Source organism: Ramlibacter sp. JJN2-2R, assembly GCF_057747835.1.
The window spans coordinates 3,321,022-3,544,832 of record NZ_CM173226.1; the positions used below are offsets into that span (position 1 = coordinate 3,321,022).

Annotated in this window: 208 protein-coding genes, 1 other RNA gene and 1 pseudogene (2 of these 210 only partly in view); 52 read left to right on the forward strand and 158 right to left on the reverse strand. The window is 71.1% G+C overall.

Features of this window, described 5'->3' with window-relative positions; translation table 11 throughout:
• The 8 genes in view from hisH to AC3ANR_RS16130 are tightly spaced (at most 50 nt apart) and all read right to left on the reverse strand, a layout consistent with a single transcriptional unit that may run on beyond the window.
• Window positions 1-526: the 5' portion of an imidazole glycerol phosphate synthase subunit HisH gene (hisH, locus tag AC3ANR_RS16095; RefSeq protein ID WP_488289117.1), read on the reverse strand. 116 nt of this gene lie to the left of the window's left edge; the window shows 526 of its 642 coding nt (coding positions 1-526); the start codon lies at window positions 524-526; the stop codon falls past the left edge of the window.
• Window positions 523-1,290 carry an imidazole glycerol phosphate synthase subunit HisF gene (hisF, locus tag AC3ANR_RS16100; RefSeq protein ID WP_488289118.1) on the reverse strand — a complete coding sequence of 256 codons (768 nt, stop codon included), beginning with the start codon at window positions 1,288-1,290 and terminating at the stop codon, window positions 523-525. Before hisF ends, hisH begins: the two co-directional genes overlap by 4 nt.
• Before the next feature lie 5 nt (window positions 1,291-1,295).
• Complete coding sequence (locus AC3ANR_RS16105; RefSeq protein WP_488289119.1) at window positions 1,296-2,612, reverse strand: N-acetyl sugar amidotransferase; 1,317 nt, start codon at window positions 2,610-2,612, stop codon at window positions 1,296-1,298.
• Between the two features lie 50 nt (window positions 2,613-2,662).
• Window positions 2,663-3,862: a capsular polysaccharide export protein, LipB/KpsS family gene (locus AC3ANR_RS16110; protein WP_488289120.1), complete on the reverse strand. Its 1,200-nt coding sequence runs from the start codon at window positions 3,860-3,862 to the stop codon at window positions 2,663-2,665.
• Window positions 3,859-5,652: an asparagine synthase (glutamine-hydrolyzing) gene (asnB, locus tag AC3ANR_RS16115; protein ID WP_488289121.1), complete on the reverse strand. Its 1,794-nt coding sequence runs from the start codon at window positions 5,650-5,652 to the stop codon at window positions 3,859-3,861. The genes AC3ANR_RS16110 and asnB overlap by 4 nt, the downstream gene beginning before the upstream one ends.
• Before the next feature lie 2 nt (window positions 5,653-5,654).
• Window positions 5,655-6,209, reverse strand: coding sequence for a sugar transferase (locus AC3ANR_RS16120; protein WP_488289122.1), 555 nt, complete (start codon window positions 6,207-6,209; stop codon window positions 5,655-5,657).
• Window positions 6,206-7,006, reverse strand: a complete 801-nt coding sequence (locus AC3ANR_RS16125; protein ID WP_488289123.1) for an aldolase/citrate lyase family protein — start codon at window positions 7,004-7,006, stop codon at window positions 6,206-6,208. The genes AC3ANR_RS16120 and AC3ANR_RS16125 overlap by 4 nt, the downstream gene beginning before the upstream one ends.
• A gap of 11 nt (window positions 7,007-7,017) precedes the next feature.
• Window positions 7,018-8,475, reverse strand: a complete 1,458-nt coding sequence (locus AC3ANR_RS16130; RefSeq protein ID WP_488289124.1) for a lipid II flippase MurJ — start codon at window positions 8,473-8,475, stop codon at window positions 7,018-7,020.
• Between the two features lie 95 nt (window positions 8,476-8,570).
• Here AC3ANR_RS16130 and lysS point away from each other — a divergent pair, with 95 nt between their 5' ends.
• Both lysS and AC3ANR_RS16140 read left to right on the forward strand, forming a co-directional pair.
• Window positions 8,571-10,103: a lysine--tRNA ligase gene (lysS, locus tag AC3ANR_RS16135; protein ID WP_488289125.1), complete on the forward strand. Its 1,533-nt coding sequence runs from the start codon at window positions 8,571-8,573 to the stop codon at window positions 10,101-10,103.
• 2 nt (window positions 10,104-10,105) lie between these two features.
• Window positions 10,106-11,356 carry an Hsp70 family protein gene (locus tag AC3ANR_RS16140; RefSeq protein WP_488289126.1) on the forward strand — a complete coding sequence of 417 codons (1,251 nt, stop codon included), beginning with the start codon at window positions 10,106-10,108 and terminating at the stop codon, window positions 11,354-11,356.
• A 16-nt stretch (window positions 11,357-11,372) separates the two neighbouring features.
• On the opposite strand, the gene nagZ is transcribed toward AC3ANR_RS16140, so the two are convergent.
• The 22 genes from nagZ to AC3ANR_RS16250 form a co-directional block, all read right to left on the reverse strand.
• Window positions 11,373-12,431 (reverse strand): beta-N-acetylhexosaminidase, encoded by a 1,059-nt coding sequence (nagZ, locus tag AC3ANR_RS16145; RefSeq protein ID WP_488289127.1) that lies wholly within the window; start codon window positions 12,429-12,431, stop codon window positions 11,373-11,375.
• Entirely contained in the window at window positions 12,428-12,832 is a 405-nt protein-coding gene (gene acpS / locus AC3ANR_RS16150; protein ID WP_488289128.1) for a holo-ACP synthase, read from the reverse strand. Before acpS ends, nagZ begins: the two co-directional genes overlap by 4 nt.
• A gap of 16 nt (window positions 12,833-12,848) precedes the next feature.
• The gene (locus tag AC3ANR_RS16155) at window positions 12,849-13,601 is read right to left on the reverse strand and encodes a pyridoxine 5'-phosphate synthase (protein ID WP_488289129.1); all 753 of its coding nucleotides are present in this window, start codon (window positions 13,599-13,601) and stop codon (window positions 12,849-12,851) included.
• Window positions 13,598-14,350 carry a DNA repair protein RecO gene (recO, locus tag AC3ANR_RS16160; protein ID WP_488291830.1) on the reverse strand — a complete coding sequence of 251 codons (753 nt, stop codon included), beginning with the start codon at window positions 14,348-14,350 and terminating at the stop codon, window positions 13,598-13,600. Before recO ends, AC3ANR_RS16155 begins: the two co-directional genes overlap by 4 nt.
• An 84-nt stretch (window positions 14,351-14,434) precedes the next feature.
• The gene (era, locus tag AC3ANR_RS16165; protein WP_488289130.1) at window positions 14,435-15,382 is read right to left on the reverse strand and encodes a GTPase Era; all 948 of its coding nucleotides are present in this window, start codon (window positions 15,380-15,382) and stop codon (window positions 14,435-14,437) included.
• Window positions 15,379-16,071, reverse strand: a complete 693-nt coding sequence (rnc, locus tag AC3ANR_RS16170) for a ribonuclease III (RefSeq protein ID WP_488289131.1) — start codon at window positions 16,069-16,071, stop codon at window positions 15,379-15,381. The genes era and rnc overlap by 4 nt, the downstream gene beginning before the upstream one ends.
• 13 nt (window positions 16,072-16,084) lie before the next feature.
• Window positions 16,085-16,438, reverse strand: a complete 354-nt coding sequence (locus AC3ANR_RS16175; RefSeq protein ID WP_488289132.1) for a DUF4845 domain-containing protein — start codon at window positions 16,436-16,438, stop codon at window positions 16,085-16,087.
• 35 nt (window positions 16,439-16,473) lie between these two features.
• Window positions 16,474-17,439 carry a signal peptidase I gene (gene lepB / locus AC3ANR_RS16180; protein WP_488289133.1) on the reverse strand — a complete coding sequence of 322 codons (966 nt, stop codon included), beginning with the start codon at window positions 17,437-17,439 and terminating at the stop codon, window positions 16,474-16,476.
• A 4-nt stretch (window positions 17,440-17,443) separates the two neighbouring features.
• Entirely contained in the window at window positions 17,444-19,252 is a 1,809-nt protein-coding gene (lepA, locus tag AC3ANR_RS16185) for a translation elongation factor 4 (RefSeq protein ID WP_488289134.1), read from the reverse strand.
• A gap of 511 nt (window positions 19,253-19,763) precedes the next feature.
• Entirely contained in the window at window positions 19,764-21,257 is a 1,494-nt protein-coding gene (locus AC3ANR_RS16190) for a DegQ family serine endoprotease (protein WP_488289135.1), read from the reverse strand.
• 97 nt (window positions 21,258-21,354) lie between these two features.
• Window positions 21,355-22,233: a MucB/RseB C-terminal domain-containing protein gene (locus AC3ANR_RS16195; RefSeq protein WP_488289136.1), complete on the reverse strand. Its 879-nt coding sequence runs from the start codon at window positions 22,231-22,233 to the stop codon at window positions 21,355-21,357.
• 146 nt (window positions 22,234-22,379) lie between these two features.
• A complete protein-coding gene (locus AC3ANR_RS16200; RefSeq protein WP_488289137.1) occupies window positions 22,380-22,985 on the reverse strand; it encodes a sigma-E factor negative regulatory protein in 606 nt (201 codons plus the stop codon).
• Between the two features lie 20 nt (window positions 22,986-23,005).
• The gene (gene rpoE / locus AC3ANR_RS16205; protein WP_488289138.1) at window positions 23,006-23,644 is read right to left on the reverse strand and encodes an RNA polymerase sigma factor RpoE; all 639 of its coding nucleotides are present in this window, start codon (window positions 23,642-23,644) and stop codon (window positions 23,006-23,008) included.
• The gene (locus AC3ANR_RS16210) at window positions 23,641-24,087 is read right to left on the reverse strand and encodes a hypothetical protein (protein ID WP_488289139.1); all 447 of its coding nucleotides are present in this window, start codon (window positions 24,085-24,087) and stop codon (window positions 23,641-23,643) included. The genes rpoE and AC3ANR_RS16210 overlap by 4 nt, the downstream gene beginning before the upstream one ends.
• Before the next feature lie 47 nt (window positions 24,088-24,134).
• Entirely contained in the window at window positions 24,135-25,382 is a 1,248-nt protein-coding gene (gene fabF / locus AC3ANR_RS16215) for a beta-ketoacyl-ACP synthase II (RefSeq protein ID WP_488289140.1), read from the reverse strand.
• Between the two features lie 7 nt (window positions 25,383-25,389).
• On the reverse strand, window positions 25,390-25,629 hold the full coding sequence (acpP, locus tag AC3ANR_RS16220; RefSeq protein ID WP_458540819.1) for an acyl carrier protein: 240 nt from the start codon (window positions 25,627-25,629) through the stop codon (window positions 25,390-25,392).
• A gap of 103 nt (window positions 25,630-25,732) precedes the next feature.
• On the reverse strand, window positions 25,733-26,476 hold the full coding sequence (gene fabG / locus AC3ANR_RS16225; RefSeq protein ID WP_488289141.1) for a 3-oxoacyl-ACP reductase FabG: 744 nt from the start codon (window positions 26,474-26,476) through the stop codon (window positions 25,733-25,735).
• Window positions 26,473-27,423 (reverse strand): ACP S-malonyltransferase, encoded by a 951-nt coding sequence (gene fabD / locus AC3ANR_RS16230; RefSeq protein WP_488289142.1) that lies wholly within the window; start codon window positions 27,421-27,423, stop codon window positions 26,473-26,475. The genes fabG and fabD overlap by 4 nt, the downstream gene beginning before the upstream one ends.
• A 46-nt stretch (window positions 27,424-27,469) precedes the next feature.
• A complete protein-coding gene (locus AC3ANR_RS16235; RefSeq protein ID WP_488289143.1) occupies window positions 27,470-28,447 on the reverse strand; it encodes a beta-ketoacyl-ACP synthase III in 978 nt (325 codons plus the stop codon).
• Window positions 28,444-29,496 carry a phosphate acyltransferase PlsX gene (plsX, locus tag AC3ANR_RS16240; RefSeq protein ID WP_488289144.1) on the reverse strand — a complete coding sequence of 351 codons (1,053 nt, stop codon included), beginning with the start codon at window positions 29,494-29,496 and terminating at the stop codon, window positions 28,444-28,446. The genes AC3ANR_RS16235 and plsX overlap by 4 nt, the downstream gene beginning before the upstream one ends.
• A gap of 113 nt (window positions 29,497-29,609) precedes the next feature.
• The gene (gene rpmF / locus AC3ANR_RS16245) at window positions 29,610-29,792 is read right to left on the reverse strand and encodes a 50S ribosomal protein L32 (RefSeq protein WP_135249669.1); all 183 of its coding nucleotides are present in this window, start codon (window positions 29,790-29,792) and stop codon (window positions 29,610-29,612) included.
• A gap of 145 nt (window positions 29,793-29,937) precedes the next feature.
• Window positions 29,938-30,480, reverse strand: coding sequence for a YceD family protein (locus AC3ANR_RS16250; protein ID WP_488289145.1), 543 nt, complete (start codon window positions 30,478-30,480; stop codon window positions 29,938-29,940).
• A gap of 26 nt (window positions 30,481-30,506) precedes the next feature.
• Between AC3ANR_RS16250 and AC3ANR_RS16255 the strand changes: the two genes are divergently transcribed.
• Entirely contained in the window at window positions 30,507-31,088 is a 582-nt protein-coding gene (locus tag AC3ANR_RS16255; RefSeq protein WP_488289146.1) for a Maf family nucleotide pyrophosphatase, read from the forward strand.
• Window positions 31,088-31,849 (forward strand): SAM-dependent methyltransferase, encoded by a 762-nt coding sequence (locus AC3ANR_RS16260; RefSeq protein WP_488289147.1) that lies wholly within the window; start codon window positions 31,088-31,090, stop codon window positions 31,847-31,849. The genes AC3ANR_RS16255 and AC3ANR_RS16260 overlap by 1 nt, the downstream gene beginning before the upstream one ends.
• On the opposite strand, the gene AC3ANR_RS16265 is transcribed toward AC3ANR_RS16260, so the two are convergent.
• From AC3ANR_RS16265 to AC3ANR_RS16280, 4 genes are read right to left on the reverse strand one after another with little or no spacing between them, the layout of a single operon-like run.
• Window positions 31,846-32,844, reverse strand: coding sequence for a S49 family peptidase (locus tag AC3ANR_RS16265; protein WP_488289148.1), 999 nt, complete (start codon window positions 32,842-32,844; stop codon window positions 31,846-31,848). The two genes, AC3ANR_RS16260 and AC3ANR_RS16265, sit on opposite strands and share 4 nt — an antisense overlap.
• Before the next feature lies 1 nt (window position 32,845).
• Window positions 32,846-33,208 carry a Rieske (2Fe-2S) protein gene (locus tag AC3ANR_RS16270; RefSeq protein ID WP_488289149.1) on the reverse strand — a complete coding sequence of 121 codons (363 nt, stop codon included), beginning with the start codon at window positions 33,206-33,208 and terminating at the stop codon, window positions 32,846-32,848.
• 8 nt (window positions 33,209-33,216) lie between these two features.
• The gene (locus tag AC3ANR_RS16275) at window positions 33,217-33,885 is read right to left on the reverse strand and encodes an HAD family hydrolase (protein WP_488289150.1); all 669 of its coding nucleotides are present in this window, start codon (window positions 33,883-33,885) and stop codon (window positions 33,217-33,219) included.
• A complete protein-coding gene (locus AC3ANR_RS16280; RefSeq protein ID WP_488289151.1) occupies window positions 33,857-34,864 on the reverse strand; it encodes an RluA family pseudouridine synthase in 1,008 nt (335 codons plus the stop codon). The genes AC3ANR_RS16275 and AC3ANR_RS16280 overlap by 29 nt, the downstream gene beginning before the upstream one ends.
• A 512-nt stretch (window positions 34,865-35,376) precedes the next feature.
• Between AC3ANR_RS16280 and AC3ANR_RS16285 the strand changes: the two genes are divergently transcribed.
• Window positions 35,377-38,364 carry an Rne/Rng family ribonuclease gene (locus tag AC3ANR_RS16285; protein ID WP_488289152.1) on the forward strand — a complete coding sequence of 996 codons (2,988 nt, stop codon included), beginning with the start codon at window positions 35,377-35,379 and terminating at the stop codon, window positions 38,362-38,364.
• Between the two features lie 123 nt (window positions 38,365-38,487).
• Here the strand turns inward: AC3ANR_RS16285 and AC3ANR_RS16290 are convergent, their stop codons facing one another.
• The 4 genes from AC3ANR_RS16290 to hemC are packed head-to-tail and all read right to left on the reverse strand — an operon-like array spanning window position 38,488 to window position 42,549.
• Window positions 38,488-39,741, reverse strand: a complete 1,254-nt coding sequence (locus tag AC3ANR_RS16290; RefSeq protein WP_488289153.1) for a heme biosynthesis HemY N-terminal domain-containing protein — start codon at window positions 39,739-39,741, stop codon at window positions 38,488-38,490.
• 11 nt (window positions 39,742-39,752) lie between these two features.
• Entirely contained in the window at window positions 39,753-40,838 is a 1,086-nt protein-coding gene (locus AC3ANR_RS16295) for a uroporphyrinogen-III C-methyltransferase (RefSeq protein ID WP_488289154.1), read from the reverse strand.
• Complete coding sequence (locus tag AC3ANR_RS16300; RefSeq protein ID WP_488289155.1) at window positions 40,835-41,599, reverse strand: uroporphyrinogen-III synthase; 765 nt, start codon at window positions 41,597-41,599, stop codon at window positions 40,835-40,837. Before AC3ANR_RS16300 ends, AC3ANR_RS16295 begins: the two co-directional genes overlap by 4 nt.
• Before the next feature lie 8 nt (window positions 41,600-41,607).
• A complete protein-coding gene (gene hemC / locus AC3ANR_RS16305) occupies window positions 41,608-42,549 on the reverse strand; it encodes a hydroxymethylbilane synthase (RefSeq protein ID WP_488289156.1) in 942 nt (313 codons plus the stop codon).
• A 34-nt stretch (window positions 42,550-42,583) separates the two neighbouring features.
• Here hemC and ppc point away from each other — a divergent pair.
• Window positions 42,584-45,410 (forward strand): annotated as a pseudogene (gene ppc, locus AC3ANR_RS16310) (phosphoenolpyruvate carboxylase).
• Between the two features lie 16 nt (window positions 45,411-45,426).
• Here the strand turns inward: ppc and AC3ANR_RS16315 are convergent.
• From AC3ANR_RS16315 to AC3ANR_RS16325, 3 genes are read right to left on the reverse strand one after another with little or no spacing between them, the layout of a single operon-like run.
• Window positions 45,427-46,605 (reverse strand): AI-2E family transporter, encoded by a 1,179-nt coding sequence (locus AC3ANR_RS16315; RefSeq protein WP_488289157.1) that lies wholly within the window; start codon window positions 46,603-46,605, stop codon window positions 45,427-45,429.
• A gap of 52 nt (window positions 46,606-46,657) precedes the next feature.
• Entirely contained in the window at window positions 46,658-47,398 is a 741-nt protein-coding gene (locus AC3ANR_RS16320; protein WP_488289158.1) for a LytR/AlgR family response regulator transcription factor, read from the reverse strand.
• Between the two features lie 58 nt (window positions 47,399-47,456).
• On the reverse strand, window positions 47,457-48,509 hold the full coding sequence (locus tag AC3ANR_RS16325; protein WP_488289159.1) for a sensor histidine kinase: 1,053 nt from the start codon (window positions 48,507-48,509) through the stop codon (window positions 47,457-47,459).
• Window positions 48,510-48,596: 87 nt separating this feature from the next.
• Here AC3ANR_RS16325 and argH point away from each other — a divergent pair, with 87 nt between their 5' ends.
• The 4 genes from argH (at window position 48,597) to ruvC (ending at window position 53,129) form a co-directional block, all read left to right on the forward strand.
• A complete protein-coding gene (gene argH, locus AC3ANR_RS16330; RefSeq protein ID WP_488289160.1) occupies window positions 48,597-49,997 on the forward strand; it encodes an argininosuccinate lyase in 1,401 nt (466 codons plus the stop codon).
• A 235-nt stretch (window positions 49,998-50,232) separates the two neighbouring features.
• Complete coding sequence (locus AC3ANR_RS16335; protein WP_488289161.1) at window positions 50,233-50,499, forward strand: hypothetical protein; 267 nt, start codon at window positions 50,233-50,235, stop codon at window positions 50,497-50,499.
• Between the two features lie 64 nt (window positions 50,500-50,563).
• Window positions 50,564-52,432, forward strand: coding sequence for a PAS domain-containing sensor histidine kinase (locus tag AC3ANR_RS16340; protein ID WP_488289162.1), 1,869 nt, complete (start codon window positions 50,564-50,566; stop codon window positions 52,430-52,432).
• A 148-nt stretch (window positions 52,433-52,580) separates the two neighbouring features.
• On the forward strand, window positions 52,581-53,129 hold the full coding sequence (ruvC, locus tag AC3ANR_RS16345) for a crossover junction endodeoxyribonuclease RuvC (protein ID WP_488289163.1): 549 nt from the start codon (window positions 52,581-52,583) through the stop codon (window positions 53,127-53,129).
• Here the strand turns inward: ruvC and AC3ANR_RS16350 are convergent.
• From AC3ANR_RS16350 to AC3ANR_RS16465, 24 genes are all read right to left on the reverse strand, one after another.
• Window positions 53,126-53,299 carry a hypothetical protein gene (locus AC3ANR_RS16350; protein WP_488289164.1) on the reverse strand — a complete coding sequence of 58 codons (174 nt, stop codon included), beginning with the start codon at window positions 53,297-53,299 and terminating at the stop codon, window positions 53,126-53,128. The genes ruvC and AC3ANR_RS16350 overlap by 4 nt on opposite strands.
• A gap of 5 nt (window positions 53,300-53,304) precedes the next feature.
• Window positions 53,305-54,228 (reverse strand): UDP-3-O-acyl-N-acetylglucosamine deacetylase, encoded by a 924-nt coding sequence (gene lpxC / locus AC3ANR_RS16355; RefSeq protein ID WP_488289165.1) that lies wholly within the window; start codon window positions 54,226-54,228, stop codon window positions 53,305-53,307.
• Between the two features lie 67 nt (window positions 54,229-54,295).
• A complete protein-coding gene (locus AC3ANR_RS16360) occupies window positions 54,296-54,916 on the reverse strand; it encodes an FHA domain-containing protein (protein ID WP_488289166.1) in 621 nt (206 codons plus the stop codon).
• Between the two features lie 357 nt (window positions 54,917-55,273).
• A complete protein-coding gene (gene ftsZ / locus AC3ANR_RS16365) occupies window positions 55,274-56,512 on the reverse strand; it encodes a cell division protein FtsZ (protein WP_488289167.1) in 1,239 nt (412 codons plus the stop codon).
• A gap of 150 nt (window positions 56,513-56,662) precedes the next feature.
• Window positions 56,663-57,892 (reverse strand): cell division protein FtsA, encoded by a 1,230-nt coding sequence (gene ftsA / locus AC3ANR_RS16370; protein WP_488289168.1) that lies wholly within the window; start codon window positions 57,890-57,892, stop codon window positions 56,663-56,665.
• 8 nt (window positions 57,893-57,900) lie between these two features.
• Complete coding sequence (locus AC3ANR_RS16375) at window positions 57,901-58,686, reverse strand: cell division protein FtsQ/DivIB (protein WP_488289169.1); 786 nt, start codon at window positions 58,684-58,686, stop codon at window positions 57,901-57,903.
• On the reverse strand, window positions 58,683-59,705 hold the full coding sequence (locus tag AC3ANR_RS16380; RefSeq protein WP_488289170.1) for a D-alanine--D-alanine ligase: 1,023 nt from the start codon (window positions 59,703-59,705) through the stop codon (window positions 58,683-58,685). The genes AC3ANR_RS16375 and AC3ANR_RS16380 overlap by 4 nt, the downstream gene beginning before the upstream one ends.
• The gene (murC, locus tag AC3ANR_RS16385) at window positions 59,702-61,114 is read right to left on the reverse strand and encodes a UDP-N-acetylmuramate--L-alanine ligase (protein ID WP_488289171.1); all 1,413 of its coding nucleotides are present in this window, start codon (window positions 61,112-61,114) and stop codon (window positions 59,702-59,704) included. The genes AC3ANR_RS16380 and murC overlap by 4 nt, the downstream gene beginning before the upstream one ends.
• Complete coding sequence (murG, locus tag AC3ANR_RS16390) at window positions 61,111-62,175, reverse strand: undecaprenyldiphospho-muramoylpentapeptide beta-N-acetylglucosaminyltransferase (RefSeq protein WP_488289172.1); 1,065 nt, start codon at window positions 62,173-62,175, stop codon at window positions 61,111-61,113. The genes murC and murG overlap by 4 nt, the downstream gene beginning before the upstream one ends.
• The gene (gene ftsW / locus AC3ANR_RS16395) at window positions 62,172-63,410 is read right to left on the reverse strand and encodes a putative lipid II flippase FtsW (protein WP_488289173.1); all 1,239 of its coding nucleotides are present in this window, start codon (window positions 63,408-63,410) and stop codon (window positions 62,172-62,174) included. The genes murG and ftsW overlap by 4 nt, the downstream gene beginning before the upstream one ends.
• Window positions 63,407-64,858: a UDP-N-acetylmuramoyl-L-alanine--D-glutamate ligase gene (murD, locus tag AC3ANR_RS16400; protein ID WP_488291831.1), complete on the reverse strand. Its 1,452-nt coding sequence runs from the start codon at window positions 64,856-64,858 to the stop codon at window positions 63,407-63,409. Before murD ends, ftsW begins: the two co-directional genes overlap by 4 nt.
• A 407-nt stretch (window positions 64,859-65,265) precedes the next feature.
• Window positions 65,266-66,444 carry a phospho-N-acetylmuramoyl-pentapeptide-transferase gene (gene mraY, locus AC3ANR_RS16405; protein ID WP_488289174.1) on the reverse strand — a complete coding sequence of 393 codons (1,179 nt, stop codon included), beginning with the start codon at window positions 66,442-66,444 and terminating at the stop codon, window positions 65,266-65,268.
• Entirely contained in the window at window positions 66,434-67,804 is a 1,371-nt protein-coding gene (locus AC3ANR_RS16410; protein WP_488291832.1) for a UDP-N-acetylmuramoyl-tripeptide--D-alanyl-D-alanine ligase, read from the reverse strand. The genes mraY and AC3ANR_RS16410 overlap by 11 nt, the downstream gene beginning before the upstream one ends.
• Window positions 67,805-67,809: 5 nt before the next feature.
• Window positions 67,810-69,285, reverse strand: coding sequence for a UDP-N-acetylmuramoyl-L-alanyl-D-glutamate--2,6-diaminopimelate ligase (locus AC3ANR_RS16415; protein ID WP_488289175.1), 1,476 nt, complete (start codon window positions 69,283-69,285; stop codon window positions 67,810-67,812).
• Window positions 69,285-71,018, reverse strand: a complete 1,734-nt coding sequence (locus AC3ANR_RS16420; protein ID WP_488289176.1) for a peptidoglycan D,D-transpeptidase FtsI family protein — start codon at window positions 71,016-71,018, stop codon at window positions 69,285-69,287. Before AC3ANR_RS16420 ends, AC3ANR_RS16415 begins: the two co-directional genes overlap by 1 nt.
• Before the next feature lie 55 nt (window positions 71,019-71,073).
• Window positions 71,074-71,349 carry a cell division protein FtsL gene (ftsL, locus tag AC3ANR_RS16425; RefSeq protein ID WP_488289177.1) on the reverse strand — a complete coding sequence of 92 codons (276 nt, stop codon included), beginning with the start codon at window positions 71,347-71,349 and terminating at the stop codon, window positions 71,074-71,076.
• Entirely contained in the window at window positions 71,346-72,260 is a 915-nt protein-coding gene (gene rsmH, locus AC3ANR_RS16430) for a 16S rRNA (cytosine(1402)-N(4))-methyltransferase RsmH (RefSeq protein ID WP_488289178.1), read from the reverse strand. Before rsmH ends, ftsL begins: the two co-directional genes overlap by 4 nt.
• A 9-nt stretch (window positions 72,261-72,269) precedes the next feature.
• Entirely contained in the window at window positions 72,270-72,698 is a 429-nt protein-coding gene (mraZ, locus tag AC3ANR_RS16435) for a division/cell wall cluster transcriptional repressor MraZ (protein ID WP_488289179.1), read from the reverse strand.
• A 231-nt stretch (window positions 72,699-72,929) separates the two neighbouring features.
• Window positions 72,930-74,231 (reverse strand): ATP-dependent protease ATPase subunit HslU, encoded by a 1,302-nt coding sequence (gene hslU, locus AC3ANR_RS16440; RefSeq protein WP_488289180.1) that lies wholly within the window; start codon window positions 74,229-74,231, stop codon window positions 72,930-72,932.
• Complete coding sequence (gene hslV, locus AC3ANR_RS16445) at window positions 74,228-74,779, reverse strand: ATP-dependent protease subunit HslV (RefSeq protein WP_488289181.1); 552 nt, start codon at window positions 74,777-74,779, stop codon at window positions 74,228-74,230. The genes hslU and hslV overlap by 4 nt, the downstream gene beginning before the upstream one ends.
• 84 nt (window positions 74,780-74,863) lie before the next feature.
• Complete coding sequence (locus AC3ANR_RS16450) at window positions 74,864-76,723, reverse strand: STAS domain-containing protein (protein ID WP_488289182.1); 1,860 nt, start codon at window positions 76,721-76,723, stop codon at window positions 74,864-74,866.
• Between the two features lie 40 nt (window positions 76,724-76,763).
• Window positions 76,764-77,558 (reverse strand): RNA polymerase-binding protein DksA, encoded by a 795-nt coding sequence (dksA, locus tag AC3ANR_RS16455; protein WP_488291833.1) that lies wholly within the window; start codon window positions 77,556-77,558, stop codon window positions 76,764-76,766.
• A gap of 524 nt (window positions 77,559-78,082) precedes the next feature.
• Entirely contained in the window at window positions 78,083-79,141 is a 1,059-nt protein-coding gene (locus tag AC3ANR_RS16460; protein WP_488289183.1) for a CobW family GTP-binding protein, read from the reverse strand.
• A 68-nt stretch (window positions 79,142-79,209) separates the two neighbouring features.
• Window positions 79,210-80,391, reverse strand: coding sequence for a class I SAM-dependent rRNA methyltransferase (locus AC3ANR_RS16465; RefSeq protein ID WP_488289184.1), 1,182 nt, complete (start codon window positions 80,389-80,391; stop codon window positions 79,210-79,212).
• Window positions 80,392-80,444: 53 nt separating this feature from the next.
• On the opposite strand from AC3ANR_RS16465, the gene AC3ANR_RS16470 reads away from it, so the two are divergent.
• Window positions 80,445-82,169, forward strand: a complete 1,725-nt coding sequence (locus AC3ANR_RS16470) for a sensor domain-containing diguanylate cyclase (RefSeq protein ID WP_488289185.1) — start codon at window positions 80,445-80,447, stop codon at window positions 82,167-82,169.
• 9 nt (window positions 82,170-82,178) lie between these two features.
• Here AC3ANR_RS16470 and AC3ANR_RS16475 read toward each other — a convergent pair whose 3' ends face one another.
• From AC3ANR_RS16475 to dapF, 3 genes are read right to left on the reverse strand one after another with little or no spacing between them, the layout of a single operon-like run.
• Window positions 82,179-83,105 (reverse strand): tyrosine recombinase XerC, encoded by a 927-nt coding sequence (locus AC3ANR_RS16475; protein WP_488289186.1) that lies wholly within the window; start codon window positions 83,103-83,105, stop codon window positions 82,179-82,181.
• Window positions 83,106-83,107: 2 nt separating this feature from the next.
• Entirely contained in the window at window positions 83,108-83,785 is a 678-nt protein-coding gene (locus AC3ANR_RS16480; protein WP_488289187.1) for a DUF484 family protein, read from the reverse strand.
• An 11-nt stretch (window positions 83,786-83,796) separates the two neighbouring features.
• The gene (gene dapF, locus AC3ANR_RS16485; RefSeq protein ID WP_488289188.1) at window positions 83,797-84,666 is read right to left on the reverse strand and encodes a diaminopimelate epimerase; all 870 of its coding nucleotides are present in this window, start codon (window positions 84,664-84,666) and stop codon (window positions 83,797-83,799) included.
• A gap of 93 nt (window positions 84,667-84,759) precedes the next feature.
• Here dapF and AC3ANR_RS16490 point away from each other — a divergent pair, with 93 nt between their 5' ends.
• Entirely contained in the window at window positions 84,760-85,296 is a 537-nt protein-coding gene (locus AC3ANR_RS16490; RefSeq protein WP_488289189.1) for a carboxymuconolactone decarboxylase family protein, read from the forward strand.
• Between the two features lie 138 nt (window positions 85,297-85,434).
• Here AC3ANR_RS16490 and AC3ANR_RS16495 read toward each other — a convergent pair whose 3' ends face one another.
• Window positions 85,435-86,427 carry a tripartite tricarboxylate transporter substrate binding protein gene (locus AC3ANR_RS16495; RefSeq protein WP_488289190.1) on the reverse strand — a complete coding sequence of 331 codons (993 nt, stop codon included), beginning with the start codon at window positions 86,425-86,427 and terminating at the stop codon, window positions 85,435-85,437.
• Window positions 86,428-86,455: 28 nt separating this feature from the next.
• Between AC3ANR_RS16495 and AC3ANR_RS16500 the strand changes: the two genes are divergently transcribed.
• The gene (locus AC3ANR_RS16500; protein WP_488289191.1) at window positions 86,456-88,090 is read left to right on the forward strand and encodes an MBL fold metallo-hydrolase; all 1,635 of its coding nucleotides are present in this window, start codon (window positions 86,456-86,458) and stop codon (window positions 88,088-88,090) included.
• A gap of 69 nt (window positions 88,091-88,159) precedes the next feature.
• Here the strand turns inward: AC3ANR_RS16500 and rnpB are convergent.
• An RNA gene (gene rnpB / locus AC3ANR_RS16505) (RNase P RNA component class A) lies at window positions 88,160-88,530 on the reverse strand.
• Between the two features lie 70 nt (window positions 88,531-88,600).
• Here rnpB and AC3ANR_RS16510 point away from each other — a divergent pair.
• Window positions 88,601-90,259 (forward strand): NAD(P)/FAD-dependent oxidoreductase, encoded by a 1,659-nt coding sequence (locus AC3ANR_RS16510; RefSeq protein ID WP_488289192.1) that lies wholly within the window; start codon window positions 88,601-88,603, stop codon window positions 90,257-90,259.
• Window positions 90,256-90,903, forward strand: a complete 648-nt coding sequence (locus tag AC3ANR_RS16515) for a ProQ/FinO family protein (RefSeq protein ID WP_488289193.1) — start codon at window positions 90,256-90,258, stop codon at window positions 90,901-90,903. Before AC3ANR_RS16510 ends, AC3ANR_RS16515 begins: the two co-directional genes overlap by 4 nt.
• 63 nt (window positions 90,904-90,966) lie before the next feature.
• Here the strand turns inward: AC3ANR_RS16515 and htpX are convergent, their stop codons facing one another.
• The 17 genes from htpX to nadC form a co-directional block, all read right to left on the reverse strand.
• A complete protein-coding gene (gene htpX, locus AC3ANR_RS16520; RefSeq protein WP_488289194.1) occupies window positions 90,967-91,839 on the reverse strand; it encodes a protease HtpX in 873 nt (290 codons plus the stop codon).
• Window positions 91,840-91,941: 102 nt separating this feature from the next.
• Window positions 91,942-92,670, reverse strand: coding sequence for a DUF3025 domain-containing protein (locus tag AC3ANR_RS16525; protein ID WP_488289195.1), 729 nt, complete (start codon window positions 92,668-92,670; stop codon window positions 91,942-91,944).
• Window positions 92,667-93,455, reverse strand: coding sequence for an NYN domain-containing protein (locus AC3ANR_RS16530; protein ID WP_488289196.1), 789 nt, complete (start codon window positions 93,453-93,455; stop codon window positions 92,667-92,669). The genes AC3ANR_RS16525 and AC3ANR_RS16530 overlap by 4 nt, the downstream gene beginning before the upstream one ends.
• A complete protein-coding gene (gene pyrC / locus AC3ANR_RS16535; RefSeq protein WP_488289197.1) occupies window positions 93,452-94,483 on the reverse strand; it encodes a dihydroorotase in 1,032 nt (343 codons plus the stop codon). The genes AC3ANR_RS16530 and pyrC overlap by 4 nt, the downstream gene beginning before the upstream one ends.
• A 1,264-nt stretch (window positions 94,484-95,747) precedes the next feature.
• Window positions 95,748-96,485 (reverse strand): amino acid ABC transporter ATP-binding protein, encoded by a 738-nt coding sequence (locus AC3ANR_RS16540; RefSeq protein WP_488289198.1) that lies wholly within the window; start codon window positions 96,483-96,485, stop codon window positions 95,748-95,750.
• 151 nt (window positions 96,486-96,636) lie between these two features.
• A complete protein-coding gene (locus tag AC3ANR_RS16545; protein ID WP_488289199.1) occupies window positions 96,637-97,296 on the reverse strand; it encodes an amino acid ABC transporter permease in 660 nt (219 codons plus the stop codon).
• A gap of 1 nt (window position 97,297) precedes the next feature.
• Window positions 97,298-98,056, reverse strand: coding sequence for an amino acid ABC transporter permease (locus AC3ANR_RS16550; protein WP_488289200.1), 759 nt, complete (start codon window positions 98,054-98,056; stop codon window positions 97,298-97,300).
• A gap of 153 nt (window positions 98,057-98,209) precedes the next feature.
• Complete coding sequence (locus tag AC3ANR_RS16555; RefSeq protein ID WP_488289201.1) at window positions 98,210-99,109, reverse strand: amino acid ABC transporter substrate-binding protein; 900 nt, start codon at window positions 99,107-99,109, stop codon at window positions 98,210-98,212.
• 119 nt (window positions 99,110-99,228) lie between these two features.
• Window positions 99,229-100,656, reverse strand: coding sequence for an aspartate ammonia-lyase (locus AC3ANR_RS16560; protein WP_488289202.1), 1,428 nt, complete (start codon window positions 100,654-100,656; stop codon window positions 99,229-99,231).
• 124 nt (window positions 100,657-100,780) lie between these two features.
• A complete protein-coding gene (locus AC3ANR_RS16565) occupies window positions 100,781-101,710 on the reverse strand; it encodes a LysR substrate-binding domain-containing protein (RefSeq protein ID WP_488289203.1) in 930 nt (309 codons plus the stop codon).
• A 32-nt stretch (window positions 101,711-101,742) separates the two neighbouring features.
• The gene (locus AC3ANR_RS16570; RefSeq protein WP_488289204.1) at window positions 101,743-102,273 is read right to left on the reverse strand and encodes a GNAT family N-acetyltransferase; all 531 of its coding nucleotides are present in this window, start codon (window positions 102,271-102,273) and stop codon (window positions 101,743-101,745) included.
• The gene (locus tag AC3ANR_RS16575; RefSeq protein ID WP_488289205.1) at window positions 102,270-102,722 is read right to left on the reverse strand and encodes a YybH family protein; all 453 of its coding nucleotides are present in this window, start codon (window positions 102,720-102,722) and stop codon (window positions 102,270-102,272) included. Before AC3ANR_RS16575 ends, AC3ANR_RS16570 begins: the two co-directional genes overlap by 4 nt.
• A 39-nt stretch (window positions 102,723-102,761) precedes the next feature.
• Window positions 102,762-103,082, reverse strand: coding sequence for a YciI family protein (locus AC3ANR_RS16580; protein ID WP_488289206.1), 321 nt, complete (start codon window positions 103,080-103,082; stop codon window positions 102,762-102,764).
• Window positions 103,083-103,167: 85 nt separating this feature from the next.
• The gene (locus tag AC3ANR_RS16585; protein ID WP_488289207.1) at window positions 103,168-103,638 is read right to left on the reverse strand and encodes a hypothetical protein; all 471 of its coding nucleotides are present in this window, start codon (window positions 103,636-103,638) and stop codon (window positions 103,168-103,170) included.
• A gap of 45 nt (window positions 103,639-103,683) precedes the next feature.
• Window positions 103,684-104,142: a metallophosphoesterase family protein gene (locus AC3ANR_RS16590; RefSeq protein WP_488289208.1), complete on the reverse strand. Its 459-nt coding sequence runs from the start codon at window positions 104,140-104,142 to the stop codon at window positions 103,684-103,686.
• 20 nt (window positions 104,143-104,162) lie between these two features.
• Entirely contained in the window at window positions 104,163-105,278 is a 1,116-nt protein-coding gene (nadA, locus tag AC3ANR_RS16595) for a quinolinate synthase NadA (protein WP_488289209.1), read from the reverse strand.
• A gap of 2 nt (window positions 105,279-105,280) precedes the next feature.
• Window positions 105,281-106,144: a carboxylating nicotinate-nucleotide diphosphorylase gene (gene nadC / locus AC3ANR_RS16600; RefSeq protein WP_488289210.1), complete on the reverse strand. Its 864-nt coding sequence runs from the start codon at window positions 106,142-106,144 to the stop codon at window positions 105,281-105,283.
• An 82-nt stretch (window positions 106,145-106,226) separates the two neighbouring features.
• Between nadC and AC3ANR_RS16605 the strand changes: the two genes are divergently transcribed.
• Window positions 106,227-106,553, forward strand: coding sequence for a thioredoxin family protein (locus tag AC3ANR_RS16605; RefSeq protein WP_488289211.1), 327 nt, complete (start codon window positions 106,227-106,229; stop codon window positions 106,551-106,553).
• Between the two features lie 85 nt (window positions 106,554-106,638).
• On the opposite strand, the gene AC3ANR_RS16610 is transcribed toward AC3ANR_RS16605, so the two are convergent.
• The 4 genes from AC3ANR_RS16610 to AC3ANR_RS16625 all read right to left on the reverse strand — a co-directional run bounded on the left by AC3ANR_RS16610 (window position 106,639) and on the right by AC3ANR_RS16625 (window position 108,895).
• On the reverse strand, window positions 106,639-107,637 hold the full coding sequence (locus tag AC3ANR_RS16610; RefSeq protein WP_488289212.1) for an NAD(P)H-dependent glycerol-3-phosphate dehydrogenase: 999 nt from the start codon (window positions 107,635-107,637) through the stop codon (window positions 106,639-106,641).
• Window positions 107,638-107,653: 16 nt separating this feature from the next.
• On the reverse strand, window positions 107,654-108,124 hold the full coding sequence (gene secB / locus AC3ANR_RS16615) for a protein-export chaperone SecB (RefSeq protein WP_488289213.1): 471 nt from the start codon (window positions 108,122-108,124) through the stop codon (window positions 107,654-107,656).
• A gap of 89 nt (window positions 108,125-108,213) precedes the next feature.
• Window positions 108,214-108,474 carry a glutaredoxin 3 gene (grxC, locus tag AC3ANR_RS16620; protein WP_488289214.1) on the reverse strand — a complete coding sequence of 87 codons (261 nt, stop codon included), beginning with the start codon at window positions 108,472-108,474 and terminating at the stop codon, window positions 108,214-108,216.
• A 13-nt stretch (window positions 108,475-108,487) separates the two neighbouring features.
• Window positions 108,488-108,895, reverse strand: a complete 408-nt coding sequence (locus AC3ANR_RS16625; RefSeq protein WP_488289215.1) for a rhodanese-like domain-containing protein — start codon at window positions 108,893-108,895, stop codon at window positions 108,488-108,490.
• 75 nt (window positions 108,896-108,970) lie between these two features.
• Here AC3ANR_RS16625 and gpmA point away from each other — a divergent pair, with 75 nt between their 5' ends.
• The 3 genes from gpmA to AC3ANR_RS16640 all read left to right on the forward strand — a co-directional run bounded on the left by gpmA (window position 108,971) and on the right by AC3ANR_RS16640 (window position 112,170).
• Window positions 108,971-109,711 (forward strand): 2,3-diphosphoglycerate-dependent phosphoglycerate mutase, encoded by a 741-nt coding sequence (gene gpmA, locus AC3ANR_RS16630; RefSeq protein ID WP_488289216.1) that lies wholly within the window; start codon window positions 108,971-108,973, stop codon window positions 109,709-109,711.
• A gap of 157 nt (window positions 109,712-109,868) precedes the next feature.
• A complete protein-coding gene (locus AC3ANR_RS16635) occupies window positions 109,869-111,308 on the forward strand; it encodes a S41 family peptidase (RefSeq protein WP_488289217.1) in 1,440 nt (479 codons plus the stop codon).
• 103 nt (window positions 111,309-111,411) lie between these two features.
• Window positions 111,412-112,170, forward strand: coding sequence for a HesA/MoeB/ThiF family protein (locus tag AC3ANR_RS16640; RefSeq protein WP_488289218.1), 759 nt, complete (start codon window positions 111,412-111,414; stop codon window positions 112,168-112,170).
• Here the strand turns inward: AC3ANR_RS16640 and AC3ANR_RS16645 are convergent, their stop codons facing one another.
• The 3 genes from AC3ANR_RS16645 to AC3ANR_RS16655 all read right to left on the reverse strand — a co-directional run bounded on the left by AC3ANR_RS16645 (window position 112,171) and on the right by AC3ANR_RS16655 (window position 115,243).
• Window positions 112,171-114,276 carry an AsmA family protein gene (locus AC3ANR_RS16645; protein ID WP_488289219.1) on the reverse strand — a complete coding sequence of 702 codons (2,106 nt, stop codon included), beginning with the start codon at window positions 114,274-114,276 and terminating at the stop codon, window positions 112,171-112,173.
• A 13-nt stretch (window positions 114,277-114,289) separates the two neighbouring features.
• Window positions 114,290-114,421, reverse strand: a complete 132-nt coding sequence (locus AC3ANR_RS16650; RefSeq protein WP_488289220.1) for a hypothetical protein — start codon at window positions 114,419-114,421, stop codon at window positions 114,290-114,292.
• Window positions 114,422-114,610: 189 nt separating this feature from the next.
• Window positions 114,611-115,243: a response regulator gene (locus tag AC3ANR_RS16655; protein ID WP_013902425.1), complete on the reverse strand. Its 633-nt coding sequence runs from the start codon at window positions 115,241-115,243 to the stop codon at window positions 114,611-114,613.
• 140 nt (window positions 115,244-115,383) lie between these two features.
• Here AC3ANR_RS16655 and AC3ANR_RS16660 point away from each other — a divergent pair, with 140 nt between their 5' ends.
• From AC3ANR_RS16660 to AC3ANR_RS16685, 6 genes are all read left to right on the forward strand, one after another.
• Window positions 115,384-116,718: a CHASE3 domain-containing protein gene (locus AC3ANR_RS16660; RefSeq protein WP_488289221.1), complete on the forward strand. Its 1,335-nt coding sequence runs from the start codon at window positions 115,384-115,386 to the stop codon at window positions 116,716-116,718.
• Between the two features lie 250 nt (window positions 116,719-116,968).
• A complete protein-coding gene (locus tag AC3ANR_RS16665; RefSeq protein ID WP_488289222.1) occupies window positions 116,969-117,205 on the forward strand; it encodes a hypothetical protein in 237 nt (78 codons plus the stop codon).
• A gap of 18 nt (window positions 117,206-117,223) precedes the next feature.
• Window positions 117,224-117,604, forward strand: a complete 381-nt coding sequence (locus AC3ANR_RS16670) for a phage holin family protein (RefSeq protein WP_488289223.1) — start codon at window positions 117,224-117,226, stop codon at window positions 117,602-117,604.
• The gene (locus tag AC3ANR_RS16675; RefSeq protein WP_488289224.1) at window positions 117,601-118,053 is read left to right on the forward strand and encodes a hypothetical protein; all 453 of its coding nucleotides are present in this window, start codon (window positions 117,601-117,603) and stop codon (window positions 118,051-118,053) included. The genes AC3ANR_RS16670 and AC3ANR_RS16675 overlap by 4 nt, the downstream gene beginning before the upstream one ends.
• Window positions 118,054-118,138: 85 nt before the next feature.
• Entirely contained in the window at window positions 118,139-118,456 is a 318-nt protein-coding gene (locus tag AC3ANR_RS16680) for a BON domain-containing protein (RefSeq protein WP_488289225.1), read from the forward strand.
• A 67-nt stretch (window positions 118,457-118,523) separates the two neighbouring features.
• A complete protein-coding gene (locus AC3ANR_RS16685; RefSeq protein ID WP_488289226.1) occupies window positions 118,524-119,672 on the forward strand; it encodes a zinc-binding metallopeptidase family protein in 1,149 nt (382 codons plus the stop codon).
• 3 nt (window positions 119,673-119,675) lie between these two features.
• Here the strand turns inward: AC3ANR_RS16685 and AC3ANR_RS16690 are convergent, their stop codons facing one another.
• The 3 genes from AC3ANR_RS16690 to AC3ANR_RS16700 form a co-directional block, all read right to left on the reverse strand.
• Window positions 119,676-120,185 carry a BON domain-containing protein gene (locus tag AC3ANR_RS16690; protein WP_488289227.1) on the reverse strand — a complete coding sequence of 170 codons (510 nt, stop codon included), beginning with the start codon at window positions 120,183-120,185 and terminating at the stop codon, window positions 119,676-119,678.
• Window positions 120,186-120,309: 124 nt separating this feature from the next.
• On the reverse strand, window positions 120,310-122,745 hold the full coding sequence (locus tag AC3ANR_RS16695) for a ligase-associated DNA damage response DEXH box helicase (protein WP_488289228.1): 2,436 nt from the start codon (window positions 122,743-122,745) through the stop codon (window positions 120,310-120,312).
• A complete protein-coding gene (locus AC3ANR_RS16700; protein ID WP_488289229.1) occupies window positions 122,742-123,296 on the reverse strand; it encodes a MarR family winged helix-turn-helix transcriptional regulator in 555 nt (184 codons plus the stop codon). The genes AC3ANR_RS16695 and AC3ANR_RS16700 overlap by 4 nt, the downstream gene beginning before the upstream one ends.
• A gap of 55 nt (window positions 123,297-123,351) precedes the next feature.
• Between AC3ANR_RS16700 and AC3ANR_RS16705 the strand changes: the two genes are divergently transcribed.
• From AC3ANR_RS16705 to AC3ANR_RS16715, 3 genes are read left to right on the forward strand one after another with little or no spacing between them, the layout of a single operon-like run.
• Window positions 123,352-124,308, forward strand: a complete 957-nt coding sequence (locus AC3ANR_RS16705; RefSeq protein WP_488289230.1) for a tripartite tricarboxylate transporter substrate-binding protein — start codon at window positions 123,352-123,354, stop codon at window positions 124,306-124,308.
• A 17-nt stretch (window positions 124,309-124,325) separates the two neighbouring features.
• Entirely contained in the window at window positions 124,326-125,645 is a 1,320-nt protein-coding gene (locus tag AC3ANR_RS16710) for a sulfatase family protein (RefSeq protein WP_488289231.1), read from the forward strand.
• Between the two features lie 41 nt (window positions 125,646-125,686).
• Window positions 125,687-127,345 carry a SulP family inorganic anion transporter gene (locus AC3ANR_RS16715; protein ID WP_488289232.1) on the forward strand — a complete coding sequence of 553 codons (1,659 nt, stop codon included), beginning with the start codon at window positions 125,687-125,689 and terminating at the stop codon, window positions 127,343-127,345.
• Here AC3ANR_RS16715 and AC3ANR_RS16720 read toward each other — a convergent pair.
• From AC3ANR_RS16720 to AC3ANR_RS16840, 25 genes are all read right to left on the reverse strand, one after another.
• Entirely contained in the window at window positions 127,329-127,745 is a 417-nt protein-coding gene (locus AC3ANR_RS16720; RefSeq protein WP_488289233.1) for a GtrA family protein, read from the reverse strand. The genes AC3ANR_RS16715 and AC3ANR_RS16720 overlap by 17 nt on opposite strands.
• A complete protein-coding gene (locus tag AC3ANR_RS16725; RefSeq protein WP_488289234.1) occupies window positions 127,742-129,211 on the reverse strand; it encodes a hypothetical protein in 1,470 nt (489 codons plus the stop codon). Before AC3ANR_RS16725 ends, AC3ANR_RS16720 begins: the two co-directional genes overlap by 4 nt.
• Before the next feature lie 13 nt (window positions 129,212-129,224).
• Window positions 129,225-130,286: a glycosyltransferase family 2 protein gene (locus tag AC3ANR_RS16730; RefSeq protein ID WP_488289235.1), complete on the reverse strand. Its 1,062-nt coding sequence runs from the start codon at window positions 130,284-130,286 to the stop codon at window positions 129,225-129,227.
• Between the two features lie 131 nt (window positions 130,287-130,417).
• Window positions 130,418-131,239: a DUF429 domain-containing protein gene (locus AC3ANR_RS16735; RefSeq protein ID WP_488289236.1), complete on the reverse strand. Its 822-nt coding sequence runs from the start codon at window positions 131,237-131,239 to the stop codon at window positions 130,418-130,420.
• On the reverse strand, window positions 131,236-131,664 hold the full coding sequence (locus AC3ANR_RS16740) for an acyl-CoA thioesterase (RefSeq protein WP_488289237.1): 429 nt from the start codon (window positions 131,662-131,664) through the stop codon (window positions 131,236-131,238). Before AC3ANR_RS16740 ends, AC3ANR_RS16735 begins: the two co-directional genes overlap by 4 nt.
• A gap of 22 nt (window positions 131,665-131,686) precedes the next feature.
• Window positions 131,687-132,109 (reverse strand): BLUF domain-containing protein, encoded by a 423-nt coding sequence (locus tag AC3ANR_RS16745; RefSeq protein ID WP_488289238.1) that lies wholly within the window; start codon window positions 132,107-132,109, stop codon window positions 131,687-131,689.
• A 1-nt stretch (window position 132,110) separates the two neighbouring features.
• Window positions 132,111-132,845: a GTP cyclohydrolase I gene (folE, locus tag AC3ANR_RS16750; RefSeq protein WP_488289239.1), complete on the reverse strand. Its 735-nt coding sequence runs from the start codon at window positions 132,843-132,845 to the stop codon at window positions 132,111-132,113.
• 80 nt (window positions 132,846-132,925) lie between these two features.
• Window positions 132,926-134,671 (reverse strand): ATP-dependent DNA ligase, encoded by a 1,746-nt coding sequence (locus AC3ANR_RS16755; RefSeq protein WP_488289240.1) that lies wholly within the window; start codon window positions 134,669-134,671, stop codon window positions 132,926-132,928.
• A 1-nt stretch (window position 134,672) separates the two neighbouring features.
• The gene (locus tag AC3ANR_RS16760; protein ID WP_488291834.1) at window positions 134,673-135,716 is read right to left on the reverse strand and encodes a ligase-associated DNA damage response exonuclease; all 1,044 of its coding nucleotides are present in this window, start codon (window positions 135,714-135,716) and stop codon (window positions 134,673-134,675) included.
• A complete protein-coding gene (clsB, locus tag AC3ANR_RS16765; RefSeq protein WP_488289241.1) occupies window positions 135,710-136,942 on the reverse strand; it encodes a cardiolipin synthase ClsB in 1,233 nt (410 codons plus the stop codon). The genes AC3ANR_RS16760 and clsB overlap by 7 nt, the downstream gene beginning before the upstream one ends.
• A gap of 5 nt (window positions 136,943-136,947) precedes the next feature.
• Window positions 136,948-137,676 (reverse strand): endonuclease/exonuclease/phosphatase family protein, encoded by a 729-nt coding sequence (locus AC3ANR_RS16770; RefSeq protein ID WP_488289242.1) that lies wholly within the window; start codon window positions 137,674-137,676, stop codon window positions 136,948-136,950.
• The gene (nudB, locus tag AC3ANR_RS16775; protein ID WP_488289243.1) at window positions 137,673-138,131 is read right to left on the reverse strand and encodes a dihydroneopterin triphosphate diphosphatase; all 459 of its coding nucleotides are present in this window, start codon (window positions 138,129-138,131) and stop codon (window positions 137,673-137,675) included. Before nudB ends, AC3ANR_RS16770 begins: the two co-directional genes overlap by 4 nt.
• Window positions 138,132-138,264: 133 nt before the next feature.
• Window positions 138,265-140,067 carry an aspartate--tRNA ligase gene (aspS, locus tag AC3ANR_RS16780; RefSeq protein WP_488289244.1) on the reverse strand — a complete coding sequence of 601 codons (1,803 nt, stop codon included), beginning with the start codon at window positions 140,065-140,067 and terminating at the stop codon, window positions 138,265-138,267.
• Between the two features lie 43 nt (window positions 140,068-140,110).
• Window positions 140,111-140,728, reverse strand: a complete 618-nt coding sequence (locus AC3ANR_RS16785) for a DUF502 domain-containing protein (RefSeq protein WP_488289245.1) — start codon at window positions 140,726-140,728, stop codon at window positions 140,111-140,113.
• A gap of 16 nt (window positions 140,729-140,744) precedes the next feature.
• Window positions 140,745-141,107: an FmdB family zinc ribbon protein gene (locus AC3ANR_RS16790; RefSeq protein WP_488289246.1), complete on the reverse strand. Its 363-nt coding sequence runs from the start codon at window positions 141,105-141,107 to the stop codon at window positions 140,745-140,747.
• 87 nt (window positions 141,108-141,194) lie between these two features.
• Complete coding sequence (locus tag AC3ANR_RS16795; protein ID WP_488289247.1) at window positions 141,195-142,655, reverse strand: high affinity choline transporter 1; 1,461 nt, start codon at window positions 142,653-142,655, stop codon at window positions 141,195-141,197.
• A gap of 50 nt (window positions 142,656-142,705) precedes the next feature.
• A complete protein-coding gene (gene ubiB, locus AC3ANR_RS16800; protein ID WP_488289248.1) occupies window positions 142,706-144,274 on the reverse strand; it encodes a ubiquinone biosynthesis regulatory protein kinase UbiB in 1,569 nt (522 codons plus the stop codon).
• Window positions 144,271-144,846 carry a hypothetical protein gene (locus tag AC3ANR_RS16805; RefSeq protein WP_488289249.1) on the reverse strand — a complete coding sequence of 192 codons (576 nt, stop codon included), beginning with the start codon at window positions 144,844-144,846 and terminating at the stop codon, window positions 144,271-144,273. The genes ubiB and AC3ANR_RS16805 overlap by 4 nt, the downstream gene beginning before the upstream one ends.
• Before the next feature lie 48 nt (window positions 144,847-144,894).
• Window positions 144,895-145,884 (reverse strand): Tim44 domain-containing protein, encoded by a 990-nt coding sequence (locus AC3ANR_RS16810; protein WP_488289250.1) that lies wholly within the window; start codon window positions 145,882-145,884, stop codon window positions 144,895-144,897.
• A 34-nt stretch (window positions 145,885-145,918) separates the two neighbouring features.
• Window positions 145,919-146,650, reverse strand: coding sequence for a bifunctional demethylmenaquinone methyltransferase/2-methoxy-6-polyprenyl-1,4-benzoquinol methylase UbiE (gene ubiE / locus AC3ANR_RS16815; RefSeq protein WP_488289251.1), 732 nt, complete (start codon window positions 146,648-146,650; stop codon window positions 145,919-145,921).
• 73 nt (window positions 146,651-146,723) lie between these two features.
• The gene (locus AC3ANR_RS16820; RefSeq protein WP_488289252.1) at window positions 146,724-147,134 is read right to left on the reverse strand and encodes a gamma-butyrobetaine hydroxylase family protein; all 411 of its coding nucleotides are present in this window, start codon (window positions 147,132-147,134) and stop codon (window positions 146,724-146,726) included.
• A gap of 17 nt (window positions 147,135-147,151) precedes the next feature.
• Window positions 147,152-148,804 (reverse strand): ShlB/FhaC/HecB family hemolysin secretion/activation protein, encoded by a 1,653-nt coding sequence (locus AC3ANR_RS16825; protein WP_488289253.1) that lies wholly within the window; start codon window positions 148,802-148,804, stop codon window positions 147,152-147,154.
• A 79-nt stretch (window positions 148,805-148,883) separates the two neighbouring features.
• The gene (locus AC3ANR_RS16830) at window positions 148,884-150,233 is read right to left on the reverse strand and encodes a FecR family protein (protein ID WP_488289254.1); all 1,350 of its coding nucleotides are present in this window, start codon (window positions 150,231-150,233) and stop codon (window positions 148,884-148,886) included.
• A 109-nt stretch (window positions 150,234-150,342) separates the two neighbouring features.
• Window positions 150,343-150,801: an HIT family protein gene (locus AC3ANR_RS16835; RefSeq protein ID WP_488289255.1), complete on the reverse strand. Its 459-nt coding sequence runs from the start codon at window positions 150,799-150,801 to the stop codon at window positions 150,343-150,345.
• 4 nt (window positions 150,802-150,805) lie between these two features.
• Window positions 150,806-154,681, reverse strand: a complete 3,876-nt coding sequence (locus tag AC3ANR_RS16840; RefSeq protein WP_488289256.1) for a DUF3683 domain-containing protein — start codon at window positions 154,679-154,681, stop codon at window positions 150,806-150,808.
• A 238-nt stretch (window positions 154,682-154,919) separates the two neighbouring features.
• On the opposite strand from AC3ANR_RS16840, the gene ugpB reads away from it, so the two are divergent.
• From ugpB to ugpQ, 5 genes are all read left to right on the forward strand, one after another.
• Window positions 154,920-156,230, forward strand: a complete 1,311-nt coding sequence (gene ugpB, locus AC3ANR_RS16845; protein ID WP_488289257.1) for a sn-glycerol-3-phosphate ABC transporter substrate-binding protein UgpB — start codon at window positions 154,920-154,922, stop codon at window positions 156,228-156,230.
• Window positions 156,231-156,335: 105 nt separating this feature from the next.
• Window positions 156,336-157,217, forward strand: coding sequence for a sn-glycerol-3-phosphate ABC transporter permease UgpA (gene ugpA, locus AC3ANR_RS16850; protein ID WP_488289258.1), 882 nt, complete (start codon window positions 156,336-156,338; stop codon window positions 157,215-157,217).
• A gap of 1 nt (window position 157,218) precedes the next feature.
• Window positions 157,219-158,073, forward strand: a complete 855-nt coding sequence (ugpE, locus tag AC3ANR_RS16855) for a sn-glycerol-3-phosphate ABC transporter permease UgpE (protein ID WP_488289259.1) — start codon at window positions 157,219-157,221, stop codon at window positions 158,071-158,073.
• 75 nt (window positions 158,074-158,148) lie between these two features.
• Window positions 158,149-159,159 carry a sn-glycerol-3-phosphate import ATP-binding protein UgpC gene (locus AC3ANR_RS16860; RefSeq protein WP_488289260.1) on the forward strand — a complete coding sequence of 337 codons (1,011 nt, stop codon included), beginning with the start codon at window positions 158,149-158,151 and terminating at the stop codon, window positions 159,157-159,159.
• A gap of 11 nt (window positions 159,160-159,170) precedes the next feature.
• Window positions 159,171-159,947 (forward strand): glycerophosphodiester phosphodiesterase, encoded by a 777-nt coding sequence (ugpQ, locus tag AC3ANR_RS16865; RefSeq protein WP_488289261.1) that lies wholly within the window; start codon window positions 159,171-159,173, stop codon window positions 159,945-159,947.
• On the opposite strand, the gene AC3ANR_RS16870 is transcribed toward ugpQ, so the two are convergent.
• From AC3ANR_RS16870 to AC3ANR_RS16880, 3 genes are all read right to left on the reverse strand, one after another.
• Complete coding sequence (locus tag AC3ANR_RS16870) at window positions 159,934-160,530, reverse strand: DUF3501 family protein (RefSeq protein ID WP_488289262.1); 597 nt, start codon at window positions 160,528-160,530, stop codon at window positions 159,934-159,936. The genes ugpQ and AC3ANR_RS16870 overlap by 14 nt on opposite strands.
• Before the next feature lie 5 nt (window positions 160,531-160,535).
• Complete coding sequence (locus AC3ANR_RS16875) at window positions 160,536-161,885, reverse strand: (Fe-S)-binding protein (RefSeq protein WP_488289263.1); 1,350 nt, start codon at window positions 161,883-161,885, stop codon at window positions 160,536-160,538.
• Window positions 161,886-161,961: 76 nt separating this feature from the next.
• Window positions 161,962-162,384, reverse strand: a complete 423-nt coding sequence (locus tag AC3ANR_RS16880) for a rubrerythrin family protein (RefSeq protein WP_488289264.1) — start codon at window positions 162,382-162,384, stop codon at window positions 161,962-161,964.
• 151 nt (window positions 162,385-162,535) lie between these two features.
• On the opposite strand from AC3ANR_RS16880, the gene AC3ANR_RS16885 reads away from it, so the two are divergent.
• From AC3ANR_RS16885 to AC3ANR_RS16910, 6 genes are all read left to right on the forward strand, one after another.
• Window positions 162,536-163,153: a VOC family protein gene (locus AC3ANR_RS16885; RefSeq protein WP_488289265.1), complete on the forward strand. Its 618-nt coding sequence runs from the start codon at window positions 162,536-162,538 to the stop codon at window positions 163,151-163,153.
• Window positions 163,154-163,204: 51 nt separating this feature from the next.
• The gene (locus AC3ANR_RS16890) at window positions 163,205-164,929 is read left to right on the forward strand and encodes an FAD-dependent monooxygenase (protein ID WP_488289266.1); all 1,725 of its coding nucleotides are present in this window, start codon (window positions 163,205-163,207) and stop codon (window positions 164,927-164,929) included.
• Window positions 164,926-165,141: a DUF2783 domain-containing protein gene (locus AC3ANR_RS16895; RefSeq protein ID WP_488289267.1), complete on the forward strand. Its 216-nt coding sequence runs from the start codon at window positions 164,926-164,928 to the stop codon at window positions 165,139-165,141. The genes AC3ANR_RS16890 and AC3ANR_RS16895 overlap by 4 nt, the downstream gene beginning before the upstream one ends.
• Window positions 165,142-165,202: 61 nt before the next feature.
• Window positions 165,203-168,070: a valine--tRNA ligase gene (locus tag AC3ANR_RS16900; RefSeq protein WP_488289268.1), complete on the forward strand. Its 2,868-nt coding sequence runs from the start codon at window positions 165,203-165,205 to the stop codon at window positions 168,068-168,070.
• A 128-nt stretch (window positions 168,071-168,198) separates the two neighbouring features.
• The gene (locus AC3ANR_RS16905) at window positions 168,199-169,158 is read left to right on the forward strand and encodes a Bug family tripartite tricarboxylate transporter substrate binding protein (RefSeq protein WP_488289269.1); all 960 of its coding nucleotides are present in this window, start codon (window positions 168,199-168,201) and stop codon (window positions 169,156-169,158) included.
• Between the two features lie 145 nt (window positions 169,159-169,303).
• Window positions 169,304-169,891: a hypothetical protein gene (locus AC3ANR_RS16910; RefSeq protein ID WP_488289270.1), complete on the forward strand. Its 588-nt coding sequence runs from the start codon at window positions 169,304-169,306 to the stop codon at window positions 169,889-169,891.
• Between the two features lie 19 nt (window positions 169,892-169,910).
• On the opposite strand, the gene AC3ANR_RS16915 is transcribed toward AC3ANR_RS16910, so the two are convergent.
• The 8 genes from AC3ANR_RS16915 to AC3ANR_RS16950 form a co-directional block, all read right to left on the reverse strand.
• Entirely contained in the window at window positions 169,911-170,627 is a 717-nt protein-coding gene (locus tag AC3ANR_RS16915) for an ABC transporter ATP-binding protein (protein WP_488289271.1), read from the reverse strand.
• A 2-nt stretch (window positions 170,628-170,629) separates the two neighbouring features.
• Window positions 170,630-171,400 carry an ABC transporter ATP-binding protein gene (locus AC3ANR_RS16920; RefSeq protein ID WP_488289272.1) on the reverse strand — a complete coding sequence of 257 codons (771 nt, stop codon included), beginning with the start codon at window positions 171,398-171,400 and terminating at the stop codon, window positions 170,630-170,632.
• 10 nt (window positions 171,401-171,410) lie between these two features.
• Window positions 171,411-172,538, reverse strand: a complete 1,128-nt coding sequence (locus AC3ANR_RS16925) for a branched-chain amino acid ABC transporter permease (protein ID WP_488289273.1) — start codon at window positions 172,536-172,538, stop codon at window positions 171,411-171,413.
• A gap of 12 nt (window positions 172,539-172,550) precedes the next feature.
• Window positions 172,551-173,480 (reverse strand): branched-chain amino acid ABC transporter permease, encoded by a 930-nt coding sequence (locus tag AC3ANR_RS16930; RefSeq protein ID WP_488289274.1) that lies wholly within the window; start codon window positions 173,478-173,480, stop codon window positions 172,551-172,553.
• 158 nt (window positions 173,481-173,638) lie between these two features.
• Window positions 173,639-174,937 carry a replication-associated recombination protein A gene (locus AC3ANR_RS16935; protein ID WP_488289275.1) on the reverse strand — a complete coding sequence of 433 codons (1,299 nt, stop codon included), beginning with the start codon at window positions 174,935-174,937 and terminating at the stop codon, window positions 173,639-173,641.
• A 31-nt stretch (window positions 174,938-174,968) separates the two neighbouring features.
• Complete coding sequence (lolA, locus tag AC3ANR_RS16940) at window positions 174,969-175,598, reverse strand: outer membrane lipoprotein periplasmic chaperone LolA (RefSeq protein WP_488289276.1); 630 nt, start codon at window positions 175,596-175,598, stop codon at window positions 174,969-174,971.
• Window positions 175,599-175,642: 44 nt separating this feature from the next.
• Window positions 175,643-177,967, reverse strand: a complete 2,325-nt coding sequence (locus tag AC3ANR_RS16945; RefSeq protein ID WP_488289277.1) for a DNA translocase FtsK — start codon at window positions 177,965-177,967, stop codon at window positions 175,643-175,645.
• Window positions 177,968-178,058: 91 nt separating this feature from the next.
• Window positions 178,059-178,733: a Crp/Fnr family transcriptional regulator gene (locus AC3ANR_RS16950; protein WP_488289278.1), complete on the reverse strand. Its 675-nt coding sequence runs from the start codon at window positions 178,731-178,733 to the stop codon at window positions 178,059-178,061.
• A 155-nt stretch (window positions 178,734-178,888) separates the two neighbouring features.
• Between AC3ANR_RS16950 and trxB the strand changes: the two genes are divergently transcribed.
• Window positions 178,889-179,842 carry a thioredoxin-disulfide reductase gene (gene trxB, locus AC3ANR_RS16955; RefSeq protein ID WP_488289279.1) on the forward strand — a complete coding sequence of 318 codons (954 nt, stop codon included), beginning with the start codon at window positions 178,889-178,891 and terminating at the stop codon, window positions 179,840-179,842.
• 3 nt (window positions 179,843-179,845) lie between these two features.
• Here trxB and AC3ANR_RS16960 read toward each other — a convergent pair whose 3' ends face one another.
• The 3 genes from AC3ANR_RS16960 to AC3ANR_RS16970 are packed head-to-tail and all read right to left on the reverse strand — an operon-like array spanning window position 179,846 to window position 182,186.
• Window positions 179,846-180,784: a threonine/serine dehydratase gene (locus AC3ANR_RS16960; protein WP_488289280.1), complete on the reverse strand. Its 939-nt coding sequence runs from the start codon at window positions 180,782-180,784 to the stop codon at window positions 179,846-179,848.
• Complete coding sequence (gene ispH, locus AC3ANR_RS16965) at window positions 180,781-181,719, reverse strand: 4-hydroxy-3-methylbut-2-enyl diphosphate reductase (protein WP_488289281.1); 939 nt, start codon at window positions 181,717-181,719, stop codon at window positions 180,781-180,783. Before ispH ends, AC3ANR_RS16960 begins: the two co-directional genes overlap by 4 nt.
• Window positions 181,719-182,186, reverse strand: a complete 468-nt coding sequence (locus AC3ANR_RS16970) for an FKBP-type peptidyl-prolyl cis-trans isomerase (protein ID WP_488289282.1) — start codon at window positions 182,184-182,186, stop codon at window positions 181,719-181,721. The genes ispH and AC3ANR_RS16970 overlap by 1 nt, the downstream gene beginning before the upstream one ends.
• Before the next feature lie 83 nt (window positions 182,187-182,269).
• On the opposite strand from AC3ANR_RS16970, the gene radC reads away from it, so the two are divergent.
• Both radC and AC3ANR_RS16980 read left to right on the forward strand, forming a co-directional pair.
• Window positions 182,270-182,947 carry a RadC family protein gene (gene radC / locus AC3ANR_RS16975; RefSeq protein ID WP_488289283.1) on the forward strand — a complete coding sequence of 226 codons (678 nt, stop codon included), beginning with the start codon at window positions 182,270-182,272 and terminating at the stop codon, window positions 182,945-182,947.
• Window positions 182,948-183,032: 85 nt separating this feature from the next.
• Window positions 183,033-183,680 carry a Smr/MutS family protein gene (locus AC3ANR_RS16980; RefSeq protein ID WP_488289284.1) on the forward strand — a complete coding sequence of 216 codons (648 nt, stop codon included), beginning with the start codon at window positions 183,033-183,035 and terminating at the stop codon, window positions 183,678-183,680.
• Here the strand turns inward: AC3ANR_RS16980 and AC3ANR_RS16985 are convergent.
• A complete protein-coding gene (locus tag AC3ANR_RS16985) occupies window positions 183,677-184,075 on the reverse strand; it encodes a group II truncated hemoglobin (RefSeq protein ID WP_488289285.1) in 399 nt (132 codons plus the stop codon). The genes AC3ANR_RS16980 and AC3ANR_RS16985 overlap by 4 nt on opposite strands.
• Window positions 184,076-184,135: 60 nt before the next feature.
• Here AC3ANR_RS16985 and AC3ANR_RS16990 point away from each other — a divergent pair, with 60 nt between their 5' ends.
• Window positions 184,136-184,468 carry a hypothetical protein gene (locus tag AC3ANR_RS16990; RefSeq protein WP_488289286.1) on the forward strand — a complete coding sequence of 111 codons (333 nt, stop codon included), beginning with the start codon at window positions 184,136-184,138 and terminating at the stop codon, window positions 184,466-184,468.
• A 672-nt stretch (window positions 184,469-185,140) separates the two neighbouring features.
• Here the strand turns inward: AC3ANR_RS16990 and AC3ANR_RS16995 are convergent.
• The 4 genes from AC3ANR_RS16995 to AC3ANR_RS17010 form a co-directional block, all read right to left on the reverse strand.
• Complete coding sequence (locus tag AC3ANR_RS16995) at window positions 185,141-187,660, reverse strand: ABC transporter permease (RefSeq protein ID WP_488289287.1); 2,520 nt, start codon at window positions 187,658-187,660, stop codon at window positions 185,141-185,143.
• A 46-nt stretch (window positions 187,661-187,706) separates the two neighbouring features.
• The gene (locus AC3ANR_RS17000; RefSeq protein ID WP_488289288.1) at window positions 187,707-194,006 is read right to left on the reverse strand and encodes a type I polyketide synthase; all 6,300 of its coding nucleotides are present in this window, start codon (window positions 194,004-194,006) and stop codon (window positions 187,707-187,709) included.
• Window positions 194,007-194,019: 13 nt separating this feature from the next.
• Entirely contained in the window at window positions 194,020-198,528 is a 4,509-nt protein-coding gene (locus tag AC3ANR_RS17005) for a MupA/Atu3671 family FMN-dependent luciferase-like monooxygenase (RefSeq protein ID WP_488291835.1), read from the reverse strand.
• Between the two features lie 62 nt (window positions 198,529-198,590).
• Window positions 198,591-199,388, reverse strand: coding sequence for a 4'-phosphopantetheinyl transferase family protein (locus AC3ANR_RS17010; RefSeq protein ID WP_488289289.1), 798 nt, complete (start codon window positions 199,386-199,388; stop codon window positions 198,591-198,593).
• A gap of 147 nt (window positions 199,389-199,535) precedes the next feature.
• Between AC3ANR_RS17010 and AC3ANR_RS17015 the strand changes: the two genes are divergently transcribed.
• Window positions 199,536-200,384 (forward strand): polysaccharide deacetylase family protein, encoded by an 849-nt coding sequence (locus AC3ANR_RS17015; protein WP_488289290.1) that lies wholly within the window; start codon window positions 199,536-199,538, stop codon window positions 200,382-200,384.
• Between the two features lie 16 nt (window positions 200,385-200,400).
• On the opposite strand, the gene AC3ANR_RS17020 is transcribed toward AC3ANR_RS17015, so the two are convergent.
• The 12 genes from AC3ANR_RS17020 to apbC form a co-directional block, all read right to left on the reverse strand.
• The gene (locus AC3ANR_RS17020) at window positions 200,401-201,246 is read right to left on the reverse strand and encodes a formate dehydrogenase accessory sulfurtransferase FdhD (protein ID WP_488289291.1); all 846 of its coding nucleotides are present in this window, start codon (window positions 201,244-201,246) and stop codon (window positions 200,401-200,403) included.
• Between the two features lie 44 nt (window positions 201,247-201,290).
• The gene (locus AC3ANR_RS17025) at window positions 201,291-201,779 is read right to left on the reverse strand and encodes a hypothetical protein (protein ID WP_488289292.1); all 489 of its coding nucleotides are present in this window, start codon (window positions 201,777-201,779) and stop codon (window positions 201,291-201,293) included.
• A 10-nt stretch (window positions 201,780-201,789) separates the two neighbouring features.
• Window positions 201,790-203,022, reverse strand: coding sequence for a formate dehydrogenase subunit gamma (locus AC3ANR_RS17030; protein ID WP_488289293.1), 1,233 nt, complete (start codon window positions 203,020-203,022; stop codon window positions 201,790-201,792).
• Window positions 203,006-203,227, reverse strand: a complete 222-nt coding sequence (locus AC3ANR_RS17035) for a hypothetical protein (RefSeq protein WP_488289294.1) — start codon at window positions 203,225-203,227, stop codon at window positions 203,006-203,008. The genes AC3ANR_RS17030 and AC3ANR_RS17035 overlap by 17 nt, the downstream gene beginning before the upstream one ends.
• A complete protein-coding gene (fdh3B, locus tag AC3ANR_RS17040; protein ID WP_488289295.1) occupies window positions 203,224-203,841 on the reverse strand; it encodes a formate dehydrogenase FDH3 subunit beta in 618 nt (205 codons plus the stop codon). The genes AC3ANR_RS17035 and fdh3B overlap by 4 nt, the downstream gene beginning before the upstream one ends.
• Before the next feature lie 17 nt (window positions 203,842-203,858).
• Window positions 203,859-206,828 carry a formate dehydrogenase subunit alpha gene (locus tag AC3ANR_RS17045; RefSeq protein ID WP_488289296.1) on the reverse strand — a complete coding sequence of 990 codons (2,970 nt, stop codon included), beginning with the start codon at window positions 206,826-206,828 and terminating at the stop codon, window positions 203,859-203,861.
• A gap of 23 nt (window positions 206,829-206,851) precedes the next feature.
• A complete protein-coding gene (locus AC3ANR_RS17050; RefSeq protein ID WP_488289297.1) occupies window positions 206,852-207,058 on the reverse strand; it encodes a formate dehydrogenase in 207 nt (68 codons plus the stop codon).
• 137 nt (window positions 207,059-207,195) lie between these two features.
• The gene (locus AC3ANR_RS17055; protein ID WP_488289298.1) at window positions 207,196-207,813 is read right to left on the reverse strand and encodes a TorD/DmsD family molecular chaperone; all 618 of its coding nucleotides are present in this window, start codon (window positions 207,811-207,813) and stop codon (window positions 207,196-207,198) included.
• On the reverse strand, window positions 207,806-209,890 hold the full coding sequence (locus AC3ANR_RS17060; RefSeq protein ID WP_488289299.1) for a 4Fe-4S binding protein: 2,085 nt from the start codon (window positions 209,888-209,890) through the stop codon (window positions 207,806-207,808). Before AC3ANR_RS17060 ends, AC3ANR_RS17055 begins: the two co-directional genes overlap by 8 nt.
• Entirely contained in the window at window positions 209,817-210,449 is a 633-nt protein-coding gene (locus tag AC3ANR_RS17065) for a DUF3306 domain-containing protein (protein WP_488289300.1), read from the reverse strand. The genes AC3ANR_RS17060 and AC3ANR_RS17065 overlap by 74 nt, the downstream gene beginning before the upstream one ends.
• Window positions 210,442-210,987 (reverse strand): DUF3305 domain-containing protein, encoded by a 546-nt coding sequence (locus AC3ANR_RS17070; RefSeq protein WP_488289301.1) that lies wholly within the window; start codon window positions 210,985-210,987, stop codon window positions 210,442-210,444. The genes AC3ANR_RS17065 and AC3ANR_RS17070 overlap by 8 nt, the downstream gene beginning before the upstream one ends.
• 8 nt (window positions 210,988-210,995) lie before the next feature.
• Window positions 210,996-212,084 carry an iron-sulfur cluster carrier protein ApbC gene (gene apbC, locus AC3ANR_RS17075; protein WP_488289302.1) on the reverse strand — a complete coding sequence of 363 codons (1,089 nt, stop codon included), beginning with the start codon at window positions 212,082-212,084 and terminating at the stop codon, window positions 210,996-210,998.
• Between the two features lie 78 nt (window positions 212,085-212,162).
• Here apbC and metG point away from each other — a divergent pair, with 78 nt between their 5' ends.
• Window positions 212,163-214,220 carry a methionine--tRNA ligase gene (metG, locus tag AC3ANR_RS17080; protein WP_488289303.1) on the forward strand — a complete coding sequence of 686 codons (2,058 nt, stop codon included), beginning with the start codon at window positions 212,163-212,165 and terminating at the stop codon, window positions 214,218-214,220.
• 26 nt (window positions 214,221-214,246) lie between these two features.
• Here metG and AC3ANR_RS17085 read toward each other — a convergent pair whose 3' ends face one another.
• Window positions 214,247-215,182 carry a LysR substrate-binding domain-containing protein gene (locus AC3ANR_RS17085; RefSeq protein WP_488289304.1) on the reverse strand — a complete coding sequence of 312 codons (936 nt, stop codon included), beginning with the start codon at window positions 215,180-215,182 and terminating at the stop codon, window positions 214,247-214,249.
• Window positions 215,183-215,286: 104 nt separating this feature from the next.
• Here AC3ANR_RS17085 and AC3ANR_RS17090 point away from each other — a divergent pair, with 104 nt between their 5' ends.
• From AC3ANR_RS17090 to AC3ANR_RS17105, 4 genes are all read left to right on the forward strand, one after another.
• Window positions 215,287-216,267, forward strand: coding sequence for a tripartite tricarboxylate transporter substrate binding protein BugE (locus tag AC3ANR_RS17090; protein ID WP_488289305.1), 981 nt, complete (start codon window positions 215,287-215,289; stop codon window positions 216,265-216,267).
• Between the two features lie 7 nt (window positions 216,268-216,274).
• Window positions 216,275-217,123 carry an N-formylglutamate amidohydrolase gene (locus tag AC3ANR_RS17095; RefSeq protein WP_488289306.1) on the forward strand — a complete coding sequence of 283 codons (849 nt, stop codon included), beginning with the start codon at window positions 216,275-216,277 and terminating at the stop codon, window positions 217,121-217,123.
• Window positions 217,124-217,220: 97 nt separating this feature from the next.
• Entirely contained in the window at window positions 217,221-217,451 is a 231-nt protein-coding gene (locus tag AC3ANR_RS17100; protein WP_488289307.1) for a hypothetical protein, read from the forward strand.
• Between the two features lie 193 nt (window positions 217,452-217,644).
• Complete coding sequence (locus AC3ANR_RS17105; RefSeq protein ID WP_488289308.1) at window positions 217,645-219,303, forward strand: SulP family inorganic anion transporter; 1,659 nt, start codon at window positions 217,645-217,647, stop codon at window positions 219,301-219,303.
• Here the strand turns inward: AC3ANR_RS17105 and bamE are convergent.
• Window positions 219,300-219,794 carry an outer membrane protein assembly factor BamE domain-containing protein gene (gene bamE / locus AC3ANR_RS17110; RefSeq protein ID WP_488291836.1) on the reverse strand — a complete coding sequence of 165 codons (495 nt, stop codon included), beginning with the start codon at window positions 219,792-219,794 and terminating at the stop codon, window positions 219,300-219,302. The genes AC3ANR_RS17105 and bamE overlap by 4 nt on opposite strands.
• Window positions 219,795-219,835: 41 nt before the next feature.
• On the opposite strand from bamE, the gene AC3ANR_RS17115 reads away from it, so the two are divergent.
• From AC3ANR_RS17115 to nadB, 3 genes are all read left to right on the forward strand, one after another.
• Window positions 219,836-220,066 carry a DUF3460 family protein gene (locus AC3ANR_RS17115; protein ID WP_488289309.1) on the forward strand — a complete coding sequence of 77 codons (231 nt, stop codon included), beginning with the start codon at window positions 219,836-219,838 and terminating at the stop codon, window positions 220,064-220,066.
• Entirely contained in the window at window positions 220,066-220,920 is an 855-nt protein-coding gene (locus AC3ANR_RS17120) for a segregation and condensation protein A (RefSeq protein WP_488289310.1), read from the forward strand. Before AC3ANR_RS17115 ends, AC3ANR_RS17120 begins: the two co-directional genes overlap by 1 nt.
• Window positions 220,921-221,026: 106 nt before the next feature.
• Window positions 221,027-222,607: an L-aspartate oxidase gene (gene nadB / locus AC3ANR_RS17125; RefSeq protein WP_488289311.1), complete on the forward strand. Its 1,581-nt coding sequence runs from the start codon at window positions 221,027-221,029 to the stop codon at window positions 222,605-222,607.
• Window positions 222,608-222,679: 72 nt separating this feature from the next.
• Here the strand turns inward: nadB and AC3ANR_RS17130 are convergent, their stop codons facing one another.
• The 3 genes in view from AC3ANR_RS17130 to AC3ANR_RS17140 are tightly spaced (at most 37 nt apart) and all read right to left on the reverse strand, a layout consistent with a single transcriptional unit that may run on beyond the window.
• The gene (locus tag AC3ANR_RS17130; RefSeq protein WP_488289312.1) at window positions 222,680-223,138 is read right to left on the reverse strand and encodes a GNAT family N-acetyltransferase; all 459 of its coding nucleotides are present in this window, start codon (window positions 223,136-223,138) and stop codon (window positions 222,680-222,682) included.
• 18 nt (window positions 223,139-223,156) lie between these two features.
• Window positions 223,157-223,579: a PaaI family thioesterase gene (locus AC3ANR_RS17135; protein ID WP_488289313.1), complete on the reverse strand. Its 423-nt coding sequence runs from the start codon at window positions 223,577-223,579 to the stop codon at window positions 223,157-223,159.
• Between the two features lie 37 nt (window positions 223,580-223,616).
• A protein-coding gene (locus tag AC3ANR_RS17140) for a GFA family protein (RefSeq protein ID WP_488289314.1) crosses the window boundary here: on the reverse strand, window positions 223,617-223,811 show its 3' portion. Its footprint extends 330 nt past the window's final position; only the last 195 of its 525 coding nucleotides appear in the window; the start codon falls outside the window, past its right edge; its stop codon occupies window positions 223,617-223,619.

Sequence of the window (223,811 nt, forward strand, 5' to 3'; positions counted from 1 at the left end):
CGTAGTCCACATCGGCCAGCCGCACCGACGGATCGTCGGGCACGGCGGCGAACGAGTGCACGAAGTAGGCCCTCTCGCCCGGCGTGACGCCTTCCAGGATCGTGCCCTCCCAGGGCGCCGCCGGCTGCAGCGGACGCCAGCCGATGTGCGGGATGCGCTGCGGCTGCCCGGCGGTGTCGGTCGCCGGCACCGGCTTGACCCGGCCGGCCAGCAGGCCCAGCCCCTGGTGCTCGCCCATCTCCTCGCCCGCGTCGAACATCATCTGCAGGCCGACACAGATGCCCAGGAACGGGCGGCCGGTGCCGGCGAAGCGGCGCACCAGGTCGTCGAAGCCACGCGCGCGCAGCTCCGCCATGCCGTCGCCGAACGCGCCGACGCCGGGCAGCACCAGGCGGTCGGCCGCGAGCACCTCCGCCGACGCCCGCTGCACCACGCGCACCGAGGCGCCGCAGTGCTCCAGCGCCCGAAGCACGTTCAGCAGGTTGCCGATGCCGTAGTCCAGGACGGTGACGGAGGGGCCGTTCATTGCGGCTGCTCCATCCGCACGTCCAGCCCGGCGGCGCGCGCGTGCTGCTTGATCTCGGCCAGCGACATCCGCTTCCAGTGCAGCGCGTCGGCGATGGCCAGCGCGCTCACGCCGGTGGGCGCGACGGCCGCGATGTCCGCCGGCTGGCCGAAGCCGCCGCTGGCCGTGACCGGCACGCGCACCGCGTCGCACACCTGCTGCACCAGCGGGACGTCGAAGCCCTTGCGCGTGCCTTCCTGGTCCACCGACGTGAGCAGCACCTCGCCGGCGCCGCGATCCACGGCTTCGCGCACCCACGCGACCACGTCGCGCCCGGTGCGCTCGCGGCCGTTGTCGGTGTACGCCTCCCACTTGCCGGGCGCGACGCGCTTGGCCTCCACGCCGAGCACCATGCACTGCGAGCCGTAGCGGCGCGCCACCTCGGTGACCAGTTCGGGCCGGGCGATCGCGGCCGTGTTGATCGCCACCTTGTCGGCGCCCGAATGCATCATGGTGGAGACGTCGTCGAGCGAGCGGATGCCGCCGCCGACCGTGATCGGCACGTACACGCGGTCGGCCGCGCGCTTGATGATGTCCGACAGGTTGTTGCGCTGGTAGAGGCTGGCGACGATGTCGATGAACAGCAGTTCGTCGGCGCCCTCGCGGTAGTAGCGCAGCGCATGCTCGTGGGGGTCGCCCACCACGCGCAGGCCCTCCAGATGCACGCCCTTGATCAGGTTGGGGCCCTTGATGTCGAGCCGGGCGATGATCCGGAGATGGCGCATGGCGGTCAGGAGGGCTGCCACACGGTGTGGCGCAGCTTCCACTGGTCGCCCTCGCGCTTCCACAGGTGCGGCGAGCGGAAGCTGTCGGCCAGCTTCATGAAGTGCGCGCGGTCCATCTGCGGCACCTCGAACATCTTCGAGGCCTGCGGGAAGTCCTTCGGCGTGATGCTCAGGTAGCGGAAGATCTCGTCGGCGAAGCGCTCCGGGAACTCGCCGTCGTAGCGACGCACCAGCGCCACGCCCTCGTCGCGCGTGATGTCGCCCGAGCGGATCTCCTGCGCGGCATCGTAGGTGGCGCGGCCGATGCCGAACTTCACGTACGTCGTGTAGTAGTGGAAGTCGTCGATGCGGTCGTCGATGCTGTTGTACTTGCTGTAGGTTCCGGGCGTGCGCTCGGGCGAGGCCTCGAAGCCGCCGTGCTCCACCGCGTAGTAGTAGCAGCTCTGGGGATGCCACTTCAGGTAGTAGCCCAGGTAGTGCACCTCGACCTGCTTCTTCTCGATCTGCGCCGGGTCGGCCGGCAGGTACGGCAGCAGGTCCTGCTCCTCCAGGCCGTAGTCGTCGTACAGGCTCTGGATCGAGGTGCCGCCCAGGTAGATCTGCGACTTGTCCGACGCGGTGAAGTACGACCAGTCGCGCCGCGCGCTGCTGGTGTCGCCGATCGGGTTGCCGTACTCGGCCTCGTTCTCGCCGTAGATGACGAACGGGATGTCGTGCAGCACGGCCATCTTCGGCGCCAGCGACTTCTGGCCGAAGATGAACGGCTGGAACGGGTGGAACAGGTTCTCCACCGCCAGCCGCGTGAGCAGCCGGTGCACCCGCCCGTTGGGCGTGGTGAGTTCGTTGTCGAAGCCCGCGTGCAGCCACGACTGGAAGTTGCGCCAGCCCCACTCGGTGTAGATGTGCGGCGCCCAGGTCACCGTCAGCGGATGCATGCCGAAGCGCGTCTTGAGCACGTGCGAGGCATAGAAGCTGTCCTTGCCGCCCGAGCCGGGCACCAGGCAGTCGTAGCCGGACTTGCTGCGGAACTTGTCGCACAGCGCGGCGAGCTGGTCCTCGCGCGCCTTCCAGTCGATCGTGGCCTGCTTCTGCTCGGCGAAGCGGCAGGCATCGCAGATGCCCTCGTCGTCGAACGCGATCGTCGCCTTCTTGCTGTCGCGGGTGTGCTGGTACTCCACCGCCGAATTGGGTCGCTGGTTGGAGATCACGCAGCGCTTGCAGAAGTGCACGTAGCGCGGCAGCCCGTAGCGGACGCCGGCCTGCTCCTGGGGGGCTGCGAAGGCGGACAGGTCGGCCGGCCGCGGGGCGGGAATGAGGGGCATGGAGTGGGAGGAGACGAAGGCCGGCGGGAAGGCTGCCAGCGGTGGGCCGATTATAAAAATCCGAGCAGTTGGGCCAGCACGCGCGGCGTGGCGGGCGTGGCGGCTTCGACGGCGGGACGCCTTCCCGTGGCCGCGACCCTGGCGAGCGCGTCCGGCAGGCCGGCCAGGGGCACGGCGGCGTCGGCCAGGCCGAAGCGCGCCAGCGGCATGGCATCGTCGAAGACCGATCCCAGCACCTGCACCAGCCGGGCGCCGGCAAGCCGCCCTTCGAGGCCGACCGTGGAGGTGAGCGTCACCACCGTGTCCACCGCGTGCAGCAGCGCCGGCAGCGGCCAGTCCTGACCGGTCAGCACCACCTGCGGCGTCGACGGCAGCGCCGGTGCGGGCTGGCCGGCGCGGGGGCGCACGCACAGCACGGCGTCCGGCTGCGTGCGCACCCAGTCCAGCAGGGCCTGCAGCACCCGCCCCGGCAGGCCGGGGTCACCCGGGCGGCCATCGAAAGGATGGCGCGCGGGCTCCTCCTGCGCCGGCCACAGCAGCACGCGCCGGCCGTCCCAGCCTTGCCTGGCGCGCAGCCGCGCACCGGCTTGCGCGATCGCCGGGTCGAGCAGCGGATCGAACGCCGGGTTGCCGGTGACCACCACCTCGTCCTCGCGGCGGCCCGCCTGCAGCAGGAAGCGGCGCACGTGGTCGTTCAGCACACAGATGCGGTCGGCGTAACCCGGCTGGCCGATCCAGCGTACCTCGTCGACCGCGAACAGGTCGACCATGCACACCGCGGGGATGCCCAGGTCGCGTGCGGCGAGCACCGCGGCCCGCTCGGCCCGGGGGGAATTGGTGGCCACCAGCAGGTCGGGCCGCACGCGGCCGAGGATGCGGGCGAGCAGCCGTCGCGGCAGGAAGGACTGGCGGCCGTCCCGGGCGTAACGGCGCGCGGCCTCGTCCGGGCCGACCTCGGCCTCGAGCTCGGCGTAGCTCAGGCCCAGGTAGGCATGCGTCTCCTGCGCATCGACCACATGGCCCATCGCGGCGGCAAGCCGCTCGCCGTGGGCCAGCGCGGCTTCGTCGCCGGGCAGGACGAAGTTCTTGACCTGCAGCAGCGGCAGGCCCGCGTCGCGCACGGCCTGCGCGGCCGTCGTCAGGCCGAGGATGCGCACCTGGGCGCGGCCGCTGTCCTGCAGCGCGCGCGCCACGGGCAGCACCATCCGCACGTGCCCGCTGCCGTAGCAGACGAAGAGCGCCTGCTTCATGCGCCGGCCTGCCCGGCCCACAGGGCGAGCGCGGCCAGCGCCCGCAGCTCACGGGTGTGGTTGGCCGCGCCGCTGCGGTGCGCCTCGAGCAGCGCCTCGACGCGGTCGGCGCGGAACAGCCGCTGCAGCAGCGCGCTGCCGCGCAGCAGCCCGGCGAGCCAGGGATAGCTCTCGCGCCGGAACCACTCGCCCACGGGAACGGTGAACATCTGCTTCCTGCGGTAGGCCAGGTCGTCGCCGATCAGCGGCGCCACCGCGCGCTTGTACCAGTGCTTCTTGTCGCCGTCGGGCGCGAGCTTGGTCGCGCCGCGCGAGCGGAACGCCAGTTCCATCATCCGCCAGTCGAGGAACGGCGTGCGCGCCTCGATCGACACCGCCATGCCCATGCGGTCGGGCTTGACCAGGTTGTTGCCCGACAGCAGCAGTTGCATGTCGAGGTAGAGCGCCTGGTTGACGCGGTCGAAATGCGCCGCTTCCTCGAACCACGGCGCCGCGGCGGCGGCGAAGCTGTCGAGCGGCGCCAGCTGCGCCGCGATCTCCGGCCGGTACAGCGCCATCTTCTGCTCGGGCGCGAAGAGCGAGATTGAGTCGAAATAGGCGCGCCGGAAGGCGGTGTCATCCAGCTCCGCGGCCCCCGGGCGGGCGAAGAATTCGGCGTACTTCTCGTACCCGGCGAAGAGCTCGTCGCCGCCGTCGCCGGTGAGCACGACCTTCACGTGCTTCGCGGCCAGCTCGCTCACGCGCAATGTGGGCATGAACGAGGCGTCGCCGTGCGGCTGGTCCAGGTGGTGCAGCACCAGCGGCCACCGGTCGAGCATGTTCAGCTCCGCCACCTCGCTCGTGTGCTCGCAGCCGAAGCGGCGCGCGGCCAGCGCGGCGGGCCCCGATTCGTCGAAGCGCGGGTCGGCAAAGCCGATGCAGAAGGTCTTGACCGGCCGGTCCACGTGGCGCGCCATCAGGGCGACGATGGTGCTGGAGTCGACCCCGCCCGAGAGGAACGCGCCCCACGGCACGTCGGCGCGCAGCCGGATGCGGGTGGCGTCGTCGAGGATGGCCAGGAATTCTTCGGCCCAGGCATCGAAGGCGTGGTCCTGCTCGCGCTGGCGCGACAGGTCCCACCAGCGCTGCACCTGCGCGCCCTGGCGCGTCAGGCGCAGCCAGGTGCCCGGCATCACGTGCCGGATGCCCTGCCACACGGTCCAGGGCGCCGGGATGTAGTTGAACGTCAGGTAGTGGTGGATCGCCTCGAGGTCGATGGCGGGCTGCACGCCCTGCGCCTGCAGCACCGGCAGCAGCGCCTTGATCTCGGAGCCGAACAGGACCTGGCGCCCGTCGTCGCGCACGTACAGCGGCTTGACGCCGATGCGGTCGCGCACGAGGTACACCGCGTCCTCGCGCGCGTCGTCGATCGCGATGGCGAACATGCCGTTCAAGCGGTGCACGAAGCCGATGCCCTCGCGCTCGTACAGGCGCAGCAGCACCTCGGTGTCCGACTGGGTGCGCAGCACCACGCCCTGCGCGCGCAGTTCCTGCGCCAGCTCGACGAAGTTGAAGATCTCGCCGTTCTGCACCACGGCCACCTGGCCGTCGTCCGAGACGAAGGGCTGGTGGCCGCCGCCGATGTCGATGATCGACAGGCGCCGGTTGCCCAGGGCCACGCCGCGGCCCGCGGGCTGCCAGATGCCTTCGTCGTCGGGACCGCGGTGCCGCAGCGACTGCGCCATCGCCTGCACCGCGCCGGCGGGCAGCTCACCGCGGTCGCGGCGCCAGAAGCCGAAGATGCCGCACATGGCTAGTTGCTGCCGCGGCCGCCGAGGCGCCCGAGCGTGAGCCACAGGATGCGCAGGTCGCGCAGCACGCCATGGCGGCGCGCGTAATCGAGGTCGGCGGCCAGGCGCTGCTCGGGCGTCGCCGCCGAGCGCATCGTGGCCTGCGCCAGCCCCGTGATGCCCGGCCGCACGCTGCAGCGCAGGGCCCAGTCCTCGGGACGGTACAGCGCCTGCTGCGCCGGCGTGTCGGGACGCGGGCCCACCAGGCTCATGTCGCCGCGCAGCACGTTGAACAACTGCGGCAGCTCGTCGATGCTGGTGCGGCGAAGCACCCGCCCCACGCGCGTGATGCGCGGGTCGTGGTCGCTGGTGAAGTAGGGGCCGATGCTGGCCGCGTCGCGCACCATGCTGCGGAACTTGTACATCGGGAACAGCCGGCCGCCGAGTCCCGCCCGCTGCTGGCGGAACAGCACGGGCAGGCCGCTCTCCAGGGCGACGGCCGCCGCCGCGGCGAGCAGCACGGGCCAGAGCAGCAGCAGGGCCAGCGACGCGACCACGATGTCCAGCAGCCGCTTCATGCCGCCAGGCGGGCGGCGATGCCATCGATGCTCGCCGCGATGCGCCGCCGGTCGGCCTCGACCTGGTCGGCCGAGCGGCGCGCCAGCCGTTCCTCGGCCTCGCGCAGCGCGGCCACCTGCTGCTCGAACGCCACCTCGCCGTCCTCGCGGTGGAAGGTGCGCGACAGGATCACCGCCTGCGACCCCAGCCGCAGGTGTTCGGCCAGCACGTCGCGGCCCGGCAGCAGGCCCTCGTCGAGACGGGCGATGCCGCCGAAGCCGAACCGCAATCCGTGGTCGCGGGCCGCCGCCGCCACGCGATCGAGCATGCCGGCCGCGAGCGGCTGGAACATGAAGGGCAGCCGCAGCGACAGGTGCAGGTCGTTGAGGCCCACGTAGGCCTCCGCCAGGCCCGGGGTGCCGATCCAGCCTTGCAGCGTGTCCAGCGCGCCGGCGGTCTCCAGCAGCGTCGTCACCGACGCCCGGCCGCGCACGAGATCCGTGAACGCCGCCACCTCCCGCGGCTGGCTGAACATGGGCAGCATGACGACGTCGGGGCCGTGGGCCAGCACGGCGTCGAGTTCCGCGGCCGTGCCCTCGTGGAGCGGATTCACGCGCACCATGAAGCGGCTGCGGCGGGCCACGTCGCGGATGCGGCCGACGTCGTCCAGGCCGTGCCGGCTGATGAAGGTGTCGCGGCCGGCCTGGCGCTCGGCCTTGCCCAGCCGCTCCAGATCGACCCACAGCCGCATGCCCGGCAGGGCGTCGCAGCGGCGCGCGAACGGCACGTCGTTCGTGATCTGGATCAGTTCGAGCATGGGGCCGCGAATTATCGCCGCAGGGCCTGGCGCAACTCGGTGCTGCGCCACAGCGGCAGGCCCACCACCAAGAGCGCGGCGACGGCCCCGGCGACCAGCCCCGCCAGCAGCGTGGACGCGGCCGCGTCGCGCCACGCCAGCGAGGCGCCGACCACCAGGCCCAGCGCCAGCGAAGCCCAGCCGATCGTGGGCCAGGGCAGCCAGTCCATCCGGCGCGGCCCGAGCGCGATCACGCAGCAGGCCGCCACGAGCAGGTAGCCGGCGTTGAGCAGGTGCATGAGGACCAGGCCGTCATGGATGCCGGAGGCGGCGGCCCCGAGCAGGCCGACCAGGGCGACCGCGTAGCCGGCGACCGCCGGCGCCATGCGGCGCTGCGTCGCGAGCACCGTCAGGGCCACCGCGGCGATGGCCTGCGGCAGCAGGCCCCAGCTGCCCGCCAGTCCCCACGCCGCCACCTGCTGCAGCGCGTCGGCCGGCATCCGCCCCCAGCCGAACAGCAGGCGGGCCAGCGCCGGGGCGCCGAGCGCCAGGCCGGCCACCGCGGCGCAGGCCAGCGTCCAGGCGAGCGCGAACGCATGCCGGATCGCGGCGGTGGCAGCCGGCGAGTCACGGTGCTGGGCGAGCGCGCGCGCGATGGCCGGAAAGGCGAGCGAGGCGACCAGCTGGATGGCCAGCACCAGCGGCAGTTCGACCAGCTTCCATGCGTAGTTGAAGACGGCGAGCGCCCCCTCCCCGCCCTGCGAAGCGGCCGAGCGGGCGGCGAACGGCAGGGCCAGCGGCAGCCCGGCGCCCAGCACGGCCCACAGCCAGGCCGGTGCGGGCGGCAGGGCGATCGTCGCGCCAGGCGTGGCGTCCGTGGTTCGCGGCAGCCGCCCGCGCAGCCAGGCCAGCCGCGCGCCCATCGCGGCGAGCAGGCCGATGCCCAGCACGGTTACCGGCGCGCCCAAGGACAGGCCGGCGAGCGCGATCGCGGCGACCAGCACCCCATTGACCACGAGGTTGGCACCGTACATGCCGACGAAATCGCGTTCGTGCTGCAGCCGGGTGGCCCAGAGTGCGGCCAGCAAGGCGGCCGGAATGGCGAGGGCGCTCCAGACGAGGCCCTGCGCGGCGGCCGGCCGCAAGGCCGGCGGCAGGCCCGCCGCCAGCAGGTCCAGCGCCGGCTGGCGGAACAGGGCCAGGGCGGCCGCGGCCGCGACCGCGCCGGCGCAGGCCCACCAGGCCACCCGCCGCTGCAGGCCCGCCACCGCCGGTGCGGGCTGGCCGGCCCAGGCCGGCAGCAGCACGTAGGCCAGCGCGCCGCTCGCCACGACGGAGACGATGAAATCCGGCAGCGCCAGCAGCAGCACGGCCAGGTCCGCCATCCCGCTGCGGCCGAAGGCGGCCGCCTGCGCCGACTCGCGCGCCACCCCGAGCAGCCGGCTGGCCAGCAGCAGGGCCAGGGACAAGGCGCCGGCGCGAAGGAACATGGGCGACCATGATACGCAGCGCGGCGGTGCCGCCCGCGCCGGAAAACTAGAATGCGGGGTTTGGTCCCGCGAGCCCCGCAGCCCCCTTTCCCCCCATGTCCCAGAACCAACTGCCCGCCCCGGCCGCACCGGCCGACGACAACCAGCTGATCGCCGAACGCCGCGAGAAACTCAAGGCCCTGCGCGAAGCCCAGAAGCAGGGCAAGGGCGTTGCATTCCCGAACGATTTCAAGCCCACCGACCAGGCCGGCGCGCTGCACGCGGCGCACGACGCCAAGAGCGCGGAGCAGCTGCTGGAGGAAGGCACGGTGGCGCGGGTGGCCGGCCGCATGATGCTCAAGCGCGTGATGGGCAAGGCCAGCTTCGCGACGCTGCAGGACCAGGGCGGCCGCATCCAGATCTATGTCACCCGCGACGACGTGGGCGAGGAGACCTACGCGGCCTTCAAGCACTGGGACCTGGGCGACATCGTCGGCGCCGAGGGCAAGGTGTTCAAGACCAAGACCGGCGAGCTGTCGCTGCACGCCAGCTCGATCCGCCTGCTGACCAAGAGCCTGCGGCCGATGCCCGACAAGTTCCACGGCGTGGCCGACCAGGAGGTGAAGTACCGCCAGCGCTACGTCGACCTGATGACCGACGAGCAGGCCCGCCAGCGGTTCATCGCGCGCAGCCGCGCCGTCTCGGGCATCCGCGAATTCATGGTGCAGCACGGCTTCCTGGAGGTGGAGACGCCGATGCTCCACCCGATCCCGGGCGGCGCGAACGCGCGGCCCTTCACCACGCACCACAACGCGCTGGACCAGGAGATGTTCCTGCGCATCGCGCCGGAGCTGTACCTCAAGCGCCTGGTCGTCGGCGGCTTCGAGCGGGTGTTCGAGATCAACCGGAACTTCCGCAACGAAGGCATCTCGGTGCGCCACAACCCCGAGTTCACGATGATGGAGTTCTATGCGGCGTACTGGAACTACCGCGACCTGATGGACTTCACCGAGGCGCTGGTGCGCGACGCGGCGCACAAGGCCGTCGGCACGCTGCAGCTGACCTACGGCGGCCGCCCGGTGGACCTGGCCGCGCCCTTCCAGCGGCTGACCATCCGCGAGGCGATCGACCGCCACACCGACGCGGGCGCCGGCGCGGACGACCGCGAGTGGCTCATCGCCGCGCTGAAGAAGCTGGGCCTGAGCGAGGAGAAGGCCCGCCTTTCCGGCCGCTCGCTCGCGAGCCTGCAGGTGCTGTACTTCGAGGAGACGGTGGAGGAAAAGCTCTGGGAGCCGACCTTCATCATGGAGCACCCGACCGAAATCTCGCCGCTGGCGCGCGCCAACGACGAGCGCCCGGAGGTCACCGAGCGCTTCGAGCTGTACATCACCGGCCGCGAGTTCGGCAACGGCTTCTCCGAGCTGAACGACGCCGAGGACCAGGCCGCGCGCTTTGCCGCGCAGGTCGACGCCAAGGACGCCGGCGACGACGAGGCGATGTTCTTCGACCACGACTTCGTGCGCGCGCTGGAATACGGCATGCCGCCCACCGGCGGCTGCGGCGTGGGCATCGACCGCCTGATGATGCTGCTGACCGACAGCCCCAGCATCCGCGACGTGATCCTGTTCCCGGCCCTGCGCCGCGAATGACGATGGGGGTGGCACACACCCTCGGCATCGACTTCGGCACCTCCAACTCCGCCGTCGCCGTCCTGGGCGCCGGCGGCGCGGCGCATGCGGTGCCGCTGGAGGGCGAGGCGACCACGCTGCCGACGGCCGTCTTCTTCAACGCCGAGGACCGCACGGTGCACTTCGGCCGCGAGGCCGTGGGCCTGTACCTGCAGGGCGTGGACGGCCGGCTGATGCGCTCGCTCAAGAGCCTGCTGGGGAGCGCGCTGATGCAGGAGCACACCGCCGTCGGCTGGGGCGAGGTGAGCTTCCAGGACATCATCACCCGCTTCCTCGGCGAGCTGGCCCGGCGCGCCCGCGACCACGTCGGCGAACTGGCGCCGCGCGTGCTGCTGGGCCGGCCGGTGCATTTCGTCGACGACTCGCCCGAGCGCGACCGGCAGGCGCAGGACGCCCTGCAGCGCGCCGCGCTGGCGGCCGGCTTCGCCGAGGTCGGCTTCGAGCTGGAGCCGATCGCCGCGGCCTTCGACTACGAGCGGCGGCTGCAGCGCGAATCGCTGGTGCTGATCGTCGACGTGGGCGGGGGCACCTCCGACTTCACCGTGGTGCGCCTGGGACCGCAGCGGGCCGGCCAGGCCGACCGGACGGCCGACATCCTGGCGACCACCGGCGTGCACGTGGCCGGCACCGACTTCGACCGCCGGCTGAACCTCTCGCAGGTGATGCCGCTGCTGGGGCTGGGCCACACCGGGCCGCAGGGACGGCCGGTGCCCAGCCCGGTGTTCATGGAGCTGGCCACCTGGCACCTGATCAACTTCCTGTACACGCCCAAGGTGATGGCGCAGGTGCGGGCGCTGCGCGTGAACTTCAGCGATGCGCGGCTGCACGAGCGGCTGCTGGCGGTGCTGGAGCAGCGGCTGGGGCACCGGCTGGCCAACGAGGTCGAACTGGCCAAGATCGCCTGCTCGCGCACCGGCGCGCCGGCGCGGATCGACCTGGGCGAGGTCGAACGCGGGCTGGAGGCCACGCTCGATGCGCCGGCGCTGGCGGCCGAACTGGCGCACCTGCTCGAGCGGGTGGTGGACTGCGCGCGCGAGTGCGTGCGGACCGCCTCGGTGGCGGCGCCCGATGCGATCTACCTGACCGGCGGGTCGTCGGCGCTGCGGCCGCTGCAGGACAGCCTGCGCGCGGGCTTTCCGGGCGTGCCGCTGGTCGAGGGCGACCTGTTCGGCGGGGTGGCCGCCGGGCTGGCCTACGCGGCCCAGCGGCGGTAGCCGCCGGCCGGAGCGATCAGGGCAGCGTGCGCAGCGCCTGCATGTAGCGCGGCTGCACCATCAGCTCGTCCCACTCGGGCGCCGGCCCGACCGGCAGCAAGGCCAGCCGGCGCTGCTCGCTGGCCGGCTCGGGCGTCCAGCGGCCCTTGAGCTGCGCTTCGGCCAGGCCGTCCAGCAGCTCGTCGACCGCCCTGCCCTCGCCCTCCGACTGGTTGCACAGCAGCACCATGTCGCAGCCGGCGTGCAGCGCCGCCAGCGCGGCGTCGGTGTAGCTGACCTCGCGGCCCTGGATGCGGCGGGCGCCTTCCATGCTCAGGTCGTCGCTGAAGATGGCGCCGGCGAAGCCGAGCCGGTCGCGCAGCACGGCCTGCAGCCAGCGCGGCGAGAAGCCGGCCGGCAGGCTGTCGACCTTGGAATAGACCACGTGCGCCGGCATGACGCTGGTGAGCGTGGTGTTGAGCCAGCCGTACGGGGCGGCGTCGTCGGCCAGGATGGCCTTCAGGCTGCGCCCGTCGACCGGGATCTCGGTGTGCGAATCGGCCTTGACGAAGCCGTGGCCGGGGAAGTGCTTGCCGCAATTGGCGACGCCCGCCTGCAGCAGGCCGTGCATCAGGCTCTTGGCCAGCAGCGCGGCGACGCGGGCATCGCTGTGGAAGGCGCGGTCGCCGATGACGCCGCTGCCGCCCCAGTCGAGGTCGAGCACGGGGGTGAAGCTGAAGTCCACGCCGCACGCGCGCAGCTCGGCGCCGAGCACGTAGCCGACGGCGGTGGCCGCGTTGGTGGCCGCCAGCGCATCGCGCATCCACAGCTCGCCCAGCGTGCGCATCGGCGGCAGGTGGGTGAAGCCGTCGGTGCGGAAACGCTGCACGCGGCCGCCCTCGTGGTCGACACAGATCAGCAGGTCGGGGCGGACCGACTTGATGTCGGCGCACAGGGCCGCCAGCTGCGCCCGGTCGCGCCAGTTGCGCGCGAACAGGATCATGCCGCCGGTGAGCGGGTGCGCCAGGCGGCGGCGATCGGTGCCGGTCAGCTCGGTGCCGGCGATGTCGAGGATGAGGGGGGCGTGTTCCGTCATGGGGTGGGGGACAGTCGTTCGACCACGACGAAGCTCGCCGCGTAGTCGGTTTCGTCGGTGACGCTCACGTGCGCCGTGAGCCCGCGGGCCGCGAACCAGTCCTTCAGCGCGCCGTGCAGCACGATCACGGGCTGGCCGCTGGGCAGCTTGTCGATCTCGCAGTGGCGCCAGGTCATGGGCATGCGCATGCCCAGGCCGATCGCCTTGCTGAAGGCCTCCTTGGCCGAAAAGCGGGTCGCCAGGTAGCGGATGCCGCGCTCAGGCCAGCGCGCCGCCCGCGCGCGCCAGACGGCCAGTTCGCCGTCGGCGAGGATGCGGTGGGCGAAGCGCTCGCCGTGGCGGTCCAGCGACTCGCGGATGCGCCGCACGTCGCAGATGTCGGTGCCGATGCCGTAGATCATCCGCCGCGTCCGTGGCTCAGGCGAAGGCGGCGTCGATGGCCGCCAGGTACGCCTTGACCGTCGCGTGGTAGCCGAGCTCCAGCGCGTCGGCGATGAAGGCATGGCCGATCGAGACCTCCTGCACGCCGGGCACCCGGCGCAGGAACTCGGTCAGGTTCTCGCGATTGAGGTCGTGGCCGGCATTCACGCCCAGGCCGGCGTCCAGCGCCGCCTGCGCGGCCCGCGCGAATTGCCCGAGCACCTCCTCCTGGCGCGGCGTGCCGAAGGCGCGGGCATAGCTTTCCGTGTACAGCTCCACGCGGTCGGCGCCGGCCTCGCGCGCGCCGGCCATCAGCTCGGGGCGCGGATCCATGAACAGGCTGGCGCGCACGCCCAGCGACTTCAGTTCGGCGATCACGGGCCGCAGCCGCTCGGTGTCGGCCGGGAAGTCCCAGCCGTGGTCGCTGGTGAACTGGCCTTCGGCGTCGGGCACCAGCGTGCACTGCTGCGGCCGCAGCCGGCGAACGTAGTCCATCAGGTTGTGGAACGGGTTGCCCTCGATGTTGAACTCGGTGCCCGCGTGGTGCTGCACGATCTCGTGCAGCACCATCACGTCCTCGGTGCGGATGTGGCGGCCGTCCGGGCGCGGGTGGACCGTCAGGCCGTGGGCGCCCGCCTGCAGGCAGATCGAGCCGGCCCGGGCGACACTGGGGATGCCGAGGTGGCGCGTGTTGCGCACCAGGGCGACCTTGTTCAGGTTGACCGACAGCGCGGTAGGGCGGGATGTCATAGCAGTTGGAGGTCGATCAGCAACTGGCGCGTGCGCAGCGTGGCGACGCCGCAATGGTAGTGCAGCAGGTGGCGCAGCTGCGGCTTGAGTTCCGGCATGTCCGCCGCGGCGCGCAGGACCGACGTGAACGGGGCGGCATCGTCCAGCGCCCGCTGCAGCGCCAGCCACTGCTCGCCGGCCAGGCTGGCCCGTTCCTGCGGCGCGTCCGCCTGCACGAGGCCACCCTCGGGGGCGAGCGTGTAGCGCGTGTCCGCGGCCAGCGGCCCGAGGGTCGTCGTCTGCGCGTCCAGCGAAGGCAACAGGCCCACCTCGCGCAGCAGCAGCAGTTCGAAGGCGCGCAGGGCCGGCTGCAGCGCCTCGCCGTGCTCGGACGCCAGCACCCGCACCGCCGCGGCATAGGCGTCGAACAGCCGCGGATGCGGATCGTCGCGCGCGAGCAGGCGCAGCAGCAGCTCGTTGAGGTAGTAGCCCGAGAGCAGCGCGTCGCCCGTGGGCATCACCTGCCCGCCCACCCATTCGGCCCCCTTGAGCGTGCGGATCTCGGCGTCGCCGCCGAACGCCACGCGCAGCGGCTGCAGCGGCAGCAGCACGGGACGGAAGTTGGAGCTGGGGCGCTTGGCGCCCTTGGCCACCAGTGCGATGCGCCCGTGGTGGCGCGAGAACACCTCCAGGATGAGGCTGGACTCGCTCCAGTCGTAGCGGTGCAGGACGAACGCCGGTTCGTCGCTGGTCCTACGGGCCATCGTCAGGCCTCCGCCGGGCCGCGCCAGGGAGGCCCGGCCCCCTCGGCGTGCAGCGACCCGCACGCAGCGGGGCAGCGTGCGGGCCCGGCTTCACTCGTAGCCAAAGCTGCGCACCCGGGCCTCGTCGTCGGCCCAGCCCGTGCGCACCTTGACCCACAGTTCCAGGAACACCTTGGCGCCCATCAGCTTCTCGAGCTCCTGGCGCGCCTCGGTGCCGATGCGCTTGAGCCGCTCGCCCTTCTCGCCGATCACCATCGCCTTGTGGCTGTCGCGCTCGACGACGATGGTGGCGGCGATGCGCACGAAGCGCCCGTGCTGGGGGCTGGGCTCCTCGTCGAACTTCTCGATCACCACCGTGGAGGTGTACGGCAGTTCCTCGCCCGTGAGGCGGAACAGCTTCTCGCGCACCGTCTCGCTGGCGAGGAACTTCTCGCTGCGGTCGGTGAGCTCGTCCTCGGCGTACCACCAGGGCTGCTGCGGCAGGTACTTGCCGACGATGCCGAACAGGCGGTCGATGTCCTTGGCGTTCTTGGCCGACATCGGCACGAACTCCGCGAACGCGTGGCGCTGCTGCATGTCGCGCAGCCAGGGCGCGATCTCGGCGCGGCGGTTCACCTGGTCCAGCTTGTTGGCGACCAGCACCGCCGGCACCCCCGGCTTGAGCAGCGACAGCACCTTGGCGTCGCCCAGGGTGAACCGGCCCGCCTCGACCACGAACAGGACCAGGTCGACGTCGCCCACGGCGCCCATCACGGTCTTGTTCAGCGAGCGGTTGAGCGCCGTCGCATGGCGGGTCTGGAACCCGGGCGTGTCCACGAAGATGAACTGGGTGTCGCCCATCGTGCGCACGCCGGTGATGCGGTGGCGCGTGGTCTGGGCCTTGCGCGAGGTGATGCTGATCTTCTGCCCCACCAGCGCGTTGAGCAGCGTCGACTTGCCCACGTTGGGCTTGCCGACGATGGCGATGACGCCGCAGCGCTGCGGCCCGGCGTCGCCGGCTTCGGTGGAGAGTTGGGGGTCCTGCGGAATGTCGGTCACTTGGCGCGCGCCTTGAGGGTGAGCAATGCGGCGGCCGCGGCCGCCTGTTCGCCGGCGCGCCGGGAGGCGCCGATGCCGCGCTCGACCACGCCGAAATCCGGAATCTCGCACTCGACGTCGAACGTCTGCTTGTGCGCGGCGCCCAGGGTCCCGGCGACGCGGTAGACCGGCAGCTTCATGCGGCGCCCCTGCAGCCACTCCTGCAGTTCGGTCTTCGGGTCCTTGGCGGCGGCCTGCATGCTGGGGGTGATCTGCACGTCCTGGTACAGGCGGCGCACCAGAGCTTCCGCCGCGGCATAGCCGGCGTCAAGGTGAACCGCGCCGATGATGGCCTCGAGCGCATCGGCCAGGATGGAGGGCCGCTTGCTGCCGCCCGAGCGCGCCTCGCCCTCGCCCAGCCGCAGCAGCGGCGACAGGCCGAGGCCGACGGCCAGCTGGTGCAGGGTGTCCTGCTTGACCAGGTTGGCCCGCACGCGGGACAGGTCGCCCTCGGGCAGCTCGCTGAGCTGCTCGTAGAGCATGGAGGAGACCGCGAGGTTGAGCACCGAGTCGCCCAGGAACTCCAGGCGCTCGTTGTGCTCGGCCGAGAAGCTGCGGTGCGTCAGGGCCTGCTGCAGCAGGCCGGCACGGGCGAAGCGATGCTGCAGGCGGGCCTGCAGTTGCACCAGGACGGGGGAGTCGCCATTCACGCAGCCTCGCGGGTCATCGCGCCTCGTGGGCGTACTTCAGGAGCAGGTAGGCCGGACCGAACATGTGGATCTCCTTGTTGTAGGCGAACTTGATGATGTTCTTGTCGCCTTCGCGGGTGATCTCGAGGTCCTTGCCGCGGATCGACTTGATGTCGTCGATGTCCGCGCCCCTGTCGAACGCATTGCGGATCTCGGCCGGGCTGGTGCCGCCCTTGGCGCGCTGCACGTTCTTCACGATCGCCTGGTATTCGATCGCCGTGGGCACGGCCTGCGCGACGAGCACGCCGAGGCCGGCCAGCACCGCGATCACGAACACCAGCCCGAAGAACGAGATGCCGGACTGCCGGGCCCTGGAACTGCGCTTCATTGTCTTCCCCTCGCTCCGTGTTGCCAAACCTGTTGTCATTCGAACGGGCCGATCCGCCTCAGGTTGCCGAAGTTCATCCAGATGAGGAACGCCTTGCCGACGATGTTGCGGTCAGGGACGAACCCCCAGTACCGCGAGTCGAGCGAGTTGTCCCGGTTGTCCCCCATCATGAAGTAGTGCCCTGCCGGCACCTTGCAGACGACGCCCTCGACACTGTAGCGGCAATTGTCCTTGGCCGGAAAGTCCTCCACGCCGGGGATGAACGCGGGCCGGTCGTCGTCATTGAGCAGCCGGTGCGGCTTGCCGCCCAGGATCTCGCGGAACTGGCGCGAGTAGCGCATGCCGTCCTCATCGAAGAAGTCCGGCAGCGGCTCCTTCGTCAGCAGCTGTCCGTTGATGGTCAGGCGCTTGTTCAAGTAGGCGACCTCGTCGCCGGGCACGCCCACGACGCGCTTGATGTAGTCCAGGCTCGGCTTGGGCGGGTAGCGGAACACCATCACGTCGCCGCGCTTGGGCGGCGTGCCCTCGGTGAGCTTGGTGTTGATCACCGGCAGGCGGATGCCGTAGGTGAACTTGTTCACCAGGATCAGGTCGCCCACCAGCAGCGTGGGGATCATGGAGCCCGAAGGGATCTTGAACGGCTCGAACAGGAACGATCGCAGCACGAAGACCACCAGGATCACCGGGAACAGGCCGGCGGTCCAGTCCAGCCACCAGGGCTGCATCAGCAGCCTGTTGCGCGCCTGGGAGACGTCGCCGTCGACCTGGGTGATGCCCTGGGCGGCCAGTTGCGCGCGGCGCTGGCCGTCCTGCGCGGCCAGCGCGTCGGCGGCGCGTCGGCGCCGGGGCAGGAAGACCAGCCGCTCGGCCACCCAGTACAGGCCCGTGACGACGGTGGCGAGGAACAGCAGGAGGGCGAAATTGCCTTCGACGATGCCCAGGTACCAGGCCAGGGCGTAGCCGCCGAAGGCCGCGAGGATCGCGGCGGTCAGGATCGGCATGGGCTTAATCCTCGACCTGCAGGATGGCCAGGAACGCCTCCTGGGGCACTTCGACCGAGCCGATCTGCTTCATTCGTTTCTTGCCTGCCTTTTGTTTTTCGAGGAGCTTGCGCTTGCGGGTGATGTCGCCGCCGTAGCATTTTGCCAGCACGTTCTTGCGCAGCGCCTTGATGGTCTCGCGGGCGATGATGTTGGCGCCGATGGCCGCCTGGATCGCCACGTCGAACATCTGGCGGCTGATGATCTCGCGCATCTTGGCCGCCACCGCCCGCCCGCGGTACTGCGCCTGGGTGCGGTGCACGATGATCGACAGGGCGTCGACCTTCTCGCCGTTGAGCAGGATGTCGACCTTCACCACGTCCGAGGCCCGGTACTCCTTGAACTCGTAGTCCATCGAGGCATAGCCGCGGCTCACGGACTTGAGCTTGTCGAAGAAGTCCAGCACGATCTCGCCCAGCGGCAGCTCGTAGGTGAGCATCACCTGCCGGCCGTGGTAGGCCATGTTCAGCTGCACGCCGCGCTTCTGGTTGGCCAGCGTCATCACGGCGCCCACGTACTCCTGCGGCATGTACAGGTGCACCGTCACGATCGGCTCGCGGATCTCCTGGATGCGTCCCTGATCGGGCATCTTGGACGGGTTCTCGACCATCATGACCTCGCCGTCGCCCTTGACCACCTGGTAGACGACGCTGGGCGCGGTGGTGATCAGGTCCTGGTCGAACTCGCGCTCGAGCCGCTCCTGCACGATCTCCATGTGCAGCAGGCCGAGGAAGCCGCAGCGAAAGCCGAAGCCCAGCGCCTGGCTCACCTCCGGCTCGTAGTGCAGCGAGGCGTCGTTGAGCTTGAGCTTGTCGAGCGCGTCGCGCAGGCTGTCGTACTGGTTCGCCTCGGTGGGGTACAGCCCGGCGAAGACCTGCGGCTGGATCTCCTTGAAGCCGGGCAGCGGCTCGGTCGCGCTGCCCGCGTTGTTCGGCAGCTTCTTCTCGAGCGTGACGGTGTCACCGACCTTGGCCGCCTGCAGTTCCTTGATGCCGGCGATGATGTAGCCGACCTCGCCGGCATTCAGCGAATCGCGCGGCTGGTTGGCGGGCGTGAAGACGCCCAGGCTGCCCGCCTCGTAGGCGGCGCCGGTCGCCATCAGCTTGATGCGCTCGCCTTTCTTCAGGCTGCCGTCCACCACGCGCACCAGCATCACGACGCCGACGTAGCTGTCGAACCAGCTGTCGATGATCATCGCCCGCAGCGGGCCGTCGGCCACGCCGCGCGGCGCCGGCACCTTGGCGACGATGGCCTCCAGGATCTCGTCGATGCCCAGGCCCGTCTTCGCCGAGCATGGGATCGCCCCGGACGCGTCGATGCCGATCACATCCTCGATCTCCGACTTCGCGTTCTCGGGATCGGCCTGCGGCAGGTCCATCTTGTTCAGCACCGGCACGACCTCGACGCCGAGGTCGAGCGCGGTGTAGCAGTTGGCCACCGTCTGCGCTTCGACGCCCTGGCTCGCATCGACCACCAGCAGCGCGCCCTCGCAGGCGGACAGCGAGCGGCTCACTTCGTACGAGAAGTCGACGTGGCCGGGCGTGTCGATCAGATTGAGGTTGTAGACCTGTCCGTCGCGCGCCGTGTAGCGCAGTGCGGCGGTCTGCGCCTTGATGGTTATCCCACGCTCCTTTTCGAGATCCATCGAGTCGAGCACTTGCTCTTCCATCTCCCGATCCGACAGTCCGCCGCAACGCTGGATCAGGCGGTCGGCCAGCGTCGATTTGCCGTGATCGATGTGGGCGATGATCGAGAAGTTTCTGATGTGATTCATCAAGGGGAGCGCTTAAGTGATTGATTCAGCAGGCGTGCGGCCAAGAAAAAAGGGCGCGTCAAATGGCGACGCGCCCTGAACCAACAATCTATGGCAACTGCGATAGTTGGAGCTTCATTGTAGGCAAAAAGCCCCGGGCGTCCACCCGCGCCACCGCCCCCAAACCCTCGTTGCAGGTCAGCAACAGGGATTTCGTCCACAGGTTATCAACATGTTGCGCCGGCATGGTGAAGGACAAGTTGTGGGCGATCTGTGGATCAGCAGCCGGGGCGCGACGCGCATCCCGCATCGTGGATTGAAGGTCGTCCGGGTGCAGGAAAAAGTGCTCGGACGGGTTGGATTCTAGCTGCCGGCAAGGGGAAACCCGAAACGGAGGTGAGCACGCGCCAACCCACAAGTTGACTCATCCGTGACCAAAAAATATTTTTGTCGTCCGCGCAACAGGGGATCCCAAGCTCTGGAAAGGCCCCAAACCTGAGTCCGGGGCCGGGGCTTCGGGAGCCGCCGCCGGTCAGCGCGCCGGCCGGATCAGCAGGTAGGTGGCCAGCTCGCCGCGCCGCAGCAGGACCGGGATCGGCTTGCTGCGATCGAGCTTGGCGACGGCCGCCTCGAACTCCCGCAGGCTCCCGATCTCGGTGTTGCCGATGGCCACGATGACGTCCCCTTCCCGGATGCCGGCGCGCGCCGCGGCTTCCGCGGCGGCCTCCACGCGGACACCGCCCTTGATCTTCAGTTCCTTCTTCTGCGCGTCGGTCAGCTCCGCGACCGACAGCCCGAGCGCCTGGGTGGCGGCGCTGCCCTTGGGCCTGGCCTCGCCGCCGGCGCGGGCCACGGGCTTTTGCTCCTCGAACTCGGCGATCTGCACGTTCAGGTCGCGCGAGCCGCCGCGGCGGAAGACCGTGACGGTCGCCCGCGTGCCCGGCTTGGTGTTGCCCACCAGGCGAGGCAGGTCGGTGGCGCGATCGATCGTCTGGCCGTTGAACCTGGTGATGATGTCGCCGGCCTCGACCCCGGCCTTGTCGGCGGGCGAGCCGGACTCGACGCTGCGCACGAGCGCGCCCTGCGGCTTGCCCAGGCCGATGGACTCGGCCACGTCCTTGGTCACCGAGTCGATCTGCACGCCGATGCGCCCGCGCGAGACGCGGCCGGTGCTGCGCAGCTGGTCGGCCACGCGGATCGCCTCGTCCATCGGGATGGCGAACGAGATGCCCATGAAGCCGCCCGAGCGCGAGTAGATCTGGCTGTTGATGCCGACCACCTCGCCGCGCATGTTGATCAGCGGCCCGCCGGAATTGCCCGGGTTGATGGCCACGTCGGTCTGGATGAAGGGCAGGTAGTCGCCGGTGTCGCGCGCCTTGGCGCTCACGATGCCGGCGGTGACGGTGTTCTCCAGGCCGAACGGCGACCCGATGGCCATCACCCACTCGCCCACCTTGAGCTTGCTGACGTCGCCGATCTTCACGAACGGCAGGCCGCTGGCCTCGATCTTCACGACGGCGACGTCGGTGCGCTTGTCGGCGCCGATGATCTTGGCCTTGAACTCCCGCTTGTCGGTCAGGGTGACCATCACCTCGTCGGCGCCGTCGACCACGTGCGCATTGGTCATGACGAAGCCCTCGGGGCTCAGGATGAAGCCCGAGCCGACGCCGCGCGGCTGCTCCTGGTCGGGCGGCATGGGGCGGTTCGGGTTGGGCGTCGGGCCGGGCCGGCGCGGAACGTTGGGCACCGGGGCGGGCACGCCGAAGAAGCGGCGGAAGAACTCCTGCATGTCCTCGTCGATCTGCCCGGCATCCTGCGGCGAGCTGCGCACGCGCTCGAGGGTGCGGATGTTGACGACGGCCGGGCCGACCTGCTCCACCAGGTCGGTGAAGTCGGGCAGCGAACGGGGCTGCGGCGCCGACTGCGCCAGGGCGGGCAGCGGCTGCACGAGCGCCGCCATGCCGCAGGAAGCGAGCGCGGCGGCGACGGCGAGCGAACGCAGGGAAGAGCGGTCGATGAGGGACATGCGGGCCTCTTGGATCAGGGAGTGGAAATGGCTGAACCTCAGAGCGCCGCGCGCGGCCGAGGTTCCACGCGCGGCGGCCGGCCGCCCGGGCGGGGGATCACTTGCGCCGCTCAAGGCTCTGCGCGAAGGCCTTGAGCGTCTGCGGCGGAACCTCGCCCACCGCGGTGAGCCACCAGTCGTCCATGCGGCGCGTGAGTGTCTGGGTCGCCCCGGCCGCGAACAGGCCCTCCTGGGCGTGGCGCTGGCGGTCGTAGGGCTCGACGAACAGCGACACCGAGGCAAGCCCGTCCGAGAAGATCCACTGGATGCCGCTGGCCGCGGCCCCGGCGGGAAGCGGGCGCTTGTAGCAGTTGAGCGGCTTGAACCCCGCGACCGGCGCGCGCAGCGCCCAGCCTTCGGCCGCCGCGGTCGTCTTGACCGCCTCGGCCCGCTCGATGCGCCAGCCGGCGGGCGGCTGCATCATCTGCGCGAGCTTGTCGGCCCGCACCGGCGAGTCGAGCTGCAGTTCGGAGAAGGCGGCCTGCTCGAGCACGTTGCCGTCGGCGTCCAGCGTCTGCAGCTTGATGACCAGCCCCGAGCGCCGCTCGCTCCAGACCCGGTAGCCGAAACGCAGGGCGTCCCTGGGCGCCAGCTGGACCACGTCGGCGTCGAAGCCGGCGACCCGCTCCATGCCGAGCCGGCGCGCGGTGTAGAAGTCCGGCAGCGCGCTATCCGTGGACTTGAGCAGGTTGGGGAACAGCCCGAGCGAATCGCGCCGCTCGGCGCGCACCACGCGGTGCTCGGGCAGGAAGGTGAGGACCTCGTCGTTGCGCCGGAAGGTCGAACGCGGCGCGCCGGTCAGGACCTCGACCCGCTCGACCTGCTGGGCGGCGTCGCCCGCATGCCAGATCCGGGCGCTGGACATCGAGCCGGTGCTGGACGAGACGACGAAGGTGCCGACATAGCTGCGGATGCGCGAGGCTTCCTGCATGCGCATGAGCCACTCGTTGACCCCGCGGTCGGAGCCGGCCCGGGAGGCCGAGGCCGGTTGCGCACCCGCGAAGGCGGCGGCCCCGGCGGCGATCACCGCGCAAAGCCAACGGCCCGCGGAGGAACGGAACGGCACCGGGAGCGCTGTCATGCCTAGCGGGCGGGGCCCTCGAAGGTGGCGTTGCGCAGGAAGCCGGCGGGCATCTGCAGGGCGGAGGCGCCGCCGAGCTGGCGGTGCGCCGCCAGCAGCTCATCGAGCCGGGCGTCGCGGATCATCACGCCCGCTTCGCCGCGGGCGAACACCGGTGCCGGCGCGCTGGCCGGGGCCGGCGTGGCCAGGGCCAGGGCGGGCTGCCCGGCCGGAGCGATCGCCGAGGTGCCGAGCACCGACCAGCCGACGGCGGCAACGGCGGCAACCGACGCCACCCCGGCCACCATCTTCCAGCGCAGCGAGCCGTCATTGGCGGCCGAACCCGTCGCCCACTCTGCCCGCACCACCTCGGCCTCGACGGCGGCCGGGCGCGGGCACTGCTCCTGCGCCAGCCGGACGCTCAGGCGGTCGAGGAAGGCGGCCCCGGGCACCGCCTGCGCGGCCTCGCCCGAGCGCAGCACGTCGCCGATCACGTGGTAGGCGTGCCAGGTGGCCAGCGCCTCGCGGCGCGCGCACACGGCCTGCACGGTGCGCGCGAACGCCTCGCCCTGCAGCTGCCCGTCCGCCAGCGCGGAGATCATCTCGTTGTCTTGCATCCTGTCGTCCATCGCATCACCTCGCGGGCTGTTCACCAGCGCTTGCCCGACTGGTTCTCCAGCAGGGGCTTGACCTTCGCCGAAATGGCTTCGCGGGCGCGGAAGATCCGCGACCGCACCGTGCCGATGGGGCAATTCATCACTTCCGCGATCTCTTCGTAGCTCAACCCTTCGATCTCGCGCAGCGTGACCGCCTGCCGCAATTCCTCGGGCAGGGCTTCCATGGCCGAGTTCACGGTGGCGGCGATCTCCTTGGCGGCGAGCACCGTTTCCGGCGTTTCGGCGCTGGTTAGTTCGTTCTCCACGGAGGAAGTTTCATCCTCGTCGTCGCCCCCCCGCAGGGCCGATTCCGAGACCAGCGGGTCGCGCTTGAGGTCGCCCAGGGCCTTCTTGGCGGTGTTGACGGCGATCCGGTACAGCCATGTGTAGAACTGCGCTTCGCCCCGGAACTGCCCCAGGGCGCGGTACGCGCGGATGAAGGTCTCCTGCGCGATGTCCTCCACCAGGTCCACGTCCCGCACCATCCGGCCGATCAGGCGCTCGATGCGCCGCTGGTACTTCAGCACCAGCAGCTCGTAGGCCCGCTGGTCGCCTGCCACCGTCCGCGCGACCAGCATCTGGTCGGAGTCCTGGGCGGACGGCGCGGGAGCGGGGGGCGGGGTCTTGGTCATGGTGTGGCCGATGGCGGCGGCTCGGCCCCGGACGGCGCGTCGGCATCGGGCCGGGAATATACCGCACGGCGCAGTGCATCCCAGCGGGCGGGGAAGCGGCGTTCCTCGATCCACAGCCAGCGCACCGCGCCTTCGCCGCACCAGCGCGCCAGCAGGACCCGCTGCAGGTCGAGCACCGCGGCCACGCGGCCATCCTGCGCCGGGGGCTGCCCCTGCCCCGGCCCTTGCTGCACCAGCGACCAGCGCGCGCCGTCCCAGTCGAGCCGGCCGGCGGGGTGGCGCCACCAGCCGAGTGCGGCGGCCAGGCCGGCACCGAGCACGGCCGCGACGGCCAGCGCCGCGCGCCAACCGCTGGCGCCCGAGGCGAGCCAGGCGAGGCACGCGACCGCTCCGGCCGCCCAGAGCGAGGCGAGGATGGCGGCGCCCCAGAAAGAACGCCCCACCGGGTAACTCACCGATGGGGCGCCATGCATGGTCGCGGGAACGGAGCTCAGATCCGCTTGAACACCAGCGTGCCGTTGGTGCCGCCGAAGCCGAAGTTGTTCTTCACCGCGACGTCGATCTTCATGTCACGCGCCGTGTTGGCGCAGTAGTCCAGGTCGCACTCGGGATCCTGGTTGAAGATGTTGATGGTCGGCGGGCTCTTCTGCTCGTGGATGGCCTTGACCGTGAACACCGACTCGATGCCGCCGGCGCCGCCCAAAAGGTGGCCGGTCATCGACTTGGTGGAGTTGACGACGATCTTCCTGGCGTGCTCGCCCAGGGCCGCCTTGACGGCATTCGTCTCGTTCAGGTCGCCCAGCGGCGTCGACGTGCCGTGCGCGTTGAGGTAGTCGACCTGGTCGGCGTTGATGCCGGCGTTGCGCAGCGCGCCGACCATGGCCCGGCGCGGACCGTCGATGTCCGGCGCGGTCATGTGGAAGGCGTCGCCGCTCATGGCGAAGCCCGCCAGCTCGGCATAGATCTTCGCCCCGCGCGCCTTGGCATGCTCGTACTCCTCGAGCACCAGCACGCCGCCGCCCTCGCCCAGCACGAAGCCGTCGCGGTCCTTGTCCCAGGGGCGCGAGGCCGTCCTGGGATCGTCGTTGCGGGTGGACAGCGCCCGGGCCGCGGCGAAACCGCCCACGCCCAGGGGCGACACGGTGGCCTCGGCGCCGCCCGCGACCATGACGTCGGCGTCGCCGCCCTCGATCAGGCGGGCCGACAGGCCGATGGCATGCAGGCCGGTGGTGCACGCGGTCACCACCGCGATGTTGGGGCCCTTGAAGCGGTACTTGATCGACACGTGGCCCGAGATCATGTTGATGATCGAGGCCGGCACGAAGAACGGCGAGATGCGGCGCGGGCCGCGCGTGGTGAGCTCGGTGTGCGTCTGCTCGATCATCGGCAGCCCGCCGATGCCGGAGCCGATGTTCACCCCGATGCGGGTGGCCAGCTCGTCGCCCAGCGCATCGCCCGTGGGCAGGCCGCTGTCGGCGATCGCCTGCGCGGCCGCGGCCATCCCGAGGTGGATGAACCGGTCCATGTGCCGGGCTTCCTTCTCGGGGATGTAGTCGGCGATGTTGAAGCCCTTGACCTCACCCGCGAACCTGCAGGCCAGGTTGGTCGCGTCGAAGTGCGTGATCTGGTCGATGCCGCTGCGGCCGGCGAGCAGGTTGGACCACGACTCGGCGACGGTGTTGCCGACCGGGCTGACACAGCCCAGGCCGGTGACGACGACTCGGCGGCGCGACGACATGGGGAATTCAGGCCTTCTGGTTCGCGTTGGCGTAGTCGATGGCGTTCTGCACCGTCGTGATCTTCTCCGCGTCCTCGTCGGGGATCTCGATGCCGAACTCGTCTTCCAGCGCCATCACCAGCTCCACCGTGTCGAGCGAGTCCGCGCCCAGGTCGGCAACGAACGCCTTGTCGTTGGTGACCTGCGACTCTTCCACGCCGAGTTGCTCGGCGATGATCTTCTTGACACGTGCTTCGATATCGCTCATGGGTTCCCTCAGAGGGTTTGTGAATGAATCCGCGATTTTAGCGTCCGGGGGCCCTCCCGCCCCGGGGGGCGGCGCCGCGGCGCAGCAGGGGCGTTCCGGCGCCTCACGCCATGTACATGCCGCCGTTGACGTGCAGTTCCTGGCCGGTGACGTAGCCGGCCTCGGGCGAGGCCAGGTACGCGACGGCATGGGCCACGTCCGACGGGCGGCCCAACTGGCCCAGCGGGATCTGCGCCAGCAGCGCCTTCTGCTGCTCTTCGGGCAGCGCGGCGGTCATGTCGGTCTCGATGAAGCCCGGGGCCACGCAGTTGACGGTGATGCCGCGGCTGCCCAGCTCGCGCGCCAGCGCGCGCGACATGCCGGCGACGCCGGCCTTGGCGGCCGCGTAGTTGGCCTGGCCCGGGTTGCCGGAGGCGCCCACCACCGAGGTGATGTTGACGATGCGGCCATAGCGCTGCTTCATCATGGTGCGCATCACGGCCCGGCTGAGCCGGAAGACCGCCTTCAGGTTGGTGTCCAGCACCGCGTCCCAGTCCTCGTCCTTGAGCCGCATGGCGAGCATGTCGCGCGTGATGCCGGCGTTGTTGACGAGGATCTGCAGGCCGCCGTGCTGCTTGACGATGCCGTCGATGGTGGCGTCCACGGCCGCGGCGTCGTTGACGTCCAGGCAGACGCCCCGGCCGCCGTGCGCGGCGAGCGCCTCGCCCACCTTGGCGGCGCCGGACTCGGTGGTGGCCGTGCCGACCACGACCACGCCGCGCTGCGCCAGTTCCTGCGCGATGGCGGCACCGATGCCGCGCGAGGCGCCGGTCACCAGCGCGACCTGGCCCTTCAGTTGTCCGCTCATGCCAGCATCTCCTTGGTCTCGGCCAGCGTCGCCGGGTCGTACACGGCCGACGCCTGCAGCGCGGGGTCGATGCGCTTGCAAAGCCCCTGCAGCACCTTGCCGGGGCCGCACTCGACCACGGCCGCGACGCCGCGCGCCTGGATGGCGCGCACGCAGTCGACCCAGCGCACCGGCCCGAAGGCTTGCTCGTACAGGGCCGCGCGGATGCGGTCCGGGTCGGTCTCGGCCTTGGCCTCGATGTTGTTGACCACGGCAATGCGCGGGGCCGCGACCGCGGTGGCCGCCAGGCGCTCGCGCAGGCGGTCGGCCGCCGGCTTCATCAGGCTCGAGTGGAACGGCGCCGACACGGGCAGCAGCAGCGCGCGCTTGGCGCCGCTGGCCTTGAGCACCTCGCAGGCCTTGTCGACCGCGGCCTTGCTGCCCGCGATCACGGTCTGGGCCGGATCGTTGAAGTTCACGGCCTCCACCACCTCGTCGGTGTTGGCGCCGAAGCTGCGCTGCGCCTCGGCGCAGCCCTCGATCACTTTCTGCGCGTCCATGCCGAGCACGGCCGCCATGGCGCCCGCGCCGACGGGAACGGCGTCCTGCATCGCCTGCGCGCGAAAGCGCACCAGCGGCGCGGCGTCCTTCAGCGCCAGGGCACCGGCGGCGACGAGCGCGGTGTACTCGCCCAGCGAATGGCCGGCGACGACCGCGGGCGCATCGCCGCCTTCGGCCAGCCAGGCGCGATAGGCGGCGACGCCTGCGACCAGCATCACCGGCTGCGTGTTGGTGGTCAGGGCCAGGGCCTCCTTGGGCCCCTCGTGGATCAGGCGGCCGATGTCCTCGCCGAGCGCCTCGGAGGCTTCGGCCAGCGTGGAAGTCACGGCAGGATGGTCGCCCCAGGCGTCGAGCATGCCGACGGCCTGCGAGCCCTGCCCCGGAAAGACGAAGGCAAACGGTTTCATCGTGGGTCTGGTGTGATCGGGTGGAGGGCGCGCGAGCGCCGGGGTGCTAGAAGTCCAGCAGCACCGCGCCCCAGGTGAAGCCGCCGCCGACGCCCTCGAGCATCAGCGTGTCGCCCTTCTTGACCTGGCCGCCGCGCACGGCGGCGTCGAGCGCGAGCGGGATCGATGCGGCCGACGTGTTGCCGTGCTGGTCCACCGTGACGACGAGCTTGTCCAGCGGCAGCTTCAGCTTCTTGGCCGTGCCCTGCATGATGCGGATGTTGGCCTGGTGCGGGATGAGCCAGTCGATGTCGGCCTCGGTGCGGCCGGCCTTCTCCAGCGTCTTGCGCGCCGCGCTCTCGAGCACGCCGATGGCGAGCTTGAAGACGGCCTGGCCATCCATCTTGAGCAGCGGGTCGCCCAGGACCTTGCCGCCGGCGACGGTGCCGGGCACGCACAGGATGCCCACGTGCTTGCCGTCCGCGTGCAGGTCGCTGGCCAGGATGCCCGGGGTGTCCGAGGCCTCCAGCACCACGGCGCCGGCGCCGTCGCCGAACAGCACGCAGGTCGTGCGGTCGTTGAAGTCCAGGATGCGCGAGAACACCTCGGCGCCGACGACCAGCGCCTTGCTGGCCGAGCCGGTGCGGATCATCGCGTCGGCGACGGTCAGCGCGTAGACGAAGCCGCTGCACACCGCCTGCACGTCGAACGCCGCGCAGCCCGCGATGCCGAGCTTGTTCTGCAGGATGCAGGCACTGGACGGGAACACCATGTCGGGGGTCGACGTGGCGACCACGATCAGGTCGATCTCGGACGCGTCGCGGCCGGCCGCCTCGAGCGCGTGGCGCGAGGCGTGCAGGGCGAGGTCGCTGGTGGTGACGTCCGGCGCGGCGAAGTGGCGCGCGCGGATGCCCGTGCGTTCCACGATCCACTCGTCGGAGGTCTCGACGCCGCGCTGCGCCAGTTCGGCCGCGAGGTCGTCGTTGGTCACACGGCGCGGCGGCAGGAAGCTGCCCGTGCCGGTGATGCGCGAATATCGGGTCATTCGGAAGCGATCGCCTCCAGCGGCTGGGAGTCGCCGGCGGCGCCGACCAGCAGGGGCCTGGCGTGGGCGATGCGGGCCTGGACGCGATCGAGCAAGTTGTTCCGGGCCGCATCATACGCGCGCACCAGCGCCTGGCTGAACGCGAAGTCGTCCGCCGAGCCATGGCTCTTGAACACGAGTCCCCGCAAGCCGAGCAGCGCGGCGCCGTTGTAGCGGCGGTAGTCGACGCGGTCCTTGAAGGCCTTGAGCACCGGCGCGGCCAGCAGCGCCGCGAGCTTGGTGAACACGCTGCGCGAGAACTCCTCGCGCAGGAAGCCGCCGATCATGCTGGCCAGGCCTTCGCTGGTCTTGAGCGCCACGTTGCCCACGAAGCCGTCGCACACCACGATGTCCGTGGTGCCCTTGAAGATGTCGTTGCCCTCGACATTGCCGTGGAAGTTCAGGTCGCCGGCGGCGGCGGCCGAGCGCAGCAGCTCGCCCGCGCGCTTGATCACCTCGTTGCCCTTAATGATCTCCTCGCCGATGTTCAGCAGGCCGACCGTGGGCTGGTCCTGGTTCTTGAGCGCCGACACCAGCGCCGAGCCCATCACGGCGAACTGCAGCAGGTGGTGCTCGGTGCAGTCGACGTTGGCGCCCAGGTCGAGCACGGTCGTGGCGCCGCCCTTCGCGTTGGGCATCGGGTAGGCGATGGCCGGGCGGTCGATGCCGTCCACCGTCTTGAGCAGGTAGCGGGCCAGCGCCATCAGCGCCCCGGTGTTGCCCGCCGACACGGCCGCCTGCGCGTGGCCGTCCTTGACCTGCCGGATCGCCACCCGCATGGAGGAATCCTTCTTGCGCCGCAGGGCCGTCTCCACCGAGTCGTCCATCGCCACCACCTCGGTGGCGGCCACGATGCTGGCGCGCGGGTGCTGGAAGCCCTGGAGCGCCTCGGGCGCCCCCACGAGCAGCAGCCGCGCGTCCGGATGCGCGTCGAGAAACCGGCGGCAGGCCGGCAGCGTCACCCGGGGGCCGTGGTCGCCCCCCATGCAATCCACCGCGAGAGTCGTCATGCCGTCACTGTAGAGCGTTTCCCATCAGCCCCAGCCGCGGGAAGCACGCGGCCAGAAAAAAAGCCCGAGCTGCGGACGGCAGCGCCGGGCCTCTTGCCGATGCGATCGGAATCTCAGGCGTCGTTCTTGGTCTTGAGCACCTTGCGGCCACGGTAGAACCCGTTCGGGCTGATGTGGTGGCGCAGGTGGGTTTCGCCGGTGGTCGGTTCCACGGCGATGCCGGGCACCGTCAGGGCGTTGTGCGAACGGTGCATGCCCCGCTTGGAGGGGGACTTCTTGTTTTGCTGAACGGCCATGTCGGGCTCCTGGACGGATCTTGCGCTGCGCGAGATCGGCGCAGGGCGGTGTTGACGATGTTGGTGGGAAACCGCGCGCCCGGCACGGGTCCGGCGGCGCGAAGCCCTCCATTATAGGGCATCCGCGAAGGCCGCTCCAGCCGGCTCAGCCGGACCGGGTCTTGATCGCCTTCAGGGCCGCGAACGGGTTCTCCGGCTCGGCGGCTTCCTCGAAGTCCGGGTCGGCCGCCGACAGCTGGACGGCCGTGGGACACACGGCGTGGCGCGGCACGACCGGCACTTCCATCAGCAGCTCGTCCTCGATGAGCCCCGGCAGGTCGAACGCCCGGCTCATGGCCAGCAGGTCTTCCTCGGCCTCGTCGTCCTCGGCCGCGGCCGTCGCCTCGTCGGCCACGAAGCGGAACGAGCGGTCGACGTCCAGCAGCACGTCCACCGGCTCGAGGCAACGCTGGCACGTCATGGGCAGGGTCGCCTGGGCCTGCAGGTGCAGCCAGACTTGCGGCCGCACATGGGCCGCATTGAGCACCTCGCCGTGCGCGGACCAGGTGACCTCGCGGCCTTCGACGGATCCCTTGGCCTCGGCCGCGAGCCGCGGGAACTGGCCCACCGGCGCCTGCCCGGCCAGCTCGGCCGCATCCTCGGCGAACGCCCGGACGTCGAGCCGCTGCGCGCTGAACTGCCTCTTCATGCGAGGCAGTGTAAGAGAATCGCCCGATGCCGCGCACGCTCATCCTGGGCTCCACCTCCCCGTACCGACGCGAACTGCTGGGCCGCCTGCGGCTGGATTTCCGCGTCGAATCCCCGCATGTCGACGAGACGCCCCTGCCAGGCGAGGCGCCGGCCGCGCTGGCGGCGCGCCTGGCGCTCGCCAAGGCCCGTGCCGTGGCCGAACGGCACCCGGACTGCATCGTGATCGGCTCCGACCAAGTCGCCGACCTCGGCGGCGAACCACTGGGCAAGCCGGGCGACCATGCGCGCGCCACGGACCAGCTGCGACGCATGCGCGGGCGCACCGTGGTGTTCCAGACCGCCGTGGCCGTCGTGTGCCGGGACAGCGGCTTCGAGCAGCAGGACCTCGCGCCCGTGCGCGTGGACTTTCGGGAGCTCACCGACGCCGAGATCGAGTCCTACCTGCGCGCCGAGCAGCCGTACGACTGCGCGGGCAGCGCCCGCAGCGAAGGGCTGGGCATCGCCCTGCTGGAAGCGATCCACAGCGACGACCCCACCGCGCTGGTGGGCCTGCCCCTGATCCGGACCTGCCGCCTGCTACGCGCGGCCGGGCTGCGGATGCCCTGATGGCCGGCACGCTGTACCTGGTGCCGGCACCGCTGGACTTCGGCTGCGCCGAACAGGCACCGCTGTCGCAGGTGATGCCCGAGGCCACGCTGCAGGTCGCCGCCCGGCTGGGGCACTGGATCGCGGAAAACGCCAAGTCGACGCGGGCCTATCTCAAGCGGGTGCACGAGAGCCACCCGCTGGCGCAGCCGCTGCAGGCCCTCTCGATCACGGAACTGCCGCGCGAGGTGCACAAGAAGGGCGACCACGCCGGCGGGTTCGATGCGCGCCCGCTGCTGGCCGCCGCGCGCGACGGCCACGACATCGGACTGGTCAGCGAGGCTGGCATGCCGGCGATCGCGGACCCCGGTTCGTCGGTGGTGCGCGCGGCGCACGACCTGGGCCTGGCCGTCGTCCCGCTCGTCGGGCCTGTGTCGCTGGTGCTGGCGCTGGCGGCGAGCGGGCTGAACGGGCAGAACTTCGCCTTCGTCGGCTACCTGCCGCAGCAGCCCGGCCCGCGCCTGCAGCGGGTGCGCGAGCTGGAGGCGCTGGCGGTGCGCACGGGCCAGACGCAGATGTTCATCGAGACGCCCTACCGCAACCCGGCCCTCTGGCAGGCCCTGCTGGAGGCCCTGCGGCCGGACACGCGGGTCGCCGTGGCGAGCGCGATGACGCTGCCGCAGGCGCGCGTCGACAGCCGCAAGGTGGCCGACTGGAAGAAGACGGCCGCGCCGGTGACGGCCGACGTGCCGGCCGTGTTCCTGCTCGGCGCCGGCCTCTAGCGGATCGCCGGCAGCACGCGGAAGGCGCGCACGGCGCCCTCGCCCATCGCGGCGCCGAACTTCTTGGCCAGCCGCTCGGCGACGTTCTCGCGCCGCGTGTAGTCGACCAGTTCCTCGGCCTTGACCACTTCGCGCGCCACGAAGTCGAGGTTGGCGAGCTGGTCCGCCAGGCCCATGTCGACCGCCTGCTGGCCGGTCCAGAACAGGCCGGTGAACAGCTCGGGCGTGTCCTTGAGCCGCTTGCCGCGGCCGGCCTTGACCGCATCGATGAACTGCCGGTGGATCTGGTCCAGCATGGCCTGCGCATGCACGCGCTGCCGGTCGGTCTGCGGGCTGAACGGATCGAGGAAGCCCTTGTTCTCGCCGGCGGTCATGAGCCGGCGCTCGACGCCCAGCTTCTCCATCAGCCCGACGAAGCCGAAGCCGTCCATCAGCACGCCGATGCTGCCGACGATGCTGGCCTTGTCGACGAAGATGCGATCGGAGGCCGCGGCGATGTAGTACGCGGCGGATGCGCACGACTCCTCGACAACCGTGTAGACGGGCTTGTTGTACTTGGCGCGCAGGCGCCGGATCTCGTCGTTGATGATGCCGGCCTGCACCGGGCTGCCGCCCGGCGAGTTGATCAGCAGCACGATGCCCTTGGCGCCGTCGTCCTCGAAGGCCGCGCGCATGGCCGCGACCACGAATTCGGCGCTGGCGTCGGCGCCGTCGGCGATCTCGCCCTTGATCTCGATGACGGCCGTGTGCGGCAGCGACTTGTCGGTCTTGGCCGAAGGCCCGCCGCGGTACAGCGCGGCCCACGCGAGGAAGACGAAGAAGGCGAGCCAGGCCAGGCTCTTGAAGGTCTTCCAGCGCCGCGCGGCCCTCTGCTCGGCGAGCGTGGCGAACACCAGGCGCTCCATCGTGTCGCGCTCCCAGCCCGCGCGGTGTTCGGCGGCAGGTGGGGTGTCGCGGGGGGCCGGCGCGGAGCCGGGAAGAAGCGGGTCGCTCATGTCAGAAGGCCACGGGTTGCAAGTTCCAGTCAGTATGCCAGTGCACCACTCCGTCGCGCTCGGACAGGGCGATCTTCACCAGCCCGCCGCGGCACGGTCCGCCCGCGCACGCGCCGGTGTCGGGCCGGTAGACGGCCCCGTGCGTGGCGCACAGCAACCAGCGGCCGGTGTCGTCGAAGAACCGGTTGGGTTGCCAGTCCATCTCCATCGCCACGTGCGCGCACCGGTTGAGGTAGGCATGCGGCCGCCCTTCCCAGCGGACCGCGAACGCGCGGCAGGTCGCCCCGCCATAGACCACGTCGAACGGGACGGCGATGCCGCCCTCCTCGAGGTCCTTGCTGTGGCACAGGGCGATCGCTTCCATCGCGCGGCTCACGCGTGCGCCAGCAGCCAGTCGTGCAGCTCGCGCACGGAGTGCACGACCTGCAGCGGGCCGTGCTCGTGGAAGGCATGCGGCTCGTGCGCGCCATAGCTCACGCCGATGCTCGGGCAGCCGGCGTTGCGCGCCATCTCCAGGTCGTGCGTGGTGTCGCCGATCATCAGCGTGCGCTGCGGCTCGGTGCCGAACTCGCGCATCAGCTCGTGCAGCATGCGCGGGTGCGGCTTGCCGGCCGTCTCGTCGGCGGTGCGCGAGCCGTCGAACACGCCGTGCAGTTCCTCGGTGCGCAGCACTTCGTCCAGGCCGCGGCGCGACTTGCCCGTCGCCACCGCGAGCCAGTGGTGCCGCGCCTTCAGGTCGTGCAGCAGCGCCAGCACGCCGTCGAACAGGCTCAGGTCGTCCTGGTGCTGCAGGTAATGGAACCGGTAGCGCGCGCCCAGCTCCTGGTATTTCTCCGGCGGGACGTCCGGCGCGGCGCGCGCGAGCGCCTGGCCCAGGCTCATGCCGATCACGTACGCGGCGGCCTGCTCGGTCGGCATCCGGCCGCCCACGTCCACCACCGCGCTCTGGATGCAGCGCACGATCACCTTGGTGGAGTCGTACAGCGTGCCGTCCCAGTCGAAGGCGATCAGGTCAAACTGGCGCGGACGGGGGCTGGGCATGGCGATCGGCGAACTGCTGGAGGTCGGTGGGGAGCGGGGCCTGCAGCGTCACGGTCTCGCCGGACGCGGGGTGCAGGAACTGTAAACGCCACGCATGCAGGAACATGCGCTTGAGGCCCTCCCGCTGCAGGGACTTGTTCAGCTCGAAGTCGCCGTACTTGTCGTCGCCGGCGATGGGGTGGCCCTGCGACGCCAGGTGCACGCGGATCTGGTGCGTGCGCCCGGTCTTGATCGTGACTTCGAGCAGCGTGTAATCGCCCAGCCGGCGCGCGACCTTCACCAGGGTGATGGAGCGCATGCCGTCCGGGTCGTCCTTGGCGACGACCTTCACGCGCCGCTCGCCGGCCGCCTCGTCGGCGCCGCCGACCAGGTACTTGTGCAGCGGCAGGTCGATCACCTTCTTGTTGGCGGGCCAGGCGCCCACCACCAGGGCCAGGTAGGTCTTGCCGGTCTCGCGCTCGCGGAACTGGTCCTGCAGCCGGGTCAGCGCCGAGCGGCGCTTGGCCACCAGCAGCACGCCCGAGGTCTCGCGGTCGAGCCGGTGCACCAGTTCCAGGAAGCGGGCGTCGGGCCGGGCCTGCCGCAGCTGCTCGATCACGCCGAAGCTCACGCCGCTGCCGCCGTGCACGGCCACGCCGGCGGGCTTGTCGATCGCGAGCAGGTGGTCGTCCTCCAGCAGGACGGGAAACTCGCGCGCCGGGGCGGGCCGCGCGCTGGGGTCGGTCACCCGCTCGGGCAGCCGCACCGGCGGCACCCGCACCAGGTCGCCCGCGCCCAGCCGCGTGTCGGCCGCCGCGCGGCCCTTGTTCACGCGCACCTCGCCGCTGCGGATGATGCGGTAGACGTGCGTCTTCGGCACGCCCTTGAGCTCGCGCAGCAGGAAGTTGTCCAGGCGCTGGCCGGCGAATTCCTCTGCGACCTCGACGGTCTTGACCGCCCCCTGGGTGCCGGCGGCCGCGGCCCCTATAATGCGTTTCACTGGCGTGAGGCCGTAAGTGTTTGATTTGGCAGGATTTTAGGCCCGCCGCTCGAACAGGCCACGCCGGCAGGTCGATGCCGACGGCGTCCCAGCCCGTCCGCGAGCCCGAAGGAGGCCGCGATGGCGGGTCCGGACGCCCAAGCCGACGCTTGTCGAAACCCGAACGGAATACAAGGCCGCCAGCTCGGCGCTGGCGGCGGATCAAAGCGAGACTCTCCCGTGCTGATGGCGCTTCTCCTGGCCTGCTGGCGGTGGCTGATGCCCACCGCCATCGGCTTCGGGCCGCCCCGGCATTCCGCGCGTGCCCCGCAGGATGCAGTTCCCCCTGCGGCCTGGCGCCCCGGCCCCCGCCTCGCCCTCATCCACGCGCCACCCCACCGCCTGCTGACATAGCCCGCCCGGGCTGCAGCGGCGTCCCTGCGCGCCTTCCGTTCTTCGTTTCCGCCAGCGTCCGCACGGCATCGTGGACCCGTCCGCGGGTCGTATGAACGTGAGAACAAGAAGGTGACGCAATGAAGCGGATGCTGATCAATGCCACGCAGGCCGAAGAGCGCCGGCTGGCCATCGTCGACGGGCAGAAGCTCCTCGACTACGAAATCGAGATCGAAGGGCGCGAGCAGCGCAAGGGCAACATCTACAAGGCCGTCGTCACGCGCGTCGAGCCCAGCCTGGAGGCCTGCTTCGTCGACTACGGCGAGGACCGCCACGGCTTCCTGCCGTTCAAGGAGATCTCCAAGCAGTACTTCGCCCCGGGCGTGTCGGCCTCCCAGGCCCGCATCAACGAGGCCATCCGCGAAGGCCAGGAGCTCCTGGTCCAGGTGGAGAAGGAAGAGCGCGGCAACAAGGGCGCGGCGCTGACCACGTTCATCTCGCTGGCCGGCCGCTACGTCGTGCTGATGCCCAACAACCCGCGCGGCGGCGGCGTCAGCCGGCGCATCGAGGGCGACGACCGCGCCGAGCTCAAGGAGGCGATGGACCAGCTGGAGTACCCCAACGGCATGTCCATCATCGCGCGCACGGCCGGCATCGGCCGCTCCGCGCCCGAGCTGCAGTGGGACCTGAACTACCTGCTGAAGCTGTGGAACGCGATCGACGGCGCCGCCAAGGGCGGCAAGGGCGCGTTCCTGATCTACCAGGAGTCGTCGCTGGTCATCCGCTGCATCCGCGACTACTTCAACCAGGACATCGGCGACATCCTGATCGACACGGACGAGATCTACGATCAGGCCCAGCAGTTCATGTCGCACGTCATGCCCGAGCATGCGGCGCGCGTGAAGCGCTACCGCGACGACGCGCCGCTGTTCTCGCGCTTCCAGATCGAGCACCAGATCGAGTCGGCCTATGCCCGCGAGGTGAAGCTGCCCTCGGGCGGCGTGATCGTGATCGACCACACCGAGGCGCTGGTGTCCATCGACGTCAACTCGGCGCGCGCCATCAAGGGCGGCGACATCGAGGAGACCGCCACCCGCACCAACCTGGAAGCCGCCGACGAGGTGGCGCGCCAGATGCGCCTGCGCGACCTGGGCGGCCTGATCGTCATCGACTTCATCGACATGGAGGAGTCGAAGAACCGCCGCGAGGTCGAGAACCGCCTGCGCGACGCGCTGCGCCAGGACCGCGCCCGCGTGCAGTTCGGCACGATCAGCAAGTTCGGCCTGATGGAGATGAGCCGCCAGCGCCTGCGCCCGGCCCTGTCCGAAGGCGCGTCGATCCCCTGCCCGCGTTGCGGCGGCCACGGCCACATCCGCGACACCGAGAGCTCGGCGCTGCAGATCCTGCGGATCATCCAGGAAGAGTCGATGAAGGACAGCACGGCCGCGGTGCACGTGCAGGTCCCGGTGGAAGTCGCTTCGTTCCTGCTGAACGAGAAGCGCACCGAGATCACCAAGATCGAGCTGAAGCAGCGCATCAACGTGATCCTGGTCCCCAACAAGGGCCTGGACACGCCGCACTACAAGCTCGAGCGCCTGAAGCACGACGATCCGCGCCTGGACAACCTCAAGGCCAGCTACCACATGGCCGAGGAAGTCGAGGAGCAGACCGAGGTCACCCGCCGTTCGCAGGAACGCGCCAACCGCCAGGAGCCGGTGATCAAGGGCGTGCTGCCCGACATGCCGGCGCCGGTGGCCCCGCCCAAGCCCGAGAAGGTGGCCGAGCCCGCGCCGCGCGCCGCGGCACCTGCGCCGACGCCCGCCCCGGCGCCCGCGCCCGCGCCCGAGCCGTCGTTCGTCGCCTGGTTCAAGAACCTGTTCGGCCTCGCACCGACCGCCGCGCCGGCACCCGCCGCCGCTGCGGCCACCGCGGCCACGCCGGCCAAGGCGGAGGAGCGGCGCGAAGGCCGTGGCGAGCGCGGCGAAGGCCGCCGTGGCGGCCGGGGTCGCGACCGCAATCGCGGCGAAGGCCGTGGCCGCGACGACAACCGCGGGCGTGACGGCGAACAGCGGCGCGATCGCGCCGCCGCCGGCGAGGCCGCGGACACGCAGCGAGAGGAAGGCCGGCGCGAGCGGCCCCAGCAGCGCGGCGACAACCGCGAGCCGCGTGAACAGCGCGAGGGCCGTGGCGAGCGCCAGGGCCAGGGCCAACGCGAGCGCAGGGACGAGCGCCGTGGCGAAGAGCCGCAGCGCGTCGAAGGCGTGCAGGCCGGTGCCGAGGCGGGTCAGCCGCGCGGCGAGCGCCCGCCGCGCGGTGAGCGCGCAGAACGCGCAGAACGCGGTGAGCGCGGTGAGCGCGGTGAACGTGCCGAGCGTGGCGATCGCGCCGACCGGGGCGAAGGCCGCGGTGAACAGGGCGAAGGCCGCCGCGAGCGCGGCGAGCGTCGCCCGCGCGAGCAGGCCCCGCAGGGCGTGAGCGAAGCCGCCGTGGTCGAGGGCCAGGCCGAGCCGCAACTCGCGGCCGGCGCCGGTGCCCTGGACGTGGCGCCGCCGGAGTCGGGCGAAGGCGCACCGGCCGGCGAAGGCCGCCGGGAAGGCCGCCGCTCGCGTGACCGCTACGGCCGCGATCGCCGCGACCGTTCCGGCCGCGACGAAGCCGCCGCCGGTGCCGAAGGCGCGCCGGTCGAGGCTGCGGCCGAAGCCGCCGCGGAGCCGGCCGAGCGCCGTCCGCGCTACGCCACGGGCTTCGTGAGCGACGACACCGTGACCGCGAGCAACGAGGGCGCGCCCGCGCCCGTGCCGGCTCCCGCGCCGGTGGTCGCGCCGATCGCCGTGCAGGCGCCCGCGGCCAAGGGCCTGCCCAAGGTGCAGGCGTACGAACTGCCGGTCGACAGCCTGGCGCAGATCGCCAACGGCTCGGGCCTGCAGTGGGTCAACTCGGATGCCGGCAAGATCGCGGCCGTGCAGGCGGCCATCGCGGCCGAGCCCAAGCCGGTGCGCGTGCCGCGCGAGCGTCCGCCGCTGGTGGTGCCCGACGAGGGCCCGCTGGTGCTGGTCGAAACGCGCCGCGACCTGCGCGACCTGAAGCTGCCGTTCGAGCAGGGCGCGACCGGCGCACCGCTGCAGTGACGTGAGACGGCGCGGGAGCCCTGCTCCCGCGATTCAGGCAAGAAAAAGGGGAGCCAGCGCTCCCCTTTTTCTTTGGCCGACGGCCTGTGTGCGGCGCCGCCCTCTTCCGATCCGCCCGCCGCTTCAGTCCTGCGCCGCCTGGCGCCAGGCCGCCGCGGCGGCTTCCTGGTCGCCGCGCTGCTCGGCCAGCTGGGCCAGCGCCCGGCAGGCGTCGCGGTGCAGCCGCGCATCCTGCAGCCCCTGCGCCGCCTGCCGCAAGAGCTGCTGCGCCTTGCCCCACAGCTGGCGCTTCATGCACGCCATGCCGGCCAGGTACTGCAGCGTCATGTCGCGCGGATTGGCCCGCTGCGCCGCCTCGATGCGCGCCAGCCAGGCAGCGTCGATCGAATCCAGGCCCTGCTCGAACGCGTGCACCAGCTTGATCTTGAGGCTGTCGGACAGCTGCGGCTGGCGCTCCCATGCCGGCAGCAGCCAGTCGCGCGCGAGCTGCGCGTCGCCGCCCAGGGCGACGAGCCGCTGCGCGGCGTGGATGGCCAGCTCCGGCATCGCGCGTTCGGCGGGCTCGAGCGTGGACCAGGCCTTCTGCAGCTGCGCGGGATCGTGCGCCCCGTTGAGCAGGTCGATCGCCAGCCCGCGCACCAGGCTCTGCGCCGCCTCGGACGAGAAGGCGCGGTGCTTGGCCAGCAGCCGCGCCGTCTCGAGCGCCTCGGCGGTGTGCCGCGCCAGGCGTGCCGCCCGCAGCTTCATGCGCAGGGCCAGCGTGCGCCGGCCCGCGCCCGTCGGCAGGTCCTGCAGCCAGCCGATGGCGGCCTGCGGCTCGCGGTCCTCGAGCGACCAGCGGGCGGCGCGCATCAGCGCGCCTTCATGCGTTTCCTGGCCCTCGCGCGCCCCGGCCTGCTCGAGGGCGAGCTTCAGGTGGTCCTCGCGGGCCGGGCGGTCCTGCAATGCCTGGGCGCTCTCGGCGGCCAGCAGGTGGGCCAGCATGCGCAGCTGCGTGCCGTTGGCGGGGCCGGCGCCGCTGGCGGCCAGCGACGCCTCCTGCACGAGCGCCGCCTCGGCCGACTTGCGGGCCCGGATGTAGCGGCCGGCCAGCAGGTGCGACAGCGCGTCCAGCAGCAGCGCGTGCATGCCGCGCTCCTTCTGCTGGTTGCGCCAGCGCAGCGCCTGCCGCGGCAGGTCGAACAGCGCCGACAGCGCCCGCAACGCGCTGTGCAGCAGCAGGAAGGCCGCCACCAGCAGCAGCAGCACGAGGTTGAGCGACAGGTCGACGCGGTACGGCGGCCAGAACACCGTCACCGTCCCCTGGTTGTTGCCGGCGAACAGGGCGACGGCGACGGCGATCCCGAACAGGGCCAGCAGCCAGAGGGCGGCACGCATTCCGGCGGTCCTCAGCGTCCCGCGGCCGCGGTGGCGAGCGCGGCCAGGGTCTCGTCGATGCGCGGCAGCTCCACCACGCGCAACTGCGCCTGCATCTGCTGCAGCGCGCCGGCCACGGCCTGCGTGCGCCGCGAGCCGGTGTCGAAGTACTTGCCCAGCGCCGCGGCCGCCGTGGCCAGGTCGGCGCGGGCCGACTCCGGCTGGCGGGCGAGCAGCGCCAGCCGCGCGTTCATCAGGCGCAGCTTCAGGTTCTCGCGCAGGAAGAAAGCCTGCTCGGGGGCCACCAGCACCGCCTCGGGCTGGTCGATGCGGCTCACGCGCAGCAGCGAGCGCGCCTCGTCCTGCACGGCCAGCAGCCATTGCCGCCACCACGGCAGCGGCTTGCCGCCCGCGGCCTCGGCGCGCGGCGCGGAACGCAGCGCCTGCGGTCCGACGGCGTTGGCCAGCGGCAGCTCGTCCACCTGGCGCGCGACCTCGTCCAGCCGCAGCAGCACGCCGGGCACGTCCGCCACCGCGGCCGACTTGATGCGGTCGCTGTCGCGGCCGATGGCGGTGCGGATGCGCGCCATGCGCGGCTCGCCCGAGCGGGCCAGGCGCTGGTCGGCTGTGCGCAGGGCGGCCAGCAGCGGCTCGGCGCTGAGCGTCAGCTGGGCCTGCTGCTGGGCGAGGCGCAGGCCCGACTCGATGTCCACCACCATGTTCTCGTCGCGCGAGCGCGACAGGCTCTGCATCAGCTCCTCGAGCTGGGCGCGCTGCAGCGCGACCTCGCTCACGCGCGTGTCGGTGACGGCCTGGCGCGCGGCCAGGTCGCGGGCGAGCTCCTGCGCCTGGCGCGCCATGGCGCGCGCCTCGACGGCGTTGCTGCCGGCATCGGCGCTCTGCCGCGCCAGCTGCTCCTGGATGGTCGTGAGCTTCTGCCACAGCAGCACGCTCGAGCCCAGGGCCAGCAGGGCCACGAGGACGAGGAGCCGGAAGGCCATGGGGCCGGACAGGCCGCGCCGCGCAGCGGCCGGGGCCGCCTCGGCGGCAAGGGGGGCGGCCTCGAGTGCGGGGACGGGCGGCGCGGGATCCGGATCGCGGGCGGGCTCTGCACTCATCCGAACGATTCTAGGGCGCGCACCACCGCGTCCATGTCCGGTCGTGACAGGCAAACAACAGGGAATCCGGCCTCGCGCGCGGCGTACGCGATCCGCTCGTGGGTCGCCACCGCGCGGGCGCCGGACCAGTCGGCGCCGGGCACCAGCTGCCGCAGGTTGGCGATGGCTTCCGAGCTGCTGAACAGCCAGGCCGCGCCCTCGCCGACGGCGGCCCGGGCGAGCGCGAGTTCCTCCTGCGTCCATGCGGGCGGGCGGCGCACGTAGGCAACGACCGTGTCGACGCGGGCGCCGGCCTGCGCCAGCTCGCGCGCGAGCCAGTCGCGGCCCGCCGGCTGCCCATCCGCGCCGGCGCCACGCACCAGCAGCACACGCCAGCCGCGCCGCACCGCGGGGCCGACGACGGACCACAGCGCCTCGGAATCGAACTGCGCCGCGTCCGCGGCCGGTGCGGCGATCTGCGCCGGCGGCACGCCGGCGGCGCGCAGGGCCTGCACGGTCCCGGGGCCGGTCGCCCAGGCCTGCGTGCCCGGCGGCCAGGAGTCGGACGGCGCCGCGGCGCGAAAGCCTTGCACGGCGTTCGCGCTCACGAACATCACCGCCTGGTAGCCCGCCAGGTCGCGCCAGGCGGCAGCCAACGGTGGCGTGAGCGGTGCGGGGGCAATGTCGATCAGCGGCAGCACGATGGGGTCGTGTCCACGCGCACGCAGCGTTTCGGCCCAGCGGGCCGCCTCCTGCGCCGGGCGGGTCAGCACCACCCGCATCCGCGCCTTCAGTGCGCGCCGCCGGCGCGCAGGCGCGCCGCGACCTCGTTGCCCAGCGCCGCCGCGTCGTCCAGGCTCGCCACGGTGCCGCTCGCCTGGGCGCGCACGAGCGGGGCGGCCCCGTCCGGGTCGCCCCATGCGCCGTGCAGCCGCAGCACTTCGCCGTCCAGCGTGGCGTGCGCGGCCAGCGGCATCGAGCAGCTGCCCCCCAGGGCGCGGCTGACGGCGCGCTCGGCCGCGACGGCGAGCCAGGTGGTCTGGTGGGCCATCGGCGCCAGCGCCTGCGCCAGGTCGTCGCGGCTGGTGCGGATCTCGATGCCCAGGGCGCCCTGCCCCGCGGCGGGCAGCATGCGGTCGGCGTCGAACACCTCGCGGATGCGATCGGCCAGGCCCAGCCGCTTGAGCCCCGCCGCGGCGAGCACGATCGCGTCGTACTGGCCCTCGTCGAGCTTGCGCAGCCGCGTGTCCAGGTTGCCGCGCAGCGGCTCGATGCGCAGGTCGGGCCGCAGGGCGCGCAGCAGGACCACGCGGCGCAGGCTGGAGGTGCCCACCACCGCGCCTTGCGGCAGCGCGTCCAGCGAGGCGTGGCGGGGCGACACGAGCGCGTCGCGCGGATCCTCGCGTTCCATGACGCAGGCGAGCCGGAAGCCCTCCGGCAGGTCCATCGGCACGTCCTTGAGCGAATGCACGGCCAGGTCGGCGCGCCCTTCCTCCAGCGCGACCTCGAGTTCCTTGACGAACAGGCCCTTGCCGCCGACCTTGCTGAGGCTGCGGTCGAGGATCTGGTCGCCGCGCGTGGTCATGCCCAGCAGCGAGACCTCGTGCCCGCGCTCGGCGAGCAGGGCCTGGACATGTTCGGCCTGCCAGAGTGCGAGGCGGCTTTCCCGGGTGGCGATGACGATCTTGCTCAAGCTTTGGACCTGCGTGGTTGCGAGGGTCGATGCTAGCATCCGCCCTGCCGAAAAATTGAGCAGCGAGACCTCCATGACCCCACCACCGCCGGCCACGCCGGCCCGGCGAGCGCGAGACAACGAGCGACCCCTGGTGGAGGACATCCGGATGCTGGGCCGCATCCTGGGCGACGTGATCCGCGAGCAGGAAGGCGTGGCGGCCTTCGAGCTGGTCGAGCGCGTGCGCAAGCTCTCGGTCGCCTTCCGGCGCGACGCCGACCAGGAGGCCGACCGCGCGCTCAAGACCCTGCTCAAGGCGCTGAGCGCCGACCAGGCGGTGAGCGTGATCCGCGCGTTCACCTACTTCAGCCACCTGGCCAACCTGGCCGAGGACCGCCACCACATCCGCCGCCGCCTCGTGCACGAACGCGCGGGGGACACCCAGGAAGGCAGCATCGAGGTGGCGCTCGCCCGCCTGCGGTGGGCGGGCATCAGCCCGCGCACCGTGGCGCAGACGCTGGCGCAAAGCTATGTCTCGCCGGTGCTGACGGCGCACCCGACCGAGGTGCAGCGCAAGTCCATCCTCGACGCCGAACGCGAGATCGCGGAGCTGCTGGCGCAGCGCGACGAGATCCGCGCCCGCGCCCTGCCCAAGGACGCCCTGGCCCCGCGCGAGCTGGCCGCCAACGAGGCGCAGATCCGTGCCCGCGTGATGCAGCTGTGGCAGACCCGCCTGCTGCGCTTTTCCAAGCTCACGGTGGAGGACGAGATCGAGAACGCGCTGTCGTACTACGAGGCGACGTTCCTGCGCGAGATCCCGAAGCTGTACGCCGGCCTGGAGCGCGAACTGGGCCAGCACGCCGTGGCCAGCTTCCTGCGCATGGGCATGTGGATCGGCGGCGACCGCGACGGCAACCCGAACGTGGATGCCCGCACGCTGGAGCAGGCGCTGCGCCGCCAGTGCGAGGTCGCCCTGCGCCACTACCTCACCGAGGTGCACCACCTCGGGCGCGAGCTGTCCGTCTCCACGCTGCTGGTGGCCGTCACGCCGGAGATGCAGGCGCTGGCCGACCGCTCGCCCGACCACGACGAGCACCGGCAGGACGAGCCGTACCGGCGGGCGCTGGCGGCCATGTACGCGCGGCTGGCCGCCACGCTGAAGGACGCCACGGGCGGCGACGCCGCGCGGCACCTGCTGCCGCCGCAGAACCCGTACCGCGCCGCGGCCGAATTCCACGCCGACCTGTGCACCATCCGCGCGTCGCTGCTCGCGTGCCATTCGGTGGCGCTCGCGGCCAACCGGCTGCAGCCGCTGATCCGCGCGGTGGAGGTGTTCGGCTTCCACCTGGCCAGCATGGACCTGCGCCAGAGTTCCGACCAGCACGAGGCCGTCGTCGCCGAACTGCTGGCGGTGGCGCGGATCGAGGACGGCTACGCCGCGTTGCCCGAGCAGGCGCGGCGCGCCCTGCTGCTGCGGCTGCTGGCGGACGCCCGGCCGCTGCGCGTGGTGGGCCACGCCTATTCGGCGCTCGCCACGCGCGAGCTGGGCGTGTTCGAGGCCGCGCTGCGCATGCGCGCGCCTCGGCGCCGAGGCCGTGCGGCACTACATCATCAGCCACACCGAGACGGTGAGCGACCTGCTGGAGGTCCTGCTGCTGCAGAAGGAGGTGGGCCTGCTGCGGGGCACGCTGGACCAGGACGGCGTGGCCGACCTGATCGTGGTGCCCCTGTTCGAGACCATCGAGGACCTGCGCAACGCCGCGCCGATCATGCGCGAGTTCTATGCCCTGCCCGGCATCGCGGCCCTGGTGGAGCGCTCCGGCGGCGAGCAGGACGTGATGCTCGGCTACAGCGACAGCAACAAGGACGGCGGCATCTTCACCAGCAACTGGGAGCTGTACCGCGCGGGCATCGCGCTGGTGGAACTGTTCGACCAGCTGGCCGCGGGCGCCGCCGGGACCCTGAGGCCGCATCGCATCCGCCTGCGCATGTTCCACGGCCGCGGCGGCACGGTCGGCCGCGGCGGCGGACCCAGCTACCAGGCGATCCTGGCGCAGCCGCCCGGCACCGTGCGCGGCCAGATCCGCCTCACCGAACAGGGCGAGGTGATCGGCTCCAAGTACGCCAACCCGGAGATCGGGCGCCGCAACCTCGAGACCCTGGTGGCCGCGACGCTGGAGGCGACGCTGCTGCAGCCCACCAAGCCGGCGCCGCGCGAGTTCCTGGCCGCCGCCGAGGCGCTGTCGCAGGCCAGCATGGCCGCCTACCGCGCGCTGGTGTACGAGACGCCCGGCTTCGCCGACTTCTTCTTCGGCGCCACGCCGATCCGCGAGATCGCCGAGCTGAACATCGGCTCGCGGCCGGCGTCGCGCAAGGCCGGCCAGCGCATCGAGGACCTGCGGGCCATCCCCTGGAGCTTCAGCTGGGGCCAGAGCCGTGCCACGCTCAACGGCTGGTACGGGTTCGGCTCCGCGGTGCAGGCGTTCCTGGACGACCCGTCGCGGCCGAGGAAGGACAGCCTGGCGCTGCTGCAGAAGATGCACCGCCAGTGGCCGTTCCTGCGCGCGCTGCTGTCCAACATGGACATGGTGCTGGCCAAGAGCGACCTGGCGCTGGCGTCCCGCTATGCTGGCCTGGTGGCCGACGCCCGCCTGCGCAAGCGGATCTTCGCGGCCATCGACGCCGAGTGGCACCGCACGACCGACGCGCTGCAGCAGATCACCGGCGAGCGCACGCGGCTGGCGGGCAACCCGGCGCTGCAGCGCTCGATTCGCTACCGCTTCCCGTACATCGACCCGCTGCACCACCTGCAGGTGGAGCTGGTGCGGCGCCACCGCGCGGGCCAGGATGACGAACGCGTGCAGCGCGGCATCCACATGGCGATCAACGGCATCGCGGCGGGGCTGCGCAACACCGGGTAGGCGCCTTGCGCGGGCGCTACGTGCCCAGCAGCTCGCCCACCGGCTTGAGCTGGTCGACGCGGTCGCACACGGCCTTGATCACCATCATGATCGGGATGCCCAGCAGCAGGCCCCACACGCCCCACAGCCAGCCCCAGAACAGCACGCCGATGAACACCGACACGGCGTTCATGCGGCTGGCCTTGCTGGTCAGCCAGGGCAGCAGCAGGTTGCCCTTGATGGTGTTGATGACGATGGTCAGGCCCGCGATCATGAGCGCCTTTTCCATCTCGCCCGTCTGCACGAACGCCGCCAGCGTGGCGGCGACGATGAACAGCGCCGAGCCGACATAGGGCACCAGGTTCAGGATGCCCGCCAGCACGCCCCACACCACCGCGTGCTTGATGCCCATCCAGGCGAAGACCAGCGTGATGAGGATGCCTTCGGCCACGCTGACCAGCAGGTTGACCAGCAGGTAGCGCTGGATCTGCACGTTGATCTCGTCCAGCGCCTGCACGGTGAGCTTCTTCTCCGACAGGGTCTGCCCCGTGACCTTCACCAGCTTGCGCCGGAAGGTGTCGCCCGACAGCAGCAGGAAGTAGGTCAGGAACGTCACCACCGTGATCTGCCCGATCAGGCTCGCCAGGCCCACGGTGCCCGACCACAGGTGGTCGCGCAGGTCGAACGCCGGCTTCTCGACCACCACCCGCTGCACGCCGCTGGGCGTGGACGGCTGCTTGACCGCCTGGGTGGTCTTCTCCAGTTCGGCGGCCGCCTTCTGCACCGTGTCCAGCGGCGTCGCCTTGCGGCCCATGCTCTGTTGCACCGCGGCGCGCAGGCGCTGGGCGGCGTTGGGCAGCGAATTGATGAGTTCGTTGGCATCGTCGGCCATCGAGTACAGCGTGGCGCCGCTGCCGGCCAGGATGCCCAGGATCAGCACGGCGGCGCCGAGCGCGCGCGGTACGCGCAAGCGCGCCATGCCCTCCACGATCGGCGCCAGCGCGTAGTAGAAGACGAAGCCGAGCATGAGCGGGATGAAGAAGGCGCTGGCCCACTTCAGGATGGCCAGGATGGCCAGCGTGGACAGCACGATCAGCCCCATGCTGCGGGGATCGGCCGTGGTGTGCACCACGGCTTGCGGCGGCGCCTGGGGATCGACGTCCCCGGGCGGGGGCACCGCCTCGAGAACCTGCTGGACCTGCTGCTCTTCATTCATGGGGATGTTCTCTCGCACACGCACACTTGCCCGAGTCCCCCATGAACCTCCCTCACCGCGTCAGCGCCTCCCGCACCGCGGTGAGCTGCCGCCTCGAAACCGCCAGCAGCTCATCGATGCCGGTGAGCCGCACCGCCCATCCTTCGCCCTCTTCGGGGTCGTCGTGCTTCTCGAGGGCGCGCACCGCGCGCCGGGCCACCAGCGCATTGCGGTGGATCCGCAGGAACTGCGCGGCGTGGCGCTCCTCGAGATCGCTGAGCGATGCGTCAAGGATATAGCTTCTGGCCGAGGTGCGGACGGTGATGTACTTCAATTCGGCCTTGAAATAGAGAACCTCCGACAGCGGCACGCGCTCTGTTCTGCCACGGTCCTGGATCACCAGCGTCTCGGGCGGGTCCTCGGCGGCGCCGCGGCGCGCCGCGAGCACCCGCTCGACCTTCTGCAGGGCGACCTGCAGGCGCTCCAGGCGCACCGGCTTGGTCAGGTAGTCCACGGCCTCCAGCTCGAACGCGGCGACCGCATGCTCCGCGTGCGCGGTGACGAACACGACGGCGGGCTCGCGCGGCATGCCGCGCAAGGCCTGCGCGAGCGCGAGCCCATCGGCGCCGGGCATGTGCACGTCCAGCAGCACCGCATCGAAGCTGCCGCGCCGCAGCGCCTCCATCGCCTCGATGGCATTGCCGGCCTCGGCGCCCACGGCCACCGCCGGGGACTGGCAATCCGCCAGCAGCGTGCGCATGCGCGCCCGCGCGAGCGGTTCGTCGTCGACCACCAGAACATGCAGGCTGTCCATCACAGGCAGACCTCCTCCGCTTGCGCGGCTCTCCTCTCGACCGTCGTCCACCGGCGCGTCACGCCGGCACCTCCATCCTGACCTGGTACACCCCGTCCTTCAGCGCCGTGCGGAACTGCGCCTGCACGTCGTGCAACAGCCGCAGGCGCTCGCGCACGTTGTCCTGCGCGATCCCGTGCCCCGGCCTGCCCTGGCCGGCCGGCACGGTGTTGGTCACCTTGATGACGACCACGCCGCCGCGCCGCTGGGTGCTCACCTTCACCTGCGCCCCGGTGGCGCTCGGCTCCACCCCGTGCTTGACCGCATTCTCCACCAGCGGCTGCAGCAGCAGCGGGGGCACCCTGGCGGCGCCCGCGGCCGGGTCGATCGCCCATTCCACCTGCAGGCGGTCGCCGAAGCGCACCTGCTCGATCTCGAGGTAGCTGCGGGCCAGCGCCACCTCCTGCTCCAGCGTGGCGGCCTCGCCCTGGTCGGCCAGCGCGTGCCGGAACAGGTCGCTCAGGTCCTCCAGCACCAGTTCGGCGCGGGCGGGGTCCTCGCGCACCAGCGCGATCGCCGTGTTCAGGGTGTTGAAGAGGAAATGCGGCCGGATGCGGGCCTGCAGCTCCGACAGGCGGGCGGCGGTCTCGGCCGGCATGCGCCCCTTGGCCCGCAGCACCAGCGCCGCCACCAGCGCCGCGGCGACCAGGGCGCCCGCCAGGGCGGACGCCACCCAGGGCAGCGCGTCGGCCACCGGCCGCAAGAGCGCCAGCAACGCGCAGCCGCCCAGCCCGGCCACCGCGCCCATGGCGATGCCGAAGGCCTGCTGCGCCGGCCCGGGCAGCCGCGCCAGCGGCCGCTTGCAGGCGCACGCCACCAGCAGCCAGGCCAGCGTGGCCGGCAGCGCGGCGGCGCTGAGCAGGGCCGACTGCAGCAGCCAGTCGCGCCAGCCGGCGGCGACGAACAGGCCGCCCACGGCCACCAGCGCCTCGACGCACAGCACCGCCCGCAGCACGACGCCCACGTGGCAGGCGTCGAACAGGGGCGGCGGGGGGCGGCGGCGCAAGGCGGCCGCCGCCCGGGACTCGGGCGACAGCTCGGTGAAGGCCGATAAAATTTGGGAGTCGTCCATCGGTTCGGTCGCGCTCGCCCGATTATTGGTGAACTCTTCCACCCCGCCACCCCCGGGGCAACCAGACCGGGCCCGTCCCGGCTCCCTATGTCGCAACTCGAACACAAGTCCCAGGCCTGGTCGGCGCTCTTTTCCGAGCCCATGAGCGACCTGGTCAAGCGCTACACCGCCAGCGTCGGCTTCGACCAGCGCCTGTGGCGCGCCGACATCCAGGGCTCGCTCGCCCACGCCGCCATGCTGGCCCGCCAGGGGATCGTCTCGGCCCAGGACCTGGCCGACATCCAGCGCGGCATGGCCCAGATCACGCAGGAGATCGAGTCCGGCCGCTTCGAGTGGAAGCTGGACCTGGAGGACGTGCACCTGAACATCGAGGCGCGCCTCACGCAGCTGGTGGGCGATGCCGGCAAGCGCCTGCACACCGGCCGCAGCCGCAACGACCAGGTCGCCACCGACGTGCGGCTGTGGCTGCGCGACGAGATCGACGCGATCTCCGGCCTGCTGGTGCAGCTGCAGCACGCGCTGCTGGAGCTGGCCGAGAAGAACGTGGACGTCATCCTGCCCGGCTTCACCCACCTGCAGGTGGCGCAGCCCGTGAGCTTCGGCCACCACATGCTGGCCTACGTGGAGATGTTCGGCCGCGACGCGGAGCGGCTGGCCGACGCGCGCCGGCGCGTCAACCGGCTGCCGCTGGGCGCGGCCGCGCTCGCCGGCACCAGCTACCCGCTGGACCGGCAGGCGGTGGCCGACGCGCTGGGCATGGAGGGCCTGTGCCACAACTCGCTGGACGCGGTGAGCGACCGCGACTTCGCCATCGAGTTCAGCGCCGCGGCCACGCTGGCCATGGTGCACATCAGCCGGCTGTCGGAGGAACTGGTGATCTGGATGAGCCAGAACTTCGGCTTCATCCGCATCGCCGACCGGTTCACCACCGGCTCGTCGATCATGCCGCAGAAGAAGAACCCCGACGTGCCGGAACTGGCGCGCGGCAAGACCGGCCGCGTGGTGGGCCACCTCATGGGCCTGGTCACGCTGATGAAGGGCCAGCCGCTGGCCTACAACAAGGACAACCAGGAAGACAAGGAGCCGCTGTTCGACACGGTCGACACGCTCAAGGACACGCTGCGCATCTTCGCGGAAATGATGCCCGGCATCACGGTCAACCGCGAGGCGATGGAAGCGGCCGCGCGCCGCGGCTTCGCCACGGCCACCGACCTGGCCGACTACCTGGTCAAGAAGGGCCTGCCCTTCCGCGACGCGCACGAGATCGTCGCCCATGCGGTGAAAGCGGCGCAGCAGCAGGGCTGCGACCTGTCCGAGCTGCCGCTCGAGACGCTGCGCGGCTTCCATGCCTCGATCGACGCCGACGTCTATGACGTGCTGTCGCTGCATGGCTCGCTGCACGCCCGCAAGGTGGCGGGCGGCACGGCGCCCGAGCGCGTGCGGGCCGAGATCGCGCGCCACCGCGCCGCGCTGCCGGCCCGGCGCTGAAGCGCCCCCCCCCCGCGCGGCACCCGACGGCACCCGCACGGCCGCGCACCGGCCTGCCCGGCCGCGCGTGACATCGCAGCCGGCCAGCGGCCGGACGGAATAGACCGGGCCCCCCGGTCGTTCATCCCCGTACGCAGGCGAGCACGCGAGCAGCGCGCCGCCCGGCGCGCGTGCCGCTCCGGCGGGTGGCGCGCCGCCGCCTGGTCGTGCGCGGATTCCGCCGGTGGAGACGACGATGGATGCTTCGAACGTGCGCCTGGACGCGCGCATTCCCGTGCTGCTGGCGGCCATGTGGCTCAGCGCCTGCGGCGGCGGCGGAGGCGACATGGCGGCGACCGCGCCGGCGGCGGCCGCCCCGGCACCCGTGGCGGCCGGGCCCGCGCCCGCCCCGGCCCCAACCTCCGATCCGGCCTCGGGCCAGACGGCCAGCGCCCCCGCGCCGGCGCCGGCCATGGCGTCCACCGATGGCGTGGGGGTCGGTGCCGGCGCCTTCGGCTACTGAGGCTGCCGCGCCGCAATGCGCGGCTGAGCTCGCCGCGCCGCGAGGGGGCGCGAAAATGCGGGCCATGGATGCCCGAAGTTCCTCGCGCCTGTTCGAGCAGCCCGGCCTGCTGGCCACCGCCATCGCGCAAGCCACGGACGACGCGATCTTCGCCAAGGACCTGGAGGGCCGGTACCAGTTCGCGAACCCGGCGACCCTGGCGGCCGTCGGATGCACGGCGGAGCAGGTGCTGGGCCACACCGACGCCGACTTCCTGGCCGACAAGCCCGCCGCGCGCCTGCTGATGGAGAACGACCGCGCGGTGCTCGCCTCGGGCGAGGCGCACGAGCAGGAGGAGCCGGTCCCGCTTCGCGACGGCAGCGTGCGCTACTGGCTGACCCGCAAGATGCCGCTGCGCGACGCCCAGGGCCGCCTGGTCGGCCTGCTGGGGATCGCCCGCGACGTCACCGCGCGCCGGATGGAGGAGGCGCGCCGCGACGCGAGCCGGCTGCAGCTGGAGATGGGCATCCAGGCCGCCGGGCTGGTGATGGCCGAGATCGACTACGACACCAACCTCAACCACATCTCGGCCGAGCTCGCGCGCCTGCTGGAACTCGGCGACGGGCCGATGACGGTGCCGCGCCAGGCCATCTTCGACCGCATCCACCCCGACGACCGCGACCGCTACCTGCAGGCGATCGCCCGCACCATGGACCCGGCGGGCAACGGGCACCTCGCGATCGACGTGCGCGCCCTGCTGCCGGACGGCGCCGTGCGCTGGCTGCACATCCGCCTGCAGATCACCTTCCGCGAGCGCGATGGCGAGCTGCGGCCGCACCGCGGGTTCTGCGCGGCCCGCGACGTGACCGTCGAACGCATCGCCGAACGCAAGCTGCGCGCCGCGCAGCGGCTGACCGAGTCGGTGATCGAGGGCGCGGGCGCGCTGGTCTATGCCAAGGACCTGCAGGGGCGCTACATGCTGTCCAACCAGGCGTGGCGCGCGCAGCTCGGCTTCAGCGCGGCCGAATCCCTGGGCGTCACCGATGACGAGCTGTTCGGCCCCGAGACGGCCGCCGTGCTGCGCGCCAACGACCGCATCGTCCTGGACAGCGGGGAGCCGGTCGTGGTGCAGGAGCGCATCACCCACAACGGGCAGACGATCGTCTACCGCTCGAGCAAGTTTCCGCTGTACGACGAGGCCGGGCAGGTCTATGCGGTCTGCGGCGTGTCCACCGACATCACCGACGTGGTCGAGGCCGACCGCCGCAAGGACGAATTCATCGCCACCCTCGCGCACGAGCTGCGCAATCCGCTCGCGCCGATCCGCAACGGGCTGGAGATCCTGCGCCGCACGCCCGAGCTGCCGTCCGGCGTCGCCCGCACCCGCGACATGATGGAGCGCCAGCTGCGCCACATGGTGCGCCTGGTGGACGACCTGCTGGACGTCTCGCGCGTCAGCCGCGGCAAGCTGGAACTGCGGCGCGAGCCGCTGCCGCTGCAGCGCGCGATCGACGAGGCGCTGGAGACCAGCCGGCCCATGCTCGACGCCGCCGGGCACGCGGTCACGCTCGACCTGCCGGACACGCCGGTCATGGTGTTCGGCGACATCACGCGCCTCGGGCAGGTGTTCAGCAACCTGGTGAACAACGCGGCCAAGTACACCGCCCCGCCCGGCAACATCCGCATCCGCGCGCGCCGGGACGGCGCGCAGGCCGTGGTCGACGTGGTGGACGACGGCATGGGGATCCAGCCGTCCCTGCTGCCGCACGTGTTCGACCTGTTCGCCCAGAGCAAGGACCCTTCGCCGCGCGGCGGCCAGGACGGCCTGGGCATCGGCCTGTGGCTGGTGAAGAAGCTGGTGGAGCTGCACGGCGGCGGCATCGAGGCCCACAGCGCGGGCGCCGGCCGGGGCAGCCGGTTCACCGTGCGCCTGCCCATTCACGCGGCGCGCTGAGGCCGCGCCGCCCCGCGCGCAGCCTGCGGGCCCCGGCCCGCTCCGCACCGGGGCCGCCCGTTCCTGCATCGGCGGCCGGGACCGGTCGCATGTCGATCGCCCATGTCAGCAGGCCGGCGCTCCTGCACGGGTAGACTCCCGCCCAGCCATGCGCATCCTCGGCATCGACCCCGGCCTGCAGACCACCGGATTCGGCGTGGTCGACGTGCAGGGCCATGCGCTCGCCTACGTCGCCAGCGGCACCATCACCACCGGCCATGTCCCGCGCGGCGACCTGCCCGCGCGGCTGAAGGTGCTGTTCGAGGGCATCGCCGAAGTGCGCGGGCGCTACCGGCCCGACGCCGCGGCGGTCGAGATCGTGTTCGTCAACACCAATCCGCAGTCCACCCTGCTGCTCGGGCAGGCCCGCGGCGCCTGCGTCACGGCGCTGGTCGCGTGCGAGCTGTCGGTGGCGGAGTACACGGCCGTGCAGATGAAGCGGGCGATCGCGGGGCACGGCAAGGCGGGCAAGGGCGAAGTGCAGGCCATGGTGCAGCGGCTGCTGAAGCTGCCGGGGCTGCCAGGGCCGGATGCGGCGGACGCGCTGGGCCTGGCCATCACCCATGCGCACGCGGGGCAGTCCATGGCGCGCATTGCGCAGGCCACCACCACGTCGCGCCGCACGAGCGCCATGTACGGCGGCGGGCGGACCTACTAGATCCGCTCGAGGATCAGGACCAGGAAGAACCCGCCCGCGGCGAGCAGGGTCCACTTCAGGATGGTCCAGCCCCAGCGCAGGTAGCGGCGGTCGCGGGTGCCGACGTAGAAGGCGAAGCAGACGCCGGCGCCCAGCAGCAGCAGGAGGATGGCCCAGCGAAACAGCAGCATGCGCGCTACCAGGCGCGCACGGGCTGCACGAAACCGGCGGGCGCCTGCCGCTCGTCCTGGAAGGTGACGACCTCCCAGGCGTCGCGCTCGGCCAGCAGCGCGCGCAGCAACGCGTTGTTCATGGCATGGCCGGAGCGGAACGCCTCGTAGGCGGCCAGCAGCGGCTTGCCCAGCAGGTACAGGTCGCCCATGGCGTCGAGGATCTTGTGCTTGACCAGTTCGTCGTCGTAGCGCAGGCCGTCGGCATTGAGCACGCGGTAGTCGTCCATCACCACGGCGTTGTCCAGGCCGCCGCCCAGCCCCAGGCCGTTGGCGCGCATCATCTCCAGGTCCTTGGTGAACCCGAAGGTGCGGGCGCGCGCGATGTCGCGCACGTAGTTGCCGGCGCCCAGGTCGAACTCGTAGCGCTGGCCGGTGGAGTCGACCACGCGGTGCGCGAAGTCGATCTCGAAGCTGGCCTTGAAGCCGTTGTAGGGCACGAGACGCGCCCACTTCAGGCTGTCGCCGGCGCCGTCGCGCACTTCCACCGGCCGCAGCACGCGGATGAAGCGGCGCGGCGCGTTCTGCAGCTCGATGCCCGCGCTTTGCAGCAGGAACACGAACGAGGATGAGGAGCCGTCGAGGATCGGGACTTCCTCGGCGGTGATGTCGACGTAGAGGTTGTCGATGCCCAGCCCCGCGCAGGCGGACAGCAGGTGTTCGACGGTGCGCACCTTGGCGCCGCCGCTGGAGATGGTCGAGGCCAGGCGCAGGTCGGACGCCGCCTCGGCCGACACGGCGATGTCCACCGGCTCGGGCAGGTCGACCCGGCGGAACACGATGCCCGTGTCCGGCTGCGCGGGCCGCAGCGTCATCTCCACGCGCTGGCCGCTGTGCAGCCCGACGCCGACGGCGCGCGTGAGCGACTTCAGGGTGCGTTGCTGCAGCATGCCGCGATTTTAGGGCGCGCGGCCTTGTCCACGCCTGACCTGCGGCCTATGGCCGCGATAGCGGCGCTCAGCCCTTGACCGCGAACTGCATCTGCGTGCCGGCCAGCTCCAGCACGTCCAGGTCGGCCAGCAGCACCGGGTCCGGGCCGAGCGGCCTGCCATTGAGGCTCGGCACCTGGGCGCCGTCCAGGTGCGCCGCGTAGTAGCCCGTGCGCCGGTGGGAGACGGCGATGACCGCCACGCCGGGCTTGCCGAAGGTCGACACCGCCTTGACGACCGGCACCTCCAGGCCCGCCGAGCTGCCCGTGAGCACGCGGAAGCTGGCGTGCACGGGCGGCGGCAGGTGGGAGGCGGCGCCCAGGGACATCGCGGCGGTGGCGCCGAAGCCCGAATCGCCCGTGGACTGCAGGTAGCGGATGCGAAACCCCGCGATGGCGATGACGTCCTCGTCCTGCAGCTGGTGCCGCCGGATGCGCTTGTTGTTCACGAAGGTGCCGTTGGTGCTGCCCGCGTCCTCGACGAACACGTCCGCCAGGCCCTTGAGCTCGAACACGCAATGCCGCCCGCTGACGGCGGGGTTGTCCAGCACGATGTCGTTGTCGGCCCTGCGCCCCAGCGTCGTGCGGTCCTTGGCGAGGTACACGTGCTTGACCTCGACCCCTTCGACGGTGGCAATCAGCTGCGGCATGGCGGAACCCTCCTGCGGGCCATGCTAGCCCGACCGCGGCGCACAAAGCAATGCGGTGATCCTGCAGCGGGCGTTTTGAACCAGAGGCCGGTCTTTGCTCCCGGGCGTCCAGGGCGGGCTGCAGGGGGCTGGCGCCGGCGCCCCATGCTCCGCCTCTCCGTGCTCCGGGCTGAAGCCCTTTCGGTGTTGCGCCCGCGGTCCGCCGAAGGACGGACCGCCCACGACCGCAGGTCGAGCCGTTTGCGCGCAATCACATGCAGCGCAAACACACTTTGGGCCCGGATCCGGCTTCGCCGGGCCGGGCCCAACTGATCAGAAAACCACGAAGGAAACGCGCAGCGTTTTCTTCGTGATCGATCAATCCGCCTGCTTGCGCAGGAACGCCGGGATCTCGAAGTCGTCCATGCCGCCCGAGGACAGCGCGTCGACCTTGGCGGCCGCCTGGGTGCGGTTGGTGCGCCACACGCTGGGCACCGTCATGCCGCCGTAGTCCGGCTGCTGGGGCGGCAGCATCTCGCGCGTGACGATCGCGCCCGGGCCGGCGACGGCGTTGTTCACCGTCGGCACGTGGAACGGCACGTTGTCGGTGCCGGTGCGCAGCACCTGCAGCGGCGGCGCGGTGCGGCGCTGCTGGCCCTGGCGCGACAGGCCGGTGGCCACCACGGTGACGCGCACCTGGTCGCCCAGGTTGTCGTCGTAGGCGGTGCCGTAGATCACGTGCGCGTCGGGCGAGGCGTAGGCGCGGATGGTGTTCATCGCGAGCTTGGACTCCGACAGCTTCAGGCTGCCCTTGGCCGCGGTGATCAGCACCAGCACGCCCTTGGCGCCGGACAGGTCGATGCCCTCCAGCAGCGGGCAGGCGACGGCCTGCTCCGCGGCGATGCGGGCGCGGTCCGGGCCGGACGCCGCCGCCGTGCCCATCATGGCCTTGCCGGGCTCGCCCATCACGGTGCGCACGTCCTCGAAGTCCACGTTCACGTGGCCGGGCACGTTGATGATCTCCGCGATGCCGCCGACGGCGTTCTTCAGCACGTCGTTGGCGTGCGCGAAGGCCTCGTCCTGCGTGACGTCGTCGCCCAGCACCTCGAGCAGCTTCTCGTTCAGCACCACGATCAGCGAGTCGACGTTGGCTTCCAGTTCGGCCAGGCCCTGGTCGGCGTTGGTCATGCGGCGGCCGCCTTCCCAGTCGAACGGCTTGGTCACCACGCCCACGGTGAGGATGCCCATCTCCTTGGCGATGCGCGCGATCACTGGCGCGGCGCCGGTGCCGGTGCCGCCGCCCATGCCGGCGGTGATGAACAGCATGTGCGCGCCGTCGATGGCCTCGCGGATGCTGTTCTCGGCCGCCTCGGCCGCCTCGCGGCCCTTCTCCGGCTTGCTGCCGGCGCCCAGGCCGCTGTTGCCCAGCTGAATCACCTTGTGAGCCGCGCTGCGCGAAAGCGCCTGCGCATCGGTATTGGCGCAGACGAACTCCACCCCCTGCACCTCGCGCCCGATCATGTGCTCGACCGCGTTGCCGCCGCCGCCGCCCACGCCGATCACCTTGATCTGGGTGCCCTGGTGGAATTCTTCGACTTCGATCATTTCGATGCTCATTGCTGACTCCTAGATTCGGTTGCAGTTGCCACTTGCGTTTGTTGTTGGATCCGGTGATGAACGTTCAGGAGGGCGGATCGGTGCACCGCCATCGCTCCCGTCGTCGCAAAGGGGGGCTGCCGCGCGCCAGCCAGCGCTTGTGCGAATGCATCAGAAGTTCCCCACGATGAAGTCCCGGAAGCGCGAGAACGCGGTCTTCATCGAGCCGTTCTTCTGCGCGACCTTCAGGCCGCGCACGCGGGCCAGGCGAGCTTCCTCGAGCAGGCCCATGACGGTCGCCGCGCGCGGCTGCGCGACCATGTCGCCCAGCGCGCCGAAGTACTGCGGCACGCCGCGGCGCACCGGCTTGAGGAAGATGTCCTCGCCCAGCTCCACCATGCCCGGCATCACGGAGCTGCCGCCGGTGATCACGATGCCCGAGGACAGCACCTCCTCGTAGCCCGACTCGCGGATCACCTGCTGCACGAGCGAGAAGATCTCCTCCACGCGCGGCTCGATCACGCCGGCCAGCGCCTGCTTGGACAGCATGCGGGGGCCGCGGTCGCCCAGGCCCGGCACCTCGACCTGCTGCTCGGGGTCGGCCAGCAGCTGCTTGGCGAAACCGCTCTCGACCTTGATGTCCTCGGCGTCCTTGGTCGGCGTGCGCAGCGCCATGGCGATGTCGCTGGTGATCAGGTCGCCGGCGATCGGGATCACCGAGGTGTGGCGGATGGCCCCGCCGGTGAAGATGGCCACGTCGGTGGTGCCCGCGCCGATGTCGACCACCGCCACCCCCAGGTCCTTCTCGTCGTCGGTGAGCACGGACAGGCTGGAGGCGAGCGGGTTGAGCATCAGCTGCTCGACCTCCAGCCCGCAGCGGCGCACGCACTTGACGATGTTCTCGGCCGCGCTCTGGGCGCCGGTGACGATGTGCACCTTGGCTTCCAGCCGGATGCCGCTCATGCCGATCGGCTCGCGCACGTCCTGGCCGTCGATCACGAATTCCTGCGGCTCGACCAGCAGCAGGCGCTGGTCGGTCGAGATGTTGATGGCGCGCGCGGTCTCGACGACGCGGGCCACGTCGGCCGGCGTCACTTCCTTGTCCTTGACGGCGACCATGCCGCTGGAGTTGATGCCGCGGATGTGGCTGCCGGTGATGCCGGTGTAGACGCGCGTGATCTTGCAGTCGGCCATCAGCTCGGCTTCCTTGAGCGCCTGCTGGATGCTCTGCACGGTGGCGTCGATGTTGACCACCACGCCGCGCTTGAGGCCATTGGACGGCGCCACGCCCAGGCCGGCCAGCTTGAGCTCGCCCCCGGGCAGCACCTCGCCCACCACCGCCATCACCTTGGCGGTGCCGATGTCCAGCCCCACCACGAGATCCTTGTATTCCTTGGCCATGTGTCCCTCTATCTCTTCTGCGTGGCGGCCTCGACCGTGCCCACGCCCCTCAACCGCAATGCGTATCCGTCCCCGTAGCGCAGGTCCGCCGACACCAGCGCGTCCGGCCGGCGCCCGAAGCGCGAGCCCACCTGGGTCAGCGTCTCGACGAACCGGCGCACGCGCGGCACCACCTCGTCCTGCTCGCCGCGACCCAGCTCCACCACCGCGTCGGTGTCCAGCGTCACCTGCCAGCTGCCGCGGCCCGACAGCGACAGCTGCTCGACGCCCAGGTCCAGCGGCTCGAACAGCGGCGCCACGGCGCGGAACATCGCCAGCACCTGGGGCGCCTGGCCGTCCGGCCCCGACAGGCGCGGCAGGCCTTCCTGCTCGACGTCGCCGGGATTGGCCTCGAACACCTCGCCGAAGCTGTTGACCATGCGCGAGCCGCCCTCCTCGCCCCAGAACGCCGCGGCGTGGTGCTCCTGCAGCGCGACGCGCAGCCGGTTCGGGAACTCGCGGCGCACCACCGCCTGCCGCACCCACGGCACGGCTTCGAACGCGCGGCGCGTGGCGCCCAGGTCCACGGTGAAGAAGTTGCCCGCCAGCTGCGGCGCGACGTTGGCGCGCAGGGTCGCGGCGCTGTTGTGCGTCACTTCGCCCTGCACGGTGATGCCGCCGAGGGCGAACAGCGGATGGCGCAGCGCCCACCAGCACAGCGCGGCCAGCAGCAGCGCGACGAAGCCCATCACCAGCGCCGCGGCGGTGGCGTTCATCAGGCGCACGTCGAAGGGCTGCTGCACGGCGGGGCTCATGCGGCCTGGCCCTCCCCGTCGGCGGCGGGCTGCGCCGGGCGGCGGCGCTCGATGCGCTCGTGGTCGAGCGCGGCCGAAGCCAGCAGCTGCAGGCACAGGTCCTCGTAGCTGATGCCGGCGGCGCGTGCCGACATCGGCACCAGCGAATGCCCGGTCATGCCCGGCGAGGTGTTGATCTCCAGCAGGTAGGGCTTGCGGGTGGCGGCGTCGATCATCACGTCGACGCGGCCCCAGCCGCGGCAGCCCAGCACGCGGTAGGCCTTGACCACGATCTCCTGGATCGCCGCTTCCTCGCCCTCGGGCAGGCCGCACGGCACCAGGTACTGGGTGTCGTCGGTGAAGTACTTGTTCTGGTAGTCGTAGTTGCCGCCGGGCGCCACGATGCGGATCACCGGCAGCGCGCGGGCGCCGTCGCCCGTGCCCAGCACCGGGCAGGTGACCTCGTCGCCGGCGATGAACTGCTCGCACAGGATGTCGCTGTCCAGCGCCGCGGCCGCGTCGACGGCGTCCTGCATCTGCGAGTAGCCCTCGACCTTGGCCAGGCCGATGGACGAGCCTTCGCGCGCCGGCTTGACGATCAGCGGCAGGCCCAGGTCGTCGGGGATGGTGCGCACCTGCTCGCGGGCATAGGCGCCGCGGCGCAGCAGCTGGTACTTCGGCGTGGGCAGGCCCTCGGCGATCCAGATGCGCTTGGTCATCACCTTGTCGATCGCGACGCTCGAGGCCATCACGCCCGAGCCGGTGTACGGGATGCCCAGCAGCTCCAGCGCGCCCTGCACCGTGCCGTCCTCGCCGTAGCGGCCGTGCAGCGCGATGAAGCAGCGCCTGAACCCCTTGCGCTTGAGCTCGGAGAGGTCGCGCTGCGCCGGGTCGAACGCGTGCGCGTTCACGCCCTTGCTCTGCAGCGCCTTGAGCACGCCGGCGCCGGACATCAGCGAGACCTCGCGCTCGGCCGACTTGCCGCCCATCAGGACGGCGACCTTGCCCAGCGCCTTGACGTCGATCGGTGCCGCGCTCATGCCGCGCCTCCCGTTTCCACCAGCTTCGCCGGCACGCCGCCGATCGAGCCGGCGCCCATGCACATCACGACGTCGCCGTCGCGGGCGACGTCCAGGATGGCCCCGGGCATGTCGGCGATGTCGTCGACGAACACCGGTTCCACCTTGCCCGCCACGCGCATCGCCCGCGCGAGCGAGCGGCCGTCCGCGGCCACGATCGGCGCCTCGCCGGCCGCATACACCTCGGACAGCAGCACCACGTCGGCCTGGCCCAGCACCTTCACGAAGTCCTCGAAGCAGTCGCGCGTGCGGCTGTAGCGGTGCGGCTGGAACGCGACCAGCAGGCGGCGGCCCGGGAACGCGCCGCGCGCGGCGGCCACGGTCGCTGCGATCTCGACCGGGTGGTGGCCGTAGTCCTCGATGACGGCGAACCGGCCGCCGCCGTTGGCCTCGCGCACGCGCACGTCGCCATAGCGCTGGAACCGGCGTCCGACGCCGCGGAATTCCGACAGCGCCTTCTGCACCGCCGCGTCGGGGATGTTCAGTTCGACGGCGACGGCGATCGCCGACAGCGCGTTCAGCACGTTGTGGTGACCGGCCAGGTTCAGGCGCACCGGCAGGTCGGGCAGCACGACGCCGTTGCGGCGCTGGGCGACGAAGTGCATCTGCGCGCCGACGGCGCGGATGTCGACCGCCCGCACCTGGGCGTCCTCGCTCACGCCGTAGCTGGTGACCGGGCACTGCACGTCGACCACGATGGAGCGCACGGCCGGATCGTCGACGCACAGGATCGCCGTGCCGTAGAACGGCATGCGGTGCAGGAAGTCCAGGAACGCGCCCTTGAGCCGGCCGAAGTCATGGCCGTAGGTCTCCATGTGGTCGGCGTCGATGTTGGTGACGACGGCCATCACGGGCATCAGGTTCAGGAACGACGCGTCGGACTCGTCGGCCTCGACCACGATGTAGTCACCGGCGCCCAGCTTGGCGTTGGCGCCCGCGCTGTTCAGGCGGCCACCGATCACGAAGGTGGGGTCGAGCCCGCCCTCGGCCAGCACGCTGGCCACCAGGCTGGTGGTGGTCGTCTTGCCGTGCGTGCCCGCGATCGCGATGCCCTGCTTCAGGCGCATCAGCTCGGCGAGCATCATCGCGCGCGGCACCACCGGGATCTTGCGCTGGCGCGCGGCGACGACCTCGGGGTTGTCGGCCTGCACGGCGGTGGACGTCACCACCGCGTCGGCGCCGGCGATGTTGGCGGCGGCGTGGCCCACGCAGGTCTGGATGCCCAGCCCCTTGAGCCGCCGCAGCGTGGCGCTGTCGGCCAGGTCGGAGCCCGAGATGGTGTAGCCCAGGTTGCGCAGGACCTCGGCGATGCCGGACATGCCGGCGCCGCCCACGCCGACAAAATGGATGTGCTTGATCGCGTGTTTCATGCCCTTGCGAGCTCCTCGCAGGCCTGGACCATGTCCGCCGTCGCGCTGGTGCGGGCCACGGCACGGGCGGCCTGTGCCTTTCGCAGCAGCTCGGCGCGGTCCACGCCCTGCATCAGTTGGGCCAGTCCCTCGGGCGTGAGGTCGCGCTGCTGGACCAGCCAGCCGCCCCCCGCGTCCACGATGAACCTGGCATTGGTCGTCTGGTGGTCGTCCACCGCGTGCGGGAACGGCACGTACACCGCGGCCGCGCCGATGGCGGCCAGCTCGGTGACGGTGCTCGCGCCGGCGCGGCAGACCACCAGGTCGGCATCGGCGAACGCCTGCGCGGTGTCGTCGATGAAGGGAGTCAGTTCGGCCTCGACGCCGGCGGCCGCGTAGTTGGCGCGCAGCTCCTCGATCTGCCGGGCGCCGCTCTGGTGGCGCACCAGCGGCCGCTGGGCGGCGGGGATCAGCGCCAGCGCCTTCGGCACGATGTCGTTCAGCGCCTTGGCGCCCAGGCTGCCGCCCACCACCAGCACCTTGAGCGGGCCGGTGCGGCCGGCGAAGCGCTCGGCCGGGGCGGGCTGCTGCAGGAAGCCGGCGCGCAGCGGGTTGCCGATCCAGCGGGCCTTCTTCAGCACCTCGGGAAAGGCCGTGAAGGTGCGGTCGGCGACGCCGGCGAGGACCTTGTTGGCCATGCCGGCCACCGAATTCTGCTCGTGCAGCACCAGCGGCTTGCCCAGCAGCACGCTCATCATGCCGGCCGGGAAGGTGATGTAGCCGCCCAGGCCGACGACCACGTCGGGGCGCACGCGCCGCACCACCTGCACGCTCTGCCAGAAGGCCTTGAGCAGGCGCAGCGGCAGCAGCACGAGCGTCTTGAGGCCCTTGCCGCGCACGCCGCCGAAGTCGATGGCCTCGAACGCGAACCCGCGCGGCGGCACCAGGCGGCTTTCCATGCTGTCGGGGCCGCCCAGCCAGTGCACGCGCCACGACTGCTCGCGCAGCGCCTCGGCGATCGCCAGCCCCGGGAAGATGTGGCCGCCCGTGCCGCCGGCCATGACCAGTGCGCACTTGGTCATGGGCGGCCTCCGCGCATCAGCATCCGGTTCTCGTAGTCGATGCGCAGCACCACCGCGATCGCCACCAGGTTGAGCAGGATGGCCGAGCCCCCGTAGCTCATGAGCGGCAGGGTCAGGCCCTTGGTCGGCAGCGCGCCCAGGTTCACGCCCATGTTGATGAAGGCCTGGAATCCCATCCACAGGCCGACGCCCTGCGCCACCAGGCCGGCGAACACCCGGTCGAGCGCCACGGCCTGGCGGCCGATGTGCATGATCCGGCGCGTCATCCACAGGAACAGGCCGATGACGGTGAGCACGCCCACCAGGCCGAACTCCTCGCCGATCACGGCCAGCAGGAAGTCGGTGTGGGCCTCGGGCAGCCAGTGCAGCTTCTCGACGCTGCCGCCCAGGCCGACGCCGAAGATCTCGCCGCGGCCGATCGCGATCAGCGAATGCGACAGCTGGTAGCCCTTGCCCAGCGTGTACTTCTCGTTCCACGGATCGAGGTAGGCGAAGATGCGCTCGCGCCGCCAGTCCGAGAACGCGATCATCAGCATGAAGGCCACGACCATCACCGCGGCGATCAGGAAGAACATGCGCGCGTTGACGCCGCCCAGGAACAGGATGCCCATGGCGATGACGGCGATCACCATGAAGGCGCCCATGTCGGGCTCGGCCAGCAGCAGCACGCCCACCACCGCCACGGCCGCCGCCATCGGCAGCACGGCGCGGAAGAACCGTTCCTTGACCTCCATCTTGCGCACCATGTAGTCGGCCGCGTACAGCAGCACGGCGAACTTGGCCAGCTCCGACGGCTGGAAGCTCATGAAGCCCAGGCCGATCCAGCGCCGGGCGCCGTTCACGCCCTTGCCCACGTGGGGCACCAGCACCAGCATCAGCAGCAGCAGCGAGGCGATGAAGAGCCAGGGCGCGGCCTTCTCCCAGGTCGACAAGGGCACCTGAAACGCGAGCAGCCCGACGACGAAGGCCAGGCCCAGCGAGAGCAGGTGGCGCACCAGGAAGTGCGTGTGGGCGTAATTGGCGAAGCGCGGGTTGTCCGGCATCGCGATCGAGGCCGAATAGACCATCACCAGGCCGAAGGCCAGCAGCGCGACGGTGACCCACAGCAGCGGCTGGTCGAACCCCTGGACGCCGGCCGGCGACACGCTGGCGGTGTAGCGCGTGCCGCGCACGGGCACGTCGGGCCGCTTGCCGCGCGAGAACCAGCCGCCGACGCGGGCGAGGACGGCGTTCATGCGGCGCCCTCCAGCTCGGTGCCGGCTTCGTCGGCCAGCGCCTGCACGGCCGCGCGGAAGACGTCGGCGCGGTGCTCGTAGTTGCGGAACATGTCGAAGCTGGCGCAGGCCGGCGACATCAGCACCGCCTCGCCGGCATGCGCGCGCTGCGCGCCGGCGCGCACGGCCTCCTCCATCGACGCGGCCTCCACGAGCGGCACGCCGGCCTGCTCGAGCGCGGCGCGGATCGCCGGCGCGTCGCGCCCGATCAGCACGGCCGCGCGCGCGTGGCGCGCCACCGGCGCGGCCAGCGGCGTGAAGTCCTGCCCCTTGCCGTCGCCGCCCAGGATCACGACCACCTTGCGGTCGGCGCCCAGGCCCGCCAGCGCGGCCACGGTGGCGCCGACGTTGGTGCCCTTGCTGTCGTCGAAGAACTCGACGTCGCCCACGATGCCCACCGATTCGACCCGGTGCGGCTCGCCGCGGTACTCGCGCAGGCCGTACAGCATGGGCCCGAGCGGCGCACCGGTCGCCGTGGCCAGCGCCAGCGCGGCCAGCGCGTTGACGGCGTTGTGGCGGCCGCGGATGCGCAGGGCGTCGGCCGGCATCAGGCGCTGGATGTGCAGCTCGTGCTCCGCATCCTTGCGCCGCTTCTGCGTCTCGTCCGCTTCCAGGGCGCGCACCAGCCACGCCATGCCGTTCACGACCTCGATGCCGAAGTCGCCGGGACGTTGCGGCATGTCGCCCCCGAAGGTGACGAACGCGCGCTGCTCGAACTTGCCGCCCTTCAGGCGCACGGGCGCCGGCAGCATGCGCATCACCAGCGGATCGTCGCGGTTGAGCACCATCAGCGCGGTGGCGCCGAAGATGCGCGCCTTGGCCGCGGCGTACGCGTCCATGCTGCCGTGCCAGTCCAGGTGGTCCTGGCTCAGGTTCAGGACCGTGGCGGCGGTGGGCTCGAAGCCGTCCAGGCCCTCGAGCTGGAACGACGACAGCTCCAGCACCCAGGCCTGCGGCAGCGACTGCGCCTCGATCCGGGCGGCCAGCGTGTCCAGCAGCGTCGGGCCGATGTTGCCGGCCACGGCCACGGTGCGGCCCGTGCGCTCGACCAGCTGCCCGGTCAGCGACGTGACGGTCGTCTTGCCGTTGGTGCCGGTGACGGCGAGCACGGCCGGGGCATAGCCCTGGTCCGCGCGCAGTCGCGCGAGCCCGTGGGTGAACAGCGCGAGTTCGCCGCCGATCGGCAGGCCGCGCTCGGCCGCCGGCCGCAGCACGGGCTCCGCCTGCGCGGGCGACAGGCCGGGGCTGCGGTAGACGGCTTCGATGCCTTCGACCAGGTGCTCGCCCAGCGGCCCGCCGACGAAGCGCACCTGCGGCAGTTCGTCGCGCAGCGCCTGCAGGCGCGGGGGCGCCTCGCGCGTGTCGGCCACGGTCACCTGCGAGCCGGCGCGGGCGCACCAGCGCGCCATCGCCAGGCCCGACTCGCCCAGGCCCAGCACGAGGACGGCAGCCGGCAGGGGGTCGACGGCCGGTGCGGGCACGGGCGCCGGTTGCTCCTCCGCCGGCGCGACGGGAGCCGCGGGTGCCGGGGCGGGCTCGCCATCGTCCATGCCCAGGGCGAGCGAATCGCGCCAGGCCCGCGCTTCGGCGGCGGCCGTCAGGGCCGGCATCACCGGTGCAGCGGGTGCAGCGGGTACAGCGGGTACAGCGGTCGCGGCGGTCTCGGCGGGTGCTGCAGGCGCGATCGGCTCGGCCGGCGAAGCCGGTGCGGCCTGGACCGGCAGTCCCGCGTCCGGGGCCGGCGCGGGCGCGTCTGCTGCCGCCGGTGCTTGCACCTGCGGCATGGACGGGTCGTGCTGCTCGTCGTGCGTCACGCCTACCTCAGCTTCAGGGTGGACAGGCCCACCAGGCACAGGAGCATCGTCACGATCCAGAAGCGGACCACGACCTGGGTCTCCTTCCAGCCGCTCTTCTCGAAATGGTGGTGCAGCGGCGCCATCTTCAGGATCCGCCGTCCCTCGCCGTAGCGCTTGCGCGTGTACTTGAACCAGGTCACCTGCGCCATCACCGACAGCGCCTCGGCCACGAACACGCCGCCCATGATCGCCAGCACGATTTCCTGCCGCACGATGACGGCGATGGTGCCCAGCGCGCCGCCGAGCGCCAGCGCGCCGACGTCGCCCATGAACACCTGCGCCGGGTGCGTGTTGAACCACAGGAAGGCCAGGCCCGCGCCGGCCATCGCGGCGCAGAAGATCAGCAGTTCCCCGGAGCCGGGGATGTGCGGGAAGAACAGGTACTTGGAATAGACCGAGCTGCCGGTCACGTAGGCGAACACGCCCAGCGCCGAGCCGACCATCACCACCGGCATGATCGCCAGGCCGTCCAGGCCGTCGGTCAGGTTCACGGCGTTGCTCGCGCCCACGATCACCACGTAGGTGAGGAACACGAAGCCGAACACGCCCAGCGGGTAGCTCACTTCCTTGAAGAAGGGCACCAGCAGGCCGGCCTTGGGCGGCAGGTTGACGTCGAAGCCCGAGCGCACCCATTCGAAGAACAGCTCCACCACGCGGATGTTGTTGCTCTCCGAGATGCTGAACACCAGGTACAGCGCGGCGATGAGTCCGATCACGGACTGCCAGAAGTACTTCTCGCGCGAGGGCATGCCCTCGGGGTCCTTGTTCACGACCTTGCGCCAGTCGTCGGCCCAGCCGATCATGCCGAAGCCGATCGTGACCACCAGCACGATCCAGACGAAGCGGTTCGACAGGTCGAACCACATCAGCGTCGCGATCGCGATCGACAGCAGCACCAGCACGCCGCCCATCGTCGGCGTGCCGCTCTTGGACAGGTGGGTCTGCATGCCGTAGCCGCGCACCGGCTGGCCGATCTTCAGCTCCGCCAGCCGGTGGATGACCCAGGGGCCGGCCACCAGGCCGATCAGCAGCGACGTCATGGCGGCCATCACGGCGCGGAAGGTGATGTACTGGAACACGCGCAGGAAACCGAACTCCGGCCCCAGCGACTGCAGCCACACGGCCAGGCTAAGCAGCATGGGCGCCCTCCTTGGGTTGTTGTTGTTGGATCGCCTCCACCACCCGCTCCATGCGCATGAAGCGTGATCCCTTGACCAGCACGCTGGCGCACTGCGCGAGGTCGGCGAGCACGGCGGCGTTGAGCGCCTGCACGTCCTCGAAGTGCCGCCCGCCCATGGCACGCGCCTGCTCGCCCAGGGTGTAGAGCCGCTCGATGCCGCGCTCGCGGGCGTAGTCGCCCACTTCGGCGTGGAACTGCGGGCCCTGGTCGCCCACCTCACCCATGTCGCCGAGCACCAGCAGGCGCGGGCCGGGCAGCTCGGCGAGCACGTCGATGGCGGCGCGCGCCGAGTCGGGGTTGGCGTTGTAGCTGTCGTCCACCAGCGTGAGCACGCGGGCGCCGAGGTCGATGGCGAAGGCGCGCGAGCGGCCCTTGACCGGCTCGAACGCCTCCAGGCCCTGCGCGATCGCGGCGAGCGGCACGCCCGCGGCCAGTGCGCAGGCCGCGGCAGCCAGCGCGTTGCGCACGTTGTGGCGGCCGGCGATATGGAGTCGGGCTTGCAGCGGACCGGCGGGCGTGTCGGCCCGGAACGTCCACTGACCCTGGTGCCATTCAGACCCGGCCAGAAGGATGTCGGCGCCGCTGCCCGCGTCGCCGAACGTGAGGGTGGCGCGCCCGTCCGCCAGTTGCGTCCAGAGCGCCGAATAGTCGTCGCCGGCGGGGAACACGGCCACGCCGTTGCGCGGCAGGCCGCCGAACACGCTGCCGTTCTCCCGCGCCACCGCCTCGACGGTGGCCATGAATTCCTGGTGCTCGCGCTGCGCGTTGTTGACCAGCGCCACCGTCGGCCGCGCGATGTCGGCCAGGTAGGCGATCTCGCCGGGATGGTTCATCCCCAGCTCGAGCACGGCGACGCGGTGCTCCGCGCGCAGGCGCAGCAGCGTGAGCGGCAGGCCGATGTCGTTGTTGAAGTTGCCCTGCGTCGCCAGGTGGTTCTGTGGGCGCCAGGCGCGCAGGATCGAGGCGACCATCTGCGTCACGGTGGTCTTGCCGTTGCTGCCCGTGACGGCCACCAGCGGCAGCTGGAACTGCTGGCGCCACGCGGCGGCCAGGCGCCCCAGCGCGGCCTTGCTGTCGTCCACTTCGACGCCGGGCAGCCCCTGCGGCAGCCGGCCGGGCTGGGCGATGGCCGCGGCGGCGCCCTTGGCCTGGGCATCGGCCAGGAAGTCGTTGGCGTCGAACCGGTCGCCGCGGATGGCGACGAACAGGTCGCCGGCCTGCAGCGTGCGCGTGTCGGTGTGCACGCGCCCGATGGCCACCGAGCCCTCGCCCACCAGGCGGCCGCCGACCCAGCCGGCGACCTGCTGCAGGGTGCACATCGCGGTCATGCGCGGGCCTCCAGCGCGCGCAGCGCGTGCACGCGGTCGTCGAACGGCTGCTTCACGCCGGCGATGTCCTGGTAATCCTCGTGGCCCTTGCCGGCCAGCAGCACGACGTCGCCGGGCGCGGCCGCCGCGATGGTTTCGGCGATCGCGCGCGCGCGGTCGGCCTGGACCTCGACGCACTCGCGGTGCGACAGGCCGAGCAGGATCTGGCTGATGATGTTCTCCGGCTTCTCGTTGCGCGGGTTGTCGCTGGTGACGACCACGCGGTCGGCGTTCTTCTCGGCCACCGCGGCCATCAGCGGGCGCTTGGTCGCGTCGCGGTCGCCGCCGCAGCCGAACACGCACCACAGGCGGCCGCCGCGCTGCTGCGCGAGCGGGCGCAGGGCCAGCAGCGCCTTGTCGAGCGCGTCGGGCGTGTGCGCGTAGTCGACGGCCACCAGCGGCTGGCCGGCCAGCTGCAGGCATTCCATCCGGCCGGGCACCGGCAGCAGCGACGCGCAGGCGGACACCGCCTGCCCGAGCGGGACGCCGAGCGCGCGCATGGCGCCGATCACACCCAGCAGGTTGGAGACGTTGTAGTGGCCGATAAGCGAAGTGGCGAGCTCGAAGCGCTGCGCGCCTTCGGCGACGGTGAACCGCAGGCCCTGGGTGCCGTAGCCGATGTCGAGGGCCTGCAGGCGCGCTTCGCGCGCGGCGGACACGGTCCACAGGTCGAGGCCGCTGCCCCGCAGGCCGGCGGCGAGCTCCGCGCCCTTGCTGTCGTCCACGTTCACCACCGCCGCGCGCAGCCCGTCCCAGCGGAAAAGCTCGGCCTTGGCGTCCCAGTACGCCTCCATCGTGCCGTGGTAGTCGAGGTGGTCGCGCGTGAAGTTCGTGAAGACGCCCACGGCGATGCGCGTGCCGTCCAGGCGCCGCTCGGCCAGGCCGATCGAGGAGGCCTCGATCGCGCAGGCCTTCAGGCCCTCGTCGGCGAACTTGCGGAACCGGGCCTGCAGGAGCACCGGGTCGGGCGTGGTCAGGCCGGTGGCCTCGACGCGCGGCGGCCGGCCGGTGCCCAGCGTGCCGATCACGGCGCACGGCCAGGTGCCGTCCTGCAACGCGGACAGGGCCTGGGCGAGCCACCAGGCGGTGGACGTCTTGCCGTTGGTGCCGGTGACGGCCACGACCTGCAGCTGGCGCGTCGGGTGGCCGTAGTACTCGGCGGCGATCGGGCCGGTGGCGGCCTTCAGCCGGGGATAGGCGGCGACGGCGTCGTGGGTGAAGCCGAAAGCCTCCACGCCCTCCTGCTCGACGAGGCAGGCGGCCGCGCCCTGCGCGAGCGCCGAGGGCACGTGCTGGCGCCCGTCGGTGGCCGCGCCCGGCCAGGCGATGAAGCCGTCGCCGCTGCGCACGCGGCGGCTGTCGCAATGCAGCGCGCCGGTCACGCGGCCGTGCAGCCAGCGGGCGGCGTCCTGGGGGGTGCGCAGCTGCTGCATCAGAACGACTCCTCCACGGCGTCCACCACGACCTGCGGCTTGACGCTCATGTCGGGCTGCACGCCCATCTGGCGCAGCGTCTGCTGCACCACCGTGCTGAACACCGGCGCGGCGACGTCGCCGCCGAAGTACTTGCCGGCCGACGGCTCGTCCACCATCACGCCGACGATGATGCGGGGCTTGTCGATCGGCGCCATGCCCACGAACCACGAGCGGTACTTGTTGCTCGCATACGCCTTGCCGACCTGCTTGTGCGCGGTGCCGGACTTGCCGCCCACCGAATAGCCGAGCGTCTGCGCCTTGGGGCCGGTGCCGCCGGGGCCGGCCGCCATCTGCAGCATGGTGCGGATCTCGGCCGCCGTCTTGGCCGAGAACACCTGCGCGCCCGCCGCCGGCTGAGACGTCTTGAGCAGCGTCGCCGGGATGATCTGGCCGTCGTGCGCGAACACGGTGTACGACCGCGTCATCTGGAACAGCGAGGCCGACAGGCCGTAGCCGTAGGACATGGTGGCCTGCTCCACCGGCCGCCAGCTCTTGTAGGGCCGCAGGCGCCCGCTGACCGCGCCGGGGAAGGTGATCTGCGGCTTCTGGCCGAACCCGGCCGCGGTGAACAGCTCCCACATCTCGCGCGGCTGCATCTGCAGCGCGATCTTCAGAGTGCCGATGTTGCTGGACTTCTGGATGATCTGCTGCACCGTCAGCACGCCGTGGGCATGCGAATCGGAGATGCGCGCGCCGCCGATGACGACGTAGCCGGGGGCGGTCTGCACGGTGCTCTGCGGCGTGACCAGGCCGCTCTCCAGCGCCAGGCCGATCGTGAACGGCTTCATCGTCGAGCCCGGCTCGAACACGTCGGTGAGCGCGCGGTTGCGCAGCTGCTCGCCGGTGAGGTTGTGCCGCTGGCCGGGCGCGTAGCTGGGGTAGTTGGCCAGCGCCAGCACCTCGCCCGTCTGCGCGTCGATGACGACGACGCTGCCGGCGCGGGCGCGGTTCTCGAGCACCGCATCGCGCAGCTTCTGGTAGGCGAAGAACTGCACCTTGCTGTCCACCGACAGCTGCAGGTCGCGGCCGTCGACGGGCGGCACCTGCTCGCCCAGTTCCTCGACGACGCGGCCCAGGCGGTCCTTGATGACGCGGCGCGAGCCGGGGCGGCCGGCCAGTTCCTTGTCGAAGGCCAGCTCCATGCCCTCCTGGCCTTTGTCTTCCACGTTGGTGAAGCCCACCACGTGCGCGGCGGACTCCCCCTCGGGGTACTGGCGGCGGTATTCCTTGCGCTGGTAGATGCCCTTGATGCCCAGCGTGGCGACTTGGCGCGCCACCGACTCGTCGACCTGGCGCTTGAGCCAGACGAAGGTCTTGTCTTCGTCGGCCAGGCGCTTGTCCAGCTCCGCGGCGCTCATCCCCAGCAGCTTGGCCAGCTGGCGCAGCTTGACCGGATCGCGCTCGACGTCCTCGGGGATGGCCCAGATGCTCGGCGAGGGGACGCTGGTGGCCAGCAGCAGGCCGTTGCGGTCGAGGATGCGGCCGCGGTTGGCCGGCAGCTCGAGCGAGCGCACGAAGCGCACCTCGCCCTGGCGCAGGAAGAAGTCGTTGCCCACCACCTGCACCCATGCGGCGCGGCCGGCCAGGCCGGCGAAGCCGAGCGCGAGGGCGGCGACGATGAACTTGCTGCGCCAGACCGGCGTCTTGCTCGCCAGCAGCGGGCTCGACGCGTAGAGCACGCTCTTGGTCATGCGCGAGCCTCCGCGCCGCGCGCCGCGGCGTTCGCCTTCGAAGCGGCCGTGCGGCTCATGGCTGCCCCTTGGCCTGGCTCACGTACTGCGTGATCGCCGGCGACGCGGTGCGCATCTGCAGCTGGTCCTTGGCCAGGCGCTCGACGCGCAGCGGCGTGGCCTGGGCGCGCTTTTCGACCTGCAGGCGCTCGTGCTCGACCTCGAGCCGGCGCGCCTCGCCCTGCGACTTCTCGATCTCGGCGACCAAGCGGCGCGACTCGTACTGCACCTGCACGGTGAGCATGGCGCTGAGCACCAGCGCGAGCAGCAGGACGAGGTTCAGGCGCGTCATTGCACGTCCGTCCTCTCTGCCACCCGCATGATCGCGCTGCGCGAACGCGGGTTGGCCGCCACTTCCGCGGCCGAGGGCTTGATGCGGCCCAGCGCGCGCAGCTTCATCGGCTTGGGCGCGGCGAACGGCGCGCGGCGGTCCACCACCTCGCGCGACTGTGAGGCGATGAACTGCTTGGCGATGCGGTCCTCCAGCGAATGGAAGCTGATGACCACGAGGCGTCCGCCGGGCTGCAGGATGTCCAAGGCCGCCCCTAGCGCTTCCTGCAGCTCTTCAAGCTCGGCGTTGATGAAAATCCGAAGAGCCTGAAATGTGCGCGTTGCAGGGTCCTGGCCCGGCTCGCGGGTTTTGACCGCGCCAGCCACGAGCTGGGCCAGCTCGGCGGTGGTTGCAAGAGGGCCCCGTTCCTGTCGGCGAGAAACAATCGCCTTTGCAATCTGAACAGCAAACCGTTCTTCGCCGTAGTCACGAATCACCTCCGCGATCTGGCCTGCTTCGGCCGTTGCAAGCCAGTCGGCCACGCTCTCCCCGCGCGTGGTGTCCATGCGCATGTCCAGCGGGCCGTCGCCGCGGAACGAGAAGCCCCGCGCCGGGTTGTCGATCTGGGGCGAGCTCACGCCCAGGTCCATCAGCACGCCCGCGCAACTCGCCCGACCCAGCTCGCCCAGCGAGCGGAAGCCCTGGTGCCGGATGGAAAAGCGCGGATCCGTGATCCGCGCCGCTTCCTCGATCGCCTCGGGGTCCTTGTCGAAGGCCACCAGGCGCCCCTGGGGGCCGAGGCGCGACAGGATCAGGCGCGAGTGCCCGCCGCGCCCGAAGGTGGCGTCGACGTAGGTTGCATCCGGCTTGGTGAGAAGAGCTTCGACTGCTTCGCTCAACAAGACGGTGGTGTGTTGCCATTGGTTGTCCACCGTCCGCGCTCAGAAAGAGAAGTCCTTGAAGACGTCGGGCATCTCGCCGCGCATGGCCTCGGCCTCCTTGGCCTCGTAAGTGGCGCGGTCCCAGAGTTCGAAGTGGTTGCCCATGCCAAGCAGCATGGTCTCGCGGTCGATGCCGGCGGCGGCGCGCAGTTCAGGGGAGACGAGCACGCGTCCCGTGCCGTCGAGCTCCACGTCCATCGCGTTGCCCATGAAGATTCTCTTCCACCACTGGGCGGACATCGGTAACGCGGCGATACGCTCGCGAAATTTTTCCCACTCGGGTCGCGGAAAGATCATCAGGCAGCCGTGCGGGTGCTTGGTGATCGTCAGCTGGTTGTTCGCGGTCGCCGCCAGGACGTCGCGATGCCGGGTCGGCACGGAAAGCCGACCCTTGGCATCGAGACTCACGGACGAGGCGCCTTGGAACACCGCTGCTGGCCTGCTGTGCGAAGTGGAGTGCGAGGGCACTTTTCACCACTTAATTGCACTTTTTTGCACTGTAGCAGGAAAACTCAGCCGCGCAAGCAAGCGCTTGCGTGAAATTTGCAATGAAATCAAGGACTTAGAGCGGATTATGGCAGCTCTACAGCTGTCAAATCCGTTCTAAATGAACCACTTAGCGGGGCCTCTGAATGTTGAACTTGAAGCCCGTCGGGCGTGTTAAAGAATGTAGCGGGACAGGTCCTCGTCGCGGCTGAGCTCACCCAGCCGCGCATCGACGTAACCGGCGTCGATCGTCACCGTCTGCCCGCCCAGCCGGGTGGCGTCGAAGCTGACCTCGTCGAGCAGCCGCTCCATCACGGTGGACAGGCGCCGGGCACCGATGTTCTCGGTACGCTCGTTCACGTCCCAGGCGATGTGCGCCAGCCGCGTGATGCCTTCGGCGGTGAACTCCAGCTTCACGCCCTCGGTGCCGAGCAGCGCCTGGTACTGCTTGACCAGCGACGCATGCGTGCTGGTGAGGATGGCCTCGAAGTCCTGCACCGAGAGCGACTGCAGCTCGACGCGGATCGGCAGCCGCCCCTGCAGCTCGGGAATCAGGTCGCTCGGCTTGGACAGGTGGAAGGCGCCGCTCGCGATGAACAGGATGTGGTCGGTGCGGATGGGTCCGTACTTGGTGGACACCGTCGTGCCTTCCACCAGCGGCAGCAGGTCGCGCTGCACCCCCTGGCGCGACACGTCCGCGCCCGAGGTGTCGCTGCGCGAGGACACCTTGTCGATCTCGTCGATGAACACGATGCCGTTCTGCTCGGCGCTGTGGATCGCCTGCGTGCGGATCTCGTCCTCGTTGACCAGCTTGCCCGCCTCCTCCTCGACCAGCAGCTTCATCGCCTCGCCGATGCGCAGCTTGCGGGTCTTGCGCCGCTGGCCGCCGAACTGGCTGAACATGCCGCGCAGCTGCTCGGTCATCTCCTCCATGCCGGCCGGCCCCATGATCTCCAGCTGCTGGCGCTGCTCGGCCAGGTCGATGTCGATCTCCTTGTCGTCGAGCACGCCCTCGCGCAGCTTCTTGCGGAACGACTGCCGCGCCGTGCTGTCGCCGGCCACGCCGGGCATCAGCACGTCGAGCACGCGCTCTTCCGCCGCGTCCTCGGCGCGCGTGCGCACCTTGCGCATCTCGGCGACGCGGGTCTGCTTGACCGCGATCTCGGCCAGGTCGCGCACGATCGAGTCGACGTCCTTGCCCACGTAGCCGACCTCGGTGAACTTGGTCGCCTCGACCTTGATGAACGGTGCGTCCGCCAGCCTGGCCAGCCGCCGCGCGATCTCGGTCTTGCCCACGCCCGTCGGCCCGATCATCAGGATGTTCTTGGGCGTGATCTCCGGGCGCAGCTTCTCGTCCACCTGCTGGCGCCGCCAGCGGTTGCGCAGCGCGATGGCCACCGCGCGCTTGGCCTGGGCCTGGCCCACGATGTGGCGGTCGAGCTCGGAGACGATCTCCTGGGGCGTCATGGCGCTCATTCCAGCACCTCGATCGTGTGGTTCATGTTGGTGTAGATGCAGAGTTCGCCGGCGATCTCGAGCGACTTCTTGACGATGTCGCGCGCGCCGAGTTCGGTGCTGTCCAGCAGCGCGCGCGCCGCGGCCTGCGCGTACGCGCCGCCGGAGCCGATCGCCACGATGCCGTGCTCGGGCTCGAGCACGTCGCCGTTGCCGGTGATGATGAGCGAGGCGTCGCGGTCGGCCACGGCCAGCATGGCCTCCAGCCGCCGCAGCACGCGGTCGGTGCGCCAGTCCTTGGTGAGCTCGATGGCCGAGCGGATGAGGTGGCCCTGGTGCTTCTCCAGCTTGGCCTCGAACCGCTCGAAGAGCGTGAAGGCGTCGGCCGTGGCGCCGGCGAAGCCGGCGAGCACCTTGTCGTGGTAGAGCCTGCGCACCTTGCGGGCCGAGCCCTTGATCACGACGTTGCCCAGGGTCACCTGGCCGTCGCCCCCGATCGCCACCTGCCAGCGGCCGTCGGGCGCCTTGCGCCGCACGCTGACGATGGTCGTTCCGTGAAATTGGTCCATCGGCGGTACATGGGGCCGCCGGGGACGAATGCAAGCGCCGGATCCGGTGCGCGGCGCGCGCGCCGCCTCAGACGCTTGAGCGCGTCAGTCGCGCCGGGCGATCACCCGCGCGTGCTCGCTGATGCCGATGACGTTGAAGAACGCGGCCACGAGCCGGTTGACCTCGACGAACTGCACCTGGCGGCCCTCGCCCTGCCGGGCGCTCGCCCAGTTGAGCAGCGAGCCGGCGGCCGTGAAGTCGATGCGGATCAGGCGGGCGCAGGAGATCACCATCACGTCGGCGCCGGCCAGCTTGCCGTCGAGCAGGTCGATGCTCTCGTTCGCGTCGCCCAGGATCTGCCCGGCCAGCTCGACCGACGCGACCTGCGCCACCTGCTGCGAGTTCATGCCCGCCGTCTGCGTGTCGCCGTAGCCGGGCGCCGTCAGGTTGGACATCAGCGAGTCGCGGAACGCCTCGCCCACGATGGTGTGCCCCGCCACGTAGCTGCCGTCGGCCTGCAGCGGCTTGAACTCGCAGCGGGCGCTCTCCCAGGACGGCGGCGAGACCTCGTAGGTGACGCAGTAGTCCAGCGCGACCAGCTCGAACTCGTCGGGCCGGTGCATGACGCGCAGCACCTCCATGCGCAGCCGCCACCAGGCCGGGTTGACCGACTTGTCGCCCGACGGCGTGGCGCCGCGCAGCACGCGCTCGAGGTTCTCGGCGCCGATGAAGCGCAGCTGCACCGGCTGCCCGGCCCATTGCGTGAACAGCCGCGCCAGGCCGTCCAGCGCGGGCTCCTCGATGGCGGCGAGCCTGGCCCACGACAGCCGCCAGGGCGGCTGCGCCTTGCCCAGCGAGGCATTGAGCGTGGCCAGCGTCTGGGTGCCGAACGTGGCCGGGGACGTCCAGTCGGCGAGCTGGCCATTGCCCGCCGGCGCGGCGACCTGCGCGGCGCCCATGCGCCCCACGGCCTCGGGCAGCGAGATCCATTGCGGCGCCGAGCGGCCGAAGCGGCCGGCGAACTCGATCGCCGCGGTCTCGAACCGGTCCTGCTGGCCGGTGGCGCGATACAGGTCGAACAGCGTGAGCCAGGTCTCGTCGTGGTCGATGCGCGGGCCGCCGGGGGCCAGCACTTCCATCAGCCCGGATTCGGCGCCGGCGTCGTCGCCATTGGCGAAGCGGATCGCGGCTTCCTCAAGCTCGGGGTCGTGGGCGAATTCGTCGACCTCGAGCGCGAACACCTTGGACGGCGAGAAGCCGCTGGGCGTGCCCGAATCGCTGGGAGGGGCCGCGAACAGGCCCATGGCCGGCCGCAGCGGCGCCGGCGCCGTGGACGGGGCCGGTGCGGGCGCGGCGGGCACCGGCGGCGCCGGGATGGCCTGCGCGCCGGTGAAATCGAGCATCGGCTCGTCGTCCCGCTGCGCCGGCACGGGCGCCACGAGCGGCGTCGCCTCGGTGCGCGCATAGCTGCTCGCCGACGCCCCCGCCCCCGCCCCCGCCGCGCCGGGCAGGCCGGGCTCGGGCGTGCGCGGCAGCGACTCCGGCGGGATGTGGGAGGACATCGGGAAGTTGGTGCTGCTGCCATTGCTGGCGCGGCCGTCCCCGTGCTTGTTCTTCCACCACTGCATCGACATCTGCGCCTCGATCTCGTCGATCTTCTTCAGCGTGGTCGCGCGGTCGTCCGGCTTGGACGGCAGCGAGCTCTGGAAGAACGACGGCCGGGCGGCGGGATCCTGGCCCGCCATCACCTCGCTGCGGCGCATCTTGCGCAGCATGTCGAACTCGCGCTTGCGCACGAAGTCGTTGCGCCGCTTGCGCTCGATCATCTCCTTGAGCATCTGCTTGGAGTACGAGCTCTCGCGGTCGCTGTCCTGCTCCGCGTCCGACCAGCCCGAGCCGGGGCTGCGGACGAACTTCACCACCTTGGAGAAGAGTCCGCCTGCGCCGGTTTCTTCCTTGGGCATGTCGGTCGGTCGATCCTGCGGGGGAGGTGGGGCGGCGACGTCAGTCGCCGAACATCTTCTGCTTCAACTCGCGGCGCTGCTGCGCCTCGAGCGACAGCGTGGCGGTCGGGCGCGCGAGCAGCCGGCCGACGCCGATCGGCTCGCCCGTCTCGTCGCAGTAACCGTAGTCGCCCGCGTCGATGCGCGCGATCGACTGCTCGATCTTCTTGAGCAGCTTGCGCTCGCGGTCACGCGTGCGCAGCTCGAGCGCATGCTCCTCCTCGATCGTGGCGCGGTCGGCCGGATCGGGGACGATGACCGTGTCCTCGCGCAGGTGCTCGGTGGTCTCGCCGGCGTTGTTCAGGATGTCCTGCTTCAGCTGCACGAGCTTGCGGCGGAAGAAGGCCATCTGCTTGTCGTTCATGTACTCCGAATCGGGCATCGCGAGGACTTCCTCGTCGGACAGTTCGTCCGCCGACTTGGACTTCCAGTTGTTCGCGAGCTTCGGGTCTTTCTTGACGTTGACGAGGGGAGGAGGAGTGAGCACGGATGGAGTCGGGGTCTGGGTGTAGCTGGCCTTGGCGGCGGTGGACGCGACCGACTGGGCCATCGAAGGCACGGTGATCTGCGCCAGCCGCGCCGACGGCTTGGTCGCGCGGGCGGGGGTGCCCGGCGCCGCGGGAGCCGCCGGGACGGGCGCCACGCGCGCCGGCACGGGGGCCGGGGCTGCAGCTACGGGGGTGGGCTTGGCACTCGCCTTGGCAGGGGCCGCACGGCTGGGTGCGGCCGGCGCCTTCGCGGCGGTGGACGGGGGGGCTTTCCTGGCGGGCGCCGGCGCCGCGGCCTTGGTGGCCACGGGCTTGGCGGGAACCGCCTTCTTGACGGGCGCCTTGGCGGTTGCCTTGGTGCTCGTCCTGGTCGTCTTGACCGATGGAGTCTTGCTCACGGCCGGCTTCTTCGCCGCCGGCTTCTTGGCCGAGGCTGGCGCCACGGCGGATTTCCTGGCCGCCGGCTTGGCGGCCGGCTTCACCGTCTTGGACGCGGGCCTGGCCGCCGTGCGGGCCTTGGCTTTGGGGGCTGCCTTCGCTGCTTTCGCCGGGGCCTTGGGTTGGGGCTTCACGTCCTGTCTCCTCGCAGCGCCCACTCGGGGCTGCAAGCTCCCGGCAGGCGTCGTTTCTGTGGGGTGGCCTTCATCGGAGCGAGTTATACCCTGATTGTCGGGCAGCACAGCGGCAAAGCCGGCGTTTCGCATCGCGGGCGTGGTTGCGGCGCGGCGCGCCCCCCGGGACGGCCCGGGTGGAAACCCCATCATTTGCAAAAGCGCGACAGTCGCAGCCCGGCGGGCACGGCCCTGGCCGGCGCCGCCGGCGGCGCTCGGGTTCAGGCCAGGCACTGCTCCAGGCCCTGCAGGAAGATGTCGCGCGGCAGGTCGATGCCGATGAACACCATCTTGCTGGTGCGCTGCTCGCCCTCGCCCCAGGCCGGGCCGAGGTCGCTGCCCATGAGCTGGTGCACGCCCTGGAAGATGACCTTGCGCTCGGTGCCCTTCATGTTCAGCACGCCCTTGTAGCGCAGCATCCGCGGGCCATAGATGTTCACCACGGCGCCCAGGAAGTCCTCCAGCTTGGCGGGGTCGAACGGCCGGTCGGCCTTGAAGACGAAGCTCTTGACGTCGTCGTCCACATGGTGGTGGTGGCCGTGGCCCTCATGCGCGTGCGAGGGATGGTCGCAGTGCTCGCCGTGCTCGTGGTCGTGATCGTGGTGGGCGTGGTCGTGGCCGTCTTCCTTCAGGAAGTCGGGGTCGATGTCGAGCTTGGCGTTGAGGTTGAAGCCGCGCAGGTCGAACACCTCGTCCAGCGCCACCTCGCCGAAATGCACGGCCTTGTGCGGCGCGCGCGGATTCATGTGCTTGAGCCGGTGGACCAGCGCGTCGGCTTCCTCCTTGGCCACCAGGTCGGTCTTGCTGATGAAGATCTGGTCGGCAAAGCCCACCTGGCGGCGCGCCTCCTGCCGGTCGTTGAGCTGCTGGGCCGCATGCTTGGCGTCCACCAGCGTGAGGATCGAGTCGAGCAGGTAGGTCTCGGCGATCTCGTCGTCCATGAAGAAGGTCTGGGCCACCGGGCCGGGGTCGGCCAGGCCGGTGGTCTCGATCACCACGCGGTCGAAGTCGAGCAGGCCCTTGCGCTTCTTGGCCGCCAGCAGCTGCAGCGTCTCGCGCAGGTCCTCGCGGATCGTGCAGCAGATGCAGCCGTTGCTCATCTGCACGATCTGCTCCTTGGTCTCGGTGACCAGGATGTCGCCGTCGATGTTCTCCTCGCCGAATTCGTTCTCGATCACGGCGATCTTCTGGCCGTGCGCCTCGCTCAGGACGCGCTTGAGCAGGGTCGTCTTCCCGGAGCCGAGGAAGCCGGTCAGGATGGTGGCGGGGATCAGGCTCATGGCGGTGGGGGAGTCCGGAAAGGGACGCGAGTCTAGCGGAAGCCGGCCAACGACGCCGGGCCGCCTGCTCATCGGCGGACGATGGCCAGCCCCTTCAGGTACTCGCCCTCGGGAAAGACCAGCGTCATGGGATGGTCGGGCGCCCCCGCCAGCCGCGCGGTCACGTAGCCGTCCACCTCGGCATCGATGGCGGCCGAAGCCACGATCTTGTGGAACAGGTCGGCGCTGATCCCGCCCGAGCAGGAGTAGGTGAACAGCACCCCGCCCGGCACCAGCAGCTTGAAGGCCAGCCGGTTGATGTCCTTGTAGGCCCGTGCGGCGCGCTCGGCATGGGCGGCCGTGGGCGCCAGCTTGGGCGGGTCCAGCACGATGGCGTCGAAGGTGCGCCCCTCGTCGATGAAGCGGCGCAGGCTCGCATTGACGTCCGCGTCCAGGAACTCGGCGCGGGCCGGCTCGAAGCCGTTCAGGGCCACGTGCGCGCGGGCACGCTCCAGCGCCGGGCCGGACGAATCGATCGAGGTCACGTGCGCCGCCCCGCCGGCCAGGGCCGCCACCGTGAAGCCGCCGGTGTAGCAGTAGCAGTTCAGCACCCGCTGGAACGAGAGCCGGCGGGCGTGCTCGGCGAAGAGCGCGCGGCTGTCACGCTGGTCCAGGTAGAAGCCGGTCTTGTGCCCGGTGGCGATGTCCAGCGTCAGGCGCCAGCCGTGCTCGCGGATCTCCAGCTCGGTGGGCCCGTCGCCGCGCAGCCAGCCGCGCTCCTCGGGCAGGCCCTCGAGCGAGCGCGAGCTGGTGTCCGAGCGCTCGTACAGGCGCGACAGGCCGGTGGCCTGCAGCAGGGTGTCGGCCAGCACGGCCTTCCAGCGCTGCGCGCCGGCGGACAGGAACTGCGCCACCAGCGTGTCGGCGTAGCGGTCCACGATCAGGCCCGGGAGCCCGTCGGATTCGCCGTGCACCAGGCGCCGGCTGTCGCTGTCGATCGCGAAGCGCTGGCGCGCCTGCACCGCGCGGGTGACGGCCTGCAGGAAGAAGGCCGGGTCGATGCGCTGCCCTTCGTCGAAGCTCCAGCAACGCGCCCGGATGCGCGAGGCGGGGCTGAACGCGGCCCAGGCGAGGAACTGGCCATCGTGGGCCTCGACCCGCACCGTCTCCCCCGGATCGCCGCCGCCCTTGCCGACGGCGGAATCGAAGATCCAGGGATGGCGGCGCAGCAACGATCGTTCCTTGCCGGGCTTGAGGCGGACGGTTTTCATCCGCCGATTGTCCCAACCCGGGCGACAATGCGCCAAAACAAGCGAGGGGTCTGGTGACGAGGAGTCGAACCACGAGGTGGGCGGCGGCCGGCCGCGCCGCGTTGCTGGCCGTCCTGGCAGCCCTGTTCACGGCCGCCGCCGCGGCGGCGGACCGCGTCGTGACGCTGGAGGCCGAGGCCGGACAGGCGACGCTCAACGGCGAAGGGGAAGCCTGGCTGGACCGCACGGGCCAGGCCCGGATCGACGACGTCGCCGCCAACCAGGCGGGCGGCTGGTCCCCCACCGCGGCCGGCACGGTGTATCCGCTGCGCACCGGCGCGGTGCTCTGGGTGCGCTTCACCGTCGACGTGCACGACGACAGCCAGCGCTGGTACCTGCAGGTCCCCTACCCCGCCGTCGACCGGCTCACGCTCTACACCCCCGATGCGCAGGGGCGCTGGACCGACCGCACGGCGGGCGACTCCCTCCCCGTCTCCACCTGGCCGGTCCCGCACCGCCATCCGCTGCTGCCGATGATGCTCACGCCCGGCAAGCCGCAGCAGTTCTACCTGCGCATCGAGAACCCCTTCAGCTTCAGCGCGCCGGTGATCTTCACCAGCGAGCGCGAACTGCTGCGCCAGGAGCAGCGCGCGGCCCTGATCCTGGGGATCTACTTCGGCCTGGTCGGCCTGTCGATCGTGCTGGCCCTGTTCGGCCTGGCCTCCGTGCGCGACCCGGCTTTCGGCTGGTACGCGCTGGCGGTGACCCTGATGGGGCTGGCGCAGGCGGCCATGACCGGAATCGGCGGCCTGCACCTCTGGCCGGGGTGGGCATGGTGGAACAACCTGTCGGTGTTCGTGCTGCCGGTCACGGCGGTCGCGGTGCTCCTGTGGTTCCTCGCGTCGATGGTGTCGTTGCCCCAGCGCTCGGCGCGCCTGGCCCGCCTGCAATCCGGGCTGTCGATCGCCTGCCTGGCGGCGGCGGCGACGGTCGTGGCCGTCGAGCCGTCCTGGCGCCTCTGGCTCGTGATTCCGGCCATCGCGGTCGGGGTCGGCACCGGCGTGCTGATCGTCGCCTGGGCTGCCCGGCGCGGCGACCGCCACGCCGGCTGGCTTCTGGTCGGCATGCTGCCCGTGGCGGCAGCTGCCGCCCTGCCGCTCGCGCGGGCGGCGGGCGCGATTCCCGCGAGTTTCTGGACCGCCAACGGCATGCTGGTGGGCATCGCGCTGGAGCTGCCGATCCTGCTGGCCGTCCTGGCCGCCCGCGTGCAGGACCGGCGCGAGAACACGCGCCGCATCTCGGGGCTGGAGCGCATCGACCCGGCCACGGGCCTGGTCAACGCGCACGTCTTCCGCGAGCGGCTCGGGGCCCTGATCGCGCGCAGCGAGCGGCTGCGGCACCAGAGCGTGGTGCTGATGATCGACCTGGTGAACGTGGATCAGATCCGCCGCGACTTCGACCGCCGCTCGGCCGAGGAGATGCCGCTGCGCGTCGCCTCGCGCCTGCTGTCCTCGGCGCGCGAGATCGACAGCGTCGCGCGCCTGTCGGACCACCGCTTCGGCCTGTTGATCGAGGGGCCCGTCTCGGCCGAGGAGGCCTCGGCGTCCGGCGCCAAGGTCGTGGCGCGGTGCCTGATGCCGTTCGACGGCAAGCCCGTGGCGTGGGTGCCGCAGGTGCGCATCGCGCAGACCGTCGTGCCCGGCGGCGGCGACGCGCAGCTGGTCATGGACAAGCTCGAGTCGGCGCTCGCGGCCGCGCCGCCGGAGAGCAAGCGCGCGGTGTTCAGCGTCGGGATGTGAGGCGCCGGCTCACTTGCGCCGGTGCGCGCGCGGGTGGGCGGCGTCGTACGCCTTGGCCAGGTGCTGGAAGTCCAGCCGCGTGTACACCTGCGTGGTGCCGATGTTGGCATGCCCCAGCAGCTCCTGCACCGCGCGCAGGTCGCCGCTGGACTGCAGCACGTGGCTGGCGAAGGAGTGGCGCAGCATGTGCGGGTGCACCGGCGTGGCCAGGCCCGCCCGCAGGCTGCGGCGCCGCAGGCGCAGCCAGATCGATTGCGGCGTCAGCCGCTTGCCGCCCCGGCCGATGAAGAGCGCGGGGTCCGCCCCGGCCAGTTGCCCGCGCAGCGCGAGCCAGGCGCGCAGCGCCTCGGCGGCCTGCCGCCCGACCGGCACGGCGCGGCGCTTGCTGCCCTTGCCCAGCACGTGCGCCTCGCCGGCGTCCAGGTCGATCCAGCCGCGCGCCTGCCCGCTCGCCTGCACGTCCAGGCCCACCAGCTCGCCCACGCGCAGGCCGCAGCCGTACAGCAGTTCAACCATGGCGACATCACGGGCCTCGAGCACGGGGTCGGCGTCCGCGTCGTCGTGGTCGGCCAGCTGCATCGCGTCGTCGACGCCCAGGGCCTTGGGCAGCGGACGCGGCGACCTGGGGGCGCGCACGTCCTGCACCGGATTGCTCGGCACCATGTCGCGCAGGCCCAGCCAGGTGTAGAAGCCGCGCCAGCCCGACAGGATCAGCGCGATGCCGCGGCCGCTGCGGCCGGCGCCGTGCATCTGTGCCACCCAGCGCCGGATGTGCGCGGTCTGCACCCGCACGAGCGGCACCCCGGCGGCGCGGGCGTTGTCGAGGAGGCGCCGCAGGTCGAGCGCATAGAGCTCGACCGTGCGCTGCGCCAGGCGCTTGCCGACGCGCACGTGCTCGAGGTACTGCTCGACCAGCGCGGCGTCGGCGTCGTCCATCGCTATTCGTCGCGCAGGCGGGACAGCGCCGCGGAGGCGAGCTCGGCGATGCGCTCGAGGAAGTCGGTGCCCATGCCGGCGGCGAAGCGCTGCGGGTCCGGCGAGGCCAGCACCAGCATGCCGAACGCCCGGGAGGTGTTCTGGATCGCGCCGACGCGCAGCGGGATCAGCGCGACCGACATGGCCAGGTCCTTGTCCTCGAGCCAGTTCACGGCCTCGAAGCCGGAGTTCACGCCGCAGTAAGGCTGCGTAAGCGAGGAGGCGAACGACCTGGCGTCGTCGCTCACGCCGGTGGCGAAGTCCTCGCCGGCATAGTGCGAGGCGACGCCCCACACCTTGATCGCCGCCTGCGGCACCATGAACTGTGTCATCAGCTCGGACACCACGGTCGCGGGCAGCGCGTGGGTGTTGCGCACCAGCATGAGGTTGCGCGCCCAGCGGTGCAGCCGGTCGGCGATGACCACGTTCTCGCTGCCGTGGCGCACCATCTCCATGATGCGCTGCTCCAGCGCCTTGATCTTGTCGCGCAGCATCTCGGCCTGGCGCTCCTGCAGGCTGACGGCGCGGTTGCCGTGCGGGCTGGTCAGCTGCACGCTGGCCAGCAGCTGCGCGTGGCGCTCGAAGAAGTCGGGCGTGTTCGCCAGGTAGTTGGCGATGTCGTCCTCGGTGATGGGATTCATGCTTGCAGGAGTCATTCGGGCACCTCGATCTCGCCTTCGAACACGGTGACCGCGGGGCCGGTCATGAACACGGGCGCGGCGCCGCCGGCCCATTCGATCGTGAGCAGCCCGCCGCGGGTCTGCACGTCCACGCGCGGGTCGAACCGGCCCAGCCGGATGCCCGCCACGACCGCCGCGCACGCGCCGGTGCCGCAGGCCAGGGTCTCGCCGGCGCCGCGCTCCCAGACGCGCAGCCGCGCATGGCCGCGGTCGACCACCTGCAGGAAGCCGGCGTTCACGCGGCGCGGAAAGCGCGAGTGGTGTTCGATCAGCGGGCCCTGCGTGGCCACCGGCGCCGTGTCGACGTCGTCGACCTCCTGCACCGCGTGGGGGTTGCCCATGGACAGCACGGCCAGGGCGACGATGGGCGCCTCGGCCCGCGTGCCCAGCGCCAGCTTCCACTTCTCCCAGCCGCCGTCCGGGTGCGGGTCGAGCCCGGCCGGATCGAAGGGGATGGCCGCGGGCTCGAACACGGGCGCGCCCATGTCGACCGTCACGCGGCCGTCCGGATTCAGCCTCGGCTCGATCACGCCCGACAGGGTGCGCACGCGCACGGTGTCGCGGTCGGTCAGGCCCTTGTCGCGCACGTAGCGGGCGAAGCAGCGCGCGCCGTTGCCGCACTGCTCCACTTCGCCGCCGTCGGCGTTGTGGATGACGTATTCGAAATCGATGCCCGCATCGGGCGAGGGCCGCACCGACAGCACCTGGTCGGCGCCGATGCCGAAATGCCGGTCCGCGAGCCACTGGTACTGCCGCGGCGTCAGGCCGAGGCGGCCACGGGTCTCGTCGATCACGACGAAGTCGTTGCCCGCGCCCTGCATCTTGGTGAAGCGGATCCGCATGGGCGGCATTATCGGCGCTGGCGGCGCGCCGTCCGGCCGGGCCGGGGCGGCGCGCTTATGCTGTGACGCTTCGCCACCACGCCTGCCATCGCCATGCGCATTCCCGACTGGACCCCCGACGCCAAGCCCCAGCCCCAGGACCTCGTCGACGCCATCCTCGAGCGTCGCGGCGGCGAGCTGCTCAACCTCGATCGCGCGCTGCTCTGGAGCGAGCCGCTCGCCCGCGGCTGGAACGTGTACCTGAAGGCCGTGCGCACCGGCCTGCCCACCAGCCGCAAGCTGCGCGAGCTGGGCATCTGTACGGTCGCCCTGCTGACCGGCGCGCACTACGAGTACCACCACCACGCGCCCGACTTCCTGGCCGCCGGCGGCACGCAGGCGGAACTCGACGCGCTGCAGGCGTTCTGCCGCTCGCCTGCGGCCGAGCCCGCCGGGCTCGCGCCCGACGAGGCGCTGGTGGCGCGCTATGCCGCGCAGATGACGCAGCAGGTGAAGGTCGACGATGCGCTGTTCGCCCGGATGCAGCAGCGCTTCGACACCACCGAGCTGGTGGAGCTGACCGCGGCGATCGCCACCTACAACATGGTCGCGCGGTTCCTGCTGGCGCTGGGGGTGACTCCGGAGGCGTGAGGGGATCGCGCTCGCGCTGCGCGCGGGACCCTGACCCCCCTCTGTGCGCGAAAGTCCCTGAATCCCTCGCGCTGCGCGCGGGACCCTGGGTCCCCGCTTTCGCGGGGACGGATTGACGCGGCGGCACGGCCGCCGTGGTCAATCCGCCTTGATGTTGTTGTCCTTGACGACCTTGGACCAGGTGTCGACCTGCTTGTCGATCCAGGTCCGCGCCGTCTCCACCGAGCCGCCGCTGATCTCGATGCCCTGCGCCTGCAGCTTCCTGGCGACGTCCGGGTTCTTCAGCGCCTTGTTCAGCTCCTCGTTCCAGCGGCGCACGATCTCCGGCGGCGTCTTCGCCGGGGCCAGCACCGCCCACCAGGCGGGCGCGTCGAAGCCGGCGAATCCGCTCTCGGCCACGGTGGGCACGTCGGGCAGCTCCGCGCTGCGCTTGGAGCTGGTCACCGCCAGCGGGCGCAGGCGCTTGCTGTCGATGTGCGGCTTGGTCACGAACACCGAACCGATGGACAGCGGCACGTGGCCCGCCACGGCGTCCTGCATCAGCGGACCGCCGCCCTTGTAGGGCACGTGTGTCCACTCCAGGTTGGCGTTCTTGGCCAGCAGGGCCATGGCCAGGTGGCCCAGGCTGCCGGAGCCGATGGAGCCGTAGCTCACGGGCTTGCGCGCCTTGGCGGCGGCGACGACGTCGGCGAAGGTCTTGAACTCGCTGTTGGCGTTGGTCGCCAGCACCATCGCCGAGGTGCCCACCAGCACCAGCGGCACCAAATCCTTGCGGGTGTCGTACGGCAGGTTGGGGATCAGGCTCGGATTGACGCCATGCGTGTCGAACACCACGGCCAGCGTATACAGCGTATACCCGTCGGCGGGCGCTGCTGCCACGGCGGCGGTGCCGATCGAACCGGACGCGCCGCCCTTGTTCTCGACGATGACGTTCTGGCCGAGCTGCTGCTGCAGCACCGGCGCCAGGATGCGGGCCACCTGGTCGACCGAGCCGCCGGGCGGAAAGACGGCGACCAGCTTGATCGGCTGGCGCTTGGGCCAGTCGCCCGCGCCCTGCGCGTGCGCCAGGGGAGCCAGCAGTCCGAGCGCCAGCGCGGCGAAGGCGAAACGGCGGGAGAGGCGGATCTTCATCGTCGAGGCTCCATGCTGTAATCGACCGATGGTAAGAGCCGCGCAACTGCTGCACACCCAGCGTGAACCCGTAGCCACCCGCCCCGCCGCCACCGTCCTGCTCATGCGCGACACGGCGCACGGCCCCGAAGTGCTGATGACCCGCCGCTCGCCGACCGCGAGCTTCGCGCCCGGCGCCTACGTCTTTCCCGGCGGCGGCATCGATGCCGCCGACGCGCAGGCGCACGCCATCGCCGCGCGCCGGCCCACGCAGGACGACCTGCGGCTCACCCAGGCCATCGCCGCCATCCGCGAGAGCTTCGAGGAGCTCGGCGTGCTGCTCGCCCGCCATGCCGACGGCCGCTTCGCGGACCACCGCGACATCGCCGCGCTGCAGCGGCACGAGCCCTTCGCCGCCCAGTGCGCCGCGCGCGGCCTGACCCTGGCGGCCGACCAGGTGCACGTGCTGGCCCACTGGATCACCGACCGCGACCTGCCCCGGCGCTTCGACGTGCCCTTCCTCGTGGCCCGCATGCCCGGGGGCCAGGAGCCGGTGGCCGACGAGGCCGAGCAGTTCGAGCCGCTCTGGATCCGCCCGGCGCAGGCGCTGGAGCGCCATCGCGCCCGGGACTTCTTCATGATCTTTCCGACCATCCGCACGCTGGAGCGCCTGCAGGCTTTCGGCACGGTGGACGAGGTCCTGCAGGCCTGCGCCGGCGAGCAGCCGCTGTGGACCAGCTGCCCGCGCGCCGGCCTGCTCGGCGGCAAGGAAGCGCGCTACATGGAAGGCGACTCGCCGTTCGGCGAGCTGGCGCTGGTGTGCCCCGACGGCCAGATCGTGCATGCGCTGGACTGGCAGCATGAGCGCCCGGTGCCGCTGCTGCGCCACGTGGCGCGGCTGACGGCATCGAACCCGTCGGTCATGACCGGGCCCGGCACCAACAGCTACGTGGTCGGCGACAGCGCCACCGGCTACCTCGTCATCGATCCGGGCCCGAACGACGCCACGCACCTGCGGCGCCTGCACGACGCGGCCGGCGGCGACATCCGCCTGATCGTCTGCACGCACTCGCATCCCGACCATTCGCCGGGAGCGCGGCCGCTGCAAGCGATGTGCGCGGCCCGCCCGCCGATCCTGGGCCTGTCGTCGCGCCCGACCTCGCGTCCGGACAGCCGTTTCGAACCCGATCGCGAGCTGGGCGACGGCGAGGTGCTGCGGCTCGAGGGCGGCGGTGCGACGCACAGTCTGCTCGTGCTGCACACGCCTGGCCACGCATCGAACCACGCCTGCCTGGTGCTGCTGGAGGACGGCCTGCTGTTCTCCGGCGACCACGTCCTGAACGGCAGCACGACGATCGTCAGTCCGCCCGACGGCGACATGACGGCCTACCTGGCCTCGCTGGACCGGCTGGACGCGGCCTGCGGCGAACACGGCATCGAGTTCATCCTGCCCGCGCACGGCCACGTGCTGGGCTTCGCCAGGCAGGCGATCGCGCGCCTGAAGGTGCACCGGCTGCAGCGCGAAGCGAAGGTGCTCGCCGCGATGCGCATGCGGCCGGATGGCGACCTCGACACCTGGGTGCCGCTGGCCTACGACGACGTGCCTGCCGCGATCTGGCCGATCGCCAAGCGGTCCCTGCTGGCCCACGTCGAGCGCATCCGCGCGCAGGACCTGCTCGCCTGAGAGCCCTGGAACACGCGGGATCCAGAAAAAAGCCCGGAAACGCACGACGTTTTCGGGCTCGAAGAAAAAGTGTGAAGCGCGCCGTAGGCCGGATTCTGTGCGGCGCGGTTGCCCGCTCCGTGACCGCCATTCCTCTGGGCCGGGGGTCGCCCCACCGGCTCGGTGCTACCTACCCGCCAACTCCCCGGGACACAGGTCGACGTTGGCCTACTTGGTATTGCTGCGCGTAGAGATTGCCCGTTTCACCCTCGCGCCCTGGGATGCTCGCCTTCGGCTTTCGCCTGCGGCGCGGTCCCACGGCGGGCGCGAGACTCGTCTCTGTTGCTCTGATCCTCACCTCGCGGTGGACAGGTGTTGCCTGCTACGCTGCCCTGTGCAGTCCGGACCTTCCTCCAGTGCGGCCTTTCGGCACTTGCACCAGCGGCGGTCTGGCGTGCTTCACCCCGGTATGATCGCACGCCTTCCGGCGCGTTCCCGCCCGCCGGGCCAACTGCTTGATCGACACAAGCCGTGATCCGCATCTCCGAACTCAAGCTCTCCCTCGCGCAGGCGGAGCAGCCGGAAGCGCCGCTGCGTGAAGCCGCGGCCCGGCTGCTCGCCATCGCGCCATCCGACATCGCCTCGCTGGCGGTGTTCAAGCGCAGCTTCGACGCCCGCAAGGCCGAGCTGCTGGCCGTCTACATCGTGGACCTCGCCCTGGTCGATCCGGCGCGCGAAGCCGCGTTGCTCGCGCAGTTCGAGCGCCACCCGCACGTGGACGCGACGCCCGACATGGAATGGCGCCCGCCCGTCACCGCCACCACGGCGCCCTCGCCGCGGCCGGTGGTGATCGGCTTCGGCCCCTGCGGCATCTTTGCCGCCCTGGTGCTGGCGCAGATGGGGCTGCGGCCCATCGTCCTCGAGCGCGGCAAGACCGTGCGCCAGCGCACCAAGGACACCTGGGGCCTGTGGCGCCAGCGCGTGCTGCAGCCCGAGAGCAACGTGCAGTTCGGCGAAGGCGGCGCGGGCACGTTCTCGGACGGCAAGCTGTACAGCCAGATCAAGGATCCGCGCCACCTCGGCCGCAAGGTGATGGGCGAATTCGTCAAGGCCGGCGCGCCGGCGGAGATCCTGTACGTCGCGCATCCGCACATCGGCACCTTCAAGCTGGTCAAGGTGGTCGAGTCCATGCGCGAGCAGATCGTGGCGCTGGGCGGCGAGATCCGCTTCCAGCAGCGCGTGACCGACTTCCTCGTCGAGGACGGCCCCGGCGGCAGGCACCTGCGGGGCCTGCGCATCCTGCACCAGGACACCGGCGCCACCTCCGAGCTGCGGGCCGACCACGTCGTGCTGGCGCTGGGCCACAGCTCGCGCGACACCTTCGAGGCCCTGCATGCGCGCGGCGTGTTCATGGAGGCCAAGCCGTTCTCGATCGGCTTTCGCATCGAGCACCCGCAGGGCATGATCGACCGCGCGCGCTGGGGCCGGCACGCCGGCCACCCGCTGCTGGGCGCCGCCGACTACAAGCTGGTGCACCACGCGAGCAACGGCCGCGCCGTCTACAGCTTCTGCATGTGCCCGGGCGGCACCGTCGTCGCGGCCACGTCGGAGGCGAACCGGGTCGTCACCAACGGCATGAGCCAGTACTCGCGCAACGAGCGCAACGCCAACGCCGGCATGGTGGTGTCGATCGACCCGCGCGACTACCCGGGCGGTCCGCTCGCCGGCATCGCGCTGCAGCGCGAGCTCGAGTCGCGCGCCTTCGTGCTGGGCGGCGGCACCTACGAGGCGCCCGGCCAGCTGGTGGGCGACTTCGTCGCCGGCCGGCCCTCGACGTCGCTGGGCGAAGTGCTGCCCTCGTACAAGCCGGGCGTGAAGCTGGACGACCTGCACCCTGCCCTGCCCCCGTACGCCATCGAGGCGCTGCGCGAGGCGCTGCCGGCCTTCGGCCGCAAGATCCCCGGCTTCGACCGGCACGACGCGGTGCTGACCGGCGTCGAGACCCGCACCTCGTCGCCCCTGCGCATCACGCGCGGCGAGGACTTCCAGAGCCTGAACGTCCGCGGCCTCTATCCCGCGGGCGAAGGCGCCGGGTACGCCGGCGGCATCCTGTCCGCCGGCGTCGATGGCATCAAGGTCGGTGAGGCGGTCGCGCGCAGCATCGCCCCCACCCTTGCAAATGAACCATGAGTGATCCCGTGACCGACAGCTCCCCCGCCCAGCCCGCCGCCCCGGCGGCGAAGAAGCGCCGCAAGCCCGCCGGGCGATCCGTGCACCCGCTGCTGCACACGCTCTACGAGCTGCACCCGCTCCTGTTCGGCGCGCGCTTCCTGCCCCTGAAGCTCGGCGTCTTCGAGGACCTGCGCAGCGCGCATCCGGACCGCCTGCCGGCCGAGGAGCTCAAGGTCGCCCTGGGCTTGCACACCCGCTCGACCCGCTACCTGGAAGCCGTCGCGGGCGGCCTGCCGCGCCACGACCTGGCCGGCCAGCCGGTGGAGCCGGTCGCCCCCGAACACGTGCACCACGCGATCCTGGAGCTGTACCGGCGCAAGAGCGGCACGCCGCAGGAGCCGGCGGCGCGCAGCCGGGCCGTCGAACAGCTGGCCGGCGCCATCGAGCGCTCGGGCCTGGGCCGCGACGCCTACCGCGAGCGCTTCGGCCAGCACGAGGCGAGCCGCCCGCTGCTGGACGACGCCCTCGCGGCCGTGGGCCAGAAGGCCGCGCGCCAGGAAGCCTTGCTGCGCGCGTTCCGCGCCAGCGGCAAGTCGGTCGAGGAGTTCGCCGAGATGTACGGCATGGACCCCGCCGACGTTGCCGCGCTGGTGAAGGACTGAGGACGCCCCGCCCCATGAAGGAAGGCCGCCCGAGGGCGGCCTTCCTGCTGGCACCGGCCGGGCTCAGGCCTGCGCGTTCTGCAGCGCGGCGATGCGCTCCTCGATCGGCGGGTGGGTCGAGAACAGCTTGCCCACGCCCGAGGTGATGCCCATGGCCTGCAGGCTCCTGGGCAGCTCGCCGGGCACCATGCCGCCCAGGCGCGCCAGGGCGTTGATCATGGGCTGCCGGCGGCCCATCAGGTCGCTGGAGCCGCGGTCGGCGCGGAACTCGCGCTGGCGCGAGAACCAGGCCACGATGATCGCGGCCAGGAACCCGAACACGATGTCGAGCACCACGGTGGTGATCATGTAGCCGATGCCCGGGCCGCTGCGCTGCTCGCCGCGGTTGAGCCAGCCGTCCACCAGGTAGCCGATGGCGCGCGACAGGAACACGACGAACGTGTTCATCACGCCCTGGATCAGCGTCATGGTGACCATGTCGCCGTTGGCGATGTGCGCCACCTCGTGACCGATGACGGCCTCGACCTCCTCGCGCGTCATGCCCTGCAGCAGGCCGGTGGACACGGCCACCAGCGCATCGTTCTTGAAGGCGCCGGTGGCGAACGCGTTGGGCTCGCCCTGGAAGATGCCGACCTCGGGCATGCCGATGCCGGCCTTGTTGGCGAAGCCGCGCACCGTCTCCACGATCCAGCGCTCGTCGGGCGAGCCGCTGCCGTCGATGACCTGGACGCCGGAGCTCCACTTGGCGATCGGCTTGGACAGCAGCAGCGAGATGATGGCGCCGCCGAAGCCCATCACGAACGCGAAGCCCAGCAGCATGCCCAGGTTCAGCCCGTTGGCCGTGAGGTAGCGGTTGACGCCCAGCAGGCTGGCGACGATGCCCAGCACCACCACGACCGCGAGGTTGGTGGCGAGGAACAGGAAGATTCTTTTCATTGGACTGGCTCCATGTGAGTCAACGGGCTCGCGCGAAAGATGGGGCCTCCCCGGCCGAACTCAAGCGCGCTGGCTTGGCCGCATGCGCCCCGTGCTGCCTTCTCATGGCTTGCGCGGCCTGAACACCACTGAGTCAGCATAAAAAGAAAAGTTCTCGTTGTCAGGCCACCAGCCTGGAATTCCCAGTACCGGCAGCGGGGTCAACGGCTTGGCGGCCAGCCGCTGCGGGGTGCACTGGCCGGCCAGCCAGGCGTCGGCCGCGGCCGGATCGTGCAATGGGGCCGGAGCCGCCCAAACGTGCGCCGTCATGTCCTTGCGCGGCGCCGCCAGCTTCTCCAGCAGCGCATGGCCGACGATCACGACGCGCGCCTGCGCCCACAAGGGCCGCAGACCGACGAACAGCCGCTGCCAGTCGCGCTCGAGCAGCGCCGCCCACAACGGAGCCGGCGCGTCCAGCAGCAGCCCGTTCTCGTCGAACACGGTGATCGCATCGCGCACCGGTCCGCGCCGGCCGCCGATGCCGCCGCGTGCGATCTCCTGCGCCTGCAGCTCGTTGAGCCGCTTCTTGGTGCGCGGCCAGCCGATCCAGCACAGGCCGTTGAAGAAGTCGTGCAGGTTCTCGCGCGTCGGGCACTGCCCGGTGGCGTGGATGAAGCGCTCGTAGGGCTCGCCCTCGGGCAACGCGGACTGCGGCGCGAACCGGACCGGCGCGCCGGGCTCGGCGTTCAGCGCCTGCGGCAGCGCCGTGCCGGCCTGCCAGCGGCCGTGCACCCGCTCGCCCGGGCCACGCCACGGGGCGTACCAGGGCGCTGTCCAGTCGGGCGCGGTCAATCGTCCTCGCGCAGCAGCCGGATCTGGTTGGGCTGCCGGGCCGGCATCAGCTGGACCGGCAGCGCGAACTTCTTGAAGAAGCTCGACGCCCCGGCGCTCTTGCCCATCAGCCCGGCGTCGCGCAGCTTCTTGACCACCTCGTTCAGCGCCACGTCCTCGCCGCGGCGCAGCGCGGGAATCGACTCCAGCACGTCCAGCACCGCATCGGCGCCGTCGTCCGCGCTCTTGCGCGGCGCGGGAGCGGCGTGACGGGGCGCGGGGGCGGCGGGCGCCTTGGCGGCCCGGGGCGCCGGCGCCTTCGCCGCCGTCTTGCGCGCGCCGGCGGCGGCCTTCTTGGCCGCGGTCCGGGCGGCCGGCGCCTCGTCGACCAGCACAACGTCCGCATAGACGCGCTGCAGGTCGGCGACGGCGGCCTTGTGGCCTTGGGCGAAGCACAGCACCTGGCGCCCGGCCTCGCGCAGCCGCACGGCCAGGGGGGCGAAGTCACCGTCGCCCGAGCCGATCGCCACCGTGGCCGGCAGCTGCCCGGCATGCAGCAGGTCCATGGCATCGACGACCAGGGCGGCGTCGGTGGTGCCGACGCCGTGGTTCACGACCGCCTTGCCGCCGTGGCGCTGCAGGAAGGCCTTGGCCGCCGTCAGCGTCTCGAGGCTGCCGTACGCGCGCAGCACCGACAGGGCCAGCCCCCGCTCGCGCAGCGTGGCCAGGGCCTGCTCCATGCCGGCGGCCGACAGGTTGTCGGCATCGATCAGCAGCGCCGCTGGCTCGCCCGCCATCGCGTTCATGCCGCCCTCCATGCCAGCGCCTCGCCGCCGCGCAGCGGCTTGAGCTGCGCCTCGCCGAACGGCACCGTGTCCGGCACGGTCCAGGACTCGCGCCTGAGGGTGAGCGTGCCGGTGTTGCGCGGCAGGCCGTAGAAGTCCGCGCCGTGGAAGCTGGCGAAGCCCTCCAGCCGGTCGAGCGCGCCGGCGGCATCGAACGCCTCGGCGTACAGCTCCATGGCCCCGAGGGCGGTGTAGCAGCCGGCGCAGCCGACGGCGTGCTCCTTCAGGTGCGCCGCATGCGGGGCGCTGTCGGTGCCGAGGAAGAACCTGGGATGGCCGGACGTCGCGGCCTCCACCAGCGCCAGCCGGTGTGTCTCGCGCTTGAGGACCGGCAGGCAGTAGTAGTGCGGCCGCACGCCGCCCAGGAAGATGGCGTTGCGGTTGTAGAGCAGGTGGTGCGCGGTGATCGTCGCCGCCGTGTTGGCGCCTTCGTCGCGCACGTAGTGGGCGGCTTCCTTGGTGGTGATGTGTTCCATCACGATCTTCAGGCCGGGGAAGTCCTTGCGCAGCGGGATCAGCTGGCGGTCGATGAATTCGGCCTCGCGGTCGAACAGGTCGATGTCCGGCGAGGTGACTTCGCCGTGCACGAGCAGCAGCAGGCCCTCGCGCTGCATCGCCTCGAGCGTGCGGTACGTCTTGCGGATGTCGGTGACGCCCGCATCGCTGTTGGTGGTGGCGCCAGCCGGGTACAGCTTGACCGCGACCACGCCGGCTTCCTTGGCGCGCCGGATCTCCTCGGGCGGCAGGTTGTCGGTGAGGTACAGCGTCATCAGCGGCTCGAAGCGCATGCCCTGGGGCACGGCCGCGAGGATCCGGTCGCGGTAAGCCACCGCCTGCGCCGCGGTGGTCACCGGCGGCTTGAGGTTGGGCATGATGATCGCGCGCGCGAATTGCGCGGCGGTGTGCGGCACCACCGCCGCCATGGCCGCGCCGTCCCGCACGTGCAGGTGCCAGTCGTCGGGGCGGGTGATGGTCAGTTCGTTCAGCATGGGACGAATTGTCCCAGAGTGGATCGCGCGAATCGGCGGTCGTCCTTGTTGGGGAAGCAGCTCTGCGTTGAGTGCAAAGGTCTAGAGGGCTTCTCTACGGGCACGGGCACGGCACGGCACGGGCACGGGCACGGGCTGGGTGCGGGTGCGGGTGCGGGTGCGGGTGCGGGTGCGGGCAGGGCACAGGTGCGTTGGGTGGGCACCTGGGGCGGGCGGCAGGGCGATGCCCGCCAGGGGCTCATGCTGGCCTCTCCGTGCTTCGCCTGCGGCTCACGCACAGTCGCGCGCCGCCTTCCGGGGCGCGGGCCCACGCGGCACAACTCGCTGCGCCTACGGCTCCGCTCAGACACGTGCCGCGAGTCAGACGTTCATGTCGAGCTGCGCTCCCTGCGGGAGCTCGCCAGGGCCCGCGCCCCTGCGGCAACGCTCAGGCCAGAAATCGCCCCCGACGTGCATCGCCCTGCCGCCTGGCAGCAGCGGTGGGAGCCCCCACCGGGCCGAGCCGCCCGCGGAAGCCTTGGCCATGCCTCTCTTGGCCGCGTGCCCGGCCACCCATGCCCCGCCGCCCATGCCCCGCCACCCATGCCCCGCCACCCATGCCCCGCCACCCATGCCCCGCCGCCCATGCCTGGCACACATGCCTGTCCGCACATGCCTGTCCGCACATGCCTGTCCGCACATGCCTGGGCGCACATGCCTGGGCGCACATGCCTGGGCGCACATGGGCGCGCGCGCCGGACGCCCATGCGTGGCCGGCCACGCCCATGCACCCTCCCCTGTCATTCCCGCGAAAGCGGGAATCCACGCGTTCGCACGAGCGCTGGTCCTGGGCTGCGGCGGAGAACAGATGCGGCTTGACCGAGGCCCCTGCCCGATCGCGCACAAGGTGCCCAGCGCGGCAGGCGGTGTCTGGCGGGGGCGATTTCCGGGGCGGCACGCCGCAGTGGCCGGCCCGCTGCGAGCGACGCAGGAGCGAAGCTCGTCGATGAACCACTGGCTTGCGGCCGCTTGTCTGAGTGGCGCGCGCAGCGCGCAACGAGTTCGGCCGCTGCGGGCCGGCCACGCAAGGCGCGCGATGTTCCTGTGCGAGCGCAGCGCAGCACGGAACCGCCACGGCATGAGCCCCCGACGGACGCCGCCTGCCGCGCCGCCCCCGCGGCTTCATCTGACCAGACAGTCGCGACCCGAGCTTCGAGGCGTCCGCAGCGCACGGAGCGCTTCCGTGCGACACGCCTCCGCGCGACACGCTTCAGTGCGAAGCGCTTCAGTGCGACAGGATCTTGTTCAGGAAGTCCTTGGTCCGCGGCTGGCGCGCGTCAGGGTTGCCGAAGAACTCCTCCTTCGAGCAGTCCTCCAGGATGCGGCCGCCGACGTCGATGAAGATCACGCGATTGGCCACCTTGCGGGCGAAGCCCATCTCGTGCGTGACCACCATCATGGTCATGCCTTCCTTGGCCAGGCCCACCATCACGTCCAGCACCTCGCCCACCATCTCGGGGTCGAGCGCCGAGGTGGGCTCGTCGAACAGCATCACGATCGGGTCCATCGACAGCGCGCGGGCGATGGCCACGCGCTGCTGCTGGCCGCCCGAGAGCTGGCCGGGAAACTTGTCCTTGTGCGCCATCAGGCCCACGCGGTCGAGCATCTTCAGCCCGCGCGCCTTGGCCTCGTCGGTGCTGCGGCCCAGCACCTTCATCTGCGCGATGGTCAGGTTCTCGGTGACCGACAGGTGCGGGAACAGCTCGAAGTGCTGGAACACCATGCCCACGCGGCTGCGCAGCTTGGGCAGGTCGGTCTTGGGATCGTTGACGGCGATGCCGTCGACGCTGATTGTGCCCTTCTGGATCGGCTCCAGGCCGTTGACGGTCTTGATCAGCGTGGACTTGCCCGAGCCGGACGGGCCGCAGACGACGACCACGTCGCCCTTGTTGATGGTGACGGAGCAATCGGTCAGCACCTGCACCGGGCCGTACCACTTGGAAACGTTCTTGATCTCGATCATCAGTTGCTCCGATCAGGGGCGAGGTTGGTCGGGCGCGCGCGGCACGCAAGCGCGAGGCGGAATACGGGGGCCACCACGGAACCGGCTTTGCCGGGCCGCTGGTGGCGCCCCCTTGAGGGGGAGGCGCCGAAGGCGCTTCGGAGGGGAACCATTACCGGATGATGGCGATGCGGGCCTGCAGGCGCTTGACCAGGAACGACAGGCCGACGCAGATGATGAAGTAGACGATCGCGGCGAGCAGGTAGGCCTCTTCCGGCCGGCCATAGATCTTGCCCGCGGTGACGAAGCCCTTGAGCAGGTCGTAGGCGCCGATGGCATAGACCAGCGACGTGTCCTGGAACAGGATGATGGTCTGCGTCAGCAGCACCGGCAGCATGTTGCGGAACGCCTGCGGCAGCACGACCAGGCGCATGTTCTGGCCGTACGTCATGCCCAGCGCCTGGCCCGCGAACACCTGCCCGCGCGGGATCGACTGGATGCCCGCGCGCATGATCTCGCTGAAGTACGCGGCCTCGAAGGCGATGAAGGTGATGATGGCCGAGTATTCCGCGCCCACCGGCCGGCCGATGATGATCGGCACCAGCAGGAAGAACCACAGGATCACCATCACCAGCGGGATCGACCGCATGCCGTTGACGTAGATGGCGGCCGGCAGCGCCAGCACCGGCTTGCCCGACAGGCGCAGCAGCGCCAGGATCGTGCCGAACACGATGCCGCCGAGCGTGGAGATGAGGGTGAGCTGGACGCTGAACCAGAAGCCGTTGATGACGTACTTGCTGATCAGGTCCCAGCTGAAGAACGAGAGGTCCATGTCAGTGGCCCCCGCCGGTGCCGCCGGCCACGATGAAGCCGGGGATCTGCACCTTCTTCTCGATGAACGCGAACACCCGGTTCACCGCGAACGCCGACAGCGCATAGAGCCCCGTGACGGCCAGGTAGATCTCGATGCCGCGCGAGGTCTCTTCCTGCGCCTGCATGGCGAACATGGTCAGCTCGGCGATCGAGACCGCAAAGGCCACCGACGAGTTCTTCAGCAGGTTCATCGATTCGCTGGTGAGCGGCGGCAGGATGATGCGGAAGGCCATCGGCAGGATCACGTAGCGGTAGGTCTGGGCGGTCGTGAAGCCCATGGCCATGCCGGCGTAGCGCTGGCCGCGCGGCAGCGCCTGGACGCCGGCGCGCACCTGCTCGGCGATGCGCGCCGAGGTGAAGAAGCCCAGCGCCAGCACCACGAGCAGGAAGCCGGGCACCTCGCGGAAGGCGGGGAAGATCTTCGGCACCACGAAGTACCAGATGAAGATCTGCACCAGGATCGGGATGTTGCGGAACAGCTCGACCCAGGCATTGCCCAGGCGCACCAGCCACGGGCTGTTGGGCAGGGTGCGCGCCGTGCCGACCAGGGCGCCGACCACGATGGCCACCACCCAGGCGCAGGCGGCCACCGAGAGCGTCCAGCCCCACGCCTGCATCATCCACTGCAGGTACGTGACGTCGCCGCCCCGGGCCCAGCACCCCGCCTCGAGCGTGCCCTCCGTCGTGTTCTTGCAGAAAACCTGCCAGTCCCAAGCCATGGATCGTTCTCCCCCTCCGGGGCCCCTCGTCAGTTGATCGTTGCGCGGTGTGCCGCCGCGGGCGACGCCGGCGCGCTCCGGCAGACCATAAGCACAAACCCCGCCTGCGGCAAGGCGCAGGGCGGGGTCTGTTGCTGCGGCACGGCGGGCCGCTTACTTCTTGGCGTACTCTTCGACCGGCTTGTCGTTCGGGTTGGCCCAGGCGGCCTTGGTCGCGTCGCTGGCGGGCAGGCCCACCTTGGTGTTCTTCGGCGGGATCGGCTGGACGAACCACTTGTCGTAGATCTTGGCGATCTCGCCCGACTTCATCAGGTCCTTGAGCGTGTCGTCGGCCAGCTTCTTGAAGGCGGGGTCGTCCTTGCGCAGCATGATCGCGATCGGCTCGACGCTGATCGGCTCGCCGACGATCTTGAAGTCGGCCGGGTTCTTGCTGGTGGCGATGTTGCCGGCCAGGATCTGGCCGTCCATCACGAAGGCGTCGGCGCGGCCCGATTCGAGCATCAGGAAGCTGTCGGCGTGGTCCTTGCCGAACACTTCCTTGAAGTCGATGCCGGCGGCGCGCTCGTGCTTGCGCAGCAGCTGCACCGAGGTGGTGCCGGTGGTGGTGGCCACGGTCTTGCCCTTGAGCTGCGCCAGCGAGGTGATGCCGGAGTTGGCCTTCACCGCGATGCGCACTTCCTCGACGTAGGTGGTGACGGCGAACGCCACGTCCTTCTGGCGGGCCAGGTTGTTGGTGGTGGAGCCGCACTCGATGTCGACGGTGCCGTTGGACACCAGCGGGATGCGGTTTTGCGAGGTCACCGGCAGGTACTTGACCTCCAGCTTCTTGCCGACCTGCTTCTCGAGGTTGGCGATGATGCGCTGGCACAGCTCGTAGTGGAAGCCGGCGTACTTGCCGTCGCCCAGCGTGTACGACAGCGCGCCCGACGAATCGCGCACGCCCATGGTGACGACGCCCGAGTTCTTCACCTTGGCGATCGTGTCGCTCGCCTGGGCGAACGCCGTGCCGGCGGTGGCGGCGGCGATCGCGGCAGCCAACAGAACCTTCTTCATGTCTATCTCCTGGGAAAATTGGGGGGTGTGCCTGAGAACGAAATTCTAGGGTGTCGGCCTTCGGGGATTACCCTGAATGGCTGACAACCGGATCCCGGGGCGGTCCCCTCAAGCACGCTTCATGCCGCCGCCTTGCCCTGCGCCTCCAGGCGCAGCGGCTGGGTCAGCTTCTCGGGCACGAGCAGCGCCTCGATCTCGGCGCGGGTCAGGATGCCCAGCGATTCCGCCACTTCGTCCAGCGGCGCGCCGGTGGCGATGGCCGTCTTGGCCATGAGGGCCGCCTTCTCGTAGCCGATGACCGGGTTGAGCGCCGTCACCAGGGTCACCGACTCGCGCACGCGGCGCGCCAGCAGGGCATGGTTGGCCTCGATGCCGGACACGCAGTGGGCCTGCAGCGTGATGCAGGCGTTGGACAGGTGCTGGATGCTCTTGTACAGGCTCCAGCCCATGATCGGCTCGAACGCATTGAGCTGCAGCTGGCCGCCCTCGGAGGCCAGGGTCACGGTCACGTCGTTGCCGATCACCTCGAAGGCCACCTGGTTCATCACCTCCGGGATCACCGGGTTGACCTTGCCGGGCATGATCGACGAGCCGGCCTGGCGCGCGGGCAGCTTGATGTCGCCGAAGCCCGCCTGCGGTCCGCTGGAGAGCAGGCGCAGGTCGTTGCAGGTCTTGGACAGCTTGGTGGCCACCCGCTTGAGCACGCCCGACAGCTGCACGAAGGCTCCCGTGTCCTGCGTCGCCTCGACCAGGTTCTTGGCCTTGACCACCGGCACGCCGCTGATGTCGGCCAGCAGCCGGCAGGCCAGCTCCGCGTAGCCGTGCGGCGCGTTGATGCCGGTGCCGATGGCGGTGGCGCCCAGGTTGATTTCCTGGATCAGGGCCCGGGCCTCGCGCAGGCGCGCCTCGTCCTCCTCCAGCATCACGGCATAGGTGGAGAACTCCTGGCCCAGGGTCATCGGCACCGCGTCCTGCAGCTGCGTGCGCCCGATCTTCAGGACCGACTTGAATTCCTCGGCCTTGGCCTCGAAGCCGGCGCGCAGGAAGGCCATCGAGTTCAGCAGCGTGTCGATGCCGAACCACAGCGCCAGGCGCACCGCGGTGGGATAGACGTCGTTGGTGCTCTGCGAGGCGTTGACGTGGTCGTTGGGGTGCAGCACGTCGTAGCGGCCCTTCTCGAACCCCAGCCGCTCCAGCGCCAGGTTGGCGATCACCTCGTTGGCGTTCATGTTGGTCGAGGTGCCGGCGCCGCCCTGGATCACGTCGACGACGAACTGGTCGTGGTGCTCGCCCGCGATGAGCTTCTCGCAGCCGGCCATGATGGCGTAGGCCCGGCTGTCGTCCAGCACGCGCAGCTCGAGGTTGGCCCGGGCCGTCGCCTTCTTCACGTAGCCGAAGGCCTTCACCAGCTCCGGCATCGCCGACACCGGCGTGCCCGAGATCGGGAAGTTCTCCACCGCCCGGGCGGTGTGCACCCCCCAGTACGCATGCGCGGGGATCTGTTTCTCGCCGAGGAAATCACGTTCGGTGCGGTGGGCGTTGGCCATGGACTTCAGGGGTTGCGAAAGTGGCGCGAACTGTAGTCGGGCCCTGTCGCGCCAGCCAATGCCGTTTGGGCGAAGCCCCATGCAAGGAATGCATGATGCAGGCGCCACGCGGCCTGCGAACTCGTCAGCGGGGCGTTGCCTGGCCCAGGAGATAGCTCCAGAGAGCCTGCGTGGTGCCCTTGGGCGGCTCGCGGCCGGAGGGCTTCTCGCGGTAGGCGCGCACGTCCATGGCCATCTCCAGCGGCAGCCCCGGCGGCGCCGCCGGCACCAGCTTGCGGGCGCGCAGTTCCTTCTTCACCGCGCTGTGCGGCAGGAACGCGACGCCGTGGCCTTCCAGCGCCATCACCTTCAGGCCCTCGGCCATGTCGGTCTCGTACACGCGGTCGAGGTGGATGGCGGTGCCCGACTGCTTGAGGATGAGGTCGGTCACCCGGCCGAGGTAGGCGCCGGGCGCATAGCCCAGGTACGGCAGCGGATTCGCCGCGCGGCCGGGCAGGCGGTACATCGGCTCGCCGGACGCGTCGGGCTTGCAGTACGGCGCCAGCACCTCCTCGCCCAGCGTGACCATCTCGTAGCGGTCGGCATCCAGTTGGAACGGCTGCGAGGCGTGGTGGTACGCGATCAGCACGTCGCAGCCGCCCTCGACCAGGCGCATCACGGCGTCGTGCACGTTCAGCGCGATCAGGCGGCTCTTGATCGGTCCGAACTTCTCGCGCAGGCTGGACACCCACGCGGGGAAGAAGGTGAAGGCCAGCGTGTGCGGCACCGCGAACTCGATGACGTCCTGCGCCGCGGACGAATGCCCGCGCAGCATCGCGCGGGCCGTCTGCAGCGCCTGCAGCACCTCGATCGACTGCGTGTACAGCGTCTCACCCGCCGGCGTCAGCCGCGTCGGGTACGAGCTGCGGTCCACCAGGTCGGTGCCGGCCCAGGCCTCCAGCGCCTGGATGCGGCGCGAGAAGGCCGGCTGCGTGACGTGCCGCAGCTGCGCCGAGCGGCTGAAACTGCGCGTTTCGGCCAGGCTCACGAAGTCCTCGAGCCACTTGGTCTCCATGCGCGATTATTCACCCAAGCGCGACCGCGCCTTCAGTCGGCCAGGATCGCCCAGCGCTCGTGGTCGCGCCAGCGGCCGCCGATCTTCAGGTAGCGCGGCGAGTAGCCCTCCAGCCGGAAGCCGCACGCACGCACGAGCGCGATCGAGGGCGCGTTGGCCGGCTGGATGTTGGCTTCCAGGCGGTGCAGCTTCAGCGCGCCGAAGGCCTGGCGCACCACCGCCGCGAGCCCCTCGCGCATCAGCCCCTGCCCCTGCTGCCCGGCAAACGCGTAGTAGCCCAGGTAGCCGCTGCGGAAGCTGCCCAGGATCACGTTGGTGAGGTTGATGACGCCGACCATTTCGCCGCCGTCGCGGCGGCACACGAGGAACGGATGCTGGCCGGGCGCGGCCATGCGCTCGAGGTACTGCAGGAAGTCGGCGCGGGTCTGCGGCGGGCGCACCCACGGGTGGTGCAGGCGACGGCTGGCGCGGACGGCGGCGACGAACTCCGCCTCGTCGCCGGGCTGCGGCGGGCGCAGCACCACCCGCGGCGCCGTCCGCCGGCCCGCGCCTGCCTGCGTCACTTCGCGCAGTCGCACACGGGGTTGCCCTTGTCGAAGACGACGCGCCACTGGCCGTCGGCCTCGAGCCGCCACACGGAGGTGAAGCGCGCCACGAGCTTGCCCTGCGGATCGCGCACGGGGCCGCTGCTGATCGCCAGGTTGCCGCTGGGCAGCACCTCGACTTCCTGCGGCTCCCACGAGAACGGCGCCTGCGCGCCCGTGTACCAGCGCGACCAGTGCTGCACCACGGCGGCGCGGCCGCGCAGGGGCTCGGGCGTGCCGAAGAACACGGCCTCCTCGGACACGTGGCGGCCGAAGGCCTGCAGGTCGCGCTCGGCCATCGACCTGGCGAAGGCCCGCTCGGCGGCGATCACCGCGTCGCGCGCGGCGCTGCCGCCCGCCGGGGCCGGCGCCACGGCGCAGGCGCCCAGGCTGCCGCACAGCGCCACCATTCCAATCCATTCCCGCATTCGCATCTCCTCGTGCCGTTCCTTGCCTTGCGCGCGCCTTCAGCCTTCGGCCGGCCCGCGCGGCGACCACAGCGCCACGCGGTACGGAAACAGCTGCGCGCGCATGACGCCCTCGCGCACGGCGGGATCGCCCTCCATGAGCGCGCGGGCCTGCGCCTCGTCGGCGGCCTCGAACACCGCGATGCCGAAGGTGCTCTCGTCGGCGTTCAGCGTGCGGCCCGCCATCAGCAGCGTGCCGCGCGCCACCAGGGCCTGCAGGTACGCGAAGTGCTCGCCCACGATGCGCGCCTCGCGCTCGGTCGGGCCTTCGGTCAGCATGCCGATCCGGGTCGGCTCGATGCGGTAGAGGAACTGGGGCACGGGTGGGGGTCGGTCGTCGCGCCGCGCGCGGGCAGCGGACTATAGACGCGCGCCGTGGCGCGGTCCAGCCAGCGGGAGGTGGGCGTCAGGGGGCCGGCACCAGCCGGAAGGTGCGCTCCACGATGCGGCGGTCCTCCTCGTCGGCGACCGCGGCCAGCGCCGCCACGGCGAGCGCGTGGGACCGCACGTGCTCGTCGCGCCGGCCGGCCGCGTGGGCGGCATGGGCGTGGATCGCGTGCGCGAAAGCCAGCTCCCAGTCGGGGGTCTCGGGACGGGCGACGAAGTAGTCACGCACCCGCGTCGCATGGGCATGCGCGCTGTCGGCCAGGCCCGCGAGCGCATGGGCCTGGGCGAGCAGCATGGCGGCGCGCATGCGATGCAGCTCGGTGCCCACCGCGTTCCAGTGCCAGGCCGCTGCGTGCGCGGCGTCCAGCAGCGGTGCGGGGTCGGCGCCGGCCGTCCACGCTTCGGCCAGCGCCCAGGCGCCGTTGTTGGCTTCCATCGCGAAATGGCGGTGCCAGCTCGCCGGCTGGACGTCCTCGGGGATCTTGGGCATGGGGCGCTCTCCGTCCTTGGGAGCGCAGTCTAGCGGGCGGCCGCCTCAGGGATCGAGGTGGACGATGCGCGCCTCGGCCTTCCCGCCTTGCACCAGCAGTTCGCCCACGGCGATCGGCAGCTTGAACCGGCGCGGTCCCGCGCTGCCCGGATTGACGTGGAGCACGCCGTCCTCCTCGCGGACCGAGGGCCGGTGCGAATGGCCCGAGACGACCACGCGCGCACCCGGCGGCCGCGCCTGCCGGCGCAGCTGCGCCAGGTCGTGGATCACGAACAGCAGGACGCCACCGAGCTCCAGCTGCTCGGTTTCGTTCAGCGCGGCGGCCCAGGGGCCGGTGTCGTTGTTGCCGCGCACGGCCGTCAACGGCGCGATGCGCGCCAGCTCGTGCAGCACCGACGCGTCGCAGACGTCGCCGGCATGCACGATGTGGTCGCTGCCGCGCAGGAACGCCAGCGCCTGCGGGCGCAGCAGGCCGTGGGTGTCCGAGATGAGGCCGATGCGCATCGGCGGCCCGCCGCCGGGCCTCAGGCCGCGCCGATGTCCGGCACCAGCGCGCCGGGCGGCATCCCGTTCTTCAGTGCCGCCGTGAAGGTCAGCATGCGATCGATCGGCAGCCGGGCGCGCTCACCCACGGCCGCGTCGACCAGGATCTCGTTGGCGCCGGTCTCCAGCACCTGCGCCAGCCCGGCCAGGCCGTTCATCGCCATCCACGGGCAATGCGCGCAGCTCTTGCACGTGGCGCTGTTGCCCGCCGTCGGCGCCTCGTAGAACACCTTGCCGGGGTTGAGCGTGCGCAGCTTGTGCATCATCCCGTTGTCGGTGGCGACGATGAACTCCGTGGCATCCAGCTCTCGCGCGGCTTTCAGGATCGCGGACGTGGAGCCCACCGCGTCGGCCAGGGCCACCACGTCGGCGGGCGACTCGGGATGCACCAGCACCTTGGCGTGCGGATGCTCCTTCTTCAGCGCCTCCAGCTCGAACGCCTTGAACTCGTCGTGCACGATGCACGAGCCGCTCCAGAACACCATGTCGGCGCCGGTCTCGCGCTGGATATAGCCGCCCAGGTGCCGGTCGGGCGCCCACAGGATCTTGTGGCCCTTGTCCTTGAGCGCACGCACGATGTCAAGCGCGCAGCTGGACGTCACCAGCCAGTCCGCGCGGGCCTTCACCGCGGCGCTGGTGTTGGCGTAGACCACCACCGTGCGGTCCGGGTGCGCGTCGCAGAACGCGCTGAACTCCTCGATGGGACAGCCCAGGTCGAGCGAGCAGGTGGCGTCCAGGTCGGGCATCAGCACGCGCTTTTCGGGCGACAGGATCTTGGCCGTCTCGCCCATGAAGCGCACGCCGGCGACGACCAGGGTCTGGGCCGGGTGGTCGCGGCCGAAGCGCGCCATCTCGAGCGAATCGCTCACGATGCCGCCGGTCTCCTCGGCCAGGTCCTGCAGGTCGGGATGCACGTAGTAGTGCGACACCAGCACCGCGTTTCTCTCGCGCAGCAGGCGCTTGATCCGCGCCTTGAGCTCGGCGCGTTCGGCGGCCGACGGTTCGGCCGGCACGCGCGCCCACGCATGCCTGGTGCTGCAGGCGTCGCCGACGGGCTGCTCGTACTCGACGTCCTTGATGGGAATGACGGCCGACATGGTCAGAGGTCCTGGAAGCGCATGGAATAGTCCGTCGCCTTGACGTCCTTGGTGAGTGCACCGATGGAGATGCGGTCCACGCCGGTTTCCGCAAGGGCCCGCAGGCCCTCCAGCGTGACGCCGCCCGAGATCTCCAGGATGGCGCGGCCGGCGTTGAGGCGGACCGCCTCGCGCAGCGTCGGCAGGTCCATGTTGTCGAGCAGCACCATCTTCGCGCCGGCGGCCAGCGCCTCCTCGAGCTGCGCGAGCGTCTCGACCTCGATCTCGACGAAGGCGGCGCGCGGCGCGACCTGGGTGGCAGCGGCCAGCACGGCGCCCACGCCGCCGGCGGCGGCGATGTGGTTTTCCTTGATGAGCACGGCGTCGTAGAGGCCGATGCGGTGATTGGTGCCGCCGCCGGTTCGCACGGCGTACTTCTGCGCCAGCCGCAGGCCCGGCAGCGTCTTGCGCGTGTCGACGATGTGGGCGCGCGTGCCGCGCACGGCCTGCACGTAGGTGGCGGTCTTGGTCGCCACGCCGCTGAGCAGCTGCAGGAAGTTGAGCGCGGTGCGCTCGGCCGTCAGCAACGACCGGGCGGCGCCGCGGAGCTCCACCACCGGCTGGCCCACGCTGGTGCGGCCGCCCTCGGGCACGGCCCAGGTGATCGTGGCCTGCGGGTCCATCTGCCGCACGGCGGCGACGAACCAGGGACCGCCGCACAGGACGGCCGCCTCGCGGGCGATGACGACCGCGCGGGCGCGCCGGCCGGGGTCCACCAGGCCCGCGGTCAGGTCGCCGGCGCCCACGTCTTCCTCCAGGGCGCGCGCGGCGTCGCGGCGCGCGAGCTCGGCCACGGCCGCCGCGCTGAAATCGAATGCTTCGGGCATGCGGCGAGCATAGCCGCATCGGATTCGCACCGGAGCGGGCCGGGTCGCCCACGGCGGCGCGCGGCCGGTCGACAATGACGCGATGGAAACGACCTATCTCGACAAGGAGCCGGCGCGCGACGAGGTCGATGCGTGGACCGGCCCGGCCCTGATCGAATTCGGCACCGCCTGGTGCGGCTGGTGCCGCGGCGCCCAGCCCAAGATTGCGCAGGCGCTGGCGGCCCATCCCGGCGTGCGGCACGTGAAGATCGAGGACGGCAGCGGCCGCCGCCTCGGCCGCTCGTTCGGCGTCAAGCTCTGGCCGACCCTGGTGTTCATGCGCGACGGCCAGGAGGTGGCCAAGCTGGTGCGCCCGCAGGACGCGCAACCCATCGCCGACGCGCTGGCGCAGATCGATCCGCGGACCTGAGCGCGGGCCGGGGACCGGCGCTCTTCCCGCTGCTGGTGGAGAAAGCATCCAGCGGGGCGGTGCCCGCCGGGCCAGCGGTCGGACGCTAGCGGCCTTCGGCGGCCGGATCGCGTCCCATCAGCCCGGCCACGGCCTGCGCCGGCTGGACGGTGCCATCGAGCACCGCCACCACGGCGCGGGCGATCGGCATCTCCAGGCCCAGGCGCTGCGCGCGCGCCACGACCGTGCGGGCGCAATACACGCCCTCGGCCACGTGGCCCAGGGACGCCACGGCTTCGGCCAGGCTGCGGCCTTGCGCCAGCAGCAGGCCCACCTGCCGGTTGCGGCTCAGGTCGCCGGTGGCCGTGAGGACCAGGTCGCCCAGGCCGGACAGCCCCATGAAGGTGTCGGCGCGGCCGCCCAGGGCCACGCCCAGGCGCGTCATCTCGGCCAGCCCGCGCGTGATCAGCGCCGCGCGGGCATTGAGCCCCAGCGCGAGACCGTCGCACAGGCCACAGGCGATGGCCAGCACGTTCTTCACCGCGCCGCCCACCTCGGCGCCGACCAGGTCGTCGTTGGCATAGACGCGGACGCTGGCGCTGTGGAAAGCCGCCACCAGCGCCTCGCGCACGACGGCGTGGGGGCTGGCCGCGACGAGCGCGGTGGGCTGCCGGCGCGCGACCTCCTGCGCGAAGCTCGGGCCGGTGAGCGCGCCACCCTGCAATGCCGGGGCGACCTCGGCCTGGATCTCGTGGCCAAGCAGGCCGTGCGGCTGGAGGACGGGTGCCTCGAAGCCCTTGCACAGCCAGGCCACCGGCGCGCTGCAGCCGGCCAGGGCCTGCAGCATGGCGCGCAGGCCGGCCACGGGCGTGCCGATGACGACCAGGTCCTGCGCGGCGGCCAGTGCTGCCGGTGCGTCGCCGGCGGCGATGCGCAGCGACGGCGGCAGTTCGATGCCCGGAAGGTAACGGCGGTTCTCGCGCTGCTCGCGCAGCGCCTGCGCCTGGGCGGCGTCGCGCGCCCAGAGCGTCACGTCGTGCCGCGGTGCCGCGCTCGCGGCCAACGCCGTGCCCCAGGCACCGGCGCCGAGCACGAGCAGCTTCATCGCGGCGCGCCGGCCGTCAGGCCGAGGTGATGATCTGCGAGGACGCGCCCACCTGCTGGGCCATCTGCGCCTGCTGCTGCTCGTACATGGCCTGGAAGTTGATCTCGGCCAGGTGCACGGTCGGGAAGCCGGCGCGGGTGATGATGTCCGACACGTTGCCGCGCAGGTACGGGTAGACGATCTGCGGGCAGGCGATGCCCATCACCGGGCCCATCTGGTCCTCGGGCAGGTTGCGGATCTCGAAGATGCCGGCCTGCTTGGCCTCGACCAGGAACACCGTCTTGTCCTTGATCTTGGTCGTGACGGTGGCGGTGACGCACACCTCGTACATGCCCTCGGCCACCTGGCCCGCCTCGACGCCCAGCTGGATGTCGACGGAGGGCTGCTCCTGCTCGAGCAGGATGGCGGGCGAATTGGGCTGCTCCAGCGAGGCCTCCTTGAGGTAGACGCGCTGGATCTGGAAGACGGGGTCCTGTTGGTCGGCCATGGTGTGCTCTCGTGAAATGGAAAGGCCCGCCGGGTCGATGCCCGCGGGCCGGGGGTTCGGTTCAGCGCGGGATTATCTCAGGCCCGCGTTCAAGCCCCGTTGAGCAGCGGCATCAGGCCGCCGCGGCCGTCCAGGGCCATCAGGTCGTCGCAGCCGCCTACGTGGGTGTCGCCGATGAAGATCTGCGGCACGGTGCGCCGGCCGGTGATCTCCATCATCTTCATGCGCTCCTGCGGCTGGGCATCGACCCGGATTTCATGGATGTGCTCCACCCCGCGCGCCTGGAGGATCTGCTTGGCCCGGATGCAATACGGGCAGACGGCGGTGGTGTACATCGTGACGGGTTGCATGGTGCTCCTGACTTCAAGCCTTCTCGACCGGCAGGTTAGCGTCTTTCCAGGCCTTGAGCCCGCCGGCCAGCACTTGGGCCTTGTCGTAGCCCAGTTTCTTGGCGGTGGCGAGCGCCCGGTTGGCGCGGGCGCCGCTGGCGCACACCAGGATCACCGGCAGGGCCTTGTTCTTGACCACCTCGGGCAGGCGCTGCTCCAGCTGGCCCAGCGGCACGTTGCGCGCGCCGGTCACGTGGCCGGCGGCGAACTCGTCGGGCTCGCACACGTCCACGACGATCCCCTTCTCGCGGTTGATCAGCTGCACGGCGCCCGAAGCGGTCAGTCCGCCGGCGGCCGCGCCGCGCATCGCGGGCCACAGCAGCATGCCGCCGGAGGCCAGCGCCACGGCAATGAGCATCCAGTTCTTGATGATGAAATCCATCTTTGTCCAGTCGCGCGCCTCACGGCGCAAACCCGCGATTCTAGAATCCATGGTTTTGCCCGGCCCCGACTGCCCATGTACAAGCTCGTTCTGGTTCGCCACGGCGAATCGACCTGGAACCTCGACAACCGCTTCACCGGCTGGACCGACGTGGACCTCACCGCCGCCGGCGTGGAGCAGGCCAAGGCGGCCGGCCGCCTGCTCAGGGCGGAGGGGTACGAATTCGACGTCTGCCACACCAGCGTTCTCAAGCGCGCCATCCACACCCTGTGGCACTGCCTGGACGAGATGGACCGCGCGTGGCTGCCGACCGTCAAGTCGTGGCGGCTCAACGAGCGCCACTACGGCGCGTTGCAGGGCCTGAACAAGGCCGAGACGGCCAAGAAGTTCGGCGACGACCAGGTGCTGGTCTGGCGCCGCAGCTACGACGTGCCCCCGCCCGCGCTGGAGCCGGCCGACCCGCGCTCCGAGCGCGGCGACCCGCGCTACGCCGGCATGGACGGCCAGGTGCCGCTGACCGAGTGCCTCAAGGACACGGTGGCGCGCGTGCTGCCCTACTGGAACGAATCGATGGCCCCGGCCATCCGCTCCGGCCGCCGGCTGCTGGTGTCGGCCCACGGCAATTCGATCCGCGCCCTGGTCAAGTACCTCGACGGCATCTCGGACGACGAGATCGTCGGGCTGAACATCCCCAACGGCATCCCGCTGGTCTACGAGCTGGACGGCGACCTGCGCCCCATCCGCCACTACTACCTGGGCGATGCCGAGGCGGCGGCCCGGGCCGCGGCGGCGGTCGCCAACCAGGGCAAGGCCTGACCGCCATGGCCCCCGATCGCCAGGCGCACCGACGGCGTGCCCGGCGCGGTCTTTTTGCACGTGAGTACGCGCTCTTCCGGAACCCCGGCGGAATGCTGGGGTCTGAACGTGTTCTCAGGTGTATAAATTGCCTTCGCGAGAGGACCTTGACTTTCCCATGAGCCAGAAACTGAAGATTGCCGGCTGGATTTCGGTGGGCGCGCTCGCCGGCGCACTGACCACGGTTTCCCTGCAGACCGTCGCCCGCGGCTCCCTCGCCCCGCTGCCGCTGGAGGAGCTTCAGCAACTGGCAGCCGTGTTCGGCATGGTCAAGACCGACTATGTCGAGCCGGTCGACGAGAAGAAGCTGATCAGCGATGCCATCTCCGGCATGGTGGCCAGCCTGGACCCGCATTCGCAGTATTTCGACAAGAAGTCCTTCAAGGAATTCCGCGAGGGCACGTCCGGCCGCTTCGTCGGCGTGGGCATCGAGATCTCGCAGGAGGACGGCCTGGTCAAGGTGGTCTCGCCGATCGAGGGCTCGCCCGCCTACCGCGCCGGCCTCAAGCCCAACGACCTGATCACCAAGATCGACGACACCGTGGTCAAGGGCCTGTCGCTGTCGGACGCCGTCAAGAAGATGCGCGGCGAGCCGAACACCAAGGTCACCCTGACCATCTTCCGCAAGGACGAGAGCCGCACCTTCCCGGTCACGGTCACCCGCGAGGAGATCAAGACCCAGTCGGTCAAGGGCAAGGTGGTCGAGCCCGGCTATGCCTGGATCCGCCTGTCCCAGTTCCAGGAGCGCACCGTCGACGACTTCGTGCGCAAGGTCGACGAGATCTACAAGGCCGAGCCCAACCTCAAGGGCATGGTGCTGGACCTGCGCAACGACCCGGGCGGCCTGCTCGATGCGGCCGTGGCCATCTCCGCGGCGTTCCTGCCCGAGAACGTCACGGTGGTGTCCACCAACGGCCAGCTGCCGGAGAGCAAGTTCGTCTACAAGGCCGCGCCCGAGTTCTACCAGCGCCGCTCCGGCGCCGACCCGCTGCGCCGCCTGCCGGCCGCGCTCAAGTCCGTGCCGCTGGTCGTGCTGGTCAACGAAGGCTCCGCCTCCGCCAGCGAGATCGTGGCCGGTGCGCTGCAGGACCACAAGCGCGCCGCCATCCTGGGCAGCCAGACCTTCGGCAAGGGCTCGGTGCAGACCGTGCGGCCGCTCGGCCCCGACACGGGCCTGAAGCTCACGACGGCCCGCTACTTCACGCCCAGCGGCAAGTCCATCCAGGCGCGCGGCATCGTTCCCGACGTGCTGGTCGACGAGAGCGCCGAAGGCAACCTGCTGTCGCTGCTGCGCGTGCGCGAGGCCGACCTCGAGAAGCACCTGTCCAGCGGCCAGGGCGCCGAGGCGCGCGACCCCGCGCTCGAGAAGCTGCGCGAGGAGGCCCGCAAGAAGGCCGAGGAGGAAGCCCGCAAGCCGCTGGCCGAGCGCAAGATCCCCGAACTGGGCTCCGACAAGGACTTCCAGCTCGCGCAGGCGCTCAACCAGCTCAAGGGCCGCCCCGTCCTCGTGAGCAAGACGCAGATCATCGAGAACAAGAACGAGAAGAAGGAACAGTGACCTGCCGCGGGCGCCAAGCCCGCAGGCAGGTCGGCCCCGGCCCGCGCCGGGGAACGAGAAAGCCGGCGCGAGCCGGCTTTCTGCTTTTCGCCACAATCGACCCATGACCGACGACGATCTCCTGCGCTACTCACGCCACATCCTGCTGGAGGAGATCGGCGTGGAAGGCCAGGAGCGGCTCGCCCGCAGCCACGTGCTGGTGATCGGCGCCGGCGGCCTGGGTTCGCCGGTGGCGCTGTACCTGGGCACGGCCGGCGTGGGCCGCATCACGCTGGTCGACCCGGACGAGGTCGACCTCACCAACCTGCAGCGCCAGATCGCGCATGCCATGCAGCGCCTCGGCCAGCCCAAGGCGGAATCGGCGCGCACCGCCATCGCGCAGCTCAATCCCAACGTGCGGGTGGAAGCGGTCGTGGGCCGCGCCGACGACGCGTCGCTCGACCGCCTGGTCGCGCAGGCCGACATCGTGGTGGACTGCTGCGACAACTTCGCCACCCGCCAGGCGATCAACGCCGCCTGCGTGCGCCACGCGCGGCCGCTGGTGTCGGGGGCGGCGATCCGGTTCGACGGCCAGCTGGCCGTGTTCGACACCCGCGATGCGCAGGCGCCCTGCTACGCCTGCGTGTTCCCGCCCGACACCCCGCCGGAGGAGACCCGCTGCGCCACGATGGGCGTCTTCGCGCCGCTGGTGGGCATCGTCGGGTCCATGCAGGCGGCCGAGGCGCTCAAGCTCGCCAGCGGCGCCGGAACGCCCCTCACGGGGCAGCTCCTGATGCTGGATGCGCGGACGATGGAATGGACCCGGCTGCGCACCCCGCGCCGCGCCGGCTGTCCCGTGTGCGGCAGCCGCACGGCGCTCTGATCAGCGCGCGGCCTTGCCGGCGCCCATGCGCTTGGCCGGGTCGTCGACCGACTTGCCGCCCGAGCCCGCCACGGGCGGCGCCGTCTGCTCCACCCGCGCCTCGGCGCGCGGCGCCGCGGACCGCTTGAGCGTGCCCACGCAGTCCGCATCGTGGCCCGGCCCGGTCTCGATGGTGGCGAACAGCGCCAGCAGCGGGTTGACGGCGCCCAGGCCCACCGCGGCGAGGGCGCGCTTGGCGATCGCCGCCTTGTCCAGGCCGGCCTGGGGCGCGCCGAACGTGCCGCCGACCTTGAGCGGCGAGCGCAGGCTGAGGATGCTCTGGTCCTTGGGCTGGGGCTTGATGTAGACGTCCATCGCCTCGGTGGCGAGGTTGATCTTCGCCGCGCCGTTGAACACGGTGTCGTTGGTGTCGAACAGCAGCGCGCGCGAGGTCATGAGGCCGTTCTCGACGTCGAAGGCGGCGACCCCGCAGCGCACCTGCACGCGCTGGTCGCCCTCCATGAAGAACTTGAGGATCTCCCCGCCGTCCAGGCCGGCGATCTCCAGCGCGAGGTTGCTGATCTCGCCCTGCCCCATGAGCAGCGCCAGGCGCCCGTTGGACGAAGCCAGCATCTGCCGCACCGACGCGCCGCGCGCCGTCAGGTCGACCTGCGCCTGCAGCTTGCCGATGCTGTTGCGCAGGGACTTGGAGACCGGGACCAGCTTGTTCAATTCGAGCGCGCGGCCGTCCAGGCGCGCCTGCGCCTGCACGGGCCTGGCGTTCGCGTCGATGCGCATGGTGCCCGCCACGTGCCCGCCGGCCACGCCCAGGTCCAGCGGATCGAGCACCAACACCCCGCCGCGCAGCAGGACGTGCGTGGCCATGCGGTCCAGCGGCAGCCCCTTGGCATTGACGATCCGGGCCGCGTCGACCCGCACGTCCGCATCCATGGTCCGGAGCCGGCTCACGTCCAGCGGCGCGTCGGGCAGGACCTTGCGGTTCGGGTCCTTGGGACGCTTGTCCTTCTTGCCGGCAGCGCCCTCGCCGGCGCGGGCCACCTGCTGCGACGCGCGCTGCGCCTTCGGGGTGTCCTTCATCCCGATCAGGGGCGCCAGGTCCTCGAAGTCCAGCATGCGCGATCGCACCTGGCCGGTGAGCACGGGCCGGTCCTTGGCCAGGTCGAATGCCAGGTCGCCCGCGATGTCCGAGCGCCCGAGCCGGCCGTCGATCTGTCGCACGCTCCAGGTCTGGCCCTGCTTGGACAGGTGCCCGGCCATCGCATAGCGCGGCGTGTCCGGCAGCACCACGCCGACCAGCTTGTACAGGTGGGCGAGGTTCTCGCCCTGCAGGCGGAAGTCCACGTTGGCGCCGTCCAGGCTGGCCAGGCTCGCCACCGAGCCGCGCGCGCGCACGCTGGTGGCGCCCGCGACCGCCTGCACCTCCGCCGGAAACGGCTTCTGCAGCGGGCCGCTGAGCGCCAGCACGTCCCCGGTGCGGCCCTCGGCCGTGAAGGCCTGGTCCCGCCACTTGCCGGTGGCCTTGAACCGCAGCGGCAGGTCGGCGCCGGTCCCGGCGGGCTGGGCCTCGCGCTGCATCGCGAATTCGGCCCGCACGTCCGCGCCCTGCTCGCGCGCGACGTAGTGCGCGGTGCCCTGGTCCACCACCAGGGCGCCGATCTCGGGGACGTTGCGACGGTCCTGGGTGTCGCCGCCCAGCGCCCAGGTGCGGCGGCCATCGGGCTCGGCCTGCAGCCCGAGTTGCGGCCGCGTGAGCTTGATCAGGGGCAGTTCGATGCGCCGGTGCAGCAGCAGCGGCAGCAGGTGCACGTCGACCTCGGCCGCGTCGGCCTTCACCAGGTGGCGGTCCTGCGCCCAGTCCGGATTGGCGAATTCGATGCCGTCCATCCGCACCCGCGTGGTCCGGCCCAGCTTCACGTCCAGGTGGCGCGTGATCTCGAAGTGGCGTCCGGTCTTCTGGCTGACGTAGCGGCTCACCGGCCCGCGCAGCGTGTCCCAGGGAAAGAATGCGAGCAGCAACACGAGGGCGAGCAGCAGCACGCCCAGCGCCAGCAGCGCCTTCGCCCACCAGGGAGATCGGCGCACCCGGGCGAGGACGGCACTGCTCATGGACGTGTTCCGCCTAGCGTGCCGGTGCGTCGGGAAGGATGAAGAACGGCAGGCTGCCCGTGTCCATCGGCTCGCCCAGCGCGACCAGGGCCGCCACGGCCAGCGTGGCGAAGAAGATGATCAGCGTGTGGAGGACGAACTTCATGCACTGGCCGCCAAGATGCGTGTGTCAGGCCAGTGTGGGGGGTGAGAAAGTGTTGCCCGGTCAGTGCCGCGCGTGAGCTCCTGTCGGCACGTGCCTACACCCGGGGGAGCCCCCAATGCGCGCGCGCCGCTGCATCTCTGCAGCGGCGCGGGACTCGGAGCGCGTGCCGCGCGGAGCGCGGCGGGCCGATCAGTCGATCAGCTTGTTCTTCAGCGCGTAGTAGGTGAGGTCGCTGTTGGACGCGAGGCTCATCTTCTCCATCAGGCGCGTGCGGTACGTGCTGACGGTCTTCACGGACAGCGACAGCGCCTTGGCGATGTCACCGGCCGTCTCGCCCTTGGCGAGCTTGAGGAACACCTGGAACTCGCGCTCGGACAGCTGCTCGTGGGGAGCGCCGCCCTCCTTGCGATTGAGTTGCTGCGCGAGCAGTTCCGCCACCGCGGGCGAGATGTAGCGGCGCCCGAGCGCGATGGTGCGGATCGCGTTGACGATCTCCATCGGCTCGCATTCCTTGTTCAGGTAGCCGCTGGCGCCCTGGCGGATCAGGTTCATCGCGTAGTGTTCCTCCGGGTAGCCCGAGAGGATCAGGATGCCGACGTCGGGCGCCTTGGCCCGGATCATGCCCAGGGCATCGATGCCGCTTTGCCCCGGCATGGACAGGTCCATCACCAGCACGTCGAGCTCGGTCGTGCGGACCAGGTCGATCGCCTCGCGTCCGCTGGCGGCTTCGCCCACGACGCGCAAATCCACCTGTTCGGAGAAGAACTGCTTCAGTCCCGACCGGACGATGGCGTGGTCATCCACAATGCCGACTTTGATCATGTCTGTTCTCTTTCCAGCGCTGTGCGCCGAGCCATTGTGGCCCAAAGCAACGCGCAAATGGCCTACCCTTCAGCCATGATTATTTCGGATTTTGCGCTCGCCGGGGGCGAACACCGTTGAACTTCCTGCGAGCCTCATCCTTGCCCAAGACGGCGATCAGCCTGGCGCTGGCCGTTCTGGCCGCCCTGGTGCTGATCGGCATCAACGAAGCGGGGCACGCCCGCTCCACGGCCGCGCTGGGCACGATGGAGCGCGAATTCGAGACCCGCTCGTCCCTCAACCGCCTGCTGCAGCACGTGCTGGACGCCGAGACCGGCTCGCGCGGCTTCCTGCTCACGGGCGACCCGCGCTACCTCGAGCCGTACAACGCGGCCGTGGCGAGCATCGGGCAGAACCTGGAGGCGTTGCGGCGCAACTATGCCGGCTCGCCCGGCGAGGTCGCCGTCCTGGATGAGCTGGGCCGCAACGTGCAGCGCAAGCTGGCCGAGATGGACCTGTCGGTGCGCATGCGCCGCCAGGGCAACGAGGACGCCTGGAAGTTCGTGCTGCTCTCCGACGTGGGCAAGGAGCACATGGACGCGATCCGCGAGCAGGCGGCGCGGCTGATCTCCGGCGCCGCCGCGCGCATCGCGCAGAGCGAGGACGAGGTGCGCCAGACGCTGATGCTCTCGCGCCTGGGGATCGCGCTCGCCACGGTGGTGGCGCTGCTGGCGTTCTGGCTGTACCTGCGCCAGACCACCGAACTGGAGCAGGCCGGCGACCGGCAGCAGCGCGCGCTGCAGCAGGAGCGCGACCTGCTGGAGCGCCAGGTCCGCGACCGCACCGCCACGCTGGCGGAACTGGCGACCCACCTGCAGCAGGTGCGGGAAGAGGAGCGCGGGCACCTGGCGCGCGAACTGCACGACGAACTGGGCGCGCTGCTCACGGCCGCCAAGCTGGATGTGGCCCGCCTGAAATCGCGCCTGGGCGCGCAGGCCCCCGAGGTCGGGCAGCGGCTGCAGCACCTGACCGAGACGCTGAACAGCGGCATCGCGCTGAAGCGCCGCATCATCGAGGACCTGCGCCCCTCGTCGCTGTCCAACCTGGGCCTGACCGCCTCGCTGGAGATCCTCGCGCGCGAGTTCTCCGAGCGCTCGGGCATCGAGGTCGCCACCAGCCTGGAGCCGGCGGAGCTGGACGAGGCCCACCAGCTGACCGTCTACCGCATCGTGCAGGAGTCGCTCACCAACGTGGCCAAGTACGCCGAGGCGCACCACGCCGAGGTGGCGGTGCACGGCCACGGCAACCACGTGGAAGTGATCGTGCGCGACGACGGCAAGGGTTTCGATCCGGCGCGCGCGCGCCCGTCCACCCATGGCCTGGCCGGCATGCGCCATCGCGTCGAGGCGGCCGGCGGCCGCCTCACGGTCGACTCGGCACCCGGCAAGGGCACGCGCATCCGCGCCATCCTGCCTGCCCGCGCGGCGAAGGCCTGAGGGCCACGCGGCTGTCGGCCGCCTCCTACGCGGCCCCGCCTCGCGCACCGACAGCCGTTCACGCCTGCCGCTGATCAGCCAGGGGTCGGGCCGCCACTTACGCTTGCCCGCGTAGCGCATGTGACACCGCGCCGCCACCGGTGCCGCGCTCGCACCGAGGCGCAAACAACGAGGAAGGACCGACATCATGGCCATCACCAGCAGGACATCCCGCGCGCAAGCCGCCACCCAGTCGCTCGCCGAAGACGCAATGGACAAGGTCCGCGACCTGCGTTACGGCGTGCAGGACCTCGCCAACCGCGGCGCCAGCGTCGTCGGCGAGACCGCCAGCGCCGCCCAGGAACGCCTGGGCCGCTACGCGGGCGTGACCACCCGCTATGTCTCCGAGCAGCCCGTCAAGTCGGCGCTGATCGCCGCCGCCATCGGCGCCGCCGTGGCCGCCATCGTCATGGTGGCGCGCAGCCGCCGCGACCGCTACTACTACTAAGACCGGGGACGTCGCGCCATGAGCATCGTGCACCCGATCTTTTCGGTGCTGGTCAGCCGGCCCGAACTGGTCATGGACCATGTGGCCGGCTACGCCGCCCTCGTGCAGGAGGAAGCGACCTCCATCGGCACGGAGGTGACCAAGCGGGCGATCGCATGGGTGGTGTGCGGTGTCGGCGCGCTGCTGTTCCTCATCCTGGCCGGCGTCGCCGTGATGATGGGCGCCGTGCAGGACGAATTCCACTGGGCCTTCGTGCTGGTGCCGGCGGTGCCGCTCGTGGTGGCCGCCGTCGCCTTCACGATCGCCCGCAAGCGCCTGCCCGCGCGGGCCTTCGCCGAACTGCGCGCGCAGCTCGACGCCGACGCGCAGACGCTGCGCACGCTGGGAGGGCGCCCGTGAGCGCCGGCAGCGACCGCCTGGAGCGCTCCCGCCTCGCGATCCTCGAGCACGTCCAGCACAAGGAGCAGCGCCGCGAGACCTCCCGCGCGCAGGTCTCGGCCGCCATGCACGGCGAAGGCCCGCGCGCGCGGGTGAGCGGCGAAGGCGGCAGCTGGTTCGACAAGGCCCACGACGCCATCGACGCGTGGTGGCGCTACCACCCGGCGCACGTCGCCGTCGACATCGCGCGGCCGGCCATGGCCGCGTATGCACGGCGCAAGCCCGTGCAGTACCTCGGGCTGTCCGCGCTGGCGGGCGGGGTGCTGTTCATGCTGCGTCCGTGGAAGCTGATCTCGGTGACCGGCGTGCTGGTCGCCCTGGTGAAGTCGCCGCAGGTGGCAGGGCTGGTCATGTCGGCCCTGTCGTCGTCGCAGAACCCGGCGGACGATCCGCCGGTGCCCGGCGAATGAGGGACGCAAGCTGGCGGGTATGGTGCGGCCGGCCGGCGAGCGAAAGGGAATCCGCACTGTCACACATGGATCGAAGGAGAAGATGATGAACAAATACGCACGCGCCCTGGCCATCGCGGCCCTGGCCGGCGCCACGCTGGCCGGCACCGGCTGCGCCGTCGTTCGCGGCCAGGAGACCGCCGGCGCCTACGTCGACGACGCGGCGATCACCACCGCGGTGAAGGCCAAGTTCGTGGAAGACAAGACCGTGGACGCCGCCGCCATCAAGGTCGAGACCCTGAACGGCACGGTGCAGCTCTCGGGCTTCGCCAAGTCCAACGCCGAGAAGGCCCAGGCCGAGTACCTGGCTCGCAACACGAAGGGCGTCCGCGGCGTCAAGAACGACCTCACCGTCCGTCCCTGAACGTCACAACCGCCTAACCTTCCCTCGCCCGGCGTTGCGCTTGCGTGCCGCCGGGCGCGGCATTTTCATGAGAACCTTCCGCTGCGACCATTGCGGCCATCCGCTGTTCTTCGAGAACGTCCAGTGCCTGCAGTGCGGCAGCGACCTGGCATTCCTGCCCGACCGGCTGGCGCTGTGCGCCATCGAAGCCGTCCCTTCCGAGCCGGGGCTGTGGCAGCGCAAGACCCCGCGCGGCCGGGGCGCGGGTTCCCCGCACTACCGCCTGTGCCGTAACCACACCGAGCACCAGGCCTGCAACTTCGCCGTGGCCGCCGCCGACCCGAACGGCTACTGCGTCTCGTGCCGACTCACGCGCGTGCTGCCGGACCTGTCGGTGCCGGACAACGTCGAGCGCTGGTACCGCATCGAGATGGCCAAGCGGCGCCTGTTCTACACCCTGGCCCGGCTGGGGCTGGTGTCGGTGAACCCGCCCGACGGCCAGCGCGACGGCCCGGTCTTCGAGTTCCTGGCCGACACGCCCGGCAACATGGTGCTGACCGGCCATGCCCAGGGCGTGATCACGCTCAACGTGGCCGAGGCCGACGACGCCGAGCGCGTGCGGCGCCGGCTGGAGATGCACGAGCCGTACCGCACGCTGCTCGGCCACCTGCGCCATGAATCCGGCCACTACTACTGGGACCGGCTGATCGACGAGGAAGGCCGCATCGACGCATTCCGCGCGGTGTTCGGCGACGAGTCGATCGACTACGCCGAGGCCCTGCAGCGCCACTACGCCTCGGGCGGCCAGCCGGCCGGCTGGCAGGACCGGTTCGTCAGCGCCTATGCCACGTCCCACCCCTGGGAGGACTGGGCCGAGACCTGGGCGCACTACCTGCACATGGTGGACCTGCTGGAGACGGCGGCCTCGTACAACACCCGCGTCGAGGTGCCGGGCACCGGCGGCGACGAGGTCGACGACCCGTTCGGCGCCGGCGAGCCCGACTTCGACCGCCTCGTCGAGCACTGGGTGCCGGTGACGCTGCTGGTCAACAGCATGAACCGCAGCCTGGGCCAAGACGACGCCTATCCGTTCGCGCTGACCACGGGCTCGCTGGCGAAGCTGCGCTTCGTGCACGAGGTGATCCACAGTACGCGCCGCAACACCGCCGGCGGGGACGGCCAGGCGCGGCCGGGCGCCGCGATGGCGGCACCGTCGCCGGCGCCGCAGGCGGGTTGACGCTCAGCTGGCGCTGAGCGTCAGCTGGTCGTTGACCGACTTCACGTCCTTCACGTTCTTGGCGATCTCGCTGGCGCGGGCCTTGGCCGACGCGCTGGGCACCGAGCCGCTGAGCGTCACCACCCCGCCCTGCGAATCGACGTCGATGCGCAGCGGGTTGAGTTCCTTGTCGGCCTTCAGGCCCGTGATGACCATCGAGGTGATCTTCCGGTCGTCCACCCTGTCGCCGGCCGCCGCCGGCTTCTCCGGCGTCGCGGTCGCGGGCGCGGCCCCCATCGCGGCGGTGCTGCCGCCGGCCGCGTCGGCCGTGGGGATCTGCTTGTCCGCCGTCGCTGCGGTCGTGGGACGGCTGTCCTCGCGTGGGGCGCGCTCGGCCTTCACCGTGCGGTTGGCTGGCGCGTCCGTGCGGCCGGCGGTGGCGTCGTCGCCGCGCTCGCCACAGCCCGCCAGGCCGCCGGCGAGCGCCGTGGCTGCGAGCGCCGCGAGCAGGCGGGATGCGATGCCGTGCTTCATCGTGCTTCCTTTCAGCTGGACGCGGGGCGCTCGGCCCCGCACAGCCACACTGTAGGAACCGGCACGGTCGCGCCACGGCGGCACGGGCCGCGACTGCCTGTAGGAAGCGTCGCGCGCCCGCGGCTCAGGCGTCGCGCTCCATGTCACGCAGGATGCGGTCCAGCCGCACCGAGAGCTGCTCGGTCGTGAGCTGCTCGCGGAAGCGCTCGACCATGAGCGGCAGGCTCATCGGGCTGGGATGGCGCAGGTGCACTAGGTCGAGCGTCCGGGCGGCGATGCGCTCGAGCGTCGCGCGCAGGCGCGAGAGTTCCAGCTCCTGGCTCAGCACCTCCTGCTCGGCCTGGGACAGCAGCAGGTTGCCGCGGTCGTACTTGCGGAACACCTCGTAGAACAGGCCGCTGGACGCTTGCAGCTGTCGCATGCTCTTGGGCTGGCCGGGGTAGCCGGTGAACACCAGGCCCGCCACCCGCGCGATCTCGCGGAACCGGCGCTGCGCGAGCTCGGACGAATTGAGCGACGCCAGCACGTCGTGCAGCAGCTCGTCGGTGGAGAACACGCTGCGGTCCTCCACCGGCCCCAGGTCGAACGGCTCGGCGCTCACCAGCTCGAAGCCGTAGTCGTTGACCGAGAGGCTGAAGGTGTTGGGCCGGTCGCGGGCCAGCCGCCAGGCGACCAGGCTCGCCAGGCCCAGGTGCACGTGGCGGCCGGCGAAGGGATGGACGTACAGGTGCTGGCCCTCGCGCGAGCGGTACGTCTCCGCCAGCAGCGTGGCCGGCGTGGGCAGGCGCGACAGGCGCTCCTGGGTCTCCAGCATCGGGCGTGCGGCGCGCAGCTCGGGGTGCCGGTACTCGCCGCGCGCGGCCATCTGCATCATCTCCAGCACCGCGTCGCCCAGCTCGGTCGACAGCGCCATCTTGCTGCCCTGCCAGGTCGGCACCGTGCCCTTCTTGCGGGTCGCCTTGCGCACGTAGGCCGCCATGTCCTGCACGCGCACGAACTCCAGCAGGCGGCCCGCGAAGTAGAAGCAGTCGCCCTTGCGCAACCGGGCGATGAAGCCCTCCTCGATCGTGCCGAGGTTGCCGCCGGTGAGCCACTTCACCTGCATGGAAGCGTCGCTCACGATGGTGCCGACCGACAGCCGGTGCCGGCGCGCGATGCCGCGGTCGGGCACGCGCCACACCCCGTGCTCGTCCTGCCGGATGCGGTGGTAGTCGGGATAGGCCGTGAGGCTCTCGCCGCCGCGCTCGCAGAAGGCCAGCGCCCAGTCGAACTCCGCGCGCGTGAGCGAGCGGTACGACCACGCGGTGCGCACCTCGTCGAACAGCTCGTCGGCGACGAACCCGCCGCCCAGCGCCACCGTGACGAGGTGCTGGACGAGCACGTCGAGCGGCCTGGCCGGCGCGTCGCGCCGCTCGATGCGCCCCTCGTACGCGGCCACGCGGGCGGCGGCCGCCTCGACGATCTCCATCGTGTTGGTCGGCACCAGGGTGAGCCGGCTCGCGCGGCCGGGCGCATGCCCGCTGCGGCCGGCGCGCTGCATGATGCGCGCGACCCCCTTGGCCGAGCCGATCTGCAGCACGCGCTCGACCGGCAGGAAGTCCACGCCCAGGTCGAGCGAGGAGGTGGCGACCACCGCGCGCAGCCGGCCCTCCTTGAGCCCCAGTTCGACCCATTCGCGCGTGGCGCGGTCCAGCGAGCCGTGGTGCAGCGCGATCTCGCCGGCCCACTCGGGCCGCGCCTCCAGCAGCAGCTGGTACCAGATCTCGGCCTGCGAGCGCACGTTGGTGAACACCAGCGTCGTCGAGGCCTTGCCGATCTCCTCCACCACCGGCTGCTGCATGCGCGCGCCCAGGTGGCCCGCCCAGGAGTACTTGCCTGGCTCGGGCGGGATCAGCGTGTCGATCACGAGCTTCTTGTCGATGCGCCCGCGCACCAGCAGCGGCTCGGGCAGCGCCGCCTCGCCGCACAGCACCGCCATCGCTTCTTCCAGGTTGCCCAGGGTCGCGCTCAGGCCCCAGGTCACCAGGCCCGGGCTCCAGCGCCGCAGCCGGGCCAGCGCCAGCTGCGCCTGCACGCCGCGCTTGCTGCCGATCAGCTCGTGCCATTCGTCGACCACGACGTATTCGACCGATTGCAGCTCCTCGCGGGCGTGCTCGCGGGTGAGCATCAGGCTCAGCGATTCGGGCGTGGTCACCAGCACGGTGGGAAAGCGCCGGTCCTGCCGGGCGCGTTCCGCGCTCGCGGTGTCGCCGGTGCGCTGGCCGATGGTCCAGCCGGGTGCGAGCTCGCGCAGCGGCTCGGTCAGGGCGCGCGTGGTGTCGGCGGCGAGCGCGCGCATCGGCGTGAGCCAGATCGCGCGCAGCGGCTCGGCGGCGCGGCCGGGGGGATGGGCCGCGAGCAGCCGCTCGAGCATGCCCAGCCACACGGCATAGGTCTTGCCGGCGCCGGTGGTCGCATGCAGCATGCCGCTGCGCCCGCGGGCGATGGCGCGCCAGACCTCGCGCTGGAAGGCAAACGGCTTCCAGCCGCGCCCCGCCATCCAGCGCGCGACGGCCGTCATCCGCCGCCAGCCCGGGTTCGCCCGCCGCGCCGCCGGTGCGCCTTGGGCAGCACCGCGGCGGCCTGCAGGGCCTCGGCCTGCTGCTGCAGCCGCCCCAGCGCGCCGTCCAGGACGTCCAGCTCGCGCGCATCGAGCACCGCCAGGATGTCGTGGTTGACCGCCGTGACCAGCGGGAACAGGGCGTCGTGCAACGCCTGCCCCTGCGCGGTGAGGGCCAGGTGCGCCTGGCGGCGGTCGGCGGGACCGGGCTGGCGCTGCACCAGCTGCTTGGCCACCAGCGAGGTGACGGCGCGCGAGGTGCGCGCGCGGTCCAGCTGGGCGCGTTCGGCCAGCTGCGACGACAGCAGTCCCGGCTGGCGGGCCAGCAGGGCCAGCAGCCGCCATTCGCGCCGGGTGATGCCGAAGCGCCTCTCGCACAGCCGCGTGACCATGCTGCCGCCGCTCGCCAGCAGCCGGCTCAGCCGGTAGAGCAGCAGGTCGTCGAGCGTCGACGGGGCCAGCAGGCGCTGCGCCCCCACAGGGTTTCCACGCACCATGGTTGATTTGATCAATCGATTGTCGCCGCACTACAGTGCGGCGACCCTACTCTGCCCCCAAGGAACCGCCATGCAACGCCGAACCTGTGCCCTCGCCCTGGCCGCCCTGCCCTTCGCGCGCCCCGGATTCGCCCAGACCCTCGACGGCCCGCTGCGCATCGTGGTCCCCTACGCCCCCGGCGGGTCGACCGACCGCGTGGCCCGCATCGTCGGCGACAAGCTCCAGGCCAGCCTCGGCGTGCCGGTGGTGGTGGACAACCGCGTGGGCGCGGGCGGCCGGCTGGCGGCCCAGCAGCTCAGGAACGCGCCCGCCAACCAGAACGTCCTGCTGGTGGCCAATCCAGCCGTGATGGTGGTCGCGCCGCTGGTCTTCAAGGACAACGGCTACGACCCGGACAAGGACTTCGTCCCCCTGTCGTACGTCAACGACTACGAATTCGGCCTGGCCGTCGCCAGCGCGGTACCGGTGCGCGAGCTGAGCCACCTGCTCGCCTGGTTGCGCGCCAACCCCGAGAAGGCCAACTTCGGCGTGCCGGCGACCGGCAGCCTGCCGCATTTCTTTGCCCTGATGATGGGCGAGAAGGCCGGCGTCAAGGCCCAGGTGGTCGGCTACCGCGGCTCGGGCCCGCTGCTGACCGACCTGATCGGCGGCCAGGTCCCGGTCGCGTTCGACACGCTGGACACCCAGCTGCAGCAGAACGAGGCGGGCAAGATCCGCGTGCTGGCGAGCTCGGGCGCCAAGCGCTCGCCGTTCGCCCCCAACGTGCCGACCTTCAAGGAGGCCGGGCTCGACCTGGTGGCGACGGGCTGGAACGCCTTCTACGCGCCGGCCAGCATGCCGGCCGCCAAGGCCGACATGCTCGCGGCGGCCATCCAGGCGGCCATGCGCGATCCACAGACCCAGCGCCGGTTCGCCGAGGCCCAGATGACGCCGGTGGTCAGCTCGCGGGCCCAGACCGAGGCCATGCTGCGCGCCTACCGGGCGCAGTGGGCGCCGGTGGTGCAGAAGTCCGGCTACCAGCCCTGATCGCGCGGCAAGACCGAATGCGCGCGCGCCCCAACTTCGTCTTCATCGTCGCCGACGACCTCGGCTTCGCCGACCTGGGCTGCTACGGCGGCCGCGACGCCGCCTTCGGCCCCGTGTCGCCCGTGCTCGACGGCCTGGCCGCCGCGGGCCTGAAGTTCACCCAGGGCTACTCGAACTCGCCGGTGTGCTCGCCCACGCGCTTCGCGCTGATGACGGGCCGCTACCAGTACCGGCTGCGCGGCGCGGCCGAGGAGCCGATCAACAGCAAGAGCAGGGGCAGCACCACGCTCGGCCTGCCGGCGGAGCACCCCACCTTGCCCTCGCTGCTGCGCGACGCGGGCTATCGGACCGCCCTGGTCGGCAAGTGGCACCTGGGCTACCCGCCCGCCTTCGGCCCGCTCAAGTCGGGCTACCAGGAGTTCTTCGGCCCGATGTCCGGCGGGGTCGACTACTTCACCCACTGCAGCAGCAACGGCACGCACGACCTGTACCTGGGCGAGCAGGAGAAGCACGAGGAGGGCTACCTCACCGACCTGATCTCGCGCCGCGCGGTGGACTTCATCGACCGCACGGCCGCCGACGGCGCGCCGTTCTTCCTCAGCCTGCACTACACCGCGCCGCACTGGCCGTGGGAGACGCGCGACGACGCCGCCCTCGCGCAGGAGGTCAAGGACAACCTGTTCCACCTGCACGGCGGCAACATCCACACCTACCGCCGCATGATCCACCACATGGACGAAGGCATCGGCTGGGTGATGGACGCCCTGCGCCGGCACGGGCTGGCCGAGGACACGCTGGTGGTTTTCACCAGCGACAACGGCGGCGAGCGCTTCTCGGACAACTGGCCGCTGGTGGGCGGCAAGATGGACCTCACCGAAGGCGGCATCCGCGTGCCCTGGATCGCCCACTGGCCGCGCGCCATCGCGCCCGGCGGCGTCACCAGGCAGCAGTGCATGACGATGGACTGGTCCGCCACCATGCTGGACGCGGCCGGCGTTGCCGCCGACCCGGCCTATCCCCTCGACGGCGTGTCCCTGCTGCCCGTGCTGCGCGAGCCCGGGCGCGAGTTCCCTCGCCCGCTGCACTGGCGCATGAACCACCGCGGCCAGCGTGCGCTGCGCGACGGCCGCTGGAAATACCTGCGGGTGGACGGCCACGACTACCTGTTCGACATCCCGGCCGACGAGCGCGAGCGCGCCAACCTCGCCGGCCGCGACCCTGGCCGGCTGGCGCGCATGCGCGACGCGTGGGAGGAGTGGAACACCACCATGCCGCCGATCCCGCAGGATGCGACCGTGAGCCTGGGCTACGGCGCCAAGGACATGCCGCAACGCTAGGAGCGCCGGGCGGCCCGGCCGCCCTCGCGTAAGCTCGAAGGATGCCGAGGCTGTCCCACTGGTTCCCCTTCCTTCGCTGGCCGCGCCCCGATGCGGCGCTGCTGCGCGGCGAGACGATCGCCGCCCTCACCGTCGCCGTCGTGATGATCCCGCAGTCGGTCGCCTATGCGGGCCTGGCCGGCATGCCGCTCGTCACGGGGCTCTATGCCACTTTCCTGCCGATGCTCGCGGCGGTGCTGTTTTCCAGCTCCACGCGCCTGTCGGTGGGGCCCTCGGCCCTGAGCAGCGTGCTGGTGGGCGCCTCGCTCGTCGGGATGGCCGAACCCGGCACCGCGCAGTGGATCGCGCTCGCGGTCTGGCTGGCGCTGCTGTCCGGCGCGATGCAGATCGCCGTCGGCGCGAGCCGCTCGGCGTGGATGCTGAACCTGGTCAGCTCCCCGGTCCTCACCGGCTTCAGCCAGGCCGCCGCCGTGCTGATCATCGCCTCGCAGCTGCCGCGGCTGCTCGGCCTGCAGGGCCCGCTGTCCTCGCTGCTGCACGGCCCGCGGTTCGAACTGGAGGGGCTGGCCTACGGCGTGGCGAGCGTGCTGCTGTTCGACCTGGGCAAGCGCTGGGCGCCGCGCCTACCCATCGTGCTGGTGGTGCTGGCCGCGGCCGCCGCGCTGTCCGCGGCCACCGGGTATGCGGCCCGGGGCAGCGTCGTCGGCGCGCTGCCGGCGGGCCTGCCCGCCTTCTACTGGCCCGCCCTGCCCGACTGGGACACGCTGCGCACGCTGGTCGCGCCCGCCCTGGTGATCGCGCTGGTCAGCTCGATGGAGATGGCCTCCAGCGCGAAGATCGAGAGCCAGCGCGACGGCAAGCGCTGGGACGCGAACCAGGACCTGATCGGCCAGGGGGTGGGCAAGCTCGCCTCCGCGTTCTCGGGCAGCTTCCCGACCAGCACCTCGTTCTCGCGCTCGGCGATCACCCTGTACGCCGGTGCCAGGACCGGGTGGGCCACGGTGGCCGCCACCGTGATCGTGCTGCTGGTGCTGCTGGTCCTCACGCCGGCGCTGTACCACGTGCCCTCGGCGGTGCTGTCCGCCGTCGTCGTATCCGCCGTGATGGGGCTGCTGCGGCCGAAGGTGTTCGCCTCGCTGTGGCAGGTGGACCGCGTCGAGGCCGTCACCGCCGGCATCACCTTCCTGGTGACGGTGCTCTCGTCCCCGCGCATCTACTGGGGCGTGCTCACCGGCGTGCTCGTCGGCCTGGCGCACTTCCTGTACCTGCGGCTGCATCCGCGCATCATCGAGGTCGGCCTGCATCCGGACGGCAGCCTGCGCGACCGCCACCTGTGGAAGCTCGAGCCGATCGCGCCCCAGACCTACGCCGTGCGGATGGACGCCGAACTGGATTTCGCCTCCGCCACCGCGCTGGAGCGCGCGATCGTCGAGCGCCTGGCCGCCCATCCGGACACGCGCCACGTGTGCCTGTTCGCGCAGCCGATCAACCGCATCGACGCGACTGGCGTGGAGGTGTTCGCGGCGCTGCGGCGCCTGCTGCAGGGCCGCGGCATCCTGCTGCACGTCATCGGCGTCAAGCTGCCCGTGGAGCGCGTGCTGCGCAAGGCGGGCGAGCTGGAGGAAGGACCGCTGCTGCGGCTGTACCGCACGGATGGCGATGCGCTGCTCGCCTTCGGCCGGCTCAAGCCCGAGACCTGAAGGCGAAGTGCTTGCTGCCCAGGTAGTTGAACACCAGGGCGGCGATCGATGCGATGGCGAAGGGCAGGATCGGCCGCGCCGCCATCGCCGCCGAGCCCAGGACCAGGCTCGTGTAGATGCCGAAATTCACGCTGGTGCCCACCATGCTCACCGCCACGTAGCGCGCCAGGCTCGCCCACGCGGGGCCCCGGTCGGCGCCGGCGAAGGTGACCTGTCGGTTCAACCACCAGGTCGCCAGCACGGCTGCCGGGAAGGAGACGGCGCGGGCGGCGATGGGGCCCCAGGCCGCCAGCGACACCAGCAACTGCAGCAGGCCGCCGTCGACCGCGAAGCCGACCACGCCCACCAGGCCGAACCGCACGATGCCGGGCAGTGCGGCGACACGATCGCGCAGCGTCACATGAAGCCCCGGAAATCGAGCAGCCGGGCGGCGACGCCCACCAGCACGACGCCGGCGACGATCGCGCCGCTCACGAGCAACGGACGCGGCCGCGCGCGCATCGCCCACAGCGCCGGCGCGGCCACGATCGACGCGAGCAGCACCGCCAGCAGCGCCCAGTAGTGGTACCGCATGTCCGTGGCCACGCCGATCAGCAGGTAGGCGCACGAGTAGCCCAGGGCCGACACCGCCAGCACCCGGGCGAGCAGCACGCCCGGCGCCGGCGGGGCGTTGCGCAGCAGCACGAGCAGGCAACCGGCCCACGCGAGCCAGGTGACCGGCCAGACGAAGGGGTTCTTGCGCAGCAGGTCCATCCGCACGTCGCGCGCCGACACCACCTCCAGCGGCGGCACGGCCGGATCGTCGGCGCGGTATTCGGGCGTGAGCCGGATGTGCTTGAGCGGCACGGCGAACAGCAGCGCGGAGTTGAAGTGCTTCAGGCGGTGCTCGGCGTAGGCGACCGGGTGCGCGGCGATGCTGCGCAGCCACTGCGCGGCCAGGCCGTCGGGCAGCGTCTGGGTGTCCGGGTCGGGCCGGTGCACCTTGGAGGCGCAGCGACCCCAGGTGCTCAGGCTGTCCCACCAGTACGGCGTGTAGCAGGCGCGCAGGTCGTCACGCGTGAGAGTCGCGCGCGGCTCCAGGATCGCCGGGTCGCCCGTGTGCACCGCGATGCCGTTCAGGTCGTACAGGAAGAGGGACTGCAGCGCGTTCTGCGGCGTCGGGTGGAACAGCACGCGGTTGGCGACCATGCTCACCGGCAGCGCGACCACGGCGACCACCACGGCGGCCAGCATCAGCCGAACGCTGCGCAGCCAGCGCGCCGGCGCGAACGCATAGACCAGCAGCGGGCCCAGGCCGAAGATGGCGTTGGTGCGCACCATGGTGCCGTAGAAGACCAGCGCCGCGATCGCGAGGCCGACGGCGACGGGGATGCGGCGGTGCTGGCTGCGGTACCAGAACAGCGCGCCGACGCCGGCCAGCCAGGCGGCGGCCATGCCGACGTCCTTGACCACCTGCGCATTGACGTACAGGAACGGCGGGAACGCGCCCGCCAGAACGACCGCGATCGCGGCCTTGGGATGGCCCAGGCGGCGCACCGCATCGGCGACCAGGCCGAAGCCGGCCCAGTACAGCGCCAGGTGCAGCAGCAGCATCGGCGCCGGCCCGTGGCCGAACGGCAGCAGCAGCGACCACAGCCACGCCATGATGGGCGGGTGCCAGTCGCCGTACTGGCCGCTGATCGCCTGGCGCAGCTGGATCACCGAGTCGTTGTTCATCACACCCGGGAAGTGCAGCAGCGCATTGGCCATGAACAGCCCGATGGCGAGCGCGGCGACCAGCCAGCCCGTCACCATGCCCATGGCGCCCGGGCGCGCGATGGCGTCGCGGCGCTCCCAGCCGAACAGGAAATCCGGTTCCGTCTGCATGGCCGCGCCCCGCTCAGGACAGCGCCAGCGGCACGCCCGGCAGGGTGGCGTCCAGGTCCTCGGCTTCGGCGCGCAGCGTCCGCTGCTCCTGGGCGGCACCGAGGCGCCGGGCCAGCGAGGGCTGCGCCGCCTCCTTCGGCCACGCCGGCGCGGGGATGTCCAGGTAGGCCAGGCGCTTCAACTCGCGGCGCGAGTGCGTCACGGTGTCGAGCACCAGGCCGCACACCATCGACAGGAACGCGACCAGCATGATGCCCACCGCCAGCACCGCGGTCGGCAGCCGCGGCACCAGCCCGGTGCGCAGGTACTCGAGCACCACCGGCGTGGCCAGGCCGATCGACAGCAGCGCCAGCACGAGGAAGGTGCAGCTGAAGAACATCAGCGGCCGCTCCTCCTTCACCAGCAGGCCGATCATGCGCAGGATGCGCAGTCCGTCGCGGATCGTGTTGAGCTTGGACGCGGAGCCCTCCGGCCGGTCCTTGTAGCGCGTGGGCACCTCCGCCGTCTTCATGCGCAGCTCCAGCGCGTGGACGGTCAGCTCCGTTTCGATCTCGAAGCCGGCCGAGGCCGCGGGGAAGGACTTGACGAAGCGGCGCGAGAACACGCGGTAGCCCGAGAGCATGTCGCCGAACTGCTTGCCGAAGATCACCTGCACCATGCCCGTGAGCAGGCGGTTGCCGAAGCGGTGGCCGAAGCGGTACGCCTCCTTGATCTGCGTGACGCGGGCACCGTTGACCATGTCCAGCTGGCCGTCCAGCAGCGTGCGCACCAGCGCCGGCGCGACCGAGGCGTCGTAGGTGTCGTCGCCATCGACCAGCACGTAGACGTCGGCATCGACGTCGCTGAACATGCGGCGCATGACGTTGCCCTTGCCGGGGAACGGCTCGTGGCCGACGATCGCGCCCGCGGCGGCGGCGACTTCCGCGGTGCGGTCGGTCGACGCGTTGTCGTAGACGTAGATGCGGGCACTCGGCAACGCCCGGCGGAAATCCCTGACCACCTGGCCGATCGCCACTTCCTCGTTGTAGCAAGGGATGATGACGGCGACGTCGACGCGGTCCAACTCGTTGTGCATGTAGCGGCTCCTGGTGCCGACCGGCCCGCAGCGCGGCCGTCCTCGGCACATGCAGGGCATGCTAGGTCGACCGTCGCGTCCGAGGGGCCCGGATGGCCCTTTGGAGCCATGGCCCGCGCGGGGGGTGCGGCTCAGGCGCTGACGATCCAGCCTTCCAGCGGATCGAGCGCTTCGGGCAGGCCGTAGCGCGGCGGGCCGGCGCGCAAGGCCCACGCGGCCTGCACGAGGCACAGCACGGCGTCGAGCGCATCGCCGCTGGCGTCCGCGGCCAGCGCATCGCGCTGCGCATGGCTGAGCTTGAGGCGCAGCGCGAGCCGGGTCCGGCCCGCCTCCAGGCCGGTGAGGATGTCCTTGCGCGCGATCAGGCGCTCGGCCGTCTGCTTGGCCGGATCGTCGTTCTTGTAGCTGCGCCGGCCGATCAGCTCGCGCGCGAGCAGGCCCGGATAGGCCTCCAGCGCCACGCGCGACGGATCGCCCCCGCGCAGGCCGGGCAGGTCCACGCCGGCCGCCAGCAGCAGCGGCAGCGCCGCATGCAGCATCCAGGCGACCGGCGGGTTGACCCACTTCATCGACGGGCTCGACCCGGCGCGCCGGTCGAAGGCCCGGTGGGCGAACTTGCCGCCGGCCGGCCGGGCATCGCAGAAGGCGGCGAAGCGCGCGCGGATCTCCTCGCGCGGCAGGCTGCAGTAGTGCCGGATGCAGTCGAGCCACCGGGTGGGCCAGCCGAGCGTCTCGACCAGTTCGCGCGGCAGGCCGAACGGGACGTCGAAGCCGCCGACCCAGGCGCCGGGCTCGGCCAGCCAGTGGCCGAAGGCGGGCAGGTTGTCCAGCCGCTCGAGGCGGTCGAGCACCACGCGGTCCTGCACGAGCCGGCCGAAGGCCAGCACGATGGGCTTGCGGCGCGAGGGCGCGCTGGAGAAGTCGCAGCCGACCAGCGCCGGGGCCGGCGTCACGCGGGCGGCGCCCCGAGCGCCGCGCGGACCTCGTCGGGGATGCGCGCGCTGCGCAGCGGGCTGCCGGGCCCGGCCTCGTAGCGGCACCACACGCGCGATTCGCTGCCCCGGGCCAGCACGCGCGCGTCGGCCGCCAGCACGACCTCGTGGCTCACCGTGAACGAACTGCGGCCCCAGCGCGAGACGTGCGAGCGCACCTCGCACTCGTCGCCGAAGGTGGGCGAGCTGAGGAACGCGCACTGCGAGTCCACCAGCGGCAGCGTGAACTGCTCGGCCCGGATGCGGGCGGCCGGATAGCCGGCCTGCGCCACCAGGGCCCAGGTGGCCGCGTCCATCCAGCGGTAGTAGGTCGGGTAGTAGATGATGCCGGCGGGGTCGCAATCGCCCCAGCCGAGCGAGCGCCGCAGGATGCCGGTGACTTCCATCGACGACCGTGCAGCGGCGCGCTCAGGCCCGGCCGCAGATGGCGGCGGTGGCCATCAGGTCCTCGAGCAGCGCGAGCGACACCTTGCCGGAGACGGCGTACGGGTCGAGCTCGGCCTTTTCGGAGTACTTGAGCAGGATCGAGTGGTTGAGCTTGGTGAGGTTGACCTGGCCCATGGTCCAGCCGCCGAAGCGCCGCTCGAAGATCTCCTCGTAGTGCAGCAGCGCGACGTCCTTGTGGCGCGGGTCCTTCTGGATGTGGCCGAACAGGTCGGACACCTGCATGCGGCCGCCCTCGATGGCCTGCAGGAAGATGCCGCCGCCGTAGCACAGGATGCCGGTGATGCCGCTCACCGGGTTGTGCTGGCGGGCCTGGTGCAGGATGGATTCGATCGCGTCCGCGCCCGGATCGACCGCGCGGCTGCAGTACAGAAGGCGCACCAGCATGTCAGCCCCCATTCCGTTTCGGGATCAGCGCGAGGAATTCGCGCCGCAGCGCGGCGTCCTTGAGGAACACGCCGCGCATGACCGAGTTGATCATCTTGCTGTCCATGTCCTTCACCCCGCGCCAGGCCATGCAGTAGTGGCTGGCCTCCATCACGATGGCCAGCCCGTCGGGCTGGGTCTTCTCCATGATGAGGTCGGCCAGCTGCACCACCGCCTCCTCCTGGATCTGGGGCCGGCCCATCACCCACTCGGCCAGCCGCGCGTACTTGGACAGGCCGATCACGTTGGTGTGCTCGTTGGGCATCACGCCGATCCAGACCTTGCCGATCACCGGGCAGAAGTGGTGGCTGCAGGCCGAGCGCACCGTGATCGGGCCGACGATCATCAGCTCGTTCAGGTGCTCGGCGTTCGGGAACTCGGTGATGGTGGGCGGCCTGACGTAGCGGCCGCGGAACACCTCGTTCAGGTACATCTTGGCCACGCGGCGCGCGGTGTCGGCGGTGTTGTGGTCGCTCACCGTGTCGATGACCATGCTGTCCAGCACGGCCTGCATCTTCACCTCCACCTCGTCGAGCAGCGCCTCGAGCTCGCCCGGCTCGATGAACTCGGCGATGTTGTCGTTGGAATGGAAGCGCTTGCGCGCGGCCAGCAGCCGCTCGCGGATCTTCACCGAGACGGGCGTGCCCTCGTCGGCGGCCGCGCGGACCGGCGGGTTCGGATCGGCTTTCATGAGCATGTTCGATCGTAACACCGGGGGCGCAGCCCCTGTGCCGCGCAGGTGAACCCTTCCGGGCCATGCCGGCGCTTGCGAGCCAGCTACAGATTCAGGAGCGCCTCGAGGTCCTGCAGGGTGTTGGCCTCGTGCAGCGGCTTGTCGTGCCGGATGCGCAGCATGCGCGGGAAGCGCACGGCGATGCCGCTCTTGTGGCGGCTGCTGCGGTTGATGCCCTCGAAGCCGAGCTCGAACACCAGCGAGGGCCGGACGCTGCGCACCGGCCCGAACTTCTCGATGGTGCTGCGGCGGATCAGCGCGTCGACCTGCCGGAACTCCTCGTCGGTCAGGCCCGAGTAGGCCTTGGCGAAGGCCACGAGCTGCAGCGCGCCGGGCTGGGGCGGCTCCTTGCGCGCGATGGCCTCGAGCACCGCGTCGGCCTCGGCCCGGCCGGCCGGCGGCCGGTTCCAGACGGCGAAGGTGTAGTCGGTGTAGACCGAGGCGCGGCGGCCGTGCCCCGCCTGCGCGTACACCAGCACGCAGTCGATGGTCATGGGCTCGACCTTCCACTTCCACCACAGGCCGTCCACCTTGGTGCGGCCGGTGCCGTAGGCGGCGTCCAGCCGCTTGAGCATGAAGCCCTCGACGCCCAGCTCGCGGGAGCGCTCGCGGCGCCGCGCGAACTCCAGCCACGAGTCGGCCGTCTCCACCGGCGAGAGCTTGATCCGCGTGCCGGCCAGCAGGGCCTCCAGCCTCGCGCGCCGCTCGCGCTGCGACAGCTCGCGCACGTCGACCCCGCCCTCCTCCAGCAGGTCGTACGCCACGAAGCTCACCGGCGCCTCGGCCAGCACCTTCTTCGTCAGCGTCTTGCGGCCGATGCGCTGCTGCAGCAGCGAGAATGGTGCGGGGCGGCCGGCCAGGCCGGGGGGCGAGGCGACCTCCTCCCCCGGCTCCCCGGGCTCCGGGTCGGCCCACACCAGGATCTCGCCGTCCAGCACCGTCCCATCGGGCAGTGCCTGCGCCAGCGCGACGATCTCGGGGAAGCGCTCGGTGACCAGTTCCTCGCCGCGCGACCAGATCCACACCCGGCCGCCGCGCTTGACCACCTGCCCGCGGATGCCGTCGTACTTCCACTCCACCTGCCAGTCCTGCACCGGGCCGAGCCGGGAGCCGAACACCTCGGCCGTGCCGTCGAGCTGGTGCGCGAGGAAGAAGGGATAGGGCTGGCCCTCGTCGGCGCGGTGCGGCGCGCCCTCCTCCACCTGCGCCACCAGGGCGGAAAAGCGCTCGGCCGAGGGCATCACCTTGCCGTCGGTGTAGCCCATCATGCGCTGGGCGACCCGCTTGGTGTCCACGCCGCTGTGCGCCGCCAGGGCGCGCTGCACCAGCAGCTTGCTCACGCCGACCCGGAAGCCGCCGCCCACCAGCTTGGTGAGCAGGAAACGGCCCTGGTCGTCCAGCTCGCGCCAGTAGCCGCGCACGCGTTGCGCGATGTCCGCGGGCGGCAGGCCGCGCAGCGGCAGCAGGCGCTCCTCGATCCACTCGGCCAGCCCGACGTGCGACGTCTCGCCGGCGCGCGGCAGCACGTGGGCGATGGTCTCGGCCAGGTCGCCGACCGCCTGGTAGCACTCGTCGAACAGCCAGGGCTCGATGCCGGCCTCCTCGCAGGCCAGCTGCGCGAGCAGGCCCATGTTCAGCACCTGGCGGGGCTTGCCGCCGGCCAGGAAGTAGACGGCCCAGGCGGCATCGGCGGGCGTGGCCTGGGCGAAGTAGCGCTGCAGCGCCTCCACCTTGGCGTTGGTCGAGGTCGTCGCGTCGAGTTCGGCGAAGAGCCGCGAGAACTGTTCCACGTCAGGAGCCCGCCGCCTCCGGCGTCTCCGGCGCCGTGTCGGCCTCGACGGCGTCGTCGCCGTACTCGGTGTCGAACCCTTCGGCCTGCAGGCCCTGCTCCTGCAGGTAGCGCACCATCACCGGGATGCTGCCGTGCGTGACGATCACGCGCTGCGCGCCGGTGGCGCCGATGGCGGCCAGCAGGCCGGGCCAGTCGGCATGGTCCGAGACCACGAATCCGCGGTCGTAGCCGCCGCGCCGGCGCGCCCCGCGCAGCTGCATCCAGCCGCTCGCGAAGGCCGTGCTCGCGTCGCCGAAGCGCCGCAGCCAGGTGCTGGCCACCGCGCTCGGCGGGCACAGCACCAGGGCCCGGCGCAGGTCGGCCCGGTCCTTCACCTCGGTCACCATCTGCGTCTGCGGCAGCGGCACGCCGGCGGCCCGGTAGGCCGCGTTCAGCGGGGTGACGGCGCCGTGCACGATGATCGGCCCGATGGTCGGGTCGACGCCGCTCAGGATGCGCTGGGCCTTGCCGAAGCTGTAGCAGGCCAGCACGCTCGCGCGGCCGGCATCGACGTTGCGCGCCCACCAGGCGTTGATGTCCGCGAACAGCTCGTCGTCCGGCCGCCAGCGGTAGATCGGCAGGCCGAAGGTCGACTCGGTGATGAACACGTCGCAGCGCACCGGCTCGAACGGCTCGCAGGTGGGGTCGGGCGCCACCTTGTAGTCGCCGCTGGCCACCCAGACGCGCCCGGCGTGCTCGAGCCGCACCTGGGCCGACCCCAGCACGTGGCCCGCCGGATGGAGCGACACGCGCACGCCGTGGTGCTCGATCGCCGCGCCGTACGGCAGCGTCATCAGGTCGATGTCGCCCAGGCGCGAGCGCAGCACGCCCTCGGCCGGCTCCGCCGCCAGGTAGTGCCCGTGGCCGGTGCGGGCGTGGTCGGCGTGCGCATGGGTGATGACCGCGCGCGGCACCGGGCGCCAGGGGTCGATGTAGAAGTCGCCGGGCGGGCAGTACAGGCCCTCGGGCCGCTGCACGACGAGGTCGTCCGGCGCGCTCACCAGTAGCTCCGCTTGCCGTGCACCGCGAGCGCCAGCCGCATCAGGCCCAGGGCCAGGTGCTCCAGCAGCCGCTCGTGCCAGGGGCGCTGCGCGTACTGGCCGGGATCCATGAGCTGGCCCTCGCGCTCGACGGCCTGCAGCAGCCGCGCCCGCAGGCCGGCGGCGAAGCCGGCGTCCTCGATCACCACGTTGGCCTCGCGCGCGAGCAGCAGGCTGAGCGGATCGATATTGGACGAGCCCACGGTGGCCCAGCGGCCGTCCACCACCGCCACCTTCGCGTGCAGGAAGCTGGGCGAGTATTCGTGGATCACCACGCCGGCGCGCAGCAGCGCGCCGTAGACCGGGCGCGCGGCGTAGTACTGCATGAAGTATTCGTAGCGCCCCTGCAGCAGCAGGACGACCTTGACGCCGCGGCGGGCCGCCTCGACGAGCGCGCGGCGCATCTTGTGGCCGGGCACGAAGTACGCGTTGGCGATCACGATCTCCGAGCGCGCGCGGCCGATCGCGCGCCGGTACGCGCGCTCGATGCGGGCCCGGTTGCGCAGGTTGTCGCGCAGCACGAGGGCGGCGCGGGTGCGCCGGCTCTCGGCCGGCGCCGGCGCGCGCGCGTCACGGGGGCGCATGCGGCGGCTTGCCCGCAGCTCGCGCAGCGACGTCAGCGCACCGGCAAGCTGGCCGTGCCGCAGGTCCTGGAACGTGCGCATGCGGTCCCACAGCCGCAGCATCGTCTGGCGCACGTCGGCCACCAGCGGACCCTCCACCCGCACGGCGAAGTCCAGGCGCGGCGCCTCCAGGGCGCCATGGTTCGGGTCGTGCAGGTCGTCCAGGATGTTGATGCCGCCGCAGAAGGCGACGGACTCGTCCACCTGCACCAGCTTGCGGTGCAGGCGCCGCCAGCTCGAGGGCCGGAACACGCCGAAGCGGCCCGGCGGCGCGTACACCCGCCACAGCACCCCGGCGGCCAGCAACCGGTCGCGCCAGGCATCGGGCACCGGGCCGCTGCCGAAGCCGTCGACCAGCACGCGGACCGCGACCCCGCGCCGGGCGGCGCGCTCCAGCGCGAAGGCGACCTCCTCGCTCGCGCCGGTGAAGTCGAAGATGTAGGTCTCCAGCCAGACCTCGCGCTGCGCCGCGTCGATGGCGGCGGCCAGGGCGGGGAAGTACCCGGCGCTGCCTTCCAGCAGCTGCAGCGCATGGCCCGTTCGCAACGGCGGGATCCGGTGCGCCATGGTGCCTACAGCTTGAAGCTGGCGACGAGCGGCAGGTGGTCGGACATCTTGCCCCACACGCGACCACGCGGGATCTCGACGCCCACCGGCTTGAGCCCCCGCGCATACACGTAATCGAGCTGCGCGAGCGGCAGCCGCGAGGGATAGGTCGCCGCCTTCTCGTGCACGAAGTCCTTCAGGCCCAGCTCGCGCATCGCGGGGCGCAGCTTGCCGCCCCAGTCGTTGAGGTCGCCCGCGACCACGAGCGGCGCGCGCGAAGGGATCTCGCGCTGGATGTACTGGCCCAGCTGCTGGACCTGGCGCACGCGGCTGGCGGCGATGAGCCCCAGGTGCAGCACGATGACATGGACGGTGCGGCGCTCCACGCGCACCTGCACGTGCAGCAGGCCGCGCTGCTCGAACCGGTGGTCCGACATGTCCTCGTGGCCATGCGACACCACCGGCCAGCGCGAGAGCAACGCGTTGCCGTGCTCGCCATGGCGGGTGGTGGCGTTGGTCTGGTAGACGGAGGCATAGCCCTCGGGCGCGAGGAATTCGGCCTGCGGCAGCTCGGGCCAGCGGGTGAAGTAGCGCTCCTCGCGGCGGTGGAGCTTGCGCACTTCCTGCAGGCACACGAGGTCGGCGTCCAGCTGCTCCACGGCATGGCCGATGTTGTGGATCTCGAGTCGCCGCACCGGTCCGATGCCCTGCACTCCCTTGTGGATGTTGTACGTCGCAACACGCAGCACGGTCATTGCGCAAATTGTGGCAGCAACAGGATCGCTTCGGCGTTGGACGGCGAGAAGCACGCGTCGGCGGCCGCCTGCCACGGCAACCAGCGGTAACCGCAGTGCTCGCGCGGATCCAGGCGCACCGGCGTGCCGGCGGGCACCCGCAGGCCGAACACGTGCTCGGTGTTGTGCGTGACGCCGGGCCCGTAGCGGTGCAGCCAGCGTGGATAGATCTCGTAGACGTTCTCCAGGCCCCAGTCGCGCAGGCTTGCATGCAGCGGGGTGCCCGGCGCGCAGTCGATGCCCGTTTCCTCCAGGACCTCGCGCACGGCGGTGGCCACGAAGTCCTCGTCGTCGCTGTCCTTGCTGCCGGTGACCGATTGCCAGAAGCCCGGCGCGTCGGCCCGATGGATGAGCAACACGTCCAGCGCCGGCGTGTGGATCACGACGAGGACGGACTGGGGAATCTTGAAGCGCACGGGCCTGGATCGCTGGTTCGCGGGCCTGGAGCCTACCAGCGCGCCCAGCTCAGCATGGGCGCCGGGCCATCGCTTCCCGCAAAGAAAAAGGGCGCCGAAGCGCCCCTGTTCCCGAGCCCTTGCGAGCCTGACCTCAGGATGCCTGGGGGTTGCGCAGGCGGATGTGCAGCTCGCGCAGCTGCTTCTCGTCGACCGGGCCCGGGGCCTGGGTCAGCAGGTCCTGGGCGCGCTGGGTCTTGGGGAAGGCGATCACGTCGCGCAGGCTCTCGGCGCCCGTCATCAGCATGACGAAGCGGTCCAGGCCGATGGCGATGCCGCCGTGCGGGGGCGCGCCGTACTGCAGCGCGTCCAGCAGGAAGCCGAACTTGGCCTTGGCCTCCTCCGGGCCGATCTTGAGCGCGCGGAACACCTTGCTCTGCACGTCCTCGCGGTGGATCCGGATCGAGCCGCCGCCGAGCTCGATGCCGTTGAGCACCGCGTCGTAGGCCTTGGCGACGCAGCGGCCGGGGTCGGTCTCGAGCCAGTCCTCGTGGCCGTCCTTGGGCGAGGTGAACGGGTGGTGCACCGCGTTCCAGCGCTGGCCCTCGTCGTCGAACTCGAACATCGGGAAGTCCACCACCCACAGCGGCTTCCACTCGCCCTGCACCAGGCCCTTGGCCTTGCCGAAGTCGCTGTGGCCGACCTTCACGCGCAGCGCGCCGATGGCGTCGTTGACCACCTTGGCCTTGTCGGCGCCGAAGAAGATCAGGTCGCCGTCCTTGGCGCCGGTGCGCTCGAGGATGGCCGCGATGGCGGCGTCGTGGATGTTCTTGACGATCGGCGACTGCAGGCCCTCGCGGCCCTTGGCGGCGTCGTTGACCTTGATCCAGGCCAGGCCCCTGGCGCCGTAGATCTTCACGAACTCGGTGTAGCCGTCGATCTCGCCGCGGCTCATCTCGCCGCCGCCGGGCACGCGAAGGCCCACCACGCGGCCGTCGGCGTCGTTGGCCGGGCCGGAGAAGACCTTGAAGTCGACGTCCTTCATGACGTCGGTGAGCTCGGTGAACTCCAGCTGCACGCGCAGGTCGGGCTTGTCGGAGCCGTACAGTCGCATCGCGTCGACGTGCTTCATCACCGGGAAGCCGCCGAGGTCCACGCCGATCACGTTCTGGAACGTGCTGCGGATCATGCCCTCGAACATCGTGCGGATCTCCTCCTCCTTCATGAAGGAGGTCTCCACGTCGATCTGCGTGAACTCGGGCTGCCGGTCGGCGCGCAGGTCCTCGTCGCGGAAGCACTTGGTGATCTGGTAGTAGCGGTCGAAGCCGGCCACCATCAGCAGCTGCTTGAACAGCTGGGGCGACTGCGGCAGCGCGAAGAACATGCCGTCGTGCACGCGGCTGGGCACCAGGTAGTCGCGCGCGCCTTCGGGCGTGCTCTTGGTGAGCATCGGCGTCTCGATGTCGATGAAGCCGTTGGCGTCGAGGAACTTGCGCACCTCCATCGTGACCTTGTAGCGCAGCATCAGGTTCTTCTGCATGTACGGCCGGCGCAGGTCCAGCACGCGGTGCAGCAGGCGGGTGGTCTCCGACAGGTTCTCGTCGTCCAGCTGGAACGGCGGGGTGACCGAGGGGTTGAGCACCACCAGTTCGTGGCACAGCACCTCGATCTTGCCGCTGCGCAGGCTGTCGTTGGTGGTGCCGGCCGGGCGCGCGCGCACCAGGCCCGTGACCTGCACGCAGAACTCGTTGCGCAGGCCCTCGGCGGCCTTGAACATCTCGGCGCGGTCGGGATCGCACACCACCTGCACGTAGCCCTCGCGGTCGCGCAGGTCGACGAAGATCACGCCGCCGTGGTCGCGCCGGCGGTTCACCCACCCGCACAGGGTGACCGTCTGACCGAGCAGCGTCTCGTCGACGAGGCCGCAATAGGTGGAGCGCATTTGTTGTGAAGACATGGGAAAACCTCGGGGAAAGGTGGCGCGCCGCGGCAGCGGCGCGTCAGCGGGGATTGTGGGCCGGCGCAGCCGGCACGACCACGCCCATCGAGATGACGTAGCGCAGCGCCTCTTCGACGCTCATCTTCAGCTCGATGCAGTCGCGCCGGCGCAGCATGACGAAGTAGCCGCCGGTGGGGTTGGGCGTCGTGGGGACGTAGACGCTCACGAAATCGTCGGGCAGGTGGGTGGCGACATCGCCGCCCGGCGAGCCGGTCACGAAGGCGATGGTCCAGACGTCGGCGCGCGGCCACTGCACCAGCACCGCGGTGCGGAACGCGTTGCCCGAGGGCGAGAACAGCGTGTCCGAGACCTGCTTGACGCTGGAGTAGATGGACCGCACCACCGGGATGCGGTGCAGGATGGCATCGCCCCAGGCGACCAGCTTGCGGCCGACGAAGTTGCTGGTGACGGCGCCCACCACCAGCAGGATGGCCAGCGCCAGCAGCACGCCCAGGCCCGGGATGCGGTAGCCGATCAGGCGCTGCGGCTGCCAGGCCTCGGGCAGGATCAGCAGCGTCTGGTCGAGCGTGCCGACGATCCACTGCAGCACCCACAGGGTGATGCCCACCGGCGCAAGGACGAGGAGGCCGGCAAACAGCCAACGGCGGAGTGCGGCCATCGCGGGTCCCGGGCCGTCAGTGGCAGGCGCAGGCACCGCCGCAGCCGCCGGCCGAGGCCGAAGGCGTGTCGGGCTTGGCCGCGGTGGCGCCCTCGGAGGGCTTGGCATCGCCTGACTTGTCGGTGGACTTGTCGGCGGGCTTGGCGTCGTCGGACTTGGCGGCGGTGGACGTGGCGCTGCTGCCGCCGCCCCCACTGTTGTTGCGGAAGTCGGTGACGTACCAGCCGGATCCCTTGAGCTGGAAGCCGGCGGCGGTGATCTGCTTGCTGAACGCCTCGGCCCCGCAGGCCGGGCAGGTGGTCAGCGGCGCATCGGACACTTTCTGCAGGACGTCCTTGGCATGGCCACAGGAGCCGCACTTGTAGGCGTAGATGGGCATGGCTAGGAAGGAAGTGACGCGGGGTGCAAAGCCTTCAATTATAGGCGGGGGGCCGGAAACCAACCCCGCGTCCGCTGGCGCGGCGGCTCAGGCGACCATGCTGTGCATCCGCGGCTCCTTGCGGTTGCGAAGCACCTGGGGCGCCAGCGAGCCGGCGACCATGCCCGCCAGCGCGGCGAGCAGGCCCGCCAGCTGGCCGGGGAACAGCTTGCTCCACGCCTCGTTGAGCTGCGGGAAGAACAGCACCCAGGTGGTGATGCCGGCCACGATGGAGACGATGGCGCCCTGGGTGGTCGCGCGCTTCCAGTACAGGCCCACCACCAGCGGCACGAACGCGCCCACCAGCGTCACCTGGTACGCGGCGGAGACCAGGTCATAGATGGGCGTGCCCTTCATCGCGACGGCGTAGGCCAGCACGATGGCGGTGAAGACGACGATGGTCACCCGCATGGCCAGCAGCTGCTGCCGGTCGCTCATGTGCGGGCGCAGGTTCTTCAGGATGTTCTCGACGAAGCTGGTCGAGGGCGCCAGCAGCGTGGCCGACGAGGTGCTCTTGATGGCCGACAGCAGCGCGCCGAAGAACAGGATCTGCATCACGAGCGGCATCTTGGTCAGCACGAAGGTGGGCAGCAGGCGCTGGTAGTCGTTGCGGGCCAGCTCCATCGCCTGGTCGCCCATGACCACCACCGCGCAGGACACGATGAACATCGGCACGAAGGCGAACAGGATGTAGCTGACGCCGCCGATGACGGCGCCGTTGCGCGCGGTGGTCGCGTCCTGGGCGGACATCACGCGCTGGAACACGTCCTGCTGCGGGATGCTGCCCAGCATCATCGTGACGCCGGCGCCGACGAAGAAGGCGATGTCGGTGAACGAGGCGGGCGGCAGGAAATTGGCCAGCTCCTTCGAGCGGGCCATCGCGAGCACCGGTTCCGTGCCGCCGGCCAAGTCGGTGGCGAAGACGGCGATGACCGACAGGCCGATGATCAGCACGATCATCTGGATGAAGTCGGTCCACGCGATCGCCAGGAAGCCGCCGATCACCACGTAGACCAGCACCGCCATGGTGCCCACGATCATGCCTGTGGTCTCGGACATCGCGCCGTTGGTGAGGACCGAGAAGACCAGGCCCAGCGCCGTGATCTGCGCGGCCACCCAGCCCAGGTAGCTGAGGATGATGGCGCCCGAGCAGAACACCTCGACGCCGCGCCCGTAGCGCTGGCGGTAGAAGTCGCCGATGGTCAGCAGGTTCTGGCGGTACAGGCGGGCGGCGAAGAACACGCCCACCAGGATCAGGCAGGTGCCCGCCCCGAACGGGTCCTCGACGATGGCGTTCAGCCCCCCCTGCACGAACTTGGCCGGGATGCCCATGACCGTCTCGGCGCCGAACCAGGTGGCGAACGTGGTGGTCACCACCATGGCCAGCGGCAGGCTGCGGCCGGCGACGGCGAAGTCGGCCGTGTTGTGGATCCGGGTGCCGGCCCACACGCCGATGCCGAGCGTGCCGAGGAGGTACAGGACGACGAACGAGATGAGTGTGTAATTCACCAGCACCCCCGTGGATGGGCGGCGGAATTATGCCCGAGGGGCCCCTGCCTTCAGAGCCAGCGGACCCAGGCCGCGAGGTGGGTCGCCGCCAGGCCCAGGGCGAATCCCAGGCCCAGCGCCAGCATGGTCTGCAGCAGGCGGTTGGTGCGGCGCTGCTCGGCGAGCAGCAGCTGCAGTTCCTCCTTCTTCTGCGCCTCCGGCCGGCGGCGCAGGTAGTCGTGCAGCAGGCGCGGCAGGTCCGGCAGCAGCTTGGCGTAGCGCGGGGCCTGGTCGCGCAGTTCGTCCAGCAGGCGCTGCGGGCCGACCTGCTCGAGCATCCAGCGCTCCAGGAAGGGCTTGGCCGTGGCCCACAGGTCCAGGTCGGGATCGAGCTCGCGGCCCAGGCCCTCGATGTTCAGCAGCGTCTTTTGCAGCAGCACCAGCTGCGGCTGGATCTCGACGTGGAAGCGGCGCGAGGTCTGGAACAGGCGCATCAGCACCATGCCCAGCGAGATCTCCCGCAGCGGCCGGTCGAAGTACGGCTCGCACACGGCGCGGATGGCCGACTCGAGCTCGTCGACGCGGGTCTCCGGCGGCACCCAGCCCGATTCGATGTGCAGCTCGGCCACGCGCTTGTAGTCGCGGCGGAAGAACGCGCTGAAGTTCTGCGCCAGGTAGTCCTTGTCGAACTCGGTGAGCGTGCCGATGATCCCGAAGTCCAGCGAGATGTAGCGCCCGAACGTGGCCGGGTCGGTGCTCACCTGGATGTTGCCCGGGTGCATGTCGGCATGGAAGAAGCCGTCGCGGAACACCTGGGTGAAGAAGATCGTGACGCCGTCGCGCGCCAGCTGCTTCATGTCGACCCCGGCCTCGCGCAGCCGCTCGACGTGGCTGACGGGAACGCCGTACATGCGCTCCATCACGATCACCTCGGAATGGCACCAGTCCCAGAACATCTCGGGGATCAGCACCAGGTCCAGGCCGTCCATGTTGCGCCGCAGCTGGGCCGCGTTGGCCGCCTCGCGCAGCAGGTCCAGCTCGTCGTGCAGGTACTTGTCGAATTCGGCGACCACCTCGCGCGGCTTGAGCCGCTTGGCGTCGGCCGACAGGCCCTCGATCCAGCCGGCCATCATGCGCATCAGCGCCAGGTCCTTCTCGATCACCGGCAGCATGCCGGGGCGCAGCACCTTCACGGCCACCTCGCGCGTGCGGCCCTGGCGGTCCTTCAGCGTGGCGAAGTGCACCTGCGCGATCGACGCGCTGGCCACCGGCTCGCGCTCGAAGCTGGCAAAGATGCTGCCGACCGGGCGCCGGAACGCCCGCTCAATGGTGGCGATGGCCACCGCGGGGTCGAACGGCGGCACGCGGTCCTGCAGGCGCGCCAGTTCGTCGGCGACGTCGGCGGGCAGCAGGTCGCGCCGGGTGGACAGCACCTGGCCGAACTTGACGAAGATCGGGCCGAGGCGCTCCAGCGCCTCGCGCAGCCGCTGCCCGCGGGGCGCGTCGAGGTTGCGCCCCACCGTGAGGACGCGGGCGACCCGCTGCAGCCAGGGCAGGCGAAAGCTTTGGAGGAAGAGCTCGTCGAGCCCGTAGCGCAGGACGATCCAGAGGATGAACGCGCTGCGAACCACCCGCCTCATGCCGGCCCCGAGCCCTTGCCGCCGACCCCCGGCGCGGGGGTCGCGGCCGGCGGCGGCGCGCCGGGAACGAACCGCCGCAGGGCGTCGGCCATCGCCCGCGCCGCCTGCGCGGCCGAGTGGGCCGGGGCGTCACCCACCAGGCGCGACAGGTCTTCCTCGACATCCCAGCGCACGTGGTCGACCAGCCAGTTCACCTCGGCGGCGAACTGCACGTCGCCGGCGATGCGCACCGGCGGCTTTTCGCCGCGCAGCGCCGCCTGCGCGAGCGACCAGGGCGAGTCCTCGGTGACGGTGAGCGTGAGGTCGGGCGCGGTGCCTGGATCGGCCAGGTCCAGCAGGCCCGCCGGGGTGGCGGCCAGGCGGATGTGGAAGACGCGCCAGCGGGCCTCGACGACGCGGCCCTGCTGGCGGCGCAGGCGCTCCATGGCCTGCGGCTCCTGCATCAGCACGTGGTTCAGGACCAGCACCAGGCGGTGCTGCGCCTCGTGGACCGCCCAGGGCGGCGGCGCGAGGCGCGAGCCGATCGCATCGAGGAGGCTGTCGACGAAAGGAAGCGGCGGGGTGGAGGCCATCGGCCGCCATTATGGGGCGCGGCCCGCGCCCCGAGGGCAGGCGCCCCGTCAGGCCAGCGCCTGCACCCCCGCGACCAGCCAGCCGCTGGCGCCGTTCTTCGGCTTGGTCATGTTCCAGACCTCGCGGAAGGGGCTGGGGCCGGCCGAGGGCTGCTCGCGGATCATGCCGGAGAACTCCACGCTGGCCATGTAGTCGTTGCCCAGGTCCTCGATGCCGAGCAGCTGCGCCTCCAGCATCACGACGTCGGTCTTGTTCGGCTGGCCGTCCAGGTGCGCCTCGCGCTCACCCAGCTGGGTGCGGATCTCGGACAGCATCTCGTCGGTCATCATCGAGCGCAGCGTCGCGATGTCGGCGCGGTCCCAGGCGTCCTGCAGCGTCATGAAGTTGCGCTTGGCGGCGCCGACGAAGCCGGTGGTGTCGAAGCCGGCCGGCACGCCCCAGGTCTGCGGGCCGGACAGCGCGGAGCCGATCTGGAGGCCCGAGCCACCCGCCTTCGAGGCATCGAAGGCCATGCTGCTGCGCTCCCAGGGACGGGCGGACGCGTCGTTGCCCACCTTGGCCGGGTTGTACTGGGGCGGCTCGCGCGCCGATTCGGGCGACGTGGGCTGGTAGGCACCGGCGCCGGCCAGCGCCGGCCGCCGGTTGCGCATCAGCATGCCGATCACCGCGAAGGCGAGCAGCGCCAGCAGCACGACGAGCAGGATGTTGGCCATCGCCGGGCCGAGCCCCAGCGAATGCGCCAGCCACGCCAGGCCCAGGCCTGCGGCCAGGCCGCCGAGCATCGCCCCCCAGGGGCGCCGCTGCGGCGCGGCCGCCGTCGCGGGCTGGGCGGGGGCCGGGGTGGCCGGCCGGGCAGCCTGGTTGGCCGGCGCGGCCTGTTGCACGGGTGCCGCCGGGGCGGGCTGCGCCGCCTCGCGCTGCGTCACGTTGCCCGATTGCCTGCCGATGGAGCGGCCGCCACCGAGGCGCCGCGCCGCATCGGCGTCCAGGCTCGCCATGGCCAGCAGGACCGCCAGGGTGACCGTCCAGAACTTCATGCGTCTTCCTTCCTGCGTGCTTGCGTGCCGCGCGTCAGCACTTGATTCCAACATGGAGGGCCACCACGCCGCCGGTCAGGTTGTGGTAGTCCACGTGGCCGAATCCCGCTTTGTGCATGAGGGCCTTGAGCTCCTCCTGCCCCGGGTGCATGCGGATCGACTCGGCCAGGTAGCGGTAGCTCGACGCATCCCCCGCGACCGCCTGCCCCAGGCGCGGCAGCACCTGGAACGAGTACCAGTCGTAGGCCTTGGTCAGCGGCGCCGCCACGCGCGAGAACTCCAGCACGAGCAGCTTGCCGCCCGGCTTGAGGACGCGGTTCATCTCCGCCAGCGCCGCGTCCTTGTGGGTCATGTTGCGCAGCCCGAAGGCCACCGTCACCAGGTCGAAGTGGCCGCTGGCGAAGGGCAGCTTCTCGGCGTCGCACACCAGCGTGGGCAGGGCGATGCCGGCGTCGATCAGGCGGTCGCGGCCGGTGCGCAGCATCGTCTCGTTGATGTCGGTGTGCACCACGCGGCCCCCGGGGCCGACCTTGCGGGCGAAGGCCAGCGCCAGGTCGCCCGTGCCGCCGGCGATGTCCAGCACCTGCTGGCCCGGCTGCACGTTGGCGACCATGACCGTGTAGGCCTTCCAGGCGCGGTGCAACCCCATCGACATCAGGTCGTTCATCAGGTCGTAGCGCGAAGCGACCGAATCGAACACGCCGCGCACGCGGCGGGCCTTGTCGCGCTCGTCGACGGTCTCGAAGCCGAAATGGGTGCTGCTCATGCCCGGATGGTAGGGGCAATCGGCGGGCTGCCGGCCGCATCCCGGCGGCAGCCCGGGGTCTCTCGGGCGGGGATCAGTGCGAGCAGCCGTGCTGCCCGGCCGGGGCCATCGGCGCGTCGCGGTCGACGCCGGCCTCGCCGAGCCTGCGCTCGTAGTCGGCCCACAGCTGCTCCTGCTGCGAACCGAGGTGGTACAGGTAATCCCACGAGAAGATGCCGCTGTCGTGGCCGTCGGAAAAGCGCGGCTGCACGGCGTAGTTGCCCACGGGATCGAGCGCGAGCAGCCCGACGTCCCGCTTGCCGGTCTGCAGCACCTCCTGGCCGGGGCCGTGCCCCTGCACCTCGGCCGAGGGCGAGTAGATGCGCATCAGCTCGAACGGGATGCGGAACACCGCCCCGTCGGAGAACCCGACCTCGAGGACGCGTGACTTGGAGTGGACGGTGATCGACTGCGGCGTCGCACCGCCGCGTTGCAGGCCTGCCATGGTGCGAGTCTAGACGCTCAGAAGCGCAGCGCGACGCTGAGGTACACGCGGTCGTTGCCGGCGCGCGGCGCGGCCGAGCTGGCCGACAGCGGGACGCGGCTGCCGGCGACCAGGTGGCCGTAATCGGCGGTGGCGGCGAACGGCCCGTTGAAGTAGCGCAGGCCCACGCCGGCGCTGGCCAGCTGGTCGTGCGACGGCTTGGTGGCGCCGTTGGGGCTGTTGTTGCCCAGCCAGCCGGCGTCGGCGAAGGCCAGCGCGCGCAGGCCCGGCAGCAGTTCCGGGGTGCTCACTTCCAGCGTGCCCGAGAGCCCCTTGTCCCCGGAGATCGGGCGCTCGATGGAGGTGCCGCGCACCGAGGCGGCGCCGCCGAGGCCGAACTGCTCGCCCGAGATCAGCACGTCGGGGCTGTATTGCCAGGCCCCGCGCAGCGACAGCAGCCAGCCCTTGGCGAACGGCGCCAGGTACTGGATGCCGCCGCGCAGCGCCTTCCAGTGGACGGTGCCGATGCGGGGATCCTCGCTGCGGTAGGCCTGCAGCGTGTTGGCCTCGCCGGAGCCGGTGTTGAACGCCAGGTCGACGTTGTAGCCCCAGACCGAGGCGTCGCTCTCGGTGCGCGCGTTGTAGCCGAGGGTGATCGGGCGGCTGCGGCGGTCCAGCGCGCCGGGCACCACGATGTCGTTGATGCGGGACGCCTTGAAGACCTTGTCGTCCAGGGACAGCGCCACGTAGCTGCGGCGGCCGCCGTCGGGCGGCAGGTACAGGGTGTAGCTGCCGCCGAACGTGTGGCCGGCGCCGGTGCTGGTGAAGGCGCCGAAGTTGCCGACCACGTCCGAGCGGGTGTAGCTGGCGCCGACGACGGAGCCCAGCGCATACAGCGGCACCTTGTAGGCCAGGCCCAGCTGCCTGACGTCGCTGGTGCGCTCGAGCGAGGTGGTGTACGCACCCACGAACTGGTGGTCGCGATCGAACAGGTTGGTGTGGCCGCCGGTGACGGTCAGGCGGTCGCGGCCGGACGAATCGGTGCCGGAATTCGACGCGCTGATGCCGAAGGTCCAGGGGCGCTGCTCCTTGACCGTGATGGTGGCGTCGATCTTGTCCGGCTCGTCGCCCTCGCGGATGCCGACCTGGATCTGCTTGTTCGGGTTCTCGTTGGCGATGGCGGTCTCGACCGCCAGCCGCCTGAAATTGGGCGTGCGTCCCTCCTGCAGCTCGGGCAGGGTGCGGCGGATGTTGTCCGCGTCGTAGATGCCGCGGCCCTCGATCGCCACCTTGCTGATGGTGAAGGTGACGATGTCCAGGCGCACGCTGGCGCCCACTTCCTGCGGCGGCAGCGCGACGCGGTGCAGGCCGTAGCCCTTCTGGCGCAGCGCCGCTTCCAGGGCCGCGGTGGCCTGCTGCAGCGTGGCGATGGTGGCGTCGGCCCGCACGAACGGGGCCAGCACGCGGGCGGTTTCGGCGTCGCCCAGCGGGTTGTCGCCGCGCACGTCGAAGCCCCGGATGGCGAACACCGCGGCCGGAGCCGGCGCGAGCGGCGCCGCCGGTGCGGCTGCAGGGGAGGCGGCAGGCGCCTGGGCCGCCGCCGGTTGAGAAACCGCCAGCGCCAGCGCCAGCCAGGCCGGCACGGCCGCCCCCATGCGCAGCCCTGCGGGTCCGCGATGCCCCTTCTCCATTGCTTTCGCCCCTCTTGTTCTCGCCCGTGGACGGGCCGGATTGTTCCATCGCCCGCCGCGGGTTGTCACCCGCGCGGGGCTACTTGCAGACCGCCGCCGGCTTGATCTCGCTCTCCGTCAGCACCGACACCAGCAGCGGGTTCTTCGCGGTGGGCAGCGGCAGCTTGTCGAAGTCGATGAACTTCGGGATGCTGACCGGCCGCGCCGTCTCGCCGTTCTGGCCGGCAAAGCCCGCCTCCCCCTTGCCCAGGTGCAGCACCTCGCCCGCCGTGGCCACCTCGATGTGGCCGTCGCGAACGAAGACGAACAGGCCCTCCTGCGTGTCGGAGACCGCCTCCTTGGAAAACAGCTTGGGCGGCGGCACCACCAGGTCGGGACGCGGACCTTCGATCGGCGGCGGGACGCTGATCGGGAGGCTGCCGGTGGGGCTGAAGACCACGCCCTGGCCCGCCGGCAGGTATTGCGTCGCGGGCTGGCCGTTCTGCTGCGCCGTGACGGCGCCCAGCCAGGTGTACACGGTCAGGTTGCCCTCGCTGCAATCGCCGGGGCACGCCAGGTCGAAGCCGGTGCCGCGGATGCCGATGGTGGCGGTGGAGGTGGCAAAGCCCACGTTGCGGTTGTTCGCCTTGGCGATCAGGCCGGTCAGCGCCCGCACCGAGCCGCGCAGCAGCGACGCGAGGAAGCGCCCCTCGCCGGCGTTCTGCTCGTCGTAGACGAAGTTGTCGACACGGAAGCGCGTGTTCGGGCCGACGGTGACGCGGCTGTCGTCGCGGAACGCCAGCACGCCCCGCCCGCCCGTGGTCTCCACCACGTCGCCCGGATAGATGCTGCCGCCGTCGACCAGCCGGCGGCGCACGGCGTTGGCGTCCACCGCGTAGACCTCGCCCTGCGACTGGATCAGCTTGGCGCTGGCCAGCACCGCGTTGGGACGCGCCTGGTCGGCGACGCGGGCCGACTCGGCGCCGCAGTCGCGGGCGCACAGGCGGGCGTCGAAATCCGTGCCGCGGATGCCGATGGTGGCCGTGCTGGTCTGCACCCGCGCGGCGTTGGGCGAGCCCTTGGAGATCAGGCCGGTCACGGCGCGGAAGCCCCCGCGCACCAGCTGCATGAGCATCCCGTTGTCCGGCGCGTTCTCCTTGAAGTGGTACTGCTGCAGCACCAGCTCGGAGTTCGGGCGCACGGTCATGCGGGTGCCGTCCTGGAGCTTGATGATGGCCGACGCGCCCTCCGAGGTGGTCAGCCGGTCCCCTTCACGCAGCTCCAGGCCCTTGCCGAGCGTGCGCGGGGTCTGGCCGGCGGTCTGGGCGAAGCCGACGCCGCGCGAGAACTCGACCTCCCCGGCCGTCTGGGCGCGCCCCGGCCCGCAGGCCAGCGCCAGCAAGGCGCCCGCCGCGAGCAAAGCGAGGGTCTGAGTCTTGGGCCCGAACATGGCGTCCTCCGGAAACGTCTGGTTTCCCGTGTGTATTTGTGTTGCCGGAGGTTTATACACGCTGTCGAGCTCGCGGCTGCGCGCCGGCGCGCCGGGTGGCGTGCGAATTTCACGCCGGCCGGTGCTCGTCCGCCAGGCGGCCGAAGGCCGCCGCGAGGTCGGCCTCCAGCGCCGGCAGGCGCCCGGCGATCTCGCGCAGGCGCTCGGCGGGCGCCGGACGCTGCTCGGCCGCCCAGACGGGGGCCGGGAAATGGCTGTCCCAGGACCAGCGGGCGATGACGTGCCAGTGCAGGTGCGGCACCGCGTTGCCGAGCGCGGCGAGGTTCACCTTGTGCGGCTGCAGGTGACGGCGCAGTGCCTGCTCGACCAGCACGACGGCCTCCATGCAGTGCTGCCGGTCGGGCGGCGTGAGGTCGGAGAACTCGGCCGCATGGGCCTGCCAGACGACCCGGTAGAAGGCGGGAAAGCGCCCGTCCTCCTGGGCCCGGATCACGCGCAGGCGCGGCGTGCGCGCGACGAGCAGGCCGCCGTCGGTCTCGCAGAGCACGCAGCCGGCGACCGGGCCCATCGCGTCAGACCAGCACGCGCTCGATGCCGCCCTGGTTGGCCGCGTGCACGTACTGCGGCAGCCAGTCGGGGCCGAGGATCTTGTTGGCCATCTCGACCACGATGTAGTCGGCCTCCAGCAGGCCGTTCTGCAGGTCGTGGTTGTAGCGCGACAGGCCCTGCAGGCAGCTCGGGCAGCTGGTGAGGATCTTGATGTTCTCGCGCTCGCCCACCGCGCCCGCGGCGCGCAGGGCCGCCTCGTCCATGCGCAGCTGCTCCTCCTTGCGGAAGCGCACCTGGGTGGAGATGTCCGGGCGCGTCACGCCCAGCGTGCCCGACTCGCCGCAGCAGCGCTCGGACTTGCGCACGTTCTCGCCCACCAGCGCCTTGACGGTCTTCATCGGCTCCTGCAGCTTCATCGGCGTGTGGCAGGGGTCGTGGTACAGGTAGGCGCCCGCCCCTTCCAGCTTGATGCCCTTGTCCAGCAGGTACTCGTGGATGTCGACGATGCGGCAGCCGGGGAAGATCTTGTCGAACTCGTAGCCCTGCAGCTGGTCGTAGCAGGTGCCGCAGCTGACCACCACGGTCTTGATGTCCAGGTAGTTCAGCGTGTTGGCCACGCGGTGGAACAGCACCCGGTTGTCGGTGATGATCTTCTCGGCCTTGTCGTACTGGCCCGAGCCGCGCTGCGGGTAGCCGCAGCACAGGTAGCCCGGGGGCAGCACCGTCTGCACGCCCGCGTGCCACAGCATGGCCTGCGTGGCCAGCCCCACCTGCGAGAACAGCCGCTCGGAGCCGCAGCCAGGGAAGTAGAAGACGGCCTCCGTCTCGGCGGTGGTCGCCCTGGGGTCGCGGATGATCGGGACGTAGTCCTTGTCCTCGATGTCCAGCAGCGCCCGCGCCGTCTTCTTCGGCAGCCCGCCGGGCAGCTTCTTGTTGACGAAGTGGATCACCTGATCCTTGAGCGGCGCGCGCTCGTGCGTCGACGGCGGCAGGGTCACCTGCCGGCGCGCGAAGCCGCGCAGCAGGTCGTTGGCCAGGCGCTGGGCCTTGAAGCCGATGTCCACCATCGCGGTGCGCGCCAGCTTGATCGTCTGCGGGTTGGTCGCGTTGAGCATGAACATCGCCGCGGCATTGCCGGGGCGGAAGCTCTTCTGCCCCATCTTGCGCAGCAGGTTGCGCATGTTCATCGACACGTCGCCGAAGTCGATCTTCACCGGGCACGGGCTGGCGCACTTGTGGCAGACGGTGCAGTGGTCCGAAACGTCCTCGAACTCCTGCCAGTGCTTGATCGACACGCCGCGGCGGGTCTGCTCCTCGTACAGGAACGCCTCCACCAGCAGCGAGGTCGCCAGGATCTTGTTGCGCGGGCTGTACAGCAGGTTCGCGCGCGGCACGTGCGTGGCGCACACCGGCTTGCACTTGCCGCAGCGCAGGCAGTCCTTCATCGAATCGGCGATCGCGCCGATGTCCGACTGCTGCATGATCAGCGACTCGTGCCCCATCAGACCGAAGCTGGGCGTGTAGGCGTTGGTCAGGTCGGCATAGACCGAGGTCGGGGAATCCATCTGCGCGTGGCGCAGCAGCTTGCCCTTGTTGAAGCGGCCCTCGGGATCGACCTTCTGCTTGTAGTCGGCGAACGGCGCGATCTCCGCGTCGGTCAGGAACTCCAGCTTGGTGATGCCGATGCCGTGCTCGCCCGAGATCACGCCGTTGAGCGCGCGGGCCAGCGCCATGATGCGCTTCACGGCCGCATGCGCGGCCTGCAGCATCTCGTAGTCGTCGCTGTTGACCGGGATGTTGGTGTGCACGTTGCCGTCGCCGGCGTGCATGTGCAACGCCACCCACACGCGGCCCTTGAGCACGCGCTTGTGGATCGCGTTCACCTCGTCCAGGATCGGCCGGAACGGCGCGCCGGAGAACACCTGCTCCAGCGGCGCGCGGATCTGGGTCTTCCAGCTGGCGCGCAGGCTGTGGTCCTGCAGCTGCGGGAACAGCGCATCGACGCCGGCCAGCCACTCCTGCCACTGGCCGCGCACCTGGCGCACCAGGGCGGTCGCCTGGGCCACGCGGTCCTCGAGCAGCTCCGCCGACGGGATCTCGCCGGCGTCGTCCTGCTTGCCCAGCGGCAGGTTGCCGCGGCTGAAGAACGCCTCCAGCTCGTCGGCCAGGCGGATCTTGTTCTGCAGCGACAGCTCGATGTTGATGCGCTCGATGCCGTCGGTGTACTCGGCCATCCGCGGCAGCGGGATCACCACGTCCTCGTTGATCTTGAACGCGTTGGTGTGCTTGCTGATGGCGGCCGTGCGCTTGCGATCCAGCCAGAACCGCTTGCGCGCCTCGGCGCTGATCGCCACGAAGCCCTCGCCGCTGCGCGAATTGGCGATGCGCACGACCTCCGAGGTGGCGCGGGCCACCGCGTCCGGGTCGTCGCCCACGATGTCGCCCACCAGCACCATCTTGGGCAGCCCGCCGCGCTTGGACTTGGTGACGTAGCCCACCGCCTTCAGGTAGCGGTCGTCCAGGTGCTCCAGGCCGGCCAGCAGGACGCCGCTGCGGTCCTTCTCGGCGAACATGAAGTCCTTGATCTCGACGATGCTCGGCACGGCGTCCCTGGCGTTGCCGAAGAACTCCAGGCACACCGTGCGCGTGTGCGCCGGCATTCGGTGCACCACCCAGCGCGCGCTGGTGATCAGGCCGTCGGTGCCCTCCTTCTGGATGCCCGGCAGCCCCGAGAGGAACTTGTCCGTGACGTCCTTGCCCAGGCCCTCCTTGCGGAAGGCCGGCCCGGGCACGGCGAGCCGCTCGCGGCGCAGCTCGGTCCTGCCGTCGGCGGCGAAATAGCGCAGCTCGAAGCTCGCCAGCTCGGCATCGTGGATCTTGCCGAGGTTGTGGTCCAGGCGGGTGACTTCCAGCCACTCGGCCTGCGGCGTGACCATGCGCCAGGACACCAGGTTGTCCAGCGCCGTCCCCCAGAGCACCGCCTTCTTGCCGCCGGCGTTCATGGCGATGTTGCCGCCGATGCACGAGGCCTCGGCGGAGGTCGGGTCGACGGCGAAGACGTAGCCGGCGCGCTCGGCGGCGTCGGCCACCCGCTGCGTCACCACCCCCGCCTCGGTCCAGATCGTGGGCACCGCCTCGGCGTGGCCGGGAATCGCCACCGGCTCCACCTCGGTCATCGCCTCCAGCTTCTCGGTGTTGATGACCACGCTCTTCCAGGTGAGGGGGATCGCGCCGCCGGTGTAGCCGGTGCCGCCCCCGCGCGGGATGATGGTCAGGCCCAGCTCGATGCAGGCCTTGACCAGCCCGGCCATCTCGGCCTCGGTGTCCGGCGTGAGCACCACGAACGGGTATTCGACGCGCCAGTCGGTGGCGTCGGTCACGTGCGAGACGCGCGACAGCCCGTCGAACTTGATGTTGTCCCGGGCCGTGTGCCGGCGCAGCACGCGCTGCGCCCGGGCGCGCAGGTCCGCCGTCTCGCGAAAACCCGCATCGAAGGCGCGCACGGCCTCGCGGGCCGACGCCAGCAGCTCGCCCACCAGGGCATCGCGCTCGGGGTCCTGCCCCGGCGTGCGGCGCTTCTCGATCTCGGCCAGGCGGTGGTCCAGCGCCTCGACCAGCAGGCGCCGCCGCTTGGGGTTGTCCAGCAGGTCGTCCTGCAGGTAGGGATTGCGCTGGACCACCCAGATGTCGCCCAGCACCTCGTACAGCATGCGGGACGAGCGGCCGGTGTGGCGCTCCTCGCGCAGCCGGGTGAGCAGCTCCCAGGCGCGCGGGCCGAGCAGCCGGATCACGATCTCGCGGTCGGAGAACGAGGTGTAGTTGTACGGAATCTCGCGCAGGCGCGGGGCCTCGTCCGAAGCCGCAGCCAGGAGCTGGTCGAGCGTGGTGGGTGCGTTCATCGTTCCGGGTCGCGTCCCTCGCAACAGGCGGGACGCTGCGTCAGCCGAACGATCAGGAAGGCGGCTGACCGGGGATGTTACCGCAGTGCAACACGACCTGGTCCGCCGGCGGGGTGCGCAGTCAGCCGCCAGTCATGGAAAGCCCGGTAGGCGCGCCGGGCGGCTGCACTTCTAATCGGCTGTCACAAATTGACTGTAGAGTCACGCCCCGGTGACCGACCCTCATCCAGGAGTATCCATGAAACTGAAGCTTTCCGCGCTCGTCCTCGCGGCCACGTGCAGCCTGGCCGCCCAGGCCCAGACCGAGATCCAATGGTGGCATTCGATGACCGCCGTCAACAACGAGTGGGTCAACGATCTCGCCAAGGACTTCAACGCCAAGCAGAAGGACTACAAGGTCGTGCCCGTCTACAAGGGCAGCTACGACGAGTCCATGACGGCCGCCATCGCCGCCTTCCGCGCCGGCAATGCGCCGCACATCCTGCAGGTGTTCGAGGTGGGCACTGCCACCATGATGGCCAGCAAGGGCGCCATCGTGCCGGTCACCAAGGTGATGACCGACGCCGGCAAGAAGTTCGACCCCGCGGCCTACATCCCTGCCGTCGCCGGCTACTACACGGCGCCCAACGGCCAGATGATGAGCTTCCCGTTCAACAGCTCGACCACCGTCTTCTACATCAACAAGGACGCCTTCGAGAAGGCGGGCCTGGACGCCAGCAAGCCGCCCGCGACGTGGCCCGAAGTGGCGCTCGCCGCCGCGAAGCTCAAGGCCAGCGGCCACAAGTGCCCGCTGACCATCGGCTGGCAGGGCTGGACCCAGCTGGAGAGCTTCTCCACCTGGCACAACACGCTGCTGGCGACCAAGGACAACGGCCTCAAGGGCATGGACGCCCGCCTGGTCGCCAACTCGCCGCTGCACGTGCGCCACATCGAGAACCTGGGCAACATGGCCAAGCAGGGCCTGTTCGTCTACAAGGGCCGCAACAACACCGCCGAGGGCTCGTTCGTCTCCGGCGAGTGCGCGATGATCACGACGTCGTCGGGCTTCTACGGCAACGTGTCGAAGAACGCCAAGTTCAAGTACGCCGTCGCCACCCTGCCGTACTACCCCGACGTGCAGGGCGCCCCGCAGAACACCGTCATCGGCGGCGCGAGCCTGTGGGTGATGTCCGGCAAGAAGGCCGAGGAGTACAAGGGCGTCGCCGCGTTCTTCGACTACCTGTCCAACCCCGAAGTGCAGTCGGCCAGCCACAAGCGCACCGGCTACCTGCCGATCACGATGGCCTCGTTCAAGCTGACCGAGCAGTCGGGCTTCTACAAGCAGAACCCGGGCACGGACACGGCGGTGAACCAGATGATCCGCAAGACCACCGACAAGTCGCGCGGCATCCGCCTGGGCAACTACGTGCAGATCCGCGCCATCGAGGACGAGGAACTCGAGCAGGTCTGGGCCGGCAAGAAGACCGCCAAGGAAGCCCTGGACGCCATCGTCCAGCGCGGCAACGAACTGCTCGAGCGCTTCGAGAAGGCGAACAAGGGCAAGTCCTGAACGTCGCGCGTTCCCGCCACCGGCGGGACACTTCGCACGAGCCCCGCAGCCGCGGGGCTTTTTTTTTGGCCGGACACCGTCGAGCTTCATGGACAATAGCGGCCCATGGAGAAGCGGGTCACGTTCAGGTCGGCATGGCTGCCGTGGGTGCTTTTGGCGCCGCAGGTCGCGATCATCGCGGTGTTCTTTTTCTGGCCGGCCGGCCAGGCGCTGGTGCAGTCGTTCCAGCAGCAGGACGCCTTCGGCACCTCGGTCGAATGGGTGGGGTTCGAGAACTTCCGCAACCTGTTCGACGACGCCAGCTACCTGGAGTCGTTCAAGACCACCGCCTTCTTCTCGATCCTGGTCGCCGTGCTGGGCATCGTGCTGTCCCTGGTGCTGGCGTACTTCGCCGACCGCACCGTGCGCAGCGCCCTCGCCTACCGCACGCTGCTGATCTGGCCCTACGCCGTCGCACCCGCGGTCGCCGGGGTGGTCTGGCTGTTCATGTTCTCCGGCAGCATCGGCGTGATCGCGTACTGGCTGCACAGCGTCGGCTTCCCCTGGGACCCGCTGCTCAACGGCAACCACGCGATGGCGCTGGTGATCATGGCCGCGGTCTGGAAGCAGCTGTCGTACAACTTCCTGTTCTTCGTCGCCGGCCTGCAGAGCGTGCCCAAGTCGCTGATCGAGGCGGCCGCCATCGACGGCGCCGGCGCCTGGCGCCGCTTCTGGACCATCCAGTTCCCGCTGCTGTCGCCCACCACCTTCTTCCTGTTGGTGATCAACGTCGTGTACGCGTTCTTCGACACCTTCGGCATCATCGACGCCGCCACGCACGGCGGCCCGGGCAAGGACACGGCCATCCTGGTCTACAAGGTCTACTTCGACGGCTTCAAGGCCCTGGACCTGGGCGGCTCCGCCGCGCAGTCGGCCGTGCTGATGGCCATCGTCATCGCGCTGACGGTCATCCAGTTCCGCTTCGTCGAGAAGAAAGTGAATTACTGAGATGGTCGAGCGCAATAAATTCCTGTCCGTGCTCACGCACGTGGTGCTGATCCTCGGCGTGGCCATCGTCGCCTTCCCGGTCTACCTGACCTTCGTCGCGTCGACGCACACCACGCAGGACATCCTGCAGGTGCCGATGTCGCTCACCCCGGGCGACAGCTTCGTCGACAACTACCGCGCTGCACTCTCCGGCGAGCGCAGCGGCGGCGGCTCGCACGCGCCGGTGGCGCGCATGATGACGGTGAGCCTGGTGATGGCGCTGTCCATCGCCATCGGCAAGATCGCGATCTCGCTGCTGTCCGCGTTCGCCATCGTGTACTTCCGGTTCCCGTTCCGGATGGCGTTCTTCTGGGCCATCTTCATCACGCTGATGCTGCCGGTGGAGGTGCGCATCCTGCCCACCTACAAGGTCGTGTCGGACCTGGGGCTGCTCAACTCGTACGCGGGCCTGACGGTGCCGCTGATCGCGTCGGCCACCGCCACCTTCCTGTACCGGCAGTTCTTCCTGACCGTGCCGGACGAACTCGCGGAAGCCGCCCGCATGGACGGCGCGGGTCCGATGCGCTTCTTCAAGGACGTGCTCCTGCCGCTGTCGGCCACGAGCACGGCGGCCCTGTTCGTCATCCAGTTCATCTACGGCTGGAACCAGTACCTGTGGCCGCTGCTGGTCACGACCAACGAGAGCATGTATCCGGTGGTGCTGGGCATCAAGGCGATGATGCCCACCGGCGGCGACGCGCAGATCGAGTGGAACGTGGTGATGGCCACCGCGGTGCTCGCGATGCTGCCGCCCGCGCTGGTGGTGACGCTGATGCAGAAGTGGTTCGTCAAGGGCCTGGTGGATACGGAGAAGTAATGACATCGGGGACAGACCAGCAAGCGCGACGCGCGGCTGCTCTGTCCTCGACTGATCAGAGATGAGGGACACCGAATGAGTGGAATCGCGCTGCGCAACGTCATCAAGCGCTACGGCAAGGGCAAGCAGGAACTGCAGGTCATCCACGGCGTCAACGCCGAGATCGGCCATGGGGAATTCGTGGTGATCGTCGGCCCGTCGGGCTGCGGCAAGTCCACGCTGCTGCGCATGGTCGCCGGCCTGGAGGAAATCTCCGGCGGCGAGATCGCCATCGGCGACCGCGTGGTCAACGACCTCGAGCCGGCCGAGCGGGACATCGCCATGGTGTTCCAGAACTACGCGCTGTACCCGCACATGTCGGTCTACGACAACATGGCGTACGGCCTGAAGATCCGCAAGATGCCGGTCGACGAGATCCGCACTCGCGTCGACAAGGCCGCCGCCATCCTCGAGCTGGGCCACCTGCTGGACCGCAAGCCCCGCCAGCTGTCCGGCGGCCAGCGCCAGCGCGTGGCCATGGGCCGCGCCATCGTGCGCCAGCCGCAGGTGTTCCTGTTCGACGAGCCGCTGTCCAACCTGGACGCCAAGCTGCGCGCGCAGACGCGCCTGGAGATCCAGAAACTGCACCGCGAGCTGGGCATCACCTCGCTGTTCGTCACGCACGACCAGGTCGAGGCGATGACGCTCGCGCAGCGCATGATGGTGATGAACGCCGGCGTGATGGAGCAGTTCGGCACGCCCGAGGAGGTCTACCACCGCCCGGCCTCCACCTTCGTCGCCAGCTTCATCGGCTCGCCGCCCATGAACCTGCTGAAGAACGCGCCCGGCGGCCGCGCCGGCGCCATCACCGGCATCCGCCCCGAGCACCTGGACATCGGCACGAGCGGCTGGCCGGTGCAGGTCGAGACCGTGGAACTGCTGGGCGCCGAGCGCCTGGTCTACGGCCGCCTGGACGGCGAGCAGCTGATCGTGCGCATCGAGGAGGGCCGGCCGTCGCCGAAGACGGGCGACCGCATCCACGTGCTGCCGCGCGAGGATCGCCTGCACTGGTTCGACGCCGCCAGCGGCAAGCGGCTCTCGTCATGAGTGCTGCTGGGGTGGGATCGAGCCCGGTGCGGCCACAGGCCATCGGGTCCGCGGGTCCCGGATGGCCGTATCCGCGCTGGATCGCCCACCGCGGCGCCGGCAAGCTCGCCCCGGAGAACACGCTGGCCGCCTTCCGGCTGGGCGCCGCGCACGGCTACCGCATGTTCGAATGCGACGCCAAGCTGTCGGCCGACGGCGTCGTCTTCCTGATGCACGACGCGACGCTGGACCGCACCACCAGCGGCACCGGCATCGGCGGCGAACGCCCCTGGAGCGAGCTGTCGCGCCTGGACGCGGGCGGCTGGCACTCCCGCGCCCATGCCGGCGAGCCCCTGCCGACGCTGGAGGCCCTGGCGCGCTTTTGCCGCGCCAACGGCCACCTGCTCAACATCGAGATCAAGCCCACGCCGGGCACCGAGCTGCGCACCGGCGAGGTGGTGGCGCGCGAAGCGGCCGGCCTGTGGGCGGACGCCGACGTGCCGCCGCTGCTCACGTCCTTCCGGCCCGAATCGCTGCAGGGCGCCCTGGCGTCCGCGCCGCAGCTGCCGCGCGGGCTGCTGGTGGACACGCTGTGGGACGGCTGGTTCGACGTCGCCCGGCGCCTGCAATGCGCGGCGATCGTGTGCAACCAGAACCTCTGGACGCCGGACCTCGTGCGCCAGGTGCACGAGGCGGGCATGCGTTGCCTCAGCTACACGGTCAACGACGAGTGGGCCGCGCAGCGCCTGATCGCACTGGGCACCGACGGCATCATCACCGACCGCGTGGACCTGTTCACGCCGACCTGAGGTCGCCGGCCAGCGAGGCCAGGGTCTCGGCCGCGATGGCCACGTGCGCCGGATAGTTGCGGTGGTCGCAGCCGGCCTTCACGCCGGCGCCGGCCTTGACGGCCTGCACCGCCGCGGGCGGAAGCTCGAAGCGCAGGAAGTGCACCGCCGAGGTCTTCTCGTCGGTCTCGCGATCGAGGTCCTCGTCGGCGATGGCGTAGACGCGCTCGTGGCCCTCGACCTCGACGAACATGCGGTCCGCCACCCCGATCAGCCGCGCCAGTTCGCGCTTGCGCTCGTTGACGTCGGGATACTCCAGCAGCAGCGTCGCCTTCCAGTTGGCGCCGTCCGGCACCAGCGGCGCATAGGCGTCGATCTCCTGCTGGATGCCCTCCTCCTCGAAGATCTTCTCGATCCGCAGCATCTCCTGGATCTGGTAGCGGATGCTCAGCTCGCTCTCGAACTGCAGCGTGAGGTGCTCGCCCAGGTGGACGGTGCGCAGCTTGCGGTGGGCGATCACCTGCGCCTGGTGCGTCTTGCGCCACTTGGCGTACGCCTCCAGCGTCATGAGGCTGCCGGGCGTGATCCTGCCGGTGAGCTGCATGGCCGTCAGAGCCCGTAGGCCTCGCGCACCAGCGTGAGCGGATGCGCCAGCCGCGGCGCGCCGAGCTGGTTCACCTCGAAGCCCTGCGCGATGTGGTGCCCGCCCAGCGGGCAGTCGGAGCTGATCACGTCCGGCACCCCGCCCTGGGGGTGCTCGGCCATGCGCTTGAACAGCGGCTTGCCGATCTTCATCGCCATGGCGTGGCCGGTGGTCTTGACGCCATAGGTGCCGGCATGGCCGGAACAGCGCTCGTGGGTCGCCACCTGGGTGCCGGGCACGAGCTTGAGGATCTCCTCGGTGCGCTTGCCGATGTTCTGCACGCGGCCATGGCAGGGCGTGTGGTAGCTCACCTTGCCCAGCGGCCGGCTGAAGCCGGTCTGCAGCAGGCCGTCACGGCGGCGGGCCGACAGGTACTCGAACGGGTCCCACATCGCCGCCTTGACGGCCTGCACGTCGGCGTCGTCGGGATACATCAGCGGCAGCTCCTGCTTGTACATCAGCGTGCAGCTGGGGACCGCCGCCAGGATGGCGTAGCCCTCGCGCGCGTAGCGGGCCAGCACCGGGATGTTCACCTGCTTGAGCGCATCGACGCCGTCGAGGTCGCCGAGCTCGAGCTTGGGCATGCCGCAGCACTTCTCCTTGGCGACCAGCACGTACGGCACCGCGTTGTGGTCCAGGATCTTCAGCAGGTCCTGCCCGATGCCCGGCTCGTTGTAGTTGACGTAGCAGGTCGCATAGATGGCCACCTTGCCCGGCGAACGCTCGCCGTCGCGCACCGGATGCTGCGGCGAGGGCGCGGCCGCCGAGCGGAACCTGCGGGTGGCCAGGTCGGGCAGCCAGGCCGTGCGGTCGACGTGCAGCACCTTCTCCATCGCCGCGCGCGCCATCCGCGTGTGGTTGAGCGCGTTGACCGCCTGCACGACGACGGGGATGCCGGCGAAGCTGCCGTGCATGTCGGTCGAGGCGAGCAGCTGCTCGCCCCGGCCGACCCGCCCCTGGCGGAACTTGATGGACTTGGCCCGCAGCATGGTGTGCGGGAAGTCCACGTTCCACTCGTGCGGCGGCACGTACGGGCACTTGGTCATGTAGCACAGGTCGCACAGGTAGCACTGGTCGACGACCTTCCAGTAGTCCTGCCTGTCCACGCCGTCGATCTCGCCCGTGCGGCCCTCGTCCACCAGGTCGAACAGCGTCGGGAACGCCCCGCACAGGCTCACGCAGCGGCGACAGCCGTGGCAGATGTCGAAGATGCGTTCCAGCTCCCCGAAGGCCGCCGCCTCGTCGTGGAACGACGGCTGCTTCCAGTCGAGCGGATGCCGGGTGGGGGCCTCCAGGCTGCCTTCGCGTACGCCCATGCGGAACCTCGTCAGTGGATGGGGCAAGAAAAGGGCGCTCGGCTCGCGCCGAGCGCCCCGCTCCGGCGCCGGGTGCTCAGTCGACCAGCTCGTTCAGCGCCTTCGTGTAGCGGTTGGCGTGCGAGCGCTCGGCCTTGGCCAGCGTCTCGAACCAGTCGGCCACCTCGTCGAAGCCCTCGTCGCGCGCCGTCTTGGCCATGCCCGGGTACATGTCCGTGTACTCGTGGGTCTCGCCGGCCACCGCGGCCTTCAGGTTGTCGCGCGTCGCGCCGATGGGCAGGCCCGTGGCCGGGTCGCCGCATTGCTCGAGCCACTCGAGGTGGCCGTGCGCATGGCCGGTCTCGCCCTCGGCCGTGGAGCGGAACAGGGCCGCGACGTCGTTGTACCCTTCCACGTCGGCCTTGCTCGCGAAGTAGAGGTAGCGCCGGTTGGCCTGCGACTCACCGGCAAACGCAGCCTTGAGGTTGTCTTCCGTCTTCGAACCCTTCAATGTCGGCATGGAGTGCTCCTGTGCGGTGGAAAGGATGAAAGAACCACTTTAGCGGCAATGAAGATCGCCTGGCAACGGGGCTGTCGCGCCCCCGCCGGGCCGCCCGAAACGATTACGTTATAGTAAATCCATTACGCATCGTTGAATGCAGGAGTTCCCCATGGCCGCCGTCCTCCGCGACGCGAGCGCGCTTCCCGCGCCTCCCCCGATCCAGCAACTGCACCACTACGCCTACAAGGCCCGGGATGCCGAGGAAACGCGGCATTTCTACGAAGACATCCTGGGCCTGCCGCTCTACCACATCATCCAGAGCGACCACGTGCCCAGCACGGGCGAGTACTGCCCGTACACGCACTTCTTCTTCCGCCTGCAGGACGGCTCGTTCATCGCCTTCTTCGACCTCGGCGACGACCAGGTGTGCGAGCCGTCGCCCAACACGCCCAAGTGGGTCAACCACATCGCGTTCCGCGTCGACTCGGTCCAGGCGCTGCGGGACATGAAGGCGCGGCTGGAGGCCAACGGCATCGAGGTGCTGGGCGTCACCGACCACCACATCTTCCACAGCATCTACTTCTTCGACCCCAACGGCATCCGCCTGGAGCTGTCGGCGCAGCTGGCCGACGAGTTCCAGATGCTGCAGGAGAGCAAGACCGCCCATGCGCGGCTGGCCGAGTGGACCGCGCGCAAGGAGCAGTGGCGCCGCGACCGTGCCGAGGGCAAGGCCGCCCAGCCGCTCAAGCCGCAGCAGAACGACCGCCCCGAATACGTGAAGAAGTGACGCCCGTGCGGCCTTTGCGCGCCAAGGCCGGGATCCGGAAGGAGTGGAGACATGGACGAGTCGCGCACCGGCTACGCCGACACCGCGTTCACCAACGGCTACCAATTCACCCAGGGACGCGGGTACGAGCTGCCCGTCTACCCGTTCACCGAGCCCGCCGAGCTGCGTGAGGGCAGGACGGGCCACCACCCGGTGGTGATCGTCGGGGCCGGCCTGGCCGGCCTCACGCTCGCCTGCGCGCTGGCACGCTTGCGCGTGCCGGCCATCGTGCTCGACGAGGACAACACGGTGGGCGTCAAGGGCGCGTCCTCGCGCGGCATCTGCTACACGCAGAAGTCGCTGGAGATCTTCCAGCGGCTGGGCATCTACGAGCGCATCGCGCGCAAGGGCATCCAGTGGAGCGTGGGCCGCACCTTCGCCGGCGAGGACGAGGTGTACTCGTTCGACCTGCGCCAGCAAAGCGGCTACAACCTGTCGAGCCAGCCGCCCTTCATCAACATCCAGCAGTTCTACATCGAGGGCTTCCTGGTCGAGCGGATCCAGGAGCTGGGCGGCGTCGAGCTGCGCTGGAGCAACCGCGTCACCGCCTTCGCGCAGGACGGCCAGCGCGCCACGCTGACCGTGAGCACGCCCGCGGGCGAGTACCGCCTGACCGCCGACCACGTCATCGACGCCAGCGGCTCGCGCTCGCCGTTCCGCCAGTGGGTGGGCGCCAGCGTCACGGCCAGGAAGGGCGACGACCGCTGGTGCATCGCCGACGTGCGCTTTTCCAAGCACCCGCCGGTGGAGCGCCACACCTGGATCGAGGCGCCCTTCAACGAGAACCGCGCCGTGTGGCAGCACCTGATGGGCGACGACGTCTGGCGCATCGACTACCAGATGGCGCCCAACAGCGATCCCGAGCAGGTCAGCCGCGAGGACGTGGTGCGCGCGCGGCTCGCCCGCCAGTTCGGCAACGACTGCGAGGTCGAGATCGTCTGGGTGGGGCCCTACGCCTACCGCAGCGAATGCGTCGACGCGATGCGCCACGGCCGCCTGTTCTTCATGGGCGACGCGGCCAAGGTGGTCAGCCCCTTCGGCGCGCGCGGCGGCAACACCGGCATCGCGGACGCGGACAACCTGGCCTGGAAGCTGGCTGCCGTCCTGCAGGGCCGCGCGCCGGCCAGCCTGCTGGACAGCTACCACGAGGAACGCCACGAGGCCGCGCAGCAGAACGTGCTGGTGACCAACCGCACGGCGCGCTTCCTGCGCCCGGCCGACGGCGCCGAGCGCCTGTTCCGCACGGCGGCGCTCGGCCTGGCGCGGCAGCACCCGTTCGCCCGCCAGTTCGTCAACACCGGGCGCATGGCGGTGGCCAACCCGTACACCCGCTCGAGCGTGTGCGACGCCACCGGCGGGCAGTCGGTGCAGAACGTCTCGTTCCAGTGGCCGGACGGCTCCGCCGGACAGGTCAACGACCTGCTGCTGTGGGCCGACGGCCGGCTGCTGCTCTTGGTGTTCGGCGACCCCGGCCGCACCGGCCTGGCGCGCCTGCGGGCGCTGGCGCAGCACGCGCCGGTGCGCTGCGTGCAGGTGCTGGGCCCGGCCGACCGGCCCGGCGCGATCGAGCACGTGCGCGACCCGCAGGGCCACCTGCAGGGCGCCTGCCACGTGTTCGGCCACGCCTGGGCGCTGGTGCGCCCGGACGCGTACGTGGCCGCCACGGGCGAGGCCATCGATGCCGGCGTGGTGGACGCGGTCGCCCGCGCGCTGGGAACCCACGGAGCCGACGCATGAAGACCACGCTCAACCTCCAGGACGCCGACGGCTTCTACGAGCAGCTGCTCGACGCCCACGCCGGCCTCAGCCGCGAGCAGTCCGAGCTCCTCAATGCGCGCCTCGTGCTGCTGCTGGCCAACCAGGTCGGCGACGCCAAGGTGCTGCGCGAGTGCGTCGCCGCGGCCGCCCAGATGCCGCCCGCCAAGGCCGCCGCCGGGGCGCCTGCATAGAATCGGGCGATCCTTGTCCAGGGCGGCACCCTCGGGTGCCGCTTTCGTTTCCAGCCCCGCCATGAGCGACACCCCTGCCCAACCCGGCCTGAACAGCCTGTCGAAATCCTTCGAACCCGCCGCCATCGAGGCCCGGTGGGGCCCGGCGTGGGAGCAGCGCGGCTACGGCCGCGCCGGCCACCGCGGCACGGGCCAGCCCCAGGACGGCGAACCGTCCTTCGCCATCCAGCTGCCGCCGCCCAACGTCACCGGCACGCTGCACATGGGGCACGCGTTCAACCAGACGATCATGGACAGCCTGACCCGCTACCACCGGATGCGGGGCTTCAACACGCTGTGGGTGCCCGGCACCGACCATGCGGGCATCGCCACCCAGATCGTGGTGGAGCGCCAGCTGCAGGAGCAGGGGCAGAGCCGGCACGACCTGGGCCGCAAGAACTTCGTCGCCCGCGTCTGGGAGTGGAAGGAGAAGTCGGGCAACACCATCACCATGCAGATGCGCCGCATGGGCGACAGCGTGGACTGGTCGCACGAGTACTTCACCATGGACGAGGGCCTGTCGGCCATCGTCACCGAGACCTTCGTGCGGCTGTACGAGCAGGGCTTGATCTACCGCGGCAAGCGCCTGGTCAACTGGGACCCGGAGCTCAAGACCGCGGTGAGCGACCTGGAAGTGGAGAGCGAGGAGGAGGACGGCTTCCTCTGGCACATCCGCTACGAGCTGTCCGACGGCTCCGGCCACCTGACCGTGGCCACCACCCGCCCCGAGACCATGCTGGGCGACGTGGCGGTGATGGTGCATCCCGAGGACGAGCGCTACCAGCGCCTGGTCGGCAAGACCGTGCGCCTGCCGCTGTGCAACCGCGAGATCCCGGTCATCGCCGACGAGTACGTCGACCGCGCCTTCGGCACCGGCGTGGTGAAGGTCACGCCGGCGCACGACGCCAACGACTACGCCGTGGGCCAGCGCCACCAGCTGCCCATCATCGGCGTGCTGACGCTGGACGCGAAGATCAACGACAACGCGCCGGCCGCCTACCGCGGCATGGACCGCTTCGAGGCGCGCAGGAAGGTGGTCGCCGACCTGGAGGCGCTCGGCCTGCTGGAGGAGACGAAGAAGCACAAGCTGATGGTGCCGCGCTGCGCGCGCACCGGCCAGGTGGTCGAGCCGATGCTGACCGACCAGTGGTTCGTGGCCATGACCAAGGTGAGCGAGCAGGACCCCACGGGCAAGTCGATCGCGCAGAAGGCCATCGACGCCGTGCAGTCCGGCCAGGTGCGCTTCGTGCCGGAGAACTGGGTCAACACCTACAACCAGTGGATGAACAACATCCAGGACTGGTGCATCTCGCGCCAGCTCTGGTGGGGCCACCAGATCCCGGCCTGGTACGACGAGCAGGGCGAGGTGTACGTCGCCCGCACGGAGCAGGAAGCGCAGGCCAAGGCGCCGGGCAAGACGCTGCGCCGCGACGAGGACGTGCTGGACACCTGGTACTCCTCGGCGCTGGTGCCCTTCTCCACCCTCGGCTGGCCCGACAGGACCAGGGACCTGGAGCTGTACCTGCCCTCGACGGTGCTGGTCACCGGCTACGACATCATCTTCTTCTGGGTCGCCCGGATGATCATGATGACGACCCACTTCACCGGCCAGGTGCCGTTCCGCGACGTCTACATCCACGGCCTGGTGCGCGACTCGCACGGCAAGAAGATGAGCAAGTCCGAGGGCAACGTGCTCGACCCGGTGGACCTGATCGACGGCATCGCGCTGGCGCCGCTGCTGGACAAGCGCACCACCGGCCTGCGCAAGCCGGAGACGGCGCCGCAGGTGCGCCGCAACACCGAGAAGGAGTTTCCCGAAGGCATCCCGGCCTACGGGGCCGACGCGCTGCGCTTCACGTTCGCCTCGCTGGCGTCGCTGGGCCGCAGCATCAACTTCGACGCCAAGCGCTGCGAGGGCTACCGCAACTTCTGCAACAAGCTCTGGAACGCGTCGCTGTTCGTGCTGATGAACTGCGAGGGCCGCGACTGCGGCCTGAAGGAGCACACCAAGGACGAGTGCCGGCCCGGTGGCCCCGCGCACGGCTACCTGCGCTTCTCGCAGGCCGACCGCTGGATCAGCTCCCTGCTGCAGAAGGCCGAGGCGGCCGTGGCCCAGGGCTTCGCCGACTACCGCCTGGACAACGTGGCCAACGCGGTCTACGACTTCGTCTGGAACGAGTACTGCGACTGGTACCTGGAGATCGCCAAGGTGCAGCTGCGCAGCGGCGACGACGCGCAGCAGCGCGCCACCCGCCGCACCCTGATCCGCACGCTGGAGGCCATCCTGCGCCTGGCGCATCCGGTGATCCCGTTCATCACCGAGGAACTGTGGCAGAAGGTGGCCCCCGTCGCGGGCATCGCGGGCGAGTCGGTCAGCATCGCGCGCTATCCCGAGGCACAACCCGCCAAGATCGACCCCGAGGCGATCGCCTGGGTCGACCGGCTCAAGACGATCGTCGACACGTGCCGGCAGCTGCGCGGCGAGATGAACGTCTCGCCTTCGACCCGCCTGCCGCTGTACGCCGTCGGCGACGCCACGTTCCTGCGCGACGCCGCGCCGGTGCTGCAGGCGCTGGCCAAGCTGTCGGAGGTCAAGGTGTTCGACGACGAGGCGGCCTGGGCCGCCGCCGCCCAAGCCGCGCCGGTGGCGGTGGCCGGCGATGCGCGCCTGTGCCTGTTCATGGAGATCGACGTCGCCGCCGAGAAGGCGCGGTTGTCGAAGGAGGCCGCCCGGCTGGAAGGCGAGGTCGCCAAGGCCAACGGCAAGCTGGCCAACGAGGCATTCGTCGCCAAGGCGCCGCCGGCGGTGATCGAGCAGGAACGCAAGCGCATCGCCGAGTTCGGCGCGACGCTGGCGCGCGTGCGCGAGCAACTCGCCCGCCTGGGCTGAGAGGCTCTTTTCGTCATCCCGGCGCAGGCCGGGATCCAGGCTGCCGCGCGCTGGCGCGGCTCCTTGGCTCGGTGGCTTCCAGGGCGGGCTGCGGGAGGTTGGGTCCACCCTGCCGCACAATCCCACCCATGAAGCGCCGCCACATCCTCCTCGCCAGCGCCGCCGCCGCGGCCCTGCCCGCCTTCGCCCAGAACCGCCCGATCCGCCTGGTCGTTCCCTACGCGCCCGGCGGGCCGATCGACGTCACCGCGCGCCTGCTCGCCGAGCGCGTGAAGGACAGCCTGGGCACGGTCATCATCGACAACAAGCCCGGCGGCGGCGGCAACATCGGCGCCGACGTAGTCGCCAAGGCCGCCCCGGACGGCCTGACCATCGGCATCTCGGCCGTCGCCACGCACGCGATCAACCCCTGGCTGTTCTCGAAGATGCCGTACGACGCGGCCAGGGACTTCGCCGCCATCACGCAGATGGTGCGCGTGCCCAACGTGCTGGTGATGAACGCCGAGACGGCCAGCCGGCTGAAGATCGCCTCCGTGGCCGACCTGGTCCGCTACGCCAGGGCCAACCCGGCCAAGCTCAATTACGGCAGTGGCGGCAACGGCAGCGCGGGCCACCTGGCGGGCGAGATGTTCAAGCGCGACGCCGGCATCTTCGCGGTGCACATCCCCTACAACGGCGGCAATCCCGCGCAGCTGGCCCTGCTGTCGGGACAGGTCGACTTCAACTTCGACAACCTGGCCACCGCGGCGCCGAACATCCGCTCGGGCAAGCTCAAGGCGCTGGGCGTCACGACGCTGCAGCGCTCGCCCTACCTGCCCGACGTGCCGCCGGTCGCGGACACGCTCAAGGGCTTCGCCATCGACACCTGGTGGGGCCTGGTGGCGCCGGCCGGCACGCCGCGCGACGCCATCCAGAAGATGAACCACGCCTTCGTGGCCGCGCTGCAGTCGCCCGAGGTGAAGACCCGCTTCGCCACGCTGATGGCGGAACCGGTTGCGACCACGCCGGAGGAGTTCGCCGCGTTCATGAAGGCCGAACTGGCCAAGTACGAGAAGGTCGTGAAGGCCTCGGGCGCCAAGGTCGACTGACGGCCGGCGCCCGGCCGGAGACGGGCGGCTCGGCCATTCCCCGGCGTCCTACCGCAGCTGTGCGAATTCTCTGACACTGGCTCAGCCATACGGGGCCTACAGTGGCTCGACGGGAACAGGGCAAACAGCAGAGAGGCGGCCAACCATGAACGCACGTCTTCGCATCGCATCGCTGGCGGCGGCCGGCATCCTGGCGGCCAGCGCGGCCGCCGCGCAGGGGGCCGACGTCGATGCCACCGGCTTCGACTGGCGCCCGCCCGCCGCCCGCCTCGGCCTTGATCCCACGAAGGTCCAGTACACGATCGGCTGCGGCGCATCGCTCCTGCCTTGCCGCGACCCCGCCGCCGCCCTCGCGGCCAGCCAGCTGCCCGGCAGCCTGCGCTGGAGCATGGAAGTCGGCGTGCTGAACCTGGGTGCGACCGGCCGCGCGCTGTCGCCCGGCCGCCAGGGCCTGAACGTGAGCCTGGTCGGCCGGCAGCCGCTGTTCGGCAGCCGCTTCTCGATGTACGGCAAGCTCGGGACCACCTACGGCTTTGCCGACCCGGCGCTGGCGGCCACGCCGGTGGCGAGCAGCGACACCGGCTACGGCCTGTCGTTCGGCGCCGGCCTGAGCATGGACTTCTCGTCGCGGCTGTCGGCCTCGTTCGGGTTCGACAACCACGACCTGCGCCTGGGAGGCGGCCCGCGCGACCCGGTGCGGGCCACGAGCCTGGGACTGCAGTACCGCTACTGACCGCGCGGCCCGGGCGGGCTCACTCGCCCAGGTAGGCGGCGCGCACCTTGGGGTCGCTGAGCATCTGGCGCGCGTCGCCGCTCATGGTGATGGCGCCCGACTCCATGACGTAGGCACGGTCGGCGATCTGCAGCGCGCGGCTGGCGTTCTGCTCCACCAGCAGCACGGTGACGCCCTGGCCGTGCACCTCCTTCACCACCTCGAAGATCTTGTCGACCATGATGGGCGCCAGGCCCATCGAGGGTTCGTCCAGCAGCAGCAGCCGGGGCCGGCTCATGAGCGCCCGGCCCATGGCCAGCATCTGCTGCTCGCCGCCCGACATCGTGCCGGCCAGCTGGGTGCGGCGCTCCTTCAGGCGCGGGAAGATGGCGAACACCTTGTCCAGGTCGGCGGCGATCTCCGCCTTGTCGTTGCGGATGTGGGCGCCCATCTGCAGGTTCTCGGTGATCGTCATGCGGGTGAACACGCCGCGGCCCTCGGGCACCATGGCCAGGCCGTCCTTCACCAGGTCCCAGGCACCGCGGCCGCGCACGCTGCGCCCCAGGTACTGGATGTCGCCGTCCACCAGCGGCAGCAGGCCGGTGAGGGCCTTCATGGTGGTGGTCTTGCCGGCGCCGTTGGAGCCGATCAGCGACACCAGCTCGCCCTCGCGCACCTCGAAATCCACGCCCTTGACGGCCTGGATGCCGCCGTAGGCGACCTTCAGCCCGCGCACCTGGAGCAAAGCGTCCGCCATCGTCAATGCCCCCCCGTGCCGAGGTAGGCCTCGATCACTTTTTCGTTCTTCTGCACGTCGGCCGGCGTGCCCTCGGCGATCTGCTTGCCGTAGTCGAGCACGGTGACGCGGTCGCACAGGCCCATCACCAGCTTCACGTCGTGCTCGATCAGCAGGATGGTGCGGTTGTCGCGGCGGATGCGGTCGATCAGCTCGCGCAGCTGCACCTTCTCGGTGGCGTTCATGCCGGCCGCCGGCTCGTCCAGGGCGATCAGCTGGGGGTCGGTGGCCAGGGCGCGCGCGATCTCCAGCCGGCGCTGGTCGCCGTAGGACAGCGTGCGCGCCTTGTAGTCGGCGTAGCGGCCGATGCCCACGTACTCGAGCAGCTCCTGCGCGCGCCTGGCGATCTCGGCCTCCTCGCGCACGAACTTGCGGGTGCGCAAGATCGCGCCCAGCAGGCCCGATTCCGTGCGGATGTGGCGGCCCACCATCACGTTCTCCAGCGCGGTCATGTCGGCGAACAGGCGGATGTTCTGGAACGTGCGCGCGATGCCGGCCTTGGCGACCTCGTGCACCGCGCTGGGCACGTAGGGCTTGCCGGCCAGCTCGAAGGTGCCGCTGTCGGGCGAGTACAGGCCGGTGATGACGTTGAAGAAGGTCGTCTTGCCGGCGCCGTTGGGGCCGATCAGGCCGTAGATCTGGCCGCGGCCGATGGTGATGCCGACGTCCGACAGCGCCTGCAGGCCGCCGAACCGCTTGGAGATGCCCGCCACGCGCAGCACGGTGTCCGTCATCGGGCGTCCCTCACTTCGCGCTGGCCGGCAGCGACTTGCCGTGCTCGGGCGTGGGCCAGAGCCCGCGCGGGCGCAGCAGCATGATGATGATCATCGCCAGCGCGATCAGCAGCTGGCGCAGGATGGAGGCGTCGAGCCGCCCGTCGGTCATGCGCTGCAGGTCGAACACGCCGGACACCCAGCGCAGCACCTCCGGCATCGCCGACAGCAGCACCGCCCCGAGGATGACGCCGGGCAGGTGGCCCAGGCCGCCGAGCACGACCATCGCCACGATCATCACCGACTCCATCAGGCTGAACGACTCGGGCGAGACGAAGCCCTGGAAGGCCGCGAACATCGTGCCGGACACGCCGCCGAAGGTGGCGCCCATGCCGAAGGCCAGCAGCTTCATGTTGCGGGTGTTGATGCCCATCGCCTTGGCGGCGATCTCGTCCTCGCGGATGGCCATCCAAGCGCGGCCGATGCGCGAGATTTCCAGCCGGTGGCAGATGACGACGGACACGAGCACCAGCACCAGGAACAGGTAGTAGTAGTTGGTGACCGCCGAGATCGTGAAGCCGAACACCTCGTGCGGCCGCCCGAGGTCGATGCCGTTGAAGCCCGCCGCCTTCCAGGAGAACAGCGTCACCGAATCGATCTGGCTCAGCCCCTTGGGGCCGTTGGTGATGTTGATCGGGTGGTCCAGGTTGTTCATGAACACCCGGATGATCTCGCCGAAGCCGAGCGTGACGATGGCCAGGTAGTCGCCGCGCAGCTTCAGCGTGGGCGCGCCCAGCAGGATGCCGAAGATGCCGGCCACCGCCGCGCCCAGCGGGATGATCCACCAGATGGTCACGTGCAGGCCGGTGGGGAACATCTGGGCGAACCAGGCGAACTGCTCCGACAGGTGGGGCGAGGCCGCCAGCCCGTACAGGTAGGCGCCGATGGCGAAGAAGGCGACGAAGCCCAGGTCCAGCAGGCCGGCGTAGCCGACCACGATGTTCAGGCCCAGGGCGAGCAGCACGTACAGCAGCGCGAAGTCGGCGATGCGGACCCAGAAGTTGCCCGCCGACTGCAGGATGAGCGGCAGGATCAGCAGCCCGATGGCGCTGAACACCAGGATCAGGATGCGGTCGCGGCGGTCGTTGCCGGTGGTCATGGCGTGTCCTCCTCAGGCCCGGTCCGCCACGCGCTCGCCCAGCAGGCCCGAGGGCCGCAGCGTCAGCATGATGATCAGCACGATGAAGGCGAAGATGTCGGCATAGTGGCTGCCCAGCACGCCGCCGGTGGCCACCCCGATGTAGCCGGAGCCGATGGCTTCGATCAGCCCGAGCAGGATGCCGCCGACCACCGCGCCGGCCAGGTTGCCGATGCCGCCGAACACCGCGGCGGTGAACGCCTTGAGCCCCGGCAGGAACCCCATGGTGTGCTGCACGCTGCCGTAGTTGGAGGCGTACATCACGCCGGCGATGGTGGCCAGCACCGCGCCGATCACGAAGGTGGCCGAGATCACCGTGTCGGGCCGCACGCCCATCAGCGCGGCGACGCGCGGGTTCTCGGCGGTGGCGCGCATGGCGCGCCCGAGCCGGGTGTAGTTCACCAGGTACATCAGCACCGCGAGCGAGACGGCCGTCACCACCAGCGCCATGATCTGGGTGGGCGTGATGACCGCGCCGGCCACCTGCAGCGGCGCGGCGGGCAGCAGCGTCGGGTACGGCTTGTAGTTCGGCTTGAAGACGATCATCGCCAGCGTCTGCAGCAGGATCGACATGCCGATCGCCGTGATCAGCGGCGCGAGCTTGGGACTGTTGCGCAGCGGCCGGTAGGCCACCTTCTCGATGACGAAGTTCAGGGCGGCCGCGACGACGCAGGCGATCAGGGTGGCCACCAGCAGCATCACCCAGCCGGGCAGGCCGGGCATGGACTCCTGCATCTTCACGATGATTGCCCAGCTGGTGAGGGCGCCGACCATCAGCACCTCGCCATGCGCGAAGTTGATCAGGTTGATGATGCCGTACACCATCGTGTAGCCAAGTGCGACCAGCGCATACATGCTGCCCAGCACGAGACCGTTGATGATCTGCTGCAGCAGGATTTCCATGTCCAGGGTTCTCCGTTGTCTCGCCTGCACGCCATCTAGCAAAAAACCCGCCATGCACGCAGGACGGGTTTCGTTGGCGGCCGGATTGTAGCCATGCGACCCCGGCAGTCTGGGCTCGGACGGGCCCGCCGCGCCCCCGGACAAACGCGGATGCCGCGCTAGGAATCTTCGGCGTTGCGCTGGCGCAGCTCGCGCAGCTTCTCGCCGATGCGCAGTTCCAGCCCGCGGTCGACCGGGCGGTAGAACTCGGGCGCCTGCATGCCGTCGGGGAAATACGTCTCGCCGGCCGCGAAGCCGCCCTCCTCGTCATGGGCATAGCGGTAGCCCTTGCCGTAGTCGAGGTCCTTCATCAGCTTGGTCGGCGCGTTGCGCAGGTGCAGCGGCACGGGCCGGGTGCCGTCCTGCCGCACGAACGCCTTGGCTTCGTTGAACGCCTTGTAGACCGCGTTGGACTTGGGCGCCATGGCCAGGTAGACCACGCACTGGGCCAGCGCCAGCTCGCCTTCCGGCGAACCGAGCCGTTCATAGACTTCGGCCGCATCCAGCGCCAGCCGCAGCGCGCGCGGGTCGGCCAGGCCGATGTCCTCGCTGGCCATGCGCACCAGGCGCCGCGCCATGTAGCGCGGGTCCGCCCCACCGTCGAGCATGCGCACGAACCAGTACAGCGACGCATCCGGGTCGGAGCCGCGCACCGACTTGTGCAGCGCGCTGATCGTGTCGTAGAACTGCTCGCCGCCCTTGTCGTAGCGGCGCATGCGCTCGCCCAGCACCCGCAGCAGCCAGGCGTCGGTGACCTCGCCGAGCTGTTCCTTGCCGGCGGCGACCGCCAGCGTCTCCAGGGTGTTGAGCAGCCGCCGGGCGTCGCCGTCGGCGTAGGCGATCAGGCGGTCGCGGGCGGCTTCCTCCAGCGGCGGCACCGCGCCGATCGCCTGCGCCTTGCCGACGATGCGCGCCAGGTCGTCCTCCGACAGCGGCTGCAGCACGTAGACCGCGGCGCGCGACAGCAGCGCCGAGTTGACCTCGAACGACGGGTTCTCGGTGGTGGCGCCGATGAAGGTGAACAGGCCCGACTCGACGTGCGGCAGGAAGGCGTCCTGCTGGCTCTTGTTGAACCGGTGCACCTCGTCGACGAAGACGATGGTGCGCCGCTGCTCCAGGCCGTCGCGCACCTTCTGGGCCAGGTCCACCGCGTCGCGGATGTCCTTCACGCCCCCCAGCACCGCGCTGATGCTGATGAACTGCGCATCGAACGCGTCCGCCATCAGGCGGGCGATGGTGGTCTTGCCCGTTCCCGGCGGTCCCCAGAGGATGCAGCTGTGCGGCTGGCCGGACTCGAAGGCGATGCGCAGCGGCATGCCCTCGCCCAGCAGGTGCTGCTGGCCGACCACCTCGCCCAGCGAATGCGGGCGCAGGCGCTCGGCCAGCGGTGCTTGGGGAGCGGCGGTGGTTTTCGGCACGGCCCGCAGTGTAGGCCCGGCGCCGGCGGCCTTACTGCCGCACGACGTCGGCGCCCTGCGGCGCCTTGAATTCGAAGGCGCCGGCGGGCAGCGGCGTGTTCAGCTGCAGGCGGTCGAACTTGATCACCGACAGCTGGCCGAAGCTGTCCAGGATCTCCAGCACCGCGAGCTCGTTGCCGCGGAAGCCCACCTTGACGCTGTTCAACTGGCCCTCGCGCGTCTTCGGCGTGGCCTGCACCCATTGCAGGCCGTCGCGGTCGGGCGCGGCCTCGAGGTTGAAGTCCTTGCGCAGGCTGGCCGTGTCCGGCGCGGCGGCGATGATGGCGGCGGGCGTCGAGCCGAGCACCTGGCCCTGCTTGCGGGCGGTGACCTGGTTCAGGTCCACGTCGTGCAGCCACAGCGTCTGGCCGTCGGCCACGATGGTCTGCACGAACGGCTTGCGGTAGTCGAAGCGGAAGCGGTTGGGGCGCGCGAACTCGAAGGTGCCGGTGGAAGTGCGCGTGCGCGCCGGCTGGCCCTCGCGGGCGGGGGCGGTGACCACCTGGGTGAATTCGGCCCGGCCGCTCCTGGCGGTCTTGACGAAGGTTTCCAGCGCGTCCAGCCCGTTCGCCTGGGCGGCGAAGGCAAGGAAGGCGGCGGTGGCGGCAAGGAATTGCTTCATGCGCTGTTGGGTCCTGCTGGCTCAGCGAAGTTCGCAACCAGCCGTTACTCGGCCCGGCTCGGGACCAGGATCTCGCGCTGGCCCTGGCCGTTCATGGCGCTGACCAGTCCGGCCTTCTCCATGTCCTCCACCAGGCGGGCGGCGCGGTTGTAGCCGATCTTCAGGTGGCGCTGCACGAGCGAGATGCTGGCCTTGCGGTTCTTCAGCACCACCTCCACGGCCTGGTCGTACATCGGGTCCTTCTCGCCGCCGCCCTCGCCCAGCAGGTCGCCGCCCGCGCCGTCGTCGTCCACCGTGCCGCCCTCCAGGACGCCCTCGATGTAGTTCGGCTCGCCGCCCTGCTCCTTCAGGTAGCCGACGACGCGGTGCACCTCCTCGTCGCTGACGAAGGCGCCGTGCACGCGGATCGGCAGGCCGGTGCCGCTGGCCATGTAGAGCTGGTCGCCCATGCCCAGCAGCGCCTCGGCGCCCATCTGGTCCAGGATGGTCCGGCTGTCGATCTTGCTGGAGACCTGGAAGGCGATGCGGGTGGGGATGTTGGCCTTGATCAGGCCGGTGATCACGTCCACGCTGGGGCGCTGCGTGGCCAGGATCAGGTGGATGCCGGCGGCGCGCGCCTTCTGCGCCAGGCGGGCGATCAGCTCCTCGATCTTCTTGCCCACCACCATCATCAGGTCGGCCAGCTCGTCGATCACCACCACGATGTGCGGCAGGCGCTCGAGCGGCTCGGGGCTGTCGGGCGTGAGGCTGAAGGGGTTGTAGATGAACTGTTCCTTCGCCTTGGCCTCGTCGATCTTGGCGTTGTAGCCGGCCAGGTTGCGCACGCCCAGCTTGCTCATCAGCTTGTAGCGCCGCTCCATCTCGGCCACGCACCAGTTCAGGCCGTGCGCGGCCTGCCGCATGTCGGTGACCACCGGCGCCAGCAGGTGCGGGATGCCCTCGTAGACCGACATCTCCAGCATCTTGGGATCGATCATCAGCAGGCGCACGTCGCGCGCCTCGGCCTTGTAGAGCAGCGACAGGATCATCGCGTTGATGCCCACCGACTTGCCCGAGCCGGTGGTGCCGGCCACCAGCACGTGCGGCATCTTGGCCAGGTCGGCCACCACCGGGTTGCCGACGATGTCCTTGCCCAGGCCCAGCGTGAGCAGCGAACGGGCCTCGTTGTAGACCTGCGAGCCCAGGATCTCGGACAGCCGGATCGACTGCCGCTTGGCGTTGGGCAGCTCCAGCGCCATGTAGTTCTTGCCCGGGATGGTCTCGATGACGCGGATCGACACCAGCGACAGCGAGCGCGCCAGATCCTTGGCCAGGTTGACGATCTGAGAGCCCTTCACGCCGGTGGCCGGCTCGATCTCGTAGCGCGTGATCACCGGGCCGGGCTGGGCCAGCACGACGCGCACCTCGACGCCGAAGTCCTTGAGCTTCTTCTCGATCAGGCGCGAGGTCATCTCCAGCGTGTCCGCCGACACGGTTTCCTGGCGCGCCTGCGCGCCATCGAGCAGGTCGACCTGCGGCAGCTTGCTGTCGGGCAGCTCGTTGAACAGGGGCTTCTGCCGCTCCTTGGCGACGCGCTCGCTCTTGGGCACCGGCGCGATCACGGGCTCGATCAGCACCGGCGTCGGGTGGTGCTCCTCGATCTCGACCCGCTCGACCTGCACCGTCTCCTCGCGCTCGCGCGCGGCCTGCTGGCCGAAGGCGAGGTCCTGCGCGATCTCGCGCTTCTCGCGCCGCTGCTGCACCAGCGCCTCGATGCGCGCGCCGATGCGTTCGGCCACGTGGCCCCAGGAGAAGCGGAACACCAGCCCCGCGGCGAGCACGACCAGCGCCACCGCCACCAGCCCGGAGCCGGTGAACCCCAGCCAGCTGACGGCCGCCGGGCCGATCAGGAAGCCCAGCGCGCCGCCGGCGTGGTCCGGCAGCCGCGATTCGAAGCGGTACAGGCGCGACCACTCCAGCGCCGTGCTCGCGCACAACAGCACCGCCAGGGCGATCCAGAATGCAAGCCGGCTGCGGTTCCAGCCGCCCGCGGGCGCCTCGGCGCCGCGCATCCAGCGCGCCAGCGTGGCCAGCCAGGCGCGCACGCCGGCGGCGAAGCACCACCAGGCCGAGAACCCGAGCAGGAAGTAGCTGCCGTCGGCCAGCCAGGCGCCGAGCTTGCCGCCCCAGTTGCGCACGGGCAGGCCGGCGCCGGAGGTGGAGAAGGCGGGATCCGTGGCCGAGTAGCTGGCCATCGCCAGCAGCCAGAACAGCAGGGCCGCCGCGCCGGCGATCAGCGCCAGTTCCTGCGCGAAGCGGATCGCGGCCGGACGGGACGCGGCGTCCGCCGCCGGGCCCGTCTGGTTGAGGGTGTTCAGCGAATAGGTCATCCGCCGCGAAGGATACCTGCCGCCTCAGCAGCGGGTGGAGCCGCCGGCCGGGGCTGTCGGCTTTTTGTCACGGCCGCGGCGCGGCCGTGGATCACCCCAGCGTGGACAGGCGGTCCTTGACCAGCATCGAGCCGTCCTCGCGGGTCTCGATGAAGCCGCGGTCCTCCAGGTCCTTCATGACCCGGCTGACCATCTCGCGCGAGGCGCCCACCATCTTGGCGATGTCCTGGCGCGAGATGCGCTCACGGATGAGCGTGTGGCCGTCGCGGTCCGGGACGGCGAATTCGAGCAGCGCGCGCGCGACGCGGCCGTAGACGTCCATCAGCGCGAGCGACTCGATCTTGCGGTCGGCATTGCGCAGCCGCTGCACCAGCCCCTTCATGATGGCGTAGGCCATCGAGCTGTTCTCCGGCAGGCAGCGGGCGAACTCGGCGCGCCCGAGCGCCAGCATGTCGGTCTGCACCTCGGCGCGCACGGTGGCCGAATGCGGCTCGTTGTCGATCAGGCTCATCTCGCCGATGTAGTCGCCGGGGTTGAGCGTCGCCAGGATGACTTCGCGGCCGCGCTTGTCGGAGGTGACGACGCGAACGCGGCCGGTGAGGATGATGAAGAGGGTGTTGGACTTCTCGCCCTGCTCGACGACCACCTCGCCGCGCTTGAAGCGGCGCTTGACCACGGCATCGGCGACGGCTTCGGCCTGGTTGGCTGTCAGCAACGCGAAGAGCGGCACCCGGCGAATCAGCTCCAGGTTGGACAGCATCGACATCCACATCCCTCCTGCAAGGTCGCCGACCGATGGGTCCATACAATCGGCGGCATAGAAATCGTCAAGGATCAGCGCGCTCGAAGGCGCTTGATACTTGCCTCCGTCGCCACGAAATGTACTCGACCTGTGGCGGATTCGACACAGGTTTTCGCACTATGACCACCTCCCGCCACGCCAAAGTCCTGATCCTCGGTTCCGGCCCCGCCGGCTACACCGCCGCCGTCTATGCGGCCCGCGCCAACCTCAAGCCGGTGCTGGTCACCGGCATCGCCCAGGGCGGCCAGCTCATGACCACCACCGAGGTGGACAACTGGCCCGCCGACGTCCACGGCGTGCAGGGTCCCGAGCTGATGCAACGCTTCCTGGAGCACGCCGAGCGCTTCAAGACCGAGATCGTGTTCGACCACATCAACGAGGTCGACTTCAGCAAGCGCCCGTTCACCCTCAAGGGCGACAGCGGCAGCTACACGTGCGACGCGCTGATCGTCGCCACCGGCGCCTCGGCCAAGTACCTGGGACTGCCGTCCGAGGAGCGCTTCATGGGCAAGGGCGTCAGCGCCTGCGCCACCTGCGACGGCTTCTTCTACCGCGAGCAGGTCACCTGCGTGGTCGGCGGCGGCAACACCGCCGTCGAGGAGGCGCTGTACCTGTCCAACATCGCGAGCAAGGTGTACCTGATCCACCGGCGCGACAAGTTCCGCGCCGAGCCCATCCTGGTGGACAAGGTGATGGAGAAGGTCGCGGCCGGCAAGATCGAGCTGAAGCTGTTCAAGCAGGTCGACGAGGTCCTGGGCGACGACACCGGCGTGACCGGCGTGCGGCTGAAGGACACGCAGACCGGCGCGACCGAGGAGCTCAAGACCCAGGGCTTCTTCGTCGCCATCGGCCACCACCCCAACACCGACATCTTCAAGGGCCAGCTGGAGATGAAGGACGGCTACATCCTCACCAGGACGGGGCTGAACGGCTTCGCCACCATGACCAGCGTGCCGGGCGTGTTCGCCGCCGGCGACGTGCAGGACCACGTGTACCGCCAGGCCATCACCAGCGCCGGCACCGGCTGCATGGCGGCGCTGGACGCCCAGCGCTTCCTCGAGCAGGAAGAGTGACGCTCAGGCCGCGAGCGTGGCCGGGTCCACGTTCGCGCCGCAGAGGATGAGGCACACCACCTCGTCGCGCGCGGGCACGTAGGCGCCCGACTGCAACGCGGCCAGCCCCAGCGCCGCGGCGGGCTCGACGGCCAGCTTCATCTGCTTCCAGAGCCAGAGTTGCGCGTCGCGGATCGCCGCATCGGGCAGCAGCAGCGCCTGCGGCACCCAGCGCTGCGTCACCTCCCAGGCGATCGCGCCGATGCGCCTGGCGCCCAGCGAATCGGCGGCCACGCCGCCCACGTCCACGTCCACCGGTTCGCCCGCCGCGCGGGCACGGAACAGCGTGGGCGCGAGCTCGGGCTCCAGCGCGACCACGCGGCTGCGGTCCTCGAACCAGGCCGCCACCCCCGCCACCAGGCCGCCGCCGCCCACGCTCACCAGCACGCTGTCCGGCAGGCCGCCGTCCTGCTCGATCTCGCGCGCGAGCGTGCCCGCGCCGCTGACCACCTCGGGCTGGTCGTAGGCATGCGTGAGCAGCGCGCCGGTCTCGCGCTGGCGCGCCAGGCAGGCCTGGAGCGCCTCGGCGTAGACGGCGCCCGTGACGACCACCTGCGCGCCCAGTTCGCGCAGCCGAACCTGCTTGGCCGGGCTGCACACGGTGGGCACGAACACTTCGCAGGGCACGCCGAGCGCCTGCGCCGCCGCCGCGGTGGCGATGCCGGCGTTGCCGCCCGAGGCGACGATCACGCCGGCGGCGGGAATCGGTTTGGCCAGCAGGCGATGCAGCATGCCGCGGGCCTTGAAGCTGCCGGCGGCCTGAAGCTGTTCGAGCTTGAGCCACACCTCGCGGCAGGGCAGTCCCAGCGCCGCGCCGGGCAGCTTCCACAGCGGCGTGCGGCGCAGGAAAGCCGGCCGGGTGGCCAGCCGTTCGGCGGCCGCCTCGATGGCCGCGCGGTTCACGCCTTCAGGCCCTTGGGCAGCGGGAACTTCATGGTCTCGACCACGCCGTCCATGCGGCGCACCGACACGCCGCCGAGCGCCTTGATGCGGTCGATGACCTGCGCGACCAGCACCTCCGGCGCCGACGCCCCGGCGGTCAGGCCGACCCGGCTCTTGCCGGCCAGCCACTCGGCGCGCAGTTCATGGGCGCCGTCGACCATGTGGCTCTCCACGCCCAGCTTGCGCGCCAGTTCGGCGAGCCGGTTGCTGTTGCTGCTGGTGGGGCTGCCGACCACGATGACGACATCGACTTCGCGCGACATGACCTTCACCGCGTCCTGGCGGTTCTGGGTGGCGTAGCAGATGTCCTGCTGCTTGGGCTCGCGGATCGAGGGAAAGCGGCGGCGCACGGCGGCCGTGATCGCGGCCGCGTCGTCCACCGACAGCGTGGTCTGGGTCACCACCGCCAGCTTGTCGGTCTGGCCCGGATGCACGCGGTCGACGTCGGCGACGTCCTCGACCAGGTGGATTCCGCTGTCGAGCTGGCCCATCGTGCCCTCGACCTCGGGATGGCCCTTGTGGCCGATCATGATGAATTCATAGCCCTCGCGCGCGAGCTTGGCGACCTCCACGTGCACCTTGGTCACCAGCGGACAGGTGGCGTCGAACACGTTGAAGCCGCGCTGGCGCGCCTCGTCCTGCACCGCCTTGCTCACGCCGTGGGCGGAGAACACCAGCGTGGCGCCGGGCGGCACCTCGGCCAGGTCCTCGATGAACACCGCGCCCTTGGCCTTCAGGTCGTTGACGACGTAGGTGTTGTGCACGATCTCGTGGCGCACGTAGATCGGCGCGCCGAACTTGGCCAGCGCGCGCTCGACGATCTCGATGGCGCGATCGACGCCGGCACAAAAGCCGCGCGGCTCGGCCAGGATGATTTCCTTGCTCCCGGCCTGCATCACAGCACCCCGATCAGCTGCACCTCGAACGTGACCGGCTGGCCCGCGAGCGGATGGTTGAAGTCGAACAGCACCGCGTCCTCGCTGCCCTCGCGGCCGACCTGCTGCACGGCGCCCGCGTAGCTGCCCAGCCCGTCGGGCGTGGGGAACTGCACGACGTCGCCGACGTGGTATTGCTCGTGCGGATCGCCCATCTGGCGCAGCAGCTTGCGCGCGACCCACTGCAGCATCTGCGGGTTGCGCTCGCCGAACGCCTCGCCGGCCGGGATCTCGAAGGTGGCACGCGTGCCCTCCTCCAGCCCGAGCAGGCGTTGCTCGACCGCCGGCGACAGCTCGCCGCTGCCCAGCGTGAGCGTGGCGGGCTTGTCCTGGAAGGTGTTGATGATGTCCCCGCCGGGGCCGGCAAGGCGGTAGTGCAAGGTGAGGAAGGAGCCCGGTTGGACCCGTGGCGTCGGGGAGGAACCCATGGCAGTCTCGGTGAACACCGGATTCTAGGTGGACCGCCGCTCCCCCCGCTCACCGCCCCGCCCAAGCCCCCACCACGCCACCGATGGCCCTGCAGGACCTGCCGCCCGATGCCCGCCCGCGCGAGAAGCTGCTCGCCCGCGGCGCCGGCGCGCTGTCGGACACCGAACTGCTCGCCCTGCTGCTGCGCACCGGCCCGCCCGGCCAGGGCGTGTTCGCCCTGGCCAGCGACCTCGTCGCCAGCTACGGCGGACTGGCCGGCCTGCTGCAGGCGCAACCCGAGGACCTGCGGCGGGTCAGGGGCCTGGGCGGCACGGCCAAGCGCGCCGAACTGGTCGCGGTGCTGGAGCTCGCGCGCCGCGCCATGGCCCAGCAGTTGCGCTCGCGCGAGGTGTTCACCTCCCCCGACACCGTCAAGCACTTCCTGCAGTTGCACCTCGCGCGCCAGCCGCACGAGGTGTTCGCGGTCATGTTCCTGGACGCCCAGAACCGGCTGGTGGAGATGGAGGTGATGTTCCGCGGCACGCTCACACAGACCTGCGTCTACCCGCGCGAGGTGGTGGTGCGCGCGCTGCACCACGAAGCGGCCGCGGTGGTGCTCGCGCACAACCATCCCAGCGGCACGCTGCAGCCGTCGCGGGCCGACGAGGCCCTCACGCACACCCTCAAGGCCGCGCTGGCGCTGGTCGACGTGCGCGTGCTCGACCACGTCATCGTGGCGCCCGGCGGGGCGGTCTCCATGGCCGAGCTCGGACTGCTGTAGCACGACCGCACTGCCGCTGGGGAGGTCGGCCATCGTGTCTAATGGCCAGGTCCCTTCCACCACGCTGCCCCGGCGTGGGCGTGCCGTGAAAGCCAAATCCCTCCAGGACCTGCAGCAGATCCAGCGCGAGCTGGCCGGGCAGCGCCGCCGCGCCGCCGAGGCCGAGGCCGCGCGGCTGGAGGCGCAGCGCAAGCTCGACGCCGAGCGCAACCTGTTCGTGCGCGCGGCCGGCGACGTGCAGCCGCTGCGCCACGCGCCGCGCGTGCTGCTGGCCGTCGACCCGCCGCCGCCGATCCCGGTGCAGCACCAGCTGGACGAGCAGCGCGTGCTGCTGGAGGCGATCAGCGACGAGTTCGACGCCAGCACGCTGCTGGACGTGGACGATGCGCTGAGCTTCCGGCGCCCCGGGGTCGGCCTGGACGTCACCCGCAAGCTGCGCAAGGGCCACTGGAGCATCCAGCGCGAGCTCGACCTGCACGGGCTGCGCCGCGACGATGCGCGCGAGGCCCTGGCCGATTTCATCCGCGAGTCGCACCGCCACGGCGTGCGCTGCGTGCGCGTCGTGCACGGCAAGGGCCTGGGCTCGCCGGGCAAGACGCCGGTGCTCAAGGGGCGCGTTCAGAGCTGGCTGGTGCAGAAGAAGGAAGTGCTGGCCTTCGTGCAGGCACGCGGCGACGAGGGCGGCGCCGGCGCCCTGGTGGTGCTGCTCAAGCCGCTGGGGCCCGGCGCCTAGACGTGCGTGTTGCGCATCCAGTCGGCGGTCTGGAAGAACGACTGCTTCAGCCGCTCGCGCAGCACGGGATCGACGCCCACCTCGCCCATGGCCTGGTCCATGCAGGCGAGCCACTGGTCGCGCTCCTGGATGCCGATGGCGAACGGCAGGTGCCGCATGCGCAGGCGCGGATGGCCGAAGCGGTCGGTGTAGTGCGCCGGGCCGCCCAGCCAGCCACAGAGGAACCAGAACAGCTTCTGGCGCGCGTCGGCCAGCGTGCTGCCGTGCGCCGCGCGCAGCGCGGCATAGCCCGGCTCCAGGTCCATCAGGTCGTAGAAGCGGTCGACCAGTTCCCGCACCTTGGCCTCGCCCCCGATCCAGTCGAACGGGGTCTCGAACGGCGGCTTGTCCTGCATGCCCCGATTGTCGCAGCCCATCGCTTGCAAACCCGGCCGACGGCCCCCAGCTACCGGGACATGAACACCCCGCTGACCACCCAACGCAACCTGGTCACGCTGGTGCAGGTGCTCCGCAAGCTGGAGCGCAGCAGCGTGCCCGTGGACCCCGAGCAATACCGCTCGCTCGTCGCCCGCATCGCCGACGACCTGCGCGACCATCCGGGCGACGCCGGCCTGGAAGCGCTGCTGGCCGCCGCGCCGGAACTGGCCGAGATCTACGAGAACCTGCACTACGACCAGGCCGGCCTGTGCCGCTCGCCGCTGGACGCCGCCGTGCACGCCGAACAGGCAGCGCGCGAGGCGATCTCGGCGGCGATGGGCAAGCCGGCCAGGCCGGCGGCGCGGCACTGACGGGATCGCGCTGCACTTCGAGGCGAAGCGTGGCCGTGCGCCGTGCGCCGTGCGCAGGCATGGTTGCCGGCTGAAGCTGCGCCTTGATCAACCTGCGTGCGCGGCGGCAGGGGGCTGCCGGCGGGGGCTCATGCTGCTCCACCCGCTCGCTGCCGCTTCGCCGGGCTTTCACAAAAATCACCCCCGCCGGCAGCCCCCTGCCGCCGAACGGGCCGCGGTGGCTCGATCGCCACAGGCAGTAGTGCCTCGATCGGCAGTGGTGGCTCGATCGGCATGAGCGGCGCTGGCTCGATCGCCGTGGGCAGCTGTCGTTCGTCCCGCTTGGCGCCGGTTCCTTGATCGGCCCCGGCCGGTCATCAGCACGCTGCCAGGCCGAGGCGCCGTTCCTGCCCGATGAAGCCCAAGGTACCCACGCGGCAGGCGGTGCCTGGCAGGGCCGATTTGGCTTTTGCCGGCAGGGCATCGGAGCGAGCGTCGGCGAAGCGGAGACAAAAGGGGATGAGGCCCTGCCGGGCGCCGCCTGCCGCGCACCCCCGATGCCAGGGTGCCGCCAATCCAGGGACTCCAGCATGGCGCACGCCGACCTCATCGCACTCGAGCGCCCCGTCACCCTGTTCGCCCTGAAGCTGCTGCGCGCCCTGACGGTCGCCCCCGGTCAGGGCACGAACGACCTCATTCCGCCGCCCGCCGCAGCGTCTCCACCACCGGCCGCTGCAGCACCTCCCGCAGTCCCCACCAGCCCGCGGCCAGTGCGAGGGCGGCGCCGGCGAACGCGCCGACCAGGGGCACCAGCGGCGAGGCGGTCCACGCGAAGTCGAACACGTAGCGCGCGAGCCCCCAGCCGACGATCGAGGCGACCACGCTGGCCAGGAAGCCGGCCAGCAGGCCGACGCCCGCCAGCTCGGCGCGCTGCACCTGCCGCAGCAGCGAGCCGCGCGCGCCCACGGCCCGCATGATCGCGAACTCGCGCGCGCGTTCCTCGCGCGTGGCGGTGACCGCCGCGAACAGCACGACCACCCCCGCGGCGAGCGTGAAGCCGAAGAGGAATTCCACCGCCCGGATCACCTTGTCGAGCACCGACTGCACCTGGTCCAGCGTGCTGGTCATGTCGACGTTGGTGATGTTCGGGAATTGCCGCACCAGCGCACTGTCGAAGCCCGGCCGCTGCGGTGCGCGGAACGCGCTCATGAACGTCTCGGGCACCTCGGGCATGCGGCTGACCGGAAACATCACGAAGAAGTTGGCGCGCATCGACCCCCAGTCGACCTTGCGCAGCGAGGTGATCCTGGCGTCGACCTGCAGGCCGCCGATGTCGAAGCGCAGCGAGTCCCCCATCCGCAGCCCCAGCGTGCTGGCGATGCCTTCCTCCACGCTCACCCCGCCCGCCTCCTCCGGCGTCCAGCGGCCGGCCACCACCTCGTTGTGCGTGGGCTGCGCGGCGCTGTGCGACAGGTTGAACTCGCGGTCGACCAGCCGCTTGGCGCGGTCCTCCTCGTAGTCGTCGGGGCCGACGGTGCGGCCGTTCACCGCCACCAGGCGGCCGCGGATCATCGGGTACCAGTCGAAGCGCTGCACCCCGCCGCGCCGCAGCGCCTGCTGGAACGCCTCGCCCTGCTCGGGCATCACGTTGATCACGAACCGGTTGGGCGCATCGGGCGGCGTCGCGCGGCGCCAGCTGGCCACCAGGTCGGTGCGCAGCAGCACCAGCAGGGCCAGGGCCAGCAACCCCACCGCCAGCGAACTCACCTGCACGACCGTGTAGACCGGGCGCGCGGAGACCTGGCGGGTGGCCAGCACCAGCCAGCGCGGCGCGGTCGCCTCGTTCACCGCCAGGCGCAGCAGCTTCACCGCCATCCAGCTGAGGCCGGCGAAGAGCAGCACCGCGCCCGCGAAGCCGCCCACCGCGATGGCGCCCAGCTTCAGGTCGCTGCTGGCGGCCAGCAGCAGCGCGGCGAAGCCCGCCACGCCGATGCCCAGCACGGCCAGCGAGGCCGGCTTGAGGTTGCCCACGTCGCGCCGGATCACGCGCAGCGGCGGCACCTGCGCCAGCTGCAGCACCGGCGGCAGGCCGAAGCCGAACAGCAGCGTGAACCCCATGCCCAGGCCCAGGGCCACGGGCCAGGCGCTGGGCGCCGGCAGCGCCGTCTCCACCAGGCCCGAGAGCAACAGCACGAAGACGAAGTGCACCGCGTAGCCGACCAGCACCCCGAGCACGCTCGCCACCAGCCCCACGAGGCCGAATTCGACCGTGTAGCCCCAGGCGATCGTGCGCTGCGGCAGCCCGAGCACGCGCAGCATCGCGCAGTCGTCCAGGTGCGCGGCCGCGAAGCCGCGCGCGGCGAGCGCCACCGCCACGGCGCTGAGCAGCGCCGACAGCAGCGCGACGAGGTTGAGGAATTTCTCGGCCCGGTCGAGCGTCTGCCGCATCTCGGGCCGGCCGCCCTCGAGCGACTCGATGCGCACGCCGCGCACGTCGCGCCTGGCCGCCTCGGCCACGGCCCAGTCGCTGAACGCCTTGACGCGCGCATCGTCGCCCGCGACGGCGAAGCGGTAGGTGAGGCGGCTGGCCGGTTGCACCAGGCGCGTGGCGGGCAGCTCGGACGCCGCGATCAGCACGCGCGGCGCGAAGGTGGAGAACCCCGTGCCGCGGTCCGGCTCGAGCAGGATCACGCGCGCGATCCGCAGCCGCGCGTCGCCCAGCAGCAGCGGATCGCCGGGCGCGAGCCCCAGCGCTTCCAGCAGTGCGCGGTCGACCCAGGCTTCGCCGGCGGCGGGGACGTCGCGCGTGGTCGCTCCGGGCGCGTCGGGCCGCCCGGCCACGGTGAGGCTGCCGCGCAGCGGGTAGCCCGCCTCGACGGCCTTCAGGGCCACCAGGCGCGAGGCGCCGCCCTGCCCCTCCGCCGCGCGGGCCATGGTGGGGAACACGATGCTGGTCGAGGCCTGCAGGCCCTGCTCGCGCGCGCGCTGCACGAACGCGGCGGGCGTGGGGTTGTCGCTGACCACCACGGCGTCGCCGCCAAGCAGCTGGCGCGCGTCGCGCGCGAGGCCGCCCTTGAGCCGGTCGGCGAAGAAGCCGACGGCGGTGAGCGCCGCGACGGCGAGCGTGACGGCCACCAGCAGCAAGCGCAGCTCGCCCGCCCGCAGGTCGCGCCGCAGCGTGCGCCAACCCAGGCGCCACGGGGAGGTGTTCATCGGCCCGACCTTAGCAAAGACGCCTTGGCCGGGCGCGGCGACAGGATTACGCCACCGGGCTGAGGCCCCGCGACACGCTCGGGCGCGTCGGGCCGCGGCCTTCGCTCGGCGGCGCCGCCTCCGCCCCGGGCGCGGCATCCAGGCGGGCCAGCTCGCGCCGGAACGCCTCGATCACCTCCGACACGCCCGGCTCGGCCATCATCGTGAAGTGCGAACCGCTGATCTGCGTGACGCGCACCTCGCCGGTCACGAACTCGTCCCAGCCGAGCTGGGGCCCGGCGTAGAGGTACACCGTCTCGGCGAGCGCGGCGCGGAACAGCACCACCTCGCCGTCGTAGGGCAGCGGCTTGTATTGCGCCTGCGCCTCGGTGAAGGTGCGGTACAGCAGGAAATCCACCAGCTCGGGCGTCAGCGGCTCGCCGCGGACCTGCTTTTCCAGCGCGACCTGGTAGCTGCGCTCCATCTCGCGGCCGCGCTTGCGGCGCGCCGGCGTGTCGAGCGCGAACGCCAGGGTCCAGTGGCGCTTGAGCCAGACCTTCTGCCAGAGCGGCACGCGCCGGCCGGCCGCCGTCGGCGAGAGCGTGTCGATCATCATGATCGTCTCGACCTCGGCGCCGTCGCGCCGCAGCTGCTGCGCCATCTCGTACGCGATGACGCCGCCACCCGAGTAGCCGGCCAGCCGGTACGGGCCCGTGGGGTCCACGGTGCGGATCGCCTCCACGTACTGCGCGGCCATGGCCTCGACGCTGGTGAGCGGCGGCAGCCGGCCGTCCACGCCCTGCGCCTGCAGCCCGTAGAACGGCTGCTGCGGCCCGAGGCGGTCGGAGATCACCTTGAAGTTCAGCACGTTGCCGCCGGCGCCGTGCACGCAGAACAGCGGCCGGCGCTCGGGCGCGCCGCGGCAGATCGGCACCAGCGGCGACCAGGCGCGCGGCAGCTGGATCACGTTGGACGGCGGCGCCGCCGCGGGCTGCGCGCCCGGCATGCTCGTGTCCAGGTTGCCGGCCTGCGCCACCAGCGCGGCCAGCCCGGCGAGCGTGGAACCCTGGAACAGCGTGGCCAGCGGCAGGTCGACGTTCCACTGCTTGCGGATGCGCGCGAACAGGCGCACGGCGGCGAGCGAGTGGCCGCCGAGGGCGAAGAAGTCGTCGTCGCGGCCGACCTCGTCGATGCCCAGCAGCTCGCGCCAGACCTCGGCGATGACCGCCTCCACCGGATTGAGCTGCGCGGCCGACGGCGCGGGCGAGCGGCTGGCCGCCACCGGCGGCAGCGGCTTGGGCGCCGCCTCGCTCATCGCGCGGCGGATCGCCGACAGGGCGATGGAGGACACCACGATGTCGCGCTCGCCGCCGCCGAGCACGCGCTCGAACAGCGCCGGCGCGTCCTCGATCCGCAGGCCACCGGCCAGCATCGCCTCGGTCAGGCTCGGCTCGCGCCGGGCCTGCGCCGCGGCATGGCGCGACAGCGCCTGCGGGTCGACGCCGCGCAGGCTGAAGCCCTCGAAGGTGGCGATGGGCGCGCCCTCGGGCGTGTGCAGCGCCACGTCGAAGGCGGCGAAACGCTCGTGCGACGCGCCCTTGAGCTCCACGCGGCTCGTGCAGCGCAGCGACAGCGGCGCGACGATGCGGATGCGGTCCACCGACAGCGGCACGAAGAGGTTGTCCTTGCGCTGCGCGGCATCGAGCAGGTGCAGCCCGAAGGTCGCGGCGATGTCGGTCACGGCCGGATGCAGCGCGTAGGGCTGCAGGTCAGCGGCGAAGCGATCGGGCAGCGCCATCTCGGCGATCCCGCGGCGGCCGTCCAGCTGCATGCGCGCGATGTTGTGCCAGCGCGGACCGAAGGCCACGCCCTGCTGCGGCAGCTCGCCGTCGCGCCAGCTGCCCGCGGGGTGGTGGGGGTTGGGCGACAGCGTGCCCTTGAAGCGGCCGACCATGGCGCGCGCGTGCTGCTGCCAGGGCTCGCCCGGCTCGGCGCGGCTGCGCACGAGGAACTCGTAGCCCTCGCCCGCGCGGCGCAGGTCGATGCGCACCTGGCGCCGGCCCGCGGGCTCGAACACCATCGCCTCCTCGAACGACAGCGAGCGGATCTCCACCCCGCTGCCGGGGTGCAGCTGGGCCATCGCGGCGCGCGCGATCTCGATGTAGGCCGTGCCCGGGAGCACCGGGCTGCCGGCCACCGAGTGTTCGCGCAGCACCCACAGGTCCTGCGCGTCGTACACGGCCTCGAACGCGGGGCCGCTCTCGGACTCGACCTTGCTGCCCAGCAGCGGGTGCATGCCAGGCGTCGCGGCGGGCCGCGGCGCCTTGCCGTACGCCCGCGCGGCCATGCCCTGGTCGCCCCAGATGCCCCAGTGGATCGCCAGGCCGTCCGGCCGCGACGCGGCCAGCGCGTCGAGGAAGGCGTTGGCCGCCACGTAGTCGACCTGCCCGGGCGGGCCGAGGTAGACGCTGGTGGACGAGAACATCGCGAACACCTCGAGCTCGCCGGGCGGCAGCAGCTCGTGCAGCACCTGCGCGCCGGCGGCCTTGGGCGCCAGCACCTCGCGCAGCGCCTCGGGGGTCTTGGCGGCGATCGGCGCGTCGTGCAGCGTGCCGGCGGCGTGGAAGACGCCGTGCACCGCGCCCCAGCGCCTGCGCACGTCGGTGACCACCTCGGCCATAGCGACCGCATCGGCCACGTCGGCGCTGTAGGTGGCCACCTGCGCCCCGCTGGCCTCCAGCGCGAGCAGCCGGCGCACCAGGCGTGCCGCCTCGCCGGCATCGTCGCCCGCGGCGAGCGCCGCCCAGCCCTCGCGGGCCGGCAACGCACGGCGGCTCACGAGCGCCAGCCGGGCGCGGTAGCGCCGCGCCAGGAACTCGGCCAGCGCGAGCGCGATGTCGCCGAGGCCCCCGGTGACCAGGTACACGCCGCCTTCGCGCACGAGCGGGCGCGTCGACGCGGCGGCGGCCGGCTTGCCCAGCCGCGCCACCGAGCGCGTGCCGTTGCGCCAGCCGACCAGGTCGGCGCCGGTGCCCGCGAGGCACTCGGCGACGATGGCGCGGCACGCCGCGGCCGACGAGGTGTCCTGCGGGTCCAAATCCAGCAGCACGCTGCTGACGTTCGGCACCTCGCGCGGGATCACGCGGCACGGGCCGAGCGCGAGGCCGCCCACCGGGCTGGTGACCGGGCGGCCATCCACGGCCTGGCTGCCCGCCGTGACGACGGCCAGCCGCACGGGCTGGCGCACGTCCAGCGTCTGCAGCGCGCGCGCGATGTTCACCAGGCTGTCGAACGCCAGCGCCTGGCCGGCGAGGCCCCGGGCCTGCGCGGCCTCCAGGGCCCACAGGTGCACGATGTGGTCCGGCAGGCGGCCGGCCTGCTCGAGGGCGGAGAACAACCGCTCGGCGTCGGCCGCTTCGGCCGGCGCCACCGTGAAGCTGCCGTCGGCGGCCGCGGCGAACGACGCGCCGTGGCGCACCAGGGTGGCCTTGCCGCCCTCCTCCGCGATCCGGCGCAGCACGCCGGCGGTGGCGGCCTCCTCGCCGCCGAAGACCAGCCACTGCGCACCGGCCTGCGCCGTCACGTGCGGCAGCGGCGACGGGCTCCACTGCGGCACGCCGAACCAGTCGTCCAGCTGCGGCAGCCGGGTGATGGCGCGCGGCGACGCGGCCTCTTCCCGCGCCGCTTCCACCGCGCCCTTGCCGGGCTCGATCCAGTGGCGCTGGTGGTCGAACGCATAGGTGGGCAGCGAGATGCGCCGCGGCTTGCCGCCGCCGCGCACCACGTCCCACTCGGGGGTGAGGCCGCGTGCCCACAGCGCGCCGAGCGAGTGGAGCATCAGTGCCAGGTCGCCGGTGGGCTCTTGCGGCTTGCAGGTGGAGGCCAGCACGGTGCGTTGCTGGCCCTGCAGGTTCTGGCGCGCCAGCGCGCCCAGCCCCTGGCCCGGGCCGGCTTCCAGCAGCACGGCGTCACCGAGCTCGAGCAGCCGCGCCAGGCCGTCGGCGAAGCGCACCGGCTCGCGCAGGTGCCGCACCCAGTAGCCGGGATCGGCCAGCAGCGCCGCGTCGGCCCAGTCGCCGCTCAGGTTGGAGATGAACGGGATCGTGGGCGCCGACAGCCGCACGCGCGACACGCCGTCGCGGAAGCGGTCCAGGATGCCGTCCAGCAGCCGCGAATGCGCCGCGACGTTGATGTGCAGGCGGCGGCCTTCCTTGCCCTGGGCGGCCAGGCGCCTGCCCAGCTCCTCGATGCCGGCCGTGGCGCCGGAGGCGATGCACAGGTCCGGCGCGTTGATGACGGCGATGTCGAGCTCCAGGCCCTGCAGCAGCGGGCGCAGCTCGGCCTCGGCGAGGTCCACGGCGAGCATCGAGCCGGCGGGCGCCTCCTCGAACAGCTGGCCGCGCAGCACGACCACGCGCAGCGCGTCGGCCAGGCCCATGACGCCCGCGATGGTGGCGGCGGCGTACTCGCCCGCGCTGTGGCCGATCACGGCCGCGGGGCGCACGCCCCAGCTCTCCCACAGCCGTGCGACGGCGTACTCCAGCACGAACAGCGCCGGGATGTTGTAGCGCGGCTGCTCGAGGGTGCGGGCAGCCTGCGCATCGCCCGGCTCGCGCTCGAACATGATCGCGTGCAGGTCGCGTGGCGCGTCGGCGGGCATCTGGGCGAAGCACTCGTCGACGGCGGCGCGGAACGCGGGCTGCGACAGCAGTTCGCGGCCGGCACCGGGATAGCCGGCACCGCCGCCGGGGAACATCATCACCACCGCCGGGGCGTTGGCGCCGGCCTTGCCGGTGGCCACGCGCTGGGGCTGGCGGGTGTCGAGCGCGGCGGCCAGCCCCTCGACGTCCTTGGCCACGATGACGCAGCGATGCGCGAACGCGCGGCGGCCCACCTGGGTGGTGAAGGCCGCGTCGGCGAGCTGGAAACCCTCGGGCGGCTGGGCCAGGAAGTCGCTCCACTTGGCCTTGAGCCGCTCGAGCGAGCCGGGCGTGCGCGCCGACAGCGTGAGCACCTGCCAGGGCTGCGACGGCGCCTGCGTGGCGATGACCGGCGGCTCCTCGACGATCACGTGCGCGTTGGTGCCGCCGACACCGAGCGAGTTGACGGCGGCACGCCGCGGCGCGGCGCCGCGTTGCCAGGGCCGCGCCTCGTTGACCACGCGGAACGGCGTCTTGTCCAGGTCGAAGCGGCTGTTGGGCCGGCGGAAATTCAGCGTCGCCGGCAGCAGCCCGTGGCGCAGCGCGAGCGACACCTTGATCAGCGACGCGGCGCCGGCGGCGGTGTCGAGGTGGCCGATGTTGGTCTTGAGCGAGCCGAGCCCGCAGAAGCCGCGCCCGCCCTCGCCGTAGGCCTGCGTGAGCGCGGCGACCTCGATCGGGTCGCCCACCGCCGTGCCGGTGCCGTGGGCCTCGATGTAGCTGACCGTGCCCGGCTCGACGTTGGCCACGGCCAGCGCCTCGACTGCGGCGCGCGCCTGGCCATCCACGCTGGGCGCCAGGTAGCCGGCCTTCTGCGAGCCGTCGTTGTTGACGGCCGAGCCGCGGATCACGGCATAGATGTTGTCGCGGTCGCGCACCGCGTCTTCCAGCCGGCGCAGCACGACCACGGCGGCGCCGCTGCCGAACAGCGTGCCGCTGGCGCCCTCGTCGAACGCGCGGCAGTGGCCGTCGGGCGAGAGGATCTCGCCTTCGGCGAAGCGGTAGCCGTGCCGGTGCGGCAGCTCGATGCTCGCCGCGCCCGCCAGCGCCATGTCGCACTCGCCGGCCAGCAGGCTCTGCGCCGCGACGTGCACGGCCACGAGCGAGGTCGAGCAGGCGGTCTGGATGCCGACGCTCGGGCCCTTCAGGTCGAGCAGGTAGGACACCCGGGTGGTGAGGAAGTCCTTGTCGTTGCCGGTGTGCCGCAGCAGGAACAGGCCGACCGACTTCTTCAGCTCGGGATTGGTGAGCAGGTTGTACGGCAGGTAGGCCTGCATGCCGCAGCCGCCGAAGACGCCGATGGCGCCCTCGAACTTCTCGGGCGGGTGGCCCGCGTCCTCCAGCGCCTCCCAGGCGGCCTCGAGGAAGTGGCGGTGCTGCGGGTCCAGGATGGCCGCGTCGCGCTTGGAGAAGCCGAAGAACTCGGCATCGAACATCTCCATGTCGGGCAGCACGAGGCTGGCGCGGACATAGTTGGGGTCGGCCAGCTCGGCGTCGCTCACGCCGGCGGCGCGCAGCTCCTCGTCGGTGAGCCACTGCGTCGCCTCGCGGCCCGCGGCCAGCAGCTTCCACAGCTCGCCGGGCGTGCGCGCGGCGGGGAAGCGGCCGGCCAGGCCGACGATGGCGATGCAGCCTGGTTCCAGTCCCTCGGGAATCGAATCGCTCATGAGTCGTTCTTGGTCAAGCGGTGGGCGTGGGCTGCAGGTGGCGCGAGCGCAGCATGCGGCGTGCCTGGGCCCGGCTCTGGCCCTGCGAGACGGCGGTGGACGTGGCGCCGCCGCCCAGGTGCGCGGCCAGGCCGCGGATCGTCGGCAGGCGGAACATGTCGGTGATCGCCACCTCCTGTCCGGTTGCTTCGCGCAGCCGGCGCTGCACCTGCACGACCAGCAGCGAGTGGCCGCCCAGGTCGAAGAAGTTCTCGTCGGTGCCCACCGACTCCAGGCCCAGCACGTCCTGCCAGATGCCGGCGATGGTGCGCTCGAGCGGGTTGTCTGGCGTGCCGGCCAGCCGGGCCGCGCCCGCGGCCGGCGCCGCGATGCGCGCATCCGGCAGGGCATTGCGGTCGATCTTGCCGTTGGGCGTCATCGGCATCGCATGCAGCACCATCACCGCCTGCGGCACCATGATCTCGGGCAGTGCCTGCGCCACGGCGTCGCGCAAGGCGGCGCCCTGCAGCGCCGCGCCGGGCTTGGCGGTCACGTAGCCGGCGAGGAACTTCTGCCCCGCGGCGTCGCCGCGCGCCACCACCACGGCCTGCTTCACGCCCTCCTGGCGCAGCAGCACGCTCTCGATCTCGCCCAGCTCGATGCGGTGGCCGCGCAACTTGACCTGGTGGTCGATGCGGCCGAGGAACTCGAGCGCGCCGTCCGCGAGGCGGCGCACCAGGTCGCCGGTGCGGTACCAGCGCTGCCCCTGCGCATCGGTGACGAACCGCTCCGCGTTCAGCTCGGGCCGGTGCAGGTAGCCCTCGGTCACGCCGTCGCCGCCGATGAACAGTTCGCCGGGCACCAGCGCCGGGCACTCCGCGCCCCAGGGCGTGCGGATCGACAGCAGCGTGTTGGCGATCGGCTCGCCCAGCGGCACGTAGCCGTCGATGCGCTGCAGGTTGCCGGTGGTGGACCAGACGGTGGTCTCGGTGGGACCGTACATGTTCAGCAGCGCGCCGGGCACGAGCGCCCGCAGCTGGGTGGCCATCTCCAGCGGCAGCGCCTCGCCGCCCACCATCAATGCCTGCAGCTTCGACAGCGCGGCACGGCCCGGCGCGTCGGCCAGCAGCATGGCGGCCATGGATGGCGTGCACTGCAGGTGGGTGACGCCGTGCTGCAGCACGTTGTCGGCGACCGAGGCGCGCCGGCTGGTGGCGCGCGGCGCCTTCGCCGCTTCCATGAGCTGCTTGAGGTCCTGCAGGTGCTCGAGGACCGTGTCCGGCGCGATGCCGAAGTCGACCAGGCAGGCGATCTCGTCCACGCCCGCGGCCTGCACCTTGTCGACGAGCTCCAGGCAGCGCTGCGGCGTGCCGATCAGGGCGCTGCTGCCGTAGTAGCGGTGGAACGCGTGCTCCAGCAGGGCGTCCATCTCCTCCTCGGTCAGCGGCGCCGATTCCATGATCTCCAGCGGCGTGCGGCCGTCCGCGGCTGCGCGCTGCACGAAGGTCGGGAAGGTCCAGGCCGCCTTGCGCACCAGGTCCATCGCGCTGCGCAGGTAGTTCTTCATCGGCTCGCGCGCGACCTCGCGCGTGGCGTCCTCGTCGGTGCCGACGAAGGTGTGCAGCATCAGCGTCACGTGGCCCTGGCCGGGGTGGCCCGCCTTCTGCCAGGCGGCGCGGTACAGGCGCAGCTTCTCGGCGACGTCCTCGACCGACTGCCCCAGCAGGTGGGTCAGCAGGCGGCAGCCGAGCGTGCCGGCCTGCTCGAACGTCTTGGGATTGCCGGCGGCGGTGATCCACACCGGGATCTCCTTCTGCACCGGCCGCGGGAGCGTGCGGGTGGGCACGTCGTTGCCGTTCGGCCCCGGGAAGGGCACGGCCTCGCCGCGCCACAGGCGCCGCACCACGTCCATGCGCGAGATCATCTCGTCCTGGCGCTTGGCGAACGCCTGCGGCTGCAGCACGAAGTCGTTGGGCTGCCAGCCCGAGGCGAACGAGATGCCCACGCGGCCGTTGGAGAGGTTGTCCACGAACGCCCAGTCCTCGGCCACCCGCACCGGGTGGTGCAGCGGCAGCACGCAGCTGCCGGCGCGGATCTGGACGCGGCTCGTGCAGCCGGCCAGCACCGCGCTGGTCACCACCGGGTTGGGATACAGGCCGCCGAACGCATGGAAGTGGCGCTCGGGCGTCCACACCGCCGAGAAGCCCTCGCGGTCGGCGAACTTGGCGCCCTCGAGCAGCAGCCGGTAGCTGGCGCTCGGGTCGCGCGAATCGTCGCTGGCAAAGTAGAACAGGCTGAACTCCGGCGCCGGGGCGGCGGCCTGCGCCGCGTCCGAGTGCAGCACCACCGTGACGCCACGCGCCAGCGTCCAGTACAGCTCCAGCACCGAGATGTCGAACGACAGGCTGGTCACCGCGAGCCAGCGCGAGCCGGGCTCGCGCGGCACGCGCTCGTCCATGCCGGCGAAGAAGTTCATCACGTTGCGCTGCGTGACCACCACGCCCTTGGGCTTGCCGGTGGAACCGGAGGTGTAGATCACGTAGGCCGGGCGGCGCGGATCCGCCTCGGGCAGGGGCTGCCCGGCCACGGCCTCGCCGGCCTGGTCGACGCGCAGCAGCTTCTCGCCCGCGATGTCCAGGGCGCCGGCCGTGGCCGCGCTCACCAGCACCAGCGGCGCGCGCGAATCCTCCACCATGAACTGCAGGCGGTCCTTCGGGTATTCCGGATCGAGCGGCAGGTAGGCGGCGCCGGCCTTCATCACGCCCAGCACCGCCACCAGCAGTGCCGGCGTGCGCGGCAGGCACAGGCCGACCACGTCGCCCGCGCGCACGCCGCGCGCGGCCAGGCGCTGCGCGAGCGCGGTCGACTCGGCCTCGAGCTGGGCGTAGGTGAGCGACTCGGCGCCGGTCGTCACGGCCAGTTGGTCCGGCGTGCGCGCGGCCTGCGCGGCGATCGCCAGCTGCACCGACCCCTGTTCGTCGAACGGCGTGGGCGCGCGGCGCAGCCGCCGCAGGCCCTCCGCCTCGGTCTCGGGCACCAGCGGCACCTGGCGCAGCGCCGTGCGCGCGCCGGCGAAGGCGCGCAGCCAGCCGGCCAGCTGGGCGGCGAGCGCGACGCCCGTCTCCGGGCTGAATGCGCCGCCATCGAGCAGGAGCTCGAGATTGCCGCCCGCGTCGGTGGTGACCAGCAGGTCGCAGCCGGCCGCGCGCGGCTGCGGCACCAGCGCGATCGCCAGCTTGCGCACGGCCGCCAGCGGCACGTTGCGCTCGCCCAGGCGCAGCGGCAGGTCGCGCGGCATCGGCCCGGCGGCGCGCGCGCGGCCGATGTCGACCTCGGCGGCGGCCGCGGCCTGCAGCGTGTCGGCGTCGGGGGCGACGGCGGTGGTCAGGGGCACCCAGGGGTCGAGCCAGGTGGCCAAGCCCTGGGCCTGCTCCTGCAGCGCGGCGTCGGTGTACAGGAGCGAGACGCGCTCCTGGCCCGCGAGCATGGCCAGCCAGCACTGGATGGCCGCCACGGTGTTCGCGCCATGCGGGGTGGCGTCCAGCGGAAAGCGCAGGTCCTGCACGGCCGGGGCGCCCGTGCGGCGGGGATACGGCAGTTCCACCGGCGCGAGCGCATGCAGCGCGTCGGTCCAGTGCACCTCACCGCGCGCGATCGCCTCGGCACGCTCGGCCAGCCGCGCGCGGGCCGGCTCCGGCACGCCCAGCACGGCGCCGGCCTGCAAATTGGCGGTGCCGGCGCGGCCCTGCAGGTCGGTGCAGCCGCCCAGTTCGAGTTCGCCGCCGACGGCGGCGACGCGCAGCGTGTCCCCCGCGGCGTGCAGCACCGTGCCCGGCGCGGCGCCGCTGGCCGCTTCGTGCACCGTGGCCGAGCGCACGAGCAGCAGTTCGTCGCCCGCCAGCACCTTCGCGCGGCCGAGCGGATTGGCGTAGGAGCCGAAATCGAGCGCGCGCACCAGGGCGGCCAACTCGTGCGCCGGGCGCGAGAAATCGAGGGTGCCGAGCAGCGCCGGCCGGCGATGGCGGCCGAAGTACTGGCGCTCGCCGTGCTGCGGGTGCAGCGCGAGGTCGCCGCGCGCCAGGTCGTCGGCGATCTGCACGAAGCTGGCCAGGCCCGCCTCGTAGCACTTGGCGTTCAGGCTCAGCGCCGTTTCGGCGGGCGAGACCTCGAACGACGCCTGGCGCACGATGCGGCCGGCATCGGCCTGCGCCGTCATCTCGTGCCAGGTCACGCCGTGCACCGGCTCCTGCGCCATCAGGGCCCAGCAGGTCGCATTCAGTCCGGCATACCGCGGCAGCAGGGCATCGTGGAAGTTGACGGCCAGCCTGGCCGGGCGATCGAGCACCGCCTGCGGCAGCATGCGCAGGTTCGCCACGCTGAACAGGTAGTCGAAGCGGTGCGCATCGAGTTGCGCGGCCCAGTCGCCCTCCATCGCGATCGCGGGCACGCCTTGCGCGCGCGCCCACTCCAGGTTCGCGGCGCTGGCCGACACGACGGCCGTGACCTGGTGGCCCGCGCGGCGGAAGGCCTCCGCGCATTGCACCAGCAAGCTCCCATCCCCTACGAATACCGCATTTGTTGTGATCATCTTGCCTTCACACCGGGTTACGGATCGACGATGCTAGAAGCGGGCGCTTCGTCGTAGCGACGGTCCTTACACATTGACAACGCTTCGTACGGATCAGCTGGCGGGCGCTCGGCCAGTCGGTCGAACTCGACCAGCCGCACGCCCGTCACCTCGTCGCACGCGAGGGCGAGCACGTGGCCGGCGGGCGCGGGCAGCCGCATGACCACCATGCCCGCAGGCGCCAGCGTTTCGCCATCGATGACTTCGTAACAGTCCTCTCCATCCATCGTCCGCAGGGCGATGCGCGGATGGGCCGTCGACAGGCCGACGCCGCGCGCCTTCCAGTACGCCTCCAGCGCGGTCCACTGCATGAACACATCGGGCGCCTCGGTCCACGGATCGGCGGGTCGCGCGGTCACCATGAACGGCTCGAGCAGCGAGGGCTGCACGCCGGCCCGCACGGGCTCGACATCGATGCCCACGCGCGTGGCCCGCGCGATGGCGCAGGCCACCACGCCGCGGCTGCGCGTCAGGCTGAAGGCGGGGGCATCGTGGGCATCCAGCAGCACCGGGCGTCCGTGCGACGCGACGCCGAATCGCAGTTCGGCGGGATCCGCACCGAGGGCGGCGGCCAGTGCGAGGCGGCGCATCGCGTGCGCCACGACGAAGGCCTTGCGGTCCACCTCGAAATGGAAGGCCGCCGCGCGTTCGAGCTCGTGCGGCTCCAGCAGCCTGCCCAGGGCGTCGGACGCCGCGGCGCCGACCTTCTCCGGCCGCGCCGTCCAAACCTCGATCGCTCCCCGCTGCATCACCATCCTTAGGTTGCTTCCTGTCACAGGCAATGGTGCACGCGAGTGCCACGCTTGTGCGCATCAGTGGCCCGGACGGACTACCGGTTCTGCGGATGACAGGACGACGGGGTCCGCGCCTACAGCAAGGCTGAGGCAGCGGTCGAAGATCAGCTTGCCCAGGAGACACCAAGCATGCAATCCCATCCGGCAACGCCAGGCATCGCGGCCCGTGAGCGGCAACCCATCGCCATCCTGTCGTACCACCAGACGGCGCGTCCGCCGGGCCGGGGCACGCCGGTGCGCGCGCTGGTCCTGCCGCCCTGGCGCTTCGCGCTCCAGCTGCGCATGCTCAAGGCGCTCGGCTGGCGCGGCTTGTCGATGAGGGACCTGGAGCCCTACCTGCGCGGGGAGAAGACCGGCAAGGTGTTCGGCATCACGCTCGACGACGGTTACCTGAACAATTTCCAGAACGCCCTGCCCCTGCTGCAGCGGCTGGGCTTCACGGCCACCTCCTTCGTCGTCAGCGCCCAGATCGGCGGCTCCAATGTCTGGGACCACGACAAGGGCGCGCCGGCGGTGCCCCTGATGCAGCTGGACCACCTGCGGGCCTGGCTCGCGGCCGGCATGGAGGTCGGCGCGCACACGCGCAACCACGTGAACCTCATGCAGTGCGACGACGCGACGGCGCGCGAGGAGATCGCGGGCTGCAAGCGCGACCTGGAGGCGGCGCTCGGCGTGCCCGTGCGCAGCTTCTGCTACCCGTACGGGGACCACCGGCCCGAGCACGCCGAGATGGTGCGCGAGGCCGGCTACGCCATGGCCACGACGATCATCAGTTCGCGCGCGCGCTGGGACGACGACGCCCTGCGCCTGCCGCGCATCTCGGTGCACCTGCACGACTCGCTGCCGCTGCTGGTGGCCCAGGTCACGAGCGACTTCGAGGACTGGCGCATGCAACGGCCGGGCCGGCGCAACCTGCCGACCGCGCGTCCGGCCTACCGCACGCCGGCCGGCCTCGGCCGCGAACTGCGCGCGAACTGATCTGCGCGCGAACTGATCAGGGCGCCGTGGCCGCCTGCCCGGCGAGCCCGGGCTGCCAGCGCAGGCGCTGCGCGCCCGTATAGCAGAGGAACCGCTTGTTGAGCGCGCGGCCGATCGTGCACAGGCCCAGCCGGGTCGCGATCGCGTGCCCCATCTCGGTCATGCCGCTGCGCGAGACGACGATCGCCACGCCCATCTGCGCGGACTTGATGACCATCTCGCTGGTCAGGCGGCCGGTCGTGTAGAAGACCAGCGGCTGCGCGCCGGCATCGACCGGCTGCGGCTGCAGCCACATCCAGCCCGCGATGGTGTCGATGGCGTTGTGGCGGCCCACGTCCTCGACGAACAGCAGCAGTTCGCTGCCGCGGAACAGCGCGCAGCCGTGCACCGAACCGGCGGACTTGTACGTGCTCTCCTGGTGCCGGATGGCCTCCAGGATGCCGTACAGCGCCTGCTGGTCCAGCGACGCCTCGGGCAATGCGAGGGCGCCCACCTCGTCCATGAGCGCGCCGAACACGCTGCCCTGGCCGCAGCCGGTGGTGACCACGCGCCGCGCCGTGCGTTCCTCGATGCGGTCGATGCCCGCACGGGTCTTCACGGCGGCGCTGGACACCTCCCAGTCGACGGTGATGGACTCGATCTCGCCGGGCGACTGCACCAGGCGCTGGTTGCGCAGGTAGCCCAGCACCAGCCATTCGGGATGGGCGCCGAGCGTCATCAGGGTCACGAGCTCGCGGCGGTCGACATAGATCGTCAGGTCGCGCTCGGCCGGGATGGCGATGCGCTGGGGCACGCCGTGTTCGTCGACGGCGTCGATCTCGCGCGTGAGGGGCGCGCGGGCCTCGGTCAGGCGGGGCAGCATCGCGCGCAGTGTAGGCCGGGCCGAAGGGACCCGGCGCCGTGCGGTTACTTGGTGCCGGGGGCGACCTTGGACGACTCGGCGTTCACGCTCGGCGGCTTGGTGGCCATGCCGGCGGGCGAATGCGCGCCCGAGGTCTCCAGCGGCGTCTGCTGCGGCGGGTTGTAGGCGAACGGGCCCGGATCGCTGCAGGGGGTTGGCGGCGCGCCCGCGGTGGACACCGGCGTCGGCTGGCTGGCCGGGGCGGCGCCGACGGCCGCGGACGCGGCCCCCACCGGCGCGGGTGCCGACGCTGCCTTGGCCACCGTGGCGGAGGCCGGCGCCGCCGGACGGGTCGCGCTCTTGTTGGCGAACTTCGCGGCGACGCGGTCCTGCGCCTTGCACAGCTGGTAGGCGTCGACCTTGTTCTGCCACGCGGCCTTGGCGGCGGTCTCGGCCGCCTTGGCCTTGGACGTTTCGTCCGGCACGGGCAGCTTGGCGAACGCGGCGCCACCGAAGGACGCGGCGAGCAGGACGATGAGGAGTCGCTGGGTCATGGCTTGTCTTTCAGGCGGTGCGGGCGGGATCGACCGGCAGGGGCGGAACCGCGGGCTTGCTGCGCTGGGCCGGGATCTTGCCGGCGGCGATCTCGTCGTACCAGTAGGCGTGGTGCTCGCGCGCCCAGTCGTCGCCGACCCAGCCGTCGCGCATGGCGCTGTAGGCCCCGCGCATGCCGATGGTGCCGATGTAGATGTGGCCGAGGAACATGGCCATCATGAGCACGGTGGCCACGGCATGGACCATGTGCGCGACCTGCATGGTCTGGCGCTCGTAGACGATGCCCGGCAGCAGCTTGTCGAGCACGAGGCCCGAGGAGGCCACCACGATGCCCAGCAGGAACACGCCGCCCCAGAACACGACCTTCTCGCCGGCATTGAAGCGGTGCGAGGGCAGCTCGTGGCCGTCGCGCGAGAGCATGCCGCCCAGGTGCAGCGCCCAGCGCAGGTCGCCCCGTTGCGGCAGGTTGTCGCGCAGGAAGGTGATGAAGACGATGACCAGCGACACCACGAAGAGCGGGCCGACGAAGTTGTGCAGGTTCTTCAGCACGTAGGTCAGCCAGCCGAACAGCTGGGCGCCCATGAGGGGCCGCAGGATGAACTGGCCGAACGCCATCACCAGCCCGGAGATCGCCAGGATGGAGAACGCGATGGCGTTGGCCCAGTGCGCCGAGCGCTCGAACGGGGTGAAGCGCTCGATGCGCCGGCCGCCGTCGCCCACCTCGTGCTCGCCGATGCGGCCGCGCGTGAAGAAGAAGATCGCCAGCGCGCCCAGCACGATCAGCAGCAGCGAGCCGCCGTAGGGAATGAGCCACTGGTTGCGCACCTGCCGCCACGCTTCGCCCGCGTTGGTGTGGCGCGAGCCGGGATAGACGACGAAGGGCTGCACCAGCACGCCCGCCTCGGGCGCCTCGGACCTGGGCAGGCTGGAGAAGCCCTGCGTGCCCGAGCCGACCTGGCGCCACATCGGCGCGTTGTTGCCCGGCTGCACCCGGGCGCGCTCGCCGTTGGTCTGCTTCGCGTAGTTGGGGTCGGCGCTGGCGTCCGGCCGCACCTGCCCGGGCACCGCGCCTTCGGGCTTGACGCTGAAGATGTTCTGGCCCTGGATGCCTGCCGGCGCGGGCTGCGCGCCGGGCGTGGTGTTGGCGGCCGGCTGGCTGGCCTGCGCCAGCGCGCCACCGGCGACCGTGAGCGCCAGGGCGGCCGCGGCCAGCCAGCGCGGAAGGCTAGTTGACCTTGGCATAGTCGTTCTGCCCCTGGGCGCGCGTCTTGAGCTGCGCCTCCCAACTGGCGCGGTCGCCCGCCTTCCAGCCCGGGGCCTGGAAGACATGTCCCGTGCCCTGGAACGCGGCGGTGTCGCTGCGGATGTTGCTGCCGATCGTCTGCGGCTTCTCGCCGCAGGCGGCCAGCGCGAGCGCGCCGGCGGTGAGGATGGCAAGACGCATCATGACTTGGCTCCCGACGGCTGGCCGGCCTGCTGCGAGCCGTAGGCGGTGCCCCAGCCCCACACCTCGGCGCCCTTGCCGCGCTTGACCACGCGGTTGCGGAAGATGTCGGCCACCACGTCGCCGTCGCCGGCGAGCAGGGCCTTGGTGGAGCACATCTCCGCGCACGCGGGCAGCTTGCCCTCGGCGAGGCGGTTGCGGCCGTACTTGTCGAACTCGGCCTCCGAGCCGTTGGCCTCGGGGCCGCCGGCGCAGAAGGTGCACTTGTCCATCTTGCCGCGCACGCCGAAGGTGCCGCTGGCGGGGAACTGCGGCGCGCCGAACGGGCAGGCATAGCTGCAGTAGCCGCAGCCGATGCAGACGTCCTTGTCGTGCAGCACCACGCCCTCGTCGGTGCGGTAGAAGCAGTTGACCGGGCACACCGCCATGCACGGCGCGTCGGAGCAGTGCATGCAGGCGACCGAGATCGACTTCTCGCCCGGCACGCCGTCGTTGAGGGTGACCACGCGGCGGCGGTTCACGCCCCAGGGGATCTCGTGCTCGTTCTTGCACGCCGTGACGCAGCCGTTGCACTCGATGCAGCGCTCCGCGTCGCAGATGAATTTCATTCTTGCCATGTCGATCTCCCCTTCGCTCAGGCGAACCGCTCGATGTTGCAGATGGTCGTCTTCGTCTCCTGCATCATCGTCACGCTGTCGTAGCCATAGGTGGTGGCGGTGTTGACCGCCTCGCCGCGCACCACGGGGTGCGCGCCGTTCGGGTAGTACGCCAGCATGTCGGCGCCCTGCCAGCGGCCCGAGAAGTGGAACGGCATCCACACCGTGTCCGGGCCCACGCGCTCGGTGACCATCGCCTGCACCTTCAGGCGCGCGCCCGTGGGGCTGTTCAGCCACACGTACTCGCCGTTGCGGATGCCGCGGTCGGCGGCGGCCTTCGGGTTGATCTCGACGTAGGCCTCCTGCTGCAGCTCGGCCAGCCAGGGGTTCGAGCGCGTCTCCTCGCCGCCGCCCTCGTACTCGACCAGGCGGCCGGAGGTGAGGATGAGCGGGAACTTCTGCGCCACCTTGTCGGCGACGTTCTTCTCCTGCAGCGTCTTGTACAGGGTGGGCAGGCGCCAGAACGCCTTCTTGTCGTCGTGGGTCGGGTACTTGGCCACCAGGTCGGGCCGCGTGCTGTAGATCGGCTCGCGGTGCTGCGGGATGCCGTCGGGGAAGTTCCACACGACCGCGCGCGCCTTGGCGTTGCCGAACGGGTGGCAGCCATGGTTCTTCATGACCACCCGGATGATGCCGCCGGAGTTGTCGGTCTTCCAGTTCTTGCCCTCGGCCAGCAGCTTCTCGGCGTCGCTGAGCTCGTCCCACCAGCCCAGCTTCTTGAGCAGCACGTGGTCGAACTCGGGGTAGCCGGTGGTGATGTCGGCGCCCTTGGAGTGCGAGCCATCCTCGGCCAGCAGGTTGACGCCGTCCTTTTCCACGCCGAAGTTGGCGCGGAAGTTGCCGCCGCCGTCCATGACGTGCTTGCTGGTGTCGTACAGGTTGGGCGAGCCGGGGTGCTTGAGGTCGGGCGCGCCGTAGCAGGGCCACGGCAGGCCGAAGTAGTCGCCGGCGATGTCGTAGCCGGTCTCCTTGTCGACCCAGCTGCCCTTGGCCTTGAGCGACTTGACGTCGAACATGTGCATGCCGCGCATGTGCGCCTTGAGCCGCTCGGGGCTCTGGCCCGTGTAGCCGATGCTCCAGCAGGTCTTGTTGATCTCGCGCAGGATGTCCTCGGGCACGGGCTCGTCCATGCCCTTGACCTTCTGCATCTTGTAGTTCTTGACCAGTTCCTTGCCGAAGCCGAGCTTCTCGGCCAGCTGGTACATGATCATGTGGTCGCTGCGGCTTTCCCAGAGCGGCTCGATCACCTTCTCGCGCCACTGCAGCGAGCGGTTGGACGCGGTGACGGAGCCGCTGGTCTCGAACTGGGTGGCCGCGGGCAGCAGGTACACCGCGCGGTTGGGGTTCAGGTCCTCGGGCTTGCCGGGCATGGCCGCCATCGCCGCGGTGGCGGACGGATACGGGTCGATCACCACCAGCAGGTCGAGCTTGTCCATCGCCCGCTTCATCTCCAGCCCGCGGGTCTGCGAGTTGGGCGCGTGGCCCCAGAACACCAGCGCACGCAGGTTCGCGTCCTGGTCGATGTTCTCGTTCTTCTCCAGCACGCCGTCGATCCAACGCGAGACGGTGATGCCGGGCTTGGTCATCATCGCGGGGCTGGCGTAGCGGCCCTTGATCCAGTCGTAGTCGACGCCCCAGCCCTTGGCGAAGTGGCGCCAGGAGCCTTCCACCAGGCCGTAGTACCCGGGCAGGGAGTCGGGGTTGGGGCCGACGTCGGTGGCGCCCTGCACGTTGTCGTGGCCGCGGAAGATGTTCGCGCCGCCGCCGGACACGCCCACGTTGCCCAGCGCCAGCTGCAGGATGCAGGTGGCGCGCACCATGGCGTTGCCGATGGAGTGCTGGGTCTGGCCCATGCACCACACGATGGTGCCGGGGCGGTTCTCGGCCATCTGGCGCGCCAGGCCGGCCATGGTCTGCTCGTCGACGCCGCAGGCCTCCTGCACCTTGTCGGGCGTCCACTTGGCCAGCACGTCCTCGCGGACCTTGTCCATGCCGTAGACGCGGTCGTTGATGTACTTCTTGTCTTCCCAGCCGTTCTTGAAGATGTGGTGCAGGATGCCGAACAGGAACGGGATGTCCGAGCCGGAGCGGATGCGCACGTACTGGTCGGCCTTGGCGGCCGTGCGGGTGAAGCGCGGGTCGACGACGATGAACTTGGCGCCGCTCTCCTTGGCGTGCAGCATGTGCATCATGCTGACCGGGTGCGCCTCCGCGGCGTTGGAGCCGATGTACAACGCCAGCTTGGTGTTCTGCATGTCGTTGTACGAATTCGTCATCGCGCCGTAGCCCCACGTGTTCGCGACGCCGGCGACGGTGGTGGAGTGGCAGATGCGGGCCTGGTGGTCGGTGTTGTTGCTGCCCCAGTAGCTGACGAACTTGCGCATCAGGTACGCCTGCTCGTTGTTGTGCTTGGACGAGCCGACCCAGAACACGGAGTCGGGGCCGCTGGCCTTGCGCAACTCCTGCAGCCTGGCGCTGATCTCGCCCAGGGCCTGGTCCCAGCCGATGCGCTCGTACTTGCCGTTCACCAGCTTCATCGGGTAGCGCAGGCGGTACTCGCCGTGGCCGTGCTCGCGCAGCGCCGCGCCCTTGGCGCAGTGCGCGCCCAGGTTGATCGGCGAGTCGAACACCGGCTCCTGGCGCACCCAGACGCCGTTTTCCACCACCGCGTCGACCGCGCAGCCCACCGAGCAGTGGGTGCACACGGTGCGCTTGACTTCGACCTTGCCCTTGCCGACGGCGGTGTCGCGGCCCTCGGCGGCGCGGGCCTTCTTCACCAGCGTCAGGCTGGAGGCCGCGATGCCGACGCCGACCCCCAGGCCCGAGCGGCGCAGGAAGGCGCGGCGGTCGAGCGTGGGAAGCGCGTGCGACAGGCCGCGCTGCAGGCTGTGGACGAAGGGCGAGCGCGCGCCGGGCGCGGCCGCCTGCGATTTCTTGGTGAGCAGCATGGGGGTCTCCGGGTAGCGGAGGGTTAGAGGCGGGTCGTGCGGTAGTAGCGCTTGACGTGCTCGGAGAGCTCGTAGCCGCCGCCCCGCTCCGGCGGCTGCTTCGGCGTGGCCGTCGTCTCGGCGGCCTCGCGTGCGGCGGGGATCAGGCTGGCCGCGGCGGCTAGTGCGCCCGCGGTCCCGGCGCCTGCGAACAGGGTGCGCCGGGAGAGCTTGCTGGGGGGCTGGCTCATGGTGCTGTCTCCTACGAACTGCATGGTTGCCGGCATGGAAGGCCTGCCGATGTGACCGGAATGTATCCCCTTGTACGCATTTGGATGGACCGGGTATTCACGGCAGCCGAAAGAATTGCTCGGTCGTAAGGCCCGTGTCAGGCCAGCAGGTCGAAGCCCTGCTGCTCCACGCTGGCGAAGGCCTGCGTGAAGCCGGCGAGCGCGCCGTAGAAGCGCGCCCGCGGGTGCGCGGCGATGGCGTCGCACAGGGTGCCGATCCACGGCTGCAGATGGGCCGAGAAGAACTCGCGCTGGCGCGCGAGGTTGGCCACCGCCACGTCGTCGCCGGCGATCAGGTAGCGCATCACCTCGCACAGGTAGGCCAGGTGGTCCTCGGTCTCCGGCATCGCCTCGTCGCGCGTCAGGCCCAGCGCCTGCAGGTCGCTGCGCAGCTGGGCGAGCGGCCGCTCGTTGAGGAAGCCACTGAGATAGTGCGAGCCGAACAGGAAGATGTCGGGCTTGCCCACGCCGCCGAACAGCGCATCGAACTCGGCGGCGATGGCGCCGGCGTCCAGGTCGCGGGCCGCGGCCACGACGGCCCGCCACGGCTCCTCCAGGAAAGCCCCCGCCGCCGGCGCCTCGGTGACGGCGACGCGCAGGGCCCCCAGCAGCTCGGCGGGCGGCGGCGCGTAATAGAGCTGCGCCAGCAGGCCGTAGACGTCGGCCCGGGCAGTCTCCTCGTCCAGCGCGGACGACACCGGCGGCGCTTCAGACATCGCTGATCCTCACTTCGTGCTCGGCCGAATACATGTCGACCACGCGGCAGTCGCCGCACATCTTCAGGCGCTCCTGCGCGGCGCCCTGGAACATGGGATGGCCCGAGAGCTTGCCCAGCATGGCCTCGATCGCCTTCAGGGTGCCGAAGGGCTTGCCGCAGCGCACGCAGGCGAAGGGTTTTGTCTCGTTCAGCACGCGCGCCTCGCGCCGCTGGGGCGTGAGCAGCAGGCGCGGCTGCAGCGTGATGGCGTCCTCCGGGCAGGTGGTGGCGCACAGGCCGCACTGCACGCAGTTGCGCTCGATGAAGCGCAGCTGCGGCGCCTGCGGGTTGTCCTGCAGCGCGCTGGCGGGGCAGGCGCTCACGCAACTCATGCACAGCGTGCAGCGGTCCTTGTCGACGGCGATGGCGCCGAACGGCGAGCCCTCGCGCGGCAGCTCGATCGTCTCGGGCAGCGCCGGGGCCTGGGCGACCAGGTGGTCCAGGGCCAGCTCGAGCGTCGCGCGCTTTTCCGTCGCGACGGCGAAGCGGGCCGGCTCCTTCGGCCCGGCCTGGCGGGTGGCCTGCAGCGAGCGCAGGCCGGCGTCCAGCGCCGCCGGCGAGTCGGCGCGCAGCAGCTCGAAGTGCGTGCCGGCGTAGCCCAGGCCGCGCACGATGGCCTGCGCCACCGCCATCTGCGCCTGCAGCCCCGCCAGGTACTGCGGCGCCTCTTCGCCCGTGACGAGCACCACCACCTGCCGGGCACCGAACGCGATGGCCGACAGCCACAGGTCGATGCCGGTGCTGGCGGTGTGCCACAGGGCCACCGGGATGACATGGGCCGGGATGCCGTGCGCGCGGCCCAGGCGGGCCTGGCGGCCGAGCGCCTCGACCAGCGACTGGCCACGCTCCTGGCTGTGCAGCAGCAGCGTCGCGTCGCGGCCGCCGGCCTGCGCGTACGTGGCCAGCAGGGTGCGCAGCTTGAGCCCCTGCTCGCCCGCGCGCGGGTACGCGTACGTCAGCGCGCCGGTGGGGCACACGGTGGTGCAGGCGCCGCAGCCGACGCACAGGTTCGGGTTGACCTGGATCTGCTGGCGCTCGCGGTCGCTCGAGATGGCGAGCGCCGAGCAGATCTCGACGCAGGCGTTGCAGCCCACCTGCTCGTTGCGGCTGTGGGCGCACAGCTTCTGCTTGTAGACGAAGAACTTGGGCTTCTCGAACTCGCCGACCAGCTCGCGCAGGCGCAGCACGGTGCGCAGCCCCTCGGGGCCGTCGGGCGCCGGCACGTGGAAATAGCCCTGGGGCGGCGCGTGCTGCGCGAACGCGGGCTGCGCGCGCAGGTCGAGCACCAGGTCGAAGGTGTCGCTGTCGGTGCGCGCGGGGCGCTCGAAGTCGATGGCGCCGGCGGCCTCGCACGCCTTCACGCACGCGCGATGGCCGGTGCAGCGCGCCAGGTCGACCTGGTAGTCCAGGCCGATCGCCTGCTCGGGGCATGCGGCCACACAGGCATTGCAGCGCGTGCACATGTCCAGGTCGATCGGGTTGGTGGCGGTCCAGGTGAGCTGGAAGGCGCCCAGCCAGCCGGTGAGCGCGTCGATGCGGCCGGCGAGCACGGGATGGCGCCGCTCCTGCGAGCCGGCGCCGCCCTGCGCGAACAGGGTGACGTCGAGGGCGTCCTGCAGCAGCGCCGCGGCGCGCTCGGCCTGCTCGAGCGCGCCGATCACCAGCACGCGGCCGGCGCTGCGGTAGGTGACCGTGGGCACCGGCTCCGGCTCGGGCAGCCGGGCGGCCGCCAGCAGCGCGGCGATCTTGGGCATGGCCTGCGACGCGTCGCGGCTCCAGCCGCCGGTCTCGCGGATGTTGACGAACCGCACCGGCGCGAGGGCGCCGGGCGTTTCCTGGCCGATCTCGGCGAACAGCCTGCTTTCCTGGGTGCAGGCGACGACCACGGGCTCGGCCCCCTGGATCGCCTGCTGGTAGGCGCCCGCTTCGCGGCGGCACAGCGTGCTGTGCAGCGCCAGCGGCTCACCCAGTGCCGTGCCCAGGCTCGCCGCCTTCAGCGGCATCGTCTTGTTGCAGTCGCAGATCAGGGTGGGCATCGGGCGCGGGGGAAATGGGGTCGGACAGGGGGGCGTCCGACTGTGCCACGGTTTGCGCGCCCGGCTCGTCGGTGGAACCACTTGGCCCCGAACCCGGCTCGTCTTCCCGGTCTTCCGCACGGAAGAGCCCCAGGAACTGCGCGCTGGCCAGTTGCCGCAGCATCGACTCCGGCATCGGGTCCGGCTGGCTGTAGTCGTCGATGTAGACGTCCAGCCCGTCCATCACGTTGTAGCGCGGGTCGGCGAACAGCTTGCGGACCGCCGCGTTCTTCACGTCCGGGGCCACGTCGCGCGCGACGAAGCGGCGGAAGTCGGACTCGGGCGTGAGCCGGCTCGCGTCCTCCAGCGTGGGCGGCGGCTCCGGGGCCGGCTGGGCCGGCGCGGGGGCCGCTTCGGCACGCACCGGCTGCGCGGGCGCGGGCGCGGGCGCCGCAGGCGCCACCGCCGGCGCCCCGTCCGGCGCCGGTGCGGCGGCGTCCTCGGGCTCGGCCTCCAGCGGCTTGCCCTCCCTGGCATCGAGCTTGCGGCGCGACCAGCGGCCCAGGAAGCCTTCAGACATGGCCGCCCCCGCCCTTCTTGCCGGTGCTCACGCTCGCGGGATTGCCGAAGCGGTCCTGCAGCGGCCGGAAGCTCTCGGGCCGCTTGCGCTTCTTGGGCTCCGGCACGTAGTGCGCCTCGACGAAGCTGCGCAGCCAGTCGACCACCTGCGGCGGCGCGGGCACCTGCTCCACCGTCTCCTGCGCGTCCAGCCAGCGCCCCGCGTCGTAGTAGCTCAGGGTGACGATCTGCGGCCGGGCGATGGGCTCGTCGGCCACGGTGGGCTCCTCCTCCATGCGCCAGAGCACGAACCAGCCGGGGGCGTCGGTGGTGGCGTTGAGGTAGTAGCCCTCGGCATCGTCGCGGAACAGCTCGACCGAGAAGCCGGGATGCAGCCAGCGCTCCTCACGCTCGCCGGCATAGATGCGCCGCGCCTCGGTGCCGAACGCAGGCTCGTGCTGCACGACGTCGTGCAGCACCCACCGCCATGGCTGCCAGCGGTTGTCGATGCGCTCGCGCCGCATCACGACGGCGACCGGCAGGCTCGGACGGTCGGCCATCGCGCGCCTCAAGTGTCCTTGGAGACGGTGATCGTCGGGAACTTGGCGGAGAAGTCCTTCGCCTTGGACGCGACCTTCACCGCGACCTGGCGCGCGACGTCCTTGTAGATGCCGGCCAGCTTGCCGTCCGGGTCGGCCACGACGGTGGGCTTGCCGCCGTCGGCCTGCATCCGGATCGACATGTCCAGCGGCAGCGCGCCCAGGTACGCCAGGCCGCGCTCGGCGGCGTAGCGCTTGCCGCCGCCCTCGCCGAAGATGTGCTCGACGTGGCCACAGTTGCTGCACACGTGCACCGCCATGTTCTCCACCAGGCCGACGATCGGCACGCCGACCTTCTCGAACATGGCGACGGCCTTGCGCGCGTCGAGCAGCGCGATGTCCTGCGGTGTGGTGACGATCACCGCGCCGGTCATGGGCACGCGCTGCGAGAGCGTGAGCTGGATGTCGCCGGTGCCCGGCGGCAGGTCGACCACCAGGTAGTCCAGGTCGCGCCAGTTGGTCTGCCGCAGCAGCTGCTCCAGCGCCTGCGTGGCCATGGGGCCGCGCCAGATCATGGCCTCGTCGGGGTTGACCAGGAAGCCGATCGACATGACCTGCACGCCGTAGTTCTCCAGCGGCTCCATGGTCTTGCCGTCGTCGCTCTCCGGGCGGGCGTCGATGCCCATCATCATCGGCTGGCTGGGGCCGTAGATGTCGGCGTCCAGCAGGCCCACCGAGGCGCCCTCGGCGGCCAGCGCCAGCGCCAGGTTGACGGCGGTGGTGCTCTTGCCCACCCCGCCCTTGCCCGACGCGACGGCGATGATGTTCTTCACGTTGGGCATCAGCTGCACGCCGCGCTGCACGGCGTGGGCGAGCACCTTGGTGGTGATGTTGACCGAGACGTTGGCCACGCCCGGCACGGCGCGGGCGGCGGCCACCAGCGCCTGGCGCAGCGCGGGCACCTGCGACCTGGCGGGATAGCCCAGCTCGACGTCGAAGGCGACGTCGCCGCCCTGCACCTGCAGGTTGCGGATGGCCTTGGTGGAAACGAAGTCCTGGCCCGTGTTCGGGTCCTTGACGGCCGCGAGCGCGGCGAGCAGTTGGTCTTGGGACGCCATGTCGGCTACTTCTTGGATGTGAACCGTCCAGTGTAGCGACCCCTCTAAAATCACGGGTTCCCCGCGGATTCCCTCCCCATGCCCCAGCGCAAGCTTTTCGTCACCACCGCCCTTCCCTACGCGAACGGCAAGTTCCACATCGGCCACATCATGGAGTACATCCAGGCCGACATCTGGGTGCGGCACCAGCGCATGGGCGGGCACATGGTGCACTTCGTGGGCGCCGACGACGCGCACGGCGCGCCCATCATGATCGCCGCCGAGAAGGCCGGCAAGACGCCGCAGCAGTTCGTCGCCGAGATCGCGGCCGGCCGCCGGGAGTACCTGGACGGCTTCCACATCCGCTTCGACAACTGGCACTCGACCGACAGCCCCGAGAACACCGAACTGGCGCAGGGCATCTACAAGGCGCTCAAGGCCAACGGGATGGTGACCACCCGCACCATCGAGCAGTTCTACGACCCGGTCAAGGGCATGTTCCTGCCCGACCGCTACATCAAGGGCGAATGCCCGGTCTGCCACGCCAAGGACCAGTACGGCGACAGCTGCGAGGTGTGCAGCAGCGTCTACGCGCCCACCGAGCTGATCGAGCCCTACTCCACCCTCACCGGCGCCCGGCCCGAGCTGCGCCACTCGGAGCACTTCTTCTTCCGGCTGTCCGACCCCCAGGTGGTCGACTTCCTCAAGGCCTGGACGCAGGACGGGAAACTGCAGCCCGAGATGGCCAGGAAGGCCGGCGAGTGGTTCGAGGCCGGCATGGCCGACTGGGACATCAGCCGCGAGTCGCCCTACTTCGGCATCGAGATCCCGGATGCGCCGGGCAAGTACTTCTACGTCTGGCTCGACGCCCCGGTCGGCTACCTGGCCAGCCTGAAGAACCACTTCGACAAGGGCCAGGCCCGCGGCCACTGGCACGCGCCCTCGCGCACCGAGGCGTCGTTCGAGCAGTTCATCGCCGACCCGCAGGTCGAGCAGGTGCACTTCATCGGCAAGGACATCGTGTACTTCCACACGCTGTTCTGGCCCGCCATGCTGCAGTTCTCGGGCCGCAAGACGCCCAGCCAGGTCAACGTGCACGGCTTCATCACCGTCAGCGGCGAGAAGATGAGCAAGAGCCGCGGCACCGGCATCGACCCGCTCAAGTACCTGTCGCTGGGCATGAACCCCGAGTGGCTGCGCTACTACATCGCCGCCAAGCTCAATGGCAAGGTCGAGGACGTCGACTTCAACCCCGAGGACTTCATCGCCCGCGTCAACGCCGACCTGATCGGCAAGTACGTCAACATCGCCAGCCGCGCGGCCAAGTTCGTGCCCGGCGGCAAGCTGGTCGGCCCGTTCCCGGGCAGCCAGGGGCGCAGCGAGCGCCTGCTGGACGAGGTGCGCAACCTGTACGAGGGCCGCGAGTACGGCAAGGCGCTGCGCGAGATCATGGCCTTCGCCGACGAGGTGAACCTGCGCTTCGACGGCGCCGCGCCCTGGAAGCTGGTCAAGGAAGGCAAGGCCGACGAGGCGGCGCTGGTGTGCTCCGAGTGCCTGGAAGCCTTCAAGGTCATGACCGCCTGCCTCAAGCCCGTGCTGCCGGCGCTGGCCGCCCAGGCCGAGGCGTTCCTGCGCTGCGAGCCGCTCGACTGGGCCACCGCCGCCCGGCCGCTCGGCCCCGGCCACCAGGTGGGCGACTACAAGCACCTGATGCAGCGTGTCGATCCCAAGCAGGTCGACGCGCTGTTCGAGCCGCCCGCTGCCGCGCCGGCGGCCGAAGCGGCGCCGGCCCTGCCCGGCGGCGAGGCCATCGCCCCGACCATCACCATCGACGACTTCGCCAAGGTCGACCTGCGCATCGCCAGGATCGTGAACTGCGAGGCGGTGGAAGGCTCGACCAAGCTGCTGCGCCTGACGCTGGACGTCGGCGAGGGCCGCACCCGCAACGTGTTCTCCGGCATCGCCTCGGCCTACCAGCCGGAGCAGCTGGTGGGCAAGCTCACGGTGCTGGTAGCCAACCTGGCGCCGCGCAAGATGAAGTTCGGCGTCAGCGAGGGCATGGTGCTGGCCGCCAGCCACGCCGACGACAAGGCCGACAAGGGCATCTACGTGCTGGAGCCCTGGCCCGGCGCGCAGCCCGGCATGCGGGTGCGCTGACCGGCGCTGGACTGCGGCGTCCGGCCCTAGGGCGCCGAACGGCGCCGGCGCGGCGCCGCGGGGGCCGGCACGCTGGCCGCGGCCTGCGCCTTGATCCAGTCGGTGAACAGGTCGGCCGCCGGATGCGCACCGAGAGCGCGCCGCCGGCACAGCCAGTAGCCGCGCCCGGTCGACGCGCTGCCGGCCACCGGCATCACCAACCGCCCGGCCGCCAGGTCGGCCTCGACCATGCAGGCCTGCACCACGGCCACCCCCATGCCGGCCCGCGCCGCCTCGATCAGGTTGATCACCAGGTCGAAGCCGGTGCCGCGCCAGCGCGCCGGCAGGCTGGCGCCCACGGCCCGTGCCCACAGGGCCCAGTTGTCGCGGTAGGACGAGTGGTACAGCAGTGGCTGCGCCAGCAGGTCGGCGGCCGAGCCGATGGCGCGAGCGCGGCGCGGCGCGCACACGGCCACGATCTCGCGGCCCACCAGGTAGCTGGCGGCCAGCTGACGCGGCCACTGCCGGCGCGCCGGATCCTTCAGCGCGATCCACAGGTCCACGTCGTCGCGCAGGAAGTCCTCGTCGTGGTGGTACTGCCGCAGCTCGAGTTCGACCTCGGGATGCCGCGCGCGGAAGTCCTCCACCCGCGGCATCAGCCACAGGTTGCCGAGGCTGGGCACCACCGACAGCCGCAGCCGCATGCGGTCGGACCGGCGGCGCAGGTGCACGGCGGCGGCCTCCAGCGCGGCGAGGGGCTTTTCGATGCGGCGCCGCAGCTCCTCGCCCTCGGGGGTCAGGCGCACGCCGGCGCCCGAGCGGGTCAGCACGTCCAGTCCCAGCTCCTCCTCCAGGCGCAGCACCGCCCGGCTCACGGCGGCCTGGGTCACGCAAAGCTGCTCGGCCGCCTTGCGGAAGCTGCCGCTGCGGGCCACGGCCAGGAAGGCATGCAACTCCACCAGCGAAGGGCTGCGGATCGGCATCGGCCGATTACAACATGTCATCACCGCCGACCCAAAAGTCGTTTGCCGCCGCCGCCGGCGCACCGTAGGCTCGCGGCGCACTTCGCTCCCACCTGTCGAGAACCATGAAAACGCGCCAGTTCCTCCAAACCATCGCCTGCGCCGCCGCCCTCGCGGCGACCGGCATCGCCGCCGCCCAGCAGCCCTTTCCCAGCCAGCCGATCAAGCTGGTGGTGCCGTTCGCCCCCGGCGGCTCGACCGACCTGGCCGCCCGCCTGATCGCCGAATACGGCGCCCGCGAGCTCGGCCAGCCGATCGTGGTGGAGAACCGCGCGGGCGCCGGCGGCTCGCTGGGCATGGAGTTCGTCGCCAAGGCCAAGGCCGATGGCTACACCCTGGGCATGGCCACCGTCAGCACCCACGGCGCCAACCCCGCGGTCTACGGCAGCAAGCTCAAGTACGACCCGGTCAAGGACTTCACGCCGATCACCAACGTCGCCACCACGCCCAGCGTGTTCGCGGTCAATCCGAAGGTGCCGGCCCAGGACATGAAGCAGTTCCTGGCGCTGGCCCGCGCCAATCCGGGCAAGTACAGCTTCGGCTCGCCCGGCACCGGCTCGCTCGGCCACGCCAACATCGAGCACTTCGCCGCCCTGGCCAAGATCCAGCTGCTGCACGTGCCGTACAAGGGCGCCGGGCTGGCGATGAACGACGCGCTGGCCGGCCAGGTGGACGCCATCACCGACAACCTGCCGACCGCGCTGCCGCACATCAAGGCCGGCAAGCTGCGCCCGCTGGCCGTGCTGTCGGAAAAGCGCTCCCCCGCGCTGCCCGACGTGCCCACCTACGGCGAGCTGGGCTATCCCCAGATGGGCGGCGGCGGCTGGTTCGGCCTGGTGGCCCCCGCCGGCACGCCGCCGGAGGTGGTCAACCGCCTGAACCAGGCGTTCCACAAGGCGATGAAGAACCCCGAGTTCGTGCACAAGATCGAGGAGTCCGGCGCGACGCTGATCCCCGGCACGCCGGCGGAGTTCGGCAAGCAGATCCAGCAGGCCATGGAGCGCTACCAGCGCGTGGCCAAGATGGCCAAGATCCAGCTGGACTGAGCGCGCGATGGCTCCGTTCACCCTGCTCGAGCCGCAGGCACCGGCGGTGCCGCTGGTGTGCGACTCCCCGCACAGCGGCACCTGGTACCCGGACGACTTCGGCCATGCCATCGCGCGCGAGCAGCTGCGCGGCGGCGAGGACACCCACGTCGAGGCCCTGTGGCAGGCGGTGCCGCAGGTCGGCGGCACGCTGCTGGCCGCGCACTTCCCGCGCACCTACATCGATCCGAACCGCACGCTCGAAGACCTCGATCCCGACCTGCTCGATGCGCCCTGGCCCGAGCCGCTGGCGCCGGGCGAGAAGACGCGCCTGGGCTACGGACTGGTGTGGCGCAACCTGCGCGCCGGCCAGCCGATCTACGACCGACGCCTCACCGTGGCCGAGGTCCGCCAGCGCATCGACCGCTACTACCGGCCCTACCACGCCGCGCTGGCGGCTGCCATCGAACGCAGCACCGGGCAGTTCGGCGCGGTCTGGCACCTGAACCTGCACTCGATGCCCAACGACGCCTACGAGCGCCTGCAGATCGTCAGCCCGCACCCGCTGGCCGACTTCGTGCTCGGCGACCGCGACGGCACCACCTGCGAGCCGGCCTTCGTCGACCTGGTCGAGCGCGAGCTGCGAGGTTTCGGCTACCGGGTGGCGCGCAACGACCCGTACAAGGGGGTGCAGCTGATCGCGCGCATCGGGCAGCCGGCCCGGCGCCGCCACAGCCTGCAGATCGAGATCCGCCGGCCGCTGTACATGGACGAGGCCACGCGCGAGCGCAACGCCGGCTTCGACTCGGTGCAGCGCGACCTGGCCGCGCTGGCGCAGACGCTGGCGGCCTACGTCCGCGAGCAGGCCGCGCGCTGACGGACAGGGCGCGGCTGCCCAACAACTGCTTACCGCTGGTCACCGGCGGGCGGGGGACTCATCCATAGAATGGGCCGGCTCATCCACGAGCCCCTCCATGCCGTCCCTTCGCTCCAGCCAGCCATGCCGTCGCGCCGCCACCGCCCTTCTTCTCGCAGCCTGCGTTGCTCCGCTGGGCGGTTGCGCAGTCATTGCCGTGGCGGACACCGCGGCCGGCCTCGCCGTCTCGGGCGTCGGCCTGGCTGCTGACGCGGCCATCGGCACCGCCCGCATCGCCGGCAAGGCCGTCGGCGCCGCCGCCGATGCGGTGATCCCGGGCGGCGAATGAGGCCGGCCACGGCCGGGATGCAGGCGTAAACTGGGCCGATGGCCTTGCTGCCACCCCCGCCCGCCACGCTGCCGCAGTCGCGGCGGCGCCGCTTCATCACCCGCCTGCACCACTGCGGCCCCCCGCGAACGCGCTGAGCCGGGGTCCGCGCGGGCGTGCGGACGCCGAATCTGGTCCAACTCCGGAGATCCGCGTGCGCATTCCCTTCACCTTCCGTCCACGGCTCGTGGACGCCCTTCGCGGCTATGGCCGCGACCGGTTCCTGCATGACCTGGGCGCCGGCGTCACGGTCGGCATCGTCGCCCTGCCGCTGGCCATGGCCTTCGCCATCGCCTCGGGCCTCAAGCCCGAGGCGGGCCTGTGGACCGCCATCATCGCCGGCGCGCTGGTCGCGCTGCTGGGCGGCAGCAACGTCCAGATCGGCGGGCCCGCCGGGGCCTTCATCGTCATCGTCTACGGCATCGTCGAGCGGTACGGCCTGGCCAACCTGATGATCGCCACCGCGGCCGCCGGCGTGCTGCTCTTCCTGCTGGGCCTGCTGCGGCTGGGCACGCTGGTGCGCTACGTGCCGGTCAGCATCGTGGTCGGCTTCACCAACGGCATCGCCGTCCTGATCGCGGCCTCGCAGCTGAAGGACTGGCTGGGACTGCGGGTCGAGCACATGCCGGCCGACTTCTTTGCCCAGCTGCGCGTGCTGTCCGGCGCGATCGGCACCTTCAATCCCTCGGCGTTCGCGCTCGGCACGGCCTGCGTCGTCGGGCTGGTCGTCTGGCCGCGCCTGTGGCACGCGCGTTCGCCGATGCAGCAGGCGCTGGAGGACCTGCCCGGCATGCGCAGCGCGGCCATCGTGGGCGCCCGCATCCCCGGGCCGGTGGTGGCCCTGGTCACGCTGACCGCCGTCTCGCTGTGGCTGCGCCTGCCGGTGGAGACGCTGGGCACGCGCTTCGGCGGCATTCCCCAGGGGCTGCCCGCCTTCGTGCTGCCCCGGGCCTCGTGGGAGACCGTCAAGCAGCTGGTGACCCCCACGCTGACGATCGCCGTGCTCGGCGCCATCGAGTCGCTGCTGTGCGCGCGCGTGGCCGACCAGGTGAGCGGCCTGCCGCGGCACGACCCGAACCAGGAACTGATGGCGCAGGGCGTGGCCAACTTCGTGGTGCCGTTCTTCGGCGGCATGCCCGCCACCGGCACGATCGCGCGCACCGTGACCAACGTGCGCGCCGGCGCGACCACGCCGGTGGCGGGCGTGGTGCACGCCATCACGCTGGCGGTCGTGGTGCTGGCGGCCGCGCCGCTGGCGCTGCACGTGCCGCTGGCGGTGCTCGCCGGCATCCTGCTGTTCACGGCGTGGAACATGGGCGAGTGGCGCGAGTTCGCGCACCTGCGCCAGTACAAGATGTACTACCGGGTGCTGATGCTCGGCACGTTCTTCCTCACGGTGGTGTTCGACCTCACCGTCGCCGTGCAGGTGGGGCTGGTGGCCGCCTGCGTGTTCTTCATCCGGCAGATGAGCTCGCTGTTCCAGGTCGAACCGGTGACCACCGAAGGCCCCGTGCTGCGCTACCGGCTGTACGGCTCGCTCTTCTTCGGCGCGGTGGCCCGGATCGACCCGGTGGTGCAGGCCGTGGAGAACGGCCCGCCGGCGCCGCAGGTGGTGCTGGACGCGCTGCACCTGGTGCACCTGGACACCTCCGGGCTGGATGCGCTGCGCCAGTTGCACAAGGCGGTGCAACTGCGCGGCGGCACGCTGCGCCTGGACCACGTGCAGCAGCAGCCGCACGACGTGATGGCGCGCGCCGGCTTCGTCGCCGAGCTGGAGGAGCAGCTGGCGCCGCCGCCGGCAGTGGCCGCCTAGGGGCCGCCCTTGTTCTCGGGCGCGTCGGGGTCGGGGCCGCTGGAGGCACGCACCACGTGAAGGTCGCGGTCGAACGACACGGTGAACATCATCGAGGTGTTGGGCGGCTGCATGTAGCGCCAGTCCCACGCCTCCTCGCCCTTGAGCGGGTAGGGCGTCTTCCTCGCCGGCTTGCCGAGCATGCGCCGCACCTCCTCCATCGGCATGCCCGGCTGCACCCGCGCGAAGTTCTCCGGCGTCAGCACCTGGCGCAGCGCGGACATCCTGCCGTCCGGGCCGATGGTGATCATGTAGTTGCGGTGCCCCTCCGGGCTGCGGTTGTATTCGAGGATGCGGGCGCCGCCCGGCCCGTCCCAGACGTTCTCGGGCTGCCCGAACTGCGCCCGCACGTCCGCCTCGGTCGAGACGCCCTCCTCCAGCTTGGCGATGCGGTGCTGGTCGCACCCGCCCAGCAGGGCCCCGAACGCCAGAAACCAGCTGCAAAGCCGCATGCACCACCCCGGGTAAAATCGCTCACTCATCGAGCCAGTCTATGTCCAAGTTGCTCCGCATCTTCCGCCGCCCCGATTACCAGTCCGACGTCACGCAGTTCATCGAAGGGCTCAAGGCGCAGCGGCCCGAGATCGAAGCCCAGCAACGCGCCGGCCGCTCCATCTGGTGGGACAAGCACCTCGATCGCGAGGCCCTGACCGAATACCGGCAGGCCCGCGTGCCGCAGAAGCCCTACGTCTACGGCTCCGGCGGCGGCAACGGCCAGGGCTGATGGACGACCCCGCCGAGACCACCCTGCCCGAGCCGCCGGCGCCGGAAGTCCCCGGCATGCCCGACGTGATCGACCAGGTGGCGCTCGCGCGCCTGTACGGCGAACCGCTGTTCGCCATGCCCAGCGACCTGTACATCCCCCCGGATGCGCTGGAGATCTTCCTGGAGGCCTTCGAGGGCCCGCTGGACCTGCTGCTGTACCTGATCCGCAAGCAGAACTTCAACATCCTGGACATCCCGATGGCGGCCGTGACCCGCCAGTACCTGCAGTACGTCGACGAGATCCGCACCCGCAACCTCGAGCTGGCGGCCGAATACCTGCTGATGGCGGCCATGCTGATCGAGATCAAGTCGCGCATGCTGCTGCCGCCCAAGAAGACCGCCGAGGGCGAGGAGGCCGAGGACCCGCGGGCCGAGCTGGTGCGCCGCCTGCTCGAATACGAGCAGATGAAGCTGGCCGCCGCGCGCCTGAACGCGCTGCCGCAGCTCGGGCGCGACGTGCTGCGCGCGCAGGTGTTCATCGAGCAGTCGCTGCAGCCGCGCTTTCCCGACGTCGACGTCGTCGACCTGCAGGACGCCTGGCGCGACATCCTCAAGCGCGCGCGGCTCGTGCAGCACCACAAGATCACGCGCGAGGAGCTGTCGGTGCGCGAGCACATGAGCATCGTGCTGCGCAAGCTCCAGGGCCGCCGGTTCGTCGAGTTCGAGAACCTGTTCGACGTCGACCGCGGCGTGCCGGTGCTGATCGTCACCTTCATCGCGATGCTGGAGCTGGCCAAGGAATCGCTGATCGAGGTGACGCAGGCCGAGGCCTTCGCGCCCATCTACGTCCGGCTGGCCTACCAGCCGGCATGAGCCCCGCGGCTGTCAATGCGGGCTCGATCCGCGATCCAGGCCCCGCGCCCGATGCGCACCCCGTCACCGGATGCCGGGTCGAGCCCGGCCTGACAAGGTCACAGACATGAGCACCACCCTCGATTTCGACGTCCTCATCGTCGGCAGCGGCCTGGCCGGCCTGTCGGCGGCCCTGCACCTGGCGCCCACGCACCGGGTGGCGGTCATCACCAAGCGCGCGCTGTCCGACGGCTCCAGCGGCTGGGCCCAGGGCGGCATCGCGGCGGTGATGGACCGCAGCGACAGCTTCGAGTCGCACGTGGACGACACGCTGGTCGCCGGCGCCGGCCTGTCCGACCCCACCGCCACCCGCTTCGTCGTCGAGCATGCGCCCGAGAGCATCGAGTGGCTGCGCGGGCTGGGCGTGCCGTTCTCGCAGGAGGACGGCCATCTGCACCTCACGCGCGAAGGCGGCCACAGCGCCCGGCGCATCGTGCACGTGACTGACGCCACCGGCGCGGCCGTGCAGCGCACGCTGATCGAGCACGTGCGCAACACGCCCAACATCCGCATCTTCGAGCACCACACGCTGGTCGACCTGATCACCAGCCGCCGCATCGGCCAGCAGCCGCAGCGCTGCCTGGGCCTGTACGCGCTGGACGGCCGCACCGACGAGGTGGTCACCTTCGGCGCGCCGCAGACCATCCTGGCCACCGGCGGCGCGGGCAAGGTGTACCTGTACACCACCAACCCCGACACCGCCACCGGCGACGGCATCGCCGCCGCCTGGCGCGCCGGCTGCCGGGTGACGAACATGGAGTTCATCCAGTTCCACCCGACCTGCCTGTACCACCCCAACGTCAAGAGCTTCCTGATCAGCGAGGCCCTGCGCGGCGAGGGCGGCCAGCTCAAGCTGCCCGACGGCACGCGCTTCATGCCGCAGCACGACCCGCGCGCCGAGCTGGCGCCGCGCGACATCGTGGCGCGCGCGATCGACTTCGAGATGAAGAAGCACGGCATCGACTGCGTGTACCTGGACATCTCGCACCTGCCCGCGGCCTTCATCCTCGAGCACTTCCCCACCATCCATGCGCGCTGCCTGGAGCTGGGCATCGACATCACGAAGCAGCCGATCCCCGTCGTGCCGGCGGCGCACTACACGTGCGGCGGCATCCACACCGACCTGGCCGGGCGCACCGACCTGCCGGGACTGCACGCCATCGGCGAGACGGCGTACACGGGACTGCACGGCGCCAACCGGCTGGCCAGCAACTCGCTGGTCGAATGCATGGTGTTCGCCCGCTCGGCGACGCAGGACATCCTGGCCGCGCCGCAGCCGGCCGTGCCCGCCCTGCCCGCCTGGGACGCCAGCCAGGTCACCGACGCCGACGAGTCGGTGGTGATCTCCCACAACTGGGACGAACTGCGCCGCTTCATGTGGGACTACGTGGGCATCGTGCGCACCAACAAGCGCCTGGAACGGGCCGCGCACCGCATCCGCATGCTGCAGGAAGAGATCCAGGAGTTCTATGCCAACTTCCACGTCAGCCGCGACCTGCTGGAACTGCGCAACCTGGTCACCGTGGCCGACCTGATCGTGCGCTCGGCGCAGGCGCGGCACGAAAGCCGCGGCCTGCATTTCAGCCGCGACTACCCGCAGCAGCTGCCCGACCCGCAGCCGACGACGCTCGTCCCGGGCACCAACTGACCACGCCCCGCCGATCCCGCCGGTCAGTGCGCCACCAGCAGCGCGCCGCGCGCGATGGCCAAGGCAGCCGGCTCAGGCAGCGGCCTTGCGCATGAACACGCTGTTCGGGTCGTCGGTGTAGGCACCGAACGGCCCGCAGCGCTCGTAGCCGGCGCGCGCGTACAGCAGCAGCGCCTCGGCCTGCAGGTACCCGGTCTCGAGCACGAACGACGTGCAGCCGCGCGAGCGCGCCTGGCCTTCCAGGAAGGCGAGCAGCCGCCGCCCGATGCCCAGGCCGCGGCAGGCGGGCGACGTGAACATGCGCTTGAGCTCGCCGGCATGGTCGCCCAGCACCATCGCGCCGCAGCCGACCGCCCGGCCCTGCGCATCGCGGGCAACAGCGAACAGCACGTTGGGGCGCGACAGCGCGTCCAGGTCGATGCCGTGGAAGCTCTCCAGCGGATAGAGCGGCTTCTGGTACGCGTCGAGTGCCTCGACCAGGGCCAGGACGTCGGGCTGGCCGGCGGGCTCGAGGCGGATGGTCGCGGTCATCGGCCGGTCATCCGTCGGTCAGCGGGACTCGCCGGGCGCGGCCGGAATGACCAGCTGCGTCTGCGTGACCACCGCGCACAGCTTGCCGTCCTCGGTCGTCACGAGCGTCTGCCAGACCTGCGTGGTGCGGCCGCGGTGAAACGGTGTCGAGGTGCCGATGACCGTGGTTCCGGCCGGCGCGCCCCGCGTGAACTTGGTCGACGAGTCGGTGGTGGTCGTGCGCGCGCCCTTGGGCAGGTTCAGGAAGGTGCCGATCGCGCCCAGCGTGTCGGCGAACGCCATGAACGCGCCGCCGTGCAGCGATTCGCCGGTGGTGCACAGGTCCGCGCGCACCCGCATCGCGGCGACCACGCGCTCCGGGCCGGCCTCGCGCAGCTCGATCCCCATCAGCCCGGGAAACAGCGGCGCGAGCAGCGCCTGCATGGATTCGACCTCGTTCATCGCCGGCTCCTTCGACAGGCCCGCATTCTCGCGCCGCTCACGCACCGCCGCCCGCCAGCCCGGCCTGGTACGCCTCGATCCGCGGCAGCAGCTCGCGGCGCCGCTCCAGGCTCTCGCGCGGCCAGTACGCCTCTCGGTCGTAGTACTGCGGCACGGCGGGCGTGCCCGGCGGCAGCACCACCCATGGCTGCTTCGACGCGGTGAAGATGTGGATGTCCGGCGGCAGGTGGTC

Bases quoted from the DNA above. Each gene is read 5' to 3' on its own strand.
- hisF (WP_488289118.1), bottom strand. From the start codon at position 1,290: ATGCGCCATCTCCGGATCATCGCCCGGCTCGACATCAAGGGCCCCAAC.
- AC3ANR_RS16105 (WP_488289119.1), bottom strand. From the start codon at position 2,612: ATGCCCCTCATTCCCGCCCCGCGGCCGGCCGACCTGTCCGCCTTCGCA.
- AC3ANR_RS16110 (WP_488289120.1), bottom strand. From the start codon at position 3,862: ATGAAGCAGGCGCTCTTCGTCTGCTACGGCAGCGGGCACGTGCGGATG.
- asnB (WP_488289121.1), bottom strand. From the start codon at position 5,652: ATGTGCGGCATCTTCGGCTTCTGGCGCCGCGACCGCGGTGAGCTGCCC.
- AC3ANR_RS16120 (WP_488289122.1), bottom strand. From the start codon at position 6,209: ATGAAGCGGCTGCTGGACATCGTGGTCGCGTCGCTGGCCCTGCTGCTG.
- AC3ANR_RS16125 (WP_488289123.1), bottom strand. From the start codon at position 7,006: ATGCTCGAACTGATCCAGATCACGAACGACGTGCCGTTCGCGCGCCGC.
- AC3ANR_RS16130 (WP_488289124.1), bottom strand. From the start codon at position 8,475: ATGTTCCTTCGCGCCGGCGCCTTGTCCCTGGCCCTGCTGCTGGCCAGC.
- lysS (WP_488289125.1), top strand. From the start codon at position 8,571: ATGTCCCAGAACCAACTGCCCGCCCCGGCCGCACCGGCCGACGACAAC.
- AC3ANR_RS16140 (WP_488289126.1), top strand. From the start codon at position 10,106: ATGGGGGTGGCACACACCCTCGGCATCGACTTCGGCACCTCCAACTCC.
- nagZ (WP_488289127.1), bottom strand. From the start codon at position 12,431: ATGACGGAACACGCCCCCCTCATCCTCGACATCGCCGGCACCGAGCTG.
- acpS (WP_488289128.1), bottom strand. From the start codon at position 12,832: ATGATCTACGGCATCGGCACCGACATCTGCGACGTGCGGCGCATCCGC.
- AC3ANR_RS16155 (WP_488289129.1), bottom strand. From the start codon at position 13,601: ATGACATCCCGCCCTACCGCGCTGTCGGTCAACCTGAACAAGGTCGCC.
- AC3ANR_RS16175 (WP_488289132.1), bottom strand. From the start codon at position 16,438: ATGAAGCGCAGTTCCAGGGCCCGGCAGTCCGGCATCTCGTTCTTCGGG.
- lepB (WP_488289133.1), bottom strand. From the start codon at position 17,439: ATGCCGATCCTGACCGCCGCGATCCTCGCGGCCTTCGGCGGCTACGCC.
- lepA (WP_488289134.1), bottom strand. From the start codon at position 19,252: ATGAATCACATCAGAAACTTCTCGATCATCGCCCACATCGATCACGGC.
- AC3ANR_RS16190 (WP_488289135.1), bottom strand. From the start codon at position 21,257: ATGTCCCTCATCGACCGCTCTTCCCTGCGTTCGCTCGCCGTCGCCGCC.
- AC3ANR_RS16195 (WP_488289136.1), bottom strand. From the start codon at position 22,233: ATGCGCATGCAGGAAGCCTCGCGCATCCGCAGCTATGTCGGCACCTTC.
- AC3ANR_RS16200 (WP_488289137.1), bottom strand. From the start codon at position 22,985: ATGGACGACAGGATGCAAGACAACGAGATGATCTCCGCGCTGGCGGAC.
- rpoE (WP_488289138.1), bottom strand. From the start codon at position 23,644: ATGACCAAGACCCCGCCCCCCGCTCCCGCGCCGTCCGCCCAGGACTCC.
- fabF (WP_488289140.1), bottom strand. From the start codon at position 25,382: ATGTCGTCGCGCCGCCGAGTCGTCGTCACCGGCCTGGGCTGTGTCAGC.
- acpP (WP_458540819.1), bottom strand. From the start codon at position 25,629: ATGAGCGATATCGAAGCACGTGTCAAGAAGATCATCGCCGAGCAACTC.
- fabG (WP_488289141.1), bottom strand. From the start codon at position 26,476: ATGAGCGGACAACTGAAGGGCCAGGTCGCGCTGGTGACCGGCGCCTCG.
- fabD (WP_488289142.1), bottom strand. From the start codon at position 27,423: ATGAAACCGTTTGCCTTCGTCTTTCCGGGGCAGGGCTCGCAGGCCGTC.
- AC3ANR_RS16235 (WP_488289143.1), bottom strand. From the start codon at position 28,447: ATGACCCGATATTCGCGCATCACCGGCACGGGCAGCTTCCTGCCGCCG.
- plsX (WP_488289144.1), bottom strand. From the start codon at position 29,496: ATGACGACTCTCGCGGTGGATTGCATGGGGGGCGACCACGGCCCCCGG.
- rpmF (WP_135249669.1), bottom strand. From the start codon at position 29,792: ATGGCCGTTCAGCAAAACAAGAAGTCCCCCTCCAAGCGGGGCATGCAC.
- AC3ANR_RS16250 (WP_488289145.1), bottom strand. From the start codon at position 30,480: ATGAAGAGGCAGTTCAGCGCGCAGCGGCTCGACGTCCGGGCGTTCGCC.
- AC3ANR_RS16255 (WP_488289146.1), top strand. From the start codon at position 30,507: ATGCCGCGCACGCTCATCCTGGGCTCCACCTCCCCGTACCGACGCGAA.
- AC3ANR_RS16260 (WP_488289147.1), top strand. From the start codon at position 31,088: ATGGCCGGCACGCTGTACCTGGTGCCGGCACCGCTGGACTTCGGCTGC.
- AC3ANR_RS16265 (WP_488289148.1), bottom strand. From the start codon at position 32,844: ATGAGCGACCCGCTTCTTCCCGGCTCCGCGCCGGCCCCCCGCGACACC.
- AC3ANR_RS16270 (WP_488289149.1), bottom strand. From the start codon at position 33,208: ATGGAAGCGATCGCCCTGTGCCACAGCAAGGACCTCGAGGAGGGCGGC.
- AC3ANR_RS16275 (WP_488289150.1), bottom strand. From the start codon at position 33,885: ATGCCCAGCCCCCGTCCGCGCCAGTTTGACCTGATCGCCTTCGACTGG.
- AC3ANR_RS16285 (WP_488289152.1), top strand. From the start codon at position 35,377: ATGAAGCGGATGCTGATCAATGCCACGCAGGCCGAAGAGCGCCGGCTG.
- AC3ANR_RS16290 (WP_488289153.1), bottom strand. From the start codon at position 39,741: ATGCGTGCCGCCCTCTGGCTGCTGGCCCTGTTCGGGATCGCCGTCGCC.
- AC3ANR_RS16295 (WP_488289154.1), bottom strand. From the start codon at position 40,838: ATGAGTGCAGAGCCCGCCCGCGATCCGGATCCCGCGCCGCCCGTCCCC.
- AC3ANR_RS16300 (WP_488289155.1), bottom strand. From the start codon at position 41,599: ATGCGGGTGGTGCTGACCCGCCCGGCGCAGGAGGCGGCCCGCTGGGCC.
- hemC (WP_488289156.1), bottom strand. From the start codon at position 42,549: ATGCTAGCATCGACCCTCGCAACCACGCAGGTCCAAAGCTTGAGCAAG.
- AC3ANR_RS16315 (WP_488289157.1), bottom strand. From the start codon at position 46,605: ATGAATGAAGAGCAGCAGGTCCAGCAGGTTCTCGAGGCGGTGCCCCCG.
- AC3ANR_RS16320 (WP_488289158.1), bottom strand. From the start codon at position 47,398: ATGGACAGCCTGCATGTTCTGGTGGTCGACGACGAACCGCTCGCGCGG.
- AC3ANR_RS16325 (WP_488289159.1), bottom strand. From the start codon at position 48,509: ATGGACGACTCCCAAATTTTATCGGCCTTCACCGAGCTGTCGCCCGAG.
- argH (WP_488289160.1), top strand. From the start codon at position 48,597: ATGTCGCAACTCGAACACAAGTCCCAGGCCTGGTCGGCGCTCTTTTCC.
- AC3ANR_RS16335 (WP_488289161.1), top strand. From the start codon at position 50,233: ATGGATGCTTCGAACGTGCGCCTGGACGCGCGCATTCCCGTGCTGCTG.
- AC3ANR_RS16340 (WP_488289162.1), top strand. From the start codon at position 50,564: ATGGATGCCCGAAGTTCCTCGCGCCTGTTCGAGCAGCCCGGCCTGCTG.
- ruvC (WP_488289163.1), top strand. From the start codon at position 52,581: ATGCGCATCCTCGGCATCGACCCCGGCCTGCAGACCACCGGATTCGGC.
- AC3ANR_RS16350 (WP_488289164.1), bottom strand. From the start codon at position 53,299: ATGCTGCTGTTTCGCTGGGCCATCCTCCTGCTGCTGCTGGGCGCCGGC.
- lpxC (WP_488289165.1), bottom strand. From the start codon at position 54,228: ATGCTGCAGCAACGCACCCTGAAGTCGCTCACGCGCGCCGTCGGCGTC.
- AC3ANR_RS16360 (WP_488289166.1), bottom strand. From the start codon at position 54,916: ATGCCGCAGCTGATTGCCACCGTCGAAGGGGTCGAGGTCAAGCACGTG.
- ftsZ (WP_488289167.1), bottom strand. From the start codon at position 56,512: ATGAGCATCGAAATGATCGAAGTCGAAGAATTCCACCAGGGCACCCAG.
- ftsA (WP_488289168.1), bottom strand. From the start codon at position 57,892: ATGGCCAAGGAATACAAGGATCTCGTGGTGGGGCTGGACATCGGCACC.
- AC3ANR_RS16375 (WP_488289169.1), bottom strand. From the start codon at position 58,686: ATGAGCCCCGCCGTGCAGCAGCCCTTCGACGTGCGCCTGATGAACGCC.
- AC3ANR_RS16380 (WP_488289170.1), bottom strand. From the start codon at position 59,705: ATGAGCGCGGCACCGATCGACGTCAAGGCGCTGGGCAAGGTCGCCGTC.
- murC (WP_488289171.1), bottom strand. From the start codon at position 61,114: ATGAAACACGCGATCAAGCACATCCATTTTGTCGGCGTGGGCGGCGCC.
- murG (WP_488289172.1), bottom strand. From the start codon at position 62,175: ATGACCAAGTGCGCACTGGTCATGGCCGGCGGCACGGGCGGCCACATC.
- ftsW (WP_488289173.1), bottom strand. From the start codon at position 63,410: ATGAACGCCGTCCTCGCCCGCGTCGGCGGCTGGTTCTCGCGCGGCAAG.
- murD (WP_488291831.1), bottom strand. From the start codon at position 64,858: ATGGCGCGCTGGTGCGCCCGCGCCGGCTCGCAGGTGACCGTGGCCGAC.
- mraY (WP_488289174.1), bottom strand. From the start codon at position 66,444: ATGCTGCTTAGCCTGGCCGTGTGGCTGCAGTCGCTGGGGCCGGAGTTC.
- AC3ANR_RS16410 (WP_488291832.1), bottom strand. From the start codon at position 67,804: ATGTGCACCCTGCAGCAGGTCGCCGGCTGGGTCGGCGGCCGCCTGGTG.
- AC3ANR_RS16415 (WP_488289175.1), bottom strand. From the start codon at position 69,285: ATGCAGCAGCTGCGCACCCCCCAGGACGCCGCCCGCTGGCTGCACGGC.
- AC3ANR_RS16420 (WP_488289176.1), bottom strand. From the start codon at position 71,018: ATGACCAAGAGCGTGCTCTACGCGTCGAGCCCGCTGCTGGCGAGCAAG.
- ftsL (WP_488289177.1), bottom strand. From the start codon at position 71,349: ATGACGCGCCTGAACCTCGTCCTGCTGCTCGCGCTGGTGCTCAGCGCC.
- hslU (WP_488289180.1), bottom strand. From the start codon at position 74,231: ATGAGCGCCATGACGCCCCAGGAGATCGTCTCCGAGCTCGACCGCCAC.
- hslV (WP_488289181.1), bottom strand. From the start codon at position 74,779: ATGGACCAATTTCACGGAACGACCATCGTCAGCGTGCGGCGCAAGGCG.
- AC3ANR_RS16450 (WP_488289182.1), bottom strand. From the start codon at position 76,723: ATGCCCAAGGAAGAAACCGGCGCAGGCGGACTCTTCTCCAAGGTGGTG.
- AC3ANR_RS16460 (WP_488289183.1), bottom strand. From the start codon at position 79,141: ATGAGCCTGATCCCCGCCACCATCCTGACCGGCTTCCTCGGCTCCGGG.
- AC3ANR_RS16465 (WP_488289184.1), bottom strand. From the start codon at position 80,391: ATGAAAACCGTCCGCCTCAAGCCCGGCAAGGAACGATCGTTGCTGCGC.
- AC3ANR_RS16475 (WP_488289186.1), bottom strand. From the start codon at position 83,105: ATGGACGACGCCGACGCCGCGCTGGTCGAGCAGTACCTCGAGCACGTG.
- AC3ANR_RS16480 (WP_488289187.1), bottom strand. From the start codon at position 83,785: ATGAATCCCATCACCGAGGACGACATCGCCAACTACCTGGCGAACACG.
- dapF (WP_488289188.1), bottom strand. From the start codon at position 84,666: ATGCGGATCCGCTTCACCAAGATGCAGGGCGCGGGCAACGACTTCGTC.
- AC3ANR_RS16490 (WP_488289189.1), top strand. From the start codon at position 84,760: ATGCGCATTCCCGACTGGACCCCCGACGCCAAGCCCCAGCCCCAGGAC.
- AC3ANR_RS16495 (WP_488289190.1), bottom strand. From the start codon at position 86,427: ATGAAGATCCGCCTCTCCCGCCGTTTCGCCTTCGCCGCGCTGGCGCTC.
- AC3ANR_RS16500 (WP_488289191.1), top strand. From the start codon at position 86,456: ATGGTAAGAGCCGCGCAACTGCTGCACACCCAGCGTGAACCCGTAGCC.
- AC3ANR_RS16515 (WP_488289193.1), top strand. From the start codon at position 90,256: ATGAGTGATCCCGTGACCGACAGCTCCCCCGCCCAGCCCGCCGCCCCG.
- htpX (WP_488289194.1), bottom strand. From the start codon at position 91,839: ATGAAAAGAATCTTCCTGTTCCTCGCCACCAACCTCGCGGTCGTGGTG.
- AC3ANR_RS16530 (WP_488289196.1), bottom strand. From the start codon at position 93,455: ATGAACGCGATGGCGGGCGAGCCAGCGGCGCTGCTGATCGATGCCGAC.
- pyrC (WP_488289197.1), bottom strand. From the start codon at position 94,483: ATGCTGAACGAACTGACCATCACCCGCCCCGACGACTGGCACCTGCAC.
- AC3ANR_RS16540 (WP_488289198.1), bottom strand. From the start codon at position 96,485: ATGATCGAGATCAAGAACGTTTCCAAGTGGTACGGCCCGGTGCAGGTG.
- AC3ANR_RS16545 (WP_488289199.1), bottom strand. From the start codon at position 97,296: ATGGACCTCTCGTTCTTCAGCTGGGACCTGATCAGCAAGTACGTCATC.
- AC3ANR_RS16550 (WP_488289200.1), bottom strand. From the start codon at position 98,056: ATGGCTTGGGACTGGCAGGTTTTCTGCAAGAACACGACGGAGGGCACG.
- AC3ANR_RS16555 (WP_488289201.1), bottom strand. From the start codon at position 99,109: ATGAAGAAGGTTCTGTTGGCTGCCGCGATCGCCGCCGCCACCGCCGGC.
- AC3ANR_RS16560 (WP_488289202.1), bottom strand. From the start codon at position 100,656: ATGGCCAACGCCCACCGCACCGAACGTGATTTCCTCGGCGAGAAACAG.
- AC3ANR_RS16565 (WP_488289203.1), bottom strand. From the start codon at position 101,710: ATGGAGACCAAGTGGCTCGAGGACTTCGTGAGCCTGGCCGAAACGCGC.
- AC3ANR_RS16575 (WP_488289205.1), bottom strand. From the start codon at position 102,722: ATGCGGGAATGGATTGGAATGGTGGCGCTGTGCGGCAGCCTGGGCGCC.
- AC3ANR_RS16585 (WP_488289207.1), bottom strand. From the start codon at position 103,638: ATGCCCAAGATCCCCGAGGACGTCCAGCCGGCGAGCTGGCACCGCCAT.
- AC3ANR_RS16590 (WP_488289208.1), bottom strand. From the start codon at position 104,142: ATGCGCATCGGCCTCATCTCGGACACCCACGGCCTGCTGCGCCCGCAG.
- nadA (WP_488289209.1), bottom strand. From the start codon at position 105,278: ATGTCGGCCGTCATTCCCATCAAGGACGTCGAGTACGAGCAGCCCGTC.
- nadC (WP_488289210.1), bottom strand. From the start codon at position 106,144: ATGCCCGAAGCATTCGATTTCAGCGCGGCGGCCGTGGCCGAGCTCGCG.
- AC3ANR_RS16605 (WP_488289211.1), top strand. From the start codon at position 106,227: ATGGAAACGACCTATCTCGACAAGGAGCCGGCGCGCGACGAGGTCGAT.
- AC3ANR_RS16610 (WP_488289212.1), bottom strand. From the start codon at position 107,637: ATGAAGCTGCTCGTGCTCGGCGCCGGTGCCTGGGGCACGGCGTTGGCC.
- secB (WP_488289213.1), bottom strand. From the start codon at position 108,124: ATGGCCGACCAACAGGACCCCGTCTTCCAGATCCAGCGCGTCTACCTC.
- grxC (WP_488289214.1), bottom strand. From the start codon at position 108,474: ATGCAACCCGTCACGATGTACACCACCGCCGTCTGCCCGTATTGCATC.
- AC3ANR_RS16625 (WP_488289215.1), bottom strand. From the start codon at position 108,895: ATGGATTTCATCATCAAGAACTGGATGCTCATTGCCGTGGCGCTGGCC.
- gpmA (WP_488289216.1), top strand. From the start codon at position 108,971: ATGTACAAGCTCGTTCTGGTTCGCCACGGCGAATCGACCTGGAACCTC.
- AC3ANR_RS16635 (WP_488289217.1), top strand. From the start codon at position 109,869: ATGAGCCAGAAACTGAAGATTGCCGGCTGGATTTCGGTGGGCGCGCTC.
- AC3ANR_RS16640 (WP_488289218.1), top strand. From the start codon at position 111,412: ATGACCGACGACGATCTCCTGCGCTACTCACGCCACATCCTGCTGGAG.
- AC3ANR_RS16645 (WP_488289219.1), bottom strand. From the start codon at position 114,276: ATGAGCAGTGCCGTCCTCGCCCGGGTGCGCCGATCTCCCTGGTGGGCG.
- AC3ANR_RS16650 (WP_488289220.1), bottom strand. From the start codon at position 114,421: ATGAAGTTCGTCCTCCACACGCTGATCATCTTCTTCGCCACGCTGGCC.
- AC3ANR_RS16655 (WP_013902425.1), bottom strand. From the start codon at position 115,243: ATGATCAAAGTCGGCATTGTGGATGACCACGCCATCGTCCGGTCGGGA.
- AC3ANR_RS16665 (WP_488289222.1), top strand. From the start codon at position 116,969: ATGGACAAGGTCCGCGACCTGCGTTACGGCGTGCAGGACCTCGCCAAC.
- AC3ANR_RS16670 (WP_488289223.1), top strand. From the start codon at position 117,224: ATGAGCATCGTGCACCCGATCTTTTCGGTGCTGGTCAGCCGGCCCGAA.
- AC3ANR_RS16680 (WP_488289225.1), top strand. From the start codon at position 118,139: ATGAACAAATACGCACGCGCCCTGGCCATCGCGGCCCTGGCCGGCGCC.
- AC3ANR_RS16685 (WP_488289226.1), top strand. From the start codon at position 118,524: ATGAGAACCTTCCGCTGCGACCATTGCGGCCATCCGCTGTTCTTCGAG.
- AC3ANR_RS16690 (WP_488289227.1), bottom strand. From the start codon at position 120,185: ATGAAGCACGGCATCGCATCCCGCCTGCTCGCGGCGCTCGCAGCCACG.
- AC3ANR_RS16695 (WP_488289228.1), bottom strand. From the start codon at position 122,745: ATGACGGCCGTCGCGCGCTGGATGGCGGGGCGCGGCTGGAAGCCGTTT.
- AC3ANR_RS16705 (WP_488289230.1), top strand. From the start codon at position 123,352: ATGCAACGCCGAACCTGTGCCCTCGCCCTGGCCGCCCTGCCCTTCGCG.
- AC3ANR_RS16710 (WP_488289231.1), top strand. From the start codon at position 124,326: ATGCGCGCGCGCCCCAACTTCGTCTTCATCGTCGCCGACGACCTCGGC.
- AC3ANR_RS16715 (WP_488289232.1), top strand. From the start codon at position 125,687: ATGCCGAGGCTGTCCCACTGGTTCCCCTTCCTTCGCTGGCCGCGCCCC.
- AC3ANR_RS16725 (WP_488289234.1), bottom strand. From the start codon at position 129,211: ATGCAGACGGAACCGGATTTCCTGTTCGGCTGGGAGCGCCGCGACGCC.
- AC3ANR_RS16730 (WP_488289235.1), bottom strand. From the start codon at position 130,286: ATGCACAACGAGTTGGACCGCGTCGACGTCGCCGTCATCATCCCTTGC.
- AC3ANR_RS16740 (WP_488289237.1), bottom strand. From the start codon at position 131,664: ATGGAAGTCACCGGCATCCTGCGGCGCTCGCTCGGCTGGGGCGATTGC.
- AC3ANR_RS16745 (WP_488289238.1), bottom strand. From the start codon at position 132,109: ATGCTGGTGCGCCTTCTGTACTGCAGCCGCGCGGTCGATCCGGGCGCG.
- folE (WP_488289239.1), bottom strand. From the start codon at position 132,845: ATGCTCATGAAAGCCGATCCGAACCCGCCGGTCCGCGCGGCCGCCGAC.
- clsB (WP_488289241.1), bottom strand. From the start codon at position 136,942: ATGGCGCACCGGATCCCGCCGTTGCGAACGGGCCATGCGCTGCAGCTG.
- AC3ANR_RS16770 (WP_488289242.1), bottom strand. From the start codon at position 137,676: ATGACCGTGCTGCGTGTTGCGACGTACAACATCCACAAGGGAGTGCAG.
- aspS (WP_488289244.1), bottom strand. From the start codon at position 140,067: ATGTCTTCACAACAAATGCGCTCCACCTATTGCGGCCTCGTCGACGAG.
- AC3ANR_RS16785 (WP_488289245.1), bottom strand. From the start codon at position 140,728: ATGGCCGCACTCCGCCGTTGGCTGTTTGCCGGCCTCCTCGTCCTTGCG.
- AC3ANR_RS16790 (WP_488289246.1), bottom strand. From the start codon at position 141,107: ATGCCCATCTACGCCTACAAGTGCGGCTCCTGTGGCCATGCCAAGGAC.
- ubiB (WP_488289248.1), bottom strand. From the start codon at position 144,274: ATGAGGCGGGTGGTTCGCAGCGCGTTCATCCTCTGGATCGTCCTGCGC.
- AC3ANR_RS16805 (WP_488289249.1), bottom strand. From the start codon at position 144,846: ATGGCCTCCACCCCGCCGCTTCCTTTCGTCGACAGCCTCCTCGATGCG.
- AC3ANR_RS16810 (WP_488289250.1), bottom strand. From the start codon at position 145,884: ATGAAGTTCTGGACGGTCACCCTGGCGGTCCTGCTGGCCATGGCGAGC.
- ubiE (WP_488289251.1), bottom strand. From the start codon at position 146,650: ATGAGCAGCACCCATTTCGGCTTCGAGACCGTCGACGAGCGCGACAAG.
- AC3ANR_RS16820 (WP_488289252.1), bottom strand. From the start codon at position 147,134: ATGGCAGGCCTGCAACGCGGCGGTGCGACGCCGCAGTCGATCACCGTC.
- AC3ANR_RS16825 (WP_488289253.1), bottom strand. From the start codon at position 148,804: ATGGAGAAGGGGCATCGCGGACCCGCAGGGCTGCGCATGGGGGCGGCC.
- AC3ANR_RS16830 (WP_488289254.1), bottom strand. From the start codon at position 150,233: ATGTTCGGGCCCAAGACTCAGACCCTCGCTTTGCTCGCGGCGGGCGCC.
- AC3ANR_RS16835 (WP_488289255.1), bottom strand. From the start codon at position 150,801: ATGGGCCCGGTCGCCGGCTGCGTGCTCTGCGAGACCGACGGCGGCCTG.
- AC3ANR_RS16840 (WP_488289256.1), bottom strand. From the start codon at position 154,681: ATGAACGCACCCACCACGCTCGACCAGCTCCTGGCTGCGGCTTCGGAC.
- ugpB (WP_488289257.1), top strand. From the start codon at position 154,920: ATGAAACTGAAGCTTTCCGCGCTCGTCCTCGCGGCCACGTGCAGCCTG.
- ugpA (WP_488289258.1), top strand. From the start codon at position 156,336: ATGGAGAAGCGGGTCACGTTCAGGTCGGCATGGCTGCCGTGGGTGCTT.
- ugpE (WP_488289259.1), top strand. From the start codon at position 157,219: ATGGTCGAGCGCAATAAATTCCTGTCCGTGCTCACGCACGTGGTGCTG.
- AC3ANR_RS16860 (WP_488289260.1), top strand. From the start codon at position 158,149: ATGAGTGGAATCGCGCTGCGCAACGTCATCAAGCGCTACGGCAAGGGC.
- AC3ANR_RS16870 (WP_488289262.1), bottom strand. From the start codon at position 160,530: ATGCAGCTCACCGGCAGGATCACGCCCGGCAGCCTCATGACGCTGGAG.
- AC3ANR_RS16875 (WP_488289263.1), bottom strand. From the start codon at position 161,885: ATGGGCGTACGCGAAGGCAGCCTGGAGGCCCCCACCCGGCATCCGCTC.
- AC3ANR_RS16880 (WP_488289264.1), bottom strand. From the start codon at position 162,384: ATGCCGACATTGAAGGGTTCGAAGACGGAAGACAACCTCAAGGCTGCG.
- AC3ANR_RS16885 (WP_488289265.1), top strand. From the start codon at position 162,536: ATGGCCGCCGTCCTCCGCGACGCGAGCGCGCTTCCCGCGCCTCCCCCG.
- AC3ANR_RS16890 (WP_488289266.1), top strand. From the start codon at position 163,205: ATGGACGAGTCGCGCACCGGCTACGCCGACACCGCGTTCACCAACGGC.
- AC3ANR_RS16895 (WP_488289267.1), top strand. From the start codon at position 164,926: ATGAAGACCACGCTCAACCTCCAGGACGCCGACGGCTTCTACGAGCAG.
- AC3ANR_RS16900 (WP_488289268.1), top strand. From the start codon at position 165,203: ATGAGCGACACCCCTGCCCAACCCGGCCTGAACAGCCTGTCGAAATCC.
- AC3ANR_RS16905 (WP_488289269.1), top strand. From the start codon at position 168,199: ATGAAGCGCCGCCACATCCTCCTCGCCAGCGCCGCCGCCGCGGCCCTG.
- AC3ANR_RS16910 (WP_488289270.1), top strand. From the start codon at position 169,304: ATGAACGCACGTCTTCGCATCGCATCGCTGGCGGCGGCCGGCATCCTG.
- AC3ANR_RS16915 (WP_488289271.1), bottom strand. From the start codon at position 170,627: ATGGCGGACGCTTTGCTCCAGGTGCGCGGGCTGAAGGTCGCCTACGGC.
- AC3ANR_RS16920 (WP_488289272.1), bottom strand. From the start codon at position 171,400: ATGACGGACACCGTGCTGCGCGTGGCGGGCATCTCCAAGCGGTTCGGC.
- AC3ANR_RS16925 (WP_488289273.1), bottom strand. From the start codon at position 172,538: ATGACCACCGGCAACGACCGCCGCGACCGCATCCTGATCCTGGTGTTC.
- AC3ANR_RS16930 (WP_488289274.1), bottom strand. From the start codon at position 173,480: ATGGAAATCCTGCTGCAGCAGATCATCAACGGTCTCGTGCTGGGCAGC.
- lolA (WP_488289276.1), bottom strand. From the start codon at position 175,598: ATGAAGCAATTCCTTGCCGCCACCGCCGCCTTCCTTGCCTTCGCCGCC.
- AC3ANR_RS16945 (WP_488289277.1), bottom strand. From the start codon at position 177,967: ATGACCTATTCGCTGAACACCCTCAACCAGACGGGCCCGGCGGCGGAC.
- AC3ANR_RS16950 (WP_488289278.1), bottom strand. From the start codon at position 178,733: ATGTCGATGCTGTCCAACCTGGAGCTGATTCGCCGGGTGCCGCTCTTC.
- trxB (WP_488289279.1), top strand. From the start codon at position 178,889: ATGACCACCTCCCGCCACGCCAAAGTCCTGATCCTCGGTTCCGGCCCC.
- ispH (WP_488289281.1), bottom strand. From the start codon at position 181,719: ATGCAGGCCGGGAGCAAGGAAATCATCCTGGCCGAGCCGCGCGGCTTT.
- AC3ANR_RS16970 (WP_488289282.1), bottom strand. From the start codon at position 182,186: ATGGGTTCCTCCCCGACGCCACGGGTCCAACCGGGCTCCTTCCTCACC.
- radC (WP_488289283.1), top strand. From the start codon at position 182,270: ATGGCCCTGCAGGACCTGCCGCCCGATGCCCGCCCGCGCGAGAAGCTG.
- AC3ANR_RS16985 (WP_488289285.1), bottom strand. From the start codon at position 184,075: ATGCAGGACAAGCCGCCGTTCGAGACCCCGTTCGACTGGATCGGGGGC.
- AC3ANR_RS16990 (WP_488289286.1), top strand. From the start codon at position 184,136: ATGAACACCCCGCTGACCACCCAACGCAACCTGGTCACGCTGGTGCAG.
- AC3ANR_RS16995 (WP_488289287.1), bottom strand. From the start codon at position 187,660: ATGAACACCTCCCCGTGGCGCCTGGGTTGGCGCACGCTGCGGCGCGAC.
- AC3ANR_RS17000 (WP_488289288.1), bottom strand. From the start codon at position 194,006: ATGAGCGATTCGATTCCCGAGGGACTGGAACCAGGCTGCATCGCCATC.
- AC3ANR_RS17015 (WP_488289290.1), top strand. From the start codon at position 199,536: ATGCAATCCCATCCGGCAACGCCAGGCATCGCGGCCCGTGAGCGGCAA.
- AC3ANR_RS17020 (WP_488289291.1), bottom strand. From the start codon at position 201,246: ATGCTGCCCCGCCTGACCGAGGCCCGCGCGCCCCTCACGCGCGAGATC.
- AC3ANR_RS17025 (WP_488289292.1), bottom strand. From the start codon at position 201,779: ATGACCCAGCGACTCCTCATCGTCCTGCTCGCCGCGTCCTTCGGTGGC.
- AC3ANR_RS17030 (WP_488289293.1), bottom strand. From the start codon at position 203,022: ATGCCAAGGTCAACTAGCCTTCCGCGCTGGCTGGCCGCGGCCGCCCTG.
- AC3ANR_RS17035 (WP_488289294.1), bottom strand. From the start codon at position 203,227: ATGATGCGTCTTGCCATCCTCACCGCCGGCGCGCTCGCGCTGGCCGCC.
- fdh3B (WP_488289295.1), bottom strand. From the start codon at position 203,841: ATGGCAAGAATGAAATTCATCTGCGACGCGGAGCGCTGCATCGAGTGC.
- AC3ANR_RS17045 (WP_488289296.1), bottom strand. From the start codon at position 206,828: ATGCTGCTCACCAAGAAATCGCAGGCGGCCGCGCCCGGCGCGCGCTCG.
- AC3ANR_RS17050 (WP_488289297.1), bottom strand. From the start codon at position 207,058: ATGAGCCAGCCCCCCAGCAAGCTCTCCCGGCGCACCCTGTTCGCAGGC.
- AC3ANR_RS17055 (WP_488289298.1), bottom strand. From the start codon at position 207,813: ATGTCTGAAGCGCCGCCGGTGTCGTCCGCGCTGGACGAGGAGACTGCC.
- AC3ANR_RS17060 (WP_488289299.1), bottom strand. From the start codon at position 209,890: ATGCCCACCCTGATCTGCGACTGCAACAAGACGATGCCGCTGAAGGCG.
- AC3ANR_RS17065 (WP_488289300.1), bottom strand. From the start codon at position 210,449: ATGTCTGAAGGCTTCCTGGGCCGCTGGTCGCGCCGCAAGCTCGATGCC.
- AC3ANR_RS17070 (WP_488289301.1), bottom strand. From the start codon at position 210,987: ATGGCCGACCGTCCGAGCCTGCCGGTCGCCGTCGTGATGCGGCGCGAG.
- apbC (WP_488289302.1), bottom strand. From the start codon at position 212,084: ATGGCGTCCCAAGACCAACTGCTCGCCGCGCTCGCGGCCGTCAAGGAC.
- metG (WP_488289303.1), top strand. From the start codon at position 212,163: ATGCCCCAGCGCAAGCTTTTCGTCACCACCGCCCTTCCCTACGCGAAC.
- AC3ANR_RS17085 (WP_488289304.1), bottom strand. From the start codon at position 215,182: ATGCCGATCCGCAGCCCTTCGCTGGTGGAGTTGCATGCCTTCCTGGCC.
- AC3ANR_RS17090 (WP_488289305.1), top strand. From the start codon at position 215,287: ATGAAAACGCGCCAGTTCCTCCAAACCATCGCCTGCGCCGCCGCCCTC.
- AC3ANR_RS17095 (WP_488289306.1), top strand. From the start codon at position 216,275: ATGGCTCCGTTCACCCTGCTCGAGCCGCAGGCACCGGCGGTGCCGCTG.
- AC3ANR_RS17100 (WP_488289307.1), top strand. From the start codon at position 217,221: ATGCCGTCCCTTCGCTCCAGCCAGCCATGCCGTCGCGCCGCCACCGCC.
- bamE (WP_488291836.1), bottom strand. From the start codon at position 219,794: ATGCGGCTTTGCAGCTGGTTTCTGGCGTTCGGGGCCCTGCTGGGCGGG.
- AC3ANR_RS17115 (WP_488289309.1), top strand. From the start codon at position 219,836: ATGTCCAAGTTGCTCCGCATCTTCCGCCGCCCCGATTACCAGTCCGAC.
- AC3ANR_RS17120 (WP_488289310.1), top strand. From the start codon at position 220,066: ATGGACGACCCCGCCGAGACCACCCTGCCCGAGCCGCCGGCGCCGGAA.
- nadB (WP_488289311.1), top strand. From the start codon at position 221,027: ATGAGCACCACCCTCGATTTCGACGTCCTCATCGTCGGCAGCGGCCTG.
- AC3ANR_RS17130 (WP_488289312.1), bottom strand. From the start codon at position 223,138: ATGACCGCGACCATCCGCCTCGAGCCCGCCGGCCAGCCCGACGTCCTG.
- AC3ANR_RS17135 (WP_488289313.1), bottom strand. From the start codon at position 223,579: ATGAACGAGGTCGAATCCATGCAGGCGCTGCTCGCGCCGCTGTTTCCC.